This is a genomic window from Phenylobacterium deserti (genome assembly GCF_003254705.1).
GTDB lineage: Bacteria > Pseudomonadota > Alphaproteobacteria > Caulobacterales > Caulobacteraceae > Phenylobacterium > Phenylobacterium deserti.
This window is the reverse complement of sequence record NZ_QFYR01000001.1, coordinates 877,545-1,100,034: the sequence shown is the minus strand read 5'-3', so window position 1 is coordinate 1,100,034 and position 222,490 is coordinate 877,545. Positions and strand designations below refer to the sequence as shown.

224 protein-coding genes, 2 tRNA genes, 1 pseudogene and 1 riboswitch (2 of these 228 only partly in view) are annotated in these 222,490 nt (G+C 68.7%); of the genes and pseudogenes, 120 read left to right on the top strand and 107 right to left on the bottom strand.

Annotation, left to right across the window (positions count from 1 at the left end; all coding sequences use genetic code 11):
• From DJ018_RS05465 to DJ018_RS05450, 4 genes are all read left to right on the top strand, one after another.
• Positions 1-222, top strand: the final stretch of a protein-coding gene (locus DJ018_RS05465; RefSeq protein ID WP_111513840.1) for an MBOAT family O-acyltransferase. 1,212 nt of this gene lie to the left of the window's left edge; the window shows 222 of its 1,434 coding nt (coding positions 1,213-1,434); its start codon lies off the left edge, out of view; the stop codon is at positions 220-222.
• Complete coding sequence (locus DJ018_RS05460) at positions 222-1,865, top strand: alginate O-acetyltransferase AlgX-related protein (protein ID WP_111513839.1); 1,644 nt, start codon at positions 222-224, stop codon at positions 1,863-1,865. Before DJ018_RS05465 ends, DJ018_RS05460 begins: the two co-directional genes overlap by 1 nt.
• Before the next feature lie 58 nt (positions 1,866-1,923).
• Positions 1,924-2,874: a glutathione synthase gene (gshB, locus tag DJ018_RS05455; protein ID WP_111513838.1), complete on the top strand. Its 951-nt coding sequence runs from the start codon at positions 1,924-1,926 to the stop codon at positions 2,872-2,874.
• Positions 2,875-3,009: 135 nt separating this feature from the next.
• The gene (locus DJ018_RS05450; protein ID WP_111513837.1) at positions 3,010-4,545 is read left to right on the top strand and encodes a YifB family Mg chelatase-like AAA ATPase; all 1,536 of its coding nucleotides are present in this window, start codon (positions 3,010-3,012) and stop codon (positions 4,543-4,545) included.
• Here DJ018_RS05450 and DJ018_RS05445 read toward each other — a convergent pair.
• From DJ018_RS05445 to DJ018_RS19625, 4 genes and pseudogenes are all read right to left on the bottom strand, one after another.
• Entirely contained in the window at positions 4,500-4,952 is a 453-nt protein-coding gene (locus DJ018_RS05445) for a hypothetical protein (RefSeq protein ID WP_111513836.1), read from the bottom strand. The two genes, DJ018_RS05450 and DJ018_RS05445, sit on opposite strands and share 46 nt — an antisense overlap.
• Positions 4,953-5,017: 65 nt before the next feature.
• Entirely contained in the window at positions 5,018-5,371 is a 354-nt protein-coding gene (locus DJ018_RS05440; protein WP_205853710.1) for a hypothetical protein, read from the bottom strand.
• Between the two features lie 182 nt (positions 5,372-5,553).
• Positions 5,554-5,895 (bottom strand): hypothetical protein, encoded by a 342-nt coding sequence (locus DJ018_RS05435; RefSeq protein ID WP_111513835.1) that lies wholly within the window; start codon positions 5,893-5,895, stop codon positions 5,554-5,556.
• A 124-nt stretch (positions 5,896-6,019) separates the two neighbouring features.
• Positions 6,020-6,181 (bottom strand): annotated as a pseudogene (locus DJ018_RS19625) (response regulator transcription factor); the annotation flags it as partial.
• A gap of 125 nt (positions 6,182-6,306) precedes the next feature.
• Between DJ018_RS19625 and DJ018_RS05425 the strand changes: the two are divergent.
• From DJ018_RS05425 to DJ018_RS05415, 3 genes are read left to right on the top strand one after another with little or no spacing between them, the layout of a single operon-like run.
• On the top strand, positions 6,307-6,705 hold the full coding sequence (locus tag DJ018_RS05425) for a helix-turn-helix domain-containing protein (RefSeq protein WP_111513834.1): 399 nt from the start codon (positions 6,307-6,309) through the stop codon (positions 6,703-6,705).
• A gap of 35 nt (positions 6,706-6,740) precedes the next feature.
• Positions 6,741-8,270: a response regulator gene (locus DJ018_RS05420; protein ID WP_111514691.1), complete on the top strand. Its 1,530-nt coding sequence runs from the start codon at positions 6,741-6,743 to the stop codon at positions 8,268-8,270.
• 37 nt (positions 8,271-8,307) lie between these two features.
• On the top strand, positions 8,308-10,008 hold the full coding sequence (locus DJ018_RS05415) for an AmpG family muropeptide MFS transporter (RefSeq protein ID WP_111513833.1): 1,701 nt from the start codon (positions 8,308-8,310) through the stop codon (positions 10,006-10,008).
• Here the strand turns inward: DJ018_RS05415 and DJ018_RS05410 are convergent.
• From DJ018_RS05410 to rlmN, 3 genes are all read right to left on the bottom strand, one after another.
• Positions 10,005-10,835, bottom strand: a complete 831-nt coding sequence (locus DJ018_RS05410) for a S1 family peptidase (RefSeq protein ID WP_111513832.1) — start codon at positions 10,833-10,835, stop codon at positions 10,005-10,007. The two genes, DJ018_RS05415 and DJ018_RS05410, sit on opposite strands and share 4 nt — an antisense overlap.
• Positions 10,836-10,845: 10 nt before the next feature.
• The gene (locus DJ018_RS05405) at positions 10,846-11,268 is read right to left on the bottom strand and encodes a DUF350 domain-containing protein (RefSeq protein ID WP_111513831.1); all 423 of its coding nucleotides are present in this window, start codon (positions 11,266-11,268) and stop codon (positions 10,846-10,848) included.
• A 62-nt stretch (positions 11,269-11,330) separates the two neighbouring features.
• Complete coding sequence (gene rlmN / locus DJ018_RS05400; protein ID WP_111513830.1) at positions 11,331-12,512, bottom strand: dual-specificity RNA methyltransferase RlmN; 1,182 nt, start codon at positions 12,510-12,512, stop codon at positions 11,331-11,333.
• Positions 12,513-12,689: 177 nt separating this feature from the next.
• Here rlmN and DJ018_RS05395 point away from each other — a divergent pair, with 177 nt between their 5' ends.
• Together DJ018_RS05395 and DJ018_RS05390 are read left to right on the top strand one after the other, a co-directional pair.
• Positions 12,690-13,703: an NADPH:quinone oxidoreductase family protein gene (locus tag DJ018_RS05395; protein WP_111513829.1), complete on the top strand. Its 1,014-nt coding sequence runs from the start codon at positions 12,690-12,692 to the stop codon at positions 13,701-13,703.
• A 3-nt stretch (positions 13,704-13,706) separates the two neighbouring features.
• Positions 13,707-14,549 carry an SDR family NAD(P)-dependent oxidoreductase gene (locus tag DJ018_RS05390; protein WP_111513828.1) on the top strand — a complete coding sequence of 281 codons (843 nt, stop codon included), beginning with the start codon at positions 13,707-13,709 and terminating at the stop codon, positions 14,547-14,549.
• A gap of 1 nt (position 14,550) precedes the next feature.
• Here the strand turns inward: DJ018_RS05390 and DJ018_RS05385 are convergent, their stop codons facing one another.
• The gene (locus tag DJ018_RS05385) at positions 14,551-14,973 is read right to left on the bottom strand and encodes a YkvA family protein (protein WP_111513827.1); all 423 of its coding nucleotides are present in this window, start codon (positions 14,971-14,973) and stop codon (positions 14,551-14,553) included.
• A gap of 54 nt (positions 14,974-15,027) precedes the next feature.
• Here DJ018_RS05385 and DJ018_RS05380 point away from each other — a divergent pair, with 54 nt between their 5' ends.
• Entirely contained in the window at positions 15,028-15,807 is a 780-nt protein-coding gene (locus DJ018_RS05380; RefSeq protein ID WP_111513826.1) for an SDR family NAD(P)-dependent oxidoreductase, read from the top strand.
• A gap of 6 nt (positions 15,808-15,813) precedes the next feature.
• On the opposite strand, the gene DJ018_RS05375 is transcribed toward DJ018_RS05380, so the two are convergent.
• A complete protein-coding gene (locus DJ018_RS05375; protein WP_111513825.1) occupies positions 15,814-16,356 on the bottom strand; it encodes a methyltransferase domain-containing protein in 543 nt (180 codons plus the stop codon).
• Positions 16,357-16,479: 123 nt separating this feature from the next.
• On the opposite strand from DJ018_RS05375, the gene bla reads away from it, so the two are divergent.
• Positions 16,480-17,388, top strand: a complete 909-nt coding sequence (gene bla, locus DJ018_RS05370; RefSeq protein WP_111513824.1) for a subclass B3 metallo-beta-lactamase — start codon at positions 16,480-16,482, stop codon at positions 17,386-17,388.
• A gap of 9 nt (positions 17,389-17,397) precedes the next feature.
• On the opposite strand, the gene DJ018_RS05365 is transcribed toward bla, so the two are convergent.
• On the bottom strand, positions 17,398-18,888 hold the full coding sequence (locus DJ018_RS05365; protein WP_111513823.1) for a helicase HerA-like domain-containing protein: 1,491 nt from the start codon (positions 18,886-18,888) through the stop codon (positions 17,398-17,400).
• Positions 18,889-19,205: 317 nt separating this feature from the next.
• Between DJ018_RS05365 and DJ018_RS05360 the strand changes: the two genes are divergently transcribed.
• Positions 19,206-20,324 carry an AI-2E family transporter gene (locus DJ018_RS05360; protein WP_111513822.1) on the top strand — a complete coding sequence of 373 codons (1,119 nt, stop codon included), beginning with the start codon at positions 19,206-19,208 and terminating at the stop codon, positions 20,322-20,324.
• 199 nt (positions 20,325-20,523) lie between these two features.
• Positions 20,524-25,353, top strand: a complete 4,830-nt coding sequence (locus DJ018_RS05355; RefSeq protein WP_111513821.1) for an NAD-glutamate dehydrogenase — start codon at positions 20,524-20,526, stop codon at positions 25,351-25,353.
• A gap of 121 nt (positions 25,354-25,474) precedes the next feature.
• On the opposite strand, the gene purH is transcribed toward DJ018_RS05355, so the two are convergent.
• The 4 genes from purH to DJ018_RS05335 all read right to left on the bottom strand — a co-directional run bounded on the left by purH (position 25,475) and on the right by DJ018_RS05335 (position 30,967).
• Positions 25,475-27,070, bottom strand: a complete 1,596-nt coding sequence (purH, locus tag DJ018_RS05350) for a bifunctional phosphoribosylaminoimidazolecarboxamide formyltransferase/IMP cyclohydrolase (RefSeq protein WP_111513820.1) — start codon at positions 27,068-27,070, stop codon at positions 25,475-25,477.
• 22 nt (positions 27,071-27,092) lie between these two features.
• A riboswitch (ZMP/ZTP riboswitch) is annotated at positions 27,093-27,193 on the bottom strand.
• Positions 27,194-27,199: 6 nt separating this feature from the next.
• Complete coding sequence (locus DJ018_RS05345; protein ID WP_111513819.1) at positions 27,200-28,930, bottom strand: heparinase II/III family protein; 1,731 nt, start codon at positions 28,928-28,930, stop codon at positions 27,200-27,202.
• A gap of 20 nt (positions 28,931-28,950) precedes the next feature.
• Entirely contained in the window at positions 28,951-29,613 is a 663-nt protein-coding gene (gene rpe, locus DJ018_RS05340; protein WP_111513818.1) for a ribulose-phosphate 3-epimerase, read from the bottom strand.
• Between the two features lie 61 nt (positions 29,614-29,674).
• On the bottom strand, positions 29,675-30,967 hold the full coding sequence (locus tag DJ018_RS05335; RefSeq protein ID WP_111513817.1) for an RsmB/NOP family class I SAM-dependent RNA methyltransferase: 1,293 nt from the start codon (positions 30,965-30,967) through the stop codon (positions 29,675-29,677).
• 99 nt (positions 30,968-31,066) lie between these two features.
• Between DJ018_RS05335 and DJ018_RS05330 the strand changes: the two genes are divergently transcribed.
• On the top strand, positions 31,067-31,261 hold the full coding sequence (locus tag DJ018_RS05330; protein ID WP_111513816.1) for a DUF1674 domain-containing protein: 195 nt from the start codon (positions 31,067-31,069) through the stop codon (positions 31,259-31,261).
• On the opposite strand, the gene pyrF is transcribed toward DJ018_RS05330, so the two are convergent.
• The gene (gene pyrF, locus DJ018_RS05325; protein WP_111513815.1) at positions 31,258-31,950 is read right to left on the bottom strand and encodes an orotidine-5'-phosphate decarboxylase; all 693 of its coding nucleotides are present in this window, start codon (positions 31,948-31,950) and stop codon (positions 31,258-31,260) included. The two genes, DJ018_RS05330 and pyrF, sit on opposite strands and share 4 nt — an antisense overlap.
• 64 nt (positions 31,951-32,014) lie before the next feature.
• Here pyrF and DJ018_RS05320 point away from each other — a divergent pair, with 64 nt between their 5' ends.
• On the top strand, positions 32,015-32,707 hold the full coding sequence (locus DJ018_RS05320; protein WP_111513814.1) for a MarC family protein: 693 nt from the start codon (positions 32,015-32,017) through the stop codon (positions 32,705-32,707).
• Positions 32,708-32,717: 10 nt separating this feature from the next.
• On the opposite strand, the gene DJ018_RS05315 is transcribed toward DJ018_RS05320, so the two are convergent.
• The gene (locus DJ018_RS05315; protein WP_111513813.1) at positions 32,718-33,518 is read right to left on the bottom strand and encodes an SDR family NAD(P)-dependent oxidoreductase; all 801 of its coding nucleotides are present in this window, start codon (positions 33,516-33,518) and stop codon (positions 32,718-32,720) included.
• Positions 33,519-33,723: 205 nt separating this feature from the next.
• Between DJ018_RS05315 and DJ018_RS05310 the strand changes: the two genes are divergently transcribed.
• From DJ018_RS05310 to DJ018_RS05300, 3 genes are all read left to right on the top strand, one after another.
• On the top strand, positions 33,724-35,643 hold the full coding sequence (locus DJ018_RS05310; protein WP_111513812.1) for a potassium transporter Kup: 1,920 nt from the start codon (positions 33,724-33,726) through the stop codon (positions 35,641-35,643).
• A gap of 3 nt (positions 35,644-35,646) precedes the next feature.
• Positions 35,647-35,988 (top strand): hypothetical protein, encoded by a 342-nt coding sequence (locus DJ018_RS05305; protein ID WP_111513811.1) that lies wholly within the window; start codon positions 35,647-35,649, stop codon positions 35,986-35,988.
• A gap of 85 nt (positions 35,989-36,073) precedes the next feature.
• Positions 36,074-37,303 (top strand): argininosuccinate synthase, encoded by a 1,230-nt coding sequence (locus tag DJ018_RS05300; protein ID WP_111513810.1) that lies wholly within the window; start codon positions 36,074-36,076, stop codon positions 37,301-37,303.
• Between the two features lie 55 nt (positions 37,304-37,358).
• Here the strand turns inward: DJ018_RS05300 and DJ018_RS05295 are convergent, their stop codons facing one another.
• Positions 37,359-37,565, bottom strand: coding sequence for a KTSC domain-containing protein (locus tag DJ018_RS05295; protein WP_111513809.1), 207 nt, complete (start codon positions 37,563-37,565; stop codon positions 37,359-37,361).
• Positions 37,566-37,617: 52 nt separating this feature from the next.
• Here DJ018_RS05295 and DJ018_RS05290 point away from each other — a divergent pair, with 52 nt between their 5' ends.
• The 3 genes from DJ018_RS05290 (at position 37,618) to mgrA (ending at position 40,125) form a co-directional block, all read left to right on the top strand.
• Complete coding sequence (locus tag DJ018_RS05290) at positions 37,618-38,247, top strand: LysE family translocator (RefSeq protein ID WP_111513808.1); 630 nt, start codon at positions 37,618-37,620, stop codon at positions 38,245-38,247.
• A 91-nt stretch (positions 38,248-38,338) separates the two neighbouring features.
• Complete coding sequence (locus tag DJ018_RS05285; protein ID WP_111513807.1) at positions 38,339-38,923, top strand: CC0125/CC1285 family lipoprotein; 585 nt, start codon at positions 38,339-38,341, stop codon at positions 38,921-38,923.
• 152 nt (positions 38,924-39,075) lie between these two features.
• The gene (mgrA, locus tag DJ018_RS05280; protein WP_111513806.1) at positions 39,076-40,125 is read left to right on the top strand and encodes an L-glyceraldehyde 3-phosphate reductase; all 1,050 of its coding nucleotides are present in this window, start codon (positions 39,076-39,078) and stop codon (positions 40,123-40,125) included.
• On the opposite strand, the gene DJ018_RS05275 is transcribed toward mgrA, so the two are convergent.
• Positions 40,122-41,786 (bottom strand): glycosyltransferase family 4 protein, encoded by a 1,665-nt coding sequence (locus DJ018_RS05275; RefSeq protein WP_111513805.1) that lies wholly within the window; start codon positions 41,784-41,786, stop codon positions 40,122-40,124. The two genes, mgrA and DJ018_RS05275, sit on opposite strands and share 4 nt — an antisense overlap.
• Positions 41,787-41,937: 151 nt before the next feature.
• Between DJ018_RS05275 and DJ018_RS05270 the strand changes: the two genes are divergently transcribed.
• The 4 genes from DJ018_RS05270 to DJ018_RS05255 are packed head-to-tail and all read left to right on the top strand — an operon-like array spanning position 41,938 to position 44,997.
• Positions 41,938-42,615 carry a PepSY-associated TM helix domain-containing protein gene (locus DJ018_RS05270; RefSeq protein WP_111513804.1) on the top strand — a complete coding sequence of 226 codons (678 nt, stop codon included), beginning with the start codon at positions 41,938-41,940 and terminating at the stop codon, positions 42,613-42,615.
• 10 nt (positions 42,616-42,625) lie between these two features.
• A complete protein-coding gene (locus DJ018_RS05265; RefSeq protein ID WP_111513803.1) occupies positions 42,626-43,147 on the top strand; it encodes a DUF2271 domain-containing protein in 522 nt (173 codons plus the stop codon).
• A 20-nt stretch (positions 43,148-43,167) separates the two neighbouring features.
• Positions 43,168-43,983 (top strand): DUF4198 domain-containing protein, encoded by an 816-nt coding sequence (locus DJ018_RS05260; RefSeq protein ID WP_111513802.1) that lies wholly within the window; start codon positions 43,168-43,170, stop codon positions 43,981-43,983.
• Between the two features lie 12 nt (positions 43,984-43,995).
• Complete coding sequence (locus DJ018_RS05255) at positions 43,996-44,997, top strand: FAD:protein FMN transferase (protein ID WP_111513801.1); 1,002 nt, start codon at positions 43,996-43,998, stop codon at positions 44,995-44,997.
• A 4-nt stretch (positions 44,998-45,001) separates the two neighbouring features.
• Here the strand turns inward: DJ018_RS05255 and DJ018_RS05250 are convergent, their stop codons facing one another.
• The 4 genes from DJ018_RS05250 to DJ018_RS05235 all read right to left on the bottom strand — a co-directional run bounded on the left by DJ018_RS05250 (position 45,002) and on the right by DJ018_RS05235 (position 48,711).
• Positions 45,002-45,469: a chemotaxis protein CheW gene (locus DJ018_RS05250; RefSeq protein WP_111513800.1), complete on the bottom strand. Its 468-nt coding sequence runs from the start codon at positions 45,467-45,469 to the stop codon at positions 45,002-45,004.
• Between the two features lie 2 nt (positions 45,470-45,471).
• Positions 45,472-47,424: a methyl-accepting chemotaxis protein gene (locus DJ018_RS05245; protein ID WP_240609457.1), complete on the bottom strand. Its 1,953-nt coding sequence runs from the start codon at positions 47,422-47,424 to the stop codon at positions 45,472-45,474.
• 355 nt (positions 47,425-47,779) lie between these two features.
• Positions 47,780-47,854: transfer RNA gene (locus DJ018_RS05240), tRNA-Gly, on the bottom strand.
• Positions 47,855-47,964: 110 nt separating this feature from the next.
• On the bottom strand, positions 47,965-48,711 hold the full coding sequence (locus DJ018_RS05235) for a DUF6065 family protein (protein ID WP_111513799.1): 747 nt from the start codon (positions 48,709-48,711) through the stop codon (positions 47,965-47,967).
• A gap of 112 nt (positions 48,712-48,823) precedes the next feature.
• Between DJ018_RS05235 and DJ018_RS05230 the strand changes: the two genes are divergently transcribed.
• The 5 genes from DJ018_RS05230 to DJ018_RS05210 all read left to right on the top strand — a co-directional run bounded on the left by DJ018_RS05230 (position 48,824) and on the right by DJ018_RS05210 (position 52,025).
• The gene (locus DJ018_RS05230; RefSeq protein WP_111514689.1) at positions 48,824-49,345 is read left to right on the top strand and encodes a prolyl-tRNA synthetase associated domain-containing protein; all 522 of its coding nucleotides are present in this window, start codon (positions 48,824-48,826) and stop codon (positions 49,343-49,345) included.
• Between the two features lie 65 nt (positions 49,346-49,410).
• Positions 49,411-50,325, top strand: coding sequence for a thioredoxin family protein (locus tag DJ018_RS05225; RefSeq protein WP_111513798.1), 915 nt, complete (start codon positions 49,411-49,413; stop codon positions 50,323-50,325).
• 13 nt (positions 50,326-50,338) lie between these two features.
• Entirely contained in the window at positions 50,339-51,004 is a 666-nt protein-coding gene (locus DJ018_RS05220; protein ID WP_111513797.1) for an LON peptidase substrate-binding domain-containing protein, read from the top strand.
• An 11-nt stretch (positions 51,005-51,015) separates the two neighbouring features.
• Entirely contained in the window at positions 51,016-51,225 is a 210-nt protein-coding gene (locus tag DJ018_RS05215) for a Trm112 family protein (RefSeq protein WP_111514688.1), read from the top strand.
• Positions 51,226-51,254: 29 nt separating this feature from the next.
• Positions 51,255-52,025, top strand: a complete 771-nt coding sequence (locus DJ018_RS05210; RefSeq protein ID WP_240609456.1) for an ion channel — start codon at positions 51,255-51,257, stop codon at positions 52,023-52,025.
• A gap of 1 nt (position 52,026) precedes the next feature.
• Here the strand turns inward: DJ018_RS05210 and DJ018_RS05205 are convergent, their stop codons facing one another.
• The 6 genes from DJ018_RS05205 to DJ018_RS05180 form a co-directional block, all read right to left on the bottom strand.
• Positions 52,027-53,280: a UbiH/UbiF/VisC/COQ6 family ubiquinone biosynthesis hydroxylase gene (locus DJ018_RS05205; protein ID WP_111513795.1), complete on the bottom strand. Its 1,254-nt coding sequence runs from the start codon at positions 53,278-53,280 to the stop codon at positions 52,027-52,029.
• A 36-nt stretch (positions 53,281-53,316) separates the two neighbouring features.
• Complete coding sequence (locus tag DJ018_RS05200) at positions 53,317-54,132, bottom strand: enoyl-ACP reductase FabI (RefSeq protein ID WP_111513794.1); 816 nt, start codon at positions 54,130-54,132, stop codon at positions 53,317-53,319.
• Between the two features lie 102 nt (positions 54,133-54,234).
• A complete protein-coding gene (locus DJ018_RS05195) occupies positions 54,235-54,432 on the bottom strand; it encodes a hypothetical protein (protein ID WP_111513793.1) in 198 nt (65 codons plus the stop codon).
• Between the two features lie 59 nt (positions 54,433-54,491).
• Positions 54,492-55,703: a beta-ketoacyl-ACP synthase I gene (fabB, locus tag DJ018_RS05190; protein ID WP_111513792.1), complete on the bottom strand. Its 1,212-nt coding sequence runs from the start codon at positions 55,701-55,703 to the stop codon at positions 54,492-54,494.
• A 55-nt stretch (positions 55,704-55,758) separates the two neighbouring features.
• On the bottom strand, positions 55,759-56,295 hold the full coding sequence (fabA, locus tag DJ018_RS05185; RefSeq protein WP_111513791.1) for a 3-hydroxyacyl-[acyl-carrier-protein] dehydratase FabA: 537 nt from the start codon (positions 56,293-56,295) through the stop codon (positions 55,759-55,761).
• A 60-nt stretch (positions 56,296-56,355) separates the two neighbouring features.
• Positions 56,356-56,853: an SH3 domain-containing protein gene (locus tag DJ018_RS05180; protein WP_111514687.1), complete on the bottom strand. Its 498-nt coding sequence runs from the start codon at positions 56,851-56,853 to the stop codon at positions 56,356-56,358.
• Between the two features lie 117 nt (positions 56,854-56,970).
• Between DJ018_RS05180 and DJ018_RS05175 the strand changes: the two genes are divergently transcribed.
• The gene (locus DJ018_RS05175) at positions 56,971-57,957 is read left to right on the top strand and encodes a 2-hydroxyacid dehydrogenase (RefSeq protein ID WP_111513790.1); all 987 of its coding nucleotides are present in this window, start codon (positions 56,971-56,973) and stop codon (positions 57,955-57,957) included.
• Between the two features lie 160 nt (positions 57,958-58,117).
• The gene (locus DJ018_RS05170) at positions 58,118-59,200 is read left to right on the top strand and encodes a methyl-accepting chemotaxis protein (RefSeq protein ID WP_111513789.1); all 1,083 of its coding nucleotides are present in this window, start codon (positions 58,118-58,120) and stop codon (positions 59,198-59,200) included.
• Positions 59,201-59,237: 37 nt separating this feature from the next.
• On the opposite strand, the gene DJ018_RS05165 is transcribed toward DJ018_RS05170, so the two are convergent.
• Complete coding sequence (locus DJ018_RS05165; RefSeq protein ID WP_111513788.1) at positions 59,238-59,984, bottom strand: HesA/MoeB/ThiF family protein; 747 nt, start codon at positions 59,982-59,984, stop codon at positions 59,238-59,240.
• Here DJ018_RS05165 and hslV point away from each other — a divergent pair.
• From hslV to hslU, 3 genes are read left to right on the top strand one after another with little or no spacing between them, the layout of a single operon-like run.
• Complete coding sequence (hslV, locus tag DJ018_RS05160) at positions 59,983-60,588, top strand: ATP-dependent protease subunit HslV (RefSeq protein ID WP_111513787.1); 606 nt, start codon at positions 59,983-59,985, stop codon at positions 60,586-60,588. The two genes, DJ018_RS05165 and hslV, sit on opposite strands and share 2 nt — an antisense overlap.
• Positions 60,575-61,456, top strand: a complete 882-nt coding sequence (locus tag DJ018_RS05155) for a YybH family protein (RefSeq protein ID WP_111513786.1) — start codon at positions 60,575-60,577, stop codon at positions 61,454-61,456. The genes hslV and DJ018_RS05155 overlap by 14 nt, the downstream gene beginning before the upstream one ends.
• A complete protein-coding gene (gene hslU / locus DJ018_RS05150; RefSeq protein ID WP_111513785.1) occupies positions 61,457-62,761 on the top strand; it encodes an ATP-dependent protease ATPase subunit HslU in 1,305 nt (434 codons plus the stop codon).
• 1 nt (position 62,762) lies between these two features.
• Here the strand turns inward: hslU and DJ018_RS05145 are convergent, their stop codons facing one another.
• Complete coding sequence (locus DJ018_RS05145; RefSeq protein WP_165842799.1) at positions 62,763-63,242, bottom strand: DUF2244 domain-containing protein; 480 nt, start codon at positions 63,240-63,242, stop codon at positions 62,763-62,765.
• 66 nt (positions 63,243-63,308) lie between these two features.
• On the opposite strand from DJ018_RS05145, the gene nth reads away from it, so the two are divergent.
• The 9 genes from nth to DJ018_RS05100 all read left to right on the top strand — a co-directional run bounded on the left by nth (position 63,309) and on the right by DJ018_RS05100 (position 69,266).
• Positions 63,309-63,980, top strand: coding sequence for an endonuclease III (gene nth, locus DJ018_RS05140; protein ID WP_111513783.1), 672 nt, complete (start codon positions 63,309-63,311; stop codon positions 63,978-63,980).
• Positions 63,981-63,983: 3 nt separating this feature from the next.
• Complete coding sequence (gcvA, locus tag DJ018_RS05135; protein WP_111513782.1) at positions 63,984-64,892, top strand: transcriptional regulator GcvA; 909 nt, start codon at positions 63,984-63,986, stop codon at positions 64,890-64,892.
• 87 nt (positions 64,893-64,979) lie between these two features.
• Positions 64,980-65,147: a hypothetical protein gene (locus DJ018_RS05130; protein ID WP_165842798.1), complete on the top strand. Its 168-nt coding sequence runs from the start codon at positions 64,980-64,982 to the stop codon at positions 65,145-65,147.
• Positions 65,148-65,222: 75 nt separating this feature from the next.
• Positions 65,223-66,212 (top strand): adenosine kinase, encoded by a 990-nt coding sequence (locus DJ018_RS05125; RefSeq protein ID WP_111513780.1) that lies wholly within the window; start codon positions 65,223-65,225, stop codon positions 66,210-66,212.
• A 3-nt stretch (positions 66,213-66,215) separates the two neighbouring features.
• On the top strand, positions 66,216-66,806 hold the full coding sequence (gene hisB, locus DJ018_RS05120; RefSeq protein ID WP_111513779.1) for an imidazoleglycerol-phosphate dehydratase HisB: 591 nt from the start codon (positions 66,216-66,218) through the stop codon (positions 66,804-66,806).
• Between the two features lie 9 nt (positions 66,807-66,815).
• Entirely contained in the window at positions 66,816-67,451 is a 636-nt protein-coding gene (gene hisH / locus DJ018_RS05115; RefSeq protein WP_111513778.1) for an imidazole glycerol phosphate synthase subunit HisH, read from the top strand.
• On the top strand, positions 67,448-68,170 hold the full coding sequence (gene hisA, locus DJ018_RS05110; RefSeq protein WP_111514686.1) for a 1-(5-phosphoribosyl)-5-[(5-phosphoribosylamino)methylideneamino]imidazole-4-carboxamide isomerase: 723 nt from the start codon (positions 67,448-67,450) through the stop codon (positions 68,168-68,170). The genes hisH and hisA overlap by 4 nt, the downstream gene beginning before the upstream one ends.
• Positions 68,170-68,940, top strand: coding sequence for an imidazole glycerol phosphate synthase subunit HisF (gene hisF / locus DJ018_RS05105; RefSeq protein ID WP_111513777.1), 771 nt, complete (start codon positions 68,170-68,172; stop codon positions 68,938-68,940). The genes hisA and hisF overlap by 1 nt, the downstream gene beginning before the upstream one ends.
• A complete protein-coding gene (locus DJ018_RS05100) occupies positions 68,937-69,266 on the top strand; it encodes a phosphoribosyl-ATP diphosphatase (protein ID WP_111513776.1) in 330 nt (109 codons plus the stop codon). Before hisF ends, DJ018_RS05100 begins: the two co-directional genes overlap by 4 nt.
• A gap of 173 nt (positions 69,267-69,439) precedes the next feature.
• On the opposite strand, the gene DJ018_RS05095 is transcribed toward DJ018_RS05100, so the two are convergent.
• Genes DJ018_RS05095 through timA form a run of 3 tightly spaced genes read right to left on the bottom strand, consistent with a single transcriptional unit; the run spans position 69,440 to position 71,753 of the window.
• The gene (locus tag DJ018_RS05095; protein WP_111513775.1) at positions 69,440-69,949 is read right to left on the bottom strand and encodes a Smr/MutS family protein; all 510 of its coding nucleotides are present in this window, start codon (positions 69,947-69,949) and stop codon (positions 69,440-69,442) included.
• The gene (gene mltA, locus DJ018_RS05090; protein WP_111514685.1) at positions 69,946-71,121 is read right to left on the bottom strand and encodes a murein transglycosylase A; all 1,176 of its coding nucleotides are present in this window, start codon (positions 71,119-71,121) and stop codon (positions 69,946-69,948) included. Before mltA ends, DJ018_RS05095 begins: the two co-directional genes overlap by 4 nt.
• Before the next feature lie 11 nt (positions 71,122-71,132).
• Positions 71,133-71,753, bottom strand: a complete 621-nt coding sequence (gene timA, locus DJ018_RS05085) for a TIM44-related membrane protein TimA (RefSeq protein WP_111513774.1) — start codon at positions 71,751-71,753, stop codon at positions 71,133-71,135.
• A 163-nt stretch (positions 71,754-71,916) separates the two neighbouring features.
• On the opposite strand from timA, the gene secB reads away from it, so the two are divergent.
• Positions 71,917-72,396, top strand: a complete 480-nt coding sequence (secB, locus tag DJ018_RS05080) for a protein-export chaperone SecB (protein WP_111513773.1) — start codon at positions 71,917-71,919, stop codon at positions 72,394-72,396.
• A gap of 124 nt (positions 72,397-72,520) precedes the next feature.
• Here the strand turns inward: secB and dnaQ are convergent, their stop codons facing one another.
• Genes dnaQ through DJ018_RS05055 form a run of 5 tightly spaced genes read right to left on the bottom strand, consistent with a single transcriptional unit; the run spans position 72,521 to position 76,200 of the window.
• Positions 72,521-73,225 (bottom strand): DNA polymerase III subunit epsilon, encoded by a 705-nt coding sequence (dnaQ, locus tag DJ018_RS05075; protein WP_111513772.1) that lies wholly within the window; start codon positions 73,223-73,225, stop codon positions 72,521-72,523.
• A gap of 32 nt (positions 73,226-73,257) precedes the next feature.
• Complete coding sequence (coaE, locus tag DJ018_RS05070) at positions 73,258-73,881, bottom strand: dephospho-CoA kinase (RefSeq protein ID WP_111513771.1); 624 nt, start codon at positions 73,879-73,881, stop codon at positions 73,258-73,260.
• Complete coding sequence (locus DJ018_RS05065) at positions 73,878-74,756, bottom strand: shikimate dehydrogenase family protein (protein ID WP_111513770.1); 879 nt, start codon at positions 74,754-74,756, stop codon at positions 73,878-73,880. The genes coaE and DJ018_RS05065 overlap by 4 nt, the downstream gene beginning before the upstream one ends.
• On the bottom strand, positions 74,753-75,349 hold the full coding sequence (locus DJ018_RS05060; RefSeq protein ID WP_111513769.1) for a Maf family protein: 597 nt from the start codon (positions 75,347-75,349) through the stop codon (positions 74,753-74,755). Before DJ018_RS05060 ends, DJ018_RS05065 begins: the two co-directional genes overlap by 4 nt.
• A complete protein-coding gene (locus tag DJ018_RS05055; RefSeq protein ID WP_111513768.1) occupies positions 75,346-76,200 on the bottom strand; it encodes a pyruvate, water dikinase regulatory protein in 855 nt (284 codons plus the stop codon). Before DJ018_RS05055 ends, DJ018_RS05060 begins: the two co-directional genes overlap by 4 nt.
• 524 nt (positions 76,201-76,724) lie before the next feature.
• Here DJ018_RS05055 and hemE point away from each other — a divergent pair.
• The 5 genes from hemE (at position 76,725) to DJ018_RS05030 (ending at position 81,598) form a co-directional block, all read left to right on the top strand.
• Positions 76,725-77,780, top strand: coding sequence for a uroporphyrinogen decarboxylase (gene hemE / locus DJ018_RS05050; protein ID WP_111513767.1), 1,056 nt, complete (start codon positions 76,725-76,727; stop codon positions 77,778-77,780).
• Entirely contained in the window at positions 77,777-78,844 is a 1,068-nt protein-coding gene (hemH, locus tag DJ018_RS05045) for a ferrochelatase (protein WP_165842747.1), read from the top strand. The genes hemE and hemH overlap by 4 nt, the downstream gene beginning before the upstream one ends.
• Positions 78,844-79,311, top strand: a complete 468-nt coding sequence (locus DJ018_RS05040; protein WP_111513765.1) for a CopD family protein — start codon at positions 78,844-78,846, stop codon at positions 79,309-79,311. Before hemH ends, DJ018_RS05040 begins: the two co-directional genes overlap by 1 nt.
• 323 nt (positions 79,312-79,634) lie before the next feature.
• On the top strand, positions 79,635-81,086 hold the full coding sequence (gene rho, locus DJ018_RS05035) for a transcription termination factor Rho (RefSeq protein ID WP_111513764.1): 1,452 nt from the start codon (positions 79,635-79,637) through the stop codon (positions 81,084-81,086).
• A gap of 209 nt (positions 81,087-81,295) precedes the next feature.
• On the top strand, positions 81,296-81,598 hold the full coding sequence (locus DJ018_RS05030) for a UrcA family protein (RefSeq protein WP_111513763.1): 303 nt from the start codon (positions 81,296-81,298) through the stop codon (positions 81,596-81,598).
• An 84-nt stretch (positions 81,599-81,682) separates the two neighbouring features.
• On the opposite strand, the gene DJ018_RS05025 is transcribed toward DJ018_RS05030, so the two are convergent.
• Together DJ018_RS05025 and DJ018_RS05020 are read right to left on the bottom strand one after the other, a co-directional pair.
• Entirely contained in the window at positions 81,683-82,654 is a 972-nt protein-coding gene (locus tag DJ018_RS05025) for a quinone oxidoreductase family protein (RefSeq protein ID WP_111513762.1), read from the bottom strand.
• 5 nt (positions 82,655-82,659) lie between these two features.
• The gene (locus DJ018_RS05020) at positions 82,660-83,355 is read right to left on the bottom strand and encodes a dienelactone hydrolase family protein (RefSeq protein WP_111513761.1); all 696 of its coding nucleotides are present in this window, start codon (positions 83,353-83,355) and stop codon (positions 82,660-82,662) included.
• A 99-nt stretch (positions 83,356-83,454) separates the two neighbouring features.
• Between DJ018_RS05020 and DJ018_RS05015 the strand changes: the two genes are divergently transcribed.
• The 6 genes from DJ018_RS05015 (at position 83,455) to DJ018_RS04990 (ending at position 89,751) form a co-directional block, all read left to right on the top strand.
• Complete coding sequence (locus DJ018_RS05015) at positions 83,455-83,700, top strand: DUF6489 family protein (RefSeq protein WP_111513760.1); 246 nt, start codon at positions 83,455-83,457, stop codon at positions 83,698-83,700.
• A complete protein-coding gene (gene mnmE, locus DJ018_RS05010) occupies positions 83,693-84,994 on the top strand; it encodes a tRNA uridine-5-carboxymethylaminomethyl(34) synthesis GTPase MnmE (protein ID WP_111513759.1) in 1,302 nt (433 codons plus the stop codon). The genes DJ018_RS05015 and mnmE overlap by 8 nt, the downstream gene beginning before the upstream one ends.
• Before the next feature lie 489 nt (positions 84,995-85,483).
• Entirely contained in the window at positions 85,484-87,343 is a 1,860-nt protein-coding gene (gene mnmG, locus DJ018_RS05005) for a tRNA uridine-5-carboxymethylaminomethyl(34) synthesis enzyme MnmG (protein ID WP_165842855.1), read from the top strand.
• A gap of 4 nt (positions 87,344-87,347) precedes the next feature.
• Positions 87,348-88,028 carry a 16S rRNA (guanine(527)-N(7))-methyltransferase RsmG gene (gene rsmG / locus DJ018_RS05000; protein WP_420849490.1) on the top strand — a complete coding sequence of 227 codons (681 nt, stop codon included), beginning with the start codon at positions 87,348-87,350 and terminating at the stop codon, positions 88,026-88,028.
• 7 nt (positions 88,029-88,035) lie between these two features.
• Entirely contained in the window at positions 88,036-88,836 is an 801-nt protein-coding gene (locus DJ018_RS04995; protein WP_111513757.1) for a ParA family protein, read from the top strand.
• A 9-nt stretch (positions 88,837-88,845) separates the two neighbouring features.
• Positions 88,846-89,751 (top strand): ParB/RepB/Spo0J family partition protein, encoded by a 906-nt coding sequence (locus DJ018_RS04990; RefSeq protein WP_111513756.1) that lies wholly within the window; start codon positions 88,846-88,848, stop codon positions 89,749-89,751.
• Here the strand turns inward: DJ018_RS04990 and holA are convergent.
• The 4 genes from holA to DJ018_RS04970 form a co-directional block, all read right to left on the bottom strand.
• Entirely contained in the window at positions 89,748-90,800 is a 1,053-nt protein-coding gene (gene holA, locus DJ018_RS04985) for a DNA polymerase III subunit delta (protein WP_111513755.1), read from the bottom strand. The two genes, DJ018_RS04990 and holA, sit on opposite strands and share 4 nt — an antisense overlap.
• Before the next feature lie 4 nt (positions 90,801-90,804).
• Positions 90,805-91,314 (bottom strand): LPS assembly lipoprotein LptE, encoded by a 510-nt coding sequence (lptE, locus tag DJ018_RS04980; protein WP_111513754.1) that lies wholly within the window; start codon positions 91,312-91,314, stop codon positions 90,805-90,807.
• A gap of 2 nt (positions 91,315-91,316) precedes the next feature.
• On the bottom strand, positions 91,317-93,899 hold the full coding sequence (leuS, locus tag DJ018_RS04975; RefSeq protein ID WP_111513753.1) for a leucine--tRNA ligase: 2,583 nt from the start codon (positions 93,897-93,899) through the stop codon (positions 91,317-91,319).
• Between the two features lie 88 nt (positions 93,900-93,987).
• Positions 93,988-94,458 carry a DUF3576 domain-containing protein gene (locus DJ018_RS04970; RefSeq protein WP_111513752.1) on the bottom strand — a complete coding sequence of 157 codons (471 nt, stop codon included), beginning with the start codon at positions 94,456-94,458 and terminating at the stop codon, positions 93,988-93,990.
• A 319-nt stretch (positions 94,459-94,777) separates the two neighbouring features.
• Between DJ018_RS04970 and DJ018_RS04965 the strand changes: the two genes are divergently transcribed.
• Positions 94,778-95,119, top strand: a complete 342-nt coding sequence (locus DJ018_RS04965) for an NtrZ family periplasmic regulatory protein (RefSeq protein ID WP_111513751.1) — start codon at positions 94,778-94,780, stop codon at positions 95,117-95,119.
• Here DJ018_RS04965 and DJ018_RS04960 read toward each other — a convergent pair.
• A complete protein-coding gene (locus DJ018_RS04960) occupies positions 95,109-95,651 on the bottom strand; it encodes a thiamine phosphate synthase (protein WP_240609455.1) in 543 nt (180 codons plus the stop codon). The two genes, DJ018_RS04965 and DJ018_RS04960, sit on opposite strands and share 11 nt — an antisense overlap.
• 70 nt (positions 95,652-95,721) lie before the next feature.
• Between DJ018_RS04960 and DJ018_RS04955 the strand changes: the two genes are divergently transcribed.
• On the top strand, positions 95,722-96,390 hold the full coding sequence (locus DJ018_RS04955; protein ID WP_111514683.1) for a YggS family pyridoxal phosphate-dependent enzyme: 669 nt from the start codon (positions 95,722-95,724) through the stop codon (positions 96,388-96,390).
• Here DJ018_RS04955 and DJ018_RS04950 read toward each other — a convergent pair.
• A complete protein-coding gene (locus DJ018_RS04950; RefSeq protein ID WP_111513749.1) occupies positions 96,387-96,890 on the bottom strand; it encodes a L,D-transpeptidase family protein in 504 nt (167 codons plus the stop codon). The two genes, DJ018_RS04955 and DJ018_RS04950, sit on opposite strands and share 4 nt — an antisense overlap.
• Before the next feature lie 57 nt (positions 96,891-96,947).
• Between DJ018_RS04950 and DJ018_RS04945 the strand changes: the two genes are divergently transcribed.
• Entirely contained in the window at positions 96,948-97,631 is a 684-nt protein-coding gene (locus DJ018_RS04945) for a response regulator transcription factor (protein WP_165842797.1), read from the top strand.
• 123 nt (positions 97,632-97,754) lie between these two features.
• On the opposite strand, the gene xth (DJ018_RS04940) is transcribed toward DJ018_RS04945, so the two are convergent.
• Both xth (DJ018_RS04940) and DJ018_RS04935 read right to left on the bottom strand, forming a co-directional pair.
• A complete protein-coding gene (xth, locus tag DJ018_RS04940; protein ID WP_111513747.1) occupies positions 97,755-98,561 on the bottom strand; it encodes an exodeoxyribonuclease III in 807 nt (268 codons plus the stop codon).
• Between the two features lie 230 nt (positions 98,562-98,791).
• Positions 98,792-99,439, bottom strand: a complete 648-nt coding sequence (locus DJ018_RS04935; RefSeq protein WP_111513746.1) for a LolA family protein — start codon at positions 99,437-99,439, stop codon at positions 98,792-98,794.
• Positions 99,440-99,506: 67 nt separating this feature from the next.
• Between DJ018_RS04935 and DJ018_RS04930 the strand changes: the two genes are divergently transcribed.
• The gene (locus DJ018_RS04930) at positions 99,507-99,797 is read left to right on the top strand and encodes a UvrB/UvrC motif-containing protein (protein ID WP_165842796.1); all 291 of its coding nucleotides are present in this window, start codon (positions 99,507-99,509) and stop codon (positions 99,795-99,797) included.
• 3 nt (positions 99,798-99,800) lie between these two features.
• Here the strand turns inward: DJ018_RS04930 and DJ018_RS04925 are convergent, their stop codons facing one another.
• Positions 99,801-102,260, bottom strand: coding sequence for an FtsK/SpoIIIE family DNA translocase (locus tag DJ018_RS04925; protein ID WP_111513744.1), 2,460 nt, complete (start codon positions 102,258-102,260; stop codon positions 99,801-99,803).
• Between the two features lie 147 nt (positions 102,261-102,407).
• Between DJ018_RS04925 and DJ018_RS04920 the strand changes: the two genes are divergently transcribed.
• On the top strand, positions 102,408-102,821 hold the full coding sequence (locus DJ018_RS04920; RefSeq protein WP_133254222.1) for a hypothetical protein: 414 nt from the start codon (positions 102,408-102,410) through the stop codon (positions 102,819-102,821).
• Positions 102,822-102,825: 4 nt separating this feature from the next.
• Here DJ018_RS04920 and DJ018_RS04915 read toward each other — a convergent pair whose 3' ends face one another.
• Positions 102,826-103,716, bottom strand: a complete 891-nt coding sequence (locus DJ018_RS04915; protein ID WP_111513742.1) for a dienelactone hydrolase family protein — start codon at positions 103,714-103,716, stop codon at positions 102,826-102,828.
• Between the two features lie 133 nt (positions 103,717-103,849).
• Between DJ018_RS04915 and DJ018_RS04910 the strand changes: the two genes are divergently transcribed.
• The 6 genes from DJ018_RS04910 to DJ018_RS04885 all read left to right on the top strand — a co-directional run bounded on the left by DJ018_RS04910 (position 103,850) and on the right by DJ018_RS04885 (position 109,637).
• The gene (locus DJ018_RS04910; protein WP_111514682.1) at positions 103,850-104,308 is read left to right on the top strand and encodes a hypothetical protein; all 459 of its coding nucleotides are present in this window, start codon (positions 103,850-103,852) and stop codon (positions 104,306-104,308) included.
• Positions 104,309-104,487: 179 nt separating this feature from the next.
• Complete coding sequence (dnaK, locus tag DJ018_RS04905; RefSeq protein ID WP_111513741.1) at positions 104,488-106,404, top strand: molecular chaperone DnaK; 1,917 nt, start codon at positions 104,488-104,490, stop codon at positions 106,402-106,404.
• A gap of 239 nt (positions 106,405-106,643) precedes the next feature.
• Complete coding sequence (gene dnaJ / locus DJ018_RS04900) at positions 106,644-107,804, top strand: molecular chaperone DnaJ (protein ID WP_111513740.1); 1,161 nt, start codon at positions 106,644-106,646, stop codon at positions 107,802-107,804.
• A 226-nt stretch (positions 107,805-108,030) separates the two neighbouring features.
• Positions 108,031-108,651 (top strand): transglutaminase-like cysteine peptidase, encoded by a 621-nt coding sequence (locus DJ018_RS04895; protein ID WP_240609454.1) that lies wholly within the window; start codon positions 108,031-108,033, stop codon positions 108,649-108,651.
• Between the two features lie 167 nt (positions 108,652-108,818).
• Positions 108,819-109,484 carry a response regulator transcription factor gene (locus DJ018_RS04890; protein WP_111513738.1) on the top strand — a complete coding sequence of 222 codons (666 nt, stop codon included), beginning with the start codon at positions 108,819-108,821 and terminating at the stop codon, positions 109,482-109,484.
• 76 nt (positions 109,485-109,560) lie between these two features.
• Positions 109,561-109,637, top strand: a tRNA-Arg gene (locus DJ018_RS04885).
• Between the two features lie 17 nt (positions 109,638-109,654).
• Here DJ018_RS04885 and DJ018_RS04880 read toward each other — a convergent pair.
• Positions 109,655-109,972: a hypothetical protein gene (locus DJ018_RS04880; protein ID WP_133254221.1), complete on the bottom strand. Its 318-nt coding sequence runs from the start codon at positions 109,970-109,972 to the stop codon at positions 109,655-109,657.
• A 123-nt stretch (positions 109,973-110,095) separates the two neighbouring features.
• On the opposite strand from DJ018_RS04880, the gene DJ018_RS04875 reads away from it, so the two are divergent.
• A complete protein-coding gene (locus tag DJ018_RS04875; RefSeq protein WP_111513736.1) occupies positions 110,096-110,296 on the top strand; it encodes a hypothetical protein in 201 nt (66 codons plus the stop codon).
• Between the two features lie 7 nt (positions 110,297-110,303).
• On the opposite strand, the gene DJ018_RS04870 is transcribed toward DJ018_RS04875, so the two are convergent.
• The gene (locus DJ018_RS04870) at positions 110,304-111,047 is read right to left on the bottom strand and encodes a hypothetical protein (protein WP_111513735.1); all 744 of its coding nucleotides are present in this window, start codon (positions 111,045-111,047) and stop codon (positions 110,304-110,306) included.
• 38 nt (positions 111,048-111,085) lie between these two features.
• Positions 111,086-111,463 (bottom strand): VanZ family protein, encoded by a 378-nt coding sequence (locus tag DJ018_RS04865; RefSeq protein WP_111513734.1) that lies wholly within the window; start codon positions 111,461-111,463, stop codon positions 111,086-111,088.
• An 88-nt stretch (positions 111,464-111,551) separates the two neighbouring features.
• Between DJ018_RS04865 and DJ018_RS04860 the strand changes: the two genes are divergently transcribed.
• Together DJ018_RS04860 and DJ018_RS04855 are read left to right on the top strand one after the other, a co-directional pair.
• Positions 111,552-111,869, top strand: coding sequence for a 4a-hydroxytetrahydrobiopterin dehydratase (locus tag DJ018_RS04860; protein ID WP_111513733.1), 318 nt, complete (start codon positions 111,552-111,554; stop codon positions 111,867-111,869).
• Positions 111,870-111,884: 15 nt separating this feature from the next.
• Entirely contained in the window at positions 111,885-112,661 is a 777-nt protein-coding gene (locus DJ018_RS04855; protein WP_111513732.1) for an SDR family oxidoreductase, read from the top strand.
• 48 nt (positions 112,662-112,709) lie between these two features.
• On the opposite strand, the gene DJ018_RS04850 is transcribed toward DJ018_RS04855, so the two are convergent.
• From DJ018_RS04850 to DJ018_RS04820, 7 genes are all read right to left on the bottom strand, one after another.
• Positions 112,710-113,534, bottom strand: coding sequence for an outer membrane protein (locus DJ018_RS04850; protein WP_111513731.1), 825 nt, complete (start codon positions 113,532-113,534; stop codon positions 112,710-112,712).
• A gap of 150 nt (positions 113,535-113,684) precedes the next feature.
• On the bottom strand, positions 113,685-114,110 hold the full coding sequence (locus tag DJ018_RS04845) for a DUF1801 domain-containing protein (RefSeq protein ID WP_111513730.1): 426 nt from the start codon (positions 114,108-114,110) through the stop codon (positions 113,685-113,687).
• Positions 114,111-114,128: 18 nt separating this feature from the next.
• Positions 114,129-115,856, bottom strand: a complete 1,728-nt coding sequence (locus DJ018_RS04840) for a hypothetical protein (protein ID WP_111513729.1) — start codon at positions 115,854-115,856, stop codon at positions 114,129-114,131.
• 116 nt (positions 115,857-115,972) lie between these two features.
• Positions 115,973-117,499 carry an MFS transporter gene (locus DJ018_RS04835; RefSeq protein WP_205853708.1) on the bottom strand — a complete coding sequence of 509 codons (1,527 nt, stop codon included), beginning with the start codon at positions 117,497-117,499 and terminating at the stop codon, positions 115,973-115,975.
• A 101-nt stretch (positions 117,500-117,600) separates the two neighbouring features.
• Positions 117,601-117,927 carry a hypothetical protein gene (locus DJ018_RS04830; RefSeq protein WP_111513728.1) on the bottom strand — a complete coding sequence of 109 codons (327 nt, stop codon included), beginning with the start codon at positions 117,925-117,927 and terminating at the stop codon, positions 117,601-117,603.
• 82 nt (positions 117,928-118,009) lie between these two features.
• Positions 118,010-119,089, bottom strand: a complete 1,080-nt coding sequence (locus DJ018_RS04825; protein ID WP_111513727.1) for an NAD(P)-dependent alcohol dehydrogenase — start codon at positions 119,087-119,089, stop codon at positions 118,010-118,012.
• 112 nt (positions 119,090-119,201) lie between these two features.
• Positions 119,202-119,600, bottom strand: coding sequence for a hypothetical protein (locus DJ018_RS04820; protein ID WP_111513726.1), 399 nt, complete (start codon positions 119,598-119,600; stop codon positions 119,202-119,204).
• A 93-nt stretch (positions 119,601-119,693) separates the two neighbouring features.
• On the opposite strand from DJ018_RS04820, the gene pseB reads away from it, so the two are divergent.
• Together pseB and pseC are read left to right on the top strand one after the other, a co-directional pair.
• On the top strand, positions 119,694-120,746 hold the full coding sequence (gene pseB / locus DJ018_RS04815; RefSeq protein ID WP_111513725.1) for a UDP-N-acetylglucosamine 4,6-dehydratase (inverting): 1,053 nt from the start codon (positions 119,694-119,696) through the stop codon (positions 120,744-120,746).
• Positions 120,743-121,906 carry a UDP-4-amino-4,6-dideoxy-N-acetyl-beta-L-altrosamine transaminase gene (pseC, locus tag DJ018_RS04810; RefSeq protein ID WP_111513724.1) on the top strand — a complete coding sequence of 388 codons (1,164 nt, stop codon included), beginning with the start codon at positions 120,743-120,745 and terminating at the stop codon, positions 121,904-121,906. The genes pseB and pseC overlap by 4 nt, the downstream gene beginning before the upstream one ends.
• Positions 121,907-121,922: 16 nt before the next feature.
• On the opposite strand, the gene DJ018_RS04805 is transcribed toward pseC, so the two are convergent.
• Positions 121,923-123,638, bottom strand: a complete 1,716-nt coding sequence (locus DJ018_RS04805) for a hypothetical protein (protein WP_111513723.1) — start codon at positions 123,636-123,638, stop codon at positions 121,923-121,925.
• 150 nt (positions 123,639-123,788) lie between these two features.
• Here DJ018_RS04805 and DJ018_RS04800 point away from each other — a divergent pair, with 150 nt between their 5' ends.
• The 5 genes from DJ018_RS04800 to DJ018_RS04780 all read left to right on the top strand — a co-directional run bounded on the left by DJ018_RS04800 (position 123,789) and on the right by DJ018_RS04780 (position 127,255).
• A complete protein-coding gene (locus DJ018_RS04800) occupies positions 123,789-124,511 on the top strand; it encodes a response regulator transcription factor (protein WP_111513722.1) in 723 nt (240 codons plus the stop codon).
• A complete protein-coding gene (locus tag DJ018_RS04795) occupies positions 124,480-126,090 on the top strand; it encodes a stimulus-sensing domain-containing protein (RefSeq protein WP_111513721.1) in 1,611 nt (536 codons plus the stop codon). The genes DJ018_RS04800 and DJ018_RS04795 overlap by 32 nt, the downstream gene beginning before the upstream one ends.
• Positions 126,087-126,497 carry an HPr kinase/phosphorylase gene (locus DJ018_RS04790; protein ID WP_111513720.1) on the top strand — a complete coding sequence of 137 codons (411 nt, stop codon included), beginning with the start codon at positions 126,087-126,089 and terminating at the stop codon, positions 126,495-126,497. Before DJ018_RS04795 ends, DJ018_RS04790 begins: the two co-directional genes overlap by 4 nt.
• Positions 126,498-126,575: 78 nt before the next feature.
• On the top strand, positions 126,576-126,980 hold the full coding sequence (locus DJ018_RS04785) for a PTS sugar transporter subunit IIA (protein ID WP_111513719.1): 405 nt from the start codon (positions 126,576-126,578) through the stop codon (positions 126,978-126,980).
• Complete coding sequence (locus DJ018_RS04780; protein ID WP_111513718.1) at positions 126,977-127,255, top strand: HPr family phosphocarrier protein; 279 nt, start codon at positions 126,977-126,979, stop codon at positions 127,253-127,255. Before DJ018_RS04785 ends, DJ018_RS04780 begins: the two co-directional genes overlap by 4 nt.
• A gap of 125 nt (positions 127,256-127,380) precedes the next feature.
• Here the strand turns inward: DJ018_RS04780 and DJ018_RS04775 are convergent, their stop codons facing one another.
• The 4 genes from DJ018_RS04775 to bioF form a co-directional block, all read right to left on the bottom strand.
• On the bottom strand, positions 127,381-128,142 hold the full coding sequence (locus DJ018_RS04775) for an ABC transporter permease (protein WP_111513717.1): 762 nt from the start codon (positions 128,140-128,142) through the stop codon (positions 127,381-127,383).
• On the bottom strand, positions 128,139-129,065 hold the full coding sequence (locus DJ018_RS04770; protein WP_111513716.1) for an ABC transporter ATP-binding protein: 927 nt from the start codon (positions 129,063-129,065) through the stop codon (positions 128,139-128,141). Before DJ018_RS04770 ends, DJ018_RS04775 begins: the two co-directional genes overlap by 4 nt.
• Before the next feature lie 80 nt (positions 129,066-129,145).
• A complete protein-coding gene (bioD, locus tag DJ018_RS04765; RefSeq protein ID WP_111513715.1) occupies positions 129,146-129,823 on the bottom strand; it encodes a dethiobiotin synthase in 678 nt (225 codons plus the stop codon).
• Positions 129,820-130,971 (bottom strand): 8-amino-7-oxononanoate synthase, encoded by a 1,152-nt coding sequence (gene bioF / locus DJ018_RS04760; RefSeq protein ID WP_111513714.1) that lies wholly within the window; start codon positions 130,969-130,971, stop codon positions 129,820-129,822. The genes bioD and bioF overlap by 4 nt, the downstream gene beginning before the upstream one ends.
• A 47-nt stretch (positions 130,972-131,018) precedes the next feature.
• Between bioF and DJ018_RS04755 the strand changes: the two genes are divergently transcribed.
• Positions 131,019-132,278, top strand: coding sequence for an adenosylmethionine--8-amino-7-oxononanoate transaminase (locus DJ018_RS04755; protein ID WP_111513713.1), 1,260 nt, complete (start codon positions 131,019-131,021; stop codon positions 132,276-132,278).
• A 112-nt stretch (positions 132,279-132,390) separates the two neighbouring features.
• Positions 132,391-133,728, top strand: coding sequence for a dicarboxylate/amino acid:cation symporter (locus DJ018_RS04750; protein ID WP_165842795.1), 1,338 nt, complete (start codon positions 132,391-132,393; stop codon positions 133,726-133,728).
• A gap of 7 nt (positions 133,729-133,735) precedes the next feature.
• Here DJ018_RS04750 and bioB read toward each other — a convergent pair whose 3' ends face one another.
• Positions 133,736-134,731 carry a biotin synthase BioB gene (bioB, locus tag DJ018_RS04745; RefSeq protein WP_111513711.1) on the bottom strand — a complete coding sequence of 332 codons (996 nt, stop codon included), beginning with the start codon at positions 134,729-134,731 and terminating at the stop codon, positions 133,736-133,738.
• A 183-nt stretch (positions 134,732-134,914) separates the two neighbouring features.
• Here bioB and DJ018_RS04740 point away from each other — a divergent pair, with 183 nt between their 5' ends.
• Entirely contained in the window at positions 134,915-136,387 is a 1,473-nt protein-coding gene (locus DJ018_RS04740) for a CYTH and CHAD domain-containing protein (protein ID WP_111513710.1), read from the top strand.
• Between the two features lie 64 nt (positions 136,388-136,451).
• A complete protein-coding gene (locus tag DJ018_RS04735; protein ID WP_165842794.1) occupies positions 136,452-136,913 on the top strand; it encodes a DUF3617 domain-containing protein in 462 nt (153 codons plus the stop codon).
• 109 nt (positions 136,914-137,022) lie between these two features.
• Here the strand turns inward: DJ018_RS04735 and DJ018_RS04730 are convergent, their stop codons facing one another.
• Positions 137,023-137,328, bottom strand: coding sequence for a hypothetical protein (locus DJ018_RS04730; RefSeq protein WP_111513708.1), 306 nt, complete (start codon positions 137,326-137,328; stop codon positions 137,023-137,025).
• Between the two features lie 160 nt (positions 137,329-137,488).
• Entirely contained in the window at positions 137,489-138,625 is a 1,137-nt protein-coding gene (locus tag DJ018_RS04725; RefSeq protein WP_111513707.1) for an AAA family ATPase, read from the bottom strand.
• Positions 138,626-139,208: 583 nt separating this feature from the next.
• Here DJ018_RS04725 and DJ018_RS04720 point away from each other — a divergent pair.
• The 5 genes from DJ018_RS04720 to DJ018_RS04700 all read left to right on the top strand — a co-directional run bounded on the left by DJ018_RS04720 (position 139,209) and on the right by DJ018_RS04700 (position 145,635).
• Positions 139,209-141,194: a S8 family serine peptidase gene (locus DJ018_RS04720; protein ID WP_165842793.1), complete on the top strand. Its 1,986-nt coding sequence runs from the start codon at positions 139,209-139,211 to the stop codon at positions 141,192-141,194.
• A 67-nt stretch (positions 141,195-141,261) separates the two neighbouring features.
• Positions 141,262-141,945, top strand: coding sequence for a hypothetical protein (locus DJ018_RS04715; RefSeq protein ID WP_165842792.1), 684 nt, complete (start codon positions 141,262-141,264; stop codon positions 141,943-141,945).
• Positions 141,946-142,247: 302 nt separating this feature from the next.
• Positions 142,248-143,639 carry an adenosylhomocysteinase gene (gene ahcY, locus DJ018_RS04710; protein WP_111513704.1) on the top strand — a complete coding sequence of 464 codons (1,392 nt, stop codon included), beginning with the start codon at positions 142,248-142,250 and terminating at the stop codon, positions 143,637-143,639.
• A gap of 26 nt (positions 143,640-143,665) precedes the next feature.
• Positions 143,666-144,496: a PfkB family carbohydrate kinase gene (locus DJ018_RS04705; RefSeq protein WP_111513703.1), complete on the top strand. Its 831-nt coding sequence runs from the start codon at positions 143,666-143,668 to the stop codon at positions 144,494-144,496.
• Between the two features lie 14 nt (positions 144,497-144,510).
• Positions 144,511-145,635 carry a serine hydrolase domain-containing protein gene (locus DJ018_RS04700; RefSeq protein WP_111513702.1) on the top strand — a complete coding sequence of 375 codons (1,125 nt, stop codon included), beginning with the start codon at positions 144,511-144,513 and terminating at the stop codon, positions 145,633-145,635.
• On the opposite strand, the gene rarD is transcribed toward DJ018_RS04700, so the two are convergent.
• The 11 genes from rarD to DJ018_RS04650 all read right to left on the bottom strand — a co-directional run bounded on the left by rarD (position 145,636) and on the right by DJ018_RS04650 (position 154,794).
• On the bottom strand, positions 145,636-146,571 hold the full coding sequence (gene rarD, locus DJ018_RS04695) for an EamA family transporter RarD (protein WP_111513701.1): 936 nt from the start codon (positions 146,569-146,571) through the stop codon (positions 145,636-145,638).
• A 1-nt stretch (position 146,572) separates the two neighbouring features.
• The gene (locus DJ018_RS04690; RefSeq protein ID WP_111513700.1) at positions 146,573-147,604 is read right to left on the bottom strand and encodes an aspartate-semialdehyde dehydrogenase; all 1,032 of its coding nucleotides are present in this window, start codon (positions 147,602-147,604) and stop codon (positions 146,573-146,575) included.
• Between the two features lie 193 nt (positions 147,605-147,797).
• Positions 147,798-148,259: a hypothetical protein gene (locus tag DJ018_RS04685; protein WP_111513699.1), complete on the bottom strand. Its 462-nt coding sequence runs from the start codon at positions 148,257-148,259 to the stop codon at positions 147,798-147,800.
• Positions 148,259-148,846 carry a response regulator gene (locus DJ018_RS04680; protein WP_111513698.1) on the bottom strand — a complete coding sequence of 196 codons (588 nt, stop codon included), beginning with the start codon at positions 148,844-148,846 and terminating at the stop codon, positions 148,259-148,261. Before DJ018_RS04680 ends, DJ018_RS04685 begins: the two co-directional genes overlap by 1 nt.
• A gap of 87 nt (positions 148,847-148,933) precedes the next feature.
• Positions 148,934-149,434 (bottom strand): hypothetical protein, encoded by a 501-nt coding sequence (locus DJ018_RS04675; RefSeq protein ID WP_133254219.1) that lies wholly within the window; start codon positions 149,432-149,434, stop codon positions 148,934-148,936.
• A gap of 58 nt (positions 149,435-149,492) precedes the next feature.
• Complete coding sequence (gene leuB, locus DJ018_RS04670) at positions 149,493-150,551, bottom strand: 3-isopropylmalate dehydrogenase (RefSeq protein ID WP_111513696.1); 1,059 nt, start codon at positions 150,549-150,551, stop codon at positions 149,493-149,495.
• A 12-nt stretch (positions 150,552-150,563) separates the two neighbouring features.
• Positions 150,564-150,866: a putative quinol monooxygenase gene (locus DJ018_RS04665; protein ID WP_111513695.1), complete on the bottom strand. Its 303-nt coding sequence runs from the start codon at positions 150,864-150,866 to the stop codon at positions 150,564-150,566.
• A complete protein-coding gene (leuD, locus tag DJ018_RS04660; protein ID WP_111513694.1) occupies positions 150,863-151,474 on the bottom strand; it encodes a 3-isopropylmalate dehydratase small subunit in 612 nt (203 codons plus the stop codon). The genes DJ018_RS04665 and leuD overlap by 4 nt, the downstream gene beginning before the upstream one ends.
• A gap of 12 nt (positions 151,475-151,486) precedes the next feature.
• Positions 151,487-152,269, bottom strand: coding sequence for a hypothetical protein (locus DJ018_RS18940; RefSeq protein WP_133254218.1), 783 nt, complete (start codon positions 152,267-152,269; stop codon positions 151,487-151,489).
• Positions 152,270-152,298: 29 nt separating this feature from the next.
• Complete coding sequence (leuC, locus tag DJ018_RS04655) at positions 152,299-153,723, bottom strand: 3-isopropylmalate dehydratase large subunit (protein ID WP_111514680.1); 1,425 nt, start codon at positions 153,721-153,723, stop codon at positions 152,299-152,301.
• A gap of 93 nt (positions 153,724-153,816) precedes the next feature.
• On the bottom strand, positions 153,817-154,794 hold the full coding sequence (locus DJ018_RS04650) for an NAD-dependent epimerase/dehydratase family protein (protein ID WP_111513693.1): 978 nt from the start codon (positions 154,792-154,794) through the stop codon (positions 153,817-153,819).
• A gap of 89 nt (positions 154,795-154,883) precedes the next feature.
• Between DJ018_RS04650 and DJ018_RS04645 the strand changes: the two genes are divergently transcribed.
• Positions 154,884-155,780: a LysR family transcriptional regulator gene (locus tag DJ018_RS04645; RefSeq protein ID WP_111513692.1), complete on the top strand. Its 897-nt coding sequence runs from the start codon at positions 154,884-154,886 to the stop codon at positions 155,778-155,780.
• On the opposite strand, the gene tesB is transcribed toward DJ018_RS04645, so the two are convergent.
• On the bottom strand, positions 155,781-156,641 hold the full coding sequence (gene tesB / locus DJ018_RS04640) for an acyl-CoA thioesterase II (protein ID WP_111513691.1): 861 nt from the start codon (positions 156,639-156,641) through the stop codon (positions 155,781-155,783).
• 172 nt (positions 156,642-156,813) lie between these two features.
• On the opposite strand from tesB, the gene trmD reads away from it, so the two are divergent.
• The 3 genes from trmD (at position 156,814) to DJ018_RS19095 (ending at position 158,386) form a co-directional block, all read left to right on the top strand.
• Positions 156,814-157,524, top strand: coding sequence for a tRNA (guanosine(37)-N1)-methyltransferase TrmD (gene trmD / locus DJ018_RS04635; RefSeq protein ID WP_111514679.1), 711 nt, complete (start codon positions 156,814-156,816; stop codon positions 157,522-157,524).
• Between the two features lie 21 nt (positions 157,525-157,545).
• Positions 157,546-157,944 (top strand): 50S ribosomal protein L19, encoded by a 399-nt coding sequence (gene rplS / locus DJ018_RS04630; protein ID WP_111513690.1) that lies wholly within the window; start codon positions 157,546-157,548, stop codon positions 157,942-157,944.
• Positions 157,945-158,245: 301 nt separating this feature from the next.
• The gene (locus DJ018_RS19095; protein WP_165842791.1) at positions 158,246-158,386 is read left to right on the top strand and encodes a hypothetical protein; all 141 of its coding nucleotides are present in this window, start codon (positions 158,246-158,248) and stop codon (positions 158,384-158,386) included.
• A 4-nt stretch (positions 158,387-158,390) separates the two neighbouring features.
• Here the strand turns inward: DJ018_RS19095 and rimM are convergent, their stop codons facing one another.
• The 4 genes from rimM to DJ018_RS04610 form a co-directional block, all read right to left on the bottom strand.
• Positions 158,391-158,921: a ribosome maturation factor RimM gene (gene rimM / locus DJ018_RS04625; protein WP_420849503.1), complete on the bottom strand. Its 531-nt coding sequence runs from the start codon at positions 158,919-158,921 to the stop codon at positions 158,391-158,393.
• Between the two features lie 53 nt (positions 158,922-158,974).
• Complete coding sequence (gene rpsP, locus DJ018_RS04620) at positions 158,975-159,442, bottom strand: 30S ribosomal protein S16 (protein WP_111513689.1); 468 nt, start codon at positions 159,440-159,442, stop codon at positions 158,975-158,977.
• Between the two features lie 24 nt (positions 159,443-159,466).
• Complete coding sequence (gene ffh / locus DJ018_RS04615) at positions 159,467-160,996, bottom strand: signal recognition particle protein (RefSeq protein WP_111513688.1); 1,530 nt, start codon at positions 160,994-160,996, stop codon at positions 159,467-159,469.
• 189 nt (positions 160,997-161,185) lie between these two features.
• Positions 161,186-161,509, bottom strand: a complete 324-nt coding sequence (locus tag DJ018_RS04610; RefSeq protein WP_133254217.1) for a hypothetical protein — start codon at positions 161,507-161,509, stop codon at positions 161,186-161,188.
• Positions 161,510-161,584: 75 nt separating this feature from the next.
• Between DJ018_RS04610 and DJ018_RS04605 the strand changes: the two genes are divergently transcribed.
• Positions 161,585-163,864, top strand: a complete 2,280-nt coding sequence (locus tag DJ018_RS04605) for a M10 family metallopeptidase C-terminal domain-containing protein (protein ID WP_111513686.1) — start codon at positions 161,585-161,587, stop codon at positions 163,862-163,864.
• Between the two features lie 62 nt (positions 163,865-163,926).
• Here the strand turns inward: DJ018_RS04605 and DJ018_RS04600 are convergent, their stop codons facing one another.
• The 3 genes from DJ018_RS04600 to DJ018_RS04590 form a co-directional block, all read right to left on the bottom strand.
• Positions 163,927-165,174, bottom strand: coding sequence for a DUF6880 family protein (locus DJ018_RS04600; protein WP_111513685.1), 1,248 nt, complete (start codon positions 165,172-165,174; stop codon positions 163,927-163,929).
• Positions 165,171-165,947, bottom strand: coding sequence for an exodeoxyribonuclease III (xth, locus tag DJ018_RS04595; RefSeq protein WP_111513684.1), 777 nt, complete (start codon positions 165,945-165,947; stop codon positions 165,171-165,173). Before xth (DJ018_RS04595) ends, DJ018_RS04600 begins: the two co-directional genes overlap by 4 nt.
• A 77-nt stretch (positions 165,948-166,024) precedes the next feature.
• A complete protein-coding gene (locus DJ018_RS04590; protein ID WP_165842790.1) occupies positions 166,025-167,215 on the bottom strand; it encodes a S1C family serine protease in 1,191 nt (396 codons plus the stop codon).
• Between the two features lie 283 nt (positions 167,216-167,498).
• Between DJ018_RS04590 and DJ018_RS04585 the strand changes: the two genes are divergently transcribed.
• The gene (locus DJ018_RS04585) at positions 167,499-170,801 is read left to right on the top strand and encodes a CHAT domain-containing protein (protein ID WP_133254216.1); all 3,303 of its coding nucleotides are present in this window, start codon (positions 167,499-167,501) and stop codon (positions 170,799-170,801) included.
• Between the two features lie 22 nt (positions 170,802-170,823).
• On the opposite strand, the gene DJ018_RS04580 is transcribed toward DJ018_RS04585, so the two are convergent.
• The 10 genes from DJ018_RS04580 to DJ018_RS04535 form a co-directional block, all read right to left on the bottom strand.
• Entirely contained in the window at positions 170,824-171,195 is a 372-nt protein-coding gene (locus DJ018_RS04580) for a Fur family transcriptional regulator (RefSeq protein ID WP_111514677.1), read from the bottom strand.
• Positions 171,196-171,271: 76 nt separating this feature from the next.
• Positions 171,272-171,727, bottom strand: a complete 456-nt coding sequence (rimI, locus tag DJ018_RS04575; protein ID WP_111513681.1) for a ribosomal protein S18-alanine N-acetyltransferase — start codon at positions 171,725-171,727, stop codon at positions 171,272-171,274.
• Entirely contained in the window at positions 171,724-172,353 is a 630-nt protein-coding gene (tsaB, locus tag DJ018_RS04570; RefSeq protein ID WP_165842854.1) for a tRNA (adenosine(37)-N6)-threonylcarbamoyltransferase complex dimerization subunit type 1 TsaB, read from the bottom strand. Before tsaB ends, rimI begins: the two co-directional genes overlap by 4 nt.
• Before the next feature lie 33 nt (positions 172,354-172,386).
• A complete protein-coding gene (locus tag DJ018_RS04565; RefSeq protein ID WP_111513679.1) occupies positions 172,387-172,959 on the bottom strand; it encodes a NifU family protein in 573 nt (190 codons plus the stop codon).
• 36 nt (positions 172,960-172,995) lie between these two features.
• A complete protein-coding gene (locus tag DJ018_RS04560) occupies positions 172,996-173,469 on the bottom strand; it encodes a universal stress protein (protein ID WP_111513678.1) in 474 nt (157 codons plus the stop codon).
• 49 nt (positions 173,470-173,518) lie between these two features.
• Positions 173,519-174,550, bottom strand: a complete 1,032-nt coding sequence (trpS, locus tag DJ018_RS04555) for a tryptophan--tRNA ligase (RefSeq protein WP_111513677.1) — start codon at positions 174,548-174,550, stop codon at positions 173,519-173,521.
• Positions 174,551-174,693: 143 nt separating this feature from the next.
• Positions 174,694-176,382 (bottom strand): murein biosynthesis integral membrane protein MurJ, encoded by a 1,689-nt coding sequence (gene murJ, locus DJ018_RS04550; RefSeq protein ID WP_276309806.1) that lies wholly within the window; start codon positions 176,380-176,382, stop codon positions 174,694-174,696.
• Between the two features lie 51 nt (positions 176,383-176,433).
• Positions 176,434-179,259 carry a [protein-PII] uridylyltransferase gene (locus DJ018_RS04545; RefSeq protein ID WP_111513676.1) on the bottom strand — a complete coding sequence of 942 codons (2,826 nt, stop codon included), beginning with the start codon at positions 179,257-179,259 and terminating at the stop codon, positions 176,434-176,436.
• A gap of 62 nt (positions 179,260-179,321) precedes the next feature.
• Positions 179,322-180,284 (bottom strand): glycosyltransferase, encoded by a 963-nt coding sequence (locus DJ018_RS04540; RefSeq protein WP_111513675.1) that lies wholly within the window; start codon positions 180,282-180,284, stop codon positions 179,322-179,324.
• A 33-nt stretch (positions 180,285-180,317) separates the two neighbouring features.
• Positions 180,318-180,569, bottom strand: coding sequence for a zinc-finger domain-containing protein (locus DJ018_RS04535; protein WP_111514675.1), 252 nt, complete (start codon positions 180,567-180,569; stop codon positions 180,318-180,320).
• A 154-nt stretch (positions 180,570-180,723) separates the two neighbouring features.
• On the opposite strand from DJ018_RS04535, the gene DJ018_RS04530 reads away from it, so the two are divergent.
• Positions 180,724-181,677 (top strand): ABC transporter ATP-binding protein, encoded by a 954-nt coding sequence (locus tag DJ018_RS04530; protein WP_111513674.1) that lies wholly within the window; start codon positions 180,724-180,726, stop codon positions 181,675-181,677.
• A gap of 3 nt (positions 181,678-181,680) precedes the next feature.
• On the opposite strand, the gene DJ018_RS04525 is transcribed toward DJ018_RS04530, so the two are convergent.
• A complete protein-coding gene (locus DJ018_RS04525) occupies positions 181,681-182,922 on the bottom strand; it encodes an erythromycin esterase family protein (protein WP_111513673.1) in 1,242 nt (413 codons plus the stop codon).
• A gap of 131 nt (positions 182,923-183,053) precedes the next feature.
• On the opposite strand from DJ018_RS04525, the gene DJ018_RS04520 reads away from it, so the two are divergent.
• The gene (locus DJ018_RS04520) at positions 183,054-183,839 is read left to right on the top strand and encodes an SDR family oxidoreductase (protein WP_111513672.1); all 786 of its coding nucleotides are present in this window, start codon (positions 183,054-183,056) and stop codon (positions 183,837-183,839) included.
• 7 nt (positions 183,840-183,846) lie between these two features.
• On the top strand, positions 183,847-184,566 hold the full coding sequence (locus DJ018_RS04515; protein ID WP_111513671.1) for a hypothetical protein: 720 nt from the start codon (positions 183,847-183,849) through the stop codon (positions 184,564-184,566).
• Positions 184,567-184,569: 3 nt separating this feature from the next.
• Here DJ018_RS04515 and DJ018_RS04510 read toward each other — a convergent pair whose 3' ends face one another.
• On the bottom strand, positions 184,570-185,118 hold the full coding sequence (locus DJ018_RS04510; RefSeq protein WP_111513670.1) for a GNAT family N-acetyltransferase: 549 nt from the start codon (positions 185,116-185,118) through the stop codon (positions 184,570-184,572).
• 79 nt (positions 185,119-185,197) lie between these two features.
• Between DJ018_RS04510 and mutS the strand changes: the two genes are divergently transcribed.
• Positions 185,198-187,903: a DNA mismatch repair protein MutS gene (gene mutS, locus DJ018_RS04505; protein WP_111513669.1), complete on the top strand. Its 2,706-nt coding sequence runs from the start codon at positions 185,198-185,200 to the stop codon at positions 187,901-187,903.
• A gap of 1 nt (position 187,904) precedes the next feature.
• Here mutS and DJ018_RS04500 read toward each other — a convergent pair whose 3' ends face one another.
• Entirely contained in the window at positions 187,905-189,152 is a 1,248-nt protein-coding gene (locus DJ018_RS04500) for an SGNH/GDSL hydrolase family protein (protein ID WP_111513668.1), read from the bottom strand.
• A gap of 106 nt (positions 189,153-189,258) precedes the next feature.
• On the opposite strand from DJ018_RS04500, the gene miaB reads away from it, so the two are divergent.
• The 8 genes from miaB to DJ018_RS04460 all read left to right on the top strand — a co-directional run bounded on the left by miaB (position 189,259) and on the right by DJ018_RS04460 (position 196,676).
• Positions 189,259-190,602 carry a tRNA (N6-isopentenyl adenosine(37)-C2)-methylthiotransferase MiaB gene (miaB, locus tag DJ018_RS04495; RefSeq protein WP_111513667.1) on the top strand — a complete coding sequence of 448 codons (1,344 nt, stop codon included), beginning with the start codon at positions 189,259-189,261 and terminating at the stop codon, positions 190,600-190,602.
• A 10-nt stretch (positions 190,603-190,612) separates the two neighbouring features.
• Positions 190,613-191,563 carry a PhoH family protein gene (locus DJ018_RS04490; RefSeq protein ID WP_111514674.1) on the top strand — a complete coding sequence of 317 codons (951 nt, stop codon included), beginning with the start codon at positions 190,613-190,615 and terminating at the stop codon, positions 191,561-191,563.
• Complete coding sequence (ybeY, locus tag DJ018_RS04485) at positions 191,560-192,024, top strand: rRNA maturation RNase YbeY (protein WP_111513666.1); 465 nt, start codon at positions 191,560-191,562, stop codon at positions 192,022-192,024. The genes DJ018_RS04490 and ybeY overlap by 4 nt, the downstream gene beginning before the upstream one ends.
• Positions 192,017-192,916 carry a hemolysin family protein gene (locus DJ018_RS04480; protein ID WP_111513665.1) on the top strand — a complete coding sequence of 300 codons (900 nt, stop codon included), beginning with the start codon at positions 192,017-192,019 and terminating at the stop codon, positions 192,914-192,916. The genes ybeY and DJ018_RS04480 overlap by 8 nt, the downstream gene beginning before the upstream one ends.
• 6 nt (positions 192,917-192,922) lie before the next feature.
• Positions 192,923-194,497 carry an apolipoprotein N-acyltransferase gene (gene lnt, locus DJ018_RS04475; RefSeq protein WP_111513664.1) on the top strand — a complete coding sequence of 525 codons (1,575 nt, stop codon included), beginning with the start codon at positions 192,923-192,925 and terminating at the stop codon, positions 194,495-194,497.
• A 57-nt stretch (positions 194,498-194,554) separates the two neighbouring features.
• The gene (locus DJ018_RS04470) at positions 194,555-194,977 is read left to right on the top strand and encodes a helix-turn-helix domain-containing protein (protein ID WP_111513663.1); all 423 of its coding nucleotides are present in this window, start codon (positions 194,555-194,557) and stop codon (positions 194,975-194,977) included.
• Between the two features lie 107 nt (positions 194,978-195,084).
• Positions 195,085-196,305 (top strand): methionine adenosyltransferase, encoded by a 1,221-nt coding sequence (metK, locus tag DJ018_RS04465; protein ID WP_111513662.1) that lies wholly within the window; start codon positions 195,085-195,087, stop codon positions 196,303-196,305.
• Positions 196,305-196,676, top strand: a complete 372-nt coding sequence (locus DJ018_RS04460) for a YkvA family protein (RefSeq protein ID WP_111513661.1) — start codon at positions 196,305-196,307, stop codon at positions 196,674-196,676. The genes metK and DJ018_RS04460 overlap by 1 nt, the downstream gene beginning before the upstream one ends.
• Here the strand turns inward: DJ018_RS04460 and DJ018_RS04455 are convergent.
• Positions 196,669-197,523, bottom strand: coding sequence for an RraA family protein (locus tag DJ018_RS04455; protein ID WP_111513660.1), 855 nt, complete (start codon positions 197,521-197,523; stop codon positions 196,669-196,671). The two genes, DJ018_RS04460 and DJ018_RS04455, sit on opposite strands and share 8 nt — an antisense overlap.
• 118 nt (positions 197,524-197,641) lie before the next feature.
• Between DJ018_RS04455 and trmB the strand changes: the two genes are divergently transcribed.
• Positions 197,642-198,316 carry a tRNA (guanosine(46)-N7)-methyltransferase TrmB gene (gene trmB / locus DJ018_RS04450; RefSeq protein ID WP_111513659.1) on the top strand — a complete coding sequence of 225 codons (675 nt, stop codon included), beginning with the start codon at positions 197,642-197,644 and terminating at the stop codon, positions 198,314-198,316.
• Here trmB and ppa read toward each other — a convergent pair.
• Positions 198,313-198,852: an inorganic diphosphatase gene (gene ppa / locus DJ018_RS04445; protein ID WP_111513658.1), complete on the bottom strand. Its 540-nt coding sequence runs from the start codon at positions 198,850-198,852 to the stop codon at positions 198,313-198,315. The genes trmB and ppa overlap by 4 nt on opposite strands.
• A 264-nt stretch (positions 198,853-199,116) precedes the next feature.
• On the opposite strand from ppa, the gene rimP reads away from it, so the two are divergent.
• From rimP to DJ018_RS04385, 13 genes are all read left to right on the top strand, one after another.
• Positions 199,117-199,668 carry a ribosome maturation factor RimP gene (rimP, locus tag DJ018_RS04440; protein WP_111514673.1) on the top strand — a complete coding sequence of 184 codons (552 nt, stop codon included), beginning with the start codon at positions 199,117-199,119 and terminating at the stop codon, positions 199,666-199,668.
• 2 nt (positions 199,669-199,670) lie between these two features.
• On the top strand, positions 199,671-201,377 hold the full coding sequence (nusA, locus tag DJ018_RS04435) for a transcription termination factor NusA (protein WP_111513657.1): 1,707 nt from the start codon (positions 199,671-199,673) through the stop codon (positions 201,375-201,377).
• Positions 201,378-201,522: 145 nt separating this feature from the next.
• Entirely contained in the window at positions 201,523-202,167 is a 645-nt protein-coding gene (locus tag DJ018_RS04430) for an RNA-binding protein (protein WP_111513656.1), read from the top strand.
• A gap of 92 nt (positions 202,168-202,259) precedes the next feature.
• Positions 202,260-205,340 carry a translation initiation factor IF-2 gene (gene infB, locus DJ018_RS04425; protein ID WP_111513655.1) on the top strand — a complete coding sequence of 1,027 codons (3,081 nt, stop codon included), beginning with the start codon at positions 202,260-202,262 and terminating at the stop codon, positions 205,338-205,340.
• Positions 205,341-205,525: 185 nt separating this feature from the next.
• Complete coding sequence (locus tag DJ018_RS04420) at positions 205,526-207,130, top strand: flavin monoamine oxidase family protein (RefSeq protein ID WP_240609453.1); 1,605 nt, start codon at positions 205,526-205,528, stop codon at positions 207,128-207,130.
• A 16-nt stretch (positions 207,131-207,146) separates the two neighbouring features.
• Positions 207,147-207,542 (top strand): c-type cytochrome, encoded by a 396-nt coding sequence (locus DJ018_RS04415; protein ID WP_111513654.1) that lies wholly within the window; start codon positions 207,147-207,149, stop codon positions 207,540-207,542.
• Between the two features lie 117 nt (positions 207,543-207,659).
• The gene (locus DJ018_RS04410) at positions 207,660-208,160 is read left to right on the top strand and encodes a DUF2939 domain-containing protein (protein ID WP_111513653.1); all 501 of its coding nucleotides are present in this window, start codon (positions 207,660-207,662) and stop codon (positions 208,158-208,160) included.
• Between the two features lie 105 nt (positions 208,161-208,265).
• Positions 208,266-208,703 carry a 30S ribosome-binding factor RbfA gene (gene rbfA / locus DJ018_RS04405; protein ID WP_111513652.1) on the top strand — a complete coding sequence of 146 codons (438 nt, stop codon included), beginning with the start codon at positions 208,266-208,268 and terminating at the stop codon, positions 208,701-208,703.
• A complete protein-coding gene (truB, locus tag DJ018_RS04400) occupies positions 208,703-209,647 on the top strand; it encodes a tRNA pseudouridine(55) synthase TruB (RefSeq protein ID WP_111513651.1) in 945 nt (314 codons plus the stop codon). The genes rbfA and truB overlap by 1 nt, the downstream gene beginning before the upstream one ends.
• Positions 209,648-209,651: 4 nt before the next feature.
• Positions 209,652-209,921 (top strand): 30S ribosomal protein S15, encoded by a 270-nt coding sequence (rpsO, locus tag DJ018_RS04395; RefSeq protein ID WP_111513650.1) that lies wholly within the window; start codon positions 209,652-209,654, stop codon positions 209,919-209,921.
• A gap of 246 nt (positions 209,922-210,167) precedes the next feature.
• On the top strand, positions 210,168-212,315 hold the full coding sequence (gene pnp, locus DJ018_RS04390) for a polyribonucleotide nucleotidyltransferase (RefSeq protein ID WP_111513649.1): 2,148 nt from the start codon (positions 210,168-210,170) through the stop codon (positions 212,313-212,315).
• Positions 212,316-212,677: 362 nt separating this feature from the next.
• Positions 212,678-213,370, top strand: coding sequence for a DUF6875 domain-containing protein (locus DJ018_RS18935; RefSeq protein WP_133254215.1), 693 nt, complete (start codon positions 212,678-212,680; stop codon positions 213,368-213,370).
• Positions 213,367-215,907: an amino acid adenylation domain-containing protein gene (locus tag DJ018_RS04385; RefSeq protein WP_133254214.1), complete on the top strand. Its 2,541-nt coding sequence runs from the start codon at positions 213,367-213,369 to the stop codon at positions 215,905-215,907. Before DJ018_RS18935 ends, DJ018_RS04385 begins: the two co-directional genes overlap by 4 nt.
• Before the next feature lie 59 nt (positions 215,908-215,966).
• Here DJ018_RS04385 and dnaA read toward each other — a convergent pair whose 3' ends face one another.
• The 5 genes from dnaA to mutM all read right to left on the bottom strand — a co-directional run bounded on the left by dnaA (position 215,967) and on the right by mutM (position 220,799).
• Positions 215,967-217,442, bottom strand: a complete 1,476-nt coding sequence (gene dnaA, locus DJ018_RS04380; RefSeq protein ID WP_111513647.1) for a chromosomal replication initiator protein DnaA — start codon at positions 217,440-217,442, stop codon at positions 215,967-215,969.
• A gap of 410 nt (positions 217,443-217,852) precedes the next feature.
• Positions 217,853-218,122 carry a 30S ribosomal protein S20 gene (rpsT, locus tag DJ018_RS04375; RefSeq protein WP_111513646.1) on the bottom strand — a complete coding sequence of 90 codons (270 nt, stop codon included), beginning with the start codon at positions 218,120-218,122 and terminating at the stop codon, positions 217,853-217,855.
• A 110-nt stretch (positions 218,123-218,232) separates the two neighbouring features.
• Positions 218,233-219,009 (bottom strand): enoyl-CoA hydratase, encoded by a 777-nt coding sequence (locus tag DJ018_RS04370; RefSeq protein WP_111513645.1) that lies wholly within the window; start codon positions 219,007-219,009, stop codon positions 218,233-218,235.
• Positions 219,010-219,036: 27 nt separating this feature from the next.
• The gene (locus tag DJ018_RS04365; protein WP_111513644.1) at positions 219,037-219,897 is read right to left on the bottom strand and encodes a TraB/GumN family protein; all 861 of its coding nucleotides are present in this window, start codon (positions 219,895-219,897) and stop codon (positions 219,037-219,039) included.
• 38 nt (positions 219,898-219,935) lie between these two features.
• Positions 219,936-220,799 carry a bifunctional DNA-formamidopyrimidine glycosylase/DNA-(apurinic or apyrimidinic site) lyase gene (gene mutM / locus DJ018_RS04360; RefSeq protein ID WP_111513643.1) on the bottom strand — a complete coding sequence of 288 codons (864 nt, stop codon included), beginning with the start codon at positions 220,797-220,799 and terminating at the stop codon, positions 219,936-219,938.
• Between the two features lie 100 nt (positions 220,800-220,899).
• Between mutM and DJ018_RS04355 the strand changes: the two genes are divergently transcribed.
• Both DJ018_RS04355 and ubiB read left to right on the top strand, forming a co-directional pair.
• Entirely contained in the window at positions 220,900-221,658 is a 759-nt protein-coding gene (locus DJ018_RS04355; RefSeq protein ID WP_111513642.1) for a class I SAM-dependent methyltransferase, read from the top strand.
• A gap of 1 nt (position 221,659) precedes the next feature.
• Positions 221,660-222,490 carry the 5' portion of a 2-polyprenylphenol 6-hydroxylase gene (gene ubiB / locus DJ018_RS04350; protein ID WP_276309805.1) on the top strand. 675 nt of this gene lie beyond the right edge of the window, so 831 of the gene's 1,506 nt are visible here — the first part of the coding sequence; the start codon lies at positions 221,660-221,662; its stop codon lies off the right edge, out of view.

The following is a 222,490-nucleotide window of genomic DNA, read 5'->3' as shown; positions in this document are numbered from 1 at the left end:
AGCGCGCTGGTGCTGGGGGTGCTGTTCTCCGCGCCCCTGCTGCCGTGGATCGCGGCGCGGCTGAAGGCGCACCGGCTGGCGCCCGCCGCCCACCTGGAGCCGCGCCTGGACACCCAAGGCGCCTTCGTCCTGCCGACCTTGATGCTGACCTGCGGCCTCCTGCTGAGCATCGCCAAGCTGGCGGGGTCGAGCCTCAACCCCTTCCTGTACTTCCGGTTCTGATGGCCTTTTCCGCGCGCGCACACTGGGGACGCCTGATCGCCGCCAGCCTGGCCGTCTGGGCCGGGGCCTTCGCCCTGCCGCACCTGGTCCGCACGCCGGACCTGCAGGAGAACCGGGTGATGGCCCCGTTCCCCGGGCCGCCGCAGGGCTGGGCCGCCCTGCGCGCCTATCCCAAGGCGATGGACGCCTGGGTGGCCGATCATTTCGCGCCCCGCACCCATCTGATCGCCTGGCTGAACTACGCCCGCATGCAGCTGGGCGTCAGCGGATCGCCCAAGGTGATCGTCGGCAAGGATGGCTGGCTGTTCACCGACAACGGCACCCACCTGGGCGCGGCGCGCAACGATCCCGCGCTGCCGCCGCAAGCATGGAAGGCGTGGCTGGAAGCCTTGGCCGGCCGCACGGAGTATCTGAAGGCCCGGGGCATACCCTATGTGGTGGCCATCGCGCCGGACAAGGAGAGCATCTATCCGGAACAGGCGCCGGCCTGGTTCGAAGGCCTGGACCCTGACCGGCCGGCCCTGCGGCTTTCCGGGCTCGCGCAGATCTCCGGGGTCGGCGAGGTCGTCTACATGCACGACCTGATCGCCCACCAGACTCGCTGGGGACTGAAGACCTTCAGCCGGCACGACACGCACTGGACAGGGCTGGGCGCCTACTGGGGCTATGTGCAGCTGATGAGCCGGCTGCACGCGCTGGGCCTGGCGGACGCGCCGCGGCCGATCGAGGCGTTCCGCGAGGTGAACGTCGGCGGGCGCAACAAGCCCCGTGACCTGGCGCTGATGCTGGGGGTCGCGAGCTTCGTGCAGGCCGACTATCCCGAGCTCGCCGACCTTCCGCTGGACGCCCAGCGGCGGACCAGCTTCCTGACCGATAAACGGGACTGGACTGCGCCGCAGGTGGTGGACACTGGGATGGCCGGCAAACCGGTGCTGCTGCTGACGCGGGACTCCTTCTCCAACGCCCTGCTGCCGTTCCTCTATGGCCACTTCAGCCGGATCATCCTGGCGCACAATCAGGACGGCTCCTGGCGCACCGACCTGGTTGAGCGGTTCCATCCTGACCTGGTGATCCTGGAGGTGGTGGAAAATGGCGCCTTCTACGCGCTGCCGGATGCGCCGCCGCCCTCCCTCAGCGCCCGGGCGCGGATCAACCATGCGGTCGAGGCAGCCCAGCGACAGGCGGCGGCCGCGGAGCCGCGGCGCGGCCAGTTGATCGAGGGCACGCAAGGGCCAGACACCCTGACCGGCGGCGATGGCCCCGACGACATCACCGGGCGCGAGGGCGCCGACCTGGTGGACGGCGGACCGGGAAACGACCGGCTGCGCGGCGGGCAGGACAACGACACAGTGCGCGGCGGCGCGGGCGACGACTGGCTGACCGGCGGCAAGGACGACGACGAGGTGTGGGGCGGCCCGGGCGCGGACATCTTCAACGCCTTCCCCGGCGCGGGGCTGGAGGTCGTCATGGACTTCAACATCGCCGACGGCGACCTGGTGCGGCTGGACGCCGGCACGAGCTGGGAAGCGCGGCAGGAAGGCGCCGATACGGTGATCTACATCGACGGGGCGAAGATGGTGCTCAAAGGCGTACGGTTGGATAGCCTGCCCCCGGCCTGGATCGGCATCGACGGCCCACGCTAGCGCTGGCGCGTCGGCGGGCCTATGTGCAGGGCCGTTCGAAGAAGCCCGCGGAGCTCCCATGTCCCTGAAGGTCGCCGTCCAGATGGACCCCATCGAGGGCATCAACATCGAAGGCGACACGACCTTCCTGATGATGGAAACGGCCCAGGCCCGCGGGCACAGCCTGTTCGTCTACACCACCGACACCCTGGCGCTGGAGGACGGCCGCGCCTTCGCGCGCGGGCGGGACGTGACGGTGCAGCGGGTGAAGGGCGATCACGCCAGCCTGGGCGAGCCGCGCCGGGTGGAGCTGACCGAATTCGACGTGGTGCTGCTGCGCCAGGACCCGCCGTTCGACATGCACTACATCGACACGACCTTCTTCCTGGAGGCCGTGCATCCCAAGACGCTGGTGGTGAACAACCCCGTGGAGGTGCGCAACGCGCCGGAGAAGCTGTTCGTCACCAAGTTTCCCGAGCTGCAGCCGCCGACCCTGATCACCCTGGACAAGGAAGCGATCTACGACTTCCGCGCCCGGCATGGGGACGTGGTGCTGAAGCCGCTGAACGGGCGGGGCGGGTCGGGCGTCACCCGGCTGCTGAAGGATGACCCCAACCTCGACGCCATGCTGGAGCTGCACGCCGAGATCGGCCGCGAGCCGGTGATCCTGCAGAAGTTCCTGCCCAGCGTGACCAAGGGCGACAAGCGCATTATCCTGGTCGACGGCGAGCCCGTGGGCGCGATCAACCGCGTGCCGGAGAAGGGGCAGATCCGCTCCAACATGGCGGTGGGCGGCAAGCCGCAGCCGATCGAGCTGTCGGCCCGCGACCGGGAAATCTGCGCCGCCATCGGTCCGGAACTGAAAGCCCGCGGACTGCTTTTCGTCGGGATCGACGTGATCGGCGACTACCTGACCGAGATCAACGTGACCTCGCCCACGGGCGCGGTGGCCTTGAAGCGGTTCACGGGCGTCGACGCGACCGAGGCGCTCTGGGAGCGCATCGAGGCGCTTCGCAGCGGGCAAGCTTAGCCGTTTCTGAGCTTCGGTCCGTAACACACGGATGTTGCTGGCTTTCTACTTACGTTCGATTTTTGTTCTTGATCCGAGCTTCGCCATGTGCTCGCATCTTGTGGATAAGTGACGTCCGGACACAAGGGCTTGAGCATGGCGGCGCGGGTGGTGACGGTGGCGTTCCAGGGCGTCGACGCCGTCCGGATCGAAGTCGAGGTCCAGTTCACCAAGGGCGCCTTCGCCTTCATCATCGTGGGCCTGGGCGACAAGGCGGTGGCCGAGAGCCGTGAGCGGGTGCACGCGGCGTTCGCAGGTCTGGGCCTGGCCCTGCCCGGCAAGCGGATCATCGCCAACCTGGCTCCGGCCGACCTGCCCAAGGTCGGGTCGCACTACGACCTGCCGATCGCCCTGGCGGTGATGGCCGCCATGGGCGTCATCCCGCCCGACGCGCTGGAAGGCTGGGCGGCGCTGGGCGAGCTGTCGCTGGACGGCCGGATCATGCCGGTGGCGGGCGCCCTGCCCGCGGCGGTGGCGGCCGGCGGCATGGGCCTGGGACTGATCTGCCCGGAGGCTTGCGGACCCGAAGCGGCCTGGGCCGGCGAGACGCGGATCCTGGCCGCGCCCTCGCTGATCGCCCTGGTGAACCACTTCCGCGGCGTGCAGCTGCTGTCGCCGCCCAAGCCAGGTCCCATGCTGGACGGCGAGCGGGTTCCGGACCTCCGCGACGTGAAGGGCCAGGAGAACGCCAAGCGGGCGCTGGAGATCGCCGCCGCCGGCGGCCACAACCTGCTCTTCATCGGCCCTCCGGGGTCGGGCAAGTCGATGATGGCCCAGCGCCTGCCGGGCCTGCTGCCGCCGCTGACGCCGCAGGAGCTCTTGGAAACCTCCATGGTTCATTCCATGGCCGGGCTGATCGCCCGCGGACAGCTGACCCGCGCCCGGCCGTTCCGATCTCCTCACCACTCCGCCAGCATGGCCGCCCTGACCGGCGGTGGACTGAAGGCTAAGCCGGGCGAAGTGAGCCTGGCCCACAACGGCGTGCTGTTTCTGGACGAGTTGCCGGAGTTCGGGACCCAGGCGCTGGACAGCCTGCGCCAGCCGCTGGAGACCGGCGAGGTGGTGGTGGCGCGGGCCAATGCGCACGTGCGCTATCCGGCGCGGGTGCAGCTGGTGGCGGCCATGAACCCCTGCCGCTGCGGGGTCGGCGGGCCGGGGCGCGGCGCCTGCGGGCGGGCGCCCCGCTGCCAGAGCGACTATCAGGGCCGCATCTCCGGTCCGCTAATGGACCGCATCGACCTGCAGGTGGAAGTTCCGCCGGTGACCCCGGCCGATCTCGCCCTGCCGCCGCCGGCCGAAGGCACCGCCGAGGCGGCCGCTCGGGTGGCCCAGGCGCGCCAGATGCAGCTCGCCCGGGCGCAGGACGGCGGCGAGGGCGCGAGCGCCCTGAACGCCCAGGCCAACGGCGACTGGCTGGAGACCATTGCGGCCATGGATGCGCCCGCGCGGGCGCTGCTGAGCCAGGCGGCGGAGGCCGGCGGACTAACCGCCCGCGGCTGGACTCGAACCCTGCGGCTGGCCCGCACCATCGCCGATCTGGAGGGCGCCGAAACCGTGCGGCGCGTGCACGTGGCCGAAGCGCTGATCTACCGGCGGGTGGCCGCCGCCGGGGTCAGGGCGCTGGCGGTCTGACGCTCGCGCCACTTGGCGAGCACGCCGACACCCACAGCCACGGTCAGGGCCCAGGTCCAGATCACCTGGGCCGAGGCGTAGGCCCAGGGCTGGACCTTGGGATCGAGCACGCGGCCGAGGTGGGTGAGCACCCCCAGGAGCTGGAACCCCGCCGCCCAGATCGGCCAGAAGCGGGCGGACCGCAGCACCAGGAACAGAAGAACGCCCAGCAGGACGAGGTCCCCGGCGAAGGCGCCCCACTGCAGGCCCGAATAGGTGGGATCACGGAAGATGATCGAGAGCGCCAGGGAAAGCATCAAGGCGCCCGCAGCAAGCCGCTCCTCGAGGCCGCCGCGCAGAATGGCGCCCGCCACGACCAGCACGAACAGCGTCCAGCTGATCCACGGCGTCAGAACGTAGGGGTTCAAGAGCAGGCGGCTCCCCGGTGGACCAGGGAGCTACTTTGCCAGACCCGCTACAGCGCGGAAACAGCTCAGGCGGCGGTGACCTGCCGCAGGGCGCGCGCGCTGCGGGCGTAGCCGGTCGGCTTGGCGCTGCCCTCGTCCACCAGGGTCACGGCGCCCAGACCCACGTATTCCTTGGCCGTGTCGAGCTCCCGGTGGGTCTCGACAATCGCCCGGCGGGCTTCCGCCAGGGCCATGATGGCCTGGCTGGCGCGCTCCACGGCTTCCTGGCCCACCAGGGCGGAAGCGCCAGCTTGCTTGCGCAGGGCCGGCATGGCGCCGGTTAGGGCGGCGGTCTTTGCGAGAGCGACGTCGATTGCGGCTTCGGCTTCGAACAGGGCGCTGGCGATCTGCTCGGCGGCCATGCGGCGTTGTTTGAGCATGGGGGTTCTCCTGCGCTCCCGTCCCGGGGCGCATTTCGGATAACGTTGTCAGGCTTGTTTAGGTTTGCCGGCCTAGAAGGGCGCGAGGCTCTGGAGCGCCTGCATTCCCGCCAGCATCGACCCGAAAGCCAGCGCAGACACGACGGCCACCGCGAGGACGGCCGCCAGTCGCGCAGCGGGGCTTAGTCGGTTTCCTCCGGGCCACAGTCCGGATCCGGCCGGAAGTTCTCGTCCAGCAGCACCCAGGTCATGCAGAGGATTTCCCGCAAGACCATCTCGGAGGGTTTGAAAGGCGCCAGCTTCCGGGTCGCGGACACCAGATGCTTGGCCATCAAAGCCTGGCTGGGCGTAGCTGCCAAATCGACGAGCTGCCGCTCCAGCTGCTCCCAGGAGAAGGTCGGGATCGACTCGTCCCTCACCGGGCCCTTCGGCCAGCGGGCTTCGAAGTCGTCGATCTCCCGACGCAGACGCAGAGCCCGTCCGATCGCCGGTCGGTTGTCGAAGTTGTGGTGCCAGTCGCCCATTGGCCGTCTCCGTGATTGCCGGCTCATCGGGCCAGCTTTCCGGAGGGCTGTCTGTCCTGATCGTGTCCTGTCCTGACGGGATCAGGACAGCGCTGTCGTCCCGCGCGCGCAGGAGGCGGGCGGCCTCGTAGCGGTCCGTCACGCCCAGCTTGCGTCGGGCGCGGTCGCAATAGGTGTCGACGCTGGTCTTGGACATGCCCAGCTCGCGCGCGATCTGTTTGGAGCTGAGATGCTGATCCACGAGGCGCAGGCACTCGCGCTCACGCGGCGTGAGCAGCGAAACCATATCCCCGTTGATTTCAGTGCGCGTCGGCATGGTGGCGTTCAATAAACGACGCCGCACGCCTTTCGTCTACTTTGCGCGGCAAGTTTTCGACAAACGCGCTACATTCGGCCGCGCAGGAGGCGCCGATGCAAGCCAAAGAGGTCGGGAGTCCCGCGTCATTGGACCTAGCGATCGGTACGCGAATCCGAACGCGTCGCCGTCAGCTTGGCATGAACCAGAGCGACCTGGCCGAACGGCTGGGCGTGTCGTTCCAGCAGGTGCAGAAGTACGAGCGCGGCGCGAACCGCGTGGCCGCATCGACCCTGGTGGCGGCCGCCGCGGCGCTGAGCACGAGCGTGTCCTGGCTTGTCGGCGAGGACAGCGTCGGGGCCGTGTCGGACGAGGAGGAGGTGTTCCGCGCCCTGTCCCGTCCCGGCGCGCTGGAGCTCCTGCGGGCGTTCAACGGCATTCCTGACGGACGCGCCCGAGCCGCCCTTCTCGCCCTGACCCAGGAAATGGCCACCAAGGCCGACCGGCCGGCTTGACCCCTCGTTAAGCCACCGGCGCCATGGTCGCGCCGATGCGCAGACCTCCGCGACCTCTTTCCGAGCGCCGCCCCCGCCGGGCGCACATCAGCGCCGCCCAGTTGGCGGCCCTGAGCCATGAATTCCGCACGCCCTTGAACGGCGTGTTGGGCATGGCCCGCCTGCTGGAGGGGACGCCCCTGACGGCCGAACAGCGGGCCTACGCCGCCGCCATGCGCGAAAGCGGCCAGCACCTGCTGACCCTGGTCAACGACGTGCTGGATTTCGCCAAGCTGGGCTCCGACTCCGTGGAGTTGCACCCGCAGCCGCTGGAAGTGGAGGCGCTGCTGCGCAGCGTCGCCGAACTCCTGTCGCCGCGGGCCCGGGAAAAGGGCGTGGAGCTGGGCTGGTCGGCGCCGTCCGGGCTGAAGATCCTGGCCGACGAGGGCAAGCTGCGCCAAATCCTGCTGAACTTCGCCGGCAACGCCGTGAAGTTCACCACTGAAGGCGGCGTTCTGCTGGCGGTGACCGAAACCGAGTTCGGCATGCGGTTCACGGTGGAGGACACCGGTCCCGGCGTCCCGGCGGCCGACCGCGAACGGATCTTCCAGGCGTTCGCCCAGGCCGAAGCCGGCCAGGCGGTGATCGGCGGCGCGGGGCTTGGCCTGGCCATCGCCCGCCGGCTGGCCCAGGCCATGGATGGCGAGGTGGGCGTTGTCCCCAACAAGGGCGGCGGCTCGATCTTCTGGTTCGAGGCCCCGTTCACCTCGGTGGCCGCCGCGCCCGCGACCCTGCCCCTGACGGGCCGCACCATCGGCGTGGCCTCCCCCAATCCCGTCCTGCTGCGCGCTGCGCGCCGACAGATCCAGGCCTGTGGCGGGCGCGCGGTGACCGCCAAGGACGTGGACAGCCTGCTGGCCGCCGTCGGACCAAGCGACGTCCTGCTGCTGGACGAGGCGCTGAGCGAGGGCGAGAGCCTGCGCGCCCCGCCGGGCCGCAAGGCCATCGTGCTGCTGGCCGCCGAACAACGGGAACGCAAGGATGCCCTGCGGCAGGCGGGCTTCGCCGCCTGGCTGATCAAGCCGCTGCGGCAAGCCTCGCTGGCCGAATGGGTGCTGATCGCGGCGGGCGCGACGGAAGATCCGGCCGCTCCGGCCGAGGACGACCGGCTGGCGCCGGCCGCCGCCCCCGGCGCGCGCGTGCTGCTGGTGGAAGACAATCCAATCAACGCCCTGCTGGCCCGCGCCCTGCTGACCCGCGAGGGCTGCGTGGTGGACCATGCGGCGGCGGGCGAGGAAGCCCTGGCGGCCGTGCGGGTGGGCGCCTACGACCTGATCCTGATGGACATGCGCATGCCCGGGCTGTCCGGCGTTGAGACCGCCCGGCAGCTGCGCACGGCGGGCATCGACACGCCCATCGTCGCGCTGACCGCCAACGCGTTCGATGACGACCGTCAGGCGTGCCTCGCCGCGGGGATGGACGACTTCATGGTCAAGCCGATCCTGCCCGATAGCCTCCGCGCTGTCCTGACGCGGTGGACTCGCACCCGCTGGACGGATCAGGCGCAGCGCGCCAAGGTCGGCTGACGGGCGCCCGGGGGCGCCAAGCACTTCGGAGTTCTTGATGGGCGCTGACGCCGCCGAGCCCAAACGTGGGGCGCTGTCCTCGCTCGCCGTCTTTTTCGAACGCCGCGCACTGGTCATGCTGGCCCTAGGCTTTGCGTCCGGCCTGCCCAACCTTCTGATCTTCGACACCCTGTCGCTGTGGCTGCGGGACGCCGGGCTGTCGCTGAAGGTCATCTCGATCTTCGCCCTGGCGACGCTGGCCTACTCGCTGAAGTTTCTCTGGGCCCCACTGGTGGATCGCACCCAGGTGCCGATCCTCACCCGCTGGCTGGGCCACCGGCGCTCATGGATGGTGGTGACCCAGGTTCTGGTGATGCTGGGCCTTTGGCTGATCTCCGGTGCGGACCCCGCAGGCAACCTGGGCCTGATGGCCGCCTTCGCCGTGTTCGTCGGCTTCACCGCATCCACCCAGGACATCGTGATCGATGCCTGGCGGATCGAAGCCGCAGCCGTCGAAAAGCAGGGCGCCATGGCGGCGGCCTACCAGTGGGGATACCGCATCGCGATGATCGTCGCCGGCGCAGCGCCCCTGGTGCTGGCCGACCGCTTCAACTGGAACATCTCCTACGCCGTGATGGCCGCCCTGATGGGCATCGGCCTGGCCGGCGCCCTCGCCGCCCCTCGTGAGAAGGCTCACGCAGTGCGGCCCATCCATGCCGAGGGCGTGCCCTCGCGCCCGGCGCTGGAGCTGCCGGAGTGGCTGGCCCGCCTAGCGCTGTTCGCCCTGGGCGGTCTGATCGTCGGGTCCGGTCTCGCCGCCGATGCGTCGCTGCTCGCTGCGGGCCTGCGCGGTCTCGGCTTCCCGGCCGCAGCTGAGGGGATCGCGGCGGCGTGGGAAATGAAGCCGGAGGGCGTCTACTTCCAGCTCAGCGCCGTGGTGATCGGACTTCTGGTGATCGTGCTGGCCGCTTGCCCGATCCCTGGCGTGCGGACACGTCCGGGCGTCTACCTGGCGACCGCCCTTGGCGAGCCGCTGCGCGATTTTGTGGTGCGCTACAAGGGCGTGGCCGCTCTGATCCTGGCGCTGATCTGCGTCTATCGCCTGTCCGACTTCGTCCTGAACATCATGAACCCGTTCTACGCGGACCTGGGCTACACCAAGACCGAGATCGCCGAGGTGCGGAAGGTGTTCGGTGTGATCATGACCGTGCTGGGCGTTGGCCTGGGCGGTTGGGCCGTGGTGCGTCTGGGGCTGCTGCGTGCGCTGGTGGTCGGCGCCTTCGCCGGACCGCTGAGCAACCTGGTGTTCGCCTGGCTGGCCATGCAGGGCCCACAGCTATCGGCCCTGTTCATCGCCATCGGGGTGGACAACGTGGCGTCGGGCTTCTCCGGCACCTGTCTAATCGCCTACATGTCCAGCCTGACCTCGGTCGGCTTCACCGCCACGCAATATGCGCTGTTCTCGTCGCTCTACGCCTTGCCCGGCAAGCTGATCGCTTCCCAGTCCGGACGCATCGTCGAGAGTTCTGCTGCGGCAGCCGACCGCGGCGGCGCCTTTGCGCCGCTGAAGGGGCTGTTCGGCGCGCTGCCGCCGGAAGCCTACGCCGCCGGCGCCGCCAAGTCGCAGGTCACCACGGCGGCGCTGGGCGCGGGCTATGTGGTCTTCTTCCTCTATTCAGCCCTGATCGGGGTCGCCGCCATCGTGCTGGCTTTCGTCGTCGCAGCCCGCCAGGGCCGGCTGGAAGCGCGGGCGCCCTAGACCGCCAGGCAGAACACCTGGGCGACGCGCAGGTCGCGGCGCAGGGCGTCGGCGGCGCGGCCGTAATTCTCCGGGGTGATCGGCTGGCCTGGACCTGCGGGTCCGGGCCGCACGCCCGTGGAGGCCAGCAGGCGCTCCACCGTTTCCGGGGTCGTCGTGTAGATGCGGCCGCGGCGGGGCGACTCGGCGATCGTCACGCCAATCAGGCGGCCCTGCTCGTCCAGCGCGGGCGCGCCGGAAAGCCCGCCAAGGGAGCCGTTCAAGCCGTCGGTGCGACCAGCCTCGGCCCAGACCAGCACCGGCTCGGTTCGCGCGCCGCGTCCGCGCACCACCAGGTTCTCCCGTCCGATCAGGCGGGAGGTGACTTCGCCCGGCTCGCCTTGCGGGAAGCCGGGGTGGAAGGCCCGCTCGCCCCGATGCAGCGGACGGTCCAGCGCCAGCGGCAGGGCCGGCGCGCCGCCGTCGGTGGTCAGGATCGCCGCCTCGCCTTTCGGATCGATCCGCACGCCGACTTCCACGCCCTGGCCTGGACCCACGACGATGGCGGCCTGCTTGCAGCCGTCGACCACGTGGCGGGCGGTGACCCACACGCCGCTGGAGGAAATCGAGAAGGCGGTGCCCTCCGCCGGGCCACGCGGCGCTTCCACATCGACGACCACTTCGGGATCGAAGGGCGAGGCCGGACCCAGGGCCTCGCTGGCCACCTGAGGCGCAGCGGGCGGCGCAGGCGGCGCATCGGCGCGCTCCTGCCGGCCGACGGCGGCGATCAGCAGTCCCGCCACCACCGCGGCGTAGATCAGCCAGTCGGGCAGTCTGGGGAACTGCACGCCCCCGGCCTCAGGCCGAGACGGAGGCGGCGATGATCAGGGCGGTGGCGAGCTTGGCGCCCACCAGCATGGCGGCGGCCGACATCTCGCCGTCCTGGATGCGCTGGGGCAGGCCATGGAGCACGAGGTCCACCAGGCGGAACACCAGCAGCTGGACGAGCACGGTGGCCGCGCCCCAAAGGCCGAGATCCACCAGGGTGGTCGAGGCTTTCAGCGAGAAAGCCAACGGGATGGCGAGGCCGACCAGGACGCCGGCCATGGAGACCGCCGCCGCCGCGTTGCCCTGGCGGATCAGGGTGATTTCCTTGTGCGGCGTCAGCAGCACATAGACGGCGGACGCCACGAACAGCATCGCCACGCTGACCGCGGCATGCAGCAAGGTGACCGGAAACCCGCTGGCGAAGGCCTGGATCTCAGGCGACGGCGTCGGCATCGGCTACTCCCCCGAACTTGGCCGCTGATTAGCACGGCGAAGCCGGGTGGGCCTACTGCGCCCTACTCTGCAGCGTCGGCGGCGGCTTCGGCCTCGGCGGCGATCTTGCGGCGGGCGCTGGCGCGCAGCTTCTCGCTCTCGCTCTTCAGCTGGCCGCAGGCGGCGAGGATGTCACGGCCCCGCGGCGTGCGGATCGGCGAGGCGTAGCCGGCGCGGTTCAGCACGGCCGCGAACTTTTCGATCGTGCCCCAGTCCGAGCAGGCGTAGTCGCTGCCTGGCCACGGGTTGAATGGGATCAGGTTGATCTTGGCCGGAATGCCCTTGAGCAGCTGGACCAGCGCCTTGGCCTCGGCCGGACTGTCGTTGACGCCCTTGAGCATCACGTACTCGAAGGTCACGCGCTTGGAGTTGGACAGGCCCGGGTAGGCGCGGATGCCGGCCATCAGCTCGGCGATCGGGTACTTCTTGTTGAGCGGCACGAGCTTGTTGCGAAGCTCGTCGTTGGTGGCGTGCAGGCTGATCGCCAACATGGCCTGGGTCTGCTCGCCCAGGGCCTCCAGCTGCGGCACCACGCCCGAAGTCGACACGGTGATCCGCCGGCGGGAAATGGCGATCCCCTCGTTGTCGGCGATGATGTCGATGGCCGAAGCCACGTTGTCCAAGTTGTAGAGCGGCTCGCCCATGCCCATGAACACGATGTTCGACAGGCGGCGGTCTTCCTTGGGCGAGGGCCATTCGCCGAGGTCGTCGCGGGCCACCTGCACCTGGGCGACGATCTCGGCCGTCGTCAGGTTGCGCACCAGCGGCTGGGTGCCCGTGTGGCAGAAGGTGCAGTTCAGCGTGCAGCCCACCTGGCTGGAGACGCACAAGGCCCCGGCCCGGCCGACATCGGGGATGTAGACCGTCTCGACCTCGATCCCCGGGGCCATGCGGATCAGCCACTTGCGGGTCCCGTCGCGGCTAACCTGGCGCTCCACCACTTCCGGCCGGGCGACGGTGAACTTCTCGACCAGCTGCGCGCGCGTTTCCTTGGCGACGTCGGTCATCCTGGCGAAGTCGGTGACGCCGTAGTGATGGATCCAGCGCCACAGCTGGGTGGCCCGCATCTTGGCCTTCTCGGGACGCACGACCTCGGCCTCCACCAGCGCCGCGGCGAGTTCCGCCCGGGTCATGCCGGAGAGGTTGATCAGGGCCGGCGCCACCGGCGTCGCGGTCGCGCGCGATAGGTCGAGGGTCACGCCCAAGGGAAGACGTCCTTTGTGGAGAGAGGCGAATATAGGGGACGATGGTTTCCAAACCAACTCAGGCCCGGCGCGACCTGTTGCGCGCAGGCGGCATCGCCTCAAACATCTGTTCGAAACTGCTTCCGCCGCACGTTCGGCTCCGCTAGCGTCGCGCCCGGACAAAGGGAGATCCGAGCGATGAAGGCGCTGTTGAGCCGGCAGGTGGGCGGGCCCGAGACCCTGGCGCTGGAGGAGCTGCCGACGCCGGAGGCCGGCAAGGGCCAGGCGCTGATCGAGGTGCGGGCCTGCGGGGTGAACTTTCCCGACGTGCTGATCATCGAGGACAAGTACCAGTTCAAGCCGGAGCGACCGTTCGCGCCGGGCGGGGAGATCAGCGGCGTGGTGCGCGCCGTGGGCGAGGGCGTGACCCATGTGGCGCCCGGCGACCGGGTGCTGGGCTCCACCGGCTGGGGCGGCATGGCGCAGATGGCGGCCATCGACGCTTCGCGCCTGGTGAAGATCCCCGACGCCATGCCGTTCGACGAGGCGGCGGCCTTCATCATGACCTATGGCACCAGCTACCACGCGCTGAAGGACCGGGCGCAGCTGCAGGCCGGGCAGACGCTGATGGTGCTGGGCGCGGCAGGCGGCGTGGGGCTGGCGGCCATCGAGCTGGCCAAGGCCATGGGCGCCAAGGTGATCGCCGCAGCCTCGTCCGAAGAAAAGGTCGAGCTGTGCAAGCGGCACGGCGCGGACGCGGGCGTTGTTTATGGGCGCGGCCCGTTCGACAAGGACGCCTCCAAGCAGCTGGGCGAGCTCTTCAAGCAGGCCTCCGGCCCGAACGGGGCGGACGTGATCTATGACGCGGTCGGCGGCGGCTATGCCGAGCCGGCGCTGCGCTCCATCGCCTGGGAAGGCAAGTACCTGGTGGTGGGCTTCGCGGCGGGCGACATCCCGAAGATCCCGCTCAACCTCGCCCTGCTGAAGGGCTGCGAGATCGTCGGCGTTTTCTGGGGCGCCTGGGTGGCGCGCAACCCGGACAAGCACGCCCAGGCCGTGGGAGAGCTGCTCGAGCTCTACGCCGCGGGCAAGATCAAGCCATTCGTCTCGGAGCGCTTTCCCCTGGAAAAGGGCGCCGAGGCCATCGCCCACCTGGCCAGCCGACAGGCCATGGGCAAGGTCGTCGTGACCATGGGCGAAGGGCAGGGCTGAGCGATGGCGGGACGTCTCGAAGGCAAGGTCGCGATCATCACCGGCGCGGCGTCCGGCATCGGCCTGGGCGCGGTGGAGCTGTTCGCTGGCGAAGGCGCGCGGGTGATCGCCGCCGACATCCAGGACGAAAAGGGCGCGCGGCTGCAGGAGCGCTTCGAAGGGCGCGTCCGCTACGTCCGTTGCGACGTGACCCGCGAAGACGAGATCGCGGCCATGACAGCCGCGGCGGCGTCGGAGTTCGGCGGGCTCGACATCCTGTTCAACAACGCCGGCATCTCCGATCGCATGCTGACGGTGGAGGAGATCACGGCGGAGGGCTGGGACTGGATCTTCTCCATCCTGGTGCGCGGGCCGATGCTGGGCATCAAGCATGCCGCGCCGCTGATGCGGGAGCGCGGCGGCGGCTCGATCATCAACACCTCGTCGGTGGCGGGCCTGCAGGCGGGCTTCGGGCCCATCGCCTATTCCAGCGCCAAGGCGGCGGTGATCCAGATGAGCCGGGTGGCGGCCGCCCAGCTGTCGCCGCAGAAAATCCGGGTGAACGCCCTGTGCCCGGGCCTGATCGCTACGTCGATCTTCGGCGCGTCCTTCGGGCTGCCGCGCGAGACGGCCGACAAGCTGGCGGCCATGATTGCGGCCACCGGCCCCAAGGTTCAGCCGATCCCGAAGGCCGGCCTGCCGGAGGACATCGCCAAGGCGGCCCTGTTCCTGGCCAGCGACGACTCCGAGTTCGTTACTGGGACCTATCTTCTGGTGGACGGCGGCCTGACGGTGGGCCCGCGCTCGGCCTGGGACCCCAATGCGCCGAACCCCTTCGCCAAGATGTTCGAGATGGCGGGGAGCTAGCTCAGCTCTCGGCCCGCAGCCGCTCGACGGCGTCCTTTGCGGCCTTGCGGTGGCGGGGTTTCAGGTTCTTGCCGACCACGCCCATGAGGGCGGCGAACACCGCCGCGTCGTCGGTGTAGCCGAGGCCGGCGATGAAGTCGGGCACCGCGTCCGTCGGCAGGACGAAGTAGGCCAAGGCGGCGAACATCATGCCCTTGGCCGCGATGGGCGTCTCTTCGTCCCGGGCGCAGAACCAGACGGACAGGGCCTCGGACGCGAAAGGCACCTTGGCCGCCACCTTGCGCATCTTGGGCCAGAAGCCACGGGTCACGCGCGCCTCGTTGACCTTAACCACCGAGGGCACGAGCGCGCGGCTGGGGTCGATCGGCTGCCTCGGATCGAAGGCGTCCTTGACGTCGGGTGATGCTTTCTCGGCGCGGGTCATAGGGCTAAGCCTCGGGCGACGAGGACATCTTGGGTCATCGGGAGAGACAGGTCCATGGAACTCAATTCATCCGTCGCGGCCGTGGTCACCGGCGGCGCATCCGGGCTTGGCGAAGCCACGGCCCGGGCGCTGGCGGCGCAGGGCGTGAAGGTCGCCCTGTTCGACATGAACGAACAACGCGGCCAGGAGATCGCATCCGAACTGGGCGGCGTGTTCTGCAAGGTCAACGTCACGGTCGATGAAGAGGTCGAGGCCGGCTTCGCCCGCGCCCGCGCCGCGCACGGGCACGAGCGGATCCTGGTGAACTGCGCCGGTGTGGCCAATGCGGTGAAGACCGTTGGGCGCGACAAGACGGGCGGCAAACGCTCCTTCCCCCTGCCTCTGTTCGAGGCCAGCCTGCAGGTGAACGTGCTGGGCACCTTCCGCTGCATCGTCCATGCGTCGCTGGGCATGATGGACGCCGAGCCGCTGGCCGACGGCGAGAAGGGCGTGATCATCAACACCGCCTCCGTAGCGGCGGTGGACGGACAGATCGGCCAAGCGGCCTATTCGGCTTCCAAGGCCGCGGTCATGGGCATGACCCTGCCGATCGCGCGCGATTTAATGGGCGAAGGCATCCGGGTGAACACCATCCTGCCCGGCGTGTTCGAAACGCCCATGGTGGCGGCCATGCCGGACGAGGTGCGCGCCGCGCTGGGCGCCAACGTGCCCTTTCCCAAGCGGCTGGGCCGCCCGGCGGAATACGCCTCGCTGGCGTTGGAGATGATCCGCAACGGCTACTTCAACGGCGAGCACGTGCGGCTGGACGGCGCCATCCGCATGCCGCCCAGGTAGGCGGCCTCAGGCCTGGACGGGATCCAGGGCGGCGACGATCACAGCGAAGCCGTTCGCGATCTCCCTGGTCTGCAGAAGCTTGAAGCGCTCCTTGAACTTGGGCAGCCACCATTGCGGCGGCTGTTGGATCAAGTGGGCGTTGCGCCCATCTGCTAGATGCTTCACCGCTGGTCCGACGTGAACGGTGAAGAAGCCATGCTTCACCGTAATTGCCTTCAGCTCATCCAGCACATTCTCCAAGTAGTCGGGCTCGATGTGCTCCAGCACGTCGATGCAGCAGACCAGATCAGCCTGCTGGGCCTGGCCATATTCGGGGAACGCCGGGTCGTAGGGACGGTAGTCGATCTCGACGTCGAGCTTCTGGAGAGCTGTCAGCAGGTTCTGCTTACCCGCGCCGTAATCGGTCAGCGACTTGGCTCCTAGTTGGTCTATCAGCTGCTTTACGATCCCGCCGTACCGCAAGGACATCACCCCGTAGCCAGGGTTCTCGTGCAGCTCTTGTTGCAGCCGCCGGTAAGTGTCGGAGATCACGGGGCTCTGTGCGCTCATGGCCCGCTTATCTCATAGGCCGGGCAGCGCGCCAAACACCCTCGCCCACAGGAGACATCGCGCCGCGGCTTGCGCGGCATGGCCAGGCTTGAACAAATCGGCGCTCGCAGAACGGGGCTCCCGATGACCAAGACACTCTCCGCCCTAGCCGCCGCCAGCGTGATCTGGACCGCGCCGGCCCTGGCGCAGCCGGCCGACCCGCTGACGCGTCCGATCCAGCCGGCCTACGCTGCCCGGTGGCTCGCGCCACAGGCGCCGGCCAGGGTGTTCGGGAACACCTACTATGTGGGGTTCGGCGGCCTCAGCCTGGCGCTGATCGACACGGGCGCGGGGCTGATGCTGGTGGACGGCGGCGTGCCCCAGGGCGTGGCGCAGGTCGAGGCGAACATCCGCAAGCTCGGGTTCAGGGTGCAGGACATCCGCTACATCCTGTCCACCGAGTCCCACTGGGACCACTCCAGCGGCATCGCCGCCCTGGCGCGCGGCAGCGGCGCCATGGCGATCGCCAGCGCGTCGGGCGCGGAGGCCCTGCGCCTGGGTCGTTCAGATCCCGAGGACCCGCAGGCCGAGGATCTGGAGCGGTTTCCGGCGGTCGGCAGAGTGCGGGCGGTCCGCGACGGTGAGACGATCCGGTTAGGGAACGCCACCGTGCGCGCGGTCATGACGCCGGGCCATTCACCCGGCAGCACCAGCTGGACGTGGAAAAGCTGCGAGGCGGGCCAATGCCGCAACGTGGTGTTCGCCGCGAGCCTGAACCCGATTTCTTCGGACCACTTCCACTACACACGCCACCCGCGACGCGGGGACCTGACGACCGGCTTTCGCGCGGGGATGCGCAAGCTCGCGGCTTTGCCGTGCGACGTGCTGATCACCGCGCACCCGGATCATTCCGGCTTCGACGCCAAGCTGAAGGCGGCGGAGGCGGGCCGCGCGCCCAACCCGTTCGTCGATCCCGGCGCCTGCCGCGCCTATTCGGCCAAGTACGAGGCGCTGCTGGACAAGCGGATCGCCGGGGAGAAGAGCGAGAAGTAGGCCCGCTCCTCAGCGCCTCCGACGGGTACCGCCGGTGAGCCCGCCGAGGACGCCACGCATGATCTCGCGGCCGAGCTGCGTGCCGATGCTGCGCAGCATGGACTTGCCGAACGCGCCCGCCATGTCGGCCACGTCTTCGCCGATGCCGCCCTGATCACGCGCCTTGGAGCGGGTCGGACGCGCCCTCGGCGCCTCCTCGTCGTCAGCTTTTGCTGCACCCTTTGCTGCAGCACGATCCTGCAGCATTTCGTAGGCGCTCTGCCGGTCCTGAAGCTGGTCGTAGAGGCCGCGGACAGGACTTTGCGCGATCATCTGGCGTCGCTCCGCGGCGTCCAGCGGACCCAGGCGCGAAACGGGCGGGCGGACGAGCGTCTTCTGCACCACCGTAGGGGCGCCCCTCTCGTCCAGCACGGAGACCAGGGCCTCGCCGACGCCCAGGTGCTGGATGGTTTCGGCGGTGTCGAACGCCGGGTTCGGGCGGAAGCTCTCGGCCGCCGCGCGTAAGCCGCGCTGCTCCACCGGCGTGTAGGCGCGCAGGGCGTGCTGGATCCGGTTGCCCAGCTGACCCAGAACCGTCTCAGGGATGTCGGCCGGATTCTGGGTGACGAAATAGATGCCGACGCCCTTGGATCGGATCAGGCGAACGACCTGCTCAACCTTCTCCAGGAGCGGCTTGGGCGCGTCGCGGAACAGCAGGTGCGCCTCGTCGAAGAAGAAGGCCAGGCGCGGCTTCTCCGGATCGCCGACCTCCGGCAGTTCTTCGAACAGCTCGGACAGCAGCCACAGCAGGAAGGTGGCGTAGAGGCGGGGCGAGGAGATCAGCTTGTCCGCGGCCAGGACGCTGATGTAGCCGCGGCCCGAGCCGTCGGTGCGCATGAGGTCGGAGAGCTGCAGGGCCGGTTCCCCGAAGAGGTTGGCGCCGCCCTGACTCTCCAGGACCAGCAGCTTGCGTTGGATGGTGGCGACGGTGGCCGGCGAGACGTTGCCGTACTTGGCGCCCAGCGCCTTGGCGTTCTCGGACGCATAGGTCAGCGCCGCCTGCAGGTCCTTGAAGTCGAGCAGCAGCAACCCGTCTTCGTCGGCAGCGCGGAAGACGACGTTCAGCACGCCCTCCTGCACTTCGTTCAGCTCCAGCATCCGAGCGACGAGCAGCGGGCCCATCTCGCTGACCGTGGCGCGGATCGGATGGCCGTCCTGGCCGAACAGGTCCCAGAAGATCACCGGCGCGGCGGAAGGGCGAAGCTCCAGGTCCATGGACTGGGCCCGCGCCTGCATCTTCGCGCTGGGCTGGCCGGCTGCGGCGATGCCGGACAGATCGCCCTTCACGTCGGCGGCGAAGACCGGGACGCCGGCGTCGGACAGACCCTGGGCCAGCACCTGAAGGGTGACAGTCTTGCCCGTGCCGGTGGCGCCGGCCACCAGCCCGTGCCGGTTGGCCCGATCCAGCCTGAGCGCCTGTGGCCCATCCGCCCAACCGATCAGCACGCCGTCGCCGCTCATTCCAAGCTCCTCGCAACCTTGCAGGGCCTGGCAAGCTAGCGGCATGGGACGGCGCTCGCCAGGAGAACAACCCTCTAGCGGGCGATGGAGCCACCTGCACCGCTGGGGCGTTCATGGACCTGGTCCGCGGACGCTAAAGCGCTGCTCTCAAGGCAGGCATTTACGGCGCAGGAACGAATTGGCGCGAAGATCGTCTCGACTTTGTCCCGCAACGAGGCAAAATCACGCCGCGTCCACTCCGAAAAGGGGTAGAGGACGCCTTCATTGACGGCGGCGGACCCGCCGAGGACAGTCGGGCAGCACCGCGAAAGCTTTCCATGGCCGCAAGTTCCTCCGCCGTCACCCGCAACGCGACCGTCTTCCTGGCGGTGATCGCCGCTGGCGCCGCGCTCTACTGGCTCCGCGAAATCCTGACACCTTTGGCCATGGCGATGTTCCTGGCGGTGATGGTCGACGGTTTCGCCCGCGTGCTGGAGCACCGCCTGCCCGGGGTTTCGCGCCGCGCGGCGACGCCGCTGGCGGTCATCCTGTCGCTGGTGATCTTCGGCGGCAGCGGCTTTTTCATCTACGAGAACGCCGCGTCCTTCGCGACCCAGCTGGTGGACTACGCCCCGCGGCTGAACGCGATAGTGCAGCGCGTCGCCGGCATGGTGGGCATCGACGCTCCGCCCAGCCTGACACAGATGATCCAGCAGTTCGACTTGCGCCCGTGGATCGGCCGGATCGCCAAGGGCCTTCAAAACTTCGGCTCGACGGCCGCCTTCGTGCTGGTCTACGCCGCCTTCATCATCGCGTCGCGCCACAGCTTTGAGCGCAAGATCGTGGCCCTGTTCCCGAACCGGGACAGCCGCCAGGAGGCCATGGCCGCCTTTCTGCGCATCCGTGACGGGGTCGAGCAGTATCTATGGGTCCAGACGGTCACCGGCCTGATGATCGCGGTCGGCTCCTGGATCGCGATGGTCGCGGTGGGGCTGCACGATGCCGCCTTCTGGGCCTTTCTGATCTTCATCGCCTCCTACATCCCAGTGATCGGTGCGGTGATCGGCGTGGCCGCACCTCCGCTGTTCGCCCTGGTCCAGTTCCCCACCCTCTGGCAGGCGATCGTGCTGTTTGCCGTGCTTCAGGGCATCAGCTTGGTGGTCGGCAACGTCATCTACCCGCGCATGCAGGGCCGCAGCCTGAACATGGACCCCGTGGTGGTCCTGCTGGCGCTCGCCTTCTGGGGCTCCATCTGGGGCCTGGTCGGCGCCTTCCTGTCGACGCCTATCACCGTGATGATGATGGTGATCCTGGCGCAGTTCGACGGCACCCGCTGGCTGGCCGTCCTGCTCAGCTCCGACGGGGACCCGCAACACCTGAAGAACAAGAAGCCGGGGCAACCGCCGGACGCCGGAATGTCGTCCGAGCCGGCAGGCCGCCGGTCGAGGAAATCGTAAGGATCGAGGGCTTTAAGTTGATTTGCCGCTCCCTATCTAAGGCTGGTCGCCGCCAAGCAGGCCGCGACAGGTGCGTCCGACCCTCCCCCAGCCCCCGGACGCAGCGAGCAGTAAGTCTCCCGTCGATCCCCCACGGCGGGGCCGCACGCCGCCGGACTCTCTCCTCCGGCGGCGTCCTCGCGTTCCGGGAGACCTTCCAATGAACAAGCCGGTCCAAGCGCCCACCAGTCTGGTGAAGGCGGTGCTTTCGCTTATCGGCGAGGACGACGCGGCGCGCGCGTTCGCCGAGCAGGCGGCGGCGGACGCCGCGCCGGACGAGCTGCCGGAGCTGTCGCCCGAGCAGCTGGCCGAGACCCTGGCCGACTTCTGGCGTTTCGGCGCCGAGCGCGAGGGCGGCCCCAAGATCCGCGTCGCTCCCGCCCCGGGCGGGGTCGAGCTCGACCGCCTGGAGATCGTGCAGGCCGACGGCCCGTTCCTGGTGGACAGCGTCATGGGCGAGATCGCCGCTCAGGGCCTGTCGGTAAGGGCCATGTTCCACCCCATCGTGCCGGTGGCGCGCGATCCGAAAGGCGCCCGCACGCCGGGCGGCGAGGGCCGGCGGGAGTCCATGATCCTGGTGATCCTGGATGACGTGGGCGCTGACCGCGAGCAGGCGCTGATCGAGGGCGTTCGTCAGACCCTGGCCGACGTGCATGCGGCGGTGGAAGACTTCCCAGCCATGCTGGCCTTGATGGGCAAGACCCTGGCCCAGCTGCAGACCACGCCTGGCAAGGCCAAGGACGAGGAGATCGCCTTCCTGTCCTGGCTGGAAGCCCAGCAGTTCGTCTTCCTGGGCGCGCGGACCTACGAGTATCCGAAGCTGGCCAGCGGCGACTACGCGCCGGAAGAGCCGGTCTATCAGGCCAAGGACGGCCTGGGCGTGCTGCGTGACCCGGAGCGCACTGTCCTGCGCCGGGCCAACGAGCCCGCGGTGCTGATGCACCAGATGAAGGACCGGCTGGTCACCGATCCGGCGGTGGTCGTAGCCAAGTCCAACGTGAAGAGTCGGGTCCACCGCCGCGGCTACATGGATTACGTGGGGGTCAAGCGCTACGACGCCGACGGCAAGCCGTCGGGTGAGACGCGGTTCGTGGGCCTGTTCACCGCCGAAGCCTACGACCAGCCGGCCAGCGCCGTGCCGCTGATCCGCGAAAAGGTCGCCCGGGTGCTGCAGCGCGCCGGCGCGACGCCCAACAGCCACAACGAAAAGCGGCTGAAGAACATCCTGGAGAACCATCCCCGGGACGAGCTCTTCCAGATCACCGAGGACGAGCTGCTTGAGCAGGCGCTGGGCATCCTGCACCTCTACGACCGGCCGCGGGTGCGGCTGTTCGAGCGGCGCGATCCCTTTGACCGCTTCGCGTCCGTTCTGCTGTTCCTGCCTCGGGACCACTACACCTCCGACGTGGCGCAGCGGGCCGGGCGGATCCTGGCGGCGGGCTACCAGGGCCGCGTTTCGGCGTCGTACCCCAGCTTCTCCGACGCGCCCCTGGCGCGGGCCCACTTCATCATCGGCTTCACCCCCGGCCAGCACCAATGGCCCGACCTGAAGGCGCTGGAGTCCGCCATCGCCGAAGCGGCGCGCACCTGGGAGGACCGGTTCGAAAGCGCCGTGCGGGCCGGCGGGCGTGATCCCGACGAGGTCACGGGCCTGCTCGCCCGTTATCGCAACGCCTTCGCAGCCGGGTACCGCGACCGCTTCGACGCCGCCGAGGCGCTGGCCGACATCGGGGTGATCGAGGCCATGGGCGAGGCCGAGCCGGTCCGCGCCCGGGCCTACCGGACAGCCGATGACACGCCGATCCAGTTCCGGTTCAAGCTGTACCGAACGGGAGGGCCGGCGCCCCTGTCGGACGTCCTGCCGATCCTGGAGAGCATGGGCCTGCGCGCCGTGGCCGAAGCCGGATTCCCGGTGAGCCGGCCGGGCGAAGCGCCCGTGTGGGTGCACGACTTCGAAATCGAGGACGAACGCGGCGAACACCTGGTGTTCGACGAGGTGAAGCTCGCCTTCGAAGAGGCCGTCGTCGCGGTCTGGAACGGCCGCACCGAGAACGACGGCTTCAACCGCCTGGTGCTGGAGCTGTCGATCCCCTGGCGCGACGCCGCGCTGATCCGGGCGCTGGCCCGTTACCGTCAGCAGTCGGGCCTGGATCCCACTCAGCGCAGCCAGGAAGAGGCGCTGTCCAACCACCCAGGGGTGGCGCGGCTGATCCTCGACCTGTTCCGCACTAAGTTCGATCCGGCCATCCGCGCCGACTTGGCCACTCGCCAGGAGCAGGCGCGGGCGGTGATGGACGAAATCACGGCGGCCCTGCAGCAGGTGTCGAGCCTGGACGAAGACCGCGTGCTGCGCCGCTTGGCGCTGCTGGTGCAGGCCATTCAGCGGACCAACTTCTACCAGCGCGACGCGCAAGGCGCGCCCAAGCCCTACATCTCGTTCAAGGTGGCGAGCGGCGAACTCGCCGACCTGCCGGCGCCGAAGCCGTTCCGCGAGATCTTCGTCTGGGGCGTGAACGTCGAGGGCGTGCACCTGCGCTTCGGTCCGGTGGCTCGCGGCGGCCTGCGGTGGAGCGACCGGCGCGACGATTTCCGCACCGAGGTGCTGGGCCTGGTGAAGGCGCAGCAAGTAAAGAACGCAGTCATCGTCCCGGTGGGCTCCAAGGGCGGCTTCTTCCCCAAGCAGCTGCCAAAGGGCGGCACGCCGGACGCGATCCGCGGGGCGGCGATCGAGGCCTATAAGACCTTCCTGTCCGGCCTGCTGGACCTAACGGACAACCTCGCCCCCGACGGGGCGGTGATCCATCCGCAGGACGTGGTGGCGCACGACGGAGATGATCCGTACCTGGTGGTGGCGGCCGACAAGGGCACCGCCACCTTCTCCGACATCGCCAACGGCATCGCGGAGTCCTACGGCTTCTGGCTGGGCGACGCCTTTGCTTCGGGCGGGTCGGCCGGCTACGACCACAAGGTGATGGGCATCACCGCCCGCGGAGCCTGGGAAGCGGTGAAGCGCCACTTCCGCGAGCTGGGCAAGGACATCCAGTCCGAGCCGTTCACCGTGGTCGGCTGCGGCGACATGAGCGGCGACGTGTTCGGCAACGGCATGCTGCTGTCCAAGCAGATCCGCCTGCTGGCCGCCTTCGACCACCGGCACATCTTCCTGGATCCCGACCCCGACCCGGCGGCGAGCTGGGACGAGCGCAAGCGGATGTTCGAGCTGCCGCGCTCGTCCTGGGACGACTACGACAAGAGCAAGATCTCGGCGGGCGGCGGGGTGGTCGCCCGCAGCCTGAAGTCCATCGAGCTGACGCCCGAGGTGCGGGCCATGCTGGGGGTCACGGCCGAGGCGCTGACGCCCGCCGAGCTGATCACCGCCATCCTCAAGGCGCCGGCCGAGCTGCTCTACCTGGGCGGCATCGGCACCTATGTGAAGGCTCGCCACGAGGCGAATGGCGATGTCGGCGACAAGGCCAACGACCCGGTGCGCATCAATGGCGCGGACCTGCGGGTGAAGGTGGTCGGCGAGGGGGCGAACCTTGGCCTCACTCAAGCGGGCCGTATCGAGTTCGCACAGGCAGGAGGTCGGATCGACACCGACGCCATCGACAACTCGGCCGGGGTCGACAGCTCCGACCACGAGGTGAACATCAAGATCCTCACCGGCATGCTGGAGCGCAACTGCGAGCTGGATCGCAAGGCGCGCGACGTCCTGCTGAAGTCGATGACCGAGGACGTGGCCGCCCACGTGCTGGTCCACAACTACGACCAGACCCTGGCGCTTTCGCTGATGGAGCTGGACGCGCCCGGCGAGCTGGAGCCCTACGCGCGGTTCATGCACCAGCTGGAAGCGGCCGGGCGCCTGGACCGGATGGTGGAAGGCCTGCCGGACGCGGCGGCCATCGAGGCGCGGGCGCAGGCCGGCCGCGGGCTGACCCGGCCGGAGCTGGCCGTGCTGCTCGCCTATGGCAAGCTCGAGCTGAAGCGCGAGATGATCGCCAGCCGGGCGCCGGACGATCCGTGGTTTGAAGCCAAGCTCGAGGGCTACTTCCCGGCCGGCATCCGCAAGTACAGCGAGGCTCTGAAGCGGCACCGCCTGCGGCGGGACATCATCACCACCGTTCTGGCCAACGACATCGTCAACCGCTGCGGCCCGAGCTTCCCCTCGCGGCTGATGACGGCGGCCAACTGCGATGTGGCGGCGTTCGTGGCCGGCTATGAAGCAGCCAAGACCGTGCTGAAGGTCGATGAGCTGTGGGCCGGCGTGGCGGCGCTGGACGGCAAGGTTCCGGCGGCGGGGCAGATGACCCTGTTCCGGACCCTGTCCAACGCCCTGCGAGCGGCGACCTTCTGGCTGGCCCGGCGCGCCGCGCGCGAAAGCCTGGGCGTGGAGGCGCTGGTGAAGCGTTACGGCCCCGGCATCGGCAGCCTTGCGGCCCTGTTGCCCGAAGCCGCCTCGGCGGTGGAGCGGCAGGCGTTCGACGACCGCGTGGCCCAGCTGGTGGACGCAGGCGCGCCGGAGGCGGAGGCGCGTAGCGCGGCCGTGCTGCAGTCCCTGACCACCGCCGCCGATCTGGTGGATCTGGCGGAAGCCTCCAGCTGGCCGCTGCCCAATGTGGCGCACCTTTACCACGCCACCGGCGCGGCCTTCGGCTTCGACCGGCTGCGGGCGGCCTCGGCCGGCTATCGGGTGGGCGACGCGTTCGAGCGGACAGCCCTGCGCCGGCTGATCGAGGACCTGCTGTCCGAGCAGGCGCAGCTGACGCAGGCGGTGATGGACTTCTCCGGCGCGGGCCAGGCCGGGGAGGATCCCGAGCGCGCCCGGGAGGCGGTCAGCTCCTGGTCGGCCTTGCGACGCGACCAGGTGGAAGCGGCCTGCCGCACCCTGGAGGAGATCGAGGCGGCGGGCGGGGCCTGGACCTTCGCAAAGCTGACCATCGCCAACGCCGCCCTGCGCGAGCTGGCGACCCAGGCGGCGGTGAAGAAGAAGTAGGGCGCAATTCCTCCCCATCAGGGGAGGTGGCGCGAAGCGACGGGGGTCCCCAGCCGAGTCGGCGGCGGACCCCCTCACCGGCTCTGCCGGAGCTCCCCCGGAGGGGGAGCAACTGCCGCTTCTAGTGTCGGAACACCCGCACGCCGGTGAAGACCATGGCGAGGCCGCGCTCGTCCGCGGCGTCGATGACCTTCTGGTCGCCGATGGAGCCGCCGGGCTGGATCACGGCGGTGCAGCCGGCTTCCGCCGCCTGGATCAGGCCGTCCGGGAACGGGAAGAAGGCTTCCGAAGCGCAGGCCGAACCGGTCAGGTCCAGGTTGAAGTCGGCGGCGCGCAGGGCGGCGATCCGGGCTGAGTCCTTGCGGTTCATCTGGCCGGCGCCGATGCCCAGGCTCTGGCCGTCCTTAGCGTAGACGATGGCGTTCGACTTCACGTGCTTGGCCAGAGTGAAGGCGAACAGCATGTCGCGTACTTCCGCCTCCGTCGGCTCGCGCTTGGTGACGACCTTGAGGTCGGCGGCGGTCAGGCGCGCCGTGTCGCGGCTCTGCACCAGGAAGCCGCCGGAAACCGATTTGAAGGTCACGCCGGGCGTCAGGGCGTCGGGCAGCCCGCCAGTGGTCAGCAGACGGACGTTCTTCTTCTTGGCGAAGAGGGCGGCTGAGTCGTCATCGACCTCCGGCGCGATCACCACCTCGGTGAAGAGCTCAAGGATCTTCTCGGCGGTGGCGGCGTCCAGGCGGGTGTTCAGGGCGATGATGCCGCCGAACGCGCTGACCGGATCGCAGGCCAGGGCGCGCTGGTAGGCTTCCAGCACCGTGGCGCCGGTGGCCACGCCGCAGGGGTTGGCGTGCTTGATGATGGCCACAGCCGGCGCCTTGGCCGGATCGAACTCGGCGATCAGCTCGAAGGCGGCGTCGGTGTCGTTGATGTTGTTGTAGCTGAGCTCCTTGCCCTGGAGCTGCCTGGCGGTGGCGACGCCCACGCGCGGATTGGCGTCGCGGTAGAAGGCGGCGGCCTGGTGCGGGTTTTCGCCATAGCGCATGGTCTGCACCAGCTCGCCCGCGAAGGCGCGGCGGCGCGGCGCTTCCTCGCCCAGCTGGGCCGCGAACCAGGAGGAGATGGCCGCGTCATAGGACGCCGTGCGGGCGTAGGCGCGCGCGGCGAGGGTCTTTCGCAGCGACAGCGGGGTCTTGCCGCCGTTGGCCTTCAGCGCTTCCAGCACCTCGGCCACATCCGACGGCTCAGTGCAGACGGCGACGTAGCCGTGGTTCTTGGCCGCCGAGCGGATCATGGCCGGACCGCCGATGTCGATGTTCTCCACCGCGGTCTCGTAGTCGGCGCCGGAGGCCACCGTCTGCTCGAAGGGGTAGAGGTTGACGTAGACGAGGTCGATGCCGCCGATCCCGTGCTCGTCCATGGCCGCCTTGTGTTCGGGCGCGTCACGCACGCCCAGCAGGCCGCCGTGGACAATGGGGTGCAGGGTCTTCACCCGGCCGTCCATCATCTCGGGGAAGCCCGTCAGCTCGGAGATGTCCTTCACAGGCAGGCCGGCGTCGGAGATCGCCTTTCGGGTGCCGCCGGTGGAGACCAGCTCGACGCCCATCTCCGACAGAGTGCGGGCGGCTTCGACCAGGCCGGTCTTGTCCGAGACGCTCAACAGGGCGCGGCGGATCGGGTGGAGATCGGGAGCGGGCGGGAAATCGGGGGCGGCGGGCACGGCAGTCTCCTGGCTTCAGGTTCGGCGGTGCCCAGGCGAGCGGCGGCGCATCACGGGACACGCAATATGGTCTCCGCGCTCCCCGGTGGTCGCCCACCTCATTCGCCAGTCACGCGGGATGGCGCCCGATTAGGCGTCCGGCGCCGGGGCGTCAACGCGGTTTGCCTGCGACAGCTTCCATCGGACGCGGGCGCCGCTTTCCAGCCGCGCCTGGCCGCGCAGCACGATCTGCTGAGACCGGCGGGGCATGCCGCGCTCGTAGTGGACGGAAGGCTCGATGGCGACTTCCAGGGCGTCGTTGCGCAGCCACCACCCGGCGTCGCCGCCCTCCGGCTTCAGCAGGACGCTCTTCTTGTCGCGCGCCACCTGGGCCTGGACGCCGGGGGCCAGGTGAAAGCGGACCATGAAGGGGATGAACCGCCGGCCGTCCGGACCGGGCGCAGCGCCGGTGGGAGAGAACCTGTCTTCGCCCCGCAGTTCGTCGGCGGCCACGTCCACATAGAGGCGCCGTTCGTGGCGCAGGCCGAAGCGTTCGGCCCAACCGTCGTGGGACATCTCCAGCCACTGGGCGCCTTCGGCCTCGTGCCGGCGGGCCTCGACCTTATCCGGCGCGCTGACCAGGCGGGGGCCAAGAACCTGGGCCGGAAAGCCGCGCAGGGGCTGGCCGCAGTGGGCGTCGCCGACGGAGGCGGTGGAGGCGGCGTCCACCAGCCGCATGGCCTGGGGCGCCTGAGCGTTTGGCGACCAACCGCCGCCCACCACCAGCCGCTTGCCGCCCACCAGAACCTCAATCGCCAGCGGCTGGGCGCAGGCGGTGACGCTCCAGGCGCCCTTGGCCGGCGGCGCGGCGTCCGCCAGCACCTGCAGGGCGCGGCTTTCCAGACGCTGGTAGCCGTTGCGGGTGACGGGCCCGGAAGCGTCCGGGGGCGTGTCGTCCAGCGAACGTGCGGCGGCGATATAGGCCCGCGAGGCCGCCTCGCCGCCCTGGAACGCGGCCAGCCGGCCGTCCGCCAAGGTGAAGAAGCGCACGGCGCCGCCCAGCCGGTCGATGGCGCGGATCAGCTCTTCCGGCGGCGGCAGGCCGCGCTGGGACAGCGCCTCGTCCAGGGTCAGCAGATCGAACAGCAGCTCCAGGGCCGCCTGGGGACTGCGGGAGGCATGGCCGCCGTCGGGCTGGACGGTGACGGGCAGCGCGCGAACCAGCTTGGCGAGCGCCTTGGTCATCAACCGCTCGCCCGCCGGATCGGCCAGGGCGCACCCGGCCACCGCCGCCGCGCAGGCCCGCTCCGCCGCGCGGGCCGGACCTTCGTTCAAGCCGAGCAGGAATCGCGCCTGGCGGGCGAGATCGAGGGCGATCTGGGCGGTCTCGGCGTCCGATGCGCGCGCAGTGATCGCCCGGCCGGCGCAGGCCAGGTTGAAGACCCGGCGCTCCAGGACGTCAGAGCTCCAGGAAAAGGCGTTCCAGCGCCCGAAGGTGCGCCGCCACTCCAGGGTGAGCCGCAGGCCCTCGGCGGCCGCCTCCGGACCGCCGGTCAGGAGGTCCCGCATCCAGCCGAAGCGGTGGAGGCCGACCGCGAACCGGCGGCTGGGACTGGCCCTGTTCCAGGGATCGCCCCGCGGGCCGGGCGCCACCGTCTCGCCGCCGAACACGAAGGCGCCGGACATTATCCGCAGGCCGTTCTCGCGCTCGGGCGGACGCAGGTCTTTGGGCTGGGCGGAAAAGCCGTCCGGCTTGGGATAGGAAAGGGACAGAAGGTGCGGCGGCGTTCCCGTCCACTCGCGGGCCGCCTGGCGCAGGACGGAGAGCCCCACGGCCTGGACAAGATAGCGGGCGGGCAGCTTGGCCAAAGGAGACGCCATGCCGCCGCCCCTGCCCCGGCCTAGCCGCCCCGGAGGGCGCGGATGTTGTCGGCGTACTTGTCGGGCCCGCCGCGGAACACGGCGCTGCCGGCGACCAGGGCGGTGGCCCCCGCCGAGATGCACAAGGGCGCGGTTTCCGGCGCCACCCCGCCGTCGACTTCCAGCAGGATGTCGCGGCCGGACTCGTCGATCATCTTGCGAAGGCGCTCGACCTTGCGAAGTTGCGAGGAGATGAAGCTTTGCCCGCCGAAGCCTGGGTTGACGCTCATCACCAGCACCAGGTCGACGTCGTCCATGATCCACTGGATCACCGACGGATCGGTGGAGGGGTTGAACACCACGCCGGCCTTGGCGCCCAGCTCGCGGATGCGGCGCAGGGTGCGATGCAGGTGGGGACCGGCTTCCGGATGGACGCTGACGATGTCGGCGCCGGCGCTCACGAAGGCTTCCAGGTAGGCGTCCACCGGCGCGATCATCAGGTGCACGTCGAAGGGGATCTTCACGTGCGGCTTGATGGCCTTCACCACATCCGGGCCGATGGTGATGTTCGGCACGAAGTGGCCGTCCATGACGTCCACGTGCAGCCAGTCGGCGCCGGCCGCTTCAACGGCCCGAGCCTCTTCCCCGAGCTTGGAGAAGTCGGAGGCCAGGATGGATGGCGCGATGATCGTCTGCGCAGGCATGGTCCGGACTTAATCTGATGCGCCCAAGCACGCCAGAGGCTGTCGTGCTTACGGCAGAGGTCTATTCAGCGCGCACGAAGCGGGCGACGTAGAAGCCGTCCGTTCCGCCTGGCCGGTGGTGGGGCAGGATCCGCAAGGTTCCGTCAGTCCGGAGGCTGGCGTCGGGCGCGCCGCCTTCACCGGCCGCAATGGGAACGAGCGAGAACTCCGGAGCGCGCGCCAGGAAGGCGGCGACCTGCGCCTCGCCCTCCTCCGGCTCCAGCGAGCAGACGCAGTAGACCAGGCGTCCGCCAGCCTTCACCCGCCGGCCGGCCGCGTCCAGCAGGCGGCTCTGGAGGGCGGACAGCTGCACGATGTCCGCCGGCTTGGCGGCCCACAGGACGTCGGGGTTGCGGCGGTAGGTGCCGGTGGCCGAGCAGGGCGCGTCGAGCAGGACGGCGTCGAACCGCCGCTTGTCGTTCCACTCGGCCGCGTCGGCGGTGACCACGTCGGCAGACAGGCCGGTGCGGGCCAGGTTCTCCGTCACCCGCTTCAGGCGTGGGGCGGAGCGATCCACCGCGGTCACCCGCGCGCCGGCCGCGGCCAGCTGCAGGGTCTTGCCGCCCGGCGCGGCGCAAAGGTCCAGCGCCGTCTCGCCAGCCTGGATGTTCAGCAGGCGAACCGGCACGGCGGCGGAGGCGTCCTGCACCCACCAGCGGCCTTCGCCGAAGCCGTCCCACGACGGGACCTCGCCCTTGCGCGCCGTGCGCAGAGTCCCTCCAGGCAGGATCTCGGCTTCGAGCGGGCCCGCCAGCGCTTCGACATCGTCGGGCGATTTAAGCGACAGGTCAGTGGCCGGCTCCTCAGCGATCAGGGCGGCCATGGCCCGGGCGGCGTCGGCGCCGAACGCCGACTGCCAGCGGGCCAGCAGCCAGGTGGGCGCCATCAGGTCCGGGTTGTCGAGCACCGGCGGCTCGCGCGTCAGGGCGCGCAGCACGGCGTTGACCAACCCTTTGAGCGGCCGGGCTTCCTTGTCGGAGGCGGCGAGGTCGACGGTGGCGCCCACGGCCGCGTGGGCCGGCGTTCCCAGCACGAAGAGCTGCGCCACGCCCAGGCGCAGGATCTGCACCACGCGGTCGGGCGGCGCTTTTTGCAGGCGCGATTGGAGCGCGGCGTCGATGGGGCCCAGGCGGCGCAGGGTCGCCATGACGAGGGCACGGGCGAAGGCGCGGTCGCGCGGCGCAAGCGCCTTGAGGGCGGGATGGCCGAAGCCGTCTTCCAGACCCGCGCGGCGGGACAAGGCGGCGGTCAGCAGTTCCAGGGCGGCGGCGCGCGCCGGCAGCCCCTGGACGTCGTTCGGTTCGTTCTGGCTCACCGGCGCGGCGTGCCCGCTACCGGGCGCGGGCGCAACCCTCTTTCGCCTGCGTGCGGGTGAGACTGGCGTTCGGCGGCCCCGCGCCCTAGATGCAGGATCATGGAAGACCTGCCGCCCAACGCCGCCCCCGACAAGCCGCTGAGCGACGCCGCCCGCCGCGCGCTCGAAGAGGCCGAGGCCCGCCGCCAGGAAGCCGAAGCCGCGGCCCGCGTCGCCGAACAGGGCGGCCCCCGCGGCCCCGAGCCCACCCGCTTCGGCGACTGGGAACGCAAAGGGATCGCGGTCGACTTCTAGGCGCCCGCCATCTCGTCGACGACCCGCAGGGCCGCGGCATAGGGATCCTCAGCCGCGGTGATCGGGCGGCCGCAGACAATGTGAGAGGCGCCGGACTTCAGGGCGTCAGCCGGCGTGGCCACCCGCGCCTGGTCGTTCTTGGCGCTCCACGCGGGGCGCACGCCCGGGGTCACCACCAGGAACCCTTCGCCGCCGATCCGCCGGGCCAAGGCCGCCTCGTGCGGGCTGGCGATCACGCCGTCGGCGCCGGCGGCCACGGCATGGCCGATGCGCCGCTCCACCAGCGAGGCGGCGGTCTCGTTGAACCCCATTTCGATCAGGTCGGCGTCCGTTAGGCTGGTCAGCACGGTGACGGCCAGGATCTTCAGGCGGCTGTCTCCGCGGCCCTTCACCGCCGAGGCCAGCACCTGCGGCTCGCCGTGCACGGTAAGGAAGTCGCAGCCCGAGCGGGCCAGCACGGCGGCCGAACGCTCAACCGTCGCTCCGATGTCGTGCAGCTTCCAGTCCAGGAACACCTGCTTGCCGGCGGCCTTCAGCTCGCGCGCCAGCACCATGCCGTCCGAGGCGAACAGCTCGAGCCCCACCTTGTAGAAGCCGACGGCGTCACCCAGCCGCTCCACCAGCCGGCGGGCGTCGTCGGTGGTCGGCACGTCCAGGGGAACGATCAGGCGCGGGTCGGCGGCGGCCATGGCAGGCTCCGGTGAAAGCGCAGCCGGGTGGTCCGCGCCGGGTGATTTGGGCTAAGAGCCGTGCATGAGCCAGGCGGATTTCGCGGTCAACTTCTTCGTCGCCCTCTTCGCCCTGCTGGACCCGCTGGGCAACGTGCCGGTGTTCGCCGCCGCGACGGCCGGCGCACGCCCGCGCGACCGGGCGCAGATCGCCGTCTACATCGCCCTGTTCGCCCTGGGCTTCCTGACCTTCTTCTACTTCTCGGGCCTCAGCCTGCTGGCTTTCTTCGGCATCTCGCTCCCAGCCTTCCGCATCGCCGGCGGTGTGATCTTGTTCCTGCTGGGCCTGGAGATGGCGCGGGACGACTTCACCGCTTCGTATGCGGAAGCGGCGGACGAGGCCGAAGCCCATCCGGACAAGCGGTCCTGGGCCCGGGCGCGGTTCGAGAAGATGATCGTGCCCTTCGCCATGCCCCTGCTGATCGGTCCGGGCGCGATCTCCACCGTGGTCATCTACGCCGGCCAGGCGCGACAGTTTGGGCTGGCGGGCGCCGCCATCGGCGTGGGCGTGATCGCCGCCGTGGCGGTCTGCACCCTTCTGGCCTTCCTGGCGACGCCGCTGATTGGGCGCATCCTGGGTCGTATTGGCCTGTCCATCGTGGTGCGGGTTCTGGGCCTGATCCTGTGCGCCATGGCCGTGCAGTTCATTCTGGGCGGCATCGCCGACTCCACGGCGGGCCTGATCCTCAAGGAAGCGGCGGTCCCTTACGGGCACTGAGAGCGCAGGGTCATACCTTGCGGATCTTGCCGGCTTGCGAGCCCATCAGAGCCAGGGCCCAGGCGTCCGGGACGAGCTTGGCGAAAGCGGCGATGGCCCTGTTCGGCGCGCCGGTGACGCAAACGGCGCGGTTGGCCTCCACCGCCGCATAGCCCCTGGTCGCAACTTCGTCCGCGCCCATCCACATCCACGACGGCGTCGCGCCGCTCATCTGCGCGCGGGTGCCGTTGACGTCGTGGAACTCGGTGTAGGTGAAGCCGGGGCACAGAGCGGTGACGTGCACCCCTTGCCCCTTCGCCTCCAGGTGCAGGCTCTGGGAGAACTTCACTAGGAAGCCCTTGGAGGCGGCGTACAGCGTGTGCCCCGGCGCGCCGGGCACGAGGCCCGCCAGGGACGCGACATTGATAATGCGGCCAAAGCGCCGCTGCACCATACCCGGCAGCACCCGGTGGGCGAGCTCGCACGGCGCGGTGACCATCACCTGGAGAAAGGCCTGCTGATCGGGCCAGGCGGTGTCCGCATAGGCGCCCGGCAGGCCATAGCCGGCGTTGTTGACCAGCAGGTCCACCTGCCGGCCCTGCTGTTCCAGATGAGCCAGGATTCGCGCCGGACCATCGACCTCGGCCAGATCCGCGCCAACCGTAAGCGTCCGAACGCCGGAGCGCAGGCGCAGCGCCTCGGCCAGAGCCTCCAGCCGGTCGGTGCGCCGGGCGGTGAGCGCCAGGTCGTAGCCGCGGCCCGCCAGCAGCCGGGCGAAGGCTTCGCCCAAACCCGCCGACGCCCCGGTGATCAGCGCCAGTTTCCGCTCCATCGGACCTCTCGCCCAAGCTGCGCGCCCAACAAACACCGCCGCTCGCCAGCGCAGCAAGGGCGCAGCTTGGGCGTCTGGCGCTCCGCCCGCGGGAACCGGCGCAAGGCGGAGCCATTGAACCGACTTGGGATTGGGTGTATCGCGCCCGCCGCGACGGCATCGGGCCGCCCATGGGAACAGGCGCAAGCGTTCCCGGAGACTTTGGATGGCTGATCCGGCAGTCGGCGCGCCCGCAGCGCCGGAAACGTCGCATCACTCCCCGGAATCGGAGAGCTTCTGGGCCCTGGCTCTGGGCTCGGTCGGCGTGGTGTTCGGCGACATCGGCACCAGCCCGCTCTACGCCATGCGTGAAGCGCTGCACCACAGCCGCAGCGGCGGCACGGCGGAGCTCGCGGTGCTCGGCGTCGTGTCCCTGGTGACCTGGGCGCTGATCCTGGTGGTCACGGTCAAGTACGTCGTCTTCCTGATGCGCGCCGACAACAAGGGCGAAGGCGGCACTCTGGCGCTGATGGCGCTGGCGCAGCGGGTCCTGCCGCAGCGCAGCGGCTGGGTGTTCGTCCTGGGCGTTTTCGGCGCGGCCCTGTTCTACGCCGACGGCATCATCACCCCGGCGGTGTCGGTGCTGGGCTCCATGGAGGGCATGAAGGAGATCCCGGGCATCGGCCCCCGGCTCTCGCACCTCGTCCTGCCCCTGACCGCCGCCGTGCTGATCGCCCTGTTTCTGGTGCAGTCGCGCGGCACAGCCAGCGTGGCGCGCCTGTTCGGCCCGGTGACGGCCCTGTGGTTCCTGACCCTTGGGGGGCTAGGCCTCTTCCACATCGGCGACGACATCTCGATCTTCCGGGCGCTGTCCCCGCACTATGGGGTGATGTTCCTGCTGCAGAACGGCTTCCTGGGCTTCATCATCCTGGGCAGCGTCTTCCTGGCCGTGACGGGCGCCGAGGCGCTCTACGCCGACATGGGCCACTTTGGTAAGACGCCGATCCGGGCGGCCTGGACTTTCCTGGTGCTGCCGACCCTGGTGCTGAACTACCTGGGCCAAGGCGCGCTGGTGCTTTCGAACCCGACGGCGGCCGAGAACCCGTTCTTCCTGATGATCCCGGACGCGGTCTACTGGCCTGTCTGGCTGCTTTCGATCGCCGCCACCATCATCGCCAGCCAGGCGGTGATCACGGGCGCCTTCTCCATCACCCAGCAGGCGGTGCAGCTGGGGCTGTTGCCGCGGATCGACATCCGCCGCACGTCCGAGACCCAGGCCGGTCAGATCTTCGTGCCGCAGGTGAACACCCTGCTGCTGATCGGCGTGCTGGTGCTGCTGGTCATGTTCCAAAACTCCTCGCGCCTGGCCGCCGCCTACGGCATCGCGGTCACGGGGGCGATGTTCGTCGACACCCTGCTGTTCTTCGTGATCGTTCGCTTCATGTGGAAGCGGCCGGCCTGGCAGGCGGTGCTGGCCGTCGCCGGCTTCGTGTTCCTGGACCTGGTCTTCCTGGGCTCCAACCTGCTGAAGATCCCGCAGGGCGCCTGGATGCCGCTGGTGCTGGGCGGCAGCCTGGTGGCGATCATGTGGACCTGGCACCGGGGCGCGCAGATCCTGACCGAAAAGACGCGCCGGGACAGCGTGCCCCTGCTGGAGCTGTCAGACATCCTGCGCTCGCGCGCCCCCTATCGGGCGCCGGGCACGGCCATCTTCCTGACCTCCGACCCGGAAGTCGCGCCGGTGGCGCTGATGCACAACCTCAAGCACAACAAGGTCCTGCACGAGAAGAACATCATCCTCACCGTCCACACGGCCGAGACCCCGCGGGTGAAGGACGAGGACCGCATCCGCATCGAGCCGGTGAACGACGACTTCCGGAAGGTGATCGTCTCCTACGGCTTCATGGAAAGCCCGAACCTGCCCAAGGCGCTCGGCCTGTGCCGCAAGCAGGGGCTGAAGTTCGACATCATGGCGACCAGCTTCTTCCTGGGTCGCCGGACGGTGGTGCCCTCGGCGCAGAGCGGCATGCCGCTGTGGCAGGACAAGCTGTTCATCTTCCTGATGAAGAACGCCGCAAATCCCACCGATTTCTACAAGATCCCGCCCGGCCGCGTGGTCGAGCTCGGCACCCAGGTGACAGTGTAGCCCATGATCTGGTCCATCGCAGGCGACCTCCTTTGGGCGATCTCGCTCGCCATCATGGTCGCGGCCTCGCGCTCCGCCGCCAAGCAGCTGCCGGCCGACATGCGGTTCCGGCTGTTCGGCCTGCGCGCCTCGCGTACCGTCCTGCTGTGGCTCGTCCCGGTGGTCGCCTTCCTGATCAGCCTTTGGCTGCTCTATGTGGCGCGCACCCGGCCGGCCAACACCGACCAGATGATCATCATGTTCGGCGTGCGCGCCGTGGCCGCCTCGACGGTGGCCATGCTGCACCTTCGGTGGATCGGCGCGGCCATCCAGGCGGTGCATCGCGGCGGCCCGCCCCGGGCCTGAGTTCCCTGAAAAGCTTGAACCCGCGCGCCGTTCGCCCTTAAACGCGCGCCAAAGCTCTCCTCCCGACGCAAGGACTTCCCGCCCGATGGCCGACAAGCCCGTCAAGAAGGTCGTGCTCGCCTACTCCGGCGGCCTCGACACCTCGATCATCCTGAAGTGGCTGCAGACCGAGTACGGCGCGGAAGTGGTCACCTTCACGGCCGACCTCGGCCAGGGCGAAGAGCTGGAGCCGGCCCGCAAGAAGGCCGAGCTGCTGGGCATCAAGCCCGAGAACATCTTCATCGAGGACCTGCGCGAAGAGTTCGTCCGCGACTACGTCTTCCCCATGTTCCGCGCGAACACGGTCTATGAAGGCCAGTACCTGCTGGGCACCTCCATCGCCCGCCCGCTGATCGCCGCCAAGCAGATCGAGATCGCCCGCAAGGTCGGCGCCGACGCGGTCTGCCACGGCGCCACCGGCAAGGGGAATGATCAGGTCCGCTTTGAGCTCGGCTACTATGCGCTCGAGCCCGACATCCGGGTGATCGCCCCCTGGCGCGAGTGGAACTTCAAGAGCCGCGAGGCCCTGCTGGAGTTCGCCGAGCAGCACCAGATCCCGATCAGCAAGGACAAGCGCGGCGAAGCCCCGTTCAGCGTCGACGCCAACCTCCTGCACTCCTCGTCGGAAGGTAAGGTCCTCGAGGACCCGGACGTGGAAGCGCCCGAGTTCGTGCACATGCGCACGATCAGCCCGGAAGACGCGCCGGACAAGCCGACCGTGATCACCATCGACTTCGAAAAAGGTGACCCGGTCGCCATCGACGGCCAGCGCCTGTCGCCCGCCGCCCTGCTGACCAAGCTCAACGAGCTGGGCCACGACAACGGCATCGGCCGCCTGGACCTGGTGGAGAACCGCTTCGTCGGGATGAAGTCGCGCGGCGTCTACGAGACCCCGGGCGGCACCATCCTGCTGGCCGCTCACCGCGGCATCGAAAGCATCACGCTCGACCGGGGCGCCATGCACCTCAAGGACGAGCTGATGCCGAAGTACGCCAGCCTGGTCTACAACGGCTTCTGGTTCTCGCCGGAGCGCGAGATGCTGCAGGCGGCCATCGACCTGTCGCAGAACCCGGTCTATGGCCAAGTCCGCGTGAAGCTCTACAAGGGCAACGTCACCGTGGTCGGCCGCACCAGCCCCTATTCCCTGTACGACCAGGAGCTGGTGACCTTCGAGGAAGGCGCCGTGGCCTACGACCACCGCGACGCCGCCGGCTTCATCAAGCTGAACGCCCTGCGCCTGCGGGTGCAGGCCAAGCGCGACCGTCGCGCGAAGTAGGCGTGGGAGCGCTTGCTCCCCGTCCGCTTCGAGGTGCTCACGGTGCGAGCGAGGCTCAGCCCCTCAGCCGTTCGTAACGGTACCGCCCGTCGATGTGCTGGTGAAAGAAGCGTCCCTTGCTGTCGGCATCGAGGAACGAGCGGTGCACTTCGCCTGGCACATCTGCGTAGGCGTAGCGTTCACCGCTCGTGAAGCGGACCAGCAGGCGCTTGCGCCGTGCTTCGTAGTCGATGTCCTCGATGGCTTCGGAGTCGACGTGCATAGGCGCTGAGCGCGCCTTGCGCGCAGCGGTTCCAGCGTGGCACAGCGCGCCGATGACCCCGCCCGTCGATCCCGCCCGCTACGCCGCCTACCTGGGCGTGATGGCCGTGATGGTCGCGGCGCCGGGCCCGGCCAACCTGTTCTCGATCGCCAACGGCGCACGGCGCGGCCACGCAGCCGTGGTCCTAGGGATGCTGGGCATGAACACCGCCAGCCTGGTTTGGATCGGCGGCGCGGCCCTTGGACTGGCGGCCCTGGCGACCACCATGCCCCTGGCCTTCCGCCTGCTCGCCTGGGGCGGCGCGGCCTATGTGGCCTGGCTTGGCCTGCAGTCGCTGCTCAGCGCCCGCCACCCTGACGCGCCCCTGGCGCATGGACTCAAGCTCGGCGGCCGCTCGGCCTTTGCGGACGGCTTTGCCGTGCAGATCTCCAACCCCAAGGCGATGCTGTTCATCACCGCCGTCCTGCCGCCCTTTATCGACGCCTCGAGGCCGCTGCCGGGCCAGCTGGCGGTGTTCGGAGGCACCCTGATCGCCATGGATGCGGTGTCGATGACCGCCTACGGGTTCGGCGGCGCGGCGCTCGCCCGGCGCATGAACGAGCCGCACTTCCGGCGGGGTTTTGCGATCTTCACGGGGGTTCTGCTGATCGCCGCCGCGGCGCTGATCGCCCTGCGGGGGTAGAGCGCCGTTAGAGCAACCACAATTGCGGCCAAGTGTTGTGCGGGATAGCGTACCTTCGAGGGACGCACCGGAGGTTAGAAAAACTCAAGTCATGTCAAAAAGATCAGCCGCTATCGCAACCGCCCTGGTCCTGGCGGCCGGCTTGGCGGCTTGTGCGACGCCAACGCCGTACCAGCCGAACATTCCCGGTCAACGGACGACCGGCGGCTATTCTGAACAACGCATCGAGGCCAACCGCTTCCGCGTCAACTTCGCGGGCAACAGCCTCACCTCGCGGGAGACCGTCGAGGGATACCTTCTCTACCGCGCAGCCGAGCTGACCGTTCAGCAGGGTTATGACTGGTTCTCCATCGTGGACCGGCAGACCGATCGCGACGCACGCACCTATGTGGAACCTGATCCGCTGTATCGTCCCTGGTATGGCCCGTCCTACGGCTACTGGCGCCCGTCCTGGCGCTACTACGGCCGCGGCTACGGCTGGCGCACCTGGGATCCGTTCTGGGGCGACCCCTTCTGGGCGAGCCGCGTGGACGTCCGCACTGTGGAACGCTTCGAAACCAGCGCCGAGATCGTCATGGGCCGGGGTCCCAAGCCCGCCGACGACATCCGCGCCTTCGACGCACGCGCCGTGATGGACAACCTCGGGCCGCGCATCCAGCGTCCTCAGCCCCGCTGAGACACAAGGACCACCTAGGCTGATCGGACGGGAGCCCGCGGAAACGCCGGCTCCCGTTTTTGCATTTGAGAGACCCCGCAGCGGCGCGCTCGACGCGTCCGCGTCAGCGGGCCATAAGGCGCGCCTTCGAGGACCAGCGAGGGAGCCCCAAGATGACCTTTGTCGCCGCCGACGATCGCTATGACGGCCGCATGCCCTACCGCCGCAGCGGCCGCAGCGGCCTGGACCTGCCGGCGATCTCCCTGGGGCTGTGGCAGAACTTCGGAGGCGTGGATGTCTTCGAGACCGGCCGCGCGATCCTGCGCCGGGCGTTCGACCTGGGGGTGACCCACTTCGACCTGGCCAACAACTACGGCCCGCCCTACGGCTCGGCGGAAGAGAACTTCGGCCGCTGGATGGACCTCGATTTCCGGCCCTATCGCGACGAGCTGGTGATCTCCACCAAGGCCGGCTGGGACATGTGGCCCGGCCCGTATGGCGGCATCGGCGGCTCGCGCAAGTACCTGCTGGCCAGCCTCGACCAGAGCCTCAAGCGCATGGGGCTCGACTATGTCGACATCTTCTATTCGCACCGGGTCGATCCCACGACGCCGCTGGAAGAGACCATGGGCGCCCTGGCCACCGCCTGGAAGCAGGGCAAGGCGCTCTACGTGGGCATCAGTTCCTACTCGCCCGAGCTGACCCGCCAGGCGCACGCGATCTTGAAGAGCGAGGGCGTGCCGCTCTTGATCCACCAGCCGTCCTATTCGCTGATCAACCGCTGGATCGAGCAGGGCCTGCTGGACACCCTGGAAGAGCTGGGCGTCGGCTGCATCGCCTTTTCGCCGCTGGCCCAGGGCATGCTGACGCGCAAGTACCTGAACGGCGTGCCGGAGGACTCCCGCGCCGCCAAGGAAGGCTCGCTGAACCCGAAGCTGATCACGCCCGAGAACATCGAGCGCATCCGCCAGCTGAACGAGATCGCCGCCCGCCGCGGCCAGACCCTGGCCCAGATGGCCATCGCCTGGACCCTGCGCGACCCGCGCGTCACCTCGGCCCTGATCGGCGCGCGCACCGTGGAACAGCTCGAGGACAGCCTGGCGGCCCTGAAGAACACCGCCTTCTCCACCGAGGAGCTGTCCGACATCGACAGCCACGCCACGGACGGCGGCATCGACCTCTGGAAGGTGTCGTCCGGCCTGGGCGCCGGCGACGTGGTCTAGGCCGCCTCGGCCGCGATCAGGCCCATCTTGCCCAGCGATCCGCACAGCAGGATCGCATGGTGTTCCGAGGCTCCGGCCGCGGCGGCGATCTGCGCCACCGTGGCCGGTCCTGCCGCAAGCCGCTGCAGCGCCAGAAGCGCCCGCTCCGGCGGGGCGAAGGACTCCAGGAAAAGCGTGTGCTGCGAGCGGCGGGCGAACGCCTCCCCATCGGCCCCCGGCCGCAAGATGAAGCGGGTGGCCGCCGTGATCTGCTCCGTCGGGTAGTGTCCGAATAGCCGGTAGGGATCGATCCGGCCGGCATAGCCCCTCGGCGCTGAAGCCAGGCGCGCGGCGGTCGACGGCTCGGCCACGACCGCCTGACGCCGGGCGTTCAGCTCGCGCCACAGCGCCTGGTACTGCCGGTACACCACCGCCCAGTCGAATTCGGCGCGGGCGCGGGCCTGCCCTGACGCGCCCAGCCTGCGGCGAAGCTCAGGCTGCTCGACCAGAGCGGTCAGCCGGTCGATCAGCTGGTCAAGATCCACAAAGGTCCCGACAGCCGTGCGCCACGCGAAACGCCCGGCATTGTAGGTCTCACTTTCCAGGGCGGCGGCCAGCAGCTCTCCTGACCCGGCCTCCGGCGCAAGCGTGCGGATCCGGAAGCCGTCGATCCCATCACGCACTGTTTCGCGATAGCCGTCCCAGTCGCTGACCACCACCGGCAAGCCCGCCGCCATGGCCTCGAGCGGCGTCAGGCCGAACGTCTCCTGAATGCTGTCGGCCAGGGAGACGAACAGATCCGCTGCCCTCCAGCCCTGCCGGTAGGCCAGCGCATTGGCGCCATCCACGAAGATCACGCGGACGCTGGGGCAGAACGCCAGAACCCCGGTGCGGAAGGCCTCCTCATGCAGGCGCGCCGGAAACTTGCCGGCCAGGAGCAGGGTGATCTTGCGGCCGGTGCGGGCGGCGACCGCTTCCAGGCCGGCGAACATGGCGAACGGGTGCGCCTTGTCGCTGAACGCCAGGCGCCCGGCGAACAGCGCGACGGTTTCGCCTTCCGCGATGTTCAGACCAGCTCGCGCCGCGGCGCGCGCCTCGTCGTCGATCACGAAATCGGTCGCGTGGACGCCCAGCGGGATCACCGGCAGCTGCGGGCCGGACGGTGGGATCTGCGCGCCGAAGCGCCAGGCCAGGTAGTCGCGTTGCTCGGCCAGGACCGTTTCGATGACGCTCACCGCCGAGCGCGAGGTGCAGACGACCGCATCCCAAGGCTCCAGCGGCGCAGCTGCATAGGCGGCCATGCCGTCCATCATGGTGCGTGTGGAAAGCGTGTGCGTCACCCCCGTCAGGCTGTAGCGGCCAGGGCCGGTCCGCAGCCTCAACTGCGCTTCCGCAACCAGGGCGGCGTCCGGACGGTGGCAGACCCCGATCTGCGCGAACTGGTCGAAGGCCATGGCATCGAGCCAGGCGGTGGAGGCGGCCGGATCGATCTCGCGGACCAGCTGAGCGAAAGCCTCGCCGCTCTGCGGCGACGGGCCATACCCGATCAGGGGGGCGTCGCCCCGAGCCGCCACCGCCGCGCGCAGGAAGCCGTTGCCGGCGGCCTGCCGCCCCATAAGCTTCGGGCCCTTCAGATCGTACCCGTCCGGCTCAAAGCGGAAGGCGACGAGATTGCGCTGCAAGAAGCACCCCTGTGCCGCGTCGGCTGCGCGGGTTGTAGGCAATCGGTCCGCGCCGATCCAGCGGGCGGGGCGTGGAAGCGCCGCCCTTGCGCCCAGGTCATAGACCCGTTATTGCGACGCATTCTCAGATAGCGTCAGGACCTCCATCTGAATGTCAGCTTCGCAGGCGACCGCCGTCAAACCGCCGGCCGACGAGGCCCGGGCGGCCGCGAAGCGAAAGGCGCAGCGCCGCGCCGCTTTCCTGCGCCAGATGGTCCAATGGCACTGGATCAGCGCCGCCATCTGCCTGATCGGCATGCTGCTGTTCGCGGTGACCGGCTTCACCCTGAACCATGCGGCGGCTATCCAGGCCCAGCCGAAGACCGAGCACCGCCAGGCGGTGCTGCCGCAGCCGGCGCTGCAGGCGTTGGCCGCCGCCGAGGCCGCCAAGGGAGCCTTGCCCGAGCCGGTTCGCGCCTGGGCGGCCGACGCCCTGGACGCCAAGATCCCGGCCAAGGCCGCGGTGGAGTGGAATGACGGCGAGGCCTATGTCGCCCTGCCCCGCCCGGGCGGCGACGGCTGGATCAGCATCGACACCGCCACGGGCGACGCCGAAGCCGAGTTTACCAGCCGCGGCTGGATCGCCTACCTCAACGACCTCCACAAGGGCCGCAACTCGGGTCCGGCGTGGAGCCTGTTCATCGACGTCTTCGCCGCCGGCTGCGTGGTGTTCTGCGTGACCGGCCTTGTTCTGCTCCAGATGCATTCGCACGCTCGCAAGCTCACTTGGCCGATGGTCGGGCTCGGGCTGATCGTGCCGTTGCTGCTGGCCCTGTTCCTCATCCACTGACGAGCGACCCATGCGCCTGACCGCCGCCGCGACCGCCACCGCCGCCCTTTCCGGCTTCGCCGCCGGCGCGGCCCAGGCCGCCGACCTGCAGGTTGCGGTCGAGATCCCGCGGCTGACCGTCGCCGAGTACCACCGCCCCTATGTGTCCATGTGGCTGGAGCGGGGCGACGGCTCGGCGGTGAAGACCCTGGCGGTCTGGTACGACGGCAAGAAGGCCAAGGAAGAGGGCAAGACTTGGCTGAAGGACATGCGCCAGTGGTGGCGCAAGGCTGGCCGGTCCGAGACCCTGGCCAACGGCGTCACCGGCCCGACCCGCGCGCCCGGCCGCCAGCAGATCAGCTTCAAGGCCGGGGCCAGCCCGCTCGGCGCCCTCCAGGCCGGCCAGTACAACCTCGTCGTGGAAGCCGCCCGCGAGGTTGGCGGGCGCGAGGTGGTCCGCGTGCCCTTCACCTGGCCCGCCAAGGGCCGGCAAAGCGCCTCGGGCAAAGGCTCAAGCGAACTCGGCGCTGTCAGCGTCACCGTCACCCCGTGACCCTTCGGAGGATTTCCAGAATGACCGCCATCCGTCGCGGCGTCGCCGCCGCCGCCTTCGTCACGGCCCTGATCGTCCCGGCCGCCGCCAGCGCTCACCGCCAATGGATCCTGCCGTCCAGCACGGTGCTGTCCAAGGAAGGCAGCTTCGTCACGGTGGACGCCGCCGTGTCCAACGACCTGTTCTTCTTCGACCACGTGCCCATGCGGCTGGACGCCATGACCATCACCGGTCCGGACGGCGCCAAGCTGACCCCGCAGAACGCCGCCACCGGCAAGTACCGCAGCACCTTCGACGTGGAGCTCGCCAAGCCGGGCACCTATCGGATCGGCACGGTGAACGATGGCGTCTTCGCCTCTTACAAGCTGAACGGCGAGACCAAGCGCTGGCGCGGCCGCGCCACCGAGCTGGCCACCGCCGTCCCGGCCGGCGCCACCGAAGTGAAGGTCACCCAGAGCACCCGCCGGGTGGAGACCTTTGTCACCGCCGGGGCGCCGAGCACCGACGCCCTGAAGCCCAGCGGCCAGGGCTTGGAGCTGCAGCCCGTCACCCACCCTAACGATCTGGTGGCCGGCGAAAGCGCCTCATTCAAGTTGCTGTTGGACGGCAAGCCGGCGCGCGACACCGAGGTGGACATCGTCCTGGGCGGCGGCCGCTACCTCGCAAAGCCGGTGGAAGCCAAGGTGAAGACCAACGCCGAGGGCCTGTTCTCCTACAGCTGGCCGCAGCCAGGCATGTACTGGATCGAGGCCGAGGCTCGCGGCGGCGCCAGCACCATCCCCAACGCCGAACGCAGCGCCGCCTACGTAGCGACCTTCGAGGTGCTGCCGGAATAGCGGGCGGCGGCGATGCGCATCGCCGTTCCCCTCGACATCGATCCGCAGGCCGTCCGCCCCCCGGCGGGCGTCCTGCACACGCTTTCGGGACCGACCATGGGCGTAGCCTGGTCGGCCCGCTTCTTCGCGCCGCCCGCCCTGGATGACGCCCGGGTGTCGCGCGCGCTCCAGGGCGTGGTGGACGAGATCGTCGCCCAGATGAGTCCCTGGGAAGCGGCCTCCGACATCAGCCGCTTCAACCGCGCGCCCGCAGGCCAGGCGATCGCCCTGCCCGCCTTGTTCTGGGAGGTTCTGGAGCGTGCCTGCGCCTTTGCAGAGGCGAGCGGCGGCGCGTTCGACCCGACGGCTGGCCGGCTGGTGGATCTCTGGGGCTTTGGCCCGCCGGGACCGATCGCAGCAGCGCCCGATCCTGCGGTCCTGGCCGAAGCTCAGGGGGCGATCGGTTGGACGCGGCTCCGGCTTGATCCAGCCGGTCGCAAGGCCGTTCAGCCCGGCGGCGTGGCTCTGGACCTGTCCGGCATCGCCAAGGGCTATGGTGTCGACCAGCTCGCCCGCGCGCTGGAGCGGCTGGGCGTGCAAGACTATCTGGTGGAGATCGGCGGGGAACTGCGCGGCGCAGGCGTCAAGCCGACCGGTGAGCCCTGGTGGGTGGACCTGGAGGACCCGCCGGACCTTGCGGTGCTCGCGCAAGGACCGGTGCGGGTGGCCCTGCACAACCTGGCGATCGCCACCAGCGGCGACTGGCGTCGGTTTCGCGAGAACGCGGGGCGCAGGCTCGCCCACACCCTCGATCCCCGCAGCGGTCGGCCGGTGGAGAATGATCTCGCCGCAGTCACCGTGCTGCACGAGAGCTGCATGGACGCGGACGCGCTTTGCACCGTGCTGATGGTGCTGGGCCCGGACGCCGGCCTGGCCTTCGCGGAAAGCCGCGGCGTGGCCGCCCGGATGGTTGTGCGGGAGGGCGGACGGGCCGTGGAACGGCTGACGCCCGCCTTCGCCGCGATGCTGGACTAGGGCCTCAGGCGACCATGCCGTAGGCTTCCGACGTCGCCGGAAGCAGGTTGTCGAGGCTGAGCAGGGAGACGATGCCCTGCTCGAGGCTCATCACCCCGGCCACGAAGTCGCGGACGTTGGCGCCCACGTCCGGCGGCGGCTGCATCAGGCCTTCGGTGACCTGGACGATGTCGCAGACCGCATCGACCAGCAGGCCGAACTGGCGATCGCCCACCTGGGCCACCATGACCACCGAGGACGGGCCCGGCGTCGCCTTGCCGAGGCCCAGACGGGCCCCGAGGTCCACCACCGGCAGGATCACGCCCCGCAGGTTGATCATGCCCAGCACGTGGTCCGGCGCATGCGGCAGCGGCGTGGAAACGTTCCAGCCCCGGATCTCACGCACCTGCATGATGTCGATGGCGTAGAGCTGCCCGCCGATGCTGACCGAAATCAGCTCCGCGCCGGCGGCGGGAAGGGTCGATTGGCTCATGCTCAGAACTCCGCCCATTCGTTTTCGGCCGGAGCCGCGGCGGGCTCGAGCTTGCGCGCCGTGGCGGCGCCCGATTGATAGCCGCCGCCCACGGTCGGACGACGCGCCAGCGCCGGTTGCGGCGGAGCCGCCCTGCGACCCGGCTCGATGGTCTTCACCGCGCCGTCGGCGCTGATCTTGAACTGGTTCATCAGCCGGGCGAGTTCGACCGCTTCGCTGGCCAGCGACTGACTGGCGGCGGTGGATTCCTCGACCATGGCGGCGTTCTGCTGGGTCACCTGGTCCATCTGGTTGACGGCCGTGTTGACCTCGTTGAGGCCGGTCGCCTGTTCGGCGGCCGAGGCGGCGATCTCGGTGACGATGCCAGTGATCTCGGACACCTGGCTGACGATGGTCTGCAGGGCCTTGCCGGTCTCGGCGACCAGCTCGACGCCCTTGCCCACCTGCTCGCTGGACGAGCTGATCAGGGTCTTGATGTCCTTGGCCGCTTCCGCCGAGCGCTGGGCCAGAGCCCGCACTTCGGAGGCGACGACCGCGAAGCCCTTGCCGGCGTCGCCGGCGCGGGCCGCTTCCACCCCAGCGTTCAGCGCCAGCAGGTTGGTCTGGAAGGCGATCTCGTCGATCACGCCGATGATCTGGCCGATCTGTTGCGAGGACTGCTCGATGCCGCTCATGGCGGTGATGGCGGCGCTGACCACCTCGCCGCTGCGTTCGGCGCTGGACTTGGCATCCGCCACCACGCTGCGGGCATGGGTCGCGCCTTCCGCGGTCTTGCGGACGGTGGCGGTGATCTGGTCGAGCGCCGCGGCGGTCTCTTCCAGGCTGGCCGCCTGCTGCTCGGTGCGGCGCGACAGGTCGTTGGCCGCCTCGCTGATCTGGCTGGTGCCCGAGCTGATGCTGCCGGCGGTGCCGACCACGACGGCCAGGCTGTGCTCAAGCCGCTCGGCGGCCGAGTTGAAGTCCGTCTTCAGCTGAGCCGCCTTCGGCGCGAAGTCGGCGGTGATGCGGTAGGTCAGGTCGCCGGCCGCCAGGGCGCCCAGGCCTTGGCCCAGCGAATTGATCGCAATGGCGTCCTGAGCCGCTTCGGCCTCCTTTTCGGCGGCCACGCGGGCGCGCTCGGCTTCGGCTTCCTGGCGCCGTTCGGCGGCCTCGGCCTCCATGCGCCGCATCTCCAGGCCGTTGTCCTTGAAGACCTGCACGGACTTGGCCATCAGGCCGACTTCGTCCTTGCGGTCCTGACCGGCGATCTCGACGGTCAGGTCGCCGCCCGCCAGCTTGGACATCCGGTCCGCCAGCCGCTGCAGCGGGGCGGAGATCGCCGACCGCGACAGCCACATGCCGAGGCCCAGAGCGGCGAGCATGCCGACCACGCCGACGCCGATCGTGATGTAGATCGTGGCGTCGACGGCGGCGCCGTTCTTGTCGGAAGCCCGCTTGGCATCCTCCACGGCCTCATTGTTGAACTTCACCAAGTCAGCGCTGAACTGGGCGATTTCGACGTCAGCCTGCTTCATCATCATGTTGGCGATGTCCTTCTGATCGGACATGCCGAACTCGACGGCCTGCTTGACGAGATCGTAGGTCGCCGCGGCCCGCTTCTTCAGCTTGGCGAATTCAGCAGCCTGGGCCGGGTCGTATTCCGCCGCCTTGTCGAAGGCGGCCATAGCGCCTTGAGCGCTGGTTTCGGAGAGCGCGGCGCCCTCCTTGGCTTCGGTCGAAGCGCCGGGGTTGGTGATGGTGCGGTAAGCGCCATAGCCCATTTCCGAGACGAAGCGGCTGGCCCGCACGGACTGGACGAGCGCCGGCGAGTCCCGCTCCACCAGGAACGAGTAGCTGGTGTCGATCTGCTTGATCTTGAAGATCGCAAAGCTGAGGCAGCCGGCGCTCACAGCGCACAGCACCAGCATCAGGATCGTGAGCTTCGTCGAGATACGAAGGTTGTTGAAGGCGTTCACCCCGGCCCCCCAGAGATATTGTTGCGGGCCGGCTTTCTGTGGCCCCGCCTCTAAGGTCAACGAGATGCGTTAATGTAGACTAAACCGCCACCGCAACCGGCGCGTGATTGAAAGCGACAAGCAGAAATCGTTCCGCTGAACCGGAACCGACAGATGAGTACTTGCTCATGCGGTATGGCCACTTATCCACCGGCTTTCCGAGGCAAGTCAGACCTTGCATGCTGCGAAGTCATACCGGGTCAGGCCGCCAAAACTCCCCGGAGCAGCAGAGCGGCCGCGGAAGCGCATCAGCGAGGAAGATAAGCTGAAAACAAAAACGCCGCCCGGGAGGGCGGCGTCTTCGTCTGTCTCGAACTGGAGCGGGCGAGGCGATTCGAACGCCCGACCCCAACCTTGGCAAGGTTGTGCTCTACCCCTGAGCTACGCCCGCATCCTTGGAAGCTTCGGCCGGTTGGCCGCGCCCCCGAATTCGAGGAGGCGGCTTATGGCAGACGAAAAAAGCCTTTGCAAGCGCCCCGCCGACGTTTTTTCGCGAGGGCCTTATCCGCCGAGTTTCGGCGTCTTCAGACGCCGCTTGTTGACGTGCCCCTCCGGCGCGGGCGCCTCCACTTCTTCCGGGAATTCGCCCTTGAAGTAGTAGCGTTGCCAGGCCTCCTTCGTGGCGTCCGGGTCGTTGCGGAAGATCCGCTTGTTGAACTCCGAGCGGTGCTTTTGCCAGACGTCGTACTGGTGGCGCAGCTCCGGGTCCTTATCCATGCGCCGGATCACCGGCTGGATGTCGTGCAGCGTCTTGTCCTGCAGCAGGGTGATGAAACAGAACGGCTCGCCCTTTTCCCAGCGCACCTTGCCTGGCCGGGTGAAGAGCCAGTTCATGGTGAAGGGGAACGGCAGCCAGTCCGTTTCCACCACCCCCGCCAGCGGCTGGATGCCGTCCTTGATGTGGTTGGGCGGACCCATCACCCACATGGACCAGCCCGGGGGCGTGCGGAACAGATAGCCGGCGTGGAAGGTCAGGACGCCATGGCTGAAGTGGCTGGACGCGAACTGGTGGAAGTCCGGGTGCGGGTGGTCCGGCTTGATGGTGATGTCGGTCTGGTGCGTGCCGCCGTTCCATTCGGCCGTGAAGCCGACCGGGCACAGGATCTCCCAGCCCGACGAGTTGGCCATGCTCAGCGGCAGGCAACGATAGGGGTGACGCGCGGCGAAGCGGTCCATCCAGGCCCGCTGCGGCCGGCCAGGCACGATCTCCGGCGGCCGTTCCGCGACGGGGTAGCAGAGCAGTTCCATGACGCCCGGGTCCTTGATCTGACATTCGGCGACCTCTAGGCGCCCCTCGGCCTGCCGTCCAGTTGGCATGGCGGCAGTTTGGCCCCCGCGCTCGTTCGGCTATGTCGAAGGCATGAAGACCCGATCCGAGCTGCTGGCCTTTCTGGACGAGATCGGCGCCCAGGCCGTCACCCGCGACCACCCCGCCGTGTTCCGCGTCGAAGAGGGCGAGGAGCTGAAGCGCGCCATCCCGGGCGTCCATACCAAGAACCTGTTTCTGAAGGACGCCAAGGGCCAGCTGTGGCTGATCTCGGCCGAGGGCCATGCCCTAATCGACCTGAAGCGGCTGCACACGGTGATCGGCTCGGCGCGTCTGTCGTTCGGCAGCCCGGAGCTGATGGGTGAGACCCTGGGCGTCACGCCGGGCTCGGTGACCGCCTTCGGGCTGATCAACGATGTGGAGAAGCGGATCCGCTTTGTCCTAGACCGCACCTTGGCCGAGGCGGCGCTGGTGAACTTTCACCCGCTGACCAACACCGCCACCACGACCATCCCGCAGGCGGGCCTGCGCCGGTTCTTCGCGGCGGTGGGCGTGGAGCCGATGGTGGTGGACTTTGCGGCCATGGCCGTGGTGGAAGTCGCCGGCGCGCGTTGAACCGAGGGCCCGGTGCGACCATCTTGCGGCTTCGGCGTTAGCCAACACGAGTTGAGGGAAGAGGCATGACCCTGATCGGTCAGACGAGCGGCGCGGCCGGCGGCCCGCCTGTCGGGGACATCATCAAGGACGCGACCGACGCCAGCTTCATGGCCGACGTGATCGAGGCGTCTCGCGAAACTCCCGTTATCGTCGACTTCTGGGCCACTTGGTGCGGTCCGTGCCGCACCCTGGGTCCGGCGCTGGAGAAGGCCGTCACCGCCGCCAAGGGCGCGGTCAAGCTCGTGAAGATCGACGTCGACAAGAACCCCGCCTACGCGGGCCAGCTGCGCGTCCAGTCGATCCCGGCGGTGTTCGCCTTTGTGGACGGACGCCCGGTGGACGGTTTCATGGGCGCCCTGCCCGAGAGCCAGGTGAAAGCCTTTGTGGATCGCCTGGCCAGCGCTGCGGGCGGCGAAGACGCCGGCCTCGACGAGGTGCTCGCCATGGCCAAGGAAAGCCTGGATGTGGGCGACCTCGGCGGCGCGGCGCAGGCCTACGCCCAGGTGCTGCAGCACGACCCGGAGAACGTGAAGGCAATCGCCGGTCTTGCTCGCGTCTACCTGGCCGGCGGCGAGCCGGAGCGGGCCGAAGAACTGCTGGGCATGCTGCCCGAGGGCGCGAAGGATCCGGAGATCGACAGCGTCCGCGCCACCCTGGCGCTGGCGGGTGAGGGCGCGTCCGAGACGGCCGAGTTCGAGCAGCGCCTCGCCGCCGACCCCGACGACCACGAGGCGCGCCTTGAGCTGGCCAAGGCTCTCGCTGGTCGCGGCCAGATGATGGAAGCGGTGGACGAGCTGCTGAAGATCATCGAGCGTGACCGCGCCTGGAACGACGAGGCGGCGCGCAAGCAGCTCCTGACCATCTTCGAGGCGGCCGGCCCGATGTCCGATGTCGCCAAGACCGGCCGTCGCAAGCTGTCGGCCATTCTGTTCAGCTGAGACGGAGGCGCGGATGCCGGGCTATCGCAAGACGGCGGACCTGCCGCAGGTGATCCCGGTGTTCCCGCTGGATGGCGCCCTGCTGCTGCCGGGCGGGGACCTGCCGCTGCAGATCTTCGAGCCGCGCTACCTGAACATGATCGACGATGTCATGGCCGGCGATCGGATCATCGGCATGATCCAGACCCGGCCGGGCGGCGATCGCGCCCGCCCCCTGCTGGCGGAGGTCGGCTGCGCCGGTCGGATCACCAGCTACGCCGAGACGTCGGATGGGCGTTACCTGATCACCCTGACCGGGGTGTGCCGCTTCCACGCTGGCGAAGAGCTGGCGATCCGCACCCCCTATCGGCAGGTGAAGGCGGACTACACGCCCTATGAGGCCGATCTCGGCAGCGACGACGAGGTGCAGCAGGTGCAGCCGCACGCCCGCACCCTCTTCGCCAAGGCGCTGAAGCGTTACCTGAACCGCCGCGAGCTCGACATCGACTGGGACACCGCCTCCAACGCGCCGCTGGAGGCCTTGGTGAACAGCCTGGCCATGGGCCTGCCGTTCGATCCGGCGGAGAAGCAGGCGCTGCTGGAGGCGCCGGACCTCACCGGCCGTTTCGAGGCTTTGGCCACCCTGCTCGAGATCGACTCGCTGGAGGACGGCGATGACGACACCCACTCCATGCAGTAGGAGTGCGCGTCATGAGCGAGACCTTCACGCCGATCACTGAAGTCGATGTCGACCCGCGCCTGCTGGAGGTGCTGGTCTGCCCCGTGACCCGCGGGCCCCTCGAGCTGGACCGGGCCAAGGGCGAGCTGCTCAGCCGCGGCGCCAAGCTCGCCTACCCGATCCGCGACGGCGTCCCCATCATGCTGCCCGAAGAGGCCCGCGAGCTGGCCGAAGGGGAATAGCCATCCGCGCCGAGCCCGCCGACCCGCATGTGGAGCGGCCCAAGGGCCTGCGCGGCAAGCTTCGCGCCCTTTACTACGGCGAGACCCGCTCGGCGGTGCGGTTCCGGCTGTCGGTGATCAGCATCGACCTCCTGCTGATCGTCTTCTTCATCGTCACGCCGCTGATCCGGGACGATCCGCGGTTCCTGACAGCCGACTACATCATCGCCTGCATCGTCGCGCTGGACATTCTGGCTCGCGGCTACGCTTCGCCGCACTTCGGCCGGTGGCTGCGTCAAAACGGGCTTCTGGACTTGGTGGTGCTCATCACCCTGCTCTTCCCGCTGAGCCTGTCGAACTTCGCCTTCCTGCGCATCCTGCGCCTCTGGTCCCTGTTCCACAGCGACTTCTTCTGGGACACGGTCGCGCGGCGCTGGGACAATACGCGCTGGGAGGACTTGACCAAGGTCATCGCCACCCTGGTCACCTACCTCTTCATCGTCACCGGCGTCGTCTATGCCCTGTACGCGCGGAAGGTGGATGACATCGACACCTATGTGGACGCGCTCTACTTCACGGTGACCACCGTCACCACCACCGGCTTTGGCGACATCACCCTGCCCGGCGCGACTGGGAAGCTGATCTCCATCGCCATCATGATCACCGGCATCACCCTGTTCGTGCGGCTGGCGCAGACGGTGATGCGGCCGAACAAGGTGCGCTTCACCTGCCCGACGTGCGGGCTGATGCGGCACGATCCGGATGCGGTCTACTGCAAGGCCTGCGCGACCCTGCTGAACATCCCCAACGACGAGGATTGAGCTAGAGCGCTTCGCCCCGCAGCAGCCGCGGCAGGTCGCCCACGGCGCCGCCCGCTTCCTGCATAAAGAACCGGCGCGCGGGTCCGATGCGGTTGACCACGCTCATACCCACGCCCCGTGCGACCCGCAGCAGGGGGTTGTCGTTGGAAAACAGCCGCACGAAGGCGTCCATGCCGGCCGACAGGGTCATGGTGTCGAACCTGCGCCAGGCTGCATAGCGCTCCAGAACAGCTTCCGACCCGATGTCCTCGCCGAGGCGCTGGGCGTCGACGATCACCTCGGCCAAAGCCGCAGCGCCCTTGAGGCCGAGGTTCAGCCCCTGCCCGGCAATCGGGTGTACGCCATGGGCCGCATCGCCCAGCAGGGCCACACGCGGGCCGGCCAGCTGCTCGGCGATCTGAAGGTTCAGCGGATAGGTGAAGACCGGCCCTTCCAGCACCGCCTCGCCCAGGTACTCGCCGAACCGGCGCTGCAGGTGGGCGTGGAAGATCTCGGGCCGGGCGTCCTTCAGGGCCGCGGCGCGCGCCTGGCTTTCGGTCCAGACAAGGCTCGCACGGTCGTCGGTCAGCGGCAGGATGGCGAAGGGGCCGGACGGCAGGAAGAACTCGTGCGCGACGCCGCCGTGCGGCTTGGCCAGACGCACCGTCGCCACCACGCCGGTCTGCTTGTAATCCCAGCCCAGGGCGCCGATGCCAGCCGCCTCGCGGATGACGGAGCCGCGCCCTTCGGCGCCGACCACCAGGGGGGCGGTCAGCACGCGGCCGTCTTCCAGTTCGACGCTGGCCGCACGGGCATCGAAGCGGGCGTTGCGGACCCGGGCCGGCGCCAAGACCTCGACGCCGGCCGCCTTAAGCGCAGCGGCCAGGGCGGCGCGGGTGTGGCGGTTCTCCATCAGGTAGCCCAGCGGCTCGCCATCAGAGCGGCCGGCGATCTCGTCGGAGTCAAAGCGCAGGAAGAAGGCGTGCGGCGCGCCGGCCGAAGCGCCGGGCGTGCGGCCGTCGGTGACCAGGATCTGCTCGATGCGCTGGGCGTGCGGCTCCAGCGCTTCGGCCAAGCCCAGCGCCCGCCACTGGCGGAACGCGGCGTAGGCGATGGCGTGGGAGCGCCCGTCAAAGGTCGGCTCGAGCTGCGCGCTGACCGGGGCCGGGTCGATCAGGATCGGCTTCAAACCTGCGCGCGCCAGCGCCAGGCCCAGAGTCGCGCCGGCGATCCCCGCGCCCGCGATGATGACGTCGGCGTCGAACTGCTGGCTCATCTCTTCATCCGCTAGCCGGCATGGGAGAGGAGAGCCTCAGCCCTCCTCGTCTTCCGAGAAGCCCATGATGTGGAAGCCGGCGTCCACGTGGATCAGCTCGCCCGTGGTGGACTTGCCGAGGTCGCTCAGCAGCCACAGGGCGCAGCCGGCCACCCCTTCCATGGAGGTGTCTTCCTTCATGGCCGACAAGGAGCGGCCCTTGGCCAGCATGCCGCGGCCGCCGCTGATGCCGGCCAGCGACAGGGTGCGCATGGCGCCCGGCGAGACCGCGTTCACGCGGATGCCCTTGGGGCCAAGGTCGCGGGCGGCGTAACGGACGGCGCTTTCCAGCGCGGCCTTGGCCACGCCCATGGTGTTGTAGTTCGGGATCGCCCGCTCCGAGCCCATGTAGGTCAGGGTGATGATCGACCCGCCGCTCTCCGGCATCATGTCGGCCGCCCGCCGGGCGCAGTCCACGAAGCTGAAGGCCGAGATGTTCATGGCGCGCAGGAAGCCCTCGCGCGTGGTGTTCTCGACGAACGAGCCCTTCAGCTCGTCCTTGTTGGCGAAGGCGATGGCGTGGACGAAGAAGTCGATCTGGCCGAAGGCGTCCTTCACCGTCTGGAAGGCGGCGTCCATGGAGGCGTCGTCGGTGACGTCCACCGGCGCGGTGACGGTGACCCCGATGCTTTCAGCCAGCGGCTGAACGCGGCGTTCCATGCCAGGAAGGTGCAGCAGGGCGATCTCGGCGCCCTGGGCGGCCAGCTGGGACGCGATGCCCCAGGCGATGGACTGGTGGTTCGCCACGCCGGTGACGATCCCCTTCTTGCCCTTCATCAGCTCGCCCTTGGGCATCTGATAGTCGTCGGCCACGCGCCATCTCCAAGCTTTTGTCGTTCGGGCGGTTTTTGGACGGGGCCGGCGTCAAGGGCAAGCGTGGATAGCGCCGCCCGCAGGGAGAGGCGGTTTGCCGGCTTAGCCCTTGGCTCGCTTCTCGCGAACGCCAATGATGATCGCCAGGAAGAAGATTCCGATCGCCGCCCCGAACAGGAAGCCGGCGAACCAGTCTGCGGACATGCCCAGCACGTTACCTTCGCGCCGTGACAGGACGATGCCGATCACCAGCAGCGCTGCGCCGACGGCGGTCAGGCTGTTCGATTTGGCCCCGCGCATGTGCTCTCTCCCGTTCGCGCCAGACTAGGCGCGAAGCGGGAGAGGCTGCAACGTCTGGCTCAGACCCGGCTCATCACCAGGCAGCCGTTGGTGCCGCCGAAGCCGAAGCTGTTGCTCATCACCGTTTCCAGCTCGACGTCCTTGCGCTGGCGCAGGATCGGCAGGCCTTCGAACGCCGGGTCGAGGGTCTCGATGTTGGCGCTCTCGGCGGCGAAGCCGTTGTTGAGCATGAGCAGGCTGTAGATCGCCTCCTGCACCCCCGCCGCGCCCAGGCTGTGCCCGGTCAGCGACTTGGTGGAGGAGATCAGCGGCGCATTGTCCCCGAACACGGTGCGGACCGCGTCCATCTCCTTGGCGTCGCCCACTGGCGTCGAGGTGCCGTGCGGGTTCAGGTAGTCGATGCGGCGGTTGCCGGCCTGCTCCATGGCGAGGCGCATGCACCGGATCGCGCCCTCGCCGCTGGGCGCCACCATGTCGTAGCCGTCCGAGTTGGCCGCGTAGCCGACGATCTCGCCGTAGATCTTGGCCCCACGCGCCTTGGCGCGCTCGAGCTCTTCCAGAACCACGATGCCCGCCCCGCCGGCGATCACGAAGCCGTCGCGGTTCACGTCATAGGCGCGCGAGGCTACCGCCGGCCGATCGTTGTAGCCGGTGGTCATGGCGCCCATGGCGTCGAACAGCACGCTGAGCGTCCAGTCGAGCTCTTCCACGCCGCCGGCGAACACCACGTCCTGCTTGCCCATGGCGATCTGCTCGAACCCCGTGCCGATGCAGTGGGCGGAGGTGGCGCAGGCCGAGGAGATGGAGAAGTTCAGGCCGCGGATCTTGAACCAGGTGGCCAGCGTCGCCGACGGCCCCGAGCTCATGGCCTTCGGCACCGCGAACGGGCCGATGCGCTTGGGGCCGCGCGTGCGGGCGGTTTCCGCCGCTTCCACGATCACCCGGGTGGACGGGCCGCCGGAGCCGACCACCAGGCCGGTGCGCTCGTGGCTGACCTCGCCCTCTTCCAGGCCGGCGTCGGCGATCGCCTGTTCCATGGCGATGTGGCCATAGGCGGTGCCGGGCGCCAGGAAACGCGCCGCTCGCCGGTCCACCATGGACTCCCACTCGAGCTGCGGCGGGGCGTGCACCTGGCACCGGAATCCCAGTTCCGCATACTCCGGGGCCGCGACGGTCCCCGACTTGGCCTCGCGCAGCGAAGCCAGCACTTCATCGGCGTTGTTGCCGATGGATGAGACGATGCCCAGTCCGGTGACCGCCACGCGGCGCATCAAGCTTACTCCCTCCGTGTGGCCCGCCCCTTGTCCGCGGACCCGTTTCTTATTCTCAGACCAGGTCTTCGGCGGAGAACAGCCCGACCCGCAGATCCTTGGCCTCATAGATCGGCTTGCCGTCCGCCAGCAGGACCCCGTCGCCGACGCCCATGACCAGCTTGCGCATGATCACGCGCTTCAGGTCGATCTTGTAGACCAGCTTGCTGACGTTGGGGGTCACCTGGCCGGTAAACTTCACCTCGCCCACGCCCAGGGCGCGGCCGCGGCCCGGCGCGCCGGACCAACCGAGGAAGAAGCCGACCAGCTGCCACATGGCGTCGAGGCCCAGGCAGCCCGGCATAACCGGGTCGTTGATGAAGTGGCAGGCGAAGAACCAGAGGTCCTCGCGGATATCCAGCTCGGCTTCCACATGGCCCTTGCCGTAGGCGCCGCCGGTCGACCCGATCGAGGTGATGCGGTCGAACATCAGCATGGGCGGCGCGGGCAGCTGGGCGTTGCCCGGCCCGAACATCTCGCCCCGGGCGCAGGCCAGGAGCTCTTCCAGGGTGTAGCTGGAGGGGCGGGCCGGAGTGTCGGCGGCTTGGCTCATGGTCGGTATCCGGCCTCGATAAACAAAGGGGCTTCGCCTAGCACGAGGCGGAGCAGCGGCTCAACGGCATTGCGGAGGCTCGGCCGTGCCCCACAGCTCGCCTTCGCGAACCCAGCCGCCGGTTCCGTCCACCTTTACGCGGCACCAGCCCTTCTCGCACCGGACCAACGCGGCGAGCGCACGGGAGTTCAGATAGGCCTCCGGCGAGGCCTGGTCCTTGGGCTTGCGGCGCAGCACCAGCGGCTGCGGACGGGTGTTCATGACCATGCGCCGGCCGTCGGTGGTCCGCTTGTGGACCCAGGCCAGCCCGCCTTGCGGATCGCAGACCCGACGCCACTCGGCGGTTTCGGCCACCACCTGAACCGGCAGGCCCTTGGCGCTGTAGACCCACATCAGCCGGTGGTCGTTGCCGGGACCCGAGCGCGCGTTCACCTTGTCGAACTTCAAGGACACATATCGCGGCACGGGCAGGCCGGAGGGCGTCGCCCGCTCAGGCGCAGCCCAGGCGGCTCCCGCCAGCAAGGTCAGAGCCGCCGCCCAAAGCGGCGCCTGCCGCATCCTGCGTCTTTCCGACGCCAGCTTGCCTTGGCCGCCCATGGACCCTTTGCTAGAGCTTTTCACAACCCGACCGCCTCCGAAGCGGCGCCCCGGAAACGCCCCCTTTTCAGTTCGCACATGGCCGCCCGCAAGCCGAAAGTCATCGTGACGCGCAAACTTCCGGAGCCTGTCGAGGCGCGGATGGGTGAGCTGTTCGACGCCGAGCTGAACATTTCCGACGCGCCCATGAGCCGCGAGCAGCTCGTGGACGCGGTCCAGCGGGCCGATGTCCTGGCCCCGACCATCACCGACCGGATCGATGCGGCCCTTCTCGAAAAGGCCGGACCGCAGCTCAAGCTGATCGCCAACTTCGGCGCGGGCGTCGACCACATCGACGTGGCCGCGGCCAACGCCCGGGGCGTGACCGTCACCAACACGCCGGGCGTGCTCACGGACGACACCGCTGACCTGACCATGGCCCTGATCATGGCCGTCAGCCGGCGGATCGTGGAAGGCGCCAATCTGACCCAGGCGGGCCAGTTCCAGGGCTGGTCCCCCACCTGGATGCTCGGCCGGCGCATCACCGGCAAGAAGCTGGGGATCATCGGCATGGGGCGCATCGGTCAGGCCGTCGCCCGCCGGGCCCGGGCCTTTGGGCTAGAGATCCACTACCACAACCGCAAGCCAGTCAGCTCACGCATCGCCCAGGAGCTGTCGGCCACCTACTGGGAAAGCCTCGACCAGATGCTGGCTCGAGTGGACATCCTGACGGTCCATGCCCCGCATACGCCCTCCAGCTATCACCTGCTGTCGGCTCGCCGGTTGAAGCTGCTCCAGGCGCACGCGGTGGTGGTGAACACCGCCCGGGGCGAGATCATCGACGAGAACGCGCTGGGCGAGATGCTGGCGGCGGGCGCCATCGCCGGCGTCGGCCTGGACGTGTTCGAGCACGAGCCGGCGATCAATCCCAAGCTGCTGGGCAAGCCCAACGCCGTCCTCCTGCCCCACCAGGGCTCAGCCACCATCGAGGCGCGGGTGCAGATGGGCGAGAAGGTGATCATCAACATCCAGACCTGGCTGGACGGCCACCGCCCGCCGGATCGGGTCATCCCGGCGATGCTCTGAAGGGCGTCGCCCAATCTGCTGGCGCCCGCCGCCCGTTTACCAGGCAAGTGTCTGTTTTTCCGGCGAAGTCCGCCTTTGAGATCGCAAGGTTATCGTAACCCGTTAGCCATCATTCTGATGGGCGTGCGGCCGGACCCGCCGCGCGTTTGGGGGAAGGCCCTTGTCCGAAGACGCCAGCGTCGCTCCCGAGCGAATCCTCGAGCTGTCGAACCGGCTGTCCACCGTGGCCGGCTCCAGCATCGGCGAGATTGCGTCCATCAACCGCGAAGCCAAGATGCTCGCCATCAACGCCATGATCACCGCCGCACGCGCCGGGGAAGCGGGCCGCGGGTTCATGGTGGTGGCCGAGGAATTCCAGCGCATCTCCGGCTCGATCGACGAGGTCACCAAGGCGTTGGAAAGCCAGGTGAAGGCCGACCTGTCGGAACTGTCCGCGGTTGGCGCGGCGATCATCGACCACGTGCGCGGCCAGCGCCTCGCCGACCTGGCGCTCAACGCCATCGAGATCATCGACCGCAACCTTTATGAGCGCACCTGCGACGTGCGCTGGTGGGCGACGGACTCGGCGGTGGTCGAGTCGGTGGAGAACGCCTCGCCCCAGACCTGCCGCCACGCCAGCCAGCGGCTGAAGGTGATCCTCGACGCCTACACCGTCTATCTCGACCTCTGGATCTGCGACCGCGACGGCCGGATCGTCGCCAGCGGGCGGCCCGACCGCTATCCCCGCGTGCAAGGCTCCACCGTCGCCAGCGCGGACTGGTTCAAGCGCGCCTTGGCCACGCGGACGGGCGACGACTTCGTCAACTCCGACGTAGGCCGCGCGCCGCTGCTGGGGGATGCCCCGGTCGCCACCTACGCCGCAGCCATCCGCCGGGGCGGCCGTTCGGACGGCGAGGTGCTCGGCGTGCTCGGCATCCACTTCGACTGGCAGCCCCAGGCGCAGGCGGTGGTGGACGGTGTCCGCCTCACCGAGGAGGAACGCGCCCGTTCCCGCGTCATGCTGCTGGACGCCTCCGGCCGCGTGCTGGCCGCCTCGGATCAACGCGGCGAGCTGGTGGACAGCTTCCGCCTCCCCGCCGGCGTCGAAGGCATGGGCAGCTACGCCGACCACGGCGCCACCATCGGCTACGCCCTCACCCCCGGCTACGAAACCTACAAGGGCATGGGCTGGTACGGCTGCATCGTCCAGAAAGCGCCGCAGCCGGTCGCGAGCGCCACCCCCGCCGCGGTGCGCGCGGCTTAGCCCCTACCACCCTCACGTCTCTCCCAAAGCGCGAGGGTTAAACCTCGCCGCCCCCGCACACCGGACACTCCGGATCGCCCGCTACCCGCACGGTGCGCGTTTCCGCGGCGAGGGCGTCGTAGATCATCAGCCGACCGGTCAGCGCTTCGCCGGCGCCGGTGATCAGCTTCACCGCCTCCAGGGCCATCATCGAGCCGATCACGCCCGCCAGTGCTCCGACAACCCCGACGCGCTGGCAGGTCTCGGCGTCCGGCGGGATCTCCGGCACCAGGCAGCGGTAGCAGGGCTGGCGGCCGAACACGCCCACCTGACCGGTCCAGCGGCCAATGGCGCCGGACACCAGGGTCTTGCCGTGCCGCACGCAGGCGGCGTTGACGCAGAAGCGGGTGGCGAAATCGTCGGTGCCGTCCAGCACCAGGTCCACCCCGTTCACCAATTCGTCGGCGCTCGCCTCATCGAACACCCCTTCGTAGCCGCCGACGAAGATGTGCGGGTTCAGCGCCGCCAGCCGGTCGGCCGCCGCTTCCGCCTTGGGCTGGCCGATGTCGGCCTCCGTGTAGATCACCTGCCGCTGGAGATTGGAGCGGTCGACCACGTCGGGGTCGGCCATCAGCACCGTTCCGACGCCGGCCGCCGCCAGGTACAGGGCGGCCGGCGCACCCAGTCCGCCCGCGCCGACGATCAGCACGCTGGCGTCCTTCAGCTTCTGCTGTCCAGGTCCGCCCACCTCGCGCAGCACCAGATGGCGCGCGTAGCGTTCGACCTCCTCGTCACTGAACCCCATGGCTGTCGCCTTGACCTCGCCGCACCCTCTGGCCACATCGCAAGCCATGGCTCAGAACCAAGGCTCTGCTTCTTTCCCCGATTGGCACGGGACCACAATCGTCGCCGTGCGCAAGAACGGCTCCACCGTGATCGCCGGCGATGGACAGGTGTCCATGGGCCAGACGGTGGTCAAGGGCAACGCCCGCAAGGTGCGGCGCCTGGCGGGCGGCCGCGTCGTGGCGGGCTTCGCCGGCGCCACCGCCGACGCTTTCACCCTGATCGAGCGGCTGGAAGCCAAGCTCGAGCAGTATCCCGAGCAGCTGGCCCGCGCCTGCGTCGACCTCGCCAAGGACTGGCGAACGGATCGCTACCTGCGCAAGCTTGAGGCCATGCTGATCGTGGCCGACAAGGACGTCATTCTCACCGTCACGGGGGTCGGCGACGTCCTGGAGCCCACCCATGGCGTGGCCGCCATCGGCTCGGGCGGCAACTTCGCCCTGGCCGCCGCCCGCGCGCTGATGGACACCGACCTGGACGCCGAGGCGGTGGCCCGCCGCGCCATGGCGATCGCCGCCGAGATCTGCGTCTACACCAACGGAGAGCTGACGGTTGAGGTGGTTTAGCGCCCTGGCGCTCGCCGCCCTCGCCCTCCCTCTGTCGGCCGATGCGGCCGATCCGGCGCCGGTGATCGCCGCGGAGCGCGCCTTCGCCGCGCGGGCGGCGGAGGTCGGCGTCGCCCAGAGCTTTGTGGACTTCATGACCCGCGACGCCCTGATGTTCGCGCCGGGACCGGTGAAGGCCTACGACCTCTACGCCCCACGCCTGCCGGGCAAGGGGCCGAAGGACGGTGCGCCCCTGCTGGCCTGGTGGCCGGCTTTCGCGGGGATCGCCCGCTCCGACGAACTCGGCTTCACCACCGGACCTGTGGAAAGCGGCGGCAAGCGCGCTCTGCACTACTTCACTGTCTGGAAGAAGCAGCCGGACGGCTCGTGGAAGTGGATCTACGACGGCGGCGTGCCCAACGACGCCTCCGCCTCGCCCGGTCCGGACGCGCCCGTCCGCGCCCTGGGTCCCTCCGACGCGCGGCCTCTCGCGCCGGCCGCGGCCTTCGCCCAGGTGCAGGCGGCGGAAGCCACGCTCGCGGAACACGCGCGCATGGATGCGTCCGCCGCTTACCTTGCCGTCTTGGCTGAGGATGGCCGGATCCAGGCCTCCCCCTTGCCTCCGGCCGAAGGGCTAGCCGCCTTCCGTCGCGAACTCGCCGCCCGCGCCGCGCAGATCCGCTTCACCGCCCGCGGTGGAGAGGCTTCCCAGGCGGGGGACCTCGCCTGGACCTGGGGCGACGCTGCGTGGCTCCAGGCTGGCGAAGCTCGCCAGGGCCATTATGTGCGTATCTGGCAGCGCCGGCCGGCGGGTTGGCGCCTCGCCTACGACCAGATCCTCGAAGTGAAGCCGCCGCCGCCGCGGCCGCAAAGCCAACCCCAAGGCTAGATGACCGAATTCTCTCCCCGCGAGATCGTCTCCGAACTCGACCGCTTCATTGTCGGCCACCCGGAAGCCAAGCGCGCCGTGGCCGTGGCCCTGCGCAACCGCTGGCGCCGTCGCCGCGTGCCCGCCGACCTGCGCGACGAGGTCACGCCGAAGAACATCCTGATGATCGGGCCCACCGGCGTCGGAAAGACCGAGATCGCCCGCCGGCTGGCCAAGCTCGCCCAGGCGCCCTTCCTGAAGGTGGAAGCCACCAAGTTCACCGAGGTCGGCTATGTCGGCCGCGACGTGGACCAGATCGTCCGCGACCTGGTGGAAAGCGCCATCGGCATGGTGCGGGAAAAGCGCCGCGCGGCCGTTCGCGCCCGGGCCGAAGCCGCCGCCGAGGAGCGAATCCTCGACGCCCTGACCGGCCCCGGCTCCACCGCCGCCCGCGAGTCCTTCCGCAAGAAGCTCCGCGCCGGCGAGCTGGACGACAAGGAAGTCGAGCTGACGGTGGCCGACACCGCTTCGCCCTTCCCCATGATGGACATCCCTGGCCAGCCCGGCGGCTCCGTCGGAATGCTCAATCTCGGCGACATGTTCGGCAAGGCGTTCGGCGGCCGCACCCGCACGCACAAGACCACCGTCAACGGGGCCTGGGCGCCGCTGATCGCGGAGGAAAGCGACAAGCTGCTCGACCAGGAAGCCCTGACCCAGGAAGCGCTCGAGCTGGCCGAAAACCAGGGCATCGTCTTCCTGGACGAGATCGACAAGGTGGCCTCCCGCTCGGAGCGTCAGGGCGCGGACGTGTCCCGTGAAGGGGTTCAGCGCGACCTGCTGCCCCTCATCGAAGGCACCACCGTCTCCACCAAGTACGGGCCGGTGAAGACGGACCACATCCTGTTCATCGCCTCCGGCGCCTTCCACGTGGCCAAACCCAGCGACCTGCTGCCCGAGCTGCAGGGCCGTCTGCCCATCCGCGTGGAGCTGAAGCCCCTCACCCGCGAGGACTTCCGCCGCATCCTTACCGAGCCGGAAGCCAACCTGATCCGCCAGCACCAGGCTTTGCTGGCGACCGAGGGCGTGACCCTGGTCTTCACCGACGACGCTATCGAGGCCCTGGCCGACGCGGCCGTGGCCGTGAACGGCTCGGTGGAGAACATCGGCGCCCGCCGCCTGCAGACCGTGCTGGAGAAGGTGCTGGAAGAGGTGAGCTTCACCGCTGCGGACCGCTCGGGCGACACGGTCACCGTGGACGCCCCCTATGTCACCAGCCGGATCGGCGAGCTCTCCCAGAACGCCGACCTCAGCCGGTTCATCCTGTAGCCTAGCCCCGGTGCCGCCGCGCTTCGCTGATCGCCCGCTCCAGCGCGCGGGCGAAATCGGCGCGCTCGCGGGGGCTCAGCACCTCGGCCACGGCCACTTCCCGGCCCGACAGCGACAGCTTCAGGGCCGTGGTCCGCTCCTCCTCCCGCTCCACGGTGATGCGGGTGAAGGCGGTGGGCGAGCGCCAGACCTCCCGGCTCCATTTGGGCGTCTCGTGGGTGATGCTGATTTCGTGCGGCGTCACCCGCACCCTCTCCACCGTCCGCCCCGATCGGTAGCTGGCCAGGAAGGCCACGATCACCGCCAGCAGATCGAAGCCCAGGAAGATCGGCACGAACGTCGCGCCCATGGCCAGGAACACCGCCGCCGCACTGAAGTTGGCGAAGGTGATCACGCCGAGCAGGATCAGGAAGCCCCGCTGCGACAGCGAGCGGTTGGGCCGGATCTCGGCGTCCATGTACAGGGCGGCGACTGCGCTCATCGCCGGCGACATTAGGACTGGAAATCGCCTTGGCGGAAGAGGCCGGCGCAGCCATCTTCCGCTCCCATGGCCCGACCTGCCGCAAAGAAGCTCAAGCCTGCCGAACGGGCGCGCATCGAGGAACTGTTCCACCGCTTCGAAAGCCTGGAAAGCGACCCACGCACCGAGCTCGACTATCGCGACGCCTACACCCTGGTGGTGGCTGTCGCCCTCTCGGCCCAAGCCACCGACGTTTCGGTCAACAAGGCCACCGCGCGCCTTTTCGAAGCGGCTGACACACCCGAGGCCATGCTTGCCCTGGGCGAAGAGGGGCTGAAGCCCTTCATCTCCTCCATCGGCCTCTACAACACCAAGGCCAAGAACGTGATCGCCGCCGCCCGCATCCTGGTGGAGCAGTACGGCGGCCAGGTCCCCCTCGACCGCGCGAGCCTGCAGGCCCTGCCCGGCGTCGGGCGCAAGACGGCCTCGGTGGTGCTGAACGAGCTGCGCATCGAGCCGGCCATCGCCGTGGACACCCACGTCTTCCGCGTCTCCCACCGGCTGGAGCTGGCCTTCGGCAAGACGCCCGACCACGTCGAGGCCGAGCTCATGGCCATCGTGCCCGAGCCCTACCTGTGGCGCGCCCACCACTGGCTCATCCTCCACGGCCGCTACACCTGCACCGCCCGCCGCCCCAGGTGCGAAGAGTGCCCCGTCGCCGACCTCTGCCCCAGCCGCCACCTGTTCTTAGGGCGCTGACGGATGGCCCGCCTGCCGCTCACTGGTCTGCGGGTCCTCGAGGCGGCCGCCCGTCACGGCAGCTTCCAACGCGCCGCCGAGGAGCTGGCGATCACGCCGGGCGCGGTCAGCCGGCAGATAAAGACGCTGGAGGCGGACCTTGGCCTGCGCCTCTTCGAGCGCTTCAACCGCCGCGTCCGGCTGACCGAGGAAGGCGCTCGGCTGGCAGAGGGCGTCCGCCGCGGGCTCGGCGTGATCCAGGAAGCGGTGGACGAGGCCCGCGAGCGGCGGCCGGGACCGCTGGTGGTCACCACCATGCATTCCTTCGCCGCCAAATGGCTGGTGCCGCGGCTCCATCGGTTCAACGAGCGGTATCGCGACGTGCAGGTGCTGGTGCTGACCGCCGACGAGCCTGCCGACCTCCACCGCGACCGCATCGATGTCGCCATACGCTTCGGGCGCGGCCCCTATCCTGACCTGCAGGCCTTCCGTCTCATGGAGACGATCTGGGCGCCGGTCTGCAGCCCCGAGCTGCGCGACCGCCTGGGCCTGCACGAGCCTGCCGACCTGCAGCGCGCCATGCTTCTGGCGGACGTCATGCTGGGCGTGGGCGAGCCCGGCTGGCGCGAGTGGCTAGACGCGGCCGGCGCGCCGCACATCGACGTCGCCATCGCCCAGTCCTTCACCAGCACCTATCTGGCGACCGAAGCCGCCCTAGCCGGGCGCGGCGTCGCCCTCGCCCAGCTCGCGCTGGTGGCCGACGAGCTGCGATCCGCCCGGCTGGTCCGCCCCTTCGACCTCGCCCTCCACAGCCCCTACGCCTACTGGGTGCTCTCGCTGCCTGAAAAGGCTGACCAGCCCGCCGTTCGTCGCTTTCGAAACTGGCTGACCGAAGAGGCGCAAGCTGACGGCCTCCTCTCTCAGGTGAGCTGAGCTCAACCGAACAGCGGTCTTCTCCTTTGTCTCCAGACGGCTTCAGGTGTTCCCCTGACCTCCATCAGCTCACCTGGAGGTTTTCCCATGACCCACGCCGCCTTGGCCCGCGCAGCCCCCGCCCGTTCGCACCGCGCCGCCTTGCCGACCCGCCGCCGTTTCGATCCCGTCTACGACCTCGGCCTGGGGCTCGCCGTCACCGTGATCCTGGTAATCCCAGGCGCCCTCAGCATTCTGCAGTTGCTCCAGGGCTGAGCCGGCTCTGTACGCGCTAGCCGCTCCGGCCGATTTCCTCTAAAGCCCGGCCCGGTTTCCCGGGAAAGCTGAAGAATGCCAGACCTCTACGACGTCGCCGCGATCGGCAACGCCATCGTCGACGTGATCGCGCCGGCTGAAGACGGCTTTATCGAGAGCCAGGGTCTGACCAAGGGCGCCATGATGCTGGTGGACCAGGACCAGCAGGCCCGCCTCTACGCCGGCATGAAGCAGGCGGTGGAGACCTCCGGCGGCTCGGCGGCCAACACCATCGCCGGCGTGGCGAGCTTCGGCGGCCGCGGCGCCTTCATGGGCAAGGTGGCGGACGACCAACTGGGCGAGACCTTCGCCCGCGAGATGCGCGCGATCGGCGCCCGGTTCGAGAACCAGCCCCTTGTGGGCGGTCCCGCCACCGCCGTCTCCATGATCAACGTCACCCCGGACGGCCAGCGCACCATGTGCACCTTCCTGGGCGCCTCGGTGGAGTTCACCGACGCCGACGTGGAAGCCGACGTCATCGAAGCCTCCAAGATCGTCTACCTGGAAGGCTACCTGTTCGACGCGGAAGCCGCCCGGCGCGCCTTTGCCAAGGCTGCCGCCCTCGCTCACGGGTCGGGCCGGATGATCGCCCTCACCCTTTCGGACAGCTTCGTGGTCGAGCGCCACCGCGCCGGCCTGCTGGGCTTCATCGAAAGCCAGGTCGACCTGCTGTTCGCCAACGAGACGGAGCTCAAGGCCCTCTTCCAGACGGACGACTTCGACCAGGCCGCCGAGGCCCTGCGCCAGCGGGTCAAGCTGGCCGCCGTCACCCGCAGCGAGAAGGGCTCGATTGTCCTTACGGAAGGCGAGCGCCTCACCGTCGCCGCCGAGCCGGTGGAGAAAGTCGTGGACACGACGGGCGCGGGCGACCAATACGCAGCCGGGTTCATGTTCGGCCTGAGCCGTGGGCGGCCGCTGCAGCAATGCGGCAAGCTCGCCTCGCTCGCCGCCGCCGAAGTGATCTCGCACTACGGACCCCGGCCGCAGGTCACGCTCAAGGACCTCGCCGCCGGCAAGGGATACTGAAGCATGAGCCGCACGGCTGAAGTCGTCCGCAACACCAAGGAGACGCAGATCCGCGTCGCCGTGGACCTGGACGGAACCGGCGTCGCCAAGGTTTCCACCGGCGTCGGCTTCTTCGACCACATGCTGGACAGCTTCGCCCGACACGGCGGCATCGACATCGAGGTCGAGACCGTCGGCGACCTGCACATCGACATGCACCACACGGTGGAAGACACCGGGATCGTGCTGGGCCAGGCGATCAACAAGGCGCTGGACGGCTTCAAGGGCATCCGCCGCTTCGGCCATGCCTATGTGCCGATGGACGAGACCCTGACGCGCTGCGCCATCGACTTGTCGAACCGGCCGTACCTGATCTGGAAGTCTTACTTCAAGACGCCGAAGATCGGCGAAATGGACACCGAGCTCTTCAAGGAGTTCCACCACGCGTTCGCCATGAACGCGGGCGCCTGCGTGCACCTGGAAACCCTGTACGGGGAGAACTCGCACCACATCGCCGAAAGCGGCTTCAAGGCCCTTGCCCGCGCCCTGCGCACGGCCATCGAGCTCGACCCCAAGACCCAGGGCCACGCCCCGTCCACCAAGGGCGTCCTCTAGGAACTCTCTATGCAGAAGGTCGCCCTGATCGATTACGGGTCGGGCAATCTCCGCTCGGCTGAAAAGGCGCTCATCAAGGCCGCCGACGGACGGGCTGAGATCGTCGTCACCAACTCAGCCGAGGTGATCGCCTCCGCCGACCGCCTGGTGCTGCCCGGCGTTGGGGCCTTTGCGTCCTGCATGGCGGCCCTGTCCGAGCGCCCTGGCCTGCAGGAAGCGATGAACGAGGCCGTGCACAGCCAGGGCAAGCCCTTCCTGGGCGTCTGCGTCGGCATGCAGCTGATGGCCTCCAAGGGCCTGGAGTTCGGCGAGACGCCCGGGCTCGGCTGGATCCCCGGCGAGGTCCGCCGGCTGGAGCCTTCCGACACCGCCGCCAAGGTCCCACACATGGGCTGGAACGCCCTGACCGACGTGGCCGACCAGCCGGTGGTGGCGCCCTTGCGTGAAGGGGCGCCCGTCTACTTCACCCACTCCTTCGCCTTTTACCCGCAGGACGAAGCCGACGTCGCCGCCTGGGTGGACCACGGGGGCCGCTTCCCGGCCGCCGTCGCCCGCGGCAACCTGGCCGGCGTCCAGTTCCACCCCGAGAAGTCGCAAGACGCCGGGATCTCCCTTTTGGCCCGCTTCCTGGAGTGGCGACCGTGATTCTTTATCCCGCCATCGACCTGAAGGACGGCCAGTGCGTGCGCGTGGTGCGCGGCGACCTTGGCCAAGCCACCGTCTTCAACGCCTCCCCTGCCGATCAGGCCAAGGCCTGGTGTGACGCCGGCTTCCACTGGGTGCACGTGGTCGACCTGAACGGCGCCGTGCAGGGTGAGGCGGTCAACGCCGCCGCCGTGGAAGCCATCCTGGGCGCCGTCTCCATCCCGGTGCAGCTGGGCGGCGGCATCCGCACCGTCGCCGACATCGAGCGCTGGATCGAAGCGGGCGTGTCCCGCGTAATCCTCGGCACCGTCGCGGTTACCGACCCCGACATCGTCCGCCACGCCGCCCGCCGCTGGCCCGAACAGATCGCCGTCAGCGTCGACGTCCGCGGCGGCAAGGTGGCCACGCAAGGCTGGACCGAAGACAGCGACCTCGACGCCGTCACCGTGGCCAAGCGCTTCGAAGACGCCGGCGTCGGCGCCCTGATCATCACCGACATCGACCGCGACGGCACCCTGCAGGGCTTCAACGTCGAGACCTTCGCCGCCATGGCCGACGCCGTCGCCATTCCGGTGATCGCCGCCGGCGGCCTCGCCAGCATCGATGATATCGTCAAGCTGAAGGCCCTGCCCGGCACGCCGGTGCACGGCGCGGTGCTCGGCCGCGCGCTCTACAACGGCGCCATCGAGCCGGCCGAAGCCCTGAAGGTCGCGGCCTGATGCTGAAGGTGCGCGTCATCCCCTGCCTGGACGTCAAGGACGGCCGGGTCGTGAAAGGCGTGCAGTTCGTCTCCCTGCGCGACGCCGGCGATCCGGTGGAGCAGGCCCGCGCCTATGACGCGGCTGGCGCGGACGAGCTGATGTTCCTGGACATCACCGCCAGCCACGAAAACCGCGGCACCATCCTAGATGTCGTCGCCCGCACCGCCGACGTCTGCTTCATGCCCCTGTCGGTGGGCGGCGGCATCCGTGAGGTGGAAGACGCGCGCCGTCTGCTGCTGGCCGGCGCCGACAAGATCTCCATCAACACCGCCGCGGTGAAAAACCGCGCGCTGATCTCGGCCTGCGCCGACGCCTTTGGCTCGCAAGCGACCGTGGTCGCCATTGACGCCAAGAAGGTGGACGACCGCTGGCGCGTGTTCATCTACGGCGGGCGCGAGGACACGGGGCTCGACGTGGTCGACTACGCCGCCGACGTGGTGGCCAAGGGCGCGGGCGAGATCCTGCTGACCTCCATGGACCGCGACGGCGCCAAGATCGGCTACGACCTCGAGCTGCTGAAGGCGGTGACCTCTGCGGTGAATGTGCCGGTGATCGCCTCGGGCGGCGCCGGAAACGCCCAGCACATGGTGGACGCCGTGGTGCAGGGCGGCGCGGACGCCGTGCTCGCCGCCTCCATCTTCCACTTCGGCGAAGTCAGCGTCGGCGAGGTGAAGACGGCCATGGCCGCCGCCGGGATCCCGGTGCGCCGGACCGGAGCCGCCGCATGAGCGACCGCTTCACCACCGTCCTCCAGCGCCTCGCCGCCACCATCGAGGCCCGCAAAGGCGCCGACGCCTCCGCCAGCTACACCGCCCAGCTGCTCGCCGATCCCGCCCGAGCCGCCAAAAAGCTCGGCGAGGAAGCCGTCGAGACGGTGATCGCCGCTGCCCAGGGCGACGCCCCGGCCCTCGCCGCCGAAAGCGCCGACCTCATCTACCACTGGCTGGTGGTTCTCGCCGCCGCCGACGTCTCCCTGGAAGACGTCGCGGCCAAGCTCGAAGCCCGCGAAGGCACGTCCGGCCTGACGGAAAAGGCCTCGCGGCCGCAATCGTAAGTTCCTCCTCCCTTTGGGGGAGGTGGCCCAGAGGGCCGGACGGGGTCCGCTCAGAACTCTCCCACACACCTAGCTTAGGGGCGGCGTCCGCAGATGCTGACCTAGGGTGACCCCCTCAGTCGCTTCGCGACAGCTCCCCGGAAGGGGAGCAACTTGTTCAGCAGGCGCCGGCCCTAGCGCCCCTTCCGCTTCAGCGCCACGTACAACGCCCCTGCCCCGCCGTGCCGGCGACCGGCTTCGCTGATCCCCGCGACGATGTGGGACAGGTGGGCCGCGCCCAGCCACTCCGGCGCGCGCCTCCGCAGGACGCCGTCGCCTTGCACGCCTTTACCGGTGATCACCAGCACCGAGCGATAGCCTTCGTCCCAGGCCCGCTGCAGGAAGCTTTCGAGCGCCGAGCGCGCGCGGTCCTGATCCATTCCGTGGAGATCCAGCCGGGCGCCAATTGGATCGCGCTCGCGTACGATCCGGTGGCGGCGGTTGGGCTCGATCCCGTCCAGCCCCATTCGAGGTTTCGGCTTGGCCACGGCCTGGATCGTGGTGGGATCAATCCGCGCCGGCACCTCGACAGCCTTCTCTTCCGGCGTCGGGACCTTGGCCGCCGCCCGTCCCGGCAAGGGATGGACCGTGCCGGCCACCAACGACCAGACCTTCTGCTCCTCGGGGCGGAGCGGCCGCTTCACCTCAGGCGGTCCCGCGGCACGAGCTTGTACATCCGCAGCCCATGGCGCACCCGGCCCGCCTCGGCGCCGGCTTCTGGTCCCAGGCCCATGTAGAGGTCCGCCCGCACCTGGCCTTTGATGGCCCCGCCGGTGTCCAGCGCCATCACCAGCCGGCGATAGGATGGAAAGGCGCCGGCCAGCAGCGGCGCTTCACCCACGATCCAGAACGGCTCGCCCATAGAGTGATGCAGCGGATCCACCGCGATCGCCCGGCCGGCCGGCAGCGGGACGCCCGCCGCGCCCACGGCCTGCTTGCCGTCGTCCGGCGCCAAGCGGAAGAACACGTAGCGCGGATTGAGACGCATGATCGCGTCGGCCTCGGGCCCGCGGTGCGCCGCCAGCCACCCGCGGATCGCCTCGCCCGAGGTGTTGTTCGGCTCCAGCAGCCCGCGGTCGCGCATGGGATTGGCGATGCCGACGAACGGCCGGCCGTTGTTGGCGGCGTAAAGCGCCTTCATCTGGCGACCGTCCTCGAAGGTCAGCACGCCCGAGCCCTGCACCTGCAGGAAGAACAGCTCCTCCGGCCGCATCCAGGCCAGCACGTCCTTGGGCTTGTCGCCTTCGATCTCGGCGCGGTCCGGATAGGGCTGCAGTGCGCTGCCGTCGCCCGCGTCCTGGGCCGCGCCCTGCCGGCCGGCCTGGGCCGGATCGAACAGGCCGGCGTCCACCGTTTTCAGGTCGGACGGCTTGCCCCGCACCGGCGCGCTGAACTCGGCGCTCGGCTTGCGGCGCGCCTGGTACATGGGGGCGAAATACGCGGTCAGCACGCCCTGGGGCGGCGAGGGCTCGGCCCGGAACTCGGCTTCGAAGAAGCGGCGCGCCTGGTCGGCGTCTACCGGCGCCATGGCCCGGGCCGTACGGCAAACCCGACCGAGGTCGGCGGCCTTGGCGACACCGCAGGTGGCTCGGAACGCTTCAAACGCGCCCTTGTGGTCATCCACCGCCCAGCCCGGCAGCGCGGAAAGCGGCAGGGTGCGTTCCGGCGGCGGCTCAGTCCGCGGCGGCGGCGTGGGCCTGGGATAGGTCGGGCTGGGGTGAGGTCCGGGCCCCGGACGCGCGGGCCCCGGCGGAGCTTGGGTGGCGCAGGCGGCGAGGGTCAGGGCGGCGAGCGCCGCCCCGGCGATGCGCAGCAAGCTCAAGGGCCTCAGGCCTCCGCGGCGTCGACGTGCACCAGCGTCCAGTTCGGATCGCGGCTCTTCAGGTTGCGTTCGAAGGTCCACAGCTCGGCCGTGCGACGGTCGTCCACCGCTTCGCCTTCGGGCCCGCGGGTGCGGCTGCGGAATTCGGCCAGGAAGCGCACGGTCACCCGCGCGAGGTCCGAGCCGCCGACCACGTCGGCCTTCTCCATGTCCGCCCGCGGCGAGTGGAGGAACTCGACGGTTTCCGTGCGGCCTTCCGCTTCACGCTGGGCGATGGCGGTGTCGAAGCTGGCCATGACATTGGGGGCCAGCAGGTTACGCAGGGTGGCGCGGTCGCCGGCGGCGAAGGCCTTCACCACCATCTCGTAGGCGCCCTTGGCCCCGGACAGGAAGTGACCGACGTCAAAGGCCGGGTCGCGCGCCTTCAGCGCCGCCAGGCCGGTGAGCGCCACGGTTTCCTCGGCCGGATCGGCCGCGCGGTCCGGCGCGCGCACCGGCGCCGGCGCATTCTGGGCGGCCGGGGTGTCCTCGGGTTGCCGACCCACGCGCCGTCCCAGCACCGAATAGAGCTGGTAGAGCACGATGGCCGCGAGGCCCGCGAAGATGATCAGTTCGAGGACTTGCAACTTGGTCCTTACAACGTCTGTGCGTCCGGTCTTTGGCCTCTATATAGGCCTTAGCAACGTCCCCGTCAGGGGCGACGTTGCATCAGTCTGGGCGCCATGTTAGCCCGCGCCCCTCACGGGCGGATTGCCCGCGCGAAAAATCATCACGGATTCAAGCCGAACTATGACCGATATCGACGCTGGCGCTGGCGCGCCCGACACCGCCGAAGGCCCCGGCATCCGCGTCCTGGCCCAGTTCGTCCGCGACCTCTCCTTCGAGAACCCGCGTGCGCCCGAGACCCTGCGCGCCGGCGGCCCGCAGCCGCAGATCGACCTGGGCGTCGAGATGAACGCCCGCGGTCGTGAAGACGGCTTCTTCGAAGTCGATCTGAAGCTGTCGGCCCGCGCCAGCCGCGAAGACGGCCCGCTGTTCGTGGTCGAGCTGCTCTACGGCGGCGTGTTCCAGATCACCGGCGTTTCGGCCGAAGAGCTGGAGCCGGTGCTGCTGATCGAGTGCCCGCGCTTCCTGTTCCCCTTCGCCCGCCGCATCATCGCCGACATCTCGGCCGACGGCGGCTTCCCGCCCTTCATGCTCGACCCCATCGACTTCGCCGGCGTCTACGCCGCCCGCAAAGCCGAAGCCGGCCAGATCGGCCACGCTTAAGGTAGATGCTCCCCTTAGGGGGAGCTCCGCCGAGGCGGTGAGGGGGTTCCACCAGCCGGGTTCGCGGCTGCAACCCCCTCCGTCAGCTCCGCTGGCGCCTCCCTCTCGAGGGAGGATCTAGGGTTTAAAGCCCGAACTTGCCCCACAGCTCGTCGCTCTTCACCTGCTCGCGGATGAAGGCGGCGTGGATTTCGCGTTCCTGCTCGGTGGAGCGGGGCGCCAGCGGGCGAGGGCGGGCGCCGTAGGCCGCCTGGGTGGCGGCCGACACCGCCGAGATCATCGAGGCGCTGGTCAGTTCGAGCCGGCGCTCACGGCCGCCCTTCAGCTCCAGATAGACGGCCGCCAGCAGCTTGGCGTCGATCAAGGCGCCGTGCTTCTCGCGCTCGCTGAGCGAGATCTTGTAGCGCTTGCAGAGCGCATCCAGCGAGTTGTGCATACCCGGGAAGCGCTGCTTGGCGAGCGCCAGGGTGTCCACCCAGCGGTGCTCGTGCAGGTGGTCGCGGTTGCAGAGCCCCAGCTCCCAGTTTACGAACGCCCGGTCGAAGCCGGCGTTGTGCGCCACGATGGGGGCGTCGCCGACAAAGTCGAGGAAGGCCTCGACGATCTCCGGATGCTCGAACCGTGGCTTGCCCTTCAGGAAGGCGGCCGACAGGCCGTGCACCTTCTCGGCTTCCGGCGGCATGTCGCGGCACGGGTCGATGTAGACGTGGAAGTGCCGCCCGGTGGGGATGAAGTCTTCGATCTCGAGGCAGGCCAGTTCCACCAGCCGGTGGCCCTGCTGGGGCTCGAAACCCGTCGTTTCCGTGTCGAGGACGATCTCGCGCGCCATGGCCTACTCTTGGCCCGCTTCGCCGCCGAAGTTCAACCGGCCGTGCGGTCGCGGGGCGGCCTTCGTTGTGGATCGCGCATCACGGCCACGATCTGCGCCACCTGCTCGCGCGCCGGCTCCAGGCCGCGGCTGGTGTCGACCACGAAGTGGGCGCGGGCCCGCTTCTCCGCGTCGCTGATCTGCTGGGCGAGGATGGCGTCCAGGCGCTCCGGCGTCATGCCCGGCCGGGCCAGCACCCGCTCACGCTGCACCTCGGCGGGCGCGGTGACCACCACCACCGCATCGACGTTGGCATGTCCGCCGGTCTCGAAGAGCAGGGGGATGTCCAGCGCCACCATCTCGGCGCCGTCAGCCTGCCCCCGCTCGAAAAAGCCTATGCGATCCTGGGCCACCAAGGGGTGAACGATGCCGTTCAGCCGCTGAAGCGCCTGGGGGTCACCCAGCACGCGCTGGCGCAGGGCTTCGCGTTCCACCCGCCCGTCCTTCACCACCCCGGGGAAGGCCTCGCCTACCGGCCCGACCGCTGCGCCGCCGACGTCATAGAGATCGTGAACCGCGGCGTCGGCGTCGTAGACCGGCACGCCCAGCTCGCGGAACATGGCCGCGGTGGTCGATTTGCCCATGCCGATCGAGCCGGTCAGGCCCAGGACGATCATTCCGCCGCCTTGGCCTCGGCCGCCGCGCCGATCGCTTCGAGGCAGATGGCCCGCGCGTCGACGCTGGCCGGCGGCGGGGCGCCGAACAGCGCCTCGAAAGAGGGGATCGCCTGGCGGACCAGCATCTCGAGCCCATCCACCGTCGGGCGCCGAAGGGCTTGCGCGCGCTGCAGGAACGGCGTGATCAGCGGCTTGTAGACCATGTCCATCACCGCGCAGTCCACGGGCGTCGCTTCCAGCGGCACAGACAGGCCTTCTTGCCCCGCCAGCCCGGCGGAGGTGGCGTTCACCACCGCCCGCGCACCGTCGAACGCTTTTTCACAGTCGCTGAGCGCAAACGCCCTGGCCTGTTCGCCCAGGGCGCCTGCGATCATCTCGGCCCGCGCCAAGGTTCGATTCACCACCCGCACCTCCGGGCAGCCGGCCTGGGCGAAGGCGGCGGCTGCGCCCCGCGCGGCGCCGCCCGCCCCGATCACCACCACCGGTCCGCTGGTCACGTCCACGCCAGGCGCCTGGGCGGCGAAGGCTTCCAGCAGGCCCAGGCCGTCCACATTGTCCGCCACGATCGTGCCGTCGGCGTTGAAGACGATCAGGTTGGCCGCGCCGGCGAGGGTGGCGCGCTGGCTTGCCTGATTGGCCACCGACAGCGCGGCTTCCTTGAACGGCATGGTGATGTTCAGCCCGCGCACCGAGCCGCCGCGCAGCCCTTCGGCGAACCGCACGAAATCGTCGGCCTGGGGCGCAAACGGCACGTAGACCGCGTCCAGGCCGGCCGCTTCGATCCAGGCGTTGTGGATCAGCGGGCTCAAGGAGTGGATCACCGGATTGCCGGCGATGCCTGCGACGCGGGTGGCGCCGGTGATCTTGGGGCTCATCGGGTCAGCACCTGGTGGTTACGAAGGAACTCGAGCAGGCCGAAGATCGGCAGGCCCAGGATGGTGAAATAGTCGCCCTCCACCCGGGAGAACAGCTGCGCGCCCAGTCCCTCCAGGCGATAGCAGCCTACCGAGCCCAGGATCTCCTCGCCCTCGCGCTTGAGATACTCTTCGAGGAAGGCGTCGGAGAAGTCGCGCATGGTCAACTTGGCCGTGACCACCTCCCGCCAGATCGGCGCGCCTTCCTTGGCGATCACCACCGCCGAGTGCAGCTTGTGCGGCTGGCCGCGGAGCTCCCGAAGCCGCTCGCGCCCCTCGTCCAGCGAACCCGCCTTGTCATAGAGCCGGCCGTCGAACTCCAACGTCTGGTCCGAGCCGATCACAAAGGCCTGCTTGCCGCGGCTGACCCGCAGCGCCTTCAGCTCGGCCAGGGCGTCGGCGATGTCTCGCGGCGTGGCGCCTTCCGCCAGCAGCGAGGCCTTCACCGCGTCCTCGTCCACGCCGGCCACCGACACGTCGAACGCCACGCCCGCGCCCTCCAGCACCGCCCGCCGGGCCGAGCTCTTGGACGCCAGGATCACCGATGCGCTCATCCGAGCACCTCCACTTGGGCATGGCCGCCGTGCAGCAGGTTGAGAATGGCCGCGGCGGTTTCTTCCACCGAGCGGCGGGACACGTCGATCACCGGCCAGCCGTGGCGCTCGAACATCCGGCGCGCCTGCACCAGCTCGTCGCGCACCGCGTCCGTGTCGATATAGGCGCTCTGCCGCTCCTCTTTCAAAGAGAGCAGCCGGTTGCGCCGGATCTGCAGCAGGCGGTCCGGCGAGATGAACAGCCCGACGATCAGCTTGTTCTTCAAGGTGAAGAGCTGCTCGGGCAGGGGACGGCCGGGCACGATCGGCACGTTCGCCGCTCGCACACCCCGGTGCGCCAGGTAGATTGAGGTCGGCGTCTTGGAAGTGCGCGACACGCCCACCAGGATCACGTCCGCCTGGTCCAGTTCCTGCCCGCCCTGTCCGTCGTCATGGGCGATGGCGTAGTTCAGCGCTTCCATACGGTTGAAATAGTCATTGTCCAGCCGCAGGTGCGCGCCCACCCGGCTGGTGGTCGAGGCGCCCAGGTAGCGCGACATGGCTGAGACCAGCGGATCCAGCGCGGCGATGCACGGCATCTCCATCCGCCGGCAGCCTTCTTCCAGCGACTCGCGCAGCGCCTGGTCGACGATGGTGTGAATGACAACGCCCGGCGCTTCCTCGATGTCGCCCAACGCCCGCTGCAGCTGCCGCTGCGAGCGCACCAGGGCGTAGATGTGCTCGATGGGCAGCACGTTGTCGAAGCGGGCGCACACGGCCCGGGCCATGGCGTTCAGCGTCTCGCCAGTGGAGTCGCTCACCAGGTGGACGTGGAAGTAGGTCGCGAGACGGGGCGGGGCGTTGATCGGCACTGGGGGGCCTGCGTCAAAAGATGCCTGGGGACAAAACCTGTGGAAGCTCTCTTAGCGGAGCGGGACGGCCATGGGGATAGACACCCGGCTTTGCGGATCGATCCCGCGGCCCGGTGGATCGGCGGGATGAAAGCCGCCGTTTACGACTTGTTAATCCACGACCGTCCGCAGCCGCTCACAATCCGGGCTGACTGATCCTCAGGCCGGGTATGGCCGACGGTATGGCCGCTGAAATCCCCCGAACCGTTTCCGAACCCTTAATGAATCCTTAAGCGCCGTAAGGGGTTGGCCGTCGTCCACGGAATTAACAGGTCGTTAACCCTTCGGCGCCTCTGCCTCTTGATAACCTGGGGAGAAGGGCCGGGGTGTCGCACCCCTGGCGCGGTTATCCACGTCCTCGACAGGCCCTACGTCTTCATTCCCAAAATTCTAAGAATCTTAAGGTTTGAAGGAAGGAAGACCGAGCCGGCCTCCGTGCTCGCCCGGACTTGAGCGGAGTGCTCTGGCGCGCTTAAAGGCTTTCCATGAGTTCGAGCCCGGATCCCACGCCCCGCCTGCTTCGTGCGCTTGCCGGGGAGACGCTGGACCGGCCGCCCATCTGGTTCATGCGCCAGGCCGGTCGCTCCTTGCCGGAATACCGCGAGCTGCGGTCCAAGGCGCCGGACTTCCTGGCCTTCTGCAACAATCCGGAGATGGCGGCGGAAGCCACCCTCCAGCCCATGCGTCGCTTCCCCCTGGATGCGGCGATCATGTTCTCGGACATCCTGGTGATCCCCCAGGCGCTCGGCCAGAAGGTCTGGTTCGAAGCCGGGGAGGGGCCGCGCCTGGGCGATCTGCCGCCCATCGAGGCTTTGCGCGACGAGGTCGAGGCCTCCACCGGCCGGCTGTCCGCCATGGGCGAGACCCTGCAGCGCGTCCGCGCCGAACTGGAGCCGGAGCGCGCCCTGATCGGTTTCGCCGGCGCGCCTTGGACGGTGGCCACCTACATGATCGAGGGCCGCGGCTCGAACCGGGAAGCCGCCCGCTCTTTCGCCTACCAGCAGCCCGAAAAGCTCGACGCCCTGCTGGACGTGCTGGTGGACGCCACCGCCCGCTACCTCGTCATGCAGGCTGAGAGCGGCGCCCAGGTGCTGAAGCTCTTCGAAAGCTGGGCGGAGGGCCTTGCCGAGGACACCTTCGAACGCGTGGTGGTCGCTCCCCACGCCGCCATCGTGGAGAAAGTCCGCGCCTCCGGCGTCACCGCGCCCATCATCGGCTTCCCCCGCGGCGCCGGAACCTTGGTCGACAACTACGCCGAGGCCGTGCCGGTGGAGGGCGTCGCCCTCGACACCCAGGCCAGCGCCGCGCTGGGCCGCCGCTTGCAGGCTCAGGGCAAGACCATCCAGGGCGCTTTGGACAATCTTCTTCTGCGCGCCGGCGGCGCCGCCCTCGACGCCCGGGTCGAGCAACTGCTGGCCCAATGGGGCGAGGGGCCGTGGATCTTCAACCTCGGCCACGGCGTCCTGCCCGACACCCCCATCGAGAACCTGGCCCGGGTGATCGGCCGCGTCACCGGCAAGCCCGTGGAGAGCGCCCAGTGAAGCTGGCCGTCATCCTCTTCAACCTCGGCGGTCCGGACAGCCGCGCCGCGGTCAAGCCGTTCCTCTACAACCTGTTCAAGGACCCGGCGATCATCGGCCTGCCGGCCATCGCCCGCTATCCGCTGGCCCGGCTGATCTCCAGCCGCCGGGAAAAGACCGCCCAGGCCAACTACGACATCATGGGCGGCCGCTCGCCCATCCTGCCGGAGACCGAGGCCCAGGCCCGCGCCCTTGAGGCCGAGCTGAAGCGCCAGGCGCCCGATGTCGAGGCCCGCTGCTTCATCGCCATGCGCTACTGGAAGCCGCTGGCCGACGAGACCGCCAAGCAGGTGGCCGCCTTCCGCCCGGACGAGGTCGTGCTCCTGCCGCTTTATCCGCAGTTCTCGACCACCACGACCGCCTCGTCGATCAAGGATTGGGCCCGCAACTACAAGGGACCAGGCCGCTCCCGCACCATTTGCTGCTTCCCCACATCCGAAGGGCTGGTCCAGGCCAATATCGACGCGATCCGGGAGGCGTGGGACGCGGCCGGCAAGCCGTCCAACATCCGCCTGCTGTTCTCGGCCCACGGCCTGCCGCAGAAGGTGGTGGACGCCGGCGATCCCTACGAGGCGCAGGTCCGCGCGACCGCCGCGGCCATCGCCGCCAAGATCCCCGAGCTTTCCGACTGGCATGTCTGCTTCCAGAGCCGGGTCGGCCCGCTGAAGTGGCTGCAGCCTTCCACCGACGACGAGATCCGCCGCGCCGGCGCTGAAGGCAAGGGCGTGCTGATCGCCCCGCTGGCCTTCGTGTCCGAGCATGTTGAGACGCTGGTCGAGCTCGACCACGAGTACGCCGGCCTTGCGGCGGAAGTCGGCTGCTTGCCGTACCTGCGGGCCCGCACGCCAGGGATCCGAGCCCCCTTCATCGGCGACCTGGCCGAAGCCACCCTGGTCTCGCTCGGCCGGCCGGGCGGGGCGCGGCCCTTCGGCGCCTGGATGTGCCCGGACGGGCTGTCCAAGTGCGCCTGCCGCGCCAGCATCGACAGCGTCGAAGACGGCGAGCCCGTCCCCGGAGCCATTTGATGAACGAGTGGATCCTCGGCCACTACAATCTGTGGCGCGGCCTGCACATCATCGCCGTCGTCGCCTGGATGGCGGGCATGCTCTACCTGCCGCGGCTCTACGTCTATCACACGACCGCGATCCCGGACGGCGAGCTGGACACCAACCTGCGGGTGATGGAAGCCAAGCTCCTGAAGATCATCATGAACCCGGCGTTCGTGCTGACCTGGATCTTTGGCCTGACCCTGATCTGGGTCGATGGCCAGACGCGCGGCTGGGGCTTTCTCCACCAGCCCTGGATGATCGCCAAGCTCGCGGGCGTCCTTTTCATGACCGGCTGGCATCACTATCTGGCGAAGGCGCGCAAGGCGTTCGCCGCCGGCCAGAACAAGCGCTCCAACAAGTTCTGGCGCATGGTCAACGAACTGCCCGCCGTGGCCCTGATCGTCATGGTGCTCGCCGTTACGACCGAGTTCGGCGCGCGCTGAGCCAGTTGCTCCCCTTCGGGGGAGCTGTCGCGAAGCGACCGAGGGGTCCTCCGAGGTCAGCCGAGCATCCTGCCGAGAGCACGGGTAGGCTCCTCCTCGACGGGGAGGAACTTGGTCGCGCTTGACGCCGCCGCCGCCCCATGGTTCCGATCACCTCACGCGTGGGTCCGACCCGCGCGCCCCGCCTTTTCTCCGGCCCCGCGCCCACATGAGCGCGCGAGCGGTCCGGCTCCCGAGACGAACGACATCCGCGCTTCCCCGCGCTGCATCTTCCAGACCAGCCCGCCCGGACTCCGTCCGGGACGGGCGCTAAGAGCTTAGACATGAACGAAGACACCCCGAACACCCCCGACCAGGTGGACGAGACCCAAGGCGCCGAGACGGCCGCCCAGACCGCTGACCTCGCCCAAGACGTCACCGATGTAACCGACGCCGGCGCGGACGTCGCCGACGGCTCCGATGCCGCCGAAGAGCCCTCCGAAGTCGCGGCCGCCATCGCCGCCATGGGCCTGACCCGCATGAGCCTGCAGGAGCTCAAGGACAAGGCTCCGGCCGAGCTGCTGGCGTTCGCCGAGACGCTGGAGATCGAAAACGCGAACTCCATGCGCAAGCAGGACATGATGTTCGCGATCCTCAAGGTCCTGGCCGACGAGGGCGTGGAGATCTCCGGCTCGGGCACCCTCGAGGTCGTGCAGGACGGCTTCGGCTTCCTGCGCTCGCCGGAAGCCAACTACCTGCCGGGCCCGGACGACATCTATGTCTCGCCGTCGCAGATCCGGAAGTTCGGCCTGCGCACCGGCGACTCCGTCGACGGCGTGGTCCGCGCCCCGCGTGAGGGCGAGCGCTACTTCGCCCTGGTGAACGTCCGCCTCATCAACTTCGAGGCCCCGGAGAACGTCCGCCACAAGGTCCTGTTCGACAACCTGACGCCGCTCTATCCCAACGAGCGCCTGCGGATGGAGATCGACGATCCCACCCTGAAGGACCGCTCCGGCCGGGTGATCGACATCGTCGCTCCGCTGGGCAAGGGCCAGCGCTGCCTGATCGTCGCCCCGCCGCGCGTGGGTAAGACGGTGATGCTGCAGAACATCGCCAAGTCCATCGAGGCGAACCACCCCGAGATCTACCTGATCGTCCTGCTGATCGACGAGCGGCCGGAAGAAGTCACCGACATGCAACGCACGGTGAAGGGCGAGGTGATCTCCTCCACCTTCGACGAGCCGGCGACCCGCCACGTCCAGGTGGCCGAGATGGTGATCGAGAAGGCCAAGCGCCTGGTCGAGCACAAGCGCGACGTCGTGATCCTGCTGGACTCCGTGACCCGCCTGGGCCGCGCCTACAACACCGTGGTGCCGTCCTCGGGCAAGGTGCTGACCGGCGGTGTGGACGCCAACGCCCTGCAGCGTCCCAAGCGCTTCTTCGGCGCCGCCCGCAACATCGAAGAGGGTGGCTCCCTGACCATCATCGCCACGGCGCTGATCGACACCGGCAGCCGGATGGACGAAGTCATCTTCGAAGAGTTCAAGGGCACGGGTAACTCGGAACTCGTCCTTGACCGGAAGGTCGCCGACAAGCGCATCTTCCCGGCCATCGACGTGCTCAAGTCCGGCACCCGCAAGGAAGAGCTCATCACCGACAAGGCCAACCTGCAGAAGACCTACATCCTGCGGCGGATCCTCAACCCGATGGGCGCACAGGACGCGATCGAGTTCCTGCTCGACAAGCTCCGTCAGTCGAAGAACAACGACGACTTCTTCCAGTCGATGAACACCTAGATCATTACGTACATGTAATGGAACAGGGCGCTGACCTTCGGGCAGCGCCCTTTCTTTTTGTCAGATGCTGTAACAGCAGCCGTAACAGCCGCGAGCTCAAGATTAAATCTCCGTCATTACACGAACTTCACGGGTGTTCGTGGCGGACCGGCGTTACTCGTTCGCTCAAGGAAACGCGGCCGTAGCCGCCGCTTGTTGAGGGAACCCAGATGTTCAGCACCCGTAAGATCGCCGCCGTACTCGCCACCGCCGCGGCTCTGGCCGCCGGCGCAGCCCAGGCGGAAGCCGTCCGCACTCAGGATCTCGACCTGACCACCAGCGCCGGCGCCACGGCCTATCAGGCGCGGGTCGATCGCGCCGCCAACCGCTTCTGCGCCAAGGAAGTCGGCATCGCCCAGAAGACCGCCTGCAAGCAGGGCGTCGTCGCCGAAATGAGCGAGAAGTTCGCTGGCGTGCGCAGCGCCCAACTCGCCGCCCGTGAACGCGCCAGCCGACAGGCCTCGATCAACTAGGCTCGCCGACACCTATCCACAGAAGTATGTCCACCGACCGGTGTTTCACGTGAAACACTACCGGGTCTTACGAGTTAAGCGCCGCTACGGAAGGAGCAGGGTGGCCCCAATGGTCGCCCGGCTCTCCAGCGCCTGGTGCGCGGCGGCGGCTTCAGCCAGTGCAAAAGTCTGGCCGACTTCCACCTTCACGACGCGCGATGCGAGCACTTCAAACAAGGCGCTCGCGCTGGCGTCCAACTCTTCCGTCGTCGCCACGTAGTCGAACAAGGTGGGGCGCGTGAAGAACAGCGAGCCCGCCCGCTGCAGTCGCGCCGGCTCGAACGCGGGCGCCGGACCTGAGGCGTTGCCGAAGCTCACGAACATTCCGCGCCGACCCAGGCTCGCCAACGTGCCTTCGAACGTATCCCTGCCCACGGAGTCGTAGGCGACCGGCACGCCGGTTCCATCGGTGATGCGACGAACCTCCTCAGCCACATCCTGCTCGCGGTAGAGGATCACGTGGTCGCAACCCAGCTCGCGGGCGCGCTGCGCCTTGTCCTCGGACCCCACCGTGCCGATCACCACGGCGCCTAGGCTCTTGGCCCACTGCACCATCATCTGACCGACCCCGCCGGCCGCCGCATGGACTAGGATTGTCTGTCCGGCTTGAACGGGATAGCAGCGCCGCAGCAGGAACTCCGAGGTCATGCCCTTCAGCAGGGCGGCCGCCGCGGTGGAGGCGTCGATCCCGGCCGGCACGCGAACCACCCGGTCGGCCTTGCGCACCGACAGCTCGGCATAGGCACCAGGCGCGCCTCCCGCGTAGGCGGCCATGTCTCCGACCTTGAACCGGGTGACGCCTTCGCCGACCGCCACCACCTCGCCGGCGCCCTCCGACCCCAGGCCGGACGGCAGGGGCAGGGGGTAGAGGCCGCTGCGATGGTAGGTGTCGATGAAGTTCACCCCGATCGCCGCATGGCGGATCAGGACCTCGCCGGGACCGGGCTGCGGGTCGGCGACCTCGACGACCTCGAGGACCTCCGGCCCGCCGGTGCGTTGGAAGCGGACGGCGCGCACGGCGTTCAGCCCAGGTGCGTCTGGAAGAACGCCAGGCTCCGCTCGCCCGCGGCCTGGGCGTCAGCGGCGTCGTAGTGCTCGCCGCCGGGACGGGCGAACGCATGGTCCCGCCCAGGGTAGGTGTGGATCTGCACGTTGGCCTTGCCGTCCAGCGCCTGGCGGATCACGGCCTGGGCTTCCTTCGGGACGAACTTGTCCTCTTCGGCGATGTGCATCATCAGCGGCCGCGACAGGCCTTCGGCCTCGCCCAGGCGGTTTTCGATGCCGACGCCGTAGTAAGCGACGGCCGCGTCGGCGTCCGTCCGCGTCGCAGTCAGGAACGCCAGCTGCCCGCCCAGGCAGAAGCCCACGGCGCCAACCTTGCCGTTGCAGCCCGGGTCCTGGCGGATCGTGTCGATCGTGGCCTGGATGTCCTTGACGCCCTGGTCCACGCCGAAGGCGTTCATCAGGGCGAAAGCCTTCTTCCATTCGGCTTCCGACTGGTCGGTGATGTCGACGCCGGGCTCCACGCGCCAGAACAGGTCCGGGCAGATGGCGAGATAGCCTTGCCCCGCTAGGCCGTCGGTGATGTCGCGCATCACCTGGTTCACGCCGAAGATCTCCTGGATCACCACCACGGCTGCGGCCGGCGACTGGGCGGGCCTGGCCACATAGGCGTCGAAGTTTCCGTCCGGCGTGGTGATGCTGATCCGCTCGCCCATCTGGCTCTCCGTTATTCGATGGCTGTTGTCTGCGGCTACTAGCGCGAGGGGCCCGGGCACGGCCATAACGAAAGCGACAGATCAGGCTGGAGCCGCAACATGAAGATGACCGTCGAGGTGGACTGCACGCCGGAAGAGGCGCGGCGGTTCCTGGGGCTGCCCGACGTCAGCACGCTCAACGATCACCTCGTGAACGAGATGAAGAAGCGGATCGACGCCAACATGGCGATGATCTCGCCGGACGAGCTGATGAAGAACTGGATGGCGTTCGGCACGGGCGCTCAGGAGCAGTTCCGGAAGCTCATGGAAGTCGGGCTCGGCGCCGCCGCCACCCGTAATGACTGATACGATCTTCGCCCCGGCCACGGCGGCGGGGCGAGCGGCGGTCGCGGTGGTACGGGTCTCTGGACCCAGGGCAGGGGAGGCGGTCCGCGCCCTAGCCGGTCGTCTGCCGCGTCCACGCTTGGCCAGCCTGCGCCAGCTTGCTGGCTCGGCGGGTCCGATCGATGAAGCCCTGGTGCTCTGGTTTCCACGACCAGGCAGCTACACCGGCGAAGACTCCGCCGAGTTCCACCTCCACGGCGGCGCGGCCGTGGTCGGCGCCTTGCTCAACGCCTTGTCGGATCTCGGCCTGCGACTGGCGGAGCCCGGTGAGTTCACGCGTCGCGCCTTCGAGAATGGCAAGCTCGACCTGGCTCAGGCGGAGGGCGTCGCCGATCTGGTTGACGCCGAGACCGAGGCTCAGCGCCGCCAGGCCCTTGCCCAATTGGGCGGGCGCTTGTCGGACGCGCAGGCGCGCTGGCGCGAAGCTCTTACGCACGCTTTGGCCATGTTCGAAGCGGCCGTCGACTTCCCGGACGAGGAGCTGCCGGCCGATGTGGCCTCGCGGGCTCGCCCCGTGCTGCAAGGTCTGATCGACGATCTGGAAGCCGCTGCAGCCGACGCCGAGCGCGGCGCGCGCGTGCGGGAAGGCTTCCGAATTGCGCTGATCGGCGCGCCCAATGCCGGCAAGAGCACCCTGCTCAACGCCCTCGCCGGCCGCGACGCAGCCATCGTCACGAGCACGCCCGGGACCACCCGCGACGTCATCGAGGTTCCCCTGCAGCTTGGCGGCTACAAGGTCGTGGTGGCCGATACCGCCGGCATCCGCGAGACCGAAGACGAGATTGAGGCTGAAGGCGTGCGCCGCGCCGAGCGTTGGGCTGACCAGGCTGACCTGCGGGTATGGCTGGTTGACGGAACGGCCGCGGATGCGCCGGCACAGCCCGCCAGCCTGCAGCCCACCGACCTCGTTCTGCTGACAAAGCGCGACATGGCCGCGACGGTCGCCCCGGTAGAGGGCGCGCCGTTTACCGCGCGCAGTCCCAACGATGTGTCTTGGCTGGAGTCCACCCTGACTGAGCGGGTGGTCGAAGCGCTCGCGGGTGCGGAGGCCCCGACCGCGACTCGTCTGCGGCACCGTGAGTTGCTCGCCGAAGCTACAGCGCATCTGCGCCGCGCCATGGCTGAGGAGGATGCGGTTGAACTGGCGGCGGAGGACGTTCGGCTCGCGGCGCGCGCGCTGGACCGGATCACCGGACGCATCGATCCGGATCAGGTGCTTGGCCGGATTTTCTCAACATTTTGCATCGGCAAGTAGCGCCAGGTCGTCCCGAAACCCGGCTGCAACCTGGCGCCGCGCCAACTCGCCTCTTTGGTGTTTCACGTGAAACACGCCTCGGGCGCACGCGGATGCACCGGAGGTGGGGAGACCTCCGGTGCGGCCGCAAACCATGAGGGGAGGGGATCGTGGCCCGCGCGGCTGGAGAGGCCCGCGCGGGCCCGACCTCGGCCTCTGGAGAGGCTTTGGTGACTGGCTGGTCGGATCGATCGGGGCTGGGGGGGCTCGTTGAAGTGACCGGCCCGATCAGCCAGCGATGAGAGATATGGCGGGGGAAAGCGGCGCGACATGGCCGCGAATGTGATCATTTCACGGACGCCTTCACCCATGCTGGGCTGCCGCTGTTTCACGTGAAACAGACTGCGGCGTGCGGACGGGATGAAACCGCCTGCTGCTTCCGCTATATAGAGACCGCTCGCCCCCGCTCGCCCGGGGGCGTCCGTGCTTTGAGGCTCGCCCACATTGACCATCAACCTTTCGAACGATTGGGACGTCATCGTCATCGGCGGCGGCCACGCCGGCTGTGAGGCCGCAGCTGCCGCGGCGCGCTTCGGCGCCCGCACCCTGCTGCTGACCCACAAGATCGAGACGCTCGGCGCGATGAGCTGCAACCCGGCGATCGGCGGCCTGGGCAAGGGTCACTTGGTCCGCGAGATCGACGCGCTCGATGGCCTGATGGGCCGGCTGGCCGACAAAGCCGGAATCCAGTTCCGGATGCTCAACCGCTCCAAGGGCGCCGCCGTCCGCGGCCCCCGCTCCCAGATCGATCGCCGTCTTTACCGCGAGGCCATGCAGTCGGAACTGCTGGCCTATCCGAACCTGACAGTGACGGCGGAAGCGGTCGAAGATCTGTACATCGTCGACAGCGATCTGGCCGGGGTGGTCGGCGCCTCAGGTCAGGTCTACCGCGCCCGGAAGGTCGTGCTGACCACCGGCACCTTCCTCAAGGGCGTCATCCACCGGGGCGAGGAACGCATCCCAGCTGGCCGGGTCGGCGACGCGCCCGCCATCGGCCTCGCCGACCGGCTCTACGCCTTGGGCCTGCGCATGGGCCGCCTGAAGACCGGCACCCCGGCGCGGCTTGACGGCTCGACCATCGCCTGGGACCAGCTGGAGATGCAGCCGGCCGATGACGAGCCCGTGCCCTTCTCCTTCCTGACCGACAAGATCACCGTCCCGCAGATCCAGTGCGGCGTGACCTACACCACGGAAGAGACCCACCGGATCATCGCCGAACGGCTGGACGAGTCCGCCGTCTACGGCGGCCGCGTCACCGGCGTCGGTCCGCGCTACTGCCCGTCCATCGAGGACAAGGTCGTCCGCTTCGCTGACAAGACCAGCCACCAGATCTTCCTTGAGCCGGAAGGGCTGGACGACAACACCGTCTACCCCAACGGGGTCTCCACCTCCGTCTCCGCCGAGACCCAGGACCTCTTCCTGCGCACCATCCCTGGGCTCGAGAACGTCGTGGTGAAGCAGTACGGCTACGCCATCGAATACGACTACGTCGATCCGCGGGAGCTCTATCCCACTCTTGAAGTGAAGGCGGTTCCCGGCCTCTATCTCGCCGGCCAGATCAACGGCACCACGGGCTACGAGGAAGCCGGCGCGCAAGGGCTGGTCGCCGGCCTGAACGCCGCCCGCGCCGCCGCGGGGCAGGAGTCGGCGCAGTTCGCCCGTGACGAAGCCTACATCGGCGTGCTGGTCGACGACCTCGTCACGCGCGGGGTCACCGAGCCCTATCGCATGTTCACCAGCCGGGCTGAGTTCCGCCTCACCCTGCGCGCGGATAACGCCGACCAGCGCCTGACCAGCAAGGGCATCGCCCTTGGCGTCGTGGGTCCAGAACGCGCCGCCGCCTTCGAAGCCAAAGCCGCAGAGCTCGCCACCGCCCGCGCGGAGGCCGAGCGTCTTCAGCTCACCCCGGCCGAAGCGGCCCGCGCCGGCCTGCCGGTGAAGGCCGACGGCCAACGCCGCAACCTCATCCAACTGCTGGCCTATCCTTCGATCGGCTTCGACGACCTAGCGCAGATCTGGCCGCAGATCGCCGCCTGGGCGCCAGCCATTCGCGAGCAGATCGAGATCGACGCCTCCTACGCCGGCTACCTGGATCGCCAGGCCGCGGACGTCGCCGCCTTCCGCCGGGACGAAGACCTGCGCCTGCCGGCCGACCTCGACTACGCCGCCATCGGCGGCCTCTCCAACGAAGTTCGCTCCAAGCTCGAAGCGGTGAAGCCCCTGACCCTCGGTCAGGCGGCTCGGATCGAGGGCGTCACCCCCGGCGCCCTGACCGCGCTGCTCGCCTATGTCCGCCGCCGGGCCGCCTGACTCTATGAGCCAGCTCCAGGACAACAGCGCGCCGCCGACAGGGCAGGGCGTCATGATCGGCGTCCTCGACGAGGCCGACTTCGCCCGCGAGACCGGCGCCTCTCCGGCGGTGATGGCCGACCTCGCTCGGTATCGCGACGTGCTGGCCGAGTGGAACGAGGTGATGAACCTCGTTGGGCCGGCGACCATCGCCACCTACTGGAACCGCCACGCCTGGGACTCGGCCCAGCTGCTCAAGCTCGCCCCTGAGGCCCTGCGCTGGGCGGATCTCGGGGCGGGGGCCGGCCTGCCGGGCGTTGTTCTGGCGATCATGGGCAAGGGTCGTGAGGGCTTCCACGTCCACCTGGTCGAGAGCATGGCCAAGCGCTGTCGCTTCCTTTCCGAAGTGGTCGGCCAGTTGGGGCTCCCTGCGACGGTTCACAACGAACGTGCGGAAAACCTCGACCTTGCTGTGGACATCGTCACCGCGCGGGCTTGTGCGCCGATGGCCCGGCTGCTCGGGTATGCCCGGCCATACTTCAAGGCCGGGGCCCAGGGACTGTTCCTGAAAGGCCAGGATGTGGCGTCCGAACTGGACGAGGCGGCGCGGTCCTGGGACTTCGAAGCGGAGACGCTTCCCTCCCTCAGCGACCCGCGGGGGCAGATTGTGCGTGTAAGGAGGCTCGGCCGTGGCCGGAAAGTCTGAGCGCCCCATGCGGGTGCTGGTCATCGCCAACCAGAAGGGCGGCGTCGGCAAGACGACGACGGCGATCAACCTCGGCACGGCTCTGGCCGCCGTGGGCGAGAAGGTGCTGCTGATCGACTCCGATCCTCAGGGCAACGCGTCGACCGGGCTCGGCGTCGGCCGCGCTCTGCGCAAGAACACCCTCTACGACGTCCTCATGGGCGAAAAGCCGGTGGTCGACGCCGTCGTCCAGACCAGTCTGCCAGGGCTGGATCTGGTGCCTGCGGATCCTGACCTGTCTGGCGTGGAGCTGGAACTCGGGCAGCAGGCCCGCCGCTCTTTCAAGCTGCGCGACGCGCTGCAGCCGCTGCGCGAGGCGGGTGGCTACACCTACGTGTTGATCGACTGCCCGCCGTCGCTGAACCTGCTGACGGTCAACGCCATGGCCGCGGCTGACGCGGTGCTGGTGCCGCTGCAGTGCGAGTTCTTCGCCCTTGAGGGCCTGACCCAGCTCATGCGGACAGTCGACCTGGTGCGCGGCAGCCTCAATCCCAAGCTGGAAATCCAGGGCGTCGTGCTGACCATGTACGACCGGCGCAACAGCCTGTCGGAACAGGTGGCGGGCGACGTGCGCGGCTACTTCGGCGACACGGTTTACCAGACGGTGATCCCGCGCAACGTGCGGGTCTCCGAGGCGCCGTCCTTCGGCAAGCCGGCGCTGGTCTACGATCTGAAGTGCGCGGGCAGCCAGGCCTATCTGAAGCTGGCCCGCGAAGTGGTGCTGCGCGAGCGCGCGCGTCACCAGAAGCTCGCGGCCGGCGCCGCGTAGGGGGACGAGATGGCGGAAAACCGCAGGGGATTGGGCCGGGGTCTGTCGGCCCTGCTGGGCGAGGCTGACGCCGAGGTGGTCGCGCCGGAAGCTGCTGCAAGCGGCGCGCCGGTCGCCCAGCCGCGCGGGCAGGGGGCCCAGGAAGTTCCCATCGAGCTGATCCACCGCAATCCGGAGCAGCCGCGCCAGCACTTCTCGGAAGCCGAGATCGAAGAGCTCGAGACCTCGATCCGCGACAAAGGTGTTCTGCAGCCGATCCTGCTGCGCCCCTCGCCCAAGACGCCGGGCGAGTTCGAGATCGTCGCCGGCGAGCGCCGCTGGCGCGCCGCCCAACGCGCAGGCCTGACCTCCATCCCGGCCCTGGTGCGCGAGCTAACAGACGATCGCGCGTTCGAGATCGCCGTGGTCGAGAACGTCCAGCGCGAAGACCTCAACGCCATGGAAGAGGCGCAAGCCTACCGGGCGCTGATGAACCGCTTCGGCTACACCCAGGACCAGGCCGCCACCTCAGTGGGCAAGAGCCGCAGCCACGTGGCCAACACCATCCGGCTGCTGCAACTTCCTGAAAAGGTTCAGGATCACGTCCTGCGTGGCCGCCTCACGGCCGGTCACGCCCGCGCCATCCTGGCCTGCGACGACCAGGAAGCCGTGGCCGAGCAGGTGGTGAGCCGCGGCCTGTCGGTCCGGGACACTGAAGCCCTGGTGCGCGCCAAGGCGGCTGGCCCGAAGAAGAGCTCCGGCCCGCGCAAGGCGGCTTCCAAGGACACCGATACCGCCGCCCTTGAAGCCGACCTCGAGGACGTTCTGGGAATGAGCGTCGACATCGCCGATCGGGGCGGCGTCGGCGAACTGCGGATCCGCTACGCTACGCTCGAGCAGCTCGACGAGCTCTGCCGCCGCCTGACCCGGGCCTAGAGCCCCAGCCGCCTCGCACGTCCTGCGATGGTCAGTGCGAGGCGCTCGGCGATCAGGTGGTCGGGGCTGCCGGCGGTCTTGCAGGCCTTGTCGGCGGCCAGCACCTCGGGCTGGATCCGGTCCAGCTCTTCCAGAGTCCAGGCGCGCGCTTGCCGCAGGAACTCGCGCTCCTGCTTCCAGAACACGCCGGACGCCTTGGCGGCCTCCTGCAGTCCCGCGCCGCTCTTGGCCAGCGTCAGGGTCCGCCGCAGGCGGCCCAGGTAGTTGCCGATCGCGCGCACCGCCGCGGGGCCCGGCTCGCCCTCTTGGCGTGCACGCCGGATGCCGGATTGGGCCTCGGCCAACCGGCCGCCGAACGCATCGGCCGCCGCGTCCGACAAGGAGGCCTCCGGCTCAACGCCCAGGAATTGCTCCAGGTCCGCCGGCGTCGCGTTGATCCCGCTGCCCGGACCCAGGAACAGGGCCAGCCGCTCGATCTCCTGCCGCGCTACGCCCCGCTCCTTGGGCATGCGGGCCACGAACATGGCGAGCGCATCGCTGTTCAGCGACACCTGGTCCTGCGCCAAGGTCTCGCGCACCAGCCGCGCCACGTCCCCCGGCTCATCCTCATAGCAGGGGATGACCACGCAGCCGCCGGCCTTCTCAGCGACCTTGCGCAAGGTGCTCTCACGGCCCAGCGCGCCCGCTTCCACGAGCAGAAAGGCGTCGGGGTTGAGCTCACCCTTGGCGTGACGCTCCAGCGCCTCGGCCGCCAGCTTGTCGAGCGCGCCCTTTTCGGTGGCGAACCGCAGGCGCACCAGCCGCCGGCCGCCCATCAGCGACTGGGATGCAAGCTCGCCCTCCAGCCGTCCGCCGTCGTCGGCCAGGTCGCCGTCCGTCAGCTGGGCCACGTCGAAGGGATCGTCCGGCCGGTCCACCACCTTGCCGGCCAGCTGGTTGGCGCGGTCGCGGACCACGCCCATGTCCCGGCCATAGATCAGCGCGGCGCGAACACCCGGCTCCGGCGCCTTCAGGAACCGCTCGATGTCAGGGCGCTTGCTGAGGATCACGCCGTCAGCTCCGGGCGGGCGTGGCCCCGTTGGCGAGCCATACCGCCAGCTCCATCTGGATCCGGCGGGCCGCTTCGGCCGCGGCGCGGTCCTGGGCGTCCTGCTGGGCTGCGATGGAGGCGTAGGGCTGGTCGGCCGAGTCGTAGGTCAGCTCGACCCGCACCTGCCCCCGCTTGGCCACGGCGTTGGTGGCCGTGCTGAACAGGGCGTAGTTGGCTTCCAGCACGTACTCGTAGCGGGTCGCCACGTTGTCGACGCGGATGCCGCGAGGATAGCGCGCCTCGCCGAGACCCAGCTCCATGCGGTAGGTGGCGGGCCCGGCGCGATTGCGGCCCAGGGCGTCGTCCAGATGCTGGCGGATCAGGAACCCGGTGCGGCCTTCCGGCGCCACCACGTCGATCGCCGCTAGGTTTGAGGTCACCCCCGGCTGCCCGTAGAGCGGCGTGAATCCGCAGCCGGCCAGACCGGCCGCGCCGACCACCAGCGCCAGGGCGAGAGCAAGACGGCTGCGCATCGTCAGGCGGCCACGATGTTCACAATGCGGTCCTTCACGACGATCACCTTCCGGATGGTCAAGCCCTCAAGGCGCCGTGCGATCTCCGGATCGTCAAGCACCATCTTCTCCACCTCGGCTGGCTCGGCGCCCGCAGGGGCCGAAATCTCGCCCCGGCGCTTGCCGTTGACCTGCACCGGAAGGACTTTGACCGCGTCCTCGGTGAGGGCGGGATCGAACGTCGGCCACTCGGCTTCCACCAGCATTCCGCCGCCGCCCACCCGAGCCCAGCACTCTTCGGCCAGGTGCGGGGTGAAGGGCGCGATCAGGCGAGCGAAGGCGCTCAGAGCCTCGTGACGCGCGGCCAGCAGGGCCGGGCTCGCGCCCTCCGCCGGATGCGCCTTCAGCGTGTTCAGGAACTCGTAGAGACGCGCGATGCCGGAGTTGAAGCGGAAGCTCTCGATCGCCTCCGTCACGTGCTTGACCAGCTTGTGGGTGGCGCGGCGCAAAGCGTCGGCCGCCTCGTCCGTTTCACCCGCAGCGCCGGCGTCCGCCGGCTGGCTGTCGAACTCGTCCCAAACCCGGTTGACGAAGCGCCAGGCGCCTTGGACGCCGCCGCTGGTCCATTGGACGTCCCGCTCGGGCGGGCTGTCGGACAGCACGAACAGCCGGGCCGCGTCCACGCCGTAAACGTCGAAGATCTCGCCGGGCGCCACGGTGTTCTTCTTGGACTTCGACATCTTCTCGATGTCGCCGATCCGCACCAGCTCGCCGGTGTCCACCATCTTGGCTTCGCGCTTGTTGCCGGTGGCGGTGATCTCCACCGCGCCGGGCTCCAGCCACTCGCCGTTTTCGCGCCGATAAGTCTCGTGGGTGACCATGCCCTGCGTGAACAGGCCGGCGAACGGCTCGCGCACGCTCAGCATGCCCTCGTCCGCCAGCGCTTTGGTGACGAAGCGGGCGTACAGCAGGTGCAGCACGGCGTGCTCGATGCCGCCGATGTACTGGTCGACGCTCATCCAGTAGTCGGCCGCCGCCTTGTCGACTGGATCGGCCGCGTTCGGGTTGGCGAAGCGTGCGAAGTACCAGGAGCTGTCCACGAAGGTGTCCAGCGTGTCGGTCTCGCGGCTCGCCTCAGCGCCGCATTGCGGGCAGGTGGTGTGCTTGAAGGTCGGGTGACGCTCCAGCGCGTTGCCCGGCTTGCCGAACTCCAGGTCGTCGGGCAGCGCCACCGGCAGCTGGTCGCGCGGCACGCCGACCACGCCGCACTTGCCGCAGTGGATCACCGGGATCGGGCAGCCCCAGCCGCGCTGGCGCGAGACGCCCCAATCGCGCAGGCGGAACACCGTCGCGCCCTGGCCGTCGTTCTGCGCCTCGATGCGGGCGATCGCCGCTTCCTTGGCCGGCTCGATCTCCAGCCCGTCCAGAAACTGCGAACGGAAGATCGTGCCGGGACCCACATAGGCCTCGCTCCCGACGTCGTAGCTCGCCGGATCCTCGCCCGGCGGCAGCACCACAGGGCGCACGGGCAAGTCGTACTTGCGGGCGAAGTCCAGGTCTCGCTGGTCGTGGGCCGGGCAGGCGAAGATCGCGCCCGTGCCGTAGTCCATCAGGATGAAGTTCGCGATCCAGACCGGCAGCTCCCAGTTCGGATCGAACGGGTGCTTCACCTTCAGCCCGGTGTCGTAACCCAGCTTCTCGGCCGTCTCGATCTCGGCCTCGGACGCGCCGCCCTTGCGGCACTCTTCGATAAAGGCCGCGGCCTTGGGGTCGCGCGCCGCGATCTCCTGGGCCAGCGGGTGGTCCGGCGCGATGCCGACGAAGGAGGCCCCGAACAGGGTGTCCGGACGCGTGGTGTAGACCTCGATACCATCGGCCGCCGCTTGCGGCGCCTCGCCGGCGAAGTGGAATCGGAAGCGCAGGCCCTTGGACCGGCCGATCCAGTTTTCCTGCATGGTCCGGACCTTTTCCGGCCAACGGTCCAGCTGCGCCAGATCGTCCACCAGCTGGTCGGCGTACTGGGTGATGCGCAGGAACCACTGGGAGAGCTTGCGCTTCTCGACCACCGCGCCCGAGCGCCAGCCCTTGCCGTCAACCACCTGCTCGTTGGCCAGGACGGTCTGGTCGACGGGATCCCAGTTCACCGTGGCTTCCCGACGGTAGACCAGGCCGCGCTTGAACAGCTCCAGGAACCAGGCCTGCTGCTGGCCATAGTATTCCACGTCGCAGGTCGCGAACTCGCGCGACCAGTCGATGGACAGGCCCAGCTCCTTCAGCTCGGCCCGCATCCGGGCGATGTTGTCGTAGGTCCAGCCCTTGGGCTCGACTCCGCGCTCCATGGCGGCGTTCTCGGCCGGCAGGCCGAAGGCGTCCCAGCCCATCGGGTGCAGCACCGAAAAGCCCCGCGCCCGCTTGTAGCGCGCGATGACGTCGCCCAGCGCGTAGTTGCGCACGTGACCCATGTGGAGACGCCCCGAGGGATAAGGGAACATCTCCAGCACGTAGTACTTGGGCTTGGACGCGTCTTCGCGGGCGCGGAACGCGTCGGCGCTCGCCCAGGCGTCACGCCACTTGGGCTCGGTCTCTTTGGGATTGTAACGGGCCATAGGCTCTTTGGGCTTTAGGACAGGTGTGGCGGACCGGTCAGCAGCCTTGAAGCATCAGGCGCCGACGAACGAACGAGTGGGGCTGGTCTTAGCCCCGGATGTTCGAAAGTCGAAGCTGGCGCGCCCGCGTCAGGATGGCGTTTTCCATGTCCGTCTCGGTCTGGGCGGCCGCCGGCGCGTCCACCCAGTTGCCGCCGGCGTCGCGGGTCTGCTTGAACACCGCGACGTTCAGACCATCGGCGCGCAGGCGCGCGTCCAGGATATAGACGGTGCACTTGAAGCGCTCGTCCGGCTTTTCCGGGTTCACGTACCAGTCGGTGATCACCACGCCGCCGTACGGATCGGCGGAAGCCAGGGGCATGAACGCCAGGGTGTCCAGCGTGGCGCGCCACAGATAGCCGTTCACGCCGATGCCGGTCTGGACGTTGGCGGCCGAGCTGGTGCGGTTCGATCCGCCACCCAGCAGGCGAGGGGCCGAGCAGGCGCTCAGGCCGACGACGGCCAGGGCCATGGCGCCCATCGACACGCGCCGCATCCAAACTCCGCGCACAAACGGCATAAGCATCCGTCTCCTAATGAATCTCTCCGCGCGCTCGTGCGAGCGCCACGGCGCCGCCCCGCGCCGCGCCCTCTATAACAACGGCCGCAAGGACGCCAAACAGGAATCGCGTGACCTCGCCGCCACAGACTCAGGGTGATCTGACCACCAGGGAGCCAAACCGCCGCGGCGGCGGTTGACCTGTGGACGGAGGCATCTCTAATCGAGCTCAACCGTTACAGATTTGGGTTCGCCCAGGTCTGTGATCGCGGGGCTTAGGGGCTATATAGTGCGTATGCTGCGTTGTCGGACTGCTGTGCTGCTTGCTGCAGCCGCGCTTGTGAGCGCGGCGGCCGGCGCTGCGCAGGCTGCTGACGGCGCGAAGGGCAAGCGCGTCGACTTCACCGTGAAGTCGGAACAGGCGACCACCGCCAACCAGGGCGCGGTGAAGTGGGACGCTCGTAAGGGCCGCTGGGGCCTGACGCTGAACCTCGACCAGCCGGACGCTCGCCCGTCCAACCTCAACGACATTCAGGCTGGCGCCTACTACCGCATCACGCCGTCGCTTCGTGTCGGCGGCGCCGTGGCGCTTGGCGACCAGCAGGTCGGCCCGGGCCCGAAGAAGATCACGCCGAACGAGGGCCAGCCGCGCGTTCGGCTGGAATCCAGCTTCAAGTTCTAAGGCCGTCGACGGCCGCCACGCCCGCCAGGCCCGCGTCCTTCAGACGTCGGGCCGTTTTGCTGTTCACGCCCCCCAACGCATAGATCGGCAGGCGCACGCGCCGCGCCATCGCAGCCAGCCGTACGGGCCCGATGGGCGCGCCCGCGCTTGGGCTGCGTGAGGGAAAGACCGCCGACACCACCGCCGCGTCCGCGCCCCAGCCGCCGGCCAGATGCGCCGCCCATTCGGAATGGGCGGCGGTGGTGACGATCCAGCCCGGCCTGCCGCTCTTCAGCGCCCGCGCCCGCCGGGCCAGGCGCTCGGGCAGGTGAACGCCGTCCGCCCCGACGTCCCAGGCCAGCCGGTGATCGGCCCCGATCAGCAGGACCAGACCGCGCGCTGAAGCAAGCTCCCGCAGGCGGCGAGCGACGTTCAGCGCATCGGGATCGCCGAAAGCCCGAAACACCACGCCCGCGCCTGACGGAAGCGTGTCGGCCGCGGCGAGGGGATCTGGCGTGCGCACCGGATCGGTGAACAGCAGCAGGCGCGGCAAGGCCTTCCGGATGGCGGGCGGGCGCTTTAAGAGCGCAGCCGTCCTCTGCAAGGTCCAGAAGCCCTCCGAAATGGCCGTCTCTCCTCAAGATCCTGCCGCCGCCTACCAAGACGTGGTGGCCCGGATCGCCCGCGCGGCGCAAGCCTGCGGCCGCGATCCGTCTTCCGTCGCCCTGGTGGCGGTCTCCAAGACCCAGCCGTGGGAGGCGATCGAGCCCGTGCTTGCCGCCGGCCAGACCGTCTTCGGAGAGAACCGGGTGCAGGAAGCCATGTCCCGCTGGGAAGGCAAGGCGAACGGCCTGGAGCTGCGGCTGATCGGTCCCTTGCAGAGCAACAAGGCCCGCGAGGCGGTCGCCTTCTTCGACGTTGTGGAGACCCTGGACCGCGAAAAGCTCGCCCGCGCCCTGGCCGACGAGATCCAGAAGCAGGGCCGCCGTCCGCGCCTCTATGTCCAGGTGAACACCGGAGAGGAGCCGCAGAAGGCGGGGATCATACCTGCCGACGCCGACGCCTTCATCGCCGCTTGCCGCAAGACCTACGGCCTGGAGCCGGAGGGGCTGATGTGCATCCCGCCGGCAGGCCAGCCGCCGGGTCCGCATTTCGCCCTGCTGGGCAAGATCGCCGAGCGGAACGGACTGTCGAAGCTGTCCATGGGTATGAGCGCCGACTTCGAGACCGCCGTGCGCTTCGGGGCCACCAGCGTCCGCGTCGGCTCGGCGGTGTTCGGCGAGCGCGCCTAGCCGCGGATCTCCACCGCATCGCCCGGCTTGGCGTGACGGAGCAGCTCCTCGAGGTCCTCCCGAGCGACCGCCACGCAGCCTTCGGTCGGCGTGTAGTTCTCCCGGGCGACGTGCAGGAAGATCGCCGAGCCCATGCCCGCCTCGGGCGGATCGTCGTTGTGCCCCAGCACCACGATGAGGTCGTAGACGTGATCGTCCCGCCAGAGCCGCTCGGCGCTGGCCGAGTAGGGCAGGGTCACAGGGCGGTTGTAGTTCGGATCGTCCGCCGCATCACACCAGCCGTCATGCTCCGAGATCGCCTCGACCGGAATGGCGGTCTGGGGTGGCGGGCTTCGGTCGGGTCGCCAAAGCACCCGGCGGATCGGCCACACGCCGGCCGGCGAGGCGCCGTCGCCTTCGCGCTTCTGATCGGCCGGAACCACGCCCGCCGGGCCCAGGGCGCAGCGCACCTTGCGCTCCCCGATGTCGAGCAGGCCGTCAGCGGTGGCGGTGAAGTTCACGGCGGCTCCTGAAAACTTTTTTGCCCTCGGGCGGCAATACGGTGCATGTTTCACCGCATGGCTCAACGCAAGACCCTACTCATCGTCGACGATGACGCGGACCTGCGCGGCGCAGTCGCGGAGCAGCTCCAAACCGAAGACTTCCGGACCGTCGAGGCGGGGACCGCCCGCGAGGGCGTCCGCCTGGCGCAGGAACATCGTCCCGACCTCGTGCTGCTGGACGTGGACCTGCCCGACATGGACGGGCGCGACGCCTGTCAGGAGATGCGCCGGGCCGGCGTGGCCGCCCCCGTCATCATGCTCACCGCCGCCTCGGCCGACGAAGACACCATTCGCGGGCTGGAATCCGGGGCCAACGACTACGTCACCAAGCCCTACAAGTTCGCCGTGCTGCTGGCTCGCATCCGCGCCCAGCTGCGCAGCCACGAGCATTCGGAAGGCGCGGTGTTCCGCCTGGGCGCCTACGAATTCCGCCCGGCCAACAAGATCCTGGTCGACGGCCAGCAGCGGAAGATCCGCCTGACCGAGAAAGAGACCAACATCCTCAAGTACCTCTACCGCGCGGGCGAGAAGCCCGTGTCGCGTGAGGAGCTGCTGGCCGAGGTGTGGGGCTACAACGCCGGGGTGACCACGCACACGCTGGAGACCCACGTCTACCGCCTGCGCCAGAAGATCGAGTCCGACCCCGCCAACGCGCGACTGCTGCTCACCGAAGCCGGCGGCTACAGGCTCGCGCCTTGAGTCCCGATGCTCCCCGTCAGGGGGAGCTGTCGCGAAGCGACTGAAGGGGTTCAACGAGCTCGGTCGCGGCGGCGACCCCCTCCGGCCTTCGGCCACATCCCCCTCGAGGGGGGAGGACCTGTGCTACAGCACCAGATCCGCCGTCACTGGCGCGTGGTCGCTCGGCCGCTCCCACTCCCGCACGTGGTCGTGCACGCGGCTGGCGGCCGAGCCCATCCGGAAGGCCGCCTCCCGCAGACCCGGGGTCACCAGGATGTGGTCCAGCCGCAGGCCGCGGTTACTCTTGCGGAAATCGGCGGCGCGATAGCTCCACCAGGAGAACATCTTCTCCGGCTGCGGCGTGGTTTCCCGGGGCAGGTCGATGAAGCCCAGCGAGGCCTTCAGCGCCTCGAACGCCTCAATCTCTACGGGCGTGTGGCTGACCACCTTGGACATGTACTTGTGGTTCCAGACGTCGTGCTCGCCCGGCGCCACGTTCAGGTCGCCGACGATCGCCAGCGGCGCCTTCGGGTCGCGCTTTGACAGCTCAGCCGTGAGCTTTTCGTAGAAGTCGAGCTTGTGGTCGAACTTCGTGTTCACCGCCCGGTCCGGCTCGTCCCCACCCGCCGGGATGTAGAAATTGTGGATCTCCACGCCCGCCACCGTCGCGCCCACGCAGCGGGCGTGCCCCTCGCGGCAGACGTTCAGCGGCGGGGCGTCCTCCAGCGGCAGGCGCGAGGCGATGGCCACCCCGTGCCAGCCCTTCTGCCCGGCGATCTTCAGGTGCGGCATCCCCATGGCCTCGAAGGCCTCGCGCGGGAACTCGCCCTCGCGGCACTTGATCTCCTGCAGGCACAGGACGTCTGGGGCGTGCTCGGCCACGAACTTGGCCGCGTGCTCATGGCGAAGACGAACGGAGTTGACGTTCCAGGTGCAGATCCGAAGGCGCATGGCGCTCACATAGGCGCGGCCGCCGGCTTAGGGAACGTGGCAAAAGAAACGCTCGGGCCCTGGAGAAAGCCCGAGCGTTGCAAGTGGGTCTCTCATGCCGCCGCCGGGAGGGGATAGATCCGGCACGGGCCTCTGGCGCGTCCGCCGCGCCTGAGGGCTAGTGACATTAACGCCACGGGCAAAAGAAAAGTCAACCACACGTTTGATTGAGCTTGCCCGTGACTAAACCGTCACAGTTTGCCGCGACCGACATTCTTCTTCCGCGGATCGTTCAGCACGAACAGCGCGGGATCCAGCCCGGAGGCCGGCTGAAGGCCCTGCAGGTTGACCCGCGTCGCGCGGCGCTGGGCGTCCACCACCACCCAGCTGGCCAGGCGCAGCGGGTTGTCGGCGAAGGTCAGTTCGATCTGGCCGGCGGTCTGCTTGCGCAGGTCGCGGGCCACCAGGGTGAAGCCGTCGGCGGCGCGGCGCACCTGAACCACCTGCACCCCGCGATCCAGGCGGATGTTGCGGGCTAGGAACAGGGACAAGGGCGTCGAGCTCAGCGGATAACTCGAGAAGCTGTTCAGCCGGCCGTCCTGCACCGCCACGGTCGAGCCGTTGGACACCACCAGCAGGCGCGACGGCGCGTCATAGGCGAAGCGCGCCTTGCCTGGGCGCTGCATGAACAGGGTGCCGGTGGTGGTGCGGCCGTTGCTGTCGGTCTGGGTGAAACGGCCGCGCGCGCTGGTCAGGCCCTCCAGATAGGCGACGGCCCGGTCCACCAGCTGCCGGTCGGCAGCCGACAGGCGGCCTTGCGCCAGGGCAGGGGCGGACACGGACGCGGCCAGGGCGCCGGCGAGACTGCCGAGGGCGAGGCTGCGGCGGGTGAGGCTCATTCTTTGCTCCATGGGCGGGGGTCTAGCGCGCCGGCTGGGCGGCAATAGGGCCTCTCTGAGGCGGCTCGTGCAACGCTCACGCTTCGGCTACCGTTCCCGCTCCATGGACATGATCGCCCAGCTGGAAGCGCGGATGGCCAAGGCCGCCGCCGAGGACGACTTCGAGACCGCGCAGGCGCTGAAAGACGCGATCGAGCGCCTCAGGCGCGGCGAGTCCAACCTCGTGGAGCAGCAGCCCGGCAGGATGGGCCTGGGCTCCAGCCAGGAAGCCTATGTGCGCGATCCGTCGAAGCCCCTGCCCAAGAAGCCCGACTTCATGACCCGAAACGTCTCGCCGGGCGGTCGCCGCCGGCGCTGAGACTTAGGGCGGCGGGCCGACCAGGATCTCGCGCTTGCCGGCGTGATTGGCGGGGCTGACGACGCCTTCCTGCTCCATCCGCTCGATCAGGCTGGCGGCGCGATTGTAGCCGATCTGCAGCCGACGCTGGACGTAGGAGGTCGAGGCCTTGCCGTCGCGGGTGACGATCGCCACCGCCCGGTCGTAGAGGTCGTTGCTGTCCCCGGTGTCGCCGCCGAAGCCGAGGTTCGGCTCGTCGCCGCCCTCCTCGTCGCCGCCCGCGGTGACTTCCTCCAGGTACTGCGGCTGGCCCTGCTCGCGCAGGAACTTGGCCACCGCCTCCACTTCGCCGTCCGACACGAACGGGCCGTGCAGGCGGGTCACCCGGCCGCCGCCGGCCATGTAGAGCATGTCGCCCTGGCCCAGCAGCTGCTCGGCGCCCTGCTCGCCCAGGATGGTGCGGCTGTCGATCTTGGACGTGACCTGGAAGGAGATCCGGGTCGGGAAGTTAGCCTTGATGGTGCCGGTGATGACGTCCACCGACGGGCGCTGGGTGGCCATGATCAGGTGGATGCCGGCGGCGCGCGCCATTTGCGCCAGGCGCTGCACGGCGCCTTCGATGTCCTTGCCGGCCACCATCATCAGGTCGGCCACCTCGTCGATGATCACGACGAGATAGGGCATGGGCTCGGGGACGATCTTCTCGGATTCGTAGATCGGCCGGCCGTTGTCGTCGAACCCGGTCTGCACCGTCCGCTCGAAGTGCTCGCCCTTGGCCAGCGCCTCCTTGGCGCGCTCGTTGTAGGAGCCGATGTTGCGCACGCCGATCTTGGACATACGCCGATAGCGGTCCTCCATCTCGCGCACGGTCCACTTCAGCGCGACGATGGCCTTCTTGGGGTCGGTGACCACCGGGGCCAGCAGGTGCGGGATGCCGTCGTAGACGCTGAGTTCCAGCATCTTCGGGTCGATCATGATCAGCCGGCACTGCTCGGGCGGCAGCTTGTAGAGGATCGACAGGATCATGGCGTTGACGCCCACCGACTTGCCCGAGCCGGTAGTGCCGGCGATCAGCAGGTGGGGCATCTTGGCGAGGTCGGCGATGTAGGGCTCGCCGCCGATCGTCTCGCCCAGCGCCATGGGCAGGTTCTGGCTGCCGCGCTCGTATTCGCCCGCCGCCAGCAGGTCGCGCAGGAAGACGGTCTCGCGCTTCTGGTTCGGCATTTCGATGCCGATGGCGTTGCGGCCCTGCACCACCGAAACGCGGCAGGCGGCCACGCTCATCGACCGGGCGATGTCGTCGGCCAGGGCCACGACGCGGGCCGACTTCACGCCGGCGGCCGGCACCAGCTCATACAGGGTGACGACAGGGCCCGGACGGATCTGGTCCACGTGGCCGCGAACGCCGAACTCGGCCAGCACGCTTTCCAGCAGCTGGGCGTTCTGGCGCAGCGCCCCTTCGTCGAACTGGGCCGCGCGCGCCTTCGGCTTGGCCAGCATGGCGAGCTCGGGCAGGCGGAAGCCGCCCGGCTGAACGAACTCGAAGGTCGACTGGGCTTCGCGCTGCTCGCGGGTGCTTTCCTTGGGCGCGGGCTTGGGCGCGCGGACCTTCGGCTCGCCGGAGGCCAGCTCCGGCTCGTCGTCGTAGTCCGCGACAGGAGCGATCGGCGCAATGGGCGCAGCCGGCGCCGCCAGGGGCGCTGCGGCGGGCGCCGCGGCGGCGGCGCGGGGGGCCGGATCCAGCGCGGCGGCCGGGATGCCTTCTTCCACCGGCTTGCGGCGGGGCGTGCGGGCCGGCTTGTCGCTCGACGCTCGGGGCGCGGCGCCGGCCGGGGTCGGCACCACCTGCGGCTTGGGCTGCATGCGGGCGTGCAGCCAGGCGCCGGCGCCCTGCAGGTCACGGCGCGACAGCCCCACGGCATAGCCCAGCGACACCGCCGCCAGCACGGCGAAGAAGATGCCGGAGATCCCTGTGGCGCCGGGCAGGCGGGCGAACGACAGCAGCCCGGCGAAGCCGTGCATCAGTCCATCGCCCCAGAAGCCGCCCAGCCCCTTGGCCAGCGGCCAGGCCTGCGGCGGGGCGGGCAGGGCCAGGGCCGCAGCCAGCGACAGCACGCCGATCAAGCCGGCGATGGCGCGCAGCCGCAGGTGCCCGCGGCTGTCGTCCGGATCGGCGGAGGCCGCGCGGGCCAGGCCCAGGATCACCATCAGCAGGGCCGCCATGCCGGCGGCCAGGCCCAGCGACTGCACCCCGATGTCGGCCAGGGCCGCGCCGGGTCCGCCCAGCGCGTTGGTCGGCTCGTTGACGCTGGCCGCGTTCAGGCTGGGATCGCCGGCGTTGTAGGTGGCGAAGGCCACCGCCAGGGCCACGCCCAGCGACGCTGTCAGGCCGCCGCGCAGGCGGGCCGTGTTCGGATGCGCCCAGATCAGTCCCGCAATGTGCAGGATCAGTTCCGTGCCCGTCTTCCGCGCCGCCCGCGCCATGCCGCCCACTCCTGAAGGATTCAGAGCCCCTTTTGCGGGCGGGACGGTTAATGGGCGTTTACTCTGCCCGGCGCGGACGTGTTGCGGCGCGTTGCCGCTTCCGCTTGAAGGCGCTGCGCATTAGGGTCCGGCCCCATGACGTGGAGCATGCCTCGCCCGGTTCTGCAGCTTGTCGCCGGCCTTCTGGGCCTGCTGGCCGCCGCCGCCTTCGCCCTGGGCGTCATCAACGCCCCGCACCGTGGACGCTTGCCGGGCGAAAAGCCGGACAGCGCCGCCTCGGCGGGCGCGGCGATCGAGGCCGAGGAAGCCACCCCGCTCAGCACCGAACGGATCGAGGGTCCGCCGCCGCCGCCGGAGCTGACGCCGGAAGAGAAGGCCAAGCTGGAGGCCGAGGCCAAGGCCAAGGAAGAAGCCGAGGCCGCGCGCCGCGCCGAGCAAGCCGCATCTGCGCCGGCCAGCCCGACGCCGACGACGCCCGCTCAGCCGGTTCAGCCGCCCGCCGACCGGGTCGGCGACCTGCTCGACGGCGTCACGCCGCCGCCGGCCGACCCGCCGTTCTAGGCCGCTACTTCCCCGGCGCGACGCCGTTGGCCGCGAAGTGGGCGAGCATCCGCTTCCAGCCGTCTTCCGCCGCGGCCTGGTTGAACGACGGGCGGTAGTCTGCGTGGAAGCCGTGCTGGGCGCCCGGATAGATCACGATCTCGCTGTTCGTCTTTCCGGCCGTCTTCAACGCCGCGCGCATCGCCTCGACGTCGGCCAGCGGAATGGCCTGGTCCTGTTCGGCGTAAAGGCCCAGCACCGGCGCCTTCAGGTCCTTGGCCACATCCACCGCAGCCCGCCGGCCCGGATCGTTCGCGGGGGCCGGACCTGAAGCGGTCAGGCGGCCGTACCAGGCGACCCCGGCGTCGAAGCCGAGGTTCTCGGCGCAGGCGAGCCACACGATCGTCCCGCCCCAGCAGTAGCCGGTGATCGCCATCTTCGAGGTGTCGGCGAAAGCCTGGCTCTTCAGGTAGGCCGTGGCCGCCGCCACGTCGCCCAGCACCTGCCCCTGCGTGGCCGTGCCGACGATCCGCATGATCTCCGCGCGGTCCTCGAGCTTGGAGGGATCTCCGGCGCGAACAAAGAAGTCCGGCGCGATCGCCACATAACCCGCCTTGGCCAGGCGGCGGCAGACGTCGCGGATGTACTCGTGGACGCCGAAGATCTCGGAGACGACCACCACCACCGGGTGCTTACCCCCGCCGGCCGGCCGGGCCAGATAGGCGGGGATCTGCCGATCCTTGGCCGCCAGCTGGACCGTGGCCGTGACCAGCCCAGCCTCGTCGGTCTTGATGGGCGCCGCCTCGGCGGAGAAGGCGGCCACGGCGTATCCGCCCGCCAGGGCCAGGGCGACGCCCCGCCGCGACAGATCAAGATCGCCGGACTGGGTGCCTTCGGGTCGGGTCAGGGTGACCATCTTGGGTGTCTCCGCCTTGGGGGATTGCGAGAGAAGTGAGGCGGCGATCCTGCTGCGGCGCTTTGTCTCCGTAAAGCGGCTTCGCGACAGCGGAACTGCAGGGCGGCGTCGGCGTCTTGCCGCCATGGACCTGATGAAGCCCCTCAGCCTGCGCCGCCTGACCGCCGGGGAGGGCGCACTGGCCGCTGAGATGTTCGGCCCGGCGCTGGATCCGCTCAGGGTGCGTCTGTTCGCCCTGCCGGTCTGGAACCGCGCCTTTGTCGCAGGCCCCCGGCTGATGGTCTGGCCGGCGCGCGCGGCATGGCGCGACTTCAGCCAGGCGCCCCTGGGCCTGCAGGCGGTGTTCGTTCACGAGCTGACGCACGTCTGGCAGGCGCAGAACGGCGTCTCGCTGATCATGGCCAAGTTTCGCGCCGGCGACTCCGAGGCCGCCTACGCCTATGACGCGGCCGGCGCGGCCGACTTCGCCCGGCTGAACATCGAACAGCAGGCCATGGTGGTGCAGCACGCCTTTCTGGCTTCCCGAGGGGCGGCGACCCCGCATCCAGCCCAGCTCTATGCGCAAGCAAGCTTGGCTTGGCGGCCCAGGTGAGTCATGTCCTTGTCAAGATTGGGGACATTCGCCCTTGCAGGCCGCATAGGTTTCCCCATATCGGCTGCGACGCTGGGCGACCAGCGGAGAACTGATCGAACCGGGGACGTCGCAAACAAGGCGCTTCCTAAGAAGGCTTCCCCGCGGCGTCCGCCAATAAGGAGCGAGCAAGACTCTCAATGAGCAAGATTATCGGCATCGACCTCGGCACCACGAACTCGTGCGTGGCGATCATGGACGGCAAGACGCCGAAGGTGATCGAGAACGCCGAAGGCGCGCGCACCACGCCGTCGGTTGTGGCCTTCATGGAAGACGGCGAGCGCCTTGTCGGCCAGCCTGCCCGTCGCCAGGCGGTCACCAACCCGGCCAACACCCTCTTCGCCATCAAGCGCCTGATCGGCCGTAACTTCTCCGACCCGCTGGTCGAGAAGGACCGCGGCATGGTCCCATACGACATCGTCAAGGGTCCGAACGGCGACGCCTGGGTCCGCGCTCATGGCAAGGACTACAGCCCGCAGCAGATCTCGGCCTTCATCCTCCAGAAGATGAAGGAAGCCGCCGAGCAGCACCTCGGCGAGAAGGTCGAAAAGGCGGTCATCACCGTTCCGGCCTACTTCAACGACGCCCAGCGTCAGGCCACCAAGGACGCCGGCAAGATCGCCGGCCTGGAAGTGCTGCGCATCATCAACGAGCCCACCGCGGCGGCGCTCGCCTACGGCCTCGAGAAGAACGACGGCAAGAAGATCGCCGTCTACGACCTCGGCGGCGGCACCTTCGACGTCTCGATCCTCGAGATCGGCGACGGCGTATTCGAAGTGAAGTCCACCAACGGCGACACCTTCCTCGGCGGTGAAGACTTCGACCTGCGGATCGTCGACTTTCTGGCCGACGAGTTCAAAAAGGAGCAGGGCGTCGACCTGCGCAAGGACAAGCTCGCCCTTCAGCGCCTGAAGGAAGAGGCCGAAAAGGCCAAGAAGGAGCTGTCCAGCGTCACCCAGTACGAGGTCAACCTGCCGTTCATTTCGATGAACGCCAACGGCCCGCTGCACCTGAACGTCAAGCTGTCCCGCGCCAAGCTGGAAGCCCTGGTCGAGGACCTGATCAACAAGACGATCGGCCCGTGCGAGCAGGCGCTCAAGGACGCCGGGCTGAAGAAGTCCGACATCGACGAAGTCATCCTGGTCGGCGGCATGACCCGCATGCCCAAGGTGGTGGAAGTCGTCCGCGACTTCTTCGGCCGCGAGCCGCACAAGGGCGTGAACCCGGACGAGGTCGTGGCACTGGGCGCCGCGGTTCAGGCCGGCGTTCTGCAAGGCGACGTCAAGGACGTGCTGCTGCTGGACGTGACCCCGCTCACCCTGGGCATCGAGACCCTGGGCGGCGTGTTCACCCCGCTGATCGAACGCAACACGACCATCCCGACCAAGCGCTCCCAGACCTTCTCGACCGCGGACGACAACCAGTCGGCCGTGACGATCCGGGTCTTCCAGGGCGAGCGTCCGATGGCCGCCGACAACAAGATGCTGGGCCAGTTCGACCTGGTCGGCATCCCGCCGGCGCCGCGCGGCGTGCCGCAGGTCGAGGTCACCTTCGACATCGACGCCAACGGCATCGTCAACGTCTCGGCCCGGGACAAGGCGACCAACAAGGAGCAGTCGATCCGCATCCAGGCGAACGGCGGTCTGTCCGACACGGACATCGACGCCATGGTCAAGGAAGCGGAGGCCAACAAGGCCGCCGACGAAGAGCGGAAGAAGGGCGTCGAGGCCAAGAACCAGGCCGACAGCGTCATCCACTCGACCGAGAAGGCTCTGTCGGAGCACGGCTCCAAGGTGGGCGAGGCGGACCGCAACGCGATCCAGGCCGCGCTCGATGACCTGAAGGGCGTGGTGGAAACCGGCGACGCCGAGACCATCTCCGCCAAGACCCAGACCCTGATCCAGGCTTCCATGAAGCTGGGCGAGGCCATGTACAACGCCCAGAACAGCGGCGGCCAGGAGGGCGGCGAGTCCGCGGCTCAGGGCGCTCAGTCCTCGGACGACGTGGTCGACGCCGAGTTCGAGGAAGTCGACGGCGACAGCAAGAAGTCGGCGTGACATCGCGCCCCATGGCGACCTTCCGCAGCCGATGCGAGAAGGCCGTCATTGGGGACGTCGCCGCCGCCTTCGCGGGACAAGAGCACGGCAAGCAAAAGCCGGGTCACCGGTTTTGCCGCCTGACGTGCTCTCAAGCAGAAGGAACGCCCCCGCCCGCTCGGTTACAAGCCTTGCAGCCGGGCGGGGGCCATCCCACTTCTATTTTCAGCAACATTTTGTTTCAGAGCGCCTGACCGTTCATGCGGGACTATTACGAGATCCTGGGCGTTGATCGGGGCTGCGATGACGCGGCCCTGAAAGCGGCGTTCCGTAAGCTGGCGATGCAGCACCACCCCGACCGCAATGGCGGGTGCGAGGAAGCCGCCGGCCGATTCAAGGAACTCAACGAAGCCTACTCGGTCCTCTCGGACCCCCAGAAGCGCGCGGCCTATGACCGGTTCGGCCATGCCGGCCTGAACGGCGGTCCGGGCGGCTTCGGTGGAGGCGGCGCCCAGTACCAGGACGCCGGCGACATCTTCAACGAGGTGTTCGGCGACATCTTCGGCGACATGTTCGGCGGGCGCCGTCCGCAGCAGCGCTCCGGCCCGGCTCGCGGCCAGGACCTGCGCTACGACATGGAGATCTCCCTCGAGCAGGCCTACGCCGGCGCCGAGGTCGAGATCAGCATCCCGGCCGCTATGACCTGCGAGACCTGCGAAGGCTCGGGGGCCAAGCCGGGCACCAGCCCGACGACCTGCTCGGGCTGCGGCGGCGCCGGCCGGGTCCGCGCCACCCAGGGCTTCTTCTCCATCGAACGCACCTGCCCCCGCTGCGGCGGCTCGGGCCGGATGATCGCCGATCCTTGCGAGACCTGCCACGGCGCGGGCCAGATCCGCCGCGAACGCACCCTGTCGGTGCGCATCCCCGCGGGCGTGGACGACGGCGCCCGCATCCGCCTGGCCGGCGAGGGCGACGCCGGGGCCCGGGGCGGGCCGCGCGGCGACCTCTACATCTTCCTGTCCGTGAAGCCGCACGAGCTGTTCGAGCGCGACGGCCTGGACCTGCTGTGCACCGTTCCGGTTCCCATGGCCATCGCGGCCCTGGGTGGCGAGATCGAGGCTCCCTGCCTGCTGGGCGGCGAGACCTGCGACGGCAACTGCAAGCAAACGGTGCGCGTGCCGGAAGGCGCCCAGACCGGCAAGACCCTGCGCCTCAAGGGCCGCGGCATGCCCTCCCTTCGCTCCCGCGAGCGCGGCGACCTGGTGGTCGAGCTGTTCGTCGAAACGCCTACCCGACTCACCGCCCGCCAGAAGGAGCTGATCCGCGAATTCTCCGAGATCTGCGGTGAACAGCAGCATCCCAAGTCGGCCAACTTCCTCGGCAAGGCCAAGCGCTTCTGGGACGAAGTCACCGGCGTCTGATCGCCACCCCCATCCAAGGGCCTCGAAAGCCGCTCCGAAAGGGGCGGCTTTTTTCTTAGCTCCGCGCAGCCATGCCCGATGTGGTTGCAAAGTGATGCTTGTTCACGCGCTCGTTTGGGGCGGGTTTCACCCCATTACGTAGAACTACGATGATGGTTTTGCGTAATCGAGCCCCGCACCGGGCCGATCTACTTCGTCCGCCGCCAACAGGACGGAGGGCGGCGCGGTGGGTGTCTGGACGCGATTTGCAGCGGCGGTGGTGCTTACTCTTCTGGGAGCGGGCGCGGCCTGGGCGGCCCCCAGCCAGATGCCGCAGGGCGCTCCCGTCCTGGCCCCCGCCGGCTACAGCGACTTCTGCCGCCGCCAGCCCGCCGACTGCGGCCTGCAGACGAGCGGTCTCACCGACGTCAGCCTCGCAACGCCCGCCCCGCCGCGTTTGGGTCCCGGGCTCTGGTCCCGGCTGAACCGCATCAACGCTCAGGTGAACCGCGCCATCGTCGCCCGCACCGACCGCGACGCCTTTGGCCTCAGCGACTACTGGCAGACCCCCCTGGCCGATGGCCGCGGCTCGGGCGACTGCGAGGACTATGTGCTGGAGAAGATCCGCGCCCTGGTGGCGGCGGGCGTGCCGCGCAGCGCCCTCAACATCGCCCTGGGCGTGACGCCGGAAGGTGAGATGCACGCCGTCCTGCTTGTCAGCACGGCCGAAGGCGACTTCGTGCTCGACAACCGCACCCTGTCGGTCACCGCCTGGGCCTCGGCCCGCTACAGCTGGGTCAGCCGCCAGGTGGACGGCCAGCCGCACCTTTGGGCCAGCGCATCTCCGCTTCAGCTTGCCGCGCGCTGACCGGCAGGGCTGCGACCGGAGGTTGAGCGCCACCCGCCGGAACCATGCTCGTTCTGAGTGACGCCGCGCCCGTTTCGTGGCGGCGTAGGCGCGCACGCCCTCGAACAAGGGTGGCGCACCCGGGAGGGACTGCTAGGATCGACCTATGATCGCTTAGGTCGAGTTCTGTGAGCGTACCCCACTCCACCGATCCAACGTCGGCGCCGGCCAAGGTCGTCCATCTGGTGGATGATGACCCGCTGCTGCGGGAATATGCGGCGATTACCCTGACTTACGCCGGCTATGACGTGGTCCAACACGAGTCCGGCGTGGCCTTCCTGCGCGCCCTCGACGCCGCGGTCCCGGGTTGCGTCCTGCTCGACATCCACATGCCGGAGATCGACGGCTTCGGCGTCCTCCAGGCGCTTTCCGAGCGCCATGTGACCTGGCCGGTGGTGGTGCTCACCGCGCGCAAGGACGTCCGCTCGGCCGTCGAAGCCATGAAGCGCGGCGCCTTCGAGTTCCTGCAGAAGCCTTTCGCCGCCGACGGCCTGCTCGCCGTCCTTACCGACGCCTTCGAAAAGCTCGAGACCCTCAGTGAGGAAGCCGCCCGCGCCGCCCGCGCCCGCAGCCTGATCGACACATTGTCCGCCCGCGAGCTGCAGGTGCTGCGCGGCATGCTGGGCGGCCTGCCCAACAAGCTGATCGCCTACGAGCTCGACCTCAGCGTCCGCACGGTGGAGATCTACCGGGGCAAGGTGATGGACAAGCTGAACGTCCGCGGCCTGTCCTCGGCGGTGCGCCTGGCCCTGGCCGCCGGCGTCGAGCCGCTGGTCGAGCGCGACACCGCCTAGACGCCCGCGCAAAGGTTTGGGCCAGAAGGTTTGCGGCCGGACGCGCTTTCGGCTAGAGACACCCACCGCTGCTCAGGCACCCGTAGCTCAGCTGGATAGAGCGTTGCCCTCCGAAGGCAAAGGTCACACGTTCGAATCGTGTCGGGTGCGCCAGCGGTCTTCCTGAACGTCTAGGCCAGCAGGGCCTTCTCGGCCTCGGTGGCGAGCCGGCTGCGGACCACCACCCGCAGCGCGCCCTCGGCGTCGAACCCGCGGCCTGGCTGGTGGTAGCGCGCCACCACTTCCCAGACCTCCGGTCCGTCCGCGCTCAGCGAATGCGGCTTGATGATCAAGTCGCCGTTGGCCGGCAGCTGTCCGCCGAAGTCGCTCAGGTTGAAGTCATGGCGCTGCGGCCCGCCGTTGGGCTGCTCTTCGTAGACGCTGATCACCGTCGCCACGCGGGTTCTCCTCTGGAACGCGGCCGTCCTGGAAAGATCGTACATCGCCATTGGCGATCCTCTTGCGGCCTCAAGGCTGAGCTCGGGCCAGAACGGCTGGGGGCCGGCTTGGTTCTGAGTTGAGGCCGCGGAACACGCCGCCGGCGCGGGTGTTGCCTTGGCGACGAGGACGCCATGCCAGACCAAGATCCCCAGACCCCCGCGGAAGACCAGACTGCCCAGCACGAGCCTGGCAAGAGCCCGCAAGGCTCGCCGCCGGGCGTGCCCTCCGACGGCTCAGACCCCAGCGCCGCTCAGGACGGGGACGACGCGGCCACCACCGAATATCGCGACGCCCTGAAGGACGCGCCGGACATGCCGGGCCCTGCGGTCTGACCCGGCCTCAGGCCTGGCGCATCGCCGCGATCAGGCTGCCGGTATAGGCCATGTGCCCGGCGTGGGTCATGCGCGCCTCCACGTTGGCCCAGATCTCCCCGCCCAGCTCGCGCCAGCGCCGGCAGAACGCGTAGTCCTCCGACAGGTGCTGGCCGGTCTCCGGCTCGATCAGGGTGTCGAACACCATCACCGCTTCCGTGCCCGCCTCGTCGACGATGGCGGTCAACTCGGGATGCGCGTCCACCACCTGCTGCATGGCCGCCCGGCTGATCATCAGGAAGCCCGTGCCGCCGTAGGCCACCTTGGCGACGCCGTTCTCCACCTCGACGCTGTTGTCCGGCGTCGGCAGGAACCGCACCACATAGCCCAGGGCGACGGACTGCAGGTCCTCCACGCCGGCCTGGGCGGCCCGCCGGGCGTTCTCCCAGTCGATGTGCTTCAGCGGGCAGACCGCCGCCACCACATCCTTGCCGCTGTCCAGCAGCTTGAAGGCCTCGTGCGGCTCGAACCCGATGTCCACGTCGCAGAACAGGATGTGCGTCGCGTCGGGATGAGCCAGGAACTGCGCGGCCAGCCGGCTGCGGGCCCGGGTGATCAGCGGATCGTTCGGCAGAAGCTCGACGTGCAGCCCGACGCCGCGCTGGGCGCAGGCGGTCTCCAGCGCCATCACCGATCGCATGAAGTGCAGGTTCAACATCCCGCCGTAGCAGGGCGCGGCCAGGAAGATGAACGGCGGGCGGTTCTGCGACATCGAGGGCTCCTGCGAAGCCGGAGAGGATAGGCCCGCGCTCATCGGGCGTCGATCCGCCGGCCCAGGCGGGTGACCGTGGCCCAGACCAGCAGGGCGAGGCCGATGCCGATGCTGTCCGCCAGCAGGTCGCGCACGTCCCCGTCGCGACCGAAGGGCAGGGCGGCCTGCAGCACCTCCACTGCTACGCCCAGCCCGAATGCAAAGCCTGCGATCGCCCGCGGCCGCCGCGGCGACAGGAACAGGCCAAGCCCGGTGAGCACCGCCCATCCCATGGCGTGCTCGGCCTTGTCCCAGATCCGCTCCTGGGGCAGCCCCTCGCTGGGGGCCAGGCACACGTACAGCAGGACGGCGCAGGCCGCGGCGTAGAGCGCGAGCCGCACGGGGCGGGGCAGCAGGGCGGTCGGGTCCAGGGTCACGCGCCTCCATAGCAGACCCACCGCGACGCTTGCACCGCACCTGGGCCGCAACTAGCCTCAAACATCTGTTCGCTTAAGGAGACGCCACATGGTCAGGCCGGCGAAGATCGGCGCGGCGGCCGCGCTGCAGAAGCTCCCTGCCTGGAGCGAGGTGGACGGCGGGCGCGACGCTATCCGGCGCTCGTTCCGGTTCGCGGACTTCAACGCCGCCTTCGGCTTCATGACCCGCGTGGCCCTGATGGCCGACAAGCTCGACCACCATCCCGAGTGGTTCAACGTCTACGACCGGGTGGACGTGGTCTTGTCCACCCACGACGCCGACGGCGTGACCGAGCTGGACGTCCGCCTCGCCACCTTCATGGACGAGGCCGCCCAGGCGACGGGCGCCGAAACCGATCAGGACTGAGGGAGCACGGGGCCCATGAGCGGACGCGTCGCAGGCAAGAAGGCTTTCATCACCGGCGCGGCCCAGGGCTTGGGCGCGGCCGCTTCGTGGCGGCTGGCGCGCGAAGGGGCCAAGGTCACCCTCGCCGATGTCAACGCTGCGGGCGCTGAAGCGGTGGCCGCCGCCATCAACGCTGAGCTGGGCGCCGACACCGCCTTCGCCGTGCCCCTCGACGTCACGCGCGAGGAGCAGTGGACCTACGCTTTGGAGGAGGCGGACGCCGTCATGGGCGGCATCTCTGTGCTCGTGAACAACGCCGGCATCAGCCGCGGCGGCGACATCGAGCAGCTCAGCCTCGAAGACTGGCGGCTGGTGATGAGCGTCAACGCCGACTCCGTCTTTCTGGGGACCAAGCACGCCCTGAAGTACCTGCGCGCCAGCCAGCCGGCCTCCATCGTCAACATCTCGTCGATCGCCGGCCTGATCGCCGGCCACAACACGCCGGCTTACAACGCGTCCAAGGCGGCCGTCTGGCTGCTGTCCAAGAACATCGCCCTGCACTGCGCCAAGCACGGCTGGGACATCCGCTCCAACTCGGTGCACCCCACCTTCGTGGACACGCCCATCCTCGACCGCCTGCGCGAGCAGATCGGCAGAGAGACCGCCGACGCCAAGCTCGCCCGCCAGATCCCGCTGGGCCGCATCGGCCACCCGGACGACGTGGCCAACGCCGTGCTCTACCTGGCCTCGGACGAAAGCCGCTTCATGACCGGTGCCGAGCTCAAGCTCGACGGCGGCATCAGCGCCATGTGAGCCAGCATGGAGGGTGGAGCGGAGGCCGGGCCCCCGCTCCGCATCTGACTAGAAGCGGTACGCCGCCGTGACGCGAACGGCGTGGATCTTCAGATCGTCCTCGGTCCGCTGGAAGTTGGTCCCCGCCGGATTGGTCAGGACGAACGGATTGGTCGCCGGAACCGGCCCGCCGGCCCGCACGGTGTAGCCGTCGTCCTCGAGTTCGGTGAGCAGGTACTCCAGCCCCAGGCTCACATCGTTGGTGATCTTATGCTCAAGGCCGGCGCCCAGCTGCCAGCCGTCGACCCAGTCGTCGTTGGTGGTGGCGGCGAAGCTGTTGGCCGTGTTGCTGGTCCGGAAGCGCCGGTCCACCTGACCCTTGGCATAGCCGCCGGTCGCATAGGCCAGCGTCCGGCCCAGGGCGAAGCCGCCCCGCAAGCGCACGGCCGCCAACGCGTTCAGCTCGCGCTCCATCGTGTAGGAAGCCGGCGTCGTGGAAAAGGCGCTGATGGCGTCGTGGACATTGGTGCGGCTGACTTCGCCCACCACGCCGACAACGAAGCTTCCCAGCTGCATGTCATAGCCGGCCCGGGCGCCGAACTCGAAGCCACGGTCGCGCGTCTGGCAGTCGGCGGCGGGCGTCGCGCCCAGCGCGCGGCCTTCGCAGAAGCCTGGGGAGAAGGCGTTGGCGCCGGTGGTGGTGCGCACGGCGTCCCCGAAGGAGCCGTTCAGATCCGTGTCGAATACCACCGTCTCGTCGTCGTTCTCGGCCTTGAAGCCATAGCCCGCCTGAGCGCCGATGTAGCCGCCCGTCCACTCGGGTGCTTGAGCAAGGGCGGCGCCCGAGAAGGTGATCGCAAGCGCGGCGGCGCTGGAGCTGAGCAGGAATTTCATGATGGCCTCTGGGTTTGAGCGTCTACCCATCGGGCGACGTCGCTTAGGCCCTGAGACCGCCATTCGGTTGCCAAGAGACCGCGGAGCGCGGCCCCTCGAGCCCCACTTGATGCAGAGAAGCCACAGTCAGAGCGTCCTGGCGCGCTCCGCCTACCCTCGTCGGCGACCCGCGGCTTTCGACAGGTTCAGCGCCACAGCCGCCCTGATCAGGTCGCGGAACGCCGCCGCGTCAGGCGCCTGGCCCTGGCGGATGTCGATGGCCCGCCGGGTCCCGGCTTCCAGGCTGGCGTTGAACAGGCCTGCGGGGTCGGGCAGCGCCGCGCCCTGCGCGAAGGTCAGCTTGACGTAGTCCGTGTAGGTCTCGCCGGTGCACAGGATGCCTGCGTGCTCCCAGACCGGCACGCCCAGCATGTTGGACGGCTTGCGCCACTTCACCGTCTCAACCACCTCCGGGTCGGCTTCGCGGATCAGCCCTCGCAGGCGCCCCAGCATCTCGCCTCGCCAGTCGCCCAGCGCCGCGATGCGCGCATCCACGCCCGCCGAGCCGTCCGCCTCGTCCTGAACGCCCGTCGCCATCGCTGTCCCTCCGGTCGCTCAGGCTAGCAGCAGATCCCCGGAGCTCGCCAGATACCGTCCCGAGGCGTCGACGATCTCCTCCACCCCGTTGGCGAACATCTGGCTGCGCTGGCGCGCGCCAAAGGTCAGCGTGGTCGCCGTAACCGTGTCGTGCAGCCCTGCGCCGTCCACCAGCAGCGCCTCGGCGACGCTGTCGACGACGAAGTTTGTCCCCGCCGCATGAGTGGTGGCGATGTGCTCGACCTTCACCAGCTTCAAGCCCACGAGGTCCAACGTCGCCTCGCCCGTCACCACGGTGTCGTCGCCGCCGGCGCCGTCGATCAGGGTCACGCCGGCCAGCACAGCGTCATCGACCACGAAGGCGTCGTCGCCCTTGCTGCCGAGGATCTTCTCGACGCTCTTCAGGAAAACGTCCGTGAGGTCAGCCTCGCCGGCGCTGGTCAGGCGCAACTGGTCCGAGCCGCCCTCGCCGTAGATCAGGTCGCCGTCGTTCAGGGCGTCGGGCGCCGCCAGGAAGGTGTCGTCGCGCGCGCCGCCGCTGGCGATCTCGGTCGCCGCACTCAGCGTAGCGCCTTCCACGGACGGGCCGATCACCTGCTGGATGACGTCCTCCTCAGCGTTGACCCAGGCCACGACCACCCGCCCGTCGTCGAGCGCCGCCAGCGCTGGCATCTCCTGGAAGTACCCGACGCCTCCCTCGTGTACGTCTGGAGAGATCAGGGCTTCGCTTCCGACCCGTGCGCCCGTGGCGCTGAACCGTTGAAGGTGAACGCCATCGTCCGGACTCCCGCCGCCGAAATACTGGCGCGACAACCAGGTTACGGCGAAGCCGCCGTCTGGCAGCCCGACCACCGACGGGCTGCTATGACTGCCGTCCGTATTCATGCCGATCTCGATCGGAGAGCCGACCTTGGCGCCGGAGGCGGCGAAGCGTTGGGCGAACAACTCCCGCGACTCTTCCGCCTTCCAGAGGACGACATAGCCGCCGTCAGCAAGACCGGCGACCGAGCGGCCGCTGGACGCAAGATAGCCGGCGGTTTCCGACAGCAGCACCTCGCCGCCCACCTTCTCGCCGTCCGCGTCCAGGCGCTGGACGAAGATTTTGCCCGTATGGATGCTGTCGATCTGTAGATCCCAGACGACCACGAGACCGCCGTCCTTCAGGCCCGCGCTGGAGGGATTGCGTTCCTCCAAGCTGGACGGAGCGTTGACCAGGAACGGCTCGCCCACCAACTTGCCCGCAGCGTCGTACCGGTGCCCGTAGACGTCCGGATCGGGCGTATCCACGTCCAGCTGGTGATCATTGATCGTCACCACATAGCCGCCGTCCTCCAGGGCGGACACCGAGGCTGAGGTGTGCGGTCCCGGCCAGGGTCCGCCTGGGTTCTGCTGCTCGCCGCCCACCTTGTCGCCCGTCGCGTCGAACAGCTGCGACAGGACATCCTTGAAGATCGGTGACGCGGCGTCCGGGACAGTGGTCCAGGCGATCACGAAGCCGCCGCCCTTTAACCCGATGACCGCCGGATCGGACTGCGCGTTAGCCGTGGTGCTGTTGACTCGGAACTCGTCCCCAAGCTTGTCGCCGGAAGCATCGAAGCGCTGCGCGCGGATGTTGGTGCTCGTCTCGTCCTGCCAGACGACGACGTACGAGCCATCGGCGAGAGTGGCAACCGCGGGCGCCGTCTGAAGCCCCGCCGTGCTGGTGTTGACCCGCTGCTCGGCATGAATGGTGGCGATGGTCGGCATCGCAGCGCCTCCTTCCTCTCCGAAGGCGCCGCATGCGCCTCAGCTCAGGATCTTGCGCCGCCAGTTCTCGCTTGCTCGATCATCGGCTAACCCCTTTGCCCGGAGCCGCCTCGCCCCTACTCCAAGTCCCGCAGGTCCCGGCCGCGGGTCTCACGACCGAGCGCCACCGTGAGGACGAAAGCCAGCAGGGTGAGGCCGCAGACGAAGGCCGCGGCAAGCGCCAGCGCGGGCGCAAGGCCGAGCACGCTCAGCCCCTGCGCCAGCAGCCCGCCGATCTTGCTGCAGCCGGCGATCCAGCCGGTCGCACGGCCGCGGATGCGCAACGGGAAATTCTCCGCGGTGTAGGGCAGCAGGATGGAGATCACGCCGCTCGAGCCCACGATCAGCAGCGCCAGCGGCGCAACCGGATCCTGCAGCATCGGGACCCCGGCGCTCCGGAGGGCCAAACCCGCCAGGCCCGCAGCCGTGGCCGCCAGCATCAACGCCAGCGCCCCGCGCGTGCTCCAGGCGCTGTAGAGCCAGACCGACAACAGGATCGTCGGCGCCGCGATCAGCGTGGATTTGGCGATCAGGCCGGACGCGGCCGAAACGCTGACGCCTTCTGCGACCAGGCCAGCCGGCAGCCACAGCAGCACCCCGAAGTTGACCAGCCCCCAGGCCAGCGCCGCAACGGTCAGCGCGACGGTCACTCCGGCATAGCGTTTGTCCACCGGGGGCAGGTGCGAATGGCTTTCCCGCGGCGCAGGGGCGTTGGAGGTCACGACCGCGCCGAAACGCGCCAGCATCGTGCGCGCTTCCGCGGCCCGGCCCACGTGCATCAGAAAGCGCGCCGACTCCGGCAGGAAGGGGCTGAGGGCGATCAGGATCAGGCCGGTGGGCAGGTTCAGGAACCACATGACCCGCCAGCTCCACGCCGGCTGAAGCCATGCTGACAGCACGCTGGCGGCGAAATAGCCGCCCACCGCGCCGATCCCGCCGACCAGCACGAGGGCCCAGCCCCGGTGGCGGGTCGGCATGATTTCCGCGAGCAAGGCGTAGGCCACCGGCAACATCCCGCCCGCGCCGGCTCCCATCAGGAAGCACATCCCGACGTTCCAGTAGAAGTCCGGCATCGCCCCGCAGATGGAGGTGCCGACGAAGACGATGGAGGACAGCAGGATCGAGGCCCGCCGCCCGTAGACGTCGGCGAGCCAGCCCCACAGAAACGATCCGACGACCGTGCCGCTCAGGGCGGCGAACGGCAGCAGGGCCACGATGGACCCCTCTAGGCCGTACTCCTGCTTCATGCCAGGAACGACGAAGCCGAGGCTGGCCGGCTTCATGATGTCGACGATCAAAGCCAAGGCCAGCAGGGCGCACATGCCCCAATGCGCCTGCGTCAGGGGCGCGTCTTCAGGCGGGGCGACCACGCCGACGTCCTCATGGGCGAACTTGGCGGGCATCAGTCCGTAGGCGGATAGTCCAACCCCAAGGACGATCAGCACCATGCCCCACCACATGCCGGCGTCCATCGCCATCCCGGCGAGCTGGAAGCCCATGTCGCGGCCCATCCAGTACATCGGAATGTGCAGCAGGACCCCGGCGGTGACCGCCAGGCACCCCAGCCAGAAGGCCCCAGCGCGCCACCCGCCTGCGAACGTCATCCCATCGCCCCCTCAGAGATCGACGGTTCTAGTCCGCGGCGAGGGCGCAGCAAACCCCGGCCGGCGCGCTCGCCGGGGAGGTCGCTGCGGCGTCGTTCGGTTTAGGAGAGCGCGGCTTCGGCCGCGCTTTCGCGGAACTCATCCGCGGTGACGAAGGCCGCGCCGTCGTCGTCCAGCACCCAGACGCCGAGGAACGCCGGGTGGTCGGGTTCCAGATCCTCTTCCAGCAGGTCGCCTTCATACAGGCCGACGTTGCTGTAGTCGAAATCAAGGTCCAGCTGCTGGGCCAGGCTCAGCATCTCGTGAGCCATGCGACGCGAATACCCCAGGGCTTCGCTCTGGTCGGCGAAATCGTCGGCGAGCGTATTCACCTCGGCGGCGTCGCTGCCTTGGGCTGCACTGGTCGTGACGATGGTGTACGCGGGCATGACAATTCTCTCTCGGTTCAGAGCCTACCTTACCCGGTTCGCGGGCGATGCCGCACCAATTGATCCCCGCCTTCGCGCCCGTTCAGCTCAGCGTCGCCATGTCGATCACATAGCGGAACCGCACTTCGCCCTTTTCGACCTTCTTCATCGCATCATTGATGTCCTTGATGTCGATGATTTCGATTTCGGGCGCCACCTGGTGCTGGGCGCAGAAATCCAGCACCTCCTGGGTCTCGTCGATGGAGCCGATCAGGCTGCCGGCCACCGATCGGCGCAGCATGGCGGTGTCCATGTTGTTGACCCCCTTCATCTCTTCCAGGGCGCCCACGATGGCCAGGGTGCGGTCGTGCTTCAGCAGGGCGATGAACGGGTTCACGTCGTGCTTCTGCGGAATGGTCGAGATGATGAAGTCGAACGAAGCTTCCAACGGCTCCAGGGCCTTCTCGTCGTCTTCCAGATAGGCCTCGTCCGCGCCCAGCGTCTTGGCCTCTTTGATCTTCTCCTTGGTGGAGGTGAACACCGTCACCTTCGCGCCCAACGCCTTGGCGAGTTTCAGGGCCATGTGGCCCAGGCCGCCCAGGCCGACGACGCCCACCTTGTCCCCCGCCTTCACCTCCCAGTGCCGCATGGGGGAGAAGGTGGTCACGCCGGCGCACAGGATCGGCGCGGCCGCCGCCGGATCGAGGCCCTCAGGGATCCGCAGCACGAAGTCCTCCGGCACGACCACCACGTTGGAATAGCCGCCAAAGGTGTTGTCGCGGCCGTACATGTTCTGGCCCGCTTCCTTGGCCGGCTTCATCGGACCGTTGTAGGTCGCCAGCCAGCTGTTCGGCCCCTGGCAGTAGTTCTGCTCGCCCGACCGGCAGGCGTCGCATTGCCGGCAGCTGTCGATCATGCAGCCGACCCCCACGAGGTCGCCTTCCTTGTACCGGCTGACCTGGGCGCCGATGCGGCTCACCCGGCCCACGATCTCGTGCCCCGGCAGGCAGGGGTAAACCGAGTTGCCCCACTCGTTCTTCACCTGGTGGATGTCCGAGTGGCAGACGCCGCAGAACAGGACGTCGATCACCACCTCGTTGGCCTTGGGATCGTCCCGCTCGAACTCCCAGCGATGCAGGTGCGAATGGGCGTTCTTGCTGGCGTAGCCGAGGGCGGAGATCATGACGGGCGTCCTGGTGAGCAGTGCGCCCCTCAACTTCGCGGCTTGCGCGAAGGTTGCCCGGATCCGGGATTTCTTTATCCGATATGTATAGGAAAGGGCCGACGCCCTTCGGCTAGTTGATCAGCACCGATCCCAGCAGGATGCGCGCGCCCTGGCGGCCCAGCATTTCGTCGGTCTGCCGCTGCATGGTGCGAACCAGAAAGTCGGTGTTGGGCAGGGCGCCGTAGGGCAGGCCGCCGGCATAGGTCAGCACGGTCTGCAGATAGGCGGCGCGCAGCCGCGGCATGTTCTTTTCCGCCTTGTCCCGCAGGCCGGCGTCGTTGACCTCCAGGCCGCACTCCACCGACATCACGCCGCGGCGGCCGCCCGGCTTGTTGATGGTCCCGGTCAGCGCCCGGATCGGCAGGTAGTTGGTCCCGCCAGTGGTCTTCTTCTCACCACCGCCGCCAGAGGCGCGCGCCAGCGAGGGCGCGGCGGAGAGAGCTGCGAGAAGGAAGAAGCGGCGACGCATGGCCGCAACCTGCCGCAACTGTGGTTAGAGCTCTCTTTACGCGCGGCGCGGGAAGGTGGCCCCACGACCGATTCGAAACGCCGGGAGCGCCCCTTGGGCCGATTTGCGCCGACCACTCTCGACCTCGACGGCAAGGTCATTTTCGTCACCGGCGGCACCGGCTCCTTCGGGCGCCGCTTCGTCGAGACCGTGCTGACCAGGGCCGACCCGCGAAAGCTCATCGTCTATTCACGCGACGAGCTGAAGCAGAGCGAGATGCAGCAGGATCTGGCCGAGAAGTTCGGGCCCGAGAAGATGGCTCGCATGCGCTTCTTCCTGGGCGACGTGCGCGACCGCGAACGCCTCAGCCTGGCGATGCGCGGGGTGGACGTGGTGATCCACGCCGCCGCCCTGAAGCAGGTGCCGGCCGCCGAATACAACCCGTCCGAATGCATCCACACCAACGTCCTGGGCGCCGAGAACGTGGTGTGGGCCTGCCTGCAGAACCGGGTGAAGCAGGTGATCGCCCTGTCCACCGACAAAGCCTGCAACCCGATCAACCTCTACGGCGCGACCAAGCTCGCCTCCGACAAGACCTTTGTCGCCGCCAACAACCTGTCCGGCGACATCGGCACGCGTTTCGCGGTGGTGCGCTACGGCAACGTCGTGGGCTCGCGCGGCTCCGTGGCGCCGTTCTTCCAGCGGCTGATCGCCAAGGGCGCGGCCGAGCTGCCGATCACCGACCCGCGCATGACCCGCTTCTGGATCACCCTGAACCAGGGCGTCGACTTCGTGCTCTCGTCCCTGTCGCTGATGCGCGGCGGCGAGATCTTCGTGCCCAAGATCCCGTCCATGAAGGTGGTGGATCTCGCCACCGCCATGGCTCCTGAGGCCCAGCTCAAGACCGTCGGCATCCGTCCCGGCGAAAAGCTGCACGAGATGATGATCTCGGCCGACGACGCCCGCAGCACCGTGGATCTCGGCGACCGCTACGCCATCGAGCCTGTGTTCGCCGAGTACACCCGCGAGCCCCTTCAAGGCGCCCGGCTGCCGGAAGATTTCTCCTACGCGTCGGACACGAACGACGAGTGGCTGACCGGCTCGGACCTCCTGGGCCTGCTGAGCGACGGCGAGCCTGCCCCCCGCCGCCGGGCCACCGACGCATGAGCTCAGGCTTCCTGCCCTACGGCCGCCAGACCATCGAGGACGACGACGTCGCCGCGATGGCCGAGGCGCTGCGGGCGGACTTCCTGACCACCGGCCCCACGGTCGACGCCTTCGAGCGCGCCTTCGCCGACAAGGTCGGCGCAGCTCACGCCGTGGCCTGCTCCAACGGCACCGCCTCGCTGCACCTGGCCATGATGGCCCTGGACGTGAAGCCGGGCGAGGCGGTGGTGGCGCCCTCCATCACCTTCCTCGCCACCGCCAACTGCGCCCGCTACGTGGGCGCGGAGGTTGTGTTCGCCGACGTCGATCCCGACACCGGCCTGATGACCCCGGCCTCCCTGGCTGGCGCGCTGGAGCGGCTGGACGGGCGCACCTTGCGCGCCGTGCTGCCCGTGCACCTGCGGGGCGACGTCGCCGACCTCCCGGCCCTCGCGGCCCTGGCCAGCGAGCAGGGCGCCGTGCTGGTGGAGGACGCGCCCCACGCCCTGGGTTCGGCCATGCGCTTCGGCGACCAGGCCGAGCGCGTGGGCGACTGCCGCCACTCCGCCATGGCCAGCTTCTCGTTCCACCCGGTCAAGACCATCGCCACCGGCGAGGGCGGCATGCTGACCACCAACGACGCCGGTCTCGACGAGCGCCTGCGCCGCTTCCGCAGCCACGGCATGGTCCGCCCCGCGGACGCCGAGCCCTGGTGGTACGAGATGGAGGAGCCCGGCTTCAACTACCGCCTGCCGGACATACTCTGCGCCCTGGGCCTGTCCCAGCTCGCCAAACTCGATCGCTTCGTGGCGCGCCGCCGTCATCTGTCCACGCTCTATGCCGAAGCCCTCGCGCCGCTGGCGCCGGTGGTGCGCATGGCCGCCTCGCCGGCCTGGAGCGATCCGGCCCTTCACCTGCTCACCGTGCTGATCGATTTCGAGGCCGTCGGCGCGACTCGGCTCGAGGTGGTCGAACGCCTCAAGGCCCAGGGGATCGGCAGCCAGGTCCACTACATCCCGGTTCACCGCCAGCCCTACTACCGCGCCCGCTACGGCGAGCTCGAGCTTCCCGGCGCCGACGCCTGGTACGCCCGCTGCCTGTCCCTGCCGCTCTATCCCGGCATGGGCGACGACGATGTCGCCCGCGTGGTCGACGCGTTGAAAGCTAGCCTCGGCCTCTAGGTTCTGAAGGTCGGCCTTAGGCCGCCAGTCCCGCCTGCTGGATCATCTCGCGCATGGCGCTCATCTGCTCAGGCGCCTTGGCGAGTTCCGCGCGAGTGTCGTCCTGCCGGATCAGGCGCATGGCTTCGGAGCGCGCGCGATCGGCCGCCGGCCCCAGAGGCGCGGACTCTCCGCTGGCCAGCCGCAGCAGGACCGTCAGGCGCTGCACGACCGGCGCCTGGGCGCGGCCCAGGGTCCAGGCGATCTTGCCCTCGGCCTCCACCATGCCGCCGATCTCGCCGATCTTCTGCTGGATGGGGACATAGTCCTCCGGCACCAGCCCGCAGCGGCTGACCGACTTCTGCAGCACGGCCAGCTGAGCGAGGCGGGCCGCGGGCGACTCCTCCTCGTTCTTGCGGAATTCCTTTTCGAAGCGCAGGGCCGAGACCACCGCCTTGATCCAGCGCCCGGCCTGCCGCTTGTTGGCCGGCCCGATGACGTTTTCCGTCAGCCACACCAGCGCCTCGGCCTCCTGGATCGCCGACATCTCGCGGCCCAGGTAGGACTCAACGAAGTCGCCGGTCACCAGCATCTTGGACCGGGCCGAGAACGCCGACTGAACCTCGTCCAGCGGCAGCAGGTTGCCCGACGCGCTGGTCAGCGACATCGCCAGGGCCCGCAGGATGTCGATCTCGCCGGCCGCATCGCCGGGGCGCAGCCGGCGCGGGCCGTTCAGCTCCGCCAGGATGCGCTTGCCCAGAGCCGTGCGCACTTCCAGGAAGCCTTCCGCCGTCAACCACTTCGACAGCCGCGCCGCGCTCGCCGACAGCTTCGGCATGACCTTGGCCACCGACGGCTCGACCTCGATCAGCTTGTCCACCGCCTCGGAGGCGGTCAGCCGCGTCATGCCGGCCAGGTTGCCGCCCAGGTCCATGCCCCGGCCCAGCAGCTCCTCCAGCCCCAGCTTGCCGCCCAGGATCTCGGCCAGCGGCTGCTCGATGGTGCTCAGCACCAAGGCCCGGCCAGGTCCCGCGTGCGGCGCGGAGTCGGCCAGGTCCAGCAGCATGGCGACCTTCTCCGACCAGCTGCTCGCCGGCTCGATCGCCGCGGCCACGCCGCAGCCCATCAGGTAATGGCGGTCCGGATGGTGCGCGAGCCGCTCGGCCGCGACGTTCAGGCCTTCCTTGGCCAGGTCCGGCAGCGCCCCCTTGCGGTGGTCGCTCATCAGCCGGTCGACCGCGCGCTCCACCAGCTGCTGGAAGCTGCGCATCATGTCGTGGGTGGTCGCGCCGCGGGCCTGGGCCTCGGGCACGGCGATCTTCTGGATGGCGTGCTGCAGGTCGGTGCCCGACGCTTCCAGCTTCTCCACCAGGTCCGGCCGGTGCAGCAGCTCGAAGGCGGTGGCGCTGCGCCGCTCTAGCCAGGCCTCCAGCAGCCGGCTGATCCGCTCGCGCGCATGGATGGTGTAGAGGTCCTGCGGCGTGACGCAGAGCGGCTCGATGTCTTCCTTGACCTTGCGCTTCTTGGTGGTGTCCGGCGCGCCCAGGTTCAGGATGGTGACCGTCTGGAACTCGCGGGTTTCCTCGTCCAGCGTTTCCTTGGTGACCTTGGCCGCGGTGACCCGGCCTTCCTTGATCAGGTCTTCCGCGGTGGAAATCGCCAGGGCGCGATTCTCCGTCGCCATCTCCAGAGTCCATCCGGAGGTCGGCTTCTTGCGGACATAGACCTCGAAATGGACGCGCGCGCTAACCATCTGGATCCCTCAGAGATGCAAGGTTTGCGGCAACAAGCTTAAGGGTGGGTTGCTGGAACCGGACGGTTTGCGCCCCATTGAGGCCACGCTGGTCGCCGACTAGCTTGAGCCTTAAGTGAACGGCGCCGCTCAGGAGAACTCGAACCCGACATGGCCAAGATCACCTTGGTGGACGACGACGAGAACATCGTCACGTCCGTGAGCCTCGCCCTTGAAAGCCACGGCCACACCGTGAAGGCCTACTACGACGGCGCTTCCGGCCTCGCCGCGCTGGAGGGCGAGCCGCCGGATCTGGCGATCCTCGACGTGAAGATGCCCCGCATGGACGGCATGGAAGTGCTCCGGCGCCTGCGCCGCACCTCCGACCTGCCGGTGATCATCCTGACGTCCAAGGACGACGAGATCGACGAGATCCTCGGCTTCAACCTCGGCGCCGACGACTACATCCACAAGCCGTTCAGCCAGCGCCTGCTGATCGAGCGGGTGAAGGCCGTCCTGCGACGCGCCGGCGTGGAAGGCGAGGAAGTGAACGGCGCGGCCGGTCCCGCCGCTGCGGCGGACGCCGCCTCGCGCGCTATCAAGCGCGGCAAGCTCACCCTCGATCCCGCCCGCCATGACTGCCTCTGGGAAGGCAAGCCGGTGAAGCTCACCGTCACCGAATTCCTGCTGCTGCAGTCGCTGGCCCAGCGTCCGGGCTTCGTGAAAAGCCGCGACAACCTGATGGACGCGGCCTACGACGATCAGGTGTACGTCGACGACCGCACGATCGACAGCCACATCAAGCGCATGCGGAAGAAGTTCCGCGACGTGGACCCGGAGTTCGACGCGATCGAAACCCTTTATGGCGTCGGATACCGATACCGCGAAAGCTGATCGCAGCCGTCGGGCGCCAAGACGGTTCCGCTGGTTGCCGGGCTCACGCCTCGGCCGGCTGATCATCGCCCTGAACGTGCTGAGCCTGGCGGTTCTCGTCGCCGGGGCGCTGGTGCTCAACGAGCTCCGGCGTGGGCTGGTCAACGCCCGCATCGACAGCCTGACCACCCAGGGCGAGCTGATCGCCCAGGTCATCGACCAGGCCGCCACCGTGGGCGAGCCCGAGCCCATGCTCGACGCCGCCTACGCCAGCCAGGTGCTGCAGCTGCTGGCCAACCCCCGGGCCCAGCGCGCCCGCCTGTTTGACGCGCAGGGTCGCCTGATCGCCGACAGCGACTGGGTGGCCGATCGCGTGGAATGGCGCCTGCTGCCGCCCGCCCGCGTTCGCGAGGAAGAGAAGGGCGGCTTCCACTTCCGCCTGACGCCCAAGAAAAAGGACGGGGAGGAGGAGAGCCAGGAAGCCCGCCAGGCCCTGTCCGACGAGGTCCGACGCGCCCTGGGCGGCCACCACGTCTCGGGCCTGCGCACCGGCGGCTCGGGCGAGCGGGTGGTGTCCGTCTCCGTGCCCATCCAGCACGTGAAGGCGGTGCTGGGCGTGCTCACCCTGGAAGCCAGCGACGTGGACGAGATCATCGCTCGCGAGCGCGCCGCCCTGATCCCCTTCATCCTGGTCGCCATCTCGGTGACCCTGATTTCGTCCCTGCTGCTCAACAGCCTGATCGCCAAGCCGGTGCTGCGCCTGGCCCGCGCCGCCGACCGCGTGCGCCTGGCCGGCGCCCGCGCCATCTCCCTGCCGGATCTGGCCGACCGGGACGACGAGGTGGGCGACCTGACCCGCAGCCTCGAGGCCATGACCAATTCGCTCACCGAGCGGATGGACGCCATCGAGAGCTTCGCCGCCGACGTGGCGCACGAGATCCGCAACCCGCTGACCTCCATGCGTTCGGCCGTGGAGACCCTGGACCTCGTCAAGGACGACACCGCCCGCATGCGCCTGCTGCGGGTGCTGCAGAACGACGTCAAACGCCTGGACCGGCTGGTCACGGACATCTCCAACGCCTCGCGCCTGGACGCCGAGCTGTCGCGCGACCAGCCCAAGGTGCTCGACCTGGAGCGGCTGATCACCGACATCGTCGCCCTCTACCAGGCCACCGCCAAGCCGGGCGACGTCGCCGTCCGCTTCCAGTCCTCCGGCGCCCTGTCGGCGGTTCGCGTGCTGGGCCGCGAAGGTCCCCTCGGCCAGATCTTCCGCAACCTGATCGACAACGCCCGTTCCTTCAGCCCGCCGGGCGAGACGGTCACCGTCACCCTGGCGCGCAACAAGGGCCGGGTGCTGGCCATGGTCGCCGACGCAGGTCCTGGCATTCCCCCGGAAAATGTCGAGACCATCTTCCAGCGCTTCTACACCTCGCGGCCCAAGGGGGCGGCCTTCGGCAACAACTCGGGCCTGGGCCTGTCCATCGCCCGCCAGATCGCCGAGGCGCACAACGGCACGCTGACGGCCAAGAACATGGTCGATGAAGACGGCAAGGTGCGCGGCGCCCTGTTCATCCTCACCCTGCCCGAGGTCGGGCTTTGATCCTCCACGCCGGGCTGATCGCCCAGCGCCACGCCGGCGCCTGGCGCGGCGTGCTGATCGAGGGGCCCTCCGGCGCCGGCAAGAGCGACCTAGCCTTGCGCGCCCTGCAGGCCGGCTTCCAGCTGGTGGCCGACGACCGCACGCTGGTGTGGACCTCGGGGGGCCAGCTGTTCGGCCGCGCCCCCGACACCCTCCACGGCCTGCTGGAAGTCCGCGGCCTGGACGTGGTCCGCGCCCCCGCCCTGCCTCTGGCGCCCATCAGCCTGGTGGTCCGCGCCGGCGCGCCTGAGCGGCTGCCCGACCCCGACCACGAGGAGGTGCGCGGATTGCGCGTGCCGCTTCTTCTGCTCGACCTGAAGGACGCCTCGGCGCCTGCGAAACTTAGCCGCGCGCTGGCTCGGCTTTGACGCAGCGCACAAGAGGCGTATTTAAGCCGGTCTCGGTCCTTTGGGGCCGTCTTGGGGGAACCCCTTGAGAGTGAATTCATGATCGGGCTCGTGATCGTGACCCACGGGCGACTGGCGGAGGAGTTCGTCTTCGCCATGGAGCACGTGGTGGGCCCGCAAACTGCGGTCGAAGCCATCTGCATCGGCCCGGAAGACGACATGGAGCGGCGGCGCCAGGACATCCTGGGCGCCTGCGGCCGTGTCGACAGCGGCGGCGGGGTCATCCTGCTCACCGACATGTTCGGCGGCACGCCCTCGAACCTCGCCATCTCCGTGATGGAACAGACCAAGGCCGAGGTCATCGCCGGCCTGAACCTGCCCATGCTGATCAAGCTGGCCAGCGTGCGCGGCCGTCAAAGCCTGGAGGACGCGGTCGCCTGCGCCCAGGAGGCCGGCCGCAAGTACATCTCCGTCGCCTCCTACGTGCTCGCCGGCGAAAAGTGACGGTCGAAGCGCAGCGCACGGTCGAGATCATCAACAAGCGCGGGCTCCACGCCCGCGCCTCGGCCAAGTTCGTCAAGACGGCCTCCGGCTTCGACGCCGAGGTCCGCGTCTCCAAGGACGGCTCCACCGTCGACGCCCGCTCCATCATGGGCCTGATGATGCTGGCCGCCGGCCCCGGCAGCGAAATCGACATCGAAGCCGAAGGCCCCGAAGCCGCCGAAGCCCTCGCCGCGCTCGCCGACCTCATCGCCCGCAGGTTCGACGAAGACGAGTAACTAGATCCTCCCCCTCAGGGGGAGGTGGCCAAAGGCCGGAGGGGGTTACACCCACGGCTTGCGCCCTATGAACCCCCTCAGTCGCTTCGCGACAGCTCCCCCTGAAGGGGAGCATCTGTCGTCCGTTACGCCTTCAGCTTCCACCCGGTCCGGAAGATCCAGCTGACCCCCGCCAGGCACAGCAGCAGGAACACCAGGGTCATGCCCAAGCTCACGCCGACGCCCACGTCCGACACGCCGTAGAAGCTCCAGCGGAAGCCGCTCACCAGGTAGACCACCGGGTTCAGCAGGGCGATGTCGCGCCAGATGCCCGGCAGCATGTCGATGGAATAGAAGCTGCCGCCCAGGAAGGTCAGGGGCGTGATCACCAGCATCGGGATGATCGACAGCTTTTCCCAGCCGTCGGCCCAGATCCCGGTCAGGAAGCCGAACAGCGAGAAGGTCGCCGAGGTCAGAACCAGGAACGCCAGCATCACCAATGGATGGGCGATGGAGAACGGCACGAACAGCCGCGCCGTGGCCAGGATGATCAGCCCCAGCATCACTGACTTGGTGGCCGCCGCGCCCACATAGCCCAGTACGATTTCGGCCGTGCTCACCGGCGCGCTCAAGAGCTCGTAGATCGTGCCGCTGAACTTCGGCATGTAGATGCCGAACGAGCCGTTGGAGATGCTCTCCGTCAGGATCGACAGCATGATCAGTCCCGGCACGATGAAGGCGCCGTAGCTCACCCCGTCGATGCTGGCCATTCGCGAGCCGATCGCGGCGCCGAACACGATGAAATAGAGCGAGGTGGTGATCACCGGGGCGGCGATCGACTGAACGATGGTGCGGAACGTCCGCGCCATCTCGAACCGGTAGATGGCGGCGATGGCGTAGACGTTCATGCCCGGCTCCTGACGAGGCTGACGAAGATCTCCTCGAGGGAGCTTTGGCTGGTCTGCAGGTCCTTGAAGTCGACGCCGTTCTTGGACAGCTCCCGCAGCAGCTCGGCGATGCCGGTGTGCTCGGCCTGGGCGTCGAAGGTGTAGGTCAGCTGGGTCCCGTCGAGGCTCAGCTCCAGCGGATAGCTCGCCAGGCCGTCCGGAATGGCGGTGAGCTTGTCCTGCAGCTGCAGGGTCAGCTGCTTCTTGCCGAGCTTGCGCATCAGGTCTTCCTTGCGCTCCACCAGGATCAGCTCGCCTCTGGAGATCACGCCGATCCGATCGGCCATCTCCTCGGCTTCCTCGATGTAGTGGGTGGTCAGGATGATGGTCACGCCCTGCTCGCGCAGGCCCCGCACCATCTCCCACATGTCCCGGCGCAGCTCGACGTCCACGCCGGCCGTGGGCTCGTCCAGGAACAGGATCGACGGCTCGTGGCTCAGCGCCTTGGCGATCATCACCCGGCGCTTCATGCCGCCGGACAGGGCCATGATCTTGGCGTCCTTCTTGTCCCACAGGGACAGGTCCTTCAGCACCTTCTCGATGTGCGCCGGATTGGGCGCCTTGCCGAACAGGCCGCGGGAATAGCTGACCGTGCTCCACACGGTCTCGAACATGTCCGTGGACAGTTCTTGCGGCACCAGGCCGATCTTGGTTCGGGCGTTGCGATAGTCGCGGACGATGTCGTGGCCGTCGGCCACCACCGTGCCCGCCGTGGCGTTCACCAAGCCGCAGGTGATGCCGATCAGGGTGGTCTTGCCCGCCCCGTTCGGTCCCAACAGGGCGAAGATCTCGCCGCGCCGGATTTCCAGGTCCACGCCCTTCAGCGCCTGGTGACCGCCCTTGTAGGTCTTCGCCAGACCCTGGATGGAAATGATCGGCTCCACGCGTCCCCCTTGAAGTGCGCCTCTGGCGCGGCGCTCGTGGCCTTGCGCCCGCGGAAGGTAGGCGCCCGCAAACGCTTAAGCTAGGCGCCCCTCAGCTTTTCGAGCAGCGCCCCGGCCCAGGCCTCGTCGCCGTTCCGTCCTGCCGCAAGGACGGGCGTGGGCGCCGCCATCCGACGGACCAGCTCCACGGTTTGCGAAAAGTCCGGCGCGTCGGCCGATCCGTCCTCGCTGACGACCACCGCCGCGACGGCCAGGCTCCGGGCCCGCATCACCTCCAGGGCGGTCAGCGTGTGGCTGATCGAGCCCAGGTAGCTTCCGCCCACCAGCACGCTGGGCAGGTCCAGCGCCTGCAAAAGGTCCAGCACCGTGCCGTCTTCCGCGATGGGCGACATCAGCCCGCCGGCGCTTTCCACCAGCGCCAGGTCCGCGTCCGCCTCCGCCAGCCAGCCCCGGCTGGCGTCCGACAGGTCCTTCAGCTCCAGGCGGCGGCCTTCCAGCCGCGCCGCCATGGGCGGGGCGAGGGGCGCGGCGTAGCGGAACGGCGAGATGGCCTCCAGCGCCGCCGTCGTCGGCTCTGTTTCCAAGGCGGCCAGCAGCCGACCGGAGTCGCTGCCGGTCCAGTCCGCGGGATCGAAACCGCTCAGCACCGGCTTGAAGGCCGCCACGCTGCGGCCCTCCGCGCGGGCTACGCGCAGCAGGGCGCAAGCCACATGGGTCTTGCCGATCTCGGTGTGCGATCCGGCGATGAATACCTTCATGCGCCCACCCACGGGCGCACCGCCTCCGCCAGCTGGTCCACCTGGTCCTCGGAATGCAGTGCGCAGAAGGCCAACCGCAGCCGCGCCGTCCCGGCCGGCACCGTCGGCGGGCGGATCGCCACCGCCAGCAAGCCCTGGCGCTCCAGGTCCGCCGCCGCTTCCAGCGCTCGCTCGGCCTCGCCCAGCACCACCGGCACGATGGCGCTCTGCGCTTCCGGCAAGCCCAGCGATCCGGTGAGCCGCCGCGCCCGCGCCACCGGCGCTGCGACCAGCTCCGGCTCGCACTCGATGACATCCAGGGCGGCGATGGCCGCCGCGGCGTTCGCGGGCGGCAGGCCCGTGGTGTAGACCACCGTGCGCGTGCGGGTCTTGATCAGGTCGACCACCGGCCGGCTCGCGCAGACATAGGCGCCATAGCCGCCGATGGCCTTGGACAGGGTGCCCATGTGCAGGTCGATCTGCGCTTCGGGAAACAGCCGCGCGGTCCCTGCGCCGCCGCCCAGCACGCCCAGCCCGTGGGCGTCATCCACCAGCAGCCAGGCGTCCTGCGCCCGGCAGGCCCGGCTGATCGCATCCAGCGGCGCCATGTCCCCGTCCATGGAGAACACCCCGTCCGTGGCCACCAGCGCGCGCCGCGCCTTGCCCCGGTGCTCGGCCAGCTTGGCTTCGAGGTCCGCCACGTCGTTATGGCGGAAGGCCACGATGGGCGCGCCCGTCAGCGTGGCGCCGGCCCAGATGCAGGCGTGCGCCAGCTCGTCGACGATCACCACGTCCTGCGGCCCGACGAAGGTCGGGATGATCCCGCTGTTGGCCAGGTAGCCGGAGCCGAACACGCAGGCCGCATCCGCCCCCTTCAGCGCCGCCAGCCGCGCTTCCAGCTGGCCCAGCAGCGGGTTGTCGCCGGTCACCAGCCGCGAGGCGCCGGACCCGACGCCATACGCCTCGACCGCCACGATCGCCGCCGCCTTGACCCTGGGGTGGTGCGACAGGCCCAGGTAGTCGTTGCAGGAGAAGGACACGTACTCGCGCCCGCCGCGCACCACATGAACCCCGTCCGTCCGGTGGGTCGGCTTCAGCGTCCGCCGCAGGCTCTTGGCCTCCAGCTCATCGATTTTCGCTTGCGCAAAGGCGGTGAGGGTGTCGTTCACGGCGCGCCCTATGCCCCGCTTGGCCCGGGCTGTCACGAGAGGTTCCGATGCAAGCTCCGACCTGGCTGACCGAAGGCGCCCCGCACGTCTGGCGTCCCTACTGCCAGATGAAGACCGCGCCGGCCCCGCTGCCGGTCGCTCGCACGGAGGGCTGCCGCATCATCCTGGAGGACGGTCGCGCGCTGGTGGACGGCATCGCCTCCTGGTGGACCGCCTGCCACGGCTACAATCACCCGCACATCCGCGCGGCGGTGCAGGCCCAGCTGGAGCGCGCCCCGCACGTGATGTTCGGCGGCCTGGCGCATGAGCCCGCCTACCGGTTGGCCAGCCGCCTCGCGAAGCTGCTCCCCGGTGACCTCGACCACGTCTTCTTCGCCGAAAGCGGCTCGGTGTCCGTCGAGATCGCTATGAAGATGGCGCTGCAGTTCTGGATCAACCGGGGCGTTTCCGGCCGCACCCGCTTCCTGTCCTTCCTCGGCGGCTATCACGGCGACACCCTGGCCACGATGACCATCTGCGATCCGGAGGAGGGGATGCACAGCCTGTTCTCCGGCGTCCTCCCGGCCCAGCACGTGGTCGCCCTGCCTGTCGACGACGCCTCCGAGGCGGGCCTGCGCGCCTACCTCCAGGAGAACGGTCCCGAGATCGCCGCCATGCTGGTGGAGCCGCGGGTTCAGGGCGCCGGCGGCATGCTTTTCCACGACGACGAGGTCCTTCGCCGCCTGCGCGCCATCGCCGACGAGTTCGAGATCCTGCTGGTGTTCGACGAGATCTTCACCGGCTTCGGCCGCACCGGCGACCTCTTCGCCTGCGAGGGCGCCGGCGTGGTCCCGGACATCATCACCCTGTCCAAGGCACTCACCGGCGGCACCCTGCCGCTGTCCTGCGCCGTCGCCAGCCGCCGCATCTTCGAGACCTTCTGGTCGGACCGCGCGGACGCGGCCCTGATGCATGGCCCCACCTACATGGCCAATCCCCTGGCCTGCGCCGCGGCCAACGCCACCCTCGACCTCTTCGAGGACGGAAGTTGGCGCGGCCGCGTGGCCGCCATCGCCGAGGGCCTGCGCGCCGGGCTCGAGCCCTGCCGCGGCTTGCCGGGCGTGGTGGACGTCCGGGTGCTGGGTGCCATCGGCGTGGTCGAAATGCAGGCGCCGGTGCCCGCCGGCGAGCTTTCCCGCCGCTTCGCCGAGCTCGGCGTCTGGGTTCGGCCCATGGGAAGGGTGGTCTACCTGACCCCGCCGTTCGTGGTCTCCGCCGAGGAGTTGGACCGCCTGACGGGGGCTATTAGAACCCTACTCAGCAGCTAGGCTTTCAAGCTCTTCTGACTCCGACCCCAGAAAACTTCAGGCCGGGGCGCGGTTGGCCGTTCCTACATTTGTGACGTGGCGTGACATGCGCCCGACGATGGGACAGCCGGCAATGGCGACAACGACGAAGACACCGCGCCTGATCAGCAACTTCGGCCTCCAGGTCCTGGGCGCCATGGTGCTCGGCCTGGCCCTGGGCCTTGTGGCGCGCAACCTGGGTCCTGCGGAGGGTCAGCCCGGCTTCGCCCTGGCCGAGACCCTGCGGATCGTCGGCCAGGCCTTTGTCCAGCTGCTGCGCGCCCTTGTGCCGCCGCTGGTGTTCACCGCCATCGTCGCCTCCATCGCCAATCTGCGCGAGCTGCAGAACGCCGCCGGTCTCGTCTGGCGCACCCTGCTGTGGTTCGCCATCACCGCCCTGATCGCCGTCGCCATCGGCATCGGTCTGGGCCTCATCCTGCAGCCGGGGCTCCACGCCGGCGTCTCGGCCAGCGCCGCCCACGCGCCCAGCAGCACCGGCTCCTGGCTCGACTTCCTCACCGGCCTCGTGCCCTCGAACTTCCTGGGCATCACCGCGTCCACCAAGCTTTCGGACGGCTCGGCGACCACCAGCCTGTCGTTCAACGTCCTGCAGCTGCTGGTGATCTCCCTGGCCGTGGGCGCCGCCGCCCTCAAGGCGGGCGAAGCCGGCCGCGCGTTCCTGGCCTTCAACGCTTCGGCCCTGGCGGTGGTGCGCAAGGTGCTCTGGTGGGTGATCCGCCTGACGCCCATCGGCACGATCGGCCTGCTGGGCACGGCGGTGGCCAAGTACGGCTGGGACGCGCTGGGCCAGCTCGGCCAGTTCACCCTGGCCATCTACATCGGCCTGGGCCTGGTGCTGCTGGTGGTCTATCCGGCCCTGCTGTCGCTGAACGGCCTGAACCCCATCCGCTTCTTCCGTGCCGTCTGGCCGGCCACCCAGCTGGGCTTCGTGTCCCGCTCGTCCATCGGCACCCTGCCGGTGACCGAGCAGGTGACGGAGCAGGGCCTGGGCGTGCCTCGGGCCTATTCCGCCTTCGCCGTGCCGCTGGGCGCCACCACCAAGATGGACGGCTGCGCGGCCATCTATCCGGCCATCAGCGCGATCTTCGTGGCCCAGTTCTACGGCGTGCCGCTGCACCTGCAGCACTATCTGCTGATCGTCTTCGTCTCGGTGATCGGCTCGGCCGCCACCGCCGGCCTGACGGGCGCCACGGTGATGCTGACCTTGACCCTGTCGACGCTGGGCCTGCCGCTGGAAGGCGTCGGCCTCCTGCTAGCCATCGATCCCATCCTCGACATGGGCCGCACGGCGGTGAACGTCACCGGCCAGGCCCTGGTCCCGGCGATCGTGGCCAAGCGCCAGGGCATCCTCGACGAGGCGGTCTACAACGGCGAGCCCGCCCACACCGTGGCCGAGCCGGTCCCCGCGTAAGAGGGGTCTAGCTCGGCCGCACCGTCATCGGGCGCATCTTCAGGTCGGCCAGCAGGGCGGCGTCCTCGTCGGCGTCCGGGTTGTCGGTGGTCAGCAGCCGCGCGCCCATGAAGATCGAGTTGGCGCCGGCCAGGAAGCACAGCGACTGCAACTCGCGGCTCATGTGCTCGCGCCCCGCCGCGATCCGCACCACGGTCTTAGGGCAGACGATCCGCGCTACGGCGATCATCCGCACGAACTCCAGCCCGTCCACCGCCGCCGAATTGCCCAGCGGCGTGCCCGGGATCGGCATCAGGTCGTTGATCGGCAGGCTGTCCGGGTGGGCCGGCAGCGTCGCCAGCTGGTGCAGCAGCCCCGCGCGGTCCCGCCGCGTCTCGCCCATGCCCACGATCCCGCCGCAGCAGGTCGACAGCCCTGCGTCCCGCACCGCCGCCAGCGTATCCAGCCGGTCCTGGTAGGTCCGCGTGGTCACCACCTTGTCGTAGTAGTCCGGCCCGGTGTCGAGGTTGTGGTTGTAGAAGTCGAGGCCCGCTTCCTTCAGCGCCACCGCCTGCTCGGGCTTCAGCATCCCCAGCGTCGCGCAGGTCTCCATGCCCAGCGCCTTCACGCCGCTGATCATGGCCGCCACCTTGGGCAGGTCCCGATCCTTCAGGTCGCGCCAGGCCGCGCCCATGCAGAACCGCTGCGCCCCGCCGGCCTTGGCCGCCCGCGCCTGCTCGATGACGACGTCCGCGTCCATCAGCTTGGAGGCCTTCAGCCCCGTGTCGAAGTGCTGGCTCTGGCTGCAATAGCCGCAGTTCTCCGCGCACCCGCCGGTCTTGACGCTGAGCAGCTGGCTCATCTGCAGCTCGGCGGGGTCGAACCAGGCCCGGTGCACCTCCGCCGCCCGGAACACCAGCTCGGTGAACGGCAGCTCGAACAGGGCTTCGATCTCGGCCAGCGTCCAGTCGTGGCGCGGCTGGGCGGGATCGCGGATTTGGCTCGGAAGGACGGGCGCGTTCATGCCGGCTCCTCTTGTCTTGTGGCGGCCCTTAGAGCTTGGGCCGTGCGCCAGCGCAAGCACCCCCGCAAGCACCCCCCGCAAGCACGCCCGCAACCACCCAGCCTATCGCATGTTTGATCTGGCGCATGCCGGAGCCACGGCCCCGGTGTAAGCTTCTCCCGACAAAGCCCGCCGGCAGGATCCATGAGCGACACCCACGAGATCGAGCTGAAGTTCACCTGCCCGTCTGAGGCGCTGGACGCCGCCCTGGCCGCCGCCCCGGCCGGCGAGGACGAGGAGAAGGAGCTCACCTCCGTCTACTTCGACACCCCCGATCTCCACCTCCAGAAGGCCGGCGCGACCTTGCGGGTGCGCGAGGCCAAGGGCCGGCGGGTGCAGACCTTCAAGCGCGGCGAAGGCTTCTCGCGCCAGGAGCACGAGGCCCCCATCGACGCCGACGTCCCCGACCCGAACCTCGGCCCCGTCGCCGCCCTCCTGGACGGCAAGGCCGCCGAGCTGAAGCCCGCCTTCAGCGTCCGCGTCACCCGCCGCCAGCGCGTGGTCGCCTGGGACGGCGCTGAGATCGAGCTCGCCGCCGACCAGGGCGAGGTGCGCGCCGCCGGCCAGACCTCCCCGGTCAGCGAGCTGGAGCTGGAGCTGAAGTCCGGCCAGCCCGCCGCCCTGTTCGCCCTGGCGCGGCAGCTGGCCCAGGCCGCCCCCCTGCACCTGTCCTTCGACACCAAGTCCGACCGCGGCCAGTCCCTGGTGGCCGGCGAGGCGCTGCACGCCCGCAAGAAGGGCAAGGTCCAGCTGGCGGAGAACGCCACCACGGCCGAGGCCTTCCAGGCCATCGCCCGCCAGGCCCTGGTGCAGATGGCCGCCAACGCCGGCGTCCTGCGCGAGGCCGCTGATCCGGAGGCCGTGCACCAGCTGCGCGTCGCCGCCCGCACCTTCCGCTCGGCCCTGTCCACCTTCCGCGCGGTGGTCGGCGGCGTGGGCTACGAGGACGTGAAGGCCGAGCTGCGCTGGCTGGCCAAGGCCTGCGACGCCGCCCGCAACCTGGACGTCTTTGCGGAAGAGACGCTGGCGCCGGCCCGCACCCTGGACCACCCGCCCCACGGCCTCGCCGCCCTGGAGGCCGCCGTCGCCGCCGCCCGGGACGCCGCCCGCGTCGAGGTCGCCCAGGCCGTCGGCTCCGAACGCTTCCGCCTCCTGATGATCGACGTCGCCGCCTGGGTGGAGACCGGCCCCTGGCTGGCCGCAGAGCCGGGGCGCGAGCCCGCCGCCGCCTTCGCCGCCCGCGCTCTCGACAAGCGCCGCCGCAAGATCCTCAAGACCGGCAAGCGCCTGGAGCGCCTCTCCGACGAGGACCGCCACCAGGTCCGCATCCAGGGCAAGAAGCTGCGCTACGCCGCCGAGGCCTTCGCCAGCCTGTGGCCGGACCGCAAGCCCGCCCGCTTCATCGGCAAGGTGAAGGACCTGCAGGAAGAACTCGGCGCCCTCAACGACCTCGCCACCGCCGAGACCCTGGTCGAAAGCCTCCAGCTTCCCCCCGACGCCGCCTTCGCCGCCGGCGAGTTGGTCGGCATGAAGGTCGCCGACAAGTCCGCTCGCATCCACGCCGCAGCCCAGGCTCTGGCCGAAATCAAATCCGCGGACCGCTTCTGGCGCAGCTGATCTTCCAAACGACCCACGGTTGCGGCTAGCCTGCTGCGGTTGTTCCACCGCAGCGGAGCTCGCCGTGCCCTATCGCCGCCTCGCCCTCTTCGCCGTTCTCGCCGCCTCCGCCACCCAGGCCCAGGCGCCCGTCATGGCCCAGCCCGGCCAATGGCAGATCGCCGTCACCTTCGACCAGGCGGCCGGCGGCGGCCTGTCGCCAGAGGCGCTGAACGCCATCAACGGAAACCAGGGTACGCGCGAGGTCTGCGTGAAGCCCGGCGACTGGCAGACCAAGGCCGGCGAGCTGTTCGCCGTCCCCGACGGCAAGTGCGAGACCGCCGGCCTGACCACCACCTCGAACTCCGCCCGCTTCACCCTGCGCTGCGTCGATCCCTCCGGCGCGCCGATCGAAAGCCAGGTCTCGGCCCAGATCCAGCCCGTCGCCTACCGCTCGGAAGCCCGCATGTCGGCCAAGGGCCAGGACGGCTCCCCCTTCACCCTGCGCGCCGTGGTCGAAGCCAAGCGCCTCGGCGACTGCCCCTGACCCGCCCCAAAGCGAAGCGAAGATGCTCCCCCTCAGGGGGAGCTGTCAGCAAAGCTGACTGAGGGGGTTCCAGCCCGGGCGCCTGCCACCGTGACTTACGCGCCCCGCCTCAAGACCGCGCCGCGCCCTCCAGCGCGTTCAGCCGGTCCAGCACCGACAGGAACGACAGCAGCATGAAGATCGGCGTCACCACAAACACGCCGAGCCCCGGGACGAGCGCGCCGATGGTCCAGGGCCACGGGCTGACCCCCCGCCTGCGGGCGATCACGTAGACGACCGACGCATAAATGATCGACAGGATGATCAGCGGCAAAAGCTGGACGACCAATGCGTCCCCCGCCGCCGGACTGGTGCTGGACCCCACAAACCCCTCCTGATCGCCCGATGGACGATCATCCGAGGCCGCCCGCACCATGTAAAGCCAAGGTTGCAGCCGCCCCTCGCCACACCCCAGGCCCGCTCCCGCACCGACCCAGATGCTCCCCTTCAGGGGGAGCTGTCAGCAAAGCTGACTGAAGGGGTTAGCCGGGCACAGCACCCCGCCATCTCGCCCAGCCAGAACGCGAAGCATAGGTTTATGTGTTGAGATCTCGCCGAAGATCGTCGTTCTCTCTCGTCATCTTCAATGCCCATTGACGAGAAACGCCAAGCAAAGAACCGATCTTCGGAGCATTGAATCCGAGAGCAGCAAGTTTGATCGCGATATCTCGTCGCCGTTCCTGCGACACCCCTTCCCGGCTCGGTAGGGAAGGCGCGCCGAAGCTACTGCGAAGGATAGCTTCTACAACAGCAGCCTCATCTATGCGTCTATTGTCAGATAGTGCCGCATGACGTCGCGCTGCGTAAGCGATCGTCTGAATATCTGCACCTGACAAACCATCCGAGATGGAAGAAAGCAACGTAGCCAATTCGCCACTGGAACCTTTGGAAAGATAATAGTTCCACATCTCAGACCGCACTTCACGGTCTGGTAAGCCGATATCAAGTTTATAAGGGAATCGTCTCCAGATCGCGGGATCTAGAAGTTGCGGGTGGTTTGTTGCGCCAATGACAACTGTGCGGCCATCTACGGCATCCAATCCCTGAATCACAGTATTAACAACGCGCTTAAGCTCACCTAGTTCTTGGCGATCATCCCTCAACTTTGCGATTGCATCCATCTCGTCAAGGAATAGCACCCCCTCGCGATGATTGAAGAAATCGAACATCGCGCGTACGTTCTTAGCTGTGTCCCCCAGAAGGGACGACACTACGCTGTCCAAACGCACGACGTACAAAGGTCTATTCAGTTGCTGCGCAATATGCCCAGCAAGGGATGTCTTGCCCGTACCCGGAGCGCCAGACATCAGCATACTCAAGCGTGTAGATATGCCTTCCCGCTCAAGGCGGTCGACGTGCGCAACGTCCCACAGGAAATCACTTACAAGCTTCCCGGCATCTGCATTCAAGAACATTGGAGTGCTCGGCGGAGCCTGCTCTTCCACCAGCGGAAGCCTCGACTTCTGGTCGACGGGTAGACTTTCCATGTGGCCGGAAGCGCGCAGGGGCACGCCACGTTTCCTCAACAGCCCTCGGATTTGGACCGCGCTGCTCTCATCGCCATCAGCTGCAAGTTGGCGGGCGATCAGATTGGCTGCTCGCCGCACCCGCGTGTAGTCCGCCTCCAGAGCAGCGTCGGTCATTTCGATTAGGACTTCTGGCTTGATGGACACGTATTAATCTCATCCCGGAAACGCCAACCCGCATTCATGTAAACAGAACTATCGGGATTGACAACGGTTAACGGAGGGTCGTAAACAACATCAGGCCTCATGGTGAGGCTGCCGCCAGCGCAGGGGTGGGGCCTGCGGGTGCCGTTGAAGGATAACAGACATGGCAAAGCGAAGCGCGCCCAAGGGGCCGCACCGTTCGGCGATCACGGGCAAGTACGTGACGACAAGAACCGCGGTGCGCAACCCGCGCACCACGGTTTCCGAACCTCGGAAATAGTCGAACACAAAGGAGGCGGTCCGAGTTTCGAAGGCGAGGACCGCCTCTGCGCAGCGTCTGACGCATCCAGGAAGAAGCGTCAAGCGAGGTAGCATGCCTGCAGAACGCCCTATCTTAAATCCGACGCTCCGCCTGCTCATGGAACCCGTTCCTGTGGCAGGACCCGGCGGTGGGAAAAGTCGCCGTACGATCCAGGCTAGTCGCCTGGCCGCTCAACGCAGTGCGCTCGCAAGCTCTTTCCAGCAGCTTAGAACAACCTCCACTAGGTTCGCCGCGTCTGGGAGTACCACGTTGGTAGTTGCTCGGATGTTTGAGGACTCCCTTGCTCCGAGCCACACACCGAACGACTTGTTCTCGGCAGACGTCGGCTGTCGTTTCGTCGCGCCTTTGGGAGATGGCTATCTGATCGAAGCCGAGGAACGGGCTTTCTCGTTTCTGGCAGCGCGCGCGGCGAGCAGCGACCGCGTCACCCACATGTCAGACATCTCAAGAGTGGAGAGCGTCTCCGCGCTAGGGCGTGACGACGTCCTCAGAGGGCGCTCCCTCGAGGAGCTCTGGGAGCGAGGGCTGGAATGTGACGGCGGCCGCCTCTTCACAACATGGCTCATGCCATATGCTTCTGAACAAGCTCGTGAAGCGCTCATCCAGCAGTTCATCGCTTTGGCGGGCACGACAACACTCACCTTGCCGAGCGAGCGCCCAGAGCCGACGGGCGCGATCGCGCAGACGGCAGCGGCGCGGGCTATACGTGAGTACCGAGCAAGCGCTGGAGTTGGTCGGTCATTGGTGAGGCTGCAATCGCCGGAAGATCTGCGTCGGATCGTGGCATCCGGCACAGTGTTCCGGATGGATCCAGTCCGTCCCGTTACCCTCTCCGAGGCTCCCGCCTCACCAGCGAACGAGAATGTTGTGCCGCGCGGCGTGGGTCCAATCGTGGCCTGCATAGACGGCGGAATGACGAACCCAGCCTACGCCGTCGCTGAAGCGTGGCGAGTCACGCCTCTCGTTTCTGACGGTGATGCTGATACTGCGCACGGCAACGCCATCACGTCGCTCGTCACCCATGCGGCGGCGTTGAACCCGAGCCTGCAACTTCCCGAAATTGAATGTCGGTTTGGCGTTGCTCAGGCTGTTCCCCATCCTGGCGCGGCAGGTGTTTACCTCCCGGATGATCTTTTTGATCTTCTAACGCGCATCAGCACCTCCCAGCGAGAGACCCGGGTCTGGAACCTGTCGTTCAACCTTGCTGATCATGATGATGACCCCGAGCACGTGAGCGACTTCGGACATCAGATCTCACGGATCGCAAGGATCGCTGGCGTATTGCCTGTGGTCTCAATCGGCAATCGTCGAGGAACGGCGCGGAGTCTCTTGCCACCAGGCGATGCGGAAGCTGCCCTGACGGTTGGCGGACGTGTCGCGGATGCAGGTGCGCCAGGCGCCCCTTGCTCGGCGTGCTGCTCCGGTCCCGGTCCAGACGGTATGCTCAAGCCCGAGGTATCGTGGTTCTCCCCAGTGGCTGTTGCAGGGGGAGACCGAGTAGTCGGTAGCAGCTATGCAACTGCCCTCGTGAGCGGCTTGGCTGCACACACCTTTGAGCGTCTGAAGGAGCCCACCCCAGACCTCGTTAAGGCGCTGCTGATCAGCAAAGCGGAACGACCCGAGCACGATCCTTCTATTGGTTGGGGAACCCCGTTCAGGGGCGCGGCCCCCTGGGAGTGCGACCGGGGAACAGTGACTCTCGCGTGGAACGCCGCCCTTGAGCCGGGCTTCGATTACTACTGGCGCGACATCCCCATTCCCAGTGAGATGATCGACGATGATGGAAGATTGGTCGGCGGCGCATCGCTGACGGCGGTGCTGGAGCCGATCACTTCGCCGTTCGCCGGGCCGAACTACTTCTCCACGCGCGTAGAGGTCGCGCTGCAGCACCTCAACCACAATGACAAGTGGGGAAATCTGCTCGGCACGATGAGGGAGTCAACGCTCGACGAGGAAACGGCGCGCTCTGACTTGAAGAAGTGGAATCCGATCCGCCATCACAGGAAAGACTCGTTCCGAGTCGGCGCCAGTACACAGCCCCGCCTTCGGGTGCGGGCGCGCTTGTACACCCGTAACCTCTTCCAACCCGGACACCCAACTCGTGGTGGCATTCCCCCTCAGCGCGTCGCTTTCGTGCTGACGCTCAGGACGAAGCACGGAGACGACGGCGTGTACAACAGCATGGTTCAAGACCTCGGTGCCTTCGTGGATAGCGCTGTGATCGAGCAAAACATCGAGATCCAGATCTGAAGCGGCACTTTAGGTTCAAATCATCCAAAATTTGCCTTTCCGCTGATCCCGTGTTCTCTTTTCGTTCATGGGTCCGCAGACGGACATGGGCGAGCGGCACGGCCGCATGCTGGCGCGGCTGGCGGAGTGGGGGATGAGCCTCGCTGAGCGGCTGCACGACCAGGCGCTGGCGGCGGAAACGCCGGCCGAGGCCGCCGAGGCGGCCCTGGCCTTTCAGCGGGTGTCGCGCTCGGTGCGCCAGAGCCTGGCGCTGGAAGCCAAGCTCGCCCGTGACGCCCACCTGCGCGAAGCCGCCGACCGGGCCCAGGCCGACCAGAAGCGCGAGCAGCGCCGGCGCGAGGTTTACCGCGCCGCCGTGAGCCTCGTGTGGAACGAGGTCGACCCTTCCGAAGACGAGTTTCCCGACTGGGACCTCGCCGCCGCCACGGCGGCCGAGGCCCTGAGCCAGGAAGAGGGCTTTCTCGCCCGCCCGATGCCGGAGCTCCTCGATCAGATCCGCGAGGCTCTGGGCTTGGACGAGCTGGAGGCGGAAGAGGCCTCAGGTGACGCTGCGCCCGGCGCCGAGCCGGCAGGCGAGCCCGCGCCGCAAGACGCATCCCGCGCCCCGCCGCCCGGCTGGGCGCCGGCTGACGATCCGGCGCTCGCGGGCCTGTCGCCCAACGCGCGGATCAGCGCCCGGCGCGGCTGGCCGCCCAGCCCCTGCGACGAGGGCTGGGATGATTTCTTCGAAGCTCGCCGCGACACCGGCTGACCGCCGCGTCTCGTCCCGGGGTCTCGTTTTCCCGCCGTGCGCTTAGCGCCCGGCGCGCTTCGCCGTGGCCAGATGCTCCCCTTCAGGGGGAGCTGTCGCGAAGCGACTGAGGGGTTCATAGGGCGAAGGCTTGGGCTGGAACCCCTCTGACCCTTCGGGCCACCTCCGCCTGGAGGGGAGGAGCTGCGCCGCAGATCACATAAAGGTTTCCTTATGCGTTCCTTGCGAGGGTGGGCGCCCACCGGTATAGAGCCGGCAAATGGCCGCCGGCTTGCTGCGGCTCCGCCAAGGACTTCCCGCAAATGACCGACTTTGTCGTCAAGGACATCTCCCTCGCCGATTGGGGCCGCAAGGAGATCGAGATCGCCGAGACCGAGATGCCCGGCCTGATGGCCGTGCGCGCCGAGTTCGGGGGCGAGCAGCCGCTGAAGGGCGCCCGCATCGCCGGCTCCCTGCACATGACCATCCAGACGGCGGTGCTGATCGAGACCCTGCAGGCGCTGGGCGCCGATGTGCGCTGGGCCTCGTGCAACATCTTCTCCACCCAGGACCACGCGGCCGCGGCCGTGGCGGCCAAGGGCACGCCGGTGTTCGCCATCAAGGGCGAGACCCTGATCGAGTACTGGGAATACGCCCACAAGATCTTCGAGTGGAGCGACGGCGGCTATCCGAACCTGATCCTCGACGACGGCGGCGACGCCACCCTGCTGTGCGTGCTCGGCCCCAAGGCCGAGAAGGACATCTCGGTGATCTCCAACCCGCAGAACGAGGAGGAGGAAGCCCTCTTCACCGTGATGAAGCGGTACCTGAAGGAGAAGCCGGGCTTCTATTCGGCCATCCGCGACGCCATCCAGGGCGTTTCGGAAGAGACCACCACGGGCGTCCACCGCCTTTATCAGATGGCCGAGCGCGGCGAGCTGCCGTTCCCCGCCATCAACGTCAACGACAGCGTCACCAAGTCCAAGTTCGACAACCTCTACGGCTGCCGCGAAAGCCTGGTGGACGGCATCCGCCGGGCCACCGACGTCATGCTGTCGGGCAAGGTCGCGGTGGTCTGCGGCTATGGCGACGTGGGCAAGGGCTCGGCCGCCTCCCTGCGCCAGGGCGGCGCGCGGGTGATCGTCACCGAGATCGACCCGATCTGCGCCCTGCAGGCGGCCATGGAAGGCTATGAGGTCAACACCCTGGACGACGCGGTCGGCCGGGCGGACATCTTCGTCACCGCCACGGGCAACAAGGATGTCATCACCGTCGATCACATGCGGCGGATGAAGAACAACGCCATCGTCTGCAACATCGGCCACTTCGATTCCGAGATCCAGATCGCCGGCCTGCGCAACTACAAGTGGGACAAGATCAAGGATCAGGTCCACCACGTGGAATTCCCGGACGGCAAGAAGATCATCGTCCTGTCGGAAGGCCGGCTGGTGAACCTGGGCAACGCCACGGGCCACCCGAGCTTCGTGATGAGCGCCTCCTTCACCAACCAGACCCTGGCGCAGATCGAGCTGTGGACCAACGGCTCGAAGTACGAGCGCCGCGTGTACACCCTGCCCAAGCACCTCGATGAAAAGGTCGCCCTGCTGCACCTCGAGAAGCTGGGCGCCAAGCTCACGGTCATGAGCCAGGAGCAGGCGGACTACATCGGCGTGAAGCCGCAAGGGCCGTTCAAGCCCGAACACTACCGTTATTAAGGGTTGAGCTTGTAGGGGTGGGCGTCATGTCCCTGGCGCTCATCCTGTCTTCCTTCGTTTCGGCGGCGCGCATCGGCGGCGCGGCCCAGCAGTATGTGCTGGCCGCCCACAAGATCGACCCGGTGCTCGCCCCCACCGTCCTCCTGGGCCGCAGCCCCGCCAAGGGCGCCGAGCCCCAGGTCACGGCCCCGGACGTCTTTCGCCGCATGCTCGGCGACATCGAGGCCGACGCCATCTTCGGCATGGTCGACCTCGTCATCACCGGCCACTTCTCCGACCCCGACCAGGTGGAGATCGCCGCCGGCGTGCTGGAGCGGGTCCGCGAGGGCGCCGCCCGCCAGCCGGTGGTGGTGGTCGACCCGATCATGGGCGACGAGCCCGGCGGCCTCTACGTCAAGGAAGCCGTGGCCGAGCGGGTGGCCGCCCGCCTGGTGCCCCTGGCCGACTGGGTCACGCCCAACGCCTGGGAGCTTGCGCGCCTCACCGGCCTTGCGGTGACCGACGTCGGCAGCGCCGCCGCGGCCGCCCAGGCCCTGGGCCGGCCGGCGCTCGTCACCTCCGTGCCCATGGGCGAGGACGAGATCGGCCTCCTCCTCTCCGACGGCTCGGGCCAGCTGTTGTTCTCCCACCCCCGGGTGAAGCGGGCGCCCAACGGGACCGGCGACCTGGTGGCCGCCAGCTTCGGCGCCGGCCTGATCGAGGGCATGGAGCCCGCCGCCGCCGCCGAGCGCGCGTCCCGCGCCGCCGCCGAGGCGGTGCAGGCCTCGCTGGAGTGGCGCACGACCAACCTGCCCATCGTCGCCCTGGCCGAGCGGGTCGTGGCGCCCACCGCCCAGGTGCGCATCCAGCGGCTCTGAGCTAGGGAAGCGGCATGGTCGACATCTCCGGCTTCGCCCCCGCCCGCTTCGCCGCCGTCCGCGACGCCTTCGCCGCCAACTTCGAGGCCGGCGCCGAGCTGGGCGCCCGCTTCACCCTGGTGGAGGCCGGCGAGGTGGTGCTGGACCTGTGGGCCGGCCACGCCGACCGCGCCCGCACCCGCCCCTTCGACGACACGACGCTGACGCCGGTGTTCTCCACCACCAAGGCCGTCGCCGCCCTGATGGTCGCCCGCCTCGTCGACGCCGGGAAGCTGGACTACCGCCAGACCGTCGCTTCGGTCTGGCCGGAGTTCGCTCAGGCCGGCAAGGCCGACGTCACCGTCGAGCAGGCGCTGTCTCACCAGGCCGGCCTTTCCGGCATCGTCGAGCCCATGGAGCCTTCCGAGTGGCTCGACTGGCCGCGCATCTGCGACCGGCTCGCGGCCATGGCGCCTCTGTGGCCGCCGGGCACGGCCAGCGGCTATCACCCCATCACCTTCGGCTACATCGCCGGCGAGATCTTCCGCCGGATCGACGGCCGCACCCTCGGCCGCGCCCTGCGCGAGGACATCGCCCAGCCCTTCGGCCTCGACCTGTGGATCGGCCTGCCGGAAGCCGAGTTCGACCGCGTCGCCGACCTCCAGCGGCCCAGCGCCTTGCCGGACTTCGGTGAGCGCAACGCCGCCACCGAGGCCGCCTTCCTGACCAAGTGGTCCTCGCCCGGCGGCGTCGGCCAGTCCGCCTGGCGTCAGGCCGAGATCCCGTCCGCCAACGGCATCGCCACCGCCGAGGCTCTGGCGCGTCTGATGGGCGCCCTGGCCAACGACGGCTGGCTGGAAGGCGACGAGATCCTCTCGCCCGCCCTGATCGCCGAGCTCAGCCGCGAACGCATCCGCGGCCAGGATCTCGTCCTGCCCTATCTGATGAGCTGGGGCGCCGGCGTCATGCGCAACGAGACGGTGCAAGCCTGGGGCGCCGGCCTGCAGACGTTCGGCCACTCCGGCTGGGGCGGCTCCTGCGCCTTCGCCGACCCGGAGCGCAAGCTCGGCGGCGCCTATGTCATGAACAGGCAGTCGGCCGACCTGCTGGGCGACCCGCGCGCCAAGCGGCTGATCGAGGCGGCCTACGCCGGCCTCTGATCACTCCGCTGGCGCGGCCTGCGCCGTCGCAAGGGCCGTGGACCTCGAGCGGCGCCAGGCGCCCCAGGCGAACACCGCAGCGCCGCCCCAGATGAACACGAAGCTCAGCGCCCGCAGCGGCGTGAAAGGCTCGCCCTGGCTCAGGCCGATGCAGAAGCTGATGGTGGGCGCCAGGAACTGCAGGAAGCCCATGGCCGACAGCGGCATGCGCCGTGCCGCCCAGGCGAACAGCATCAAGGGCAGGGCGGTGATCGGTCCCGACGCGATCAGCCAGGCCGCCGTTTGCGGGCTCTGGGTGAAGTGCCCTCCGCCCTGCGCCTGCAGCCAGGCCACGAACGCGATTCCCGGCAGGCCCAGGATCAGGCACTCGACGAAGAGCCCAGTCTGGGCGTCCGCCGCCACCTGCTTGCGCACGATGCCGTAGCCGCCGAAGCTCAAGGCCAGGATGATGGAGACGATCGGCAGGTGACCCAAGGCGAAGCCCTGGACGATCACCCCGACCGCCGCGATCGCCATGGCGATCTTGCCGATGCGGTCGATACGCTCGCGGAACAGCAGCGCGCCGGCCGCCATGTTGACCAGCGGGTTGATGTAGTAGCCGAGGCTGGTCTCCAGCACGTGGCCGGCGTTCACGGCCCAGATGAACGTCACCCAGTTTATGGCGATCAGCAGGGACGAGAGCATCAGCCGCAGCAGGATGCCCGGCGTCGTGAGCGCGGTGACGACCTGCCGGCCTTGCCGGGCCAGCAGCACGAAGAGCCCCGCGAGCGGGATGCTCCAGAACGTGCGGTGCGCAAGGATCTCCCAAGGCCCGACGCCGAGCGCGCCGATGGCCTGGAAGGCGAGGGGCACGAAGCCCCAGATCAGGTAGCAGAGAAGGCCCGCCGTCAGCGCCAGGCGGGCTTCCGCTCCTGGCGCTGACGGCGGGGACGCCATCTTAGGCCAGAGCCTTCTGACGGAGCAGACCGCGCTCGTGCAGCAGCTGGGCGATCTGGATCGCGTTCAGCGCTGCGCCCTTGCGCAGGTTATCGGCGACGACCCAAAGCGAGAGCCCGTTCTCGACCGTCGGATCCTTGCGGATGCGCGACACGAAGACGGGGAACTCACCCTGAGCTTCCTTGGGGGTGATGTAGCCCTTGTCGTCCCGCTTATCGATGACGATCAGGCCGGGGCTGTCGCGCAGCAGGTCGCGGGCCTCGTCCTCGTCGATCGGCTCGTGGAATTCGATGTTCACGGCTTCCGAGTGACCAACCATCACCGGCACCCGCACGCAGGTCACCGTGAGCTTGATCTCCGGGTCGATCATCTTGTGGACTTCGTTCCACATCTTGGCTTCTTCGTCGGTGTAGCCGTCGTCGCGGAACGAGCCGATGAACGGGATGACGTTGAAGGCGATCTGCTTGGGGAACTTCTTCGGCGGCGTCGCGCCCAGAACGAAGACGTTCTTCGTCTGGTCGAACAGCTCGTCCATGCCTTCCTTGCCCGCACCGGAAACCGACTGGTAGGTCGCCACGACGACGCGCTTGATGCGCGCACGCTCGTGCAGCGGCTTCAACGCAACGACGAGCTGCGCGGTCGAGCAGTTCGGGTTGGCGATGATGTTCTTGCGGTCGGCCCACTCGACGTCGTCCGGATTCACCTCCGGCACGACCAGCGGGACGTCCGGGTCCATGCGCCAGGTCGACGAGTTGTCGATGACGATCGGACCGGCCGCGCCGATCCGTTCAGACCAGGCCCTGGAAATCGTACCGCCGGCGCTCATCAGGACGAGGTCCACCGTGGAGAAGTCGAACTGCTCCAGGTCCTCGCACTTGATAATCTGCTCGCCGAACGAGACCTCCACACCGATGGATTTGCGGGAAGCAATCGCGTGAAGTTTCTCCACGGGGAATTTCACTTCCTCGAGGATGTTCAGCATCTCGCGGCCCACATTGCCCGTGGCGCCGACGACGGCCACCCGGTAACCCATCGCAATTCTCCATCGACTTGGGGGGGAGGCAGTCCGTTACGCCCCCGTCCCGCGCTATGCAAGGCACGGTTCCTCGGGCGCCTGTCAGTTTGTCTAGGGCGCTGACAAGCGCGTCGACTTGCCACGCACCGATCGCAGGGCCCGGCTTCAGGCGCAAGCGGCCGGATGGCGGGAACTGGACCTCTCTTCCCGGTCAGTCAGCGGCGTAGCGGTCCGTCACCTGTCGCAGGCCGGCAAGGACCGCATCGCGCCCTGCTGCCGGGAGCTCCGGGCTCATCAGCAATCGCCAGGCGCGCAGGTACACATCGATTGCTTCCCTGTCGAACCGACCGTTCGTCTTCATGTAGTCGAGCAAGTCGCAAAAGCTGGTCAGCGCCACATCGACAGCCGGCACGCCGCAGATCTCGCCCGCACCGATGGAGCGGACGGCGTACTCGTACAGCAGGTCGATCAACTCGCGGTTCGTCTCGGGGCTGCTCTTTGCCGTGGCTTCCGCCTGGTCGAGCAGGGCCAGCAGTTCGGCGCGGCAGGTCGGGCGGATGGTGACAAGGTTCTCGCCGGCCTTGGTTACAGCGTCGGCCACCGCCAACCCCCCGGGTTCTTTCAGAAGCTGGGTGAGGCGCAGCTTGGGGATGACGAAACGGACGGAAGACATCAGGTGAGGCTCGAGGCGGACGAGGCGGTCTCATCGTCCGATGGTGTGGTGGCCGGCGGAGGGCCGCTCGCCGGTGCATCTTCGCGTCGCCGTCCGACGCCGCCAGGTGGCCGTTCGTCGCGGAAACGACGGTCAGGACCCACATAGTCGCCTGAAAAGAGGAACGGTCGGCCTTCCTTGCTGACCCAGATGATCCGCTCAAGCAGGACAATCGGCGCGATGGGTTTCTTCACGATCAGGTGGCTGCCGCAGTCGCGAGCCCGGTTGATGTCGCTGCGTGGGGTGTGCGCCGTGGTCATCAGCACAGGCGTGTAGCAGTTCGGCTCCTGCGCCGTGTTCCGCAGCCATTTCACGAAACCATAGCCCGCGCCGCTGGGCGGCAGGGCGTCGACGATCGCGAGATCGAGCTGGGTGTTGGAAGCGACCTGCTTGGCCATCTCGACGTCGGTGCAGCGATGCAGCTTCTTGGCGCCGAGACCGGTGACAATCTGGACGAGGATCGCCATGCCCATGGGGGTGTCATCCAGGAGAAGGATGTTGGCCTTCTCAAGGTTGAAGCGGGCGCGAGAGGTGGGATCGAGCGCCACGACCTGACCCTGTTGGACGACGAAGCTTCGCCATTTGCGTGCGGCGGCGGTTAACAACGCCTTGCCGCCTGCGTCCGGGACGCCGCTTTACCCCAATTCGGGTAGCGCGGTCCGGGCCTGCCGACCGACAGGCCAACCCTTCGGGCATGGACCGATGATCGTGTAGCGGCGGGTGACGACAGTGGGCGGTGAAAGGGCGTCGAGCGGCCGGATTGCCAGGGTGGTTGTGAAGGCGGTCGCCGGATCACCCGAGCTGTCGATGCGCACCTGGAAGTCGCGTCCGTCCGCTTGGCAGCGGGTCTGGTGCAGCCGCGGCGTGTCCACCGCGGGTCCGAAGGTGGCGCAAGGCCGACCGTTCACCTCCACCCCTGGCCGCAGGAAGGCGGCGCGGTGAACTTCAGCCGCGCAGACATGCACCGCGGCCACGGCAATGCCGCCGCTCGCTAGCTGCTCGGCGCGCCAAAGCTGCGGGGGATCGAGCACCTCCTGCCGCGCCGCGATCTGCGCCGACAGAGCGCTGGGACGGCCGAGGTCGCAACCCGCCAGGGCGACGACCATGACCAGGAAAGCTGCGCTCCGTAGGAACACCTTGAGCCTCCGTCCGCGGGCCTGAGTAGCAGGCGCGCCGACGGAGCCGGAGGTCAAGTCAGGCCTGTAGCGCCGTGACCACAGCGTCGCCCATCTGGGCGGTGGTGAGCGCGCCGCCGAGGTCCGGCGTCCGTGCGCCGCTCGCCAGCGCCTTGTCCACGGCCGCAAACAGGCGATCGGCCAGATCGGAGCGGCTCAACGACCACCGCAGCGCCATCTCGAAGGACAGGATCGCCGCCATGGGGTTGGCCACGCCCTTGCCGGCGATGTCCGGCGCAGACCCGTGGATCGGTTCGTACAAGCCGGGCGCGCCGGGCTCGCCCAGCGCCGCGGATGGGAGCATGCCCAGGGACCCCGTCAGCTGCGCGGCCGCGTCCGAGAGGATGTCCCCGAACAGGTTGTCGGTGACCATGACGTCGAACTGCTTGGGGTTCTTGACGATCTGCATGGCGGCGTTGTCGGCCAGGATGTGCTCGAGCTGGACGTCCGAGTACTCGCGCTTGTGCAGGTCAGTGACGACTTCGCGCCACAGCAGGCCGGAGTCCATGACGTTGGACTTCTCGGCGCTGTGGACCTTGTTGCGGCGGCCGCGGGCGAGCTCGAAGGCCACGCGAGCCACACGCTCGATTTCGGCCGTAGTGTAGACCTGGGTGTCGACGGCTCGCTTGCCGCCGGAAGGCAGGGTCTCGATGAAGCGCGGCTCGCCGAAGTAGATCCCGCCGGTCAGTTCGCGCACGATCATGAAGTCGAGGCCTTCCACCACCTCGCGCTTCAGCGACGAGGCGTCGGCCAGGGGCTGGAAGCACAGCGCCGGACGCAGGTTGGCGAAGACGTTCATGCCGGCGCGCAGGCCCAGCAGTCCGGCCTCGGGTCGCTTGTCGCGCGCAACGCCCGTCCATTTGGGTCCGCCGACGGCGCCCATCAGGACCGCCTTGGCCGACTTGGCCGCTTCCAGCGTCTCGGCGGTCAGCGGCTCGCCGTGGAGGTCGTAGCTCTTGCCGCCAAAGGGGCGCTCGTCGAGGGCGAGGTCCGGGGCCAGCACGGCCGCCACCTTGCGCACTTCGGCGATCACTTCCGGCCCGATCCCGTCGCCGGGCAGGAGAAGCAGGTCGGTCATGTCAGGCGATCCTCAGAGCTGGCGTTGGCCGGCGATGTCGTAGGCGGTGAGCCGCCGGTCGGTGACGCCCAGGCGATTGCCCGCCGCGCGCCAAACGGCCATGTGAGGCATGCCGAAATGGGCGTCCAGGTCTTCCTGGCTGCGCCAGATCTCGAAGAAGCGCATCAGGCCAGGCTCCGTGGCGTCCTCGGCGTGTGCGTACTCGAGGCAGCCTGGCTCCTGCCGCGTTGCGGCGACCACCTCGGCGACGTGGGCCTTGAGTTCAGCCACGTTCTCGGCCGGCAGGCGGTAGGTTCCTGCGAGGATCAGGCTCATGCGTCTTCCAGCCACGGTTGGGCCAGGGCCCGCTTCATCTCGTAGACGTCGATGGCCTGACCCTGCTGCAGGGTCTCGCCGATCGCGTCGAGGCCCTTGAGCATCTTCTCCTTGCGCTGAGCGTCGATCTCGAAGCGGAAGGTCTGGCCGGACGGGGAGACCACCGTCTGCTCGGCAAGATCGACGGTCACCATGTGGTTGCCGCCCTTGGCTTCCTCCATCAGCGCCTGGACCTCGTCGGCCTTCAGCACCACCGGCAAGAGGCCGTTCTGGAAGCAGTTGTTGTAGAAGATGTCGGCGAAGCTGGTGGAGATCACGCAGCGAATGCCGAAATCCATCAGCGCCCAGGGCGCATGCTCACGCGAGGAGCCGCAGCCGAAGTTGTCGCCGGTGATGAGCACCCCCGCGCCCTTGTACTCAGGCCGGTTCAGAACGAAGTCCGCGCGCTCGTTACCCGCCTCGTCGAAGCGGTATTCGAAGAAAAGGCCGCGGCCCAGACCCTCGCGCTCCACCGTCTTGAGGAACTGCTTGGGGATGATCTGGTCAGTGTCGATGTTGGCCAGCGGCAGCGGCGCGGCCTTGGCGTCCAGGCGGGTGAAGGCTTCCATTGCGAGGCTTCCTTAGCGGTCTCGGCGCGAGGCATCAAAGGGTGTGTTGGCGCGACCGCGTTCTCGAATGCCGCCTGTCGCGCGGCGCATCAACGTGCGTGCGCGGTTGGACTCTGCTGGAGTGGGCGCGGAGTAGCGCGAGGGGCGGTGCTTTCGCCACTGCAGTGCAAGAGCTAGAAGTCCGATCGCGACACCCAGAGAGAAGAACAGGCTCAGGGCGCTCTCCAAACCTGCACGCACACGCTCGTCAGCCGGCCGAAGATAAGTGACGCCGGCGACCGTGAGCCCAATCAGCTGGCCATTCAGATGCTGAGCGTCCACCTGTGGCCAAGGCTTATCCTGCAGTTGCCTCAAACCTCTGTATGGCTTGCAAAGCACGAAGCAGGACCACTCCAGCCAACGTGGTTCACCTGCGATCTTGATTTGCAGGCTTCGTCCGCTCCGCCGCCCGCCCGCTCCCGGATGTAGGTGCTCGGCCTCACCTGAAACCCGCGTAGCTTGTAGGTTGTGGACTTCCCAGATCTGCGCGGCCGACGCCACCGTGCTCAGGGCGACCAAACCGCCGATGATACTCGCAAGGGCGATGTTGGTGCGCTGCCTGTGCACATAAGCCTCTCCGGCGGGCCGCAGGCGCTGGCGCAGCATACTCAGCAGACCGACTGCTCCGACGATGCAGAAGAACAGACTGGTGATCGCAACAAGCACGACGGCAGGCGAGGCGCAGCCGCAGAAGATAGCGACGCCGAAACGACCTGTTCCGACAGCGCCTAATACGGCGCTGAGCACGGTCAGCACGACTCGCGACTGACCGTACCTCAGGTACATCAGACGAAGTCGCGGACGTCGGCGATGTGGCCGGCGATCGCCGCCGCCGCCGCCATGGCCGGGCTCATCAGGTGGGTGCGGCCGTTGCGGCCCTGGCGGCCTTCGAAGTTGCGGTTCGAGGTGGAGGCGCAACGTTCGAAGGGCTTCAGCCGGTCCGGGTTCATGCCGAGGCACATGGAGCAGCCGGGTTCACGCCATTCGAAGCCGGCGGCCTTGAAGATGGCGTCCAGACCCTCTTCCTCGGCCTGCGCGGAGACGAGGCCGGAGCCCGGCACCACCATGGCGCGGACGTGCGGCGCCACCAGCTTGCCGTTGACGAAGGCGGTCTGCACCACCTGAGCCGCGGCGCGCAGGTCCTCAATGCGGCTGTTGGTGCACGAGCCGATGAAGACCACGTCGACCTTGGCTTCGGTGATCGGCTGGCCGGCTTGCAGGCCCATGTATTCCAGGGCGCGTTCGGCGGCGGCGCGCTTGTCCGGGGTGGAGAAGCTGGCCGGGTCGGGAACGACGTCCGTGATGGCGATGACGTCCTCGGGGCTGGTGCCCCAGGTCACCAGGGGCGCGATCTTGGAGGCGTCGATGCGGACCTCGCGGTCGAACACCGCGTCCTCGTCCGTGTAGAAGCTTTTCCAATATTCGACGGCCATGTCCCAGGCGCCGCCCTTGGGCGCGGCCGGGCGACCGCGGATGTAGTCGAAGGTGGTCTGGTCCGGAGCCACCAGGCCAGCGCGGGCGCCCGCCTCGATGGTCAGGTTGCAGAGCGTCATCCGCCCTTCCATGGACAGGGCGCGAATGGCGTCGCCGGCGTACTCAATGACATAGCCGGTGCCGCCGGCGGTGCCGATGGCGCCGATCACGGCCAAGGCGAAGTCCTTGGCGCCGACGCCGGGGGCGGGTTGGCCCTCGATCAGCACCCGCATGTTCTTCGACTTCTTTTGGCGCAGGGTCTGGGTCGCCAGGACGTGCTCGACCTCGGAGGTGCCGATGCCCTGGGCCAAGGCTCCGAACGCGCCGTGCGTCGAGGTGTGGCTGTCGCCGCAGACGATGGTCATGCCTGGCTGGGTGCGGCCTTGCTCCGGGCCCACCACGTGGACGATGCCGTTGCGCACGTCGCCCATGCCGAAGAACTGAATGCCGTTGTCGGCGACGTTGCGCTCCAACGTCTCAAGTTGCAGGCGCGCTTCTTCGTCGGCCACAGCGCGGACGCCGAGCTCCTGGCCTTCGGTCGGCACGTTGTGGTCGGCCACCGCAAGCGTGCGGTCCGGCCGGCGCACCTTGCGTCCGTTGGCTCTGAGGCCCGCAAAGGCCTGCGGAGTCGTGACCTCGTGGATGAGGTGCAGGTCGATATAGAGGATCGCCTCGCCGTCCTGTTGGCTGACGACGTGAGCGTCCCAGATCTTGTCGTAGAGGGTCTTGCCGGACATGCAGCGCATGTAGGTCGTCGGACGCGCGCGCGTCTAGTGCTGCAACGCGGCAAATGACGGGGCCTGCGGCAATTTCTTGCCGCAGGCGGTCTGTCACGCCGCCAGAGCGGCAGGATATTGCGGCAAAGCTCCCATTCCGCGCAGGGTCGTCTCCAGGGCGGTCGCAAGCGGCGTATGCGGCTCTTCGCCTAGTCGGGCCCGCAGCCGGGTGTTGTCGAGCAGCACAGGCGTCTCCCAAAGATAGCGAACCTCCATCAGCTCGCGGAGGGTTTCGTTGAACGGCGACATGGCTTTGAGCGCCAGCCAGGGGAGGCGCTTCACTGCCAGGCGTCGCCCAGCGACCTGCTCCAGCTCGGCGACCAGCTGGCGTCCAGTCATGCGGTGACCGGCGAGGTGGTAGCTCTCGAAGGCGCCGGCGCCCGGCTGCTCAACCAGCCGCACCATGGCCTGCGCGAGATCGGGCAGGTAGGCCCAGCTGTGTTCCACCGCCAGCGGGCCGGGGTAGGTGATGGAGGACAGCGGCTCGTTTGGCTTGATCAGGCCCTGGCTGAACCAGGTGTTGCCCGCCTTGGGTCCGAAGAAGTCGCCTGCCCGCACGATCGTCACCGGCGTGCCGGCGGAGGCGGCCTCGGCCAGCGCCGCTTCCATTTGCACCCGGATCGCGCCCTTGCGGGTCGTCGGCTGCTGGGGGGCATCTTCGTCGATCAGCGGAAAGGCGTCAGGGCCATAATTATAGATCGTCCCGGGGAACAGGATCCGCGCCCCTATCGCCTCCGCCGCGGCGATGGTGTTACGCAGCATCGGCAGGACCAGCGCGCCCCAGCCGCGGTAGCCCGGCGGGTTGGCGCCATGGAAGATCAGCTGCGCCCCTTCGGCCGCGCGGCGCACATCGGCCGCCAGCATGGCGTCGCCCTGCACCCATTCCAGGCCGCGCGGGCCTTTGGCCGTCTGGGGGCTGCGGTTGAGGGCCCGGACGCGCCAGCCGCGTGCGACCAGCCGCTCAGCGACCGCGCCGCCGATCCCGCCCGTGGCGCCGATGACCAGCGCCAAGGGTGCGTTGTCTTGTTCCATGGCTCGTCTCCGTGTTGACGGCCAGAAGGTGCGCAGAGACGGCGCTAAACGAAATTGTGGAATATCTAAGGTCGGCTATACATTAGCGTATGAGTGGAAGCCTTCCGGACTGGGACCTCTTCCAGAGCCTGCACGCCGTGCTGGAGACCGGCAGCCTGTCGGCCGCAGCCCGGGCGCGGGGTCTTACCCAGCCCACGCTGGGCCGCCATGTCGAAGCGCTGGAAACCCGCCTCGGCGCGCCGCTGTTCGTCCGCTCTCCGCGCGGTCTGCAGCCGACCGAGCTCGCCGTGGAGCTCCGACCGCACCTGGCTGATATGGCCGCCCAAGCGGCGGCGGCCATGCGCGACGCCAGCGTAGCCGCCGAAGGGGTCTCCGGTCCCATTCGCATCACCGCCAGCGAGATGTTCGGCGCGGAAGTGCTGCCGCCGATGCTGACCGGCTTCCGGGAGCGACACAGCGGGGCGGTCATCGAGCTGACGCTGTCCAACGACACCCAGGATCTTCTGCGGCGCGAGGCGGATATCGCCGTGAGGATGGTGGCGCCCAGCCAGTCGGCGCTGGTGGCCCGCAAGGTCGGCGAGGTCCCGTTGGGCTTCTTCGCCACGTCGGACTATGTCGCGCGCTATGGGGCGCCGGACAGTCTGGATGCCGTGTTCCAGCACCCGGTGGTCGGCATCGACAGCGATCGTCGGGTGCGACAGGTGCAATCGCTGCAGGGCATGCAGGTGGCGATCACGCGGGAAAGCTTCGCCTTTCGATCCGACAGCGACCTTGCCCAGCTCGCCGCGGTGCGAGCCGGCTTCGGCGTCGGCGTTGTGCAGGCGCCGCTCGGCGCCCGCTATGGCCTCGTTCGCCTGCTGCCGGAGTTCGAGATCCTGCGGTTGGGCGTCTGGATCGTCATGCACGAGAACCTGCGCGCCAGCCGCCGCATCCGACTGATGTTCGACCACCTCGTGGAGGGCGTTTCCGCCTACCTCAAGACCTGATCAGTCCTTCGGCTTGCGCATGCGGATCAGGCCTTCCTGGGCGGTGGAGGCCACCAGGACGCCTGACTGGTCGTAGATTGCGCCGCGCGCAAAGCCGCGGCCGCCCGAGGCCGACGGGCTGTCCTGGGCATAGAGAAGCCAGTCGTTGAAGTTGAACGGCTTGTGGAACCACATGGCGTGGTCGAGGCTCGCCGCTTGCAGCTGCCGGTGCTCGAAGCCGACGCCGTGCGGCCGAAGGGCGGTGCCGAGCAGGCTCATGTCGGAGGCGTAGGCCAGGATCACCTGGTGCATCCGCGGATCGTCGCCGATGGGCGCGCGGGCGCGGAACCACACTTGCTGCTCGGCCTCGGCGGCGGGCGGCGTCGCGCCCATGCGCAGGTCGACGCTGCGGATCTCAATCGGCTGCGGCGCCTCGAGCCAGCGGCGAGCGGCCTCCGGCGCGTCCTTCATCGCTTCCTTGCGACGGACGAGGTCGTCTTCCAGGGTCTGCGGATCGGGGTTGGCCGGCATGGCCGTCTGGTGCTCGAGCCCGTCTTCCGGCGCCTGGAACGAAGCGGCGAGGTTGAATATCTGCTGGCCGTGCTGGACGGCGATCACCCGGCGGGTCGTGAAGCTGCCGCCGTCACGGGCGCGGTCCACCTCGAAGACGATCGGCACGCGCGGATCGCCTGGCCGGATGAAGTAGCAATGGAGGGAGTGGCAGATCCGCTCTTCCACCGTCTCATAGGCGGCCAGCAGGGACTGGGCGATGACCTGGCCGCCGAAGATGCGGCCGCGATCCTTGTCCGGGGTGTCGCCCCGGAAGAGGTTCACTTCGATCCGCTCGAGCTTGAGGGTCTCCACCAGGTTGTCGGTGTCCATGCGCCGCCCGCTTCTCTGCAATCCCACCCGCGAAGCCGCTCGCTTACGCGGGGCGTTGCGGGGCTGCAAGGCGTGACGCGGCGGCAAGCGCCGCCGGCGGCGGGTGCGGTTCGGGGCCGCTGAGCCACCGATCAGCTTGACGTCGCCGGCCTATGCGGGCCTTTGCCGCGCCATGTCCTTCGACACCACGGTCCTCACCATGTTCCCGGACGCGTTTCCGGGCCCTCTGGGCGTTTCCCTGATCGGGACGGCATGGCGCGAGCACGGCCTTTGGACTCTGGAAACGCTGGACATTCGGGGCTTTTCCACAGATAAGCGCGGCTTCCTCGACGACACCCCTGCGGGTGGCGGTCCGGGACAGGTGATGCGAGCGGACGTCATCGCTTCTGCGCTGGACAGCGTGGATCGGCGGGGGCGGCCGCTTTTGTACATGAGCGCCCGGGGTCGGCCCCTTTCCCAGGCGCGGGTTCGTGAGTGGGCCGCAGGTCCGGGACTGATCGTCCTGTGCGGGCGGTTCGAAGGGGTGGATCAGCGGGTGCTCGACGCCCGGGGGTTCGAAGAGGTCTCCGTCGGGGACGCGGTGCTCGCCGGCGGCGAGGCGGCGGCCCTGGTGACCATCGAGGCCTGCGTACGGCTGGTTCCCGGTGTGTTGGGGCAGGCCGAGAGCTTGAGTGAAGAAAGCTTCGAGGACGGGCTTCTTGAGCATCCGCAGTACACGCGACCGCGGACGTTCGAAGGGCAGGACATCCCCGAGGTTCTGCTGAGCGGCAACCACGCCGAGATCCGGAAGTGGCGGCAGGCGAAGCGGGAAGAGACTACGCGGGAGCGGCGTCCGGACTTGTGGGCGCGGCGAACCGCCAATCAACAGGCAAAGGGCGATTGAAGCCCAGTAAGGAATGAACCGATGAACTTGATCGAACAGCTCCGCAAGGAAGAAGCTGACCGTCTGCTGGCCAACCGCAGCGTCCCTGAGTTCCGTCCCGGCGACACCGTGCGCGTGAACGTGCGCATCAAGGAAGGCGAGCGCGAACGCGTTCAGGCCTACGAAGGCGTCTGCATCGCCCGTGGCGGCCAGGGCGTGGACGAGAGCTTCACCGTCCGCAAGATTTCCTTCGGCGAAGGCGTGGAACGCGTGTTCCCGATCCTGTCGCCGATGATCGAAAGCATCGAAGTGAAGCGTCGCGGCGTCGTCCGTCGCGCCAAGCTGTACTACCTGCGCGACCGCCGCGGTAAGTCGGCCCGGATCGCCGAGCGTCAGATGACCGCCGCCAAGGCCGAGCCGACCGAGACGACCGAAGCCTAAGGCTTCGAACTTCGACAGATCAGAAGCGGCGGCCAGGGTGACCTGAGCCGCCGTTTTTGTTGCTGCAAAAGTAAAAAGCCCTGGCGCGGCTGAGCCAGCGCCAGGGCTTCGATGAGACGGGGCAATACATCGGGGGGCGTCGTAGGGCCGCCGTCACAGACAGCTAACGGCGGCAAGCGCAGGCGGTTCCGTGGCATGGCGGGCATTTGCGGGCGCCAACAACAGAGACCCGGCTTGGGTCGTGGGCCGCGGAACCCGCTCGGTCCCGTGGTGGTTTTTACCGAGTGATGAGGACCGCCCAATGATCCAGGCTCTTGCCCTGAAGCGCCGACGTCGGCGGGATCCCGGCTCCGTGCCGGAAGCGGTGATGCTGTTCGGCGTTCTCGCCGCGACAGGTTTTGCGTGGGGCTGGGTCGCGCACGGCGTCCCAGGCGTATTCTAGACGCCTATTCGATCTCTTCAGGGGGCACGCCGATGAGCTTGCCCTCGGCGAGGCGCACCTCCGGCACGGCTTCCTTGGTGAAGGGCAGGTACCAGGTCGCGGCCCCCTTTTCGGAACCGGGCGGCGGCTGGATTTCAAGCAGATCGCCGGCGCCGAAATCCTGCACCGACTTCACGCGGCCCATGGGCTCGCCTTCCGCCGATACGACGGTCAGCCCGATCAGGTCGGTGAGGTAGAATTCGTCTTCATCCGGCTCCGGAAGCGCCTCGCGCGGCACATAGAGCTCGAGGCCGCGCATCGCCTCGGCCTGTTCGCGGGTCTCGACCTCGGCGACGCGCCCCACGAACCCCCGCTTGTCTGGGCGGCCGGAGAGAACCGTCAGGCCCGCCGAGCCGTCCTTCCGCAGCAGAGTCTTGTAGTCGATCAGCGCCAAGGGGTCGGCCGTGTAGGCCGTCAGGCGCACCTCGCCCTTCACGCCAAAAGCGCCGGCGACGCGGGCGACAAGGATGAGGTCGGACGTCTCGGACATGCGCAAGCGCGAGCCGCCCGCCTCGAACTTCGCGGCGGGCGGCTGCAAGCAGCGTGTGCTTAGGCTTGTTCTTCCGAAGCGGCTTCCGCGGCGGGAGCTTCTTCGGCGGCGGCCGGAGCTTCTTCAGCGACCGGCTCTTCAGCCGGGGCAGCCGAGGCCGCAGCGGCGGCTTCAGCTTCAGCGGCGGCGCGGTCGGCTTCGCGCTGGGCGCGCTCTTCCGCACGTTCCTTGGCCTTCTGGCCGGGCTCGCCCTTCTTCGGGTTGCTGCTGTTGGTCCATTGGCCGATGCCTTGCTTGGCCAGCTCGCGCTGGACGCGGTCGGTCGGCTGGGCGCCCTTGGCGATCCACTCCTGGATCCGCTCGACCTTCAGGACGACGCGGTTCGGATCGTCCTTCTTGAGCAGCGGGTTGTAGGAGCCGACCTTCTCGATGAAGCGGCCATCGCGCGGGCTGTGGCTGTCGGCGACGACGATCGAGTAGTAGGGGCGCTTCTTGGCGCCGCCACGGGCCAGACGGATCTTCAGCATTGGTAGTCCTCTTTGTAGATCAGGTTATTTCTTGAAGGGGTTGTAGCCGGGGGGCAGTCCGCCGCCGCCCAGGCCAGGGAGCTTCAGGCCGCCAGGCCCGCCGCCGCCCATCTTTCCGAGCTGCTGCGAGAGCTGCTCCATCTCTTCGGCGCTCGGCATCTTGCCGCCGGGCGCCAGCGCCTTGAGCTTGGCCATGTCCGCCCCGCCCATGCCGCCCAGCATGCCCGCCATCTTGGCGAAGCCCTTGCCGCCGTCGCGGCTCAGGGACTTGAAGGCGTCGGCCATCTGGCGGTGTTGTTTCAACAGACGGTTCACGTCGGCAACGTCCACGCCGGCGCCGGCCGCGATGCGGCGCTTGCGCGAGGCCTGGAGGATGTCAGGCTTCTTCCGCTCGGCCTTGGTCATGGACGAGATGATCGCCGCCTGGCGGTCGACCATCTTGTCGGTCACTCCGCTCTCGGCGATCTGCTTCTTCATCTTCTGAACGCCGGGGAGCAGGCCCATCAGGCCTTCCATTCCGCCCATGCGCTTCATCTGCTTGAGCTGCTCGGCCATCATGTCGAGGTCGAACTGACCCTTGGCCAGCTTCTTCGCCATGGCCTCGGCCTTGGCCGCGTCGATCTCCTGAGCGGCCTTCTCGACCAGCGCGACCACGTCGCCCTGACCCAGGATGCGGCCAGCCACACGGCGGGCGTCGAAGGCGTCCAGGCCTTCGAGTTTTTCGGATACGCCAAGGAATTTGATCGGCAGGCCGGTGACAGCCCGCATCGAGAGAGCGGCACCGCCGCGGCCGTCACCGTCCGCGCGGGTCAGCACCAGGCCGGTGAGCGGCAGACGCTCGTGGAAGGCCTTGGCCGTGCGAACCGCGTCCTGACCGGTCAGGCTGTCAGCCACCAGCAGGGTTTCGGACGGATTGGCGATCCGGGCGATCTCGGCCGCCTCGGTCATCATCTGCTCGTCCAGCGTGGTGCGGCCGGCGGTGTCGAGGATGACGACGTCGAAGCCCTGCAGCTTGGCCGACGAAAGCGCTCGACGGGCGATGTCAGGCGCGGACTGGCCCTGGACGATCGGCAGGCTGTCGACGCCCGCCTGCTTGGCCAGCGTCGCCAGCTGTTCCATAGCCGCCGGGCGGCGGGTGTCGAGCGAGGCCAGAAGGACGCGCTTGCGCTCCTTGCCCAGCCGTAGGGCGAGCTTGCCCGCCGTGGTGGTCTTGCCCGAACCCTGCAGGCCGGCCATCAGGATGACGGTCGGCGGGTTCATGGAAAGGTTCAGCCCTTCGGGCTCGCCCTCGCCACCCAGCATGTCCACCAGGCCATCGTAGGTGATCTTGACCACCTGGTCGGCCGGACGGACGGAGCGGATCACCGCCTCGCCGGTCGCCTGTTCCTTGGCCTTGGCGATGAACTCACGCACCACCGGCAGGGCGACGTCGGCCTCGAGGAGGGCGACGCGAACTTCGCGCAGCGCTTCGTCGATGTCCTTGTCGGACAGCACGCCGCGCCCGGAAAGCCGGTCGAAAACGCCTGAAAGCCGATCTGTAAGTGCGTCGAACATGATCTTCCTTTGGGCCCAAACGCGATCAACCCCCGTGGACGATTACGTCGACGGGGGGCCTCGCCGTCCTCGTCCCATATAGGATGGGGGTCGTGACGGTGGAGGGCGCTGACCAAGGTTGCGCCGGAGGTGCGCGCTTATGCGCCTGTGGAGAACTCAGGTCAAGAAAAGGCTCGACATTCCGTCCTCTCAAGGCGGGAAGCCGAACTTCTCCGCCAGCTCCGCTCGGGTGTACGTGCGCTTCGGGGCGGCGCCGTCCGCGCGTCGAAGGTTGCCGCTTTCCCGCTGGTAGAGCCCCGGCGCGACCTGCCGGTACCAGGTTCCGCCAAGCTGGGCGCGGGTCTCCAGAAACTCGAGGTAGGCGTCGAGCGTCGCGAAACGGGCGCTCGGCCCGTGAGTTGCGCGCGTTGATTTCGGCGGCGGCATATCAGTCGTCTGAAGCGGCGCCATAAGAACAAGCTTCAGCATAAACAATGGCGCGAGCAATCGTGCGAGCCCCGAAGCTTTCACCACGTCGGTTCTCCGTATCACGTTGCTGTAACAATCCGCGAGAACGCTACAATTGGCAATTGCCGGTTGCAGATTTCCATGTTCGCTTCTGCTCACAACGGGGCTGGCTTGGCCCTCAACATCGCCAGGGAAGAGACGAACTACATGCGGCCGAATTCGATGGACGATTTTGCGCGCATCACCCGCGGGACGCGCGACGCTCAGAAGCCTGAAGCCACTCTGTCCGGTCTGACGCCGACCTCCGCGACCTTCACCCACGCTGACGGCGCCGCGCCTGCGACGACGGTGGGCTCGCTAGGTACTGAGCGCTACGACCTGATCCCGGTGGCACTGACCGCCGGCACCACCTACTCCTTCGCGTACCGACCGACCGAGACCGGCGGCATCGAAGACCCGTTCCTGGGGCTGGTGAACCCGGCCGGCACCCAGTTCCTGGCGCAGGACGACGACGGAGGTCTTGGCCGCTCGTCGATGATCACCTTCACGCCGACCGCGAGCGGCACCTACCTGCTCTACACCACCTCCTGGTACCACATAGATCCATCGGCTCCCGGCTATCCGAACTACCGGGACGCAGGCGGCTATACGGTTGATATGTGGACGGCGGATCCCGCCACGGACGCGCCGAGCACACGCGCCGGCGCCCTGACGATCGATGTCGGGACCACTTACGGCCACCTGGACGCGGCCGGCGACCAGGACATGTACCGCGTCGAGCTTGATCCCGGCCTCTTCTACACCTTCACCTACGCTGGCGGCATCGCCAGCAGCGCGGAATATCCGGGCGAACTGCCGGGCGAGAGCATCGGCGTGCTCCGCCTTTATGACGCGGAGGGCAACGAGCTCTCCGCGGCGGTGAACTACGAAACGGGCCTCGGCTTCCTCTCTCCGGAAGGCGGCACCTACTACCTGCGCGTCGAGGGCTACGAGCCCGACATGACCGGCGGGTACACCCTGGATGTGAAGGCGCAGGATCCGACGGATTTCGACCCGCTGGAGTCCCTGAACTGGGACGAGGCCGACAACATCCCGACGACCATGGTCAATGGCGTGCCCACCGCCTACGTCTACTTCGCGTCCGCCCGGGAAGGCGGCTTCGGCGAGACCGAGGATGACGGCGTCACGCCGATCACCACCTATGGCTGGGAGCAGTTCCAGATCCAGGGCGTGATGCGCGCCCTGCAGGAATACACGCCGATCACGGGCATCAACTACGTCCGGACCACGGACATCAACCAAGCCACCTTCCGCTTGGTGACGACGATCAACGACGACTACGGCGCACGCTTCAACCCGCGTGACCCCAGCGCCGGCGACCTCCAGGGGGTGGGCGTGTTCAATCTCGCCAGCGGCGGCTTCACCCGGCCGGAGACGCTGGAGCCGGGCGGCTATTCCTACGCCGTAGTTCTGCACGAGTTCGGCCATGCTCACGGCGTCGCCCACCCGCACGACGAGGGCGGCGGCTCGGAGATCCTGCTGGGCGTCACCGGGCCCACCGGCAGCCTGGGCATCTATGACCTGAACCAGGGCGTCTACACCGTCATGTCCTACAACGACGGCTGGCAGACCAACCCGGACGGCCCGCTGGAGTTCACGCGTCAGACCTGGGGGTCGGGGTGGTCGGGCACCTTGGGCGCCTTCGACATCGCCGTGCTGCAAGCCCGCTACGGCGTGCACGCCCACAACACCGGCGACAACGTCTACGCCCTAACCGGTCCGCAGAAGGACGCCTACTACCAGACGATCTGGGACACCGGCGGCAACGACACCATCGCCTACGACGGCGGGCGTGACGCGCACATCGACCTGCTGGCGGCGACGCTCGACTACACGCCCACCGGCGGCGGCGTGGTCTCCTTCGTGGACGGCACCTACGGCGGCTACACCATCGCCAATGGGGTGGTGATCGAGAACGCCCGCGGCGGCAACGGCAGCGACGCCCTGATGGGCAACAGCGTGGCCAACAGACTGGATGGTCAGAACGGCGATGACGGTCTGCTGGGCCGGGAAGGCGACGACCTGCTGATCGGCGGCAACGGCAAGGACACTCTGAACGGCGGAACAGGCAATGACAGCCTGGACGGAGGCACCGGGCGAGACGTGCTGAACGGCGGGGCCGGCGACGACACCCTGAACGGCGGCCTCCATGACGACCTCTTCGTGTTCGAGGACGCGGGGACCGACACCATCGTCGGCTACCAGAAGGGTGAGCAGTTCGACCTGTCGGCGCTGAACGTCACCTGGGCCGACGTCACCATCGAGAGCGGCCGCATCGGCGTCGACCTTGAAGGCGACCAGGACCTGACCATCATCGTGAACACCAGCGGCATCACGCAGGGGAACTTCATCTTCGCCTGACGGGGCGAGGTTGAAGGGGGAAGGCGCCTCGCCCGCGGGGCGCCTTCTTCGTTTCCGGCGGCTCAGATGGGAATCGAGTCCGCCTCAGCGGTCAGCCGGTCGCAAGTGGCGAAGTCGCGCCGGCGAAAGGCCGCCGCCGCCGCCCGACGCAGGAGCCGGTGCGCGGCGGCCGGGAAGCGGCTCCGCAGGCGTCCGCCCCATAGCTCGGCGAGCTCGGCGTCGATGCCCGCCTCGTCAGCGCGGGCCTCGATCATCCGCGCGGCCTCGGGCAGGGCCGGCCATTCCATCAGCAATCGCAGGCCGCGGAGGAAGTCGGGATCCTGCCGGGCGAGGTCGAAGGCTTTTTCCTGCGCCTCCACGTCGTCGAAGCCGGCCAGCCGACTGGTGAAGGCGCGCAGCCGGTCGGCCGAGAGGGTACGTTCGAAGGCCGTCCAGCGGGCGGCCTGAGCGCCGGCCGTATCGCCCGACGCCTCGAGCACCTCGATCCAGGCGCTTTCCCACTCCGGATCGGGATCGCTCGCGCCTCGGGTCTTGGGCGTGGGGGCCGCGCGCAGCACTTCGGCCGCGGCGTCCGCCCGCCCCTGGGCCAGCAGGCGACGCGCCAGCCCCGCCGCCACGGGCTGCACCTTCAGCTCGGCGGCCGAGTAGGTCCCGCAGTAGGCGTCGAGATCGCCGGCCGCATCGGCCAGCGCACGGATGGCGCGCAGCATCCCCGGGCGGGACGAGCCCTGCGCCACCGCCTGCCGCAGCACGGCTTCGGCAAACGCCGGAGGGGCGCCGTCCAAGGCCGCCGGCAACCACTCCGCCCAGGCGGCGGGATCGGCGGCGATGCGCTCGGCCAGCGAGGCGGCGACAGGCTCGCCGGCCTCGCGGCGCAGCAGGGGCGCAAGATCGCCGGCCGCCCGGGCGAATAGTGCAGCCAGCACGCCGTCCCGGTCCTTCAGTCGGCTGCGCACGCGCGGAGCCAACCCCAGGAACGCCAGCATGCGGTTGTTGGCGGCGGCAGGGTCGAGTTCCGCCAGCCGATCGGCGATCAGGCCGCGCAGGGCGTCGAGGTCGCGCAGGAATGCGTGCCGCTGGCGCCAGGACACCTTGGAGCGGCTGGTCTCCAGGCTGGCCATGCGCCGGTCGATCTCCACCAGCAGGTGCTCGGCGCCCTGCTCGGCGGCCAGCTCCATGCGCAAGCGGCGCTTCAGCTCCGGCCGGGCGGCGGCCACCTCCACCAGAATGGTCGCCAGCCGCTCCGCCCCCAGGCGCGCCACGTTCTCGGGCGTGACCTTCTTCAGGCTGGCCGCCGTGGGGCGCTTCATGGAGGGGCGATCTCGATCCAGGTGGGGGCGTGGTCGCTGGGCTTTTCCTTCGCCCGCGCCGCGCGGTCCACCCCCGCGGCGACGAGCCGGGGCGCAAGCTCGGGGCTGAGCAGCAGGTGGTCGATCCGCAGGCCGGCGTCGCGCCCGAACGCGTTCCGGAAGTAGTCCCAGAAGGTGTAGATCCGCTCGCCCGGATGCAGGCTCCGCAAGGCGTCGGTCCAGCCCTGGGCCACGAGACGGGCATAGGCCTCGCGCACCTCGGGCCGGAACAGGGCGTCATCGCGCCAGCGCTCGGGGGCGTAGACGTCGAGGTCGGTGGGCATGACGTTGAAGTCGCCCGCCAGGACCACCGGCCCGCCGTCCTCCAGCAGGCTGCGCGCATGAACCGCCAGCCGCTCGAACCAGGCCAGCTTGTAGTCGAACTTCGGACCCGGCGCCGGATTGCCGTTGGGCAGGTACAGGCACCCGATCACCAGGCCGCCCACCTCCGCCTCGATGTAGCGGCTCTGGAGGTCCTCCGGATCGCCAGGCAGGCGGCGGTGGCGCACGACCGGCGCCTCGCCGCGGGCCAGAATGGCCACCCCGTTCCAGCTCTTCTGGCCTTCCCAGACGGCCTGGTAGCCCAGCGCTTCGATCTCGGCGGCCGGAAACCGTTCGGTGGGCGCTTTCAGCTCCTGGAGGCAGGCGACGTCGGGGCGCGCCTCCTCCAGCCATTCCAGCAGCCGCGGCAGGCGCGCTCCGACGCCGTTGATGTTGAAGGTGGCGATCTTCATGGCTGCGGTTCAATGCGCAGGCGCCGGCCAGGCTCCCGACCAGCGCCGCGCGCCCCGCAGCCCGTCGGTGGGAAGACCTATTCCTCTTTGATCTTCTCCCACTTGTAGGGCTCGTCCTCGCCCTTGCGGAAATAGCCGATCATGTCCGGCTTATCGTTGCCGTCCGTGTCGTAGAGGGCCTCGTCCCAGGTGCCGTCCTGCTTGTTGTCGAAGAACATGGTGTCGAGCTTGCCGTCGCCGTCGTCGTCAAACCACAAAGTGGAGGGGTGGCGCTTGCTGTCCGGGATCACGACGATGGAGTCCGCCTCGTTGTCGCAATCGGCGTCCATCAGGTAGCGGGTGCCCTTGGGATCGGTGACCTGCTCCTCCTCCAAGGCCTTCACCTCGCACTTCTCCGCGGAGGCTTGCGAAACCGTGACGCGGTCGCTGGTGCGGGCCAGGAAGGTCTTCACGTCTTCGGCCGAGACCGCGAAGTTTAGGCCCTCACCCTCGCCGATGAAGCTGTTGATCCCGACCACGTTTAGGTTGTCGTCCAGCAGCGGCCCGCCGGAGTTGCCCGGGTTGATCGGCGTCTGCGTCTGGATGACTGTCGCCTCGTGGGCGATCTTGTCCTCGGCCTTCCAGCCGTAAGCGCGGCGGATCTGGCTGACGATGCCACGGGTGTAGGTCCAGGTCCGGCCAGTGGGGTGGCCGATGGCGTGAACGTCGGCCCCGACTTCCAGGGTGGTCGAGTTGCCGATGGCCAGGGGCGTGACGCCCGCCGGCACCTCGTCCACCTGAAGCAAGGCGAGGTCGCTCACCTCGTCCCGACGGATCACCTTGGCCTTGCGCGCATCGCCATCGGAGACGGCCGCGCCTTCCATGGCCGGCTTGAAGATCACGCCGACCTCGCTCTCCTTGCCTACGACATGGAGGTTGGTGACGATCTTGCCGTCTGAGGACACCAGCACGCCGGATCCGAAGCCGTCGTCCGAAACCACCAGCACCACGGCGGGCGCGGCCTTGCGGTAGACCGCGGCTTCAGCCGCTCCACGGGTCGCCGCGCGGGTCTCTGGCTCAAGCTGGCGCAGCGCACGGCCGTAGGCGAGACCGGTGCTGCGCGGGACGGCGACGCCCAGCTGCCGGGCGCTGGCCGTGCTGGGCTTGCCGGACGGCAGGTCCACACGACCGCCAAGCTCCGCTTCCGGCGACTGAGCCATGGCGTATGATGCCGGCGCACATGCCAGCGACAGGGCGCCGAGGCCGGCGCCCAAGTGGACCCACTTCATGACAACAATCCCCCGGTACAGCTTCGTCTGGAAACTAGCGGGGTGCATGCTCGCCACAAACGTGTTTCTGGGCGGTGTACGCCCGGCCCAAGCTGCGGAAGGTGCACCGAAAATATCCGCGCATGCGACGCAGTCCCTAGCGGTCGGCGCTCCAGCCGCTCGGCAGGGAAGGGAGCCGGCACTCGCCAGCGCTGATCGGCGGAATGCCTTCGAAGGTGAAGCTTACCTGCGTCACCAGGTGCTTGAGATCCGGACGCTGGCGGCGGCTGGGAACCGCGCGCGATTGCTGGCGAGCATCGACCGAACCCTGTCCCTGATCGCGACGGTGCAAAACCCGCAGCTCGCCCGGCTGACGATCGCTTGCGCCCTCTCGGACGTCATCGAAGCGCTGCGTGGCGCAGGCGAGATCGAGCGCGCCTACGGGCTCTACAAGGCCGCCGGCGTGCAGATCGGCGAGGCGCTGCCCGCCACGAGCCTTGACCATGCGACCTGGCGGCTTCGTGAGGCTGAACTCTTGCAGCAGATAGGGCAGGGCGCGGCGGCCGGGCAGGTGCTGGACCTGGCCTTGGCGGCGCTTGCCGCCATTCAAGTGAGCGCCGAGGTCAAGGAGCCGATGCTCGCTCGAGCCGGCCGTCTGAAAGCCGGGCTGACGGATGCCGAGGAGACGCTCGGCGGGGCTTTCGGCGGATCTGGCGAGGTCGACCGCCTGGCGTCCGTCGCCCTGGCGGAAGCAGATCCCGCGCTGCGCGCACGCAAACTTGCCCAGCTCGGCAAGGCGATCAGGGTCGACGCAGACGGGGCAGGAGCGGCGCGCTGGCGGCGACCTGGCCTGCTCGACCAGCGGCTGATCGGACTTGTTCTGACGCACACGGACGACCGCAGCCTGGATGCCGAGACGGCCTTCGCCCTGCACCAGCTGGCTGGGCGCACCGGCCCGTCGTTCGATGCGGAGGCTCTCACCCGGCTGGCCTCGGCCAAGGATGAAATTACTCGACGCACCACCCATCAGATGCTGCGGCTGACGGCGCGGCGTGATCGACTTGTGCGTCAGCAGATCCAGGGTGTGGCCCTGCGCATGCTCGAGCCGCCCTCGTCGGCGGCCATCCTGCAGCACGACATCGCCCGACGGCAGCTGATCGCCGACTTCGACCGACGGATTGCGGCGGCCGAGGCGCAGCTTGGGGACCCGGCTGCGATCTCGCTGGTCAGCCTGCGCCAGCTGCAAACCGTGCTCGGCCCGGACGAGGCGGTGCTGGCCCTCTCCAAGACGGCGGGCGGTCACGCGTTGCTGTGTGTCCGACGTGACGGCGCGATGCAGAGCTATGCTCCCGTGAATGCGGCGCGGCTGCGACTGGACGGGCGGCTGGTGCAGGCGGCGCTGACGGCCGGGCACGCGCCTTCGGAGGACGCGGACTCCCAGTACCCTGTTGAGGCAGCGGTCCGGCTCTACGATGTTCTGATCCGGCCGTTCGAACCCTGCCTCAAGCCAGGCGACCGCCTCATCTGGCTTTCCGGAACGGCGGGCGCCCCGGTTCCGCTCGCCGCCCTGCCAGCCAGCGCGCCTCCGAAGCTCCAGCGCGGCTATGACCTTGGCGCGGGGGACTGGCTCGTGAAGCGCCACGCGATCAGCTACGCGGGCTCGGCGGGGGTGATCCTGGCCAGCCGCACTGGCGGCGGAACGGGCGGGGACCTGGATTTCCTCGGCGTCGGTGATCCGGTGCTGGGCGGCTCGACGGCGGCCGGCGAAGACGCAACCAAGGTGGTGCTGCGCGGGCTACGGTCGGGCGTGCGGCTGGATGGACTGGAGCCGCTGCCGGAAACCCGCGACGAGCTGGAGGCCTCAGCCAAGGGCTTCCGCTCCTCCCGCCTGCTTCTGCAGGGCCAAGCGACGGAGCGGGGCTGGCGCCAGGAGATGGTGGGGGCCTACCGTTACCTGTCTTTCGCCACGCATGGCCTCATCCGCGACGATCTGCAGGGGCTGGCGGAGCCGGCGCTCGTCTTCACGCCGGTGTCCGCGGCCGATCCCAATGACGATGGCCTGCTGACCGCCTCCGAGATCGCGGACCTGAACCTGCGCGCTCGCTTTGTGGCGCTGTCGGCCTGCAACACCGCCAACTTCGACATGACGCAGATGGCGCAGGATCTGCCGGCGCTGTCGTCGGCGTTTGCGGTCGCCGGCACGCCGTCAACGCTTGGCACGCTGTGGCCGGTCAACTCCGAGACCGGCAAGCAGGTGGTGACCGGTCTGTTCGCCCGGCTGCGCGACCAGGGGCTCGGACCGGCCGAGGCCCTGGCGCAGGCGCAGAGATCCTTTCTGGCTGCGCCGCCGAGCCGGGCTTACCTGCATCCCAGGTTCTGGGCGCCGTTCGTGATTCTGGGCGATGGAACGCCTCCAGCCGCGGCCGAAACCGCCAAGCCGGCGCTATCGGGCGTGGAGGTGCTGACAGAGCGCGGCGGCGAGGTGCTGTCGCTGGCGCAGGCGCCCGGCGGCGTCGCCGCCCGGCTGATCGCCGACAAGGACGCTGACGGCCGACAAGCCGCGGCCGTGCGGCTGGCGAGCGGGAGCGGCTCGGAGCTTTGGCGGGAGGCGACCGCCGACGGCGCCTCTCGCGTCTTGGTTCAACTGGACGCCGGGCTGCTGAGCGGCGGCTATGCTCTCACGCCCGCAGGACGATACGCGCCCAAGCTGACGCTGTTGAAACCTGACGGCGCCCGCGCCGGCGAGACCCTGGGGGCGGGGCTCGCCAGCGTTGATGCATTTCCGATGGCGGCGGCGCGGCTGGATGGCGAGCAGGCGGTGGTGGCCGTCGGCGAACTGAACTTGCGTGACGCGCCGGGTGCGGGCGGCGGCCGCCTGCACCTGCTGGCGGTCGGCGCAGACCTGCGGCCGCGCGGCCTGTTCACCGTCAGCACGCCGGCCGCCGAGGCGATCGAATCCGCGACCGTGACCCCGCTCGGAAACCGGCTGCTGGTGACGGTGACCTATGTCGGTGCGACGGTCCTGCCGCTGGAGGGCCTCGACGACTATGACGCGGCGACCTGCCGGCCGCAGCGCGCCACGCTGATCGAGCTGCGGGACCTCGCCACAGGCCAGACGCTCGCAGCGCAGACCTTCGACGGCGTGTCGGTCATAGCGGCCGTGGCGCAGGGGCGGGGCGTCTGGCTGGGCGGCGCCCGCCGCACGCCCTGCGGCGAAGATCGGGCGGTGGTGCTGGCGTTGGACGACAAGCTCGCCCCGCGGACGCTGTATGAGGACGCCAACCTGGGCGCCTCGCAGGTGCGCACCCTGGCGCTGACCCCGGGCGGCGCCTTCGCTGCGGCCAGCAAGGCCAATGTCACCGACTACCGCGCGCCGGATGTCGCCGCTGCGGCCAGGGCTGACCCCTACGCCCTGCGACCCTTCCCGGACACCTACTCCGGCCTGCTGGTCACGCTCGACCGGCGCGGCCGTCCCTCCACGCCGCGCCTGCTCGACTCCGGCTCCAACATCTACGTCACCACCGCCTTGGCCCAGCCCTCCGGCGAGATCCTGGTCGGCGGAGCCGTCGCCGGCCAAGCGGCGATCTTCAAGCTGCGAGAGCGGTAATCGCGAACAACCGAGCCCGAGCCTAGTCCTCCAGCGGCATGCCGTAGAGTTCGAGGCGGTGGGCGACGAGGCGGTAGCCGAGCTTGCGGGCGATGGCTTCCTGGAGCGCCTCGATCTCGGGGTCCATGAACTCGACGACCTGGCCGGTCTTCATATCGATGAGGTGGTCGTGGTGCTCGTCCTGGTGCTCCTCGTAGCGGGAGCGGCCGTCGCGAAAGTCGTGGCGGGTGATGATCCCGGCCTCTTCGAACAGGCGCACGGTGCGGTAGACGGTGGCGATGGAGATGTGCGGGTCCACGGCGTGGGCGCGGCGGTGCAGCTCCTCCACGTCCGGGTGGTCCTGGGCTTCCGACAGCACGCGCGCGATGACCCGACGCTGATCGGTCATGCGCATGCCCTTTTCGGTGCACAGCTTTTCGATGCGGTCGGACACGGGCGCGAGCTCCCTGGGTGGTTCGTGAAGGATAGGTCTAAGCGGCGGGGGCGCTCAGGTCGAGACGCATCACGAGCGCGTCCACACGCCCGGCGGTCCCGCGATCGTAGTAAGCGCGCCTGAGGCCCGCACGGGAGAAGCCGAGGCTCTCGTACAGCGCCACGGCCGCATCGTTGTCCACCGCCACTTCGAGGAAGGCTTCCTGGGCGCCGAGTTGCCTGGCGCTGGCCAGGGCGGCAAGCATCAGCTGGCGGCCGACGCCGCTTCGGCGGGCCTCGCCGGAAACGCCCAGCGTCAGCACCTCCATCTCGCCCGCTGCGATGCGGCAGAGCACCAGGCCGATGGCTTCCGCCTCGCCGTGCAGCAGGCCAAACACGCCGGGGCTGGCCAGCAGCTCCTCGAACTCGCTGGCGCCCCAGGGCGAAGGAAACGCCCGGGCGTGGACCGCGGCGAATGTCGCCGCCTGTCCAGGGGTCGCGAAAGCCAGGCTCATGCCGGAAGTTTGGCGTCCGGCGCGCGCAGGTAAAGAGGACGCGGCGGCGTAGGGGTGCGCACGGCGGCGGCGATGCGGGCCACCTGACGGGCGTCGGCGCCTTCGGCGGCCACAACCTTTGCGGCGGGTAGAACCTCCGCCAGCAGCGGCGCGCCGGATCCCACCAGCGTCACCTCACGTCCCATGGAGAGTTCCGCAAGTCGCGCGGCGGCGACGTCCACCGACAGCGCGTCCGGCGCCATCAGGGCTCGGCCGTTCTCGAACCCCTGCAGATAGACTTGGTCCCGGCGCGCATCGATCGCAGCGACGACGAGCCCGGGCGTCTCGCCGGCGAGCGCCTCCAGGGTTCCCACCGCGACGATGGGGATGGAAAGGGCGGAGCCCAGCCCCTTGGCGAAGGCCAGACCCACCCGAAGGCCGGTGAAGGAGCCCGGCCCCACCGTCACGCCGATGCGCTCGAGCTGGTTGAAGGCGAGACCTGCCGCCTGCATGGCGCGCTCGGCCATTGGCGCCAAGCGCTCCTGGTGGCCACGGGCCATGACCTCGGTCTCATGCGCCAGCACGCGCTCGCCGTCGAGGACGGCGACCGAGCAGGCGTTCAGGCAGGTGTCCAGCCCCAGGACGATCATCGGCCTCGCCTAGCCGATCGGCCGGCGGCCTTAAAGGGCCTGTTCGACGCGGGTGACTTCGGGGACGTAGTGCTTGAGCATGTTCTCCACGCCCGCCTTAAGGGTGGCGGACGAGGACGGGCAGCCGGAGCAGGCGCCGCGCATGCTGAGCCACACGACGCCGCTCTCGGCGTCGAAACGGTTGAACAGGATGTCGCCGCCATCCTGGGCCACGGCCGGGCGGATGCGGCTGTCGAGGAGGTCCTTGATCTCGGCGACGATCTGGGCGGTTTCGCCCTCGTACTCGCCTTCGTCATGTCCGCCGGCCGTCTCGCTCGCCTCGTTGAACAGGGGGCGGTTCGAGGTGAAGTGGTCCATGATGGCGGCCAGGATCGGCGCCTTCAGGTGCGGCCAGTCGAACGAGGGGTGCTTACCGACCGTGACGAAGTCCGGGCCGAAAAACACCCGGGTGACGCCTTCCAGATCGAACAGGTCGGAGGCCAGCGGCGAGACCTGAGCCTCGTCGGCGTCGCGGAAATCGCGCGTCCCTTCCCCAAGCACGGTGCGGCCCGGCAGGAACTTCAGGACCTCGGGGTTCGGGGTGGTCTCGGTCTGGATGAACATGCGCCAGATGTGGCGCCGCGGCGCCCCCTGCGCAAGTCACGCCAAATCGGCGATCTCCTCGTCCGTCAGGTCGCCGGGCACGAGAGTGACGGGCACTTTGCGGCCGCCCCACTTAACGCCGTCCTTGGCCAGGGCGGCGACGATAGGACCGGGTCCTCGCCCGCTGACGGAGGTCGCCAGCACCAGGATCTTGATGTCGGGGTCCTCGCCGATGGCCTTCTTGATGCCGGCGCGCACGTTGTCGGCGTGGAGGATCAGGAACTCGGGCGGCAGGCCGGTGGCCTCGAGCACGAACTCGGCCACCTCCTGCAGCTGAGCTTCCGCCTCGGCGCGCTCCTGCCGCTCTATCTCCTCGCGCACGCCGCTCCAGTGCTCGAACACCGCTGGCTCGATCACGCGCAGGATAGCGACGTGGCCGCCCGTCGAGCGCGCACGGCGGCAGGCGAACCGCAGCGCCGTGCGGAACTCGGGCGTGTCGTCCGAAACGACCAGGAACTTGCGGCTGCTCATCGTCAGGAACGGTGGCGCGGCTCGGCGCGGCTGGCAACCTCCCCGAAGGTCAGCCCCAGAAGCCCACCAGTTTGCGGACCTCGGCCATATGCGGCTCGGCCACGGCGCGCGCTCGCTCGCCGCCCTTGGCCAGCACCCGGTCGATCTCGGCCGGATCTGCCAGCAGACGACGCATCTCTCCGCCGATCGGGCCCATCACCGAGACCGCCAGGTCCGCCAGCTTTGGCTTGAAGGCGCCGAAGCCCTGGCCCGCGAACTCCGCCAGCACCTCCGCCTCGGTCTTACCGGCGAGCGCCGCGTAGATGCCCACCAGGTTCTTGGCTTCCGGACGCTCGCTGAGGCCCTCGGAGGTTTCCGGCAGCGGCTCGGCGTCGGTGCGGGCCTTGCGGATCTTCTGCGAGATGGCGTCGGGGTCGTCCGTCAGGCTGATGCGCGAATATTCGGACGGATCCGACTTGCTCATCTTGGCCGAGCCGTCGCGCAGGCTCATCACCCGGGCGCCCGGCCCCTGCGTCACCGGCTCGGGCAGGGGGAAGAAGCCCGGAGCGTTGAAGTCGTTGTTGAACTTCTGGGCGATGTCGCGAGTCAGCTCCAGGTGCTGCTTCTGGTCCTCGCCCACCGGCACGTGGGTTGCCTTGTAGACGAGGATGTCGGCCGCCTGCAGCACCGGGTAGGTGTAGAGCCCGACGCTGGCGCGCTCCTTGTGCTTGCCGCTCTTCTCCTTGAACTGGGTCATCCGGTCGAGCCAGCCGAGGCGGGCGACGCAGTTGAACACCCACGCCAGCTCGCTGTGCTGCGGCACGGCGGACTGGGCGAAGATGGTGGCGACGTTCGGATCGAGGCCGGTCGCCAGATAGGCGGCGGCGATCTCGCGCACCTGGTCCTTCAGCTTGGCCGGGTCCTGCCACACGGTGATGGCGTGCAGGTCGGCGATGAAGATGAAGGTCTCAATCTCGTGCTGCAGGCGGGCGAACTTCACCAGGGCGCCAAGATAGTTGCCCAGGTGGAGGTTGCCGGACGGCTGGACGCCGGAGAGCACGCGCTGGGGGCCCGCGTAGGGCGCCGGAGCTTGGTCGGTCATGGTTGTGCGGCTTCTAAATTCTGGAAGGTCAAGGGTCGCGAGGGCGCCGCTCGGGAAGCGGCGCGACAAGGCGCGGTCAGCGCCATCGCCAGGTGGTGCGAGCCCGGAAAGCCATGGGCGATGCGATTAGGCGTACCGCCGCCTCAGAGCAAGTCCGAAGACGGCGCCGCCTTGTCGCCCTTGCGCCGGCGCAGGGAGGCCTTGAACTCGGCCGGAGTCACCCCGCCGAAGGCGAACAGCAGCGCCGGATAGACTGCGCCGCCCACCGCGCAGACCAGGAGCACGGTGAGCTCCTTCGCCCCATGGTGCAGCCCGAGCTGGGCGACCAACCCCTCCAGCACCGGTCGGAAGTGAGAGGCCAAGGCCAGCAACGCGCCCATTCCGGCGGTGGCGGCGCTGACCCGGACGACCTTGCCCCACGCGCGTGCGCTGGGGCTGTAGGTCTTCGTGCTTCGCAGCCGCACGACCATCTGCAGCACGGTGATCCAGGAGGCGATCGTGGTGGACAGCGCGATGCCTTCGAACCCGATCGTGTGGAACAGGATTACGCCCAGCGCGATGTTCACGCCCACCGAGACGAGCGAGAACCGCATAGGCGTCTTGGTGTCCCCGCGTGCGAAGAAGGCGGGCTGCAGGATTTTGATCAGCACAAAGGCCGGCACGCCCCAGCCGTAATGGAAGAGCAGCTTGGCGGCGTTGGCTGCGTCGGCCGACGTGAAGGCGCCGCGAACGAAGAGGCCGTCGATGAGGTAGCCCGGCATGGCCATCAGGGCGGCGGCGGCGGGTAAGCTGAGCGCCAGGCCGAACACGATCGCCTGGTCCATGGAGCCTTGCGCATCATCGTCGTCGCGGTTCTGCAAGGCCGTGGCGAGCCGAGGCAGCAAGGCGACGCCGATCGCCACGCCGACAAGGCTGAGCGGCAGCTGATAGAACCGCTCGGCGACGTTCAGCCAAACCCGCATGCCCGCGACCTGCGAGGCCAGCATGGCGGAGATGACCAGGTTGATCTGCGTTGCGCTGGAGGCGATCACCCCCGGGCCCATGCGCTTGGCGAGCACCATGATCTCGGGAGTGAGCTTTAGGTGCTTCGGGTGGATCCGGGCGCCGGTCTTGCTGGCGCCCCACCAGCAAAGCGCCGCCTGCGCAACGCCGGCGATCACCACGCCCCAAGAGGCGGCGTAGGCGGCCGTGGTCGGGTCCTTCTGCGGCAGCACCAGCGCCAGCATCACCACGTTGAGCAACGTCGGGTAGAAGCCGTAGATGATGAAGCGGCCGCGCGCCGTCAGCACGCCGGCGAAAAGTGAGGCGATCGCCACGCAGGGCAGATACGGCATGGTGATCTGCGTCAGGACGACAGCCAGCTTGAACTTCGCCGGATCGGACATGTAGCCCGGGCTGTAGACCATCATCAGCCACGGCATGGTCAGCTGGCACAGGACGGTGATCAGCACGGTGGCGGCGGCCACGCTGGCCAGGGCGTCGGCGGCGAAGCGGTCGGCGGCCTCCTTGCCCTCAGCCGCCAGCTTTTTGGAATAATCCGGCACGAAGGCCGCCGCGAAGGCGCCCTCGGCGAAGATCCGCCGGAACAGGTTCGGGAACGTCAGCGCCGTGTAGTAGGCGTCGGCGGCGATTGTCTGGCTGGCGCCCAGCCGCGCCGTGACCACGAGGTCGCGCGCCAGACCCATGAACCGGCTGACCAGAGTCAGTGCCGAATAGATCATCGACGAGCGCAGCAGGCCGCCGGACTTCGCGGGCGGCTTGGCCGGCGGCGGAACAGACTCGGTTCCGGAGACGCGGGTCTCGGTCGCGGGCAGCGGCGTCGTGTCGGTCAAGGAGGCAGGTCCCGTTGGCGGCGCGGCCGCTTGGATTCTTGCGACGATCTCTTAGCGCGCGACGCTAGCGCGGGCGCGCTGCAAATTGGCGCGGCGGCCGGACGGCGGGGCCGCGTCCTCGGCTTCGAGAACCGCCTCGAGAGCGTTCTTGAGGGCGTTGCGCTTTCGGGCGTCGCTCAGCTTTTCGCCATCGGGTCCCGTCACATAGAAGGCGTCCACCGCCCGCTCGCCATAACCGTCGATGTGGGCGGAAAGAATCGAAAGCCCGGCGTCGGAGATGGTGCGCGCCAGGGCGGCCAGCAGGCCCGGGCGGTCGCGGCCGGAGGCTTCCACAACCGTCGAGGTTTCGGACGCTTCGTTGTCCAACACCACCGTCGGGGTGATCGCAAACGCCGCCATGCGCGCCTGGTCGCCGGAGCGCCGCGCCTCGCGCGCCACGGACTCGCCGCGCCCGGCAGCCTCCAGCGCCTCGGCCAGCCGCTGAAGCCCGCGGGGGTTGTCAGCGCCGTAGGCTTGGCCGGTCACGTCCTGCACATAGAAGACGTCCAGAGCCTGGCCGGTGCGGGAGGTGAAGACCCGCGCGCCCACGATGTTGCCGCCCAGAGCGGTCACCGCCTCGGCGAGATCGACGAACAGCCGCGGGCGGTCGGTGGCGGCGATGACCACTTCCACCGCATTCCGCTCGGGCACCACCCGGCAATCCGCAGCCGCCCCGCCCCCGGCCGCCGCACGGCGGGAGAGCGCCGCATGGGCCACCACCTCGCGCGGGTCGAAGGCGGTGTAGTAGGCGTCCTCCATGGCGTCGGCCCAGCTTTCGGCCGTCGGGTCGGCCCTGGCGATGGCGATGCGGGCGTCATAGGCCGCGTTCTCGTGATGACGCTTCAGGGCCGCCGCCGCGTCCGAGCCGCGGCCGCCGCGGAACACCGCTTCCGTGGCCATGTAGAGCTCGCGCATCAGCTGGCCTTTCCAGCCGTTCCAGACGCCCGGCCCCACAGCCCGGATGTCCGCGACGGTCAGCACGAGGAGCAGGCGCAGGCGCTCGGGGTTCTCAACGATGCGGGCGAAGTCGGTCACGGTTCGCGGATCGGACACGTCCCGCTTCTGCGCGTAGTCGCTCATCACGAGGTGATGCTCGACGAGCCAAGCGACGAGCTCGATGCGCGAGCGCTCCAGCCCCAGTCTTTCGCAGGCCTGCCGCGCCGCGCGCGCGCCCGCCTTTTCCTGCCCGCCGGCCCCGCCCTTGCCTGTGTCGTGCAGCAGCATGGCCAGGAACAGGGCTTCGCGATCATCGATCAGCGGCATCACCTGAACCGCCAGCGGGTGGTCTTCCGCCAGACGTCCGGCCGCGATGTCGGCGATCACGCCCACGGCGCGCAGGGTGTGCTCGTCCACCGTGTACGAGTGGTACATGTTGAACTGCATCTGGGCGACGATCCGCCCGTACTCCGGCACGAAGCGGCCCAGGACACCGGCCTCGGTCATCAGGGCGAGCGTCCGCTGGGGATCGCGCCCGTGGGCCAGGATCGACAGGAAGACCTTGGCCGCGTGCCGGTCGCGGCGCACGGCCGAGGTGATCAGCGGCGCAGCCCGCGACGCCTCGGTGAAGGCGTCCGGGTGCAGGTCGAGGTTGCGCGCGTCGGCGATCTTGAACAGGCGCAGAAGGTTGATCGGGTCCTGCTCGAAGACCTCACGGCCCTCGACGGCCAGGCGGCCGTTCACTTCGTGGAAGCCCTTAACGTCCAACGGCTTCTTCTTGGTGCGACGGCCCGGCAGCAGGCGGGAGATGCCGCGTGGCTCGCTCTTCACCCGCTCAGCCTCGAGCTTGGCGGCGAAAACCCGGGTCAGCGATCCCACTTCCTTGGCGATCAGGAAGTAGTGGCGCATGAAGCGCTCCACCGCCGGGTTATCCCCGCGGTCGCCATAGCCCATCCGCCGGGCAATCTCCGGCTGCATGTCGAAGGTCAGCCGCTCTTCCGGGCGGCCGGTGGTGAAATGCAGGTGGCTGCGGACCGCCCACAGGAAGTCAAAGGCGCGGATAAACGCCCGCACCTCGCGGCCGGTGAACATCTCGAGCTGCATCACCTTTTCGATCGGCTCGCCGGGATGCAGGTACTGGGCGATCCAGAAGAGGGTGTTCAGGTCGCGCAGGCCGCCCTTGCCCTCCTTCACGTTGGGCTCGACCATGTAGCGGCTGGCGCCAGCACGGGCGTGCCGGTCGTCGCGCTCCTTGAGCTTGGCGGCGACGAACTCCGCGCCGGTGCCCTTGACGACGTCGGCCTGGAAGCGGCGGACCAGCTCCTGCGCGAGCTCCGGATCACCGGTCAGCCGCCGCGCCTCCAGGATGGAGGTGCGGATGGTGAAATCCTCGCGGGAGAGCTTGATGCACTCCTCCACCGTCCGCGAGGCGTGGCCCACTTTGAAGCCCAGGTCCCACAGGGCGTAGAGCATGTATTCGATGACGCTCTCGGCGTGGGCGGTCTGCTTGTAGGGCCGCACGAACAGCAGATCGATGTCCGAGAACGGAGCCAGGGTGCCGCGGCCATAGCCGCCGACCGCCATCAGAGCGAGACGCTCGCCTTCCGTCGGGTTTCGCGCCCGGTGGATGTGGACCGTGGTGAAGTCGTAGAGCGCGGACACCACCTCGTCGGTGACGCCCGAAAGCAGGCGCGCCGTCTCGATGCCGCCCGCGCCGTTCTCCAGACGCTCCTTGGCGATCATACGACCGCGGAACAGCGCCGATTTGAGGACTTCCAACGCCGCGCGTCGCTGCGCCTGCTCGTCACCCAGGTTTTCGAGGGCGGCGGTGGTCAGCTGGGCGCGCAGCCGCACCCCGTCGACGACATACTCGAGGCGCGTGGGGCGAAGGCGAGGCGGCATGGCGGTCCAGATATAGGCTTTTGGGCCTTCCCGTCGACTGGCGCGTGGCGCACGGGGCGCACTCAGCCCAGCGGACCCTCTCGGCGCCTCGCCTGAGGCGCCAGGCGCATCCAGACCGCTTCCAGCTCCCGCCGGAACACGGCAGGGGACCAACGCCGGGCGGTGTCGAGGCCGGCCTTGCGCATCCTTTCGAGGGCGGGACCGCCGGCCTTCACCAGATCCGCCGCCTGCGCCAGGGCGTCGGCCGCGGCGAAACAGTCGTCCTCGGGCGCCCAGAACCCGTTCTCGTCGGCGCCGAAGTCGCGCCCGCCCAGCCCCAGGAAGCCGCAGCAGATCGCGCCGCTCGCCATGGCTTCCAGCGCCGTGAGGCCAAGCCCTTCCATGCGGGCCAGGCTCAGGAACAGGGCCGATCCCGCAAACGCCTCCGCCACCTGTGCCTCAGGGAGCCCCTCTAGGACGGTCCACTGCAGGTCCGCGTGCCGCGGGTGCATCTGCGGCAGTAGCTTCTGGATCAGATCGGCCTCGAACGGCCGCTTGCTGGGGGTCAGGGCCACCCGCAAGGCCGCGGCGCCTCGCGGAGCGAAGAGCTGATCATCCACGAAGCCGCGAACGACTTCGACTGACGCGTCCGGGAACAGCCGCCCCACGGCCTCGGCTACGGTCGGCCCGACAGCGATCAGCGGCGGGAAGCGCTCAGCGGGGAACCCGTTCAGGGCGTCCAGCGCATTGTAGGCGAACTTGATGTGTCCCTGGCAGAACACCACCGTTCGCTGTGGAAAGCCCGCGGCGGCGGCCAAGGCGTTCTTCGCGTCTTCGGGGATGACGAGCACGTCGTCCGCTTGGAACGGGGTCGCCGGCTCAACGGGCACAGTGGCCGTCGCACCCTCAGGCAAACGACCGGAAGGCCCGAGCCAGAGCCGCGCATCAAAGCCAAGTTCCCGCAGCGTCTGCACATGCCGCAGGATCATCTTCTGGCCGCCGGTGAGGCGGCCATCCGGGAAGCTGAGGTAAAGGATGCGGGCCATCAGACGGCGTCCATCAGGCCCGCGCCAGGCGGCCTAGTGGCCGTGGCTGCCTTCGTAGACGCCGGGCGCCAGGCGCTCGTCCTCAACGCCTTCACCGGCGTCCGCCGCCAGCACGAACCGGCGATCGCAGTAGGAGCACTCGACGAAATCGGCTTCGCCCATCTCCAGCCAGACCCGCGGGTGACCCAGCGCGCCGCCGACGCCGTCGCAGGCGATGCGGCCCGAACGGACCTTGATCACTTCGGGGGCCGGCAGGTCCGGCGTGAGCGCCGGGCGGGCGGGCATCGGTTCCGGGCGGGTTTGGGCCTCGACACCCTTGTTGCGGACACGCGGAGCCATGGACTTGTCTCAAACCTCTGATGCCGGCTGCTTGGCGCAGGCGGAACTCGGGCCTAGGTATGCGACCGCGGCTTTCGCCGTCAACGATCCCGGAGCACCGATGGACCTTCCCCAATACGCAATCGAGGCCAAAGGGCTCACCAAGACCTATCCGGCGACCAAGACATCGCCCGCCATGCAGGCGCTGAAAGGCATCGATCTGGCGATCCCGCGCGGCTCGATCTTCGGCCTGCTGGGACCCAACGGCGCTGGCAAGTCGACCTTCATCAACATCCTGTCTGGCCTGACGCGGAAGACCGGCGGGACGGTCAAGATCTGGGACCGTGATATCGACACGAACGGCCGCAACGCCCGCGCGGCCATCGGCGTAGTGCCGCAGGAAATTGCGGCCGACCCGTTCTTCACGCCCAAGGAGGCGCTGGACGTGGCCGCCGGGATGTACGCCGTTCCGCCGAACGAGCGGCGCACCGACGAACTGCTCGCGGCTCTCGGCCTGTCCGACAAGGCCGGGGCCTATGTCCGCCAACTTTCGGGGGGCATGAAGCGCCGCCTGATGGTCGCCAAGGCCATGGTGCACAACCCGCCTGTTCTGATCCTCGACGAGCCGACCGCCGGCGTGGACGTCGAGCTGCGCCGACAGCTGTGGAACTACGTCCTGGAGCTGAACCGGCAGGGCGTAACCATCGTCCTGACCACCCACTATCTGGAGGAAGCCCAGGAGCTCTGCGACCAGATCGCCATCATCAACCGCGGGCAGGTGGTCGCCTGCGAGCCCACCTCGACCCTGCTGCGCCGGATGGACACCCGCAACGTGATCGTCACGCCGCAGGAGCCCATGGATCACGCGCCCCTGCTGCCCGGGTTTGAAACCAAGCTGCTGAAGTCGGGCGGCTTCTCGGTCGCCTACCGGACCGGCGAGTCCAACGTGGAGCAGGTGCTGGCCGCCATCCGGCTCGCCGGCCTGCACATCAAGGACATCTCCACCGAAGATCCCGACCTCGAGGACATCTTCGTCGCCCTGACCTATCGCGCCGACGAGGCGGCCCAGGTCTGAAGCTTAGCCCCGTAGCGCTGAGACCGGCGTGGTTCGTCGGGTGAAGATCACCGCGTCGAACTGCTTGCCAAGATCTGCCGCGATCCAGTTCGCCTCGCGCTCCTGTGCAGGTAGGTAAACCACACCGATCGCGCGTTGCGGCGCGCGGCGGCCGGTGGGCAGGTCGGACCCCACAAGCACCTGGCGCGCCGCGGCCGTCGCGGACAGGGCCGCTTCGTGGCTGCCGGTGATGCTCGGCCGGACGTCGGAGACGCGGGGCGGCCCGTCCCAGTTTCTGGCCGCCAGAACCTCGCCCTCATGGGTCAACTGCCCAACCAGAAGCGTGCGCCTGCCGTCGCGCAGCAGTTGACCGAGACTGATCTCGCCGCGCTCCGTCATGTTGGTGTGTCGGGCGTCGCCCACATGGGTGTTGTGAGCCCAGATGGCGACTTGGCCGCCCACATGCGCGCGCACGGCCTGCGCTGACGCGGCCATCCGTCTGTCGCGCGCATTCCAGGAGTAGCCGGTGGTCTGGTGCACTCGCCAATATTCCTCGCCGCCCACCACCGCCCGTGCAGCTTGCGCTGCGGCGAAGCGGCCTTCCGCTTGGTCGGGCTTCGGCGGGGGCAGGGCCTTGATCGCGCGCAGCCCTTCCGCGGCCGCCGCCTCGCAACTCCGCCCGCGCCGGACGGCCAGCGAATAGGCTTCCATTGAGCGGCCGTACGGCTTGAAGCACCCGAAGGCCTTGCTCACTGATCGCGCGGCTGCGGGATCCTCCCGGGCCAGATATCGTGTCACGGCCGCCGAGGCGTCGAAGACGTCATAGACGTCGAGGCCGTAGACGCCGATCCGTTGCTCCGGCGCCCGGACAGCGTTGATCGCCCTGAGCCGCTCCACGAAATCGCGGAACTCGGCGTTTCGCCACATCCAGGCGGGGAAAGCCTCGAAGTCGGACAGGGCCTGGGTGGCACTGCGGTCGGTCCCCTCGCCACGTACGTAGCGGTTCACGCGCTCCGCGCCGGACCAGTCGCCCTCAATAGCGACGGCGCGCAGTCCGCCGGTCTGGGCCAAGGCGTCGGTGATGCGAGCACGCTCCAGGTAGAACTCCCGCGTGCCGTGGGTCGCCTCTCCCAAGAGGACGAAGTCGGCCTGAGCCGCCCGGGCAAGCAGCGCCGCGTCGCCCGAGACGGGCTGGGCGGAACCTGGAGGCGCCAACAAGGCCAAACTGCCTAAGATGGCTGCAAAGAAGCTCTTGAACGTCGCCATGCGCCCTGAGGTGGGCTCAGCCGTCCCAGGACAAGCGCCGCCGCTCCACCTGCTTGATCAGCTACATCTTTTCACATCTTCGAACCCGATCCCTTCGCTCCCCGTTTCCGCATCCCGCAAGGAGACGTCAGATGGCGGACGGAGCGAAAGTGGCGCTGGTGACTGGCGCAGGATCGGGTATCGGCAAGGCGGCCGCCTTGCGTCTGGCGCGGGACGGTCTGCGGATCGTGGCGCTGTCTCACAACGACGAAGAAGTGGCTAAGGCCGTCCGTGAGATCGAAGAGCAGGGCGGCGAGGCGCTCGGCGTCACCGCCGACATTTCGGACGCCGATCAGATGCGCCAGGCGGTGCAGCAGATCGAGGAACGCTTCGGCCGCCTTGACGTGGTCTTCTCTAACGCCGGCATCAACGGCGTCTGGGCGCCCATCGACGAGATCCAGCCGGACGAGTGGGACCGCACCATGAACACCAACCTGCGCGGCACCTACCTGACGATCCACTTCGCCGTGCCGCTGATGAAGAGGACCGGTGGCGGCTCGATCCTGATCACCTCGTCAATCAACGGCACCCGCGTATTCTCCAACGCTGGCGCCACGGCCTACTCCTCGACCAAAGCCGCTCAGGTCGCGATGGGCCAGATGCTCGCGTTGGAGCTCGCCAAGCACCAGATCCGCGTGAACGTGATCTGCCCGGGGAAGATCGAGACGAACATCAACGACAACACGGAAAAGCGCGACCTGGAGGAAGCCGCCCAGCCGGCTGAGTACCCGGAAGGTCGGATCCCGCTGACTAAAGGTCAGGGCGCAGAAGCCGAGGAGGTGGCCGAGCTGGTCGCCTTCCTGTCCAGCGACAAGGCAAGGTTCATCTCCGGCACGCCGATCTGGATCGACGGCGGCCAGTCCGTGCTGGTGGGCTGAGGCGCACGTGCCGCTGGATCTACGCCGTCGCTCGCCACTGCTGCTGGAGCGCATCCGCGAAGTGGAAGTCGAGCTGGCGATCTGGGCTCGCCGTGCGCCGGACCCCCAGCTCGAAGGCGACCTCTTCGCCATGATGGAGCTGCTCTACAGCTACCCCAAGCGCGCCGATGACCTGGCCTCCAGCGCCAAGGCTATGATGCACCTGCGGCGGCTAACGCCTGCCGTGATCCTGTCGCGCGCCCTGATCGAAACCGTGGCCATGGGCTGCTTCTACGTGCACGAGCTGAAGCGCCTGATCTCGGCTGGCGACGCCGAAGCGCTGAAGACCAAGTTCGACAAGTTCTACGCTGGGCGGCTGGGCGAAGAGGTTTCGCCCGTGCACGTCAACGACGCGCTTCGCTATCTGGAGAAGATCGACAACGCCGAGGATCCCGATCGGACCGCGACGGAGGCGCGGCTGGAGGCGGAGGCCGAGGCTTTGGGCGGGCTGGACCTGTCCGATCCCAAGTTCGTGGAGACCAGCTATGGGCTCCTTTGCGAAATCGCACATCCGAGCTGCGTTGGCACCCACCTGCTCTATCCGGCGCCGGGCGGCCCGGACATCGCCGAACCCAAACAGCGCCTGGAGTTCGCCGCCGAGCTGGCCATCTGGCAGGCGCAATATCTTCTGGAGGCGCTCAAGGAGGGGGAGGAGATCCCCGCGCTGCACCGGCAGGCGTTCGGCTAAAGATCAGAGCAGAACGCCGATGTCGGGCCATCGATAGGCCACCTCGGGGTAGAGCAGCCCGCCCGGCCCCCGCTCGTGGCGAGGCGGATCGGCCTTACCGCCAAGCGCCTCGTAGAAGCCTCGCGCCGGCATGTTCCCGTAGAGCACGGAGATCACCAGAGCGCGTGCCCCTTCGGAGGCCAGGACCTTGGCCGTCTGACTGACCAGCCGCCGGCCGACCCCGCGCCGCTGCGCGCTCTTCAGCAGATAAAGGGTCGCGATCTCGCCCTCTCCCTCCACCCGGCTCCGGGAAGGGCCGGCCTCCGCATAGCCGACGAGACCATCGCGAGTGAGTGCGGCAAGGGTCGCCTCGCCTGGGCGGGGCTGCAACAGGCTGCGGCGGAACCTGCGGGCGTAGATCTCCTCGCTCATGCGGGCGAGATAGGCGTCGGGCAACAGGCCCCGGTAGGTCTCGCGCCAGGACCGCACATGAACCTGCGCCAGCGCTTCTGCGTCCGCCGGACCGGCTGGAACGATCAGGAAATCGAACGACGCTCCACGGGACTGCGACATCCATCCACAGCTTGGGATGGCGCCGCTTGGGGTCAAGGGGCTGACGGGACTCGAGGGGTTAAGATAGGTTTACCGCCCTATGAACGCGCCCGCTTCCCCCGCTCAGATCTCGTCGGCGACGCCCGATCCCGCCGCCGGCGCCTCGCCGGTCATGGCGCAGTTCTTCGAGGCCAAGGCGCGCCAGCCGGACGCCCTGGTCTTCTTCCGCATGGGCGACTTTTACGAGCTGTTCTTCGAGGACGCTCAGAAGGCGGCCGCCGCCCTCGGCATCACCCTGACCGCTCGCGGACAGTTCAACGGCCAGCCGATCCCCATGGCCGGCGTGCCGGTGCACGCCGCGGAGGCCTACCTTTCCAAGCTGATCCGCTGCGGCTTTAAAGTCGCCGTCTGCGAGCAGATGGAAGACCCGGCTGAAGCCAAGAAGCGCGGTTCGAAGTCCGTGGTCCGCCGCGATGTGGTGCGGATCGTCACCCCCGGCACCCTCACCGAGGACGGCCTGCTGGACGCGCGGGGCGCCAACCGCCTGGCCGCCATCGCCGTGCGCGGCGGGGCTGCCGCCGTGGCCAGCGTCGAGATCTCCACCGGCGAGGTCGAGTGCCTCGGAACGAGCGTCGGCGGCCTCGCCTCCGCCCTGGCCGCCCTCGGTCCCTCGGAGGTGCTGGTCCCCGACCGCCTGTTCTCCGACGAGACCGTGGGCGCCGCGCTGAAGGCCGCCGGCGGCTTCGTCCAGCCGCTGCCCTCGGCCCTGGCGGAGCCCTCGGCCTCCGAAGCGCGCCTGAAGCGCCTCTACGGTGTCGACACCCTCGACGGCTTCGGCCAGCTCTCCGGCGCGGAGGTCTCCGCCCTCGGCCTGATCGCCGCCCACCTGGAGACCACCCAGGCCGGCAAGCTGCCCGCCCTGTCCCCGCCGCGCCGCGCGGGCGAGGCCGACGTCATGGCCATCGACCCGGCCACGCGCGCCAGCCTGGAGATCGAGAAGACCCTGTCGGGCGGCCGCGATGGCTCCCTGCTCGCCGCCATCGACCGCACCGTCACCGCGCCCGGCGCGCGCCTCCTGGCCGCCCGCCTTGCCCGCCCGCTGCTCGACCCCGCCGCCATCGACGCCCGCCTCGACGCCGTGGCCTGGTTCTGCGAGCACCGCGCCCAGCGCCAGCGCCTGCGCGAGCAGCTGAAGGGCCTCGGCGACATGGCCCGCGCCCTGTCCCGCCTGGCGCTCGGCCGCGGCGGCCCGCGCGATCTCGGAACCCTGCGCGACGGCCTGCAAGCCTCCGAAGCCATCGTCGGCCTGTTCGCCTCCACCCACGACCCGCTGGTCGAGCCGCCGGCCGAAATCGCGTCGGCCCTGGCCGCCCTCAATCTCGACCTCCACGCCGACCTCCTGGCCTACCGCGACCTACTGGCCTCAGGCCTCGGGGCCGAGCTGCCGGCCCAGGCCCGCGACGGCGGCTATGTGGCCGAAGGCGTCCGCCCCGAGCTGGACGGAGCCCGGGCCCTGCGCGATGACAGCCGCCGCGTGGTCGCCCAGCTGGAGGCCCGCCTCGCCGCCGACAGCGGCGTGGCCTTGAAGATCCGCCACAACGCGGTGCTCGGCTACTTCGTCGAATGCACCGCCAAGGCGGCCGAGCCGATGATGGCCCCGCCGCTCAACGCCACCTTCATCCACCGCCAGACCCTGGCCAACCAGGTCCGCTTCACCACCGTCGAGCTGGCCGAACTGGACGCCAAGATCGCCCAGGCCGCTGAGCGCGCCCTGGCCATCGAGATCGAGACCTTCGAAGCCTGGCGCGCGGCCGCCATCCAGGTGGCTGCTGGTCTTCAGGCCGCCGCCGAAGCCGCCGCCCGCCTGGACGTCGCCGCCGGTCTCGCCGAATGGGCCGAGGATGTCGGCGCCAGCCGTCCGGTGGTCGACCGCTCCACAGCTTTTGAGGCCGAGCAGGCCCGCCACCCTGTGGTCGAGGCCGCCGTGCGCCGGGCCGGCGACGCCTACACCCCAAACGACTGCCGCCTGGACGGCGCAGGCGCCGCGGGGCCGCGCCTGGCCATCGTCACCGGCCCGAACATGGCCGGTAAGTCGACCTTCCTGCGCCAGAACGCCCTTTTGGCTATCCTCGCCCAGTCGGGCTGCTTCGTGCCGGCCAAGGCCTTGCGCCTCGGCGTGGTCGACCGGCTGTTCAGCCGCGTCGGCGCCGGCGACGATCTGGCCCGCGGCCGCTCGACCTTCATGCTGGAGATGGTCGAGACCGCCGCCATCCTCACCCAGGCCACGCCCCGCAGCCTGGTCATCCTCGATGAGATCGGCCGCGGCACCGCCACCTACGACGGCCTGGCCATCGCCTGGGCTTGCGCCGAGGCCCTGCACGAGACCAACCGCTGCCGGGGCCTGTTCGCCACTCACTATCACGAGCTCGCGGTGCTGGAGGACCGGCTGGCCTTCGTTGCGAACCTCTCCCTCAAGGCCAAGGAGTGGAACGGCGACCTCATCTTCCTGCATGAGGCCGGCCCCGGCCCCGCCGACCGCTCCTACGGCGTGCAAGTCGCCAAGCTGGCCGGCGTGCCGCCCCAGGTCGTCGCCCGGGCCAAGGACGTGCTGGAGCGCCTCGAACGCGAAGCCGGCGCCCCCGCCCACCTTGAAGATTTGCCCCTCTTCGCCGCCGCCATGGCTTCGGTGGAGGAGCCTCGCGGCCCGAGCCCCGTGGAAGACGCGCTGAAGGCCCTGGATCTCGACGGCATGAGCCCGCGCGAAGCCATGGACGCGCTCTACCGCCTCAAAGGCCTGCTGCCCTAAGCTACTTCGAGAACTTCAGCAGCAGGTCCAAAGGGATGGCCTCGCCCATGGCGCGGTAGCCGGCCGGACCTGGGTGCAGCAGGTCGCCGGAATCATACTCGGACCGCATGTTGAGCGGCCGGGCGGGGTCGCGGGTGATCTGGTCGAAGTCGATCACCGCATCGAACGCGCCCGACGTCCGGATCCAGCGGTTCACCGCCTGCCGGTCGGCGTCGGCCTCTGCGTCCGAGCGATAGTACTTGTTGCCGGCGAAGGGCAGCAGCGTCGCGCCGATGACCTTGATGCCCTTGGCGTGAGCCCGTTCGATCACCTGGGTGTAGCCGGCGGCCAGACCCTCCACGACCGCCTGTCGCTTCTCCGGCGTGATGGGCCCCGGCTCGCGCGACAACGCCCCGATGTCGTTGATGCCCAAGAGCAGGATGATCGTCTTCACGCCCGGTTGGGAAAAGACGTCCCGGTCGAGGCGAGACAGCCCGCCGGGGTTGGAGCCGCTCGACAGCAAGCGGTTGCCGCTGATGCCGGTGTTGAGCACCGCGATGTGGCGAGCGCGGGGATCAGCCTGCAGCCGTTGCGCCAGGACGTCGGTCCAGCGATCGTCCAGGTTGGGCGTCGCGCCATGGCCGTCGGTGATGGAGTCACCGAACGCCAGGACCACGCTGGCGCGCGCGTCGGCCTCGACCTCCACCCCCGCGAGATTGTGCCAGTGGTCGATCTTCTGCGCGTCCGCCAGATCCGCGTTGGCGGTGCGGTCGCCCTTGGCGAGCCAGCCGGTGGTGTTGGCCACCCAATGCAGCGTGCTCTCCGACGGCCGCTTCGGCAGATGGAAGCTGACCGCCAGCCGGGTCAGCGGCTTCACCGGCAGGGCGATCGGATCAGACAGGTAGCTAGCGCCTGCCGGAACGATCACTTGCGCCCGCCCGCTGAAAGTCACCGGTTTGTCGCTGCCAGCCAGGACCTGTGCGGTGGCGCGCTCTCCCGCCAGGCCCACGCGCACGCTGTCCACCACCAGCGGCGTGGTCCCGAATGCGTTGGTGAGGCGCAGGCGGATGCGACCGCCGCCGGCCGTGACACGAACCACCTGGCGCAGGGTGACGTCCTCCGCTCCTTCCGGCAGCGCGCCCTTGGGATCGCTCATCAGGCCGGCCGTCCAACCGCCGATCCAGCGGCTCTTGGCGGCTGGCGCCGCGTGGGTCGGAAGGGCGAGAGCTGCGGCGAGGGCGAGGCCGAGCAGGGCGCGAACAGGCTTCATGCCGCAAGGCTAAGCACGACCACGCGCGGCCGGCAAAGGCGCAGGGCCAGCTTGCCGCTGGGGGCTCCGCTTGCATGCGCGGGGTCGTCGGCCGCATAAGGCGCCCATGTCCGAAACCGCGCAGCCCGCCAAGCGCCTCTTCATCAAGACCTACGGCTGTCAGATGAATGTCTATGACAGCGAGCGCATGGCCGACGTCCTTGCGCCGCTGGGCTATGGCATGACCGACAGTCCGGAAGGCGCGGACCTGGTGGTGCTGAACACCTGCCATATCCGCGAGAAGGCCACCGAGAAGGTCTATTCCGAGCTCGGCCAGATCAAGCGCATGAAGCAGGCGCGCGAGGCGGACGGCGCCGGCATGACCATCGCCGTGGCCGGCTGCGTCGCCCAGGCTGAGGGCGAGGAGATCATGCGCCGTCAGCCAGCGGTGGACTTGGTGGTGGGGCCCCAGGCCTACCACCAGCTCCCCGAACTGATCGCCCGAGCGCACCGGGCGCGGGGCGAGCGGCTGGCCGCCGACTTCGCCGCCGACGAGAAGTTCGACGCGCTGCCGACCACGCGCCGACCTGACGGAGTGACCGCGTTCCTGACCGTGCAGGAAGGTTGCGACAAGTTCTGCACCTTCTGCGTGGTGCCCTACACCCGCGGAGCGGAGTGGTCGCGACCGGCGGAAACCATCGAGGCGGAGGCGCGCGGCCTGGCCGAACAGGGCGTGCGTGAGGTCACCCTGCTGGGCCAGAACGTGAATTCTTACGCGGGTGAAGGCGGGCTTGCCGGTCTGGTGCGCCGGCTGGCCAAGATCCCGGGTCTGGACCGCATCCGCTACACGACGAGCCACCCGCGCGACATGGACGACGCCCTGATCGCCGCCCATGGCGAGGTGGACGAGCTGATGCCCTATCTGCACCTGCCGGTGCAGGCCGGATCGGACAAGATCCTGAAGGCCATGAACCGGGCGCACACGGCCGAGAGCTATCTGCGCCTGATCGAGCGCATCCGCGCCGCGCGCCCCGACATCGCCATCAGCGGCGACTTCATTGTGGGCTTCCCAGGCGAGCGGGACGCCGACTTCGAAGCCACCCTGCAGCTGGTGCGGGAGGTCGGCTATGCCTCGGCCTTCTCGTTCAAGTATTCGCGTCGCCCCGGTACGCCGGCTTCGGCCATGCCCGGCCAGGTGGCCGAAGAGGTGAAGGACGAGCGCCTGGCGCGCCTGCAGGCGCTGCTGATCGAACAGCAGCGGGCGTTCAACGCGTCCCAGACCGGCAAGGTCTTGCCGGTGCTTTTCGAGAAGAAGGGCCGCCACACTGGCCAGCTGATAGGTCGCAGCCCATATCTCCAGTCGGTGCATGTGAGCGCCCCGGATCGTCTGCTCGGGCAGATCGTTACGGTGAAGATCGAAGACGCGGCCCAGAACAGCCTGGCCGGTGTCCTCGCGCTTGAGACCGCCTGAGGAGAGACCCCTGAGCCGCGCGCCTGAATTCATCAGCCTGTCCGATGCCGCTGTCCGTGCGGTGGCGGGGGCCAACAGCCGCCATGCCGCCCTTATCGAGGACGCCTTCGGGGTCCTGGTGGAAACGCCTGGCGGCGGCGTTTCCCTGGAAGGCGACAGCAAGGGTCGAGCTCAGGCCAAGCGTGCGGTCCAGGCGATCGCCGAGCGGGCCGACCAGGGCCTGGACATCAACGAGGCCGACGTGCGCGTCGCCATCGGCAATGCGCGCACCGGCGCCACCGGACCGGGCAACCTGCCGGTTGGCCGCCGCGGCCAGGTGGCGCCGAAAACCGCCACCCAGGCCGAATACCTTCAGGCGCTGGCCAAGTGCGACCTTGTCTTCGGCCTGGGTCCCGCCGGCACCGGCAAGACCTTTCTCGCCGTCGCGCACGGCGCGGGCCTTTTGCTGCGCGGCGAGGTTGATCGGCTGATCGTGTCGCGTCCGGCCGTGGAGGCCGGCGAGCGCCTGGGCTTCCTGCCCGGGGACATGAATGAGAAGGTCGATCCCTACATGGCGCCTGTCTGGGAGGCCCTGACCGACATCCTGGGCGCCGAGCAGCTTCGCCGTCGGCGGGAGAAGGGCGAGATCGAAGTCGCGCCCATCGCCTTCCTGCGCGGCCGCACGCTCAGCCATGCCTTCGTGATCGTCGACGAGGCGCAGAATGCCTCGCGCGCCCAGATGAAGATGGTGCTGACCCGTATCGGCGACGGCAGCCGAATGGCGGTCACGGGCGACCCCACCCAGATCGATCTTCCCAATGTGCAGGACAGCGGCCTGGCCCACGCGGTCGGCCTGCTGGAAGGCGTCAAGGGCATTGGCGTCACCCGCTTCAGCGCCGAAGACGTCGTTCGCCACCCGCTGGTGGAACGGATCGTCCGCGCCTACGACGCCGATGCAGCTAAGCGCGGGCGAACGGTTTGATCGATATCGAGGTCGAGGACCAGGCCTGGCGCGAGGCTCTGCCGCACGCCGAGGATCTGGCGCGTACGGCGGCGGATGCGGCTCTCAAGGCGCTGGGGGCTCAGGGCGAAGGCGTGACCTTGCTGCTCACCGACGACGAAAGCGTGCGCGAGTTGAACGCCCGCTTCAGGAACCGCGACAATCCCACGAACGTGCTGTCGTTTCCGGCGCCCGAGAACCCGGAGCTGCACCTGGGCGACGTGGCGCTAGCCTTCGGCGTTTGCGCACGGGAAGCTGGCGAGCAGGGCAAGCCGCTCGGCCACCATCTGCAGCATCTGGTGGCGCACGGCGTTCTCCATCTTCTAGGATACGACCACATGAACGACGCGGAGGCCGAAGAGATGGAAGGCCTCGAGCGCGTGATCCTGGCCGGACTTGGGGTGCCCGACCCTTACGCGGCCGGTGAGGGAGACCATGACTGACCCCGACCCATCGAGTAGCGCCCATCACTCCCGCAAGTCTTGGGGGGTGATGGCGCTGTTCAACCGTTTCCGTAAGCCTCAGCCGGAACCGGAGCCGACCGAAGACCAAGCCGCCGACACCGCCGTGGTCGGCGAGCTGGTCAGCCACGCACGGGAGTTCCAGGACCTCTGCGTCGACGACATCATGAAGCCGCGGGCCGACGTCGTGGCCATCGAGCAGAGTGCGACCTTCGCCGAGCTGGTGGCCCGCTTCGTCGAGGCCGAACACTCCCGCATGCCGGTGTACAAGGAGACGCTCGACGAGCCCGTGGGCGTGGTCCACGTGAAGGACGTGTTCCGCCTCATGGCGCGCCGCAGCGGCCGGCCGAAGCCGGACGATCAGGTTCTGCAGGAACGCCGTGGGCTGGTGCGCAAGGTTCTGTATGTCCCGCCATCTATGCCCGCCGCCTCGCTTCTGGCGCTGATGCGCGGGCGTCGCACGCACATGGCGCTGGTGATCGACGAGTTCGGCGGCACCGATGGTCTGGTGACCCTGGAAGATCTGCTGGAGGAGTTGGTCGGGGACATCGCTGACGAGCACGACGTGGACGAGGATCCCGGCTTCTCGCCCGTGGTCGAGGACGACCTCGGGTGGGTGGTGGACGGACGTGCGCCTCTGGAGGAGCTGGAAGCGGCTATCGGCGAAGGCGTCGATCTGGCCCCGCCGGACCTGGACGAGGAGATCGACACCGTCGGCGGCCTGGTGAACACCCTGGCTGGCCGGGTGCCTGCCCGCGGCGAGCGGATCGAGCACCCCGGTGGTTATGAGATAGAGGTGCTTTCTGCCGACCCACGGCGCGTGCAGCGGCTGCGGGTGCGTCGTCCCGCGCCGGCCCTGGAAGCCGGGGACTAGGACCTGATGAAGCTGACCAGTCCATGGGCGCTCCGCTTGGGCGCGCTGCTCGCCGGCTTGGCCGCGGGATTGGCTCATCCGCCGTTCGGCCTTTTGCCTGGCCTGCTGGGCTATGCCCTACTGCTGGGACTGCTCGACCAGCCGAGCGCTCGGCCGCTGCGGCAGGGCTTCTTCCGCGGCTGGCTGGCCGGCGTCGGCTACTTCGCCGTCAGCGTCTGGTGGGTGGTCGAGCCGTTCATGGTCGACGCCGCCAACCAGGGCTGGATGGCGCCCTTCGCGCTGGTCCTGATGGCGGGGGGCCTCGCGCTGTTCTGGGGTCTCGCCGGGCTGCTCTACACCGCGGTGCGTCCTCAAAGCGCGGCTCTGCGCGTGCTGGTGTTGGCTGGCGCGCTTTGCGGGCTGGAGTGGGTCCGCGGCCATGTGATGACGGGATTTCCCTGGAACCTTCCCGGCGAGACCTGGGCTGCCGGTTCGGCGCCCTCGCAGCTGGCGTCCCTTCTGGGAGCCTACGGGCTAAGCTGGGTGACCGTCGCGGTCGCCGCCGCGCCGGCCGTGCTGTTGGCTACCGAGTCCAAGCGGAGCAAGGCGCTGACGATCGGAGCAGCCGGGCTCGCTCTAGCGGCTCTCTACGGATTTGGGTTTTGGCGGATGCAGGGCGCGCCGGCGGCTCCGGTCGGGCCGGTGGTTCGGGTCGTGCAGGCCAACATCGACCAGAAAGAGAAGTGGCGGCCGGAGAACCTCGACGCGATCTTCGAGACCTATGTGGCCCTGACCCAACAGCCGGCTGCGCGACGGCCTGACATCGTGGTCTGGCCCGAAGGGGCCCTGCCGGCCGTCATCGACGACATCGTGGCCCCCGGCTCTCCATATGCGCCGCGCCTGACCGGGGCAGTGGCGCCTGGCCAGACGTTGCTGATGGGCGCCAACCGGGCCGAGCTGACGGCAGAAGGTCAGGCGCGTTACTTCAACAGCCTGATCGCCTTCCGGCGCGATCCTGACGGCGGAGCGCTGCGGGTCACGGCCGTCTACGACAAGTTCCGGCTGGTGCCGTTTGGCGAGTTCATGCCCCTGGGCGAGTTCGCCACTCGGATCGGCTTCCGCAGCCTGGTTCACATGCCGGAAGACTTCTCGCCTGGCCCGCCGCCGCGCCCCCTGACGGCGGTCGGTATGCCGCCCCTGCAGCCGCTGATCTGCTACGAGGCGCTGTTTCCCGCCCTGACGCGCCGGGGCGCGGACGTGGAAGGCCCTCGCGCCGCCTGGATCCTGAATGCGTCCAACGACGCCTGGTTCGGGATGACCAGCGGCCCCCTGCAGCATCTGAACATCGCCAGCTATCGCGCGATCGAGGACGGCCTTCCGATCGTGCGCGCCACGCCAACGGGAGTCTCGGCGGTGATCGACGCCTATGGCCGCATCATGCCCGGCAAGCGGCTGGGGCTGGGCGAGCTGGGCGTCATCGACGCGCCGCTGCCCGCCGCTCTTCCACTCACGCCTTACGCCAGGTTCGGCGATCTGGGCTTCGGCCTGCTGCTTCTGGTCTCGGCGGGCGTGGCGTTGATCGCACGCGTTCGTCGAGCGTAGCTACTTGACGCCTGCGTCACCTATTCCAAGTTCCTGCAACCTTGGATATGTAACGTCATGGACAAGCTTGACGATACGCAACCGGGCGGCCCCAATCCGATCGATCGGCACGTGGGCCTGCGGATCCGAATGCGCCGCAAGGAGCTCGGCGTCAGTCAGGAAAAGCTGGCTGAATCCATTGGGCTCACCTTTCAGCAGGTGCAGAAGTACGAGCGCGCCGCCAACCGCGTGAGCGCCTCGAAGCTGTTCGAGATGGCCCGCGCGCTGAACACAACCGTCGGGTACTTCTTCGAGGGGCTCGGCGAAGACGCAGGCGCCCGCAGCGGCGCCTTGCCGCGCGAGGCGGTGCAGGACTTCCTGATGACGCCCGAAGGCCTGGAACTGGCGTCCACCTTCCCGCGCATCACCCATGGCCGCGCCCGCCGCAAGATCCTGGAGCTTGTTCGCGTGATGGCCGAGGACGAGCCCATCGGGGCCTGACGGCGGCCCGCCGCTTGCGGGACATAAAGATTTCTTTATAGGCTTCGGGCGACTGAGTGAGGTCTGCCGTTTTCGGCGCGACCTCGTCCCCCCCCGGAGCCCCGCGCGTGAGCCGTTCCAACTACATCTTCACCAGCGAAAGCGTGTCCGAAGGCCATCCCGACAAGGTCGCGGACAGGATCTCGGACACGGTGGTCGACGCCTTCCTCAGCGTCGAGCCGGAGGCGCGCGTGGCGTGCGAGACGCTGGTCACCACCAATCGCATCGTGCTGGCCGGGGAAGTCCGCGCCGGCAAGCCGGGCGCATCCAAGCTCGAGAACAAGGCGCTCACCAAGGAGATCGTCCGCAGCCTGGAGCCCAAGGTGCGCCAGGCGGTGAAGGAAATCGGCTACGAGCAGAAGGGCTTCCACTGGGCCAAGGCCAAGTTCGCCTGCTTCCTGCACGAACAGTCCGCTCACATCGCGCAGGGCGTAGACGCCTCGGACAAGAAGGACGAGGGCGCGGGCGACCAGGGCATCATGTTCGGCTACGCGACCGACGAGACGCCCGAGCTGATGCCGGCGACCCTGCAGTTCTCGCACAACATCCTGAAGCGGCTGGCCGAGGTGCGCCACTCGGGCGAGTGCGCGGCCCTGGAGCCCGACGCCAAGAGCCAGGTCACCCTGCGCTACGAGGACGGCCGGCCGGTCGAGGTGCTGAAGATCGTCGTCTCGCACCAGCACGCCAAGCGCATCGGCCTGCAGCTGGCGACGCCGAAGCGGGTGCACGACCTGATCAAGCCGTACGTGGAGAGCGTCTTTCCCGAGGGCCTGATCACCAAGCGCACCAAGTGGATGGTCAACCCGACCGGCCGGTTCGAGATCGGCGGCCCGGACGGCGACGCCGGCCTCACCGGCCGCAAGATCATCGTCGACACCTACGGCGGCGCGGCTCCGCACGGCGGCGGCGCCTTTTCCGGCAAGGACCCGACCAAGGTCGACCGTTCGGCGGCTTACGCCTGCCGGTATCTCGCCAAGAACGTCGTGGCCGCGGGTCTCGCCCGCAAGTGCACCATCCAGATCAGCTATGCGATCGGCGTCGCCGAGCCGCTGAGCTTCTACGTCGACCTGCACAACACCGGCGAGATCGATCCGGCCAAGCTGGAGCTCGCCCTGCCGGAGTTGATCGGCGGCGCCACTCCGCGCGCGGTCCGCGAGCACCTGGGCCTCAACCGTCCGGTCTATGCGCGCACCGCCGCCTACGGCCACTTCGGCCGGCAGCCCGACAACGAAGGCGGCTTCTCCTGGGAGAAGACCGATCTTGTGGACGAGCTTAAGAGCCTCGCCTGATGACGCTGCGGACGTGGGCGCGCGCGCTGAAGCGTGACGCCCACGTCGTCTGGCTTTGCGCCCGTGATCCCCGCACGCCCTGGGCCGCAAAGGCGGTGGCGCTGCTGGTCGCCGCCTACGCCTTCTCGCCCCTCGACCTCATCCCCGACTTCGTGCCGGTGCTGGGCTATCTGGACGACCTGATCCTGGTGCCCGCCGGCCTATGGCTCGCCCTGAAGCTCATCCCCGCCCAGCTTCTGGCGGAGCACAGGGCGGCGGCCGAAGCGGTCGCAGCTCGCCCGATCAGCCGGATCGCCGCCGGCGCGGTGCTCGCAATATGGGCGGCTGCGGCGATCGCAACCGCCCTCAGGGCCTGGTCCGCCGCTACTTGACGGACGCGTCCGGCGGCAATCCCAGCTTCTTGTAGAGATCACGCCGGCCGGCTTTGTCGGCCTCGATGATCTTGTGTGCGAACTCCGCCACCTGCAGCGCGACGCCGCGCGGCACAACGAGAACGCCGTCGCCGTCGGCCACGATCACGTCGCCGGGATTCACCAGCACGCCGCCCACGACGACGGGCCGGTTCACCGATTCCACCTCGTTCCGCCCGGGTCGTATCCCCCGCCCAGGTTTGCGGAGGTAAAGCGGCACAGCCTCTGTGATCACCTCGTCGGTGTCCCGGGCGGTGGCGTCGGTCACGACCCCAACCGCGCCCGCGACCTTCCAGGCCATGATGTTGTTGGACCCGATGGAGCCCACGTCAGCATCGGGCGCCTCGTCGATAATGATCGCCGTGCCGGGCCGGATCAGCGGCATGAAGGGTTCGGGAGACAGCTCGTTGTACCAGCGGCCTTCCCGCGCCCGGAACTCTTCGTAGCTCAAGCCGCCGCCGAGCGGTCCACGCTGTGTCGGCACATAGCGGACCGTGACCGCGATGCCGATGAACCGGTGGCCGTAAGTCTTGGCGTCTTTCCAAAGCGGGTGGATCTCCGGATCCATCAAGCCGACGTTATGCAGGCCGACGAAGTCCATGCCGTCCGTCACGTCTGCGACCCGCAAGCCTTCGAAGGCCTTCAAGATGCGCGCATCGTCAGTGGCGCTGAAAATGCGTGTCGGCATGAAGTTGTGGCCCGCCCGATAATCAGCGGCGGGCGCCGGCGACTGCGCGAGCGCGCCTGACGCGGCTCCCACCAAGGCGGCAAGCAGAGGCGCGGCCCGAAGCGTGGCCTTCAGTGTCATGGCGTGTCCCTCCCAGGATCATTGTTCTGCCAAGCCCAGCAGGACCTGGGCAGACAACGCTGTCAACGGGGCGCCGAAAGCCTCGCGGCTGCCGCGGGAAAAGGGTAGAGGCCGGCCCATGTCCGAGAACCACCCCTTGATGCGCTCCTACGGGCGCGTGAAGTCCCGCCCGATCAAGCCGCGGCAGGCCGCGCTGATGGACACGCGCCTGCCCGAGCTGCGCGTGCCGACCGAGCCCTTCGAGCCCAAAGCCCTGAAGCCGGACGCCGCCGAGGTGTGGTTGGAGATCGGTTTCGGCGGCGGCGAGCACATGGCCGCCCAGGCCGGCCGTCGCCCCGAGGTCCTCGTCATTGGCGCCGAGCCGTTCCAGAACGGTGTCGCCAGCGCCGTGCGCCACATCGAGGAGCAGAACCTCGCCAACGTGCGGCTGCACGACGGCGACGTGCGCGACCTGATCGCTCGGCTGCCGGACGCCAGCCTGGAGCGGGTGTTCATCCTCTTTCCCGACCCGTGGCCCAAAGCCCGCCACCACAAGCGCCGGCTGGTGCAAGCCGATCTGGTGGCGGAGCTCGCCCGAGTGCTGAAGCCCGGCGGACGGCTGCGCTTCGCCAGCGACTGGGCCGACTATGTGGACTGGACTCTCGAGCGGCTGCGGGCGAGCCCCGCCTTCCGCTGGACGGCCGAGCGGGCGGACGACTGGACCCGCCCGCCCGAAGACCACATCACCACCCGCTATGAGGAAAAGCGGCTGGGCGACTGCGACCCCGTCTTCCTGGACTTCGTCCGGGTCTAGCCGGCGTTGGCGTTCTTGTAGGCCTCGATGGAAGCGCGGATCAGCTCGCCGGCTTCCTCGGGGTCGGCCCAGCGGATGATGTCGACCGTCTTGCCCTTCTCCAGGTCCTTGTAGTGCTTGAAGAAGTGGGCGATCTGGTCGGTCAGGATCGACGGCAGGTGACGCCAGCTGTCCACGCCCGTGTAGAACGGGTGCAGCTTGTCCACTGGCACGGCCAGCACCTTCTCGTCGCCGCCGGCCTCGTCGCGCATGATCAGCGCGCCGATCGGACGGCAGCGGATGATGGCGCCCGGAACGACCGGCGTGGGCCCCACCACCAGGATGTCCATCGGGTCGCCGTCGTCGGCCAGGGTGTGCGGGATGAAGCCGTAGTTCGACGGATAGAACATGGCCGTGTGCAGGAAGCGGTCGACGAACAGCGCGCCGCTTTCCTTGTCGATCTCATATTTCACCGGCTCGCCGCCCTGCGGGATCTCGATGATGGCGTTGACGTCATAGGGCGGGTTTTCGCCGGTCGGGATCTTGGAAAGGTCCATGGGGAGGGACGGCCTTTTCATTGGCGTGAGGGGGTGGCGCTCTGTGGACCATTCGCCGCACGGGGAGCAAGGCCGGCCGTAGGGGAAGGCGCGCGGCGCGGGCGCGAAAAGCGTCCGCAGCGGGCGAATGTGGCAGGAGGGCTGACAAGGCCCCAAGCGCACGCTATATTCGTCTCAACATCGTCCGATAGCGCTGGATGGCGCTTTCGAGCGGCGGGCTCCGGCCCTGCCGCTTTTTTGTTGGCCAAAGGGGCCTGGGAGTTCATGCGCGGGAAGACCGCCGAAGATAGACGCCTGCTGGAGCTGCTCGACCCGGTCGCCGAGGCGGCCGGCTACGAGATCGTCCGGCTGCGGCTGATGGGGGGCAACGAGGCTCGCCGCCTGCAGATCATGGCGGAAGACCGCGACGGCGAAATGAACGTCGAAGATTGCGCCCGGCTGTCGCGCGCCATCTCCGAAGTCATGGACGCCGCCGACCCGATCGAGGGCGAGTACCTGCTGGAGGTCTCGTCGCCGGGCGTCGACCGGCCGCTGACCCGGCTGAAGGACTTCGAGACCTTCGAGGGCTACGAGGCCAAGCTGGAGCTCGATCGCCTGGCCGAGGGCCGCAAGCGGTTCCGCGGGCAACTGGCCGGCGTGGACGGCGAGAGCGTCGCCATCGATCTGGAAGGGGAGGAGCACACCGCGCTCATTCCCTTCGCCTGGGTCACTGAAGCCAAGCTTGTGCTGACGGACAAGTTGATGAAGCGGGGCGCCGAGAGCCGAGCGGCTCGGATGGCGCCCGACGAGACCACCGATTCCGAGGAAGAGGATTGACCATGAGCCTGACCGGCATTTCCGCCAATCGGCTTGAGCTCCTGCAGATCGCCGAGGCCGTGGCCCGCGAAAAGTCGATCGACAAGGAGATCGTCATCGAGGCGATCGAGGAAGCGATCCAGAAGGGCGCCCGCGCCCGCTATGGCGCCGAGCACGACATCCGCGTGCACATCGATCCCAAGACCGGCGAGACCACCATCAAGCGCGTGGTGACCGTGGTGGCGGACGACGCCTCCTTCGGTGAAGGCGTGGACGCCGACGGCAACCCGGTGGCGCTGGACCAGCCGGCCGGCGTGATGCGGCTGGCGGAAGCCAAGCGCGTCTACAAGGACGCCGCAGTCGGCAATACCTACGAAGAGATCCTGCCGCCGTTCGAGTTCGGCCGCGTGCAGACCCAGATGGCCCGCCAGGTCGTGACCGGGAAGGTCCGCGAAGCCGAGCGCGAGCGCCAGCACGAGGAATACAAGGACCGCGTCGGCGAGATCGTGAACGGCACGGTCAAGCGCGTCGAATACGGCAATGTGGTCGTCGACCTCGGCCGGGGCGAAGGCATCATGCGCCGCGACCAGTCGATCCCGCGCGAGAACTTCAACATCGGCGACCGGATCCGCTGCTACATCTACGACGTCCGTCGCGAGACCAAGGGCCCGCAGATCCTGCTCAGCCGCGCCCACGGCGGCTTCATGGCCAAGCTGTTCGCGCAGGAAGTGCCGGAAGTCTATGACGGCGTGATCGAGATCCGCGCCGTGGCCCGCGACCCGGGCAGCCGCGCCAAGATGGCGGTGGTCTCCAACGACAGCTCCATCGACCCGGTCGGCGCCTGCGTCGGCATGCGCGGCAGCCGCGTCCAGGCGGTTGTGGCCGAACTGCAGGGCGAGAAGATCGACATCATCCAGTGGAGCCCGGACGAGGCGACGTTCATCGTCAACGCCCTCGCCCCCGCCGAAGTCTCCAAGGTGGTGATGGACGAAGAGGACGAGCGCGTCGAAGTGGTGGTGCCGGACGACCAGCTGTCGCTGGCCATCGGCCGCCGGGGTCAGAACGTCCGCCTCGCGTCGCAGCTGAGCGGCTGGCAGATCGACATCATGACCGAGAGCCAGGAGAGCGAGCGCCGTCAGCGCGAGTTCACCGAGCGCACCGCCCTCTTCCAGGAAGCCCTGGACGTGGACGAGGTCATCGCCCAGCTGCTGGTCACCGAAGGCTTCGCCAGTGTCGAAGACGTGGCCTATGTGGACGCGGCCGAAGTGGCCTCGATCGAGGGCTTCGACGAGGACACCGCCGACGAGATCCAGACCCGCGCCCGCGAGTACCTGGACAAGGAAGCGGCGGAATACGACTCCAAGCGCCGTGAACTCGGCGTCGAGGACGGCCTGCTGGAGATCGAAGGCATCACCCTGCCGATGGCCGTGGCCCTGGGCGAAAACGGCGTGAAGTCGGTCGAAGATCTCGCCGGCCTGGTGCCGGATGACCTGCGCGGCTGGTTCGAGAACAAGGGCGGCGAGCGCGTCCGTGAAGCCGGCATCCTGGAGAACTTCGGGCTCGACCCGCAGGACGCCGAGCTGCTGATCATGCGCGCGCGGATCGTCATGGGCTGGGTCGAGGCTCCGGAAGAACCGGAAGTCGAGCCGGAGCTGGAGTCGGACGGCGAGCAGCCGAGCGACGAAGTCTTCGCCGAAGCCGAGATGATCGGCGAAGCCCGCGACGCCTAAACTCTAAGACCGCCCGCCTCGGAAACGGGGCGGGCGGATCTCCCTTCTAAGACCCAGCCGACGGAGCCCCGAGACCCTTGAGCCGCACCCCCGAAAACCCGAATTCCCGCCGCGGCGGGAGCCCGCGGTAGGAGGGTGACCGCTCATGGAGACTCCTGCGGGTAGAGGTCCGGCCACATTGGCGGAAGCGTCGCGCGAGCGGCGCGACGTCGTCACCGGCGAGACGCGCGACGAAGCTCAGCTGATCCGTTTCGTGGCGGGTCCTGACGGCGTCGTCATTCCGGACCTGGCTCGCAAGCTCCCGGGTCGAGGCGTCTGGGTGGCCGCAGACCGTGCGTCCGTAGAAGCCGCGGCCAAGAAGAACCTTTTCGCCCGCTCAGCAAAGGCCAAGCTGACGGCGCCGCCTGGACTGGCGGATCAGGTCGAAATTCTTCTGAAGCGACGCGTTTTGTCGGGCCTGGGGCTTGCACGCCGCGCGGGCGACCTTACCTCGGGTTTCGAGAAGGTCTCAGCCACAATTCAATCCGGCAAAGCTGCCTGGCTCATCGAAGCATCCGACGGCGCCGCCGATGGGCGCCGCAAGCTGCGGGCCCACGCCCGCAAGCAGTCGAAGCCCCCCGGCTTGGTGGGTCTCTACACCGCCACCGAATTGAGTTTGGCCTTAGGCCTGGAGAATGTGATACACACCGCCTTCCTTGCGGGGCGAGCCGCCGATCGTTGGGCCGAGGACGTTCACCGGTTGTCGGGCTTTTGCCCGCTCTTTCCTGAGAGTTGGCGCGAGGAGCCTTGAGGGGCTGAGCGGAACCTACCCAGGTTTCCGCCCCTCTTGCATTTGATCGATCCGTTGGCCGGGACCGCCCGGCCGGTAAGTAAAGCGAGCGCATGAGCGACGAAAACAACAACGGCCGCAACTCCGCCCCGGGCGGACGCCAGCCTCTGACCCTCAAGCCCCGCGGGGCCGGATCGGTCAGCGCAGGCACGGTGAAGCAAAGCTTCAGCCATGGCCGTTCCAAGACCGTGGTCGTGGAGACCAAGCGTGCGCGAACCCATTCGCCCGCTGGGAACATGGCTGCGCCGTCTTCGGCCGAAAAGCGGGTGATCGACACCCGCAGCGACAATCGCGGCCCGTCGCAGGCCTCGCAGCAGCGCGCGCCGCAAGGCGGAGGCTCCGGCCTGAGCGCCGAGGAGCACGCCGCTCGTCAGCGCGCCATCGAACTCGCTCGCCAGCAGCAGGCTCGCCAGGAAGCCGAGCGCCGCGCCCGTGAAGAGCGCGCCCGCGCCGAAGCCGAAGCGCAGGCGGCCGCCGCCCGCGCGGCTGCGGCCCAGGCTGCCGCCCAACAGGCGGCTGCGGCGGCGCAAAGCGCGCCTGCTCCGACGCCCGCGGCTCCTGCAGCCCCGGCTCCCACGCCTCCGGCTCCGGTCGCCAGGGCTCCGGCGGCGCCCGCCGCACCGACCGCGTCCGCGCCGACTCAGCCCGCCGCGCCGGCTCGTCCGGCCGCCGCGCCTCAGGCCCCGCGTCAGGACGGTCCGCGTAACGACGCGCGTCCGAACAGCAGCGGCCAGACCCGCACCTATCAGCCCTCGCCCGATCGCCGGGATGACCGGCCGTCCACCACGACCTACCGGCCGGAGCGTCCGTCCAATCGGTTCGAAGGTGCGACCTTCAATCAGCGCGCTCCGCGACGGGACGACGGCGCCCCGCGTCCGCCGCGCGACGATCGTGGTCCGCGTCCCGGTGGCGACCGTGGCCCGCCGCGCGCCGGTGGTCCGGGCGGCCAGCGCGACGATCGCGCCCCGCGCCCTGAAGGCGGCACTGTCCGTTACTCGGCGCTGGCGCCGCGTCCGGCAGGTCCGCGTGACGGCGCCCGTCCGGGCGGTCCGCGCGGCGGCCCGCGCATCGGCCCGGCGGCTCCGCCCGCCACGCCTGAAGTGCAACGCGCCGCGCGCCAGGCTCCGCGTCCCGGCTCCGCCAATCTCGACCGTCGTCCGGACGAGGATGACGATCGTCGCCGCACCGCCGCGCCTTCCAAGGCGATCAGCCGCGTCAAGGGCGCGCCGAACCGCCGCGAAGGTCGCCTGACTATCCAGGCCGTGGCCGGCGACGCCGACGGCGCCGAGCGCATGCGCTCCCTGGCCTCGGTTCGCCGGGCCCGCGAACGCGAACGCGAAAAGCGCAAGGGCGGCGTCCAGGAGCAGGCCCGGGTCGCCCGCGAAGTGGTCATCCCCGACGTCATCACCGTGGGCGAGCTCGCCAACCGGATGGCGACCCGCGGGGTCGAGGTCATCAAGTTCCTGATGCGTCAGGGCGTGATGCTCAAGATCAACGACGTCATCGACAACGACACCGCCGAGCTGGTGGCCACGGAATTCGGCCACACGGTGAAGCGCGTCTCGGAAGCGGACGTCGAAGAAGGCTTCATCGGCGCGGAAGACGTCGACGAAAACCTGCTGCCGCGTCCGCCGGTCGTGGCGGTCATGGGTCACGTCGACCACGGCAAGACCAGCTTGCTCGACGCCCTGCGTTCGGCGGACGTTGCGTCCGGCGAGCACGGCGGCATCACCCAGCACATCGGCGCCTATCAGGTGCGGCTGGAGAACGGTCAGCGCGTCACCTTCCTGGACACCCCCGGTCACGCCGCCTTCTCGGCGATGCGCGCCCGCGGCGCCAACGTCACCGACATCGTCATCCTGGTGGTGGCGGCGGACGACGGCGTGATGCCGCAGACGATCGAAGCCATCCAGCACGCCAAGGCGGCCGGCGCTCCGATCATCGTGGCCATCAACAAGATGGATAAGCCGGACGCCAATCCGACCCGCGTGATCAACGAGCTGCTGCAGCACGAGATCGTCGTGGAAAGCTTGGGCGGCGACACCCAGGTGGTGGAAGTTTCGGCGACCCAGAAGATGGGCCTCACCGATCTGATCGAGAACATCCTGGTTCAGGCCGAGATCCTCGACCTGCGGGCCAATCCCGATCGGACCGCCGATGGCGTGGTCATCGAAGCCAAGCTCGATCGCGGCCGCGGCGCCGTCTCCACCGTCCTGGTGAAGCGCGGCACCCTGAAGCGCGGCGACATCATCGTGGCGGGCTCCAGCTGGGGCCGGGTGCGGGCGCTGCTCAACGAGCGCGGCGAACAGGTCACCACCGCCGAACCCTCCACCCCGGTGGAAGTGCTCGGCCTCGACGGCACGCCTGATCCGGGCGACGCCTTCGCGGTGGTCGAAAACGAGGCCCGCGCCCGCGAGATCACCGAGTACCGGACGCGTCAAAAGCGCGAGAAGTCCGGCGCTCCGGTGGCCAGCGCCTCGCTCGCCGACATGATGGCCAAGCTCGCCGACAAGAAGGTCTCCGAGCTGCCGGTCATCATCAAGGCGGACGTGCAAGGCTCGGCCGAGGCGATCGTCGGCTCGCTCGACAAGCTCGGCACCGACGAGGTCCGCGCGCGGATCATCCTGTCGGGCGCTGGCGCGATCAGCGAAAGCGACGTCATGCTGGCCAAGGGCGCCGGCGCGCCGATCATCGGCTTCAACGTTCGCGCGTCCAAGCAGGCGCGCGACCTGGCCGATCGTGAAGGCGTCGAGATCCGCTACTACGCGATCATCTACGACCTGATCGACGACATCAAAGGCGTGCTCTCGGGCATGCTGGCGCCGATCCAGCGCGAAACTTTCCTGGGCAACGCCGAAGTCCTCCAGGCCTTCGACATCACCAAGGTCGGCCGCGTGGCGGGTTGCCGGGTCACGGAAGGGGTCGTCCGCAAGGGCGCCCGCGTCCGGATCATCCGTCAGAACGTCGTGGTCCTCGAACTCGGCACCCTGCAGACGCTCAAGCGCTTCAAGGACGAGGTCAACGAGGTGCCGGTCGGTCAGGAGTGCGGCATGGCCTTCGCCGGCTTCCAGGACATCAAGCCGGGCGACATCATCGAATGCTTCAACCTCGAAGAGGTGAAGCGGTCGCTGTAAGCGCCCCCGCTGAGGTCACGAGTTACAGCCCCGGAGCGAACCTCCGGGGCTTTTCTTTTGCAGCTGGCGCCTTGGGCGCCTAACCGATTGGCGCCGCACACCTAACCTTCGTCCGAAGCCGCCCTGTCGTTGCGGCCCGCACCGACCCCTTCCGAAACTGATCGGACAAGAAGGGGATAGTTGCGATGCACGAGAATAAGGGTACGGCCCCAGGTTCCACCCTGAGCCGGCGGCGCTTCTTCGAGACCTTGGCTGCTGTGGGCGGCGTGTCGCTGGCCATGGCCGGCATGGACGCCCTGGGCTTTGGCTTCGCCTCGGCGCAGGCCATGCCGCCGCCGCTGCAGGGCGGCGCAAAGGGCAAGAAGGTCATCATCCTCGGCGCTGGCCTTGCAGGCCTGACCTCCGCCTACGAGCTGACGAAGGCCGGCTATCAGGTTCAGATCCTTGAAGCCCGTCCTGTGGCGGGCGGCCGCGTGCAGGCCGCTCGCAAGGGGTTTGTCGACACCGATCTGGCCGGCAACCGCCAGGAGTGCAACTTCGACGACGGGCTCTACATCAACACCGGCCCTTGGCGGATCCCCTACCACCACCAGTCGACCCTGCACTACGTGCGGGAGTTCAACGTACCCGTCGAACTGTTCAACAACGACAACGACGCGGCCTACGTCTTCTTTGAGAAGGGTTCGGGCCCGTTGGCCGGCAAGCCGGTCCGCAAGGGCCAGATCGCCGCCGACGCCCGGGGCTACACCGCCGAGCTCATGGCCAAGATGGCCGGCAAGGGCGACCTAGACGGCGCGCTTAGCGCGGAAGACCGTGAGATCTTCATGGCCTACCTCGTGAACGAGGGGCGGCTCTCTCGCAAGGACATGACCTATCACGGCACCGACGGCCGCGGGTTCGAGATCCTGCCCGGCGCCGGGGTGAGCCCCGGACCCGGCAAGGAAGCCGAGCCCTATGCCTTCTCGGACGTGCTGAACTCGCGAGCCTGGCGGGTGCTGAGCTCGGTCGCCGGCTGGGAGCAGCAGCGCACCATGTTCGAGCCCGTGGGTGGGATGGACATGATCCCGCGCGGCTTCGTGAAGAACCTGCCTCCGGTGATCACCTACAACGCCAAGGTCGACCGCATCCGCCAGAACGCCAGCGGCGTCCGCGTGTCCTACACCGATGGCTCAGGCAAGAGCTCCGAGGTCGCGGGCGACTACGTGATCTGCACCATCCCGCTGTCGGTGCTGAAGAACATCCCGATGGACGCCTCGAAGCCGTTCGTCGCGGCCATGAGCAACGTCGCCTACGCGCCGGTCAACAAGATCGGCCTGCAGATGAAGACCCGCTTCTGGGAAACCAACCACTGGATCTACGGCGGTCACATCTACAACGACATCCCGGGCATCGGGACCATTTCCCTGCCGTCCAGCGGCTGGCACACGGGCAAGGGCGTGCTGCTCGGCTACTACAGCTTCGGCGGCGAGGCGGCCCGGATCAGCGCCCTGTCTCCTGAGAAGCGCGCGCAGTTCGCCGTGGCCCAGGGGCAGAAGATCTTTCCAGAGTACGGCGACAACTTCGAAACCGCCTTCTCCAAGTCGTGGCACCTCGACCCGTACAACCTCGGCGGCTGGGCCGAGTGGAACGAGGACGGGCGCAAAAGCGCCTACCCGCTGCTCAACGAGCCTGACGGCCGGATCTACCTGGCCGGCGAGCACCTCACCTACCTGGGCGGCTGGCAGGCTGGCGCGATCGAGTCCGCCTGGGCGCAGATCGCCAAGCTCCACGCCCGCGTTCAACAGGCTTGAGACCGCAGAACCGATCATGACCAAAGCTTTCCTGACGGGCGTCGCCCTGGGCGCTCTCCTGCTCGCCCCCGCCGCCGCCTCCGCGGCGCCTCCTGGCGAGACGATCTTCGCCGACAACTGCGCCGCCTGCCATCAGGCCAGCGGCAAAGGCGTGCCCGGCGCTTTCCCCGCCTTGGCCGGCAACAAGTTCGTGCTGGGCGCGCCCGCGCCGGTGATCTCCACCATCCTCAACGGACGGGGCGGCATGCCGGCTTTCAAGAGCGAGCTGACCGACCTGCAGCTGGCTCAGGTGACCAGCTACATCCGCAGCGGCTGGGGCAACAAGGCCGCCGTGGTCACACCGGCCCAGGTGATCGGCGTGCGCAACAGCACGCAGGCCATGGCCGAGCAGCGGGGGCTGCAGGCGCACTGACGCGCCGAAGGGGGCGAACAGAGGCGGCGGCATGGCTCGACGCGCTTGAGCCATGCCGCCGCCAATGTTTTATCCGCTCATGCCGGGCCGAACGGTTCGGCTGAGCGGAGGCACGCCATGTTTCGCAACCTGATCGCCCTTGGGCTGGCCCTCAGCCTCGCCGCCTGTGCTTCCGTGCAGAAGCTGGACGCGGCGGGCGACGTCCACGCCTTGCTGATCTCTATCCGCGACAATGACCAGGCGACGTTCGAGCAGCACGTCGACCGCGATGCGCTCAAGAAGGTGCTGCAAGCCAAGCTCGACGAGCAGGTGGCGCAGGACAAGCGCCTCCAGGGACTCGCTGCGTTGCTGGGGCCCGGCATCGTCGACTTCGCTGGCGACGCCCTGATCCAGCCGCGCGTGTTCAAGACCGTGGCCGAACAGTACGGCTACACCCCGCAAACCAAGATCCCGAACCAGGTGGTGATCGCCTCGGCGCTGAAGGAGCTGCCGGATGGCCGGGTGTGCGCCACCAAGAACAAGGGCGGTCCCTGCGTGCTGATCTTCACCAAGGAAGAGGGCGTCTGGAAGCTGTCCGGCTTCGAGGGCGACGTCTCCACCCTGCGCATCAAGCTCTGAGGCCGGGGCGGCGCGGGCTGGACTTAGCTCCGGCCTGCGCCTAGAAGCGCGCCCTTCCTGCGCGCCGCGTCCGATCCGCGGCCCAGGCGAGACAAGGCGCACTTCATGAAACGACCCACTCAACAAGCCCGCGGCCAAGGCCAAGGGCCGACCCAACGCCAGCTTCGCGCCGGCGAGCTCACCCGCCACGCCCTCGTCGAGGTCATGCGTGAGGAAGAAATCTCAGACCCCGCCATGGAAGGTGTCTCGGTGACCGTCACCGAGGTTCGGATGAGCCCGGACCTGCGCCACGCCACCGTGTTCGTGGAGCCGCTCGGCGGCGGTCACGCACAGGAGGTGGTGGACGCACTGAACCGGGCCGCCAAGTTCCTGCGCGGACGGCTGGGCCGGCACATCGACATGAAGTTCACCCCCGACCTGCGCTTCCTGCACGACGAGAGCTTCAACGAAGCGGCCCGCATGGATCGCCTGTTCGACGACCCCAAGGTCCAGCAGGACCTGCGGCCGCAGCCGCCTTCCGATTCCTGGAAGGACGAGGACTAATGGCGCGGCGGCGCAAGGGCGATGCGGTCAGCGGCTGGATCTGCCTCGACAAGGACTACGACATCACCTCCACCCACGCGGTGAGCCGGGTGCGGCGGATCTTCAACGCCCAGAAGGCGGGTCATGCCGGCACGCTCGATCCGTTGGCCACCGGCATCCTGCCGATCGCGCTCGGGGAGGCGACCAAGACCGTTCCGTTCCTGATGGACGCGGACAAGACCTACCGCTTCACCATCGCCTGGGGCCGAACCACCGCCAGCTACGACCGCGAAGGCGAGACCACCGACGTCTCCGACATTCGCCCGACCCTGCCGCAGGTGGAGGCGGTGCTGCCGCGCTTCATCGGCGAGATCGAACAGGTGCCGCCGGCCTTCTCGGCCGTTAAGGTCGACGGCGAGCGCGCCTACGACCTGGCCCGGGCCGGCGAGACGGTTGAGCTAAAAGCCCGCCCTGTGACCGTGCACGACCTGCGGGTTGTGGACGCTCCCGACGCCGATCACGTCACCCTGGAGCTCGACTGTGGCAAGGGCACCTATGTCCGCGCCCTGTGCCGCGACATCGCCGAAGCGCTCGGCGCCTGCGGCCATGTGAGCGAGCTTCGCCGAACGCGGGTGGGCGGGTTTGCGGAGGATTCTGCGGTGACGCTGGAATCTCTGGAGGAATTCGGGCATAAGGCCCGACTGTCGGAGGCATTGCTTCCGGTCGAGACCGCGCTGGACGACATCCCGGCGCTGGCCGTGACCGATGAAGACGCCTTCCGGCTCAAGCAGGGACGGCCGATCGTTCTCGTTCCCCGACAGGTTGAAGCTGTGAAAGCCAGGCTCAAGCCCGGCTCGCGCACCGTTTCAGCTACGTCGGGCGGTTCGGTTGTCGCTCTCTGCGAGATGCGTGCGGGCCGGCTCGAACCCTCGCGTGTCTTCCATCTTGAAAAGAGCGGAGACTGACACGATGTCGATTACGGCCGAACGTAAGGCTGAACTCATCCGGACCCATGCCCGCGGCGAAGCGGACACCGGAAGCGCCGAAGTCCAGGTGGCGATCCTTTCCGAACGGATTGCGAACCTCACCGAGCACTTCAAGACGCACAAGAAGGACAACCACTCCCGTCGTGGTCTTCTGAAGCTGGTTTCGCAGCGCCGGTCGCTGCTGGACCACCTGAAGAAGTCGGACGCGGATCGGTACCAGCGTCTGATCGAAACCCTCGGCCTCCGCCGCTAAGGTTTCTCGAAGCGCCCGCTTCCTGGTTCACCAGGGAGCGGGTGTTTTGCATGATATGCCGCTCCCCCGTCGCAGGCCGGGGGATCCATGCGGCGCCCGGGCTCCCAGTTCGTTGAAGGGGTCCGATCCGTACGCCGAGGGTTCCAAAGCAATCCTCATCCCGCCTGTACGAATGGAGAGGATTCGGAAGACCGATCCCTGTCCGCCCCCGCCGGGAATACGCCCGCGGGACACGAAAGAAGCAAAATGTTCGACATCAAACGCAAGACGATCGAGTGGGGCGGCAAGACGCTCACGCTCGAGACCGGCCGCATGGCCCGCCAGGCCGACGGCGCCGTGCTCGTCACCTACGGCGAGACCATGGTCCTGGCCACCGCGGTGTTCGCGAAGTCGCCGAAGCCCGGCCAGGACTTCTTCCCGCTGACCGTGAACTACCAGGAGAAGTTCTACGCCGCGGGCAAGATCCCGGGCAGCTTCCCCCGTCGTGAGGGCGCGCCCTCGCAGAAGGAAACCCTGACCAGCCGCCTGATCGACCGTCCGATCCGTCCGCTGTTCGTGAAGGGCTTCAAGAACGAAGTGCAGGTCGTCTGCACCGTCCTGGCCCACGACCTCGAAAACGATCCGGACATCGTAGCCATGGTCGGCGCTTCCGCCGCCCTGGTGCTGTCCGGCGCCCCCTTCATGGGCCCGATCGGCGCCGCCCGCGTCGGTTACGTGAACGGCGAATACGTGCTGAACCCGACGCTCGACGAGCAGAAGGAAAGCCTGATGGACCTCGTCGTCGCGGGCACGCACGACGCGGTGATGATGGTGGAATCCGAGATCCAGGAGCTCAACGAAGAGCAGGTCCTGGGCGGCGTCACCTTCGCCCACAAGAACATGCAGCCGGTGATCGATGCGATCATCGAGCTGGCCGAGCACGCGGCCAAGGAGCCCTTCGACTTCCAGCCGGACGACACCGAAGCGCTGGCGGCCAAGGTGAAGGAGCTGATCGGCGGCGACCTGCGCGCGGCCTACCAGCTGACCAAGAAGTCCGAGCGTCACGCCGCCATCGGCGCGGCCAAGGACCGGGCCATGGCCCAGTTCGTGAAGTCGGAATCGAACCCGGAAGGCTATGACGCCAACAAGCTGGGTTCGGTGTTCAAGGAAATCGAAGCCGACATCGTTCGTCGCTCGATCCTCGAGACCGGCAAGCGCATCGACGGCCGCACCGTCGACCAGGTGCGCCAGATCGTCTCGGAAGTGGGCGTGCTGCCCCGGGCTCATGGCTCGGCGCTGTTCACCCGCGGCGAGACCCAGGCCCTGGTGGTCGCCACCCTCGGCACCGGCGACGACGAGCAGCTGATCGACGCCCTCGAAGGCAAGTACTTCGAGAAGTTCATGCTGCACTACAACTTCCCGCCCTTCTCGGTGGGCGAGACCGGCCGCATGGGCGCTCCGGGCCGTCGTGAAGTCGGCCACGGCAAGCTCGCCTGGCGGGCGATCCGTCCGATGCTGCCGAAGGCGGAAGAGTTCCCCTACACCATCCGCCTGGTGTCGGAGATCTTCGAGTCCAACGGCTCGTCCTCCATGGCCACCGTCTGCGGCGCCTCGCTGGCGCTGATGGACGCAGGCGTGCCCCTGAAGAAGCCGGTTTCCGGCATCGCCATGGGCCTGATCCTCGAGAGCGACGGCTTTGCGGTTCTGTCGGACATCCTGGGTGACGAAGATCACCTGGGCGACATGGACTTCAAGGTGGCCGGCACCGCCGACGGCATCACGTCCCTGCAAATGGACATCAAGATCGCCGGCATCACCGAGGAGATCATGAAGCAGGCCCTCGCTCAGGCGAAGGGCGGCCGTGACCACATCCTCGGCGAGATGAACAAGGCCATGGAAGCTCCGCGTCAGGAGCTTGGCGAGTTCGCGCCGAAGATCGAGACCATGAAGATCCCGGTCGACAAGATCCGGGAAGTCATCGGCTCGGGCGGCAAGGTCATCCGCGAGATCGTGGAAAAGACCGGCGCGAAGATCGACATCGGCGAAGACGGCACGATCAAGATCGCGGCTGCCGACGCCAGCAAGATCGACGCGGCCCGGGACTGGATCAAGTCGATCGCTTCCGAACCGGAAGTGGGCGAGATCTACACCGGCAAGGTCGTGAAGATCGTGGACTTCGGCGCCTTCGTGAACTTCTTCGGCGCCAAGGATGGCCTGGTTCACGTGAGCCAGATCTCCAACGAGCGCGTGAACAAGGTCTCGGACGTGCTGCAGGAAGGCCAAGCCGTGAAGGTCAAGCTTCTCGGCTTCGACGACCGCGGCAAGACCCGCCTGTCCATGAAGGTCGTCGACCAGGAAACCGGCGAAGACCTGTCCAAGAAGGAAGACAAGGCCGAGGAAGGCGCCGAGGGCTAATCCCCGACGCCACCAAGCCTGACAAGTCAAAGGGCGGCCGCAGCGATGCAGCCGCCCTTTTTCTGCCGAGCGCGGCTGAATGAAGTCGCAGTCCAAGTCTGCCTCAGGGAAGCTTCGATCACGAAGCATCGGCAGGCGCAGGAGGCGGGATCTGGTGACTATCCGATCAAAAGCGCTCCACTCAAGCTTGCATGTGACGCGTTAGCTGAACCAAAGGGCGGCTGAGCCGTTGGTCCGCGGCAGCCAAGCTGCCCGAGTCATTTGATCAGTTGGTTCAACTACTCAGCGTGGACGTGATGGAGCATTGGCAGCCGGTTGTTCGGCCGTCGGCGTACGGCTCTCGGCCTGAATTCGGTCCACTGGTGACCGTCCGCGAGATTCTCGGGGCAGAAGGCGAGGGGCAGGTCGGGACCTATGACGCTCCGGCGCGACAGGCGCTGGTTCGCATGGCGCGTTACGTGGACGAATTCTTGACCGCCGCGCATCCCGAGCTGGGCCGCACGGGCGTGGTGTGCCCGTTCGCGCGCCGCGCCATCCAGCAGAACCAGATCCACCTGACAGCCTGCGATGTCTCGGGCGAGAAGCCCGAGGACGAAGCTTTGATCCTGGAGGGCATGGCGCGTCTGCGCGGTCTGCTGGACGGAGCTGGGAGCGACAAGCCCGCTCATCGCGCCGTCGTCGCCGTGTTCCCCAGGCTGAGCGAGCCGCATGGCGCGCGCATGATCGAGAAGATCCAGCGCGCGCTGAAGCTGTCCTTCGTCCAGCGTCAGCTGATGATCGGCCAATTCTATCCGAGCTGCCCAGAACCTGGACTTTGGAGCGCCGGCTTCCGGCCGCTGCAGTCGCCGGTGATCAGCCTGGCGATCCGCAACATCACCGTCTTCGATGCGCCGTTCATGCTGGACCGTCAGGAGTACGTCGACGCCTTCGTCGACACTTTCGGCGAGGCCGGCGCCGAGCGGATCGCGGCGGCGGTCCGGGACAAGAGGTTTGCGACAGACCCCGGCGCCTGCCCGCGAATGGCGGCCTCGGCCGTGGCGGAAGCCCGTCCGTGAGTCTCGACCTGCTGGCGGTCGAGCAGCCTGCCTCCGATTCCGCCGGCGTCCGTCTGGACGTCCTGTTCTCGCAGCAGGCGCGTCGGACCCCGCGCGCGCTGGCGGTGCTCCACCGCGGGACGCAGCTGAGCTACGCCGACCTCGAGGCGCAGGCAGATGGGATCGCCAAACAGCTCGCCGCGATGGGCGCCGGCCCTGGCGTTCTGGTCGGCGTGTGCATGCGTCGAACCCCGCGCATGCTGGCGGGCCTGCTCGGCGTGCTGAAGTCGGGCGCGGCCTATCTCCCGCTGGACCCTGCCTATCCGGACGAGCGGCTGGCCTTCATGCTGGACGACAGCGCGGCGGCGCTGCTGCTCACCGACTGCGCTCTGGACCGCCGGCTCGATTTCCAAGGCGGCGTCCTGGACCTGTCCGCTGACGTTCCGCAGGTGCGTGGGCCGGGGATGGTGCGAGGCGTGGCGGGCCCCAGCGACCTCGCCTACGTCATCTACACCTCGGGCTCCACTGGCAGGCCGAAGGGCGTGATGCTCGGCCACACCGCGGCAGGCCTGGTGGATTGGGCGCGGAAGACCTTCACCCGCGGTGAGATGGCGCGCATGGCCGCGACCACCTCCATCTGCTTCGATCCATCGATCCTGGAAATCTTCGCGCCCCTATGCACGGGCGCAGCCGTGGTGCTCAAGGAAAGCGCGCTGGAGCCGTTCACCCCTGATGAGCAGCCGACCATGCTGGACGGGGTCCCGTCTGCCGTGGCGGAGCTCTGTCGGGCCGGCGCCCTGCCAGACAGCGTTCGGGTGGTGAATGTGGGCGGCGAACCGCTGAAAGCCGCCTTGGTGCGCGAAATCTACGCCCGGACCCGGGTTGAGGCCGTCTACAACCACTACGGCCCCACAGAGGCCACGACCTGCGCCACCGTGGCGCTTGCGCGCCGCGACCAGGTGGACGACCCGCCGATCGGGCGGGCGATCGCGGGCGCCAAGCTTCACCTGCTCGACGCCGCTGGCCAACCGGTGAAGGCCGGCGAGACGGGAGAGATCCACATCGGCGGCCCGAGCTTGGCCATCGGCTATCTGAACCAGCCGGAACTGACCGCCGCGCGCTTCGTCCAAAGCCGCTGGGGTCGGCTCTATCGGACGGGGGATCTGGGGCGCTGGACCGCCGCCTCCGACTTGGAGTTCCTTGGTCGCATCGACGACCAGGTGAAGATCCGCGGCTTTCGCGTCGAGATCGGCGAAGTCGAAAGCGCGCTCGTGCGCCTGCCGCAGGTCACGGACGCAGCCGTGCTGGCGCGTCCCGACGCCCAAGGGCGTACGCAGCTCGTGGCCTATCTGCAATCCGAGCGGCCGTGGTCGGTGGCCGAGGTTCGCGCCGCGCTGAAGGCCTGGCTGCCGGACCATATGCTGCCGGCTCGGCTGGTGGTGCTGGACGCCTTTCCGCTGACGCTGTCAGGCAAGGTCGACCGAAACGCTTTGCCGGCGCCGCAGGAGCCGGGGGGCGCCGCGCCCGTCAATGTGGAGTCGCGCATCGAGGAAGCGATCGCGGAGGTCTTCAAGGACGTGCTCGGCCGCGCTCAGGTGGAACGCGACGACTCCTTCTTCGATCTCGGCGGCGACTCGCTGTCGGGGGTGACGGCCGCCCTGCGGCTGGAGGAGATCCTCGGCTACGAGCTGCCCTCGGCTCTGCTCCATCAGGCGCCGAGCCCACGCGAGCTGGCGCAGGCGCTGGAGCAGTGTCCGGTGCACCGGCCGCAGCACCTGTCCGTCCTGCAGGCCGGAGGCGACGGCGCGCCGCTGTTCTGTCTGGCGGACCTGTTCGCCCGGCCCTTCAGCTACCTCAGCCTCTCGCGGCGGCTGGCGGCGGACCGCCCTGTGCTGGGGCTGTCGCCCGGGCCGTTGGAGGGCGCCTTCGCGACGAGCGGCAGCATCCCGGACCTCACCGCCGCCTTTCTGGCCGAGCTCCGCCGCGTTCAGCCAGCGGGTCCCTACCTGCTGGCCGGCTATTCCGCCGGCGGCGTTCTTGCGTTCGACCTCGCCGGTGCGCTGGAGCGGGAAGGGGAGGTGGTCAGCCTCGTCCTGCTGGACAGCTCCATGCGCTCCAGTCGGCCGTCGGCCGGACAGCTGGTGCGGTGGGCGATGCGTCAGGGCCTGGACCTGATGCATCCGGCCGCCTTCCGCGCGCGCTACGAGCGCATGGGCGGACTGCGGGAAAAGCTCGCCCGCGCCCTCGCGCAGCGGGAAACTTCGCCACTGCCAGAATGGATTCCCGAAGGGCAGGGCGCAGTGGCCGCGCGTCTGATGGCGGCCTGCGCCACCTACAGGCCAGGGACGTTCCGCGGTCGCACCCTGTTGCTGAAGTCCACGGATCGGGACCGGATCGACGCCCTGCTGGATCACGACGGCCTGCTGGGCTGGGGCGGGGCGCTCAAGGGACCGGTGACTACCGAGTGGGTGTCCGGCGACCACCACGCCTTCATGCGCGAGCCCCGGGTGTCGGAAGCGGCCGCGCACATCGAAGCCTTCCTCGCCGGCCACGGCTGAGCCGCAACGAAAAAGGCCCGCCGGAAGGCGGGCCTGTCTCAACACCAGTCCGCGCGTCCTCAGCCGCGCAGCTTGCGCAGCAGCACGTCCAGATCCCGGGCGATCGCCGCGTCCTCGCCCTTCAGCGCCTCGATCCGCCGCACGGCATGCAGAACCGTGGTGTGGTCGCGGCCGCCGAAGCGGCGACCGATGTCCGGCAGGGAGCGGGTGGTGATCTGCTTGGCCAGCCACATGGCGACCTGGCGCGGGCGGGCCACGGCGCGTGCGCGGCGCTCGGAGATCAGATCGGCCTGCTTGAGCTGATAGTGCTCGGCCACCGTCTTCTGGATCATGTCCACGGTGACCTTGCGCTCGTTGCAGGACAGGTGCGGACGCAGGATGGCCTGGGCTTCGTCCAGGGTCAGGCGGGCCACGTCAGCGCCGACGCGGGCCACGAGAGTGTTCAGGGCGCCTTCCAGCTCCCGCACGCTATCGGTGAACCGATCGGCGAGGAACTGCAGCACTTCCGGACGCGCCGACGGATGGAAGCGGCCTTGCCCGGCCAGAACGGCCAGCTTGCGCTCCAGAATGCCCAGGCGCAGGGCGCGGTCGGCAGGCTCGATGCCGCAGACCAAGCCCGCCTGCAGGTGGGAGCGCAGCCGCGGCTCCATCTCGCTGATCTCGGTGGGCGAGCGGTCGGCGGTCATCACCACGCGGCGGCCCTCACCGACCAGGGCGGTCAGGGTGTGGAACAGTTCTTCCTGGGTGGTCGGCTTTCCGGCCACGAAGTGCACGTCGTCGATCAGCAGCAGGTCGGCGTTGCGCAGCTCTTCCTTGAAGGCGGCGGTCTGCTTGTCCTGCAGGGCCTTCACGAAGGTGGAGGTGAAGCGCTCGGCCGACAGATAGACGACCTTGCGGTGCGGCTGAGCCTTCATGGCCTCCCAGGCCAGGGCGTTCAGCAGGTGGGTTTTCCCGAAGCCGTAAGGGCCGTGGAAGACGACCGGGTTAAAGTGGCCGTCGGCCCAGGACGCCACGCGGCGCGCCACGGCGAAGGCGAATTCGTTGGCCGGGCCGGACACGAAGCTCTCGAACGAGAAGCGCTCTTGCAGGCCCTGAAGGCGGCCCTGCTTGGCGGCGACCGGCGGGACGGTGTCGGCGTCGACTTCGATCTCGAAGACCTCCGGGGCGGCCGGACGGGTGACCACGGCCGGTCCTACGCCGTTGGCGGCCACAGGCGGAGCGGCGGGCGGAGGGGCGAGCGCGCTGCCGGAATCCACTTCCATGCGGGACTTGAGATCAAGGCGACGGCCGAGCGGGTCGTTCTGCGCCCACAGCTCGCCGATGCGGCGCCACGCATGGCGGCGGATCCAATCACGCGCCACGCCGGTGGCGGCGACGAGGCAGACCTCATCCGCCGTTTCGCGCAGGGCCGCCTGCCCGAGCCACGAGCCAAACGTCGCCTCGCCAAGCTCCCGCTTGAGAACCTGGGCCGTCTTAGTCCAGACGGCTCCCGCCGGCGCGTCAGCCATAGCTCCCGCAGCCCCCCTGCTCGTCATTCTCGTTTACCCCGCCCTTTCGCACCAAGGCCCCACGCCTTGGCACGGCCCAATTCATCAACGCACACAAGCTCTTATCCGGCGAACACATGTGATCCGCCGGCGTCCCGTTTGATCCGGGATCAGATGGAAGACGCCTGTAAGAGGGCCAAGACTAATCGGGGGGACCGGAGGTTCAAGCCGAATCTTGGGGGCCTGATTCGGATATTTCGGTTGACTCGTGCGGACCCCCTGACGGCCCTAGGGAAAGTCATTTTCGACGTCTCAAATCTGAGAAGATTGGTCGCAGAGGTCGCAGTCGGCCGACCTTCAGGCACGAAAAAAAGCGCCCTGAAGGGGCGCTTTTCGATCATCGCTCAGCAGACTTTTTGCAGGGGGTCCGGACGTTCCGAGCCCCCGGCAGGAAGCCTTTAGGCGACGGCCAGCTTCTTCAGCTGGGCGGCCAGGCGCGAAACCTTGCGCGAGCCGGTGTTCTTGTGAACCACGCCCTTGGTGACGGCGCGCATCAGCTCGGATTGAGCTTCGATGAAGGCCGCCTTGGCCTTCTCCACGTCCTTCGCGGCGATCGCTTCGTCGAAGCGACGCAGGAAGGTGCGGACGCGCGAGCGGCGCGCCTTGTTGACTTCGGTGCGGCGTTCGATCTTGCGGACCGCCTTCTTGGCGCCGGGCGTATTGGCCATTCTTCAGCTCTTCAAAAACGATCGCGCCCGGGCGAACCGGGCGGTGAAAATCGGAGGCGCGGATATACGCAAGCCGAGCCTCCGGGTCAATGGGGCGGAGCAGATGTCGTTCAGCGGCCCTTGAAGGCGGGTTTCCGCTTCTCAACGAAGGCCGCCATGCCCTCCTTCTGGTCCTCGAAGGCGAACAGGGAGTGGAACAGCCGCCGCTCGACCGCAACTCCGGCCGAAAGGGTGGTTTCGTAGGCTGTGTTCACCAGCTCCTTGTTCATCATCACCGCCAGCGGCGATTGCGCGGCGATCTTGCGCGCCGCCTCAAGCGCTTCATCCAGCAGCTTGTCGGCGGCGACGATCCGGGACACCAGCCCGGAGCGCTCGGCTTCCGCCGCATCCATCATCCGGCCGGTCAGCATCATGTCCATGGCCTTGGACTTGCCCACGTAGCGGGTCAGTCGCTGGGTGCCGCCGATGCCCGGCATGACGCCGAGGTTGATCTCCGGCTGGCCGAACTTCGCCGTGTCGGACGCGATGATGAAGTCGCACAACATGGCCAGTTCGCAGCCGCCTCCCAGGGCGTAGCCGCTCACCGCCGCGATGATCGGCTTACGGAACTGTTCGATGCGGCGCGCGGCCTTGGCGAAGAAGTCCGCAGCGAACATCTCCGCATAGGTCTTGTCGGCCATCTCCTTGATGTCGGCGCCGGCCGCAAAGGCCTTCTCCGATCCGGTGACCACCACGCAGCCCACCTCCGGGTCCGCCTCGGCCGCGTCCAGCGCCGCCGAGAGCTCGCCCAACAACTGGCTGTTCAGCGCGTTCAGGGCTTGAGGGCGGTTCAGGCGGACGAGGGCGACGCCCTCGTTGGTCTCGACAATGAGGGTCTCGAAAGCCATGGGCGTGCTCCCTTTGCTTCCGCGGCTTTACGGCCCCTCGACCTTGTAGCCAAGGGCGCGGAGGCGCTGGGGCACGCCATCCGGACCGATCAGGTGGCCAACCCCCACCACGACAACCGTCCGGCCCTTGCCCTTGAGCCGCGCATCGAGCTCGCGGGTCCAGCGGACGTTGCGGTCGGTCACTAGCCGCCGGAAGAGCCCCGGAGAGGCGTCGCGCATGGGCTGCAAGGCTTCGCGATCCAGAGCGGCCAGATCCCCCTTCATCCAGACGCGAACAAGGTCGGCGAACTCGTCGGGACTGTTCTCCATGTCGCGCAGGGTCTGAGACAGGGAGGCGATCTGCTCGGCGCGCGGCGTGTCAGCCAGGATGGCGATCTGTTCCTCGGGCGTTTCGAAAGCGCGACGGGCGGCCGTGGCGGGGGCGTCCGCGGCCACGGCTTTCTCAACCCCGTCGTCCCCGCCCGCGCCCGCCTTCTGGTAGGCTCCGGCGGTGAGGGCCACCTCGGCCAGCCAGGGCTGCAGCCGGTCCAGCACGGCCGGGTCGACGCCGTAGGTCTTGGCCACCTTCAGCAGGCGCTCGGCGTCGCCTTCGGGAAGCAGGGCGAGCAAGGATTGCCCGGGCGGCAGCACGCCCTTGGCGCTGGCGGCTTTGGCGGCCTGGGCTTCGGTGGCCGGATCGATCGGCAGCTCGAACCACAGGTCGTCCGCCGACTGCAGGGCCCGCGTCAGCACCGCAGGGCGCCAAGCCAGACCCTTCGGCAGCACATGGACGGAGCCGAACAGCACCAGCTCGGAATCATGGTCGCGGACCACCCAGACCGGCGGCTGGGCTTGGGCCTGGCTTGCAGCAAACAGCGCCGCGAGCGCGGCCAGGGCGGCTTTCCACATCCGCTGTACTTAAGGTCGGCTGGACGCGACCGCCACCGTCAGCGCTGGCACACCGGGCAGAAGAAGGTGGATCGGCCTGCTTGGACCTCTCGCTTGATCACCCCGTCGCACCCCTCGTTCATGCAGGGCTCGCCCTCGCGGTCGTAGACGCGGAAGCGGTGCTGGAAGTAACCGAGCGCGCCATCGGCCTGGGCGTAGTCGCGCAAGGTGGAGCCGCCAGCGGCGATCGCCTCGGAGAGCACCTGCCGGATCGCGTCCACCAGCTTCTCCAGTCGGGGACGGGAAATGCCGCCGGCCGGCTTGAAGGGCGAGATGCGCGAGCGGTGCAGCGCCTCGCAGACATAGATGTTGCCCAGGCCCGCCACGATCCTCTGATCCAGCAGCAGGGTCTTGGGTCCCTGCTTGCGGCCGGCGAAGGCTTCCTTCAGGCGCGCGGCGTCGAAGTCGGCTGACAGCGGCTCGGGCCCCAGCTCCGCGAACCAGGGATGCAGCTCCAGCAGGGCCGTGTTGATCAGGGCCATGTAGCCGAACCTGCGCGGGTCATAATAGGTGACCCGGGCGCCCGCTTCGGTCTCGAACACCACGTGGGCGTGCTTGGGATCGGGATCGGGCGCGTAGTGGAACTGCCCCGGCCGCTCCTGCCCTTCCGGCCTGGCGATCTCGAAGCGCCCGCTCATGCCCAGGTGCATGACCAGAGTGTCCTCCCGGTCGAGCTTGGCGACCAGGTACTTGGCCCGTCGTTCCAGCGAAACGATGGTCGCGCCGGTCAGCACCTGGACGAAGTTATCCGGGAAGGGAAAGCGCAGGTCCGGCCTGCGCGCCTCCACGCGCGACAGGCGCTGGCCTTGCAGAACGGGAGCCAAGCCTCCGCGGACGGTCTCGACCTCAGGTAATTCGGGCATGCCCGTTCAGGTGGCACGTGCGCAGGGCCGCGCCAAGGGGCAAGGCTGCGGACGCGCTGAGCCCTTGGAGCGGGGCGGGTGGGAGGCTAAGAGCGTGCGCATGACCGGACCCTCCGCCACCTTCGGCTTCCGCGACGTCGATCCGCAGGCCAAGCCGGGCCTCGTGCGCGGCGTGTTCGACCGGGTCGCCGGCCGCTACGACCTCATGAATGACCTGATGAGCGTCGGGGTGCACCGGCTCTGGAAGGATGCGACGGCGGCGCGGCTGAATCCGCAGCCGGGCGAGAGCATCATCGACTGCGCTGGGGGCACAGGAGACATGGCCCGCCGCTACGCCCGGATGACCCGTCGGGCCCAGCTGCGCCGCGGCGGAGCCGACGCACGCATCTTCGTCGTCGACTACAATGCCGAGATGATCGCCGCCGGCCGCGAAAAGGGCACGGAGCCCGAGATCGCCTGGGCCGTCGGCGATGCCCAGGCCCTGCCGCTGCCGGACCGCTGCGCGGACGCCTATTCGATCGCTTTCGGCATCCGCAACGTCACCGACGTTTCCGCGGCCCTGCGTGAAGCGCGGCGGGTGCTGAAACCGGGCGGCCGGTTCCTGTGCCTGGAGTTCTCGCGTCCGACGACGGAAGTGCTGCGCAAGGCGTACGACGCCTACTCGTTCAAGGTCATCCCCGAGATCGGCGCGCGCGTCGCCAACGACCGCGAGTCCTATCAGTACCTGGTGGAAAGCATCCGCCGCTTCCCCGACCAGCGCACCTTTGCGGTGATGATGGAGGAGGCCGGCTTCTCCAAGGTGGATGTGACCAACTTCACCGGGGGCGTGGCCGCCCTCCACACCGGCCGGGTCATCTAAGGTGGGAGCGCTCACCCGGCTGCTCGGCGCCGGATGGATGTTGGCGCGCAACGACGCGCTTCTGCCGCGTGAGCTGGAGCCGCTCTACGACGGGCCCGTGAAGCCTCTGGCCCGCGCCCTGCGGCTGCTGGCAGGCGCGCAGGCGCGCAACGGCCGGCCGGGCGAGCGGCTGGCGCGCTCCCTTGAACGGCTCGGCCCCGTGGCGATCAAGCTGGGTCAGCTGCTGTCCACCCGCGCGGACATCTTCGGCGCCGAGTTCGCCGAAGATCTTTCACGACTGAAGGATCGGCTGGCGCCTTTTCCGCACGACATCGCCCGTCAGGAGGTGGAGCGCGCGCTCGGCCGCCCGATCGAGAGCCTGTTCGCAAGCTTCGGCCAGCCGGTGGCGGCGGCGTCCCTGGCCCAGGCGCATGAAGCCCAACTGCTGGACGGCCGCAGGGTCGCCGTGAAGGTGCTCCGCCCGGGCATCGCGATCCGCGTGGCGCGCGATGCGGAGGTGCTGTCGCTGGCGGCGCGCCTGATCGATCGCTGGGTCCCGGCCTCACGCCGGCTGGAGCCGCGAGGTTTCGCGGCCACCGTGATCCGCGCCACCGAGCTCGAGCTCGACCTCAGGCTCGAGGCGGCGGGCGGCGACGAGCTGGGCGAGGTCATGGGCCGGGACGGCTACATGCGCGCGCCCAAGGTCATCTGGGACGGGGTGGGCAAGCAGGTGCTCACCATGGAGTGGGCCGAGGGTCATCCCTTGTCGGAGGCCGGCGCCCTGACCCAGCCGGGCCTCGACCGCAAGCAGCTGGCGGACAACCTGACCCGCGCCTTCCTGGCCCAGGCGCTG

Coding starts and splice junctions, on each gene's coding strand:
- DJ018_RS05460 (WP_111513839.1), top strand. CDS start 222: ATGGCCTTTTCCGCGCGCGCACACTGGGGACGCCTGATCGCCGCCAGC.
- gshB (WP_111513838.1), top strand. CDS start 1,924: ATGTCCCTGAAGGTCGCCGTCCAGATGGACCCCATCGAGGGCATCAAC.
- DJ018_RS05450 (WP_111513837.1), top strand. CDS start 3,010: ATGGCGGCGCGGGTGGTGACGGTGGCGTTCCAGGGCGTCGACGCCGTC.
- DJ018_RS05440 (WP_205853710.1), bottom strand. CDS start 5,371: ATGCTCAAACAACGCCGCATGGCCGCCGAGCAGATCGCCAGCGCCCTG.
- DJ018_RS05435 (WP_111513835.1), bottom strand. CDS start 5,895: ATGGGCGACTGGCACCACAACTTCGACAACCGACCGGCGATCGGACGG.
- DJ018_RS05425 (WP_111513834.1), top strand. CDS start 6,307: ATGCAAGCCAAAGAGGTCGGGAGTCCCGCGTCATTGGACCTAGCGATC.
- DJ018_RS05420 (WP_111514691.1), top strand. CDS start 6,741: ATGCGCAGACCTCCGCGACCTCTTTCCGAGCGCCGCCCCCGCCGGGCG.
- DJ018_RS05415 (WP_111513833.1), top strand. CDS start 8,308: ATGGGCGCTGACGCCGCCGAGCCCAAACGTGGGGCGCTGTCCTCGCTC.
- DJ018_RS05405 (WP_111513831.1), bottom strand. CDS start 11,268: ATGCCGACGCCGTCGCCTGAGATCCAGGCCTTCGCCAGCGGGTTTCCG.
- DJ018_RS05395 (WP_111513829.1), top strand. CDS start 12,690: ATGAAGGCGCTGTTGAGCCGGCAGGTGGGCGGGCCCGAGACCCTGGCG.
- DJ018_RS05390 (WP_111513828.1), top strand. CDS start 13,707: ATGGCGGGACGTCTCGAAGGCAAGGTCGCGATCATCACCGGCGCGGCG.
- DJ018_RS05385 (WP_111513827.1), bottom strand. CDS start 14,973: ATGACCCGCGCCGAGAAAGCATCACCCGACGTCAAGGACGCCTTCGAT.
- DJ018_RS05380 (WP_111513826.1), top strand. CDS start 15,028: ATGGAACTCAATTCATCCGTCGCGGCCGTGGTCACCGGCGGCGCATCC.
- DJ018_RS05375 (WP_111513825.1), bottom strand. CDS start 16,356: ATGAGCGCACAGAGCCCCGTGATCTCCGACACTTACCGGCGGCTGCAA.
- bla (WP_111513824.1), top strand. CDS start 16,480: ATGACCAAGACACTCTCCGCCCTAGCCGCCGCCAGCGTGATCTGGACC.
- DJ018_RS05365 (WP_111513823.1), bottom strand. CDS start 18,888: ATGAGCGGCGACGGCGTGCTGATCGGTTGGGCGGATGGGCCACAGGCG.
- DJ018_RS05360 (WP_111513822.1), top strand. CDS start 19,206: ATGGCCGCAAGTTCCTCCGCCGTCACCCGCAACGCGACCGTCTTCCTG.
- DJ018_RS05355 (WP_111513821.1), top strand. CDS start 20,524: ATGAACAAGCCGGTCCAAGCGCCCACCAGTCTGGTGAAGGCGGTGCTT.
- DJ018_RS05345 (WP_111513819.1), bottom strand. CDS start 28,930: ATGGCGTCTCCTTTGGCCAAGCTGCCCGCCCGCTATCTTGTCCAGGCC.
- rpe (WP_111513818.1), bottom strand. CDS start 29,613: ATGCCTGCGCAGACGATCATCGCGCCATCCATCCTGGCCTCCGACTTC.
- DJ018_RS05330 (WP_111513816.1), top strand. CDS start 31,067: ATGGAAGACCTGCCGCCCAACGCCGCCCCCGACAAGCCGCTGAGCGAC.
- pyrF (WP_111513815.1), bottom strand. CDS start 31,950: ATGGCCGCCGCCGACCCGCGCCTGATCGTTCCCCTGGACGTGCCGACC.
- DJ018_RS05320 (WP_111513814.1), top strand. CDS start 32,015: ATGAGCCAGGCGGATTTCGCGGTCAACTTCTTCGTCGCCCTCTTCGCC.
- DJ018_RS05315 (WP_111513813.1), bottom strand. CDS start 33,518: ATGGAGCGGAAACTGGCGCTGATCACCGGGGCGTCGGCGGGTTTGGGC.
- DJ018_RS05310 (WP_111513812.1), top strand. CDS start 33,724: ATGGCTGATCCGGCAGTCGGCGCGCCCGCAGCGCCGGAAACGTCGCAT.
- DJ018_RS05305 (WP_111513811.1), top strand. CDS start 35,647: ATGATCTGGTCCATCGCAGGCGACCTCCTTTGGGCGATCTCGCTCGCC.
- DJ018_RS05300 (WP_111513810.1), top strand. CDS start 36,074: ATGGCCGACAAGCCCGTCAAGAAGGTCGTGCTCGCCTACTCCGGCGGC.
- DJ018_RS05295 (WP_111513809.1), bottom strand. CDS start 37,565: ATGCACGTCGACTCCGAAGCCATCGAGGACATCGACTACGAAGCACGG.
- DJ018_RS05290 (WP_111513808.1), top strand. CDS start 37,618: ATGACCCCGCCCGTCGATCCCGCCCGCTACGCCGCCTACCTGGGCGTG.
- DJ018_RS05285 (WP_111513807.1), top strand. CDS start 38,339: ATGTCAAAAAGATCAGCCGCTATCGCAACCGCCCTGGTCCTGGCGGCC.
- mgrA (WP_111513806.1), top strand. CDS start 39,076: ATGACCTTTGTCGCCGCCGACGATCGCTATGACGGCCGCATGCCCTAC.
- DJ018_RS05270 (WP_111513804.1), top strand. CDS start 41,938: ATGTCAGCTTCGCAGGCGACCGCCGTCAAACCGCCGGCCGACGAGGCC.
- DJ018_RS05265 (WP_111513803.1), top strand. CDS start 42,626: ATGCGCCTGACCGCCGCCGCGACCGCCACCGCCGCCCTTTCCGGCTTC.
- DJ018_RS05260 (WP_111513802.1), top strand. CDS start 43,168: ATGACCGCCATCCGTCGCGGCGTCGCCGCCGCCGCCTTCGTCACGGCC.
- DJ018_RS05255 (WP_111513801.1), top strand. CDS start 43,996: ATGCGCATCGCCGTTCCCCTCGACATCGATCCGCAGGCCGTCCGCCCC.
- DJ018_RS05250 (WP_111513800.1), bottom strand. CDS start 45,469: ATGAGCCAATCGACCCTTCCCGCCGCCGGCGCGGAGCTGATTTCGGTC.
- DJ018_RS05235 (WP_111513799.1), bottom strand. CDS start 48,711: ATGGAACTGCTCTGCTACCCCGTCGCGGAACGGCCGCCGGAGATCGTG.
- DJ018_RS05230 (WP_111514689.1), top strand. CDS start 48,824: ATGAAGACCCGATCCGAGCTGCTGGCCTTTCTGGACGAGATCGGCGCC.
- DJ018_RS05225 (WP_111513798.1), top strand. CDS start 49,411: ATGACCCTGATCGGTCAGACGAGCGGCGCGGCCGGCGGCCCGCCTGTC.
- DJ018_RS05220 (WP_111513797.1), top strand. CDS start 50,339: ATGCCGGGCTATCGCAAGACGGCGGACCTGCCGCAGGTGATCCCGGTG.
- DJ018_RS05215 (WP_111514688.1), top strand. CDS start 51,016: ATGAGCGAGACCTTCACGCCGATCACTGAAGTCGATGTCGACCCGCGC.
- DJ018_RS05205 (WP_111513795.1), bottom strand. CDS start 53,280: ATGAGCCAGCAGTTCGACGCCGACGTCATCATCGCGGGCGCGGGGATC.
- DJ018_RS05195 (WP_111513793.1), bottom strand. CDS start 54,432: ATGCGCGGGGCCAAATCGAACAGCCTGACCGCCGTCGGCGCAGCGCTG.
- fabB (WP_111513792.1), bottom strand. CDS start 55,703: ATGCGCCGCGTGGCGGTCACCGGACTGGGCATCGTCTCATCCATCGGC.
- fabA (WP_111513791.1), bottom strand. CDS start 56,295: ATGAGCCAAGCCGCCGACACTCCGGCCCGCCCCTCCAGCTACACCCTG.
- DJ018_RS05180 (WP_111514687.1), bottom strand. CDS start 56,853: ATGCGGCAGGCGCCGCTTTGGGCGGCGGCTCTGACCTTGCTGGCGGGA.
- DJ018_RS05175 (WP_111513790.1), top strand. CDS start 56,971: ATGGCCGCCCGCAAGCCGAAAGTCATCGTGACGCGCAAACTTCCGGAG.
- hslV (WP_111513787.1), top strand. CDS start 59,983: ATGGCTGTCGCCTTGACCTCGCCGCACCCTCTGGCCACATCGCAAGCC.
- DJ018_RS05165 (WP_111513788.1), bottom strand. CDS start 59,984: ATGGGGTTCAGTGACGAGGAGGTCGAACGCTACGCGCGCCATCTGGTG.
- hslU (WP_111513785.1), top strand. CDS start 61,457: ATGACCGAATTCTCTCCCCGCGAGATCGTCTCCGAACTCGACCGCTTC.
- DJ018_RS05145 (WP_165842799.1), bottom strand. CDS start 63,242: ATGAGCGCAGTCGCCGCCCTGTACATGGACGCCGAGATCCGGCCCAAC.
- nth (WP_111513783.1), top strand. CDS start 63,309: ATGGCCCGACCTGCCGCAAAGAAGCTCAAGCCTGCCGAACGGGCGCGC.
- gcvA (WP_111513782.1), top strand. CDS start 63,984: ATGGCCCGCCTGCCGCTCACTGGTCTGCGGGTCCTCGAGGCGGCCGCC.
- DJ018_RS05130 (WP_165842798.1), top strand. CDS start 64,980: ATGACCCACGCCGCCTTGGCCCGCGCAGCCCCCGCCCGTTCGCACCGC.
- DJ018_RS05125 (WP_111513780.1), top strand. CDS start 65,223: ATGCCAGACCTCTACGACGTCGCCGCGATCGGCAACGCCATCGTCGAC.
- hisB (WP_111513779.1), top strand. CDS start 66,216: ATGAGCCGCACGGCTGAAGTCGTCCGCAACACCAAGGAGACGCAGATC.
- hisH (WP_111513778.1), top strand. CDS start 66,816: ATGCAGAAGGTCGCCCTGATCGATTACGGGTCGGGCAATCTCCGCTCG.
- hisF (WP_111513777.1), top strand. CDS start 68,170: ATGCTGAAGGTGCGCGTCATCCCCTGCCTGGACGTCAAGGACGGCCGG.
- DJ018_RS05100 (WP_111513776.1), top strand. CDS start 68,937: ATGAGCGACCGCTTCACCACCGTCCTCCAGCGCCTCGCCGCCACCATC.
- secB (WP_111513773.1), top strand. CDS start 71,917: ATGACCGATATCGACGCTGGCGCTGGCGCGCCCGACACCGCCGAAGGC.
- dnaQ (WP_111513772.1), bottom strand. CDS start 73,225: ATGGCGCGCGAGATCGTCCTCGACACGGAAACGACGGGTTTCGAGCCC.
- coaE (WP_111513771.1), bottom strand. CDS start 73,881: ATGATCGTCCTGGGCCTGACCGGCTCGATCGGCATGGGCAAATCGACC.
- DJ018_RS05065 (WP_111513770.1), bottom strand. CDS start 74,756: ATGAGCCCCAAGATCACCGGCGCCACCCGCGTCGCAGGCATCGCCGGC.
- DJ018_RS05060 (WP_111513769.1), bottom strand. CDS start 75,349: ATGAGCGCATCGGTGATCCTGGCGTCCAAGAGCTCGGCCCGGCGGGCG.
- hemE (WP_111513767.1), top strand. CDS start 76,725: ATGAGTTCGAGCCCGGATCCCACGCCCCGCCTGCTTCGTGCGCTTGCC.
- DJ018_RS05040 (WP_111513765.1), top strand. CDS start 78,844: ATGAACGAGTGGATCCTCGGCCACTACAATCTGTGGCGCGGCCTGCAC.
- rho (WP_111513764.1), top strand. CDS start 79,635: ATGAACGAAGACACCCCGAACACCCCCGACCAGGTGGACGAGACCCAA.
- DJ018_RS05030 (WP_111513763.1), top strand. CDS start 81,296: ATGTTCAGCACCCGTAAGATCGCCGCCGTACTCGCCACCGCCGCGGCT.
- DJ018_RS05020 (WP_111513761.1), bottom strand. CDS start 83,355: ATGGGCGAGCGGATCAGCATCACCACGCCGGACGGAAACTTCGACGCC.
- DJ018_RS05015 (WP_111513760.1), top strand. CDS start 83,455: ATGAAGATGACCGTCGAGGTGGACTGCACGCCGGAAGAGGCGCGGCGG.
- mnmE (WP_111513759.1), top strand. CDS start 83,693: ATGACTGATACGATCTTCGCCCCGGCCACGGCGGCGGGGCGAGCGGCG.
- rsmG (WP_420849490.1), top strand. CDS start 87,348: ATGAGCCAGCTCCAGGACAACAGCGCGCCGCCGACAGGGCAGGGCGTC.
- DJ018_RS04995 (WP_111513757.1), top strand. CDS start 88,036: ATGCGGGTGCTGGTCATCGCCAACCAGAAGGGCGGCGTCGGCAAGACG.
- DJ018_RS04990 (WP_111513756.1), top strand. CDS start 88,846: ATGGCGGAAAACCGCAGGGGATTGGGCCGGGGTCTGTCGGCCCTGCTG.
- lptE (WP_111513754.1), bottom strand. CDS start 91,314: ATGCGCAGCCGTCTTGCTCTCGCCCTGGCGCTGGTGGTCGGCGCGGCC.
- leuS (WP_111513753.1), bottom strand. CDS start 93,899: ATGGCCCGTTACAATCCCAAAGAGACCGAGCCCAAGTGGCGTGACGCC.
- DJ018_RS04970 (WP_111513752.1), bottom strand. CDS start 94,458: ATGCCGTTTGTGCGCGGAGTTTGGATGCGGCGCGTGTCGATGGGCGCC.
- DJ018_RS04955 (WP_111514683.1), top strand. CDS start 95,722: ATGGCCGTCTCTCCTCAAGATCCTGCCGCCGCCTACCAAGACGTGGTG.
- DJ018_RS04945 (WP_165842797.1), top strand. CDS start 96,948: ATGGCTCAACGCAAGACCCTACTCATCGTCGACGATGACGCGGACCTG.
- xth (WP_111513747.1), bottom strand. CDS start 98,561: ATGCGCCTTCGGATCTGCACCTGGAACGTCAACTCCGTTCGTCTTCGC.
- DJ018_RS04935 (WP_111513746.1), bottom strand. CDS start 99,439: ATGAGCCTCACCCGCCGCAGCCTCGCCCTCGGCAGTCTCGCCGGCGCC.
- DJ018_RS04925 (WP_111513744.1), bottom strand. CDS start 102,260: ATGGCGCGGGCGGCGCGGAAGACGGGCACGGAACTGATCCTGCACATT.
- DJ018_RS04920 (WP_133254222.1), top strand. CDS start 102,408: ATGCCTCGCCCGGTTCTGCAGCTTGTCGCCGGCCTTCTGGGCCTGCTG.
- DJ018_RS04915 (WP_111513742.1), bottom strand. CDS start 103,716: ATGGTCACCCTGACCCGACCCGAAGGCACCCAGTCCGGCGATCTTGAT.
- DJ018_RS04910 (WP_111514682.1), top strand. CDS start 103,850: ATGAAGCCCCTCAGCCTGCGCCGCCTGACCGCCGGGGAGGGCGCACTG.
- dnaK (WP_111513741.1), top strand. CDS start 104,488: ATGAGCAAGATTATCGGCATCGACCTCGGCACCACGAACTCGTGCGTG.
- dnaJ (WP_111513740.1), top strand. CDS start 106,644: ATGCGGGACTATTACGAGATCCTGGGCGTTGATCGGGGCTGCGATGAC.
- DJ018_RS04880 (WP_133254221.1), bottom strand. CDS start 109,972: ATGGCGATGTACGATCTTTCCAGGACGGCCGCGTTCCAGAGGAGAACC.
- DJ018_RS04875 (WP_111513736.1), top strand. CDS start 110,096: ATGCCAGACCAAGATCCCCAGACCCCCGCGGAAGACCAGACTGCCCAG.
- DJ018_RS04870 (WP_111513735.1), bottom strand. CDS start 111,047: ATGTCGCAGAACCGCCCGCCGTTCATCTTCCTGGCCGCGCCCTGCTAC.
- DJ018_RS04860 (WP_111513733.1), top strand. CDS start 111,552: ATGGTCAGGCCGGCGAAGATCGGCGCGGCGGCCGCGCTGCAGAAGCTC.
- DJ018_RS04855 (WP_111513732.1), top strand. CDS start 111,885: ATGAGCGGACGCGTCGCAGGCAAGAAGGCTTTCATCACCGGCGCGGCC.
- DJ018_RS04850 (WP_111513731.1), bottom strand. CDS start 113,534: ATGAAATTCCTGCTCAGCTCCAGCGCCGCCGCGCTTGCGATCACCTTC.
- DJ018_RS04845 (WP_111513730.1), bottom strand. CDS start 114,110: ATGGCGACGGGCGTTCAGGACGAGGCGGACGGCTCGGCGGGCGTGGAT.
- DJ018_RS04840 (WP_111513729.1), bottom strand. CDS start 115,856: ATGCCGACCATCGCCACCATTCATGCCGAGCAGCGGGTCAACACCAGC.
- DJ018_RS04835 (WP_205853708.1), bottom strand. CDS start 117,499: ATGACGTTCGCAGGCGGGTGGCGCGCTGGGGCCTTCTGGCTGGGGTGC.
- DJ018_RS04830 (WP_111513728.1), bottom strand. CDS start 117,927: ATGCCCGCGTACACCATCGTCACGACCAGTGCAGCCCAAGGCAGCGAC.
- DJ018_RS04825 (WP_111513727.1), bottom strand. CDS start 119,089: ATGATCTCCGCCCTCGGCTACGCCAGCAAGAACGCCCATTCGCACCTG.
- DJ018_RS04820 (WP_111513726.1), bottom strand. CDS start 119,600: ATGCGTCGCCGCTTCTTCCTTCTCGCAGCTCTCTCCGCCGCGCCCTCG.
- pseC (WP_111513724.1), top strand. CDS start 120,743: ATGAGCTCAGGCTTCCTGCCCTACGGCCGCCAGACCATCGAGGACGAC.
- DJ018_RS04805 (WP_111513723.1), bottom strand. CDS start 123,638: ATGGTTAGCGCGCGCGTCCATTTCGAGGTCTATGTCCGCAAGAAGCCG.
- DJ018_RS04800 (WP_111513722.1), top strand. CDS start 123,789: ATGGCCAAGATCACCTTGGTGGACGACGACGAGAACATCGTCACGTCC.
- DJ018_RS04795 (WP_111513721.1), top strand. CDS start 124,480: ATGGCGTCGGATACCGATACCGCGAAAGCTGATCGCAGCCGTCGGGCG.
- DJ018_RS04785 (WP_111513719.1), top strand. CDS start 126,576: ATGATCGGGCTCGTGATCGTGACCCACGGGCGACTGGCGGAGGAGTTC.
- DJ018_RS04775 (WP_111513717.1), bottom strand. CDS start 128,142: ATGAACGTCTACGCCATCGCCGCCATCTACCGGTTCGAGATGGCGCGG.
- bioD (WP_111513715.1), bottom strand. CDS start 129,823: ATGAAGGTATTCATCGCCGGATCGCACACCGAGATCGGCAAGACCCAT.
- DJ018_RS04755 (WP_111513713.1), top strand. CDS start 131,019: ATGCAAGCTCCGACCTGGCTGACCGAAGGCGCCCCGCACGTCTGGCGT.
- DJ018_RS04750 (WP_165842795.1), top strand. CDS start 132,391: ATGGCGACAACGACGAAGACACCGCGCCTGATCAGCAACTTCGGCCTC.
- bioB (WP_111513711.1), bottom strand. CDS start 134,731: ATGAACGCGCCCGTCCTTCCGAGCCAAATCCGCGATCCCGCCCAGCCG.
- DJ018_RS04740 (WP_111513710.1), top strand. CDS start 134,915: ATGAGCGACACCCACGAGATCGAGCTGAAGTTCACCTGCCCGTCTGAG.
- DJ018_RS04730 (WP_111513708.1), bottom strand. CDS start 137,328: ATGGTGCGGGCGGCCTCGGATGATCGTCCATCGGGCGATCAGGAGGGG.
- DJ018_RS04720 (WP_165842793.1), top strand. CDS start 139,209: ATGTTTGAGGACTCCCTTGCTCCGAGCCACACACCGAACGACTTGTTC.
- DJ018_RS04715 (WP_165842792.1), top strand. CDS start 141,262: ATGGGTCCGCAGACGGACATGGGCGAGCGGCACGGCCGCATGCTGGCG.
- ahcY (WP_111513704.1), top strand. CDS start 142,248: ATGACCGACTTTGTCGTCAAGGACATCTCCCTCGCCGATTGGGGCCGC.
- DJ018_RS04705 (WP_111513703.1), top strand. CDS start 143,666: ATGTCCCTGGCGCTCATCCTGTCTTCCTTCGTTTCGGCGGCGCGCATC.
- DJ018_RS04700 (WP_111513702.1), top strand. CDS start 144,511: ATGGTCGACATCTCCGGCTTCGCCCCCGCCCGCTTCGCCGCCGTCCGC.
- rarD (WP_111513701.1), bottom strand. CDS start 146,571: ATGGCGTCCCCGCCGTCAGCGCCAGGAGCGGAAGCCCGCCTGGCGCTG.
- DJ018_RS04690 (WP_111513700.1), bottom strand. CDS start 147,604: ATGGGTTACCGGGTGGCCGTCGTCGGCGCCACGGGCAATGTGGGCCGC.
- DJ018_RS04685 (WP_111513699.1), bottom strand. CDS start 148,259: ATGTCTTCCGTCCGTTTCGTCATCCCCAAGCTGCGCCTCACCCAGCTT.
- leuB (WP_111513696.1), bottom strand. CDS start 150,551: ATGACCGACCTGCTTCTCCTGCCCGGCGACGGGATCGGGCCGGAAGTG.
- DJ018_RS04665 (WP_111513695.1), bottom strand. CDS start 150,866: ATGAGCCTGATCCTCGCAGGAACCTACCGCCTGCCGGCCGAGAACGTG.
- leuD (WP_111513694.1), bottom strand. CDS start 151,474: ATGGAAGCCTTCACCCGCCTGGACGCCAAGGCCGCGCCGCTGCCGCTG.
- leuC (WP_111514680.1), bottom strand. CDS start 153,723: ATGTCCGGCAAGACCCTCTACGACAAGATCTGGGACGCTCACGTCGTC.
- DJ018_RS04650 (WP_111513693.1), bottom strand. CDS start 154,794: ATGGAACAAGACAACGCACCCTTGGCGCTGGTCATCGGCGCCACGGGC.
- DJ018_RS04645 (WP_111513692.1), top strand. CDS start 154,884: ATGAGTGGAAGCCTTCCGGACTGGGACCTCTTCCAGAGCCTGCACGCC.
- tesB (WP_111513691.1), bottom strand. CDS start 156,641: ATGGACACCGACAACCTGGTGGAGACCCTCAAGCTCGAGCGGATCGAA.
- trmD (WP_111514679.1), top strand. CDS start 156,814: ATGTCCTTCGACACCACGGTCCTCACCATGTTCCCGGACGCGTTTCCG.
- rplS (WP_111513690.1), top strand. CDS start 157,546: ATGAACTTGATCGAACAGCTCCGCAAGGAAGAAGCTGACCGTCTGCTG.
- DJ018_RS19095 (WP_165842791.1), top strand. CDS start 158,246: ATGATCCAGGCTCTTGCCCTGAAGCGCCGACGTCGGCGGGATCCCGGC.
- rpsP (WP_111513689.1), bottom strand. CDS start 159,442: ATGCTGAAGATCCGTCTGGCCCGTGGCGGCGCCAAGAAGCGCCCCTAC.
- ffh (WP_111513688.1), bottom strand. CDS start 160,996: ATGTTCGACGCACTTACAGATCGGCTTTCAGGCGTTTTCGACCGGCTT.
- DJ018_RS04605 (WP_111513686.1), top strand. CDS start 161,585: ATGTTCGCTTCTGCTCACAACGGGGCTGGCTTGGCCCTCAACATCGCC.
- DJ018_RS04600 (WP_111513685.1), bottom strand. CDS start 165,174: ATGAAGCGCCCCACGGCGGCCAGCCTGAAGAAGGTCACGCCCGAGAAC.
- xth (WP_111513684.1), bottom strand. CDS start 165,947: ATGAAGATCGCCACCTTCAACATCAACGGCGTCGGAGCGCGCCTGCCG.
- DJ018_RS04590 (WP_165842790.1), bottom strand. CDS start 167,215: ATGAAGTGGGTCCACTTGGGCGCCGGCCTCGGCGCCCTGTCGCTGGCA.
- DJ018_RS04580 (WP_111514677.1), bottom strand. CDS start 171,195: ATGCGCATGACCGATCAGCGTCGGGTCATCGCGCGCGTGCTGTCGGAA.
- rimI (WP_111513681.1), bottom strand. CDS start 171,727: ATGAGCCTGGCTTTCGCGACCCCTGGACAGGCGGCGACATTCGCCGCG.
- DJ018_RS04565 (WP_111513679.1), bottom strand. CDS start 172,959: ATGTTCATCCAGACCGAGACCACCCCGAACCCCGAGGTCCTGAAGTTC.
- DJ018_RS04560 (WP_111513678.1), bottom strand. CDS start 173,469: ATGAGCAGCCGCAAGTTCCTGGTCGTTTCGGACGACACGCCCGAGTTC.
- trpS (WP_111513677.1), bottom strand. CDS start 174,550: ATGACCGACCAAGCTCCGGCGCCCTACGCGGGCCCCCAGCGCGTGCTC.
- DJ018_RS04545 (WP_111513676.1), bottom strand. CDS start 179,259: ATGCCGCCTCGCCTTCGCCCCACGCGCCTCGAGTATGTCGTCGACGGG.
- DJ018_RS04540 (WP_111513675.1), bottom strand. CDS start 180,284: ATGGCCCGCATCCTTTACCTCAGCTTCCCGGATGGCCGCCTCACCGGC.
- DJ018_RS04535 (WP_111514675.1), bottom strand. CDS start 180,569: ATGCCCGCCCGCCCGGCGCTCACGCCGGACCTGCCGGCCCCCGAAGTG.
- DJ018_RS04530 (WP_111513674.1), top strand. CDS start 180,724: ATGGACCTTCCCCAATACGCAATCGAGGCCAAAGGGCTCACCAAGACC.
- DJ018_RS04525 (WP_111513673.1), bottom strand. CDS start 182,922: ATGGCGACGTTCAAGAGCTTCTTTGCAGCCATCTTAGGCAGTTTGGCC.
- DJ018_RS04520 (WP_111513672.1), top strand. CDS start 183,054: ATGGCGGACGGAGCGAAAGTGGCGCTGGTGACTGGCGCAGGATCGGGT.
- DJ018_RS04510 (WP_111513670.1), bottom strand. CDS start 185,118: ATGTCGCAGTCCCGTGGAGCGTCGTTCGATTTCCTGATCGTTCCAGCC.
- mutS (WP_111513669.1), top strand. CDS start 185,198: ATGAACGCGCCCGCTTCCCCCGCTCAGATCTCGTCGGCGACGCCCGAT.
- DJ018_RS04500 (WP_111513668.1), bottom strand. CDS start 189,152: ATGAAGCCTGTTCGCGCCCTGCTCGGCCTCGCCCTCGCCGCAGCTCTC.
- miaB (WP_111513667.1), top strand. CDS start 189,259: ATGTCCGAAACCGCGCAGCCCGCCAAGCGCCTCTTCATCAAGACCTAC.
- DJ018_RS04480 (WP_111513665.1), top strand. CDS start 192,017: ATGACTGACCCCGACCCATCGAGTAGCGCCCATCACTCCCGCAAGTCT.
- lnt (WP_111513664.1), top strand. CDS start 192,923: ATGAAGCTGACCAGTCCATGGGCGCTCCGCTTGGGCGCGCTGCTCGCC.
- DJ018_RS04470 (WP_111513663.1), top strand. CDS start 194,555: ATGGACAAGCTTGACGATACGCAACCGGGCGGCCCCAATCCGATCGAT.
- DJ018_RS04460 (WP_111513661.1), top strand. CDS start 196,305: ATGACGCTGCGGACGTGGGCGCGCGCGCTGAAGCGTGACGCCCACGTC.
- DJ018_RS04455 (WP_111513660.1), bottom strand. CDS start 197,523: ATGACACTGAAGGCCACGCTTCGGGCCGCGCCTCTGCTTGCCGCCTTG.
- trmB (WP_111513659.1), top strand. CDS start 197,642: ATGTCCGAGAACCACCCCTTGATGCGCTCCTACGGGCGCGTGAAGTCC.
- ppa (WP_111513658.1), bottom strand. CDS start 198,852: ATGGACCTTTCCAAGATCCCGACCGGCGAAAACCCGCCCTATGACGTC.
- rimP (WP_111514673.1), top strand. CDS start 199,117: ATGCGCGGGAAGACCGCCGAAGATAGACGCCTGCTGGAGCTGCTCGAC.
- nusA (WP_111513657.1), top strand. CDS start 199,671: ATGAGCCTGACCGGCATTTCCGCCAATCGGCTTGAGCTCCTGCAGATC.
- DJ018_RS04430 (WP_111513656.1), top strand. CDS start 201,523: ATGGAGACTCCTGCGGGTAGAGGTCCGGCCACATTGGCGGAAGCGTCG.
- infB (WP_111513655.1), top strand. CDS start 202,260: ATGAGCGACGAAAACAACAACGGCCGCAACTCCGCCCCGGGCGGACGC.
- DJ018_RS04420 (WP_240609453.1), top strand. CDS start 205,526: ATGCACGAGAATAAGGGTACGGCCCCAGGTTCCACCCTGAGCCGGCGG.
- DJ018_RS04415 (WP_111513654.1), top strand. CDS start 207,147: ATGACCAAAGCTTTCCTGACGGGCGTCGCCCTGGGCGCTCTCCTGCTC.
- DJ018_RS04410 (WP_111513653.1), top strand. CDS start 207,660: ATGTTTCGCAACCTGATCGCCCTTGGGCTGGCCCTCAGCCTCGCCGCC.
- rbfA (WP_111513652.1), top strand. CDS start 208,266: ATGAAACGACCCACTCAACAAGCCCGCGGCCAAGGCCAAGGGCCGACC.
- truB (WP_111513651.1), top strand. CDS start 208,703: ATGGCGCGGCGGCGCAAGGGCGATGCGGTCAGCGGCTGGATCTGCCTC.
- rpsO (WP_111513650.1), top strand. CDS start 209,652: ATGTCGATTACGGCCGAACGTAAGGCTGAACTCATCCGGACCCATGCC.
- pnp (WP_111513649.1), top strand. CDS start 210,168: ATGTTCGACATCAAACGCAAGACGATCGAGTGGGGCGGCAAGACGCTC.
- dnaA (WP_111513647.1), bottom strand. CDS start 217,442: ATGACGAGCAGGGGGGCTGCGGGAGCTATGGCTGACGCGCCGGCGGGA.
- rpsT (WP_111513646.1), bottom strand. CDS start 218,122: ATGGCCAATACGCCCGGCGCCAAGAAGGCGGTCCGCAAGATCGAACGC.
- DJ018_RS04370 (WP_111513645.1), bottom strand. CDS start 219,009: ATGGCTTTCGAGACCCTCATTGTCGAGACCAACGAGGGCGTCGCCCTC.
- DJ018_RS04365 (WP_111513644.1), bottom strand. CDS start 219,897: ATGTGGAAAGCCGCCCTGGCCGCGCTCGCGGCGCTGTTTGCTGCAAGC.
- mutM (WP_111513643.1), bottom strand. CDS start 220,799: ATGCCCGAATTACCTGAGGTCGAGACCGTCCGCGGAGGCTTGGCTCCC.
- DJ018_RS04355 (WP_111513642.1), top strand. CDS start 220,900: ATGACCGGACCCTCCGCCACCTTCGGCTTCCGCGACGTCGATCCGCAG.